This is a genomic window from Nocardia sp. NBC_01503 (genome assembly GCF_036327755.1).
Taxonomy (GTDB): Bacteria; Actinomycetota; Actinomycetes; order Mycobacteriales; family Mycobacteriaceae; genus Nocardia.
Genome location: NZ_CP109596.1, coordinates 1,945,839 through 2,171,730, shown reverse-complemented (window position 1 = coordinate 2,171,730; position 225,892 = coordinate 1,945,839). Strand labels below are relative to the sequence as shown.

228 protein-coding genes, 2 tRNA genes, 4 pseudogenes and 1 riboswitch (2 of these 235 only partly in view) are annotated in these 225,892 nt (G+C 66.4%); of the genes and pseudogenes, 125 read left to right on the top strand and 109 right to left on the bottom strand.

Translation table 11 applies throughout. The features are described 5' to 3' along the window. Positions 1–625: the final stretch of a succinic semialdehyde dehydrogenase gene (locus tag OHB26_RS09820; protein ID WP_330183879.1), read on the top strand. 968 nt of this gene lie to the left of the window's left edge; the window shows 625 of its 1,593 coding nt (coding positions 969–1,593); its start codon lies off the left edge, out of view; its stop codon occupies positions 623–625. A 108-nt stretch (positions 626–733) separates the two neighbouring features. Here the strand turns inward: OHB26_RS09820 and OHB26_RS09815 are convergent, their stop codons facing one another. After that, on the bottom strand, positions 734–2,008 hold the full coding sequence (locus OHB26_RS09815; protein ID WP_330183878.1) for a Fic family protein: 1,275 nt from the start codon (positions 2,006–2,008) through the stop codon (positions 734–736). A gap of 51 nt (positions 2,009–2,059) precedes the next feature. Further along, a complete protein-coding gene (locus OHB26_RS09810; RefSeq protein WP_330183877.1) occupies positions 2,060–2,548 on the bottom strand; it encodes a YbhB/YbcL family Raf kinase inhibitor-like protein in 489 nt (162 codons plus the stop codon). Positions 2,549–2,614: 66 nt separating this feature from the next. Between OHB26_RS09810 and OHB26_RS09805 the strand changes: the two genes are divergently transcribed. Beyond that, on the top strand, positions 2,615–3,079 hold the full coding sequence (locus OHB26_RS09805; RefSeq protein WP_330183876.1) for an MmyB family transcriptional regulator: 465 nt from the start codon (positions 2,615–2,617) through the stop codon (positions 3,077–3,079). Here OHB26_RS09805 and OHB26_RS09800 read toward each other — a convergent pair. The 3 genes from OHB26_RS09800 to OHB26_RS09790 form a co-directional block, all read right to left on the bottom strand. After that, a tRNA-Pro gene (locus OHB26_RS09800) sits at positions 3,061–3,134 on the bottom strand. The genes OHB26_RS09805 and OHB26_RS09800 overlap by 19 nt on opposite strands. Positions 3,135–3,221: 87 nt before the next feature. Then, a complete protein-coding gene (locus OHB26_RS09795; protein WP_330183875.1) occupies positions 3,222–4,310 on the bottom strand; it encodes a hypothetical protein in 1,089 nt (362 codons plus the stop codon). A 52-nt stretch (positions 4,311–4,362) separates the two neighbouring features. After that, positions 4,363–5,325 (bottom strand): metallophosphoesterase, encoded by a 963-nt coding sequence (locus OHB26_RS09790; protein ID WP_330183874.1) that lies wholly within the window; start codon positions 5,323–5,325, stop codon positions 4,363–4,365. A 69-nt stretch (positions 5,326–5,394) separates the two neighbouring features. Between OHB26_RS09790 and OHB26_RS09785 the strand changes: the two genes are divergently transcribed. Then, the gene (locus tag OHB26_RS09785; RefSeq protein WP_330183873.1) at positions 5,395–5,859 is read left to right on the top strand and encodes a GatB/YqeY domain-containing protein; all 465 of its coding nucleotides are present in this window, start codon (positions 5,395–5,397) and stop codon (positions 5,857–5,859) included. Between the two features lie 85 nt (positions 5,860–5,944). Here OHB26_RS09785 and OHB26_RS09780 read toward each other — a convergent pair whose 3' ends face one another. After that, positions 5,945–8,311 carry a penicillin-binding protein gene (locus tag OHB26_RS09780; protein ID WP_330183872.1) on the bottom strand — a complete coding sequence of 789 codons (2,367 nt, stop codon included), beginning with the start codon at positions 8,309–8,311 and terminating at the stop codon, positions 5,945–5,947. A 300-nt stretch (positions 8,312–8,611) separates the two neighbouring features. Between OHB26_RS09780 and OHB26_RS09775 the strand changes: the two genes are divergently transcribed. Then, complete coding sequence (locus OHB26_RS09775) at positions 8,612–8,935, top strand: WhiB family transcriptional regulator (RefSeq protein ID WP_067569470.1); 324 nt, start codon at positions 8,612–8,614, stop codon at positions 8,933–8,935. A 141-nt stretch (positions 8,936–9,076) separates the two neighbouring features. Here OHB26_RS09775 and OHB26_RS09770 read toward each other — a convergent pair whose 3' ends face one another. Together OHB26_RS09770 and OHB26_RS09765 are read right to left on the bottom strand one after the other, a co-directional pair. After that, positions 9,077–10,243 (bottom strand): ArsA family ATPase, encoded by a 1,167-nt coding sequence (locus tag OHB26_RS09770; protein WP_330183871.1) that lies wholly within the window; start codon positions 10,241–10,243, stop codon positions 9,077–9,079. A 2-nt stretch (positions 10,244–10,245) separates the two neighbouring features. Further along, complete coding sequence (locus OHB26_RS09765; RefSeq protein ID WP_330183870.1) at positions 10,246–11,265, bottom strand: ArsA-related P-loop ATPase; 1,020 nt, start codon at positions 11,263–11,265, stop codon at positions 10,246–10,248. Between the two features lie 168 nt (positions 11,266–11,433). On the opposite strand from OHB26_RS09765, the gene OHB26_RS09760 reads away from it, so the two are divergent. From OHB26_RS09760 to OHB26_RS09750, 3 genes are all read left to right on the top strand, one after another. Further along, the gene (locus tag OHB26_RS09760; protein ID WP_153802898.1) at positions 11,434–11,598 is read left to right on the top strand and encodes a DUF4177 domain-containing protein; all 165 of its coding nucleotides are present in this window, start codon (positions 11,434–11,436) and stop codon (positions 11,596–11,598) included. Continuing rightward, a complete protein-coding gene (locus OHB26_RS09755) occupies positions 11,598–12,065 on the top strand; it encodes a RidA family protein (RefSeq protein WP_330183869.1) in 468 nt (155 codons plus the stop codon). Before OHB26_RS09760 ends, OHB26_RS09755 begins: the two co-directional genes overlap by 1 nt. Positions 12,066–12,144: 79 nt before the next feature. Further along, on the top strand, positions 12,145–12,954 hold the full coding sequence (locus tag OHB26_RS09750) for an MBL fold metallo-hydrolase (protein WP_330183868.1): 810 nt from the start codon (positions 12,145–12,147) through the stop codon (positions 12,952–12,954). A 74-nt stretch (positions 12,955–13,028) separates the two neighbouring features. Here OHB26_RS09750 and OHB26_RS09745 read toward each other — a convergent pair whose 3' ends face one another. After that, the gene (locus tag OHB26_RS09745; RefSeq protein ID WP_019044571.1) at positions 13,029–13,703 is read right to left on the bottom strand and encodes a Crp/Fnr family transcriptional regulator; all 675 of its coding nucleotides are present in this window, start codon (positions 13,701–13,703) and stop codon (positions 13,029–13,031) included. A 272-nt stretch (positions 13,704–13,975) separates the two neighbouring features. Further along, entirely contained in the window at positions 13,976–14,218 is a 243-nt protein-coding gene (locus tag OHB26_RS09740) for a hypothetical protein (protein WP_033089361.1), read from the bottom strand. A 148-nt stretch (positions 14,219–14,366) separates the two neighbouring features. Between OHB26_RS09740 and nth the strand changes: the two genes are divergently transcribed. From nth to OHB26_RS09720, 4 genes are all read left to right on the top strand, one after another. Continuing rightward, positions 14,367–15,140, top strand: a complete 774-nt coding sequence (gene nth / locus OHB26_RS09735) for an endonuclease III (RefSeq protein ID WP_442942998.1) — start codon at positions 14,367–14,369, stop codon at positions 15,138–15,140. Between the two features lie 83 nt (positions 15,141–15,223). Beyond that, positions 15,224–15,820: a TlpA family protein disulfide reductase gene (locus OHB26_RS09730; protein ID WP_330183867.1), complete on the top strand. Its 597-nt coding sequence runs from the start codon at positions 15,224–15,226 to the stop codon at positions 15,818–15,820. 34 nt (positions 15,821–15,854) lie between these two features. Beyond that, positions 15,855–16,568 carry an NUDIX hydrolase gene (locus OHB26_RS09725; protein ID WP_330183866.1) on the top strand — a complete coding sequence of 238 codons (714 nt, stop codon included), beginning with the start codon at positions 15,855–15,857 and terminating at the stop codon, positions 16,566–16,568. Then, positions 16,565–17,758: a MarP family serine protease gene (locus OHB26_RS09720; RefSeq protein WP_330183865.1), complete on the top strand. Its 1,194-nt coding sequence runs from the start codon at positions 16,565–16,567 to the stop codon at positions 17,756–17,758. The genes OHB26_RS09725 and OHB26_RS09720 overlap by 4 nt, the downstream gene beginning before the upstream one ends. Here the strand turns inward: OHB26_RS09720 and OHB26_RS09715 are convergent. From OHB26_RS09715 to OHB26_RS09695, 5 genes are all read right to left on the bottom strand, one after another. Further along, positions 17,755–18,699 (bottom strand): alpha/beta fold hydrolase, encoded by a 945-nt coding sequence (locus OHB26_RS09715; protein WP_330185561.1) that lies wholly within the window; start codon positions 18,697–18,699, stop codon positions 17,755–17,757. The genes OHB26_RS09720 and OHB26_RS09715 overlap by 4 nt on opposite strands. A gap of 32 nt (positions 18,700–18,731) precedes the next feature. Further along, entirely contained in the window at positions 18,732–19,247 is a 516-nt protein-coding gene (locus OHB26_RS09710) for a phage holin family protein (protein WP_330183864.1), read from the bottom strand. A 43-nt stretch (positions 19,248–19,290) separates the two neighbouring features. Next, complete coding sequence (gene nhaA / locus OHB26_RS09705) at positions 19,291–20,517, bottom strand: Na+/H+ antiporter NhaA (protein WP_442942888.1); 1,227 nt, start codon at positions 20,515–20,517, stop codon at positions 19,291–19,293. Between the two features lie 255 nt (positions 20,518–20,772). Continuing rightward, positions 20,773–22,719, bottom strand: coding sequence for an acetate--CoA ligase (acs, locus tag OHB26_RS09700; RefSeq protein ID WP_330183863.1), 1,947 nt, complete (start codon positions 22,717–22,719; stop codon positions 20,773–20,775). A 286-nt stretch (positions 22,720–23,005) separates the two neighbouring features. Next, positions 23,006–23,242, bottom strand: a complete 237-nt coding sequence (locus tag OHB26_RS09695) for a hypothetical protein (protein WP_330183862.1) — start codon at positions 23,240–23,242, stop codon at positions 23,006–23,008. Between OHB26_RS09695 and OHB26_RS09690 the strand changes: the two genes are divergently transcribed. The 5 genes from OHB26_RS09690 to OHB26_RS09670 all read left to right on the top strand — a co-directional run bounded on the left by OHB26_RS09690 (position 23,136) and on the right by OHB26_RS09670 (position 29,255). After that, on the top strand, positions 23,136–24,689 hold the full coding sequence (locus OHB26_RS09690; protein ID WP_442942997.1) for a peptide ABC transporter substrate-binding protein: 1,554 nt from the start codon (positions 23,136–23,138) through the stop codon (positions 24,687–24,689). The two genes, OHB26_RS09695 and OHB26_RS09690, sit on opposite strands and share 107 nt — an antisense overlap. Before the next feature lie 61 nt (positions 24,690–24,750). Continuing rightward, on the top strand, positions 24,751–25,677 hold the full coding sequence (locus OHB26_RS09685; protein ID WP_330183860.1) for an ABC transporter permease: 927 nt from the start codon (positions 24,751–24,753) through the stop codon (positions 25,675–25,677). After that, the gene (locus OHB26_RS09680; RefSeq protein WP_330183859.1) at positions 25,670–26,629 is read left to right on the top strand and encodes an ABC transporter permease; all 960 of its coding nucleotides are present in this window, start codon (positions 25,670–25,672) and stop codon (positions 26,627–26,629) included. Before OHB26_RS09685 ends, OHB26_RS09680 begins: the two co-directional genes overlap by 8 nt. Before the next feature lie 5 nt (positions 26,630–26,634). Beyond that, the gene (locus tag OHB26_RS09675) at positions 26,635–28,323 is read left to right on the top strand and encodes an ABC transporter ATP-binding protein (protein WP_330183858.1); all 1,689 of its coding nucleotides are present in this window, start codon (positions 26,635–26,637) and stop codon (positions 28,321–28,323) included. A 185-nt stretch (positions 28,324–28,508) separates the two neighbouring features. Continuing rightward, the gene (locus OHB26_RS09670; protein ID WP_330183857.1) at positions 28,509–29,255 is read left to right on the top strand and encodes an oxidoreductase; all 747 of its coding nucleotides are present in this window, start codon (positions 28,509–28,511) and stop codon (positions 29,253–29,255) included. 349 nt (positions 29,256–29,604) lie between these two features. On the opposite strand, the gene OHB26_RS09665 is transcribed toward OHB26_RS09670, so the two are convergent. Further along, positions 29,605–30,414: an HAD family hydrolase gene (locus OHB26_RS09665; RefSeq protein WP_442942996.1), complete on the bottom strand. Its 810-nt coding sequence runs from the start codon at positions 30,412–30,414 to the stop codon at positions 29,605–29,607. Positions 30,415–30,784: 370 nt separating this feature from the next. Between OHB26_RS09665 and ssd the strand changes: the two genes are divergently transcribed. The 7 genes from ssd to OHB26_RS09630 all read left to right on the top strand — a co-directional run bounded on the left by ssd (position 30,785) and on the right by OHB26_RS09630 (position 36,082). Further along, positions 30,785–32,191 carry a septum site-determining protein Ssd gene (gene ssd, locus OHB26_RS09660; protein WP_330183855.1) on the top strand — a complete coding sequence of 469 codons (1,407 nt, stop codon included), beginning with the start codon at positions 30,785–30,787 and terminating at the stop codon, positions 32,189–32,191. Next, on the top strand, positions 32,188–33,372 hold the full coding sequence (locus OHB26_RS09655; protein WP_330183854.1) for a TadA family conjugal transfer-associated ATPase: 1,185 nt from the start codon (positions 32,188–32,190) through the stop codon (positions 33,370–33,372). Before ssd ends, OHB26_RS09655 begins: the two co-directional genes overlap by 4 nt. A gap of 298 nt (positions 33,373–33,670) precedes the next feature. Then, entirely contained in the window at positions 33,671–34,483 is an 813-nt protein-coding gene (locus OHB26_RS09650; RefSeq protein ID WP_330183853.1) for a type II secretion system F family protein, read from the top strand. 5 nt (positions 34,484–34,488) lie between these two features. Continuing rightward, positions 34,489–35,082, top strand: coding sequence for a type II secretion system F family protein (locus OHB26_RS09645; RefSeq protein WP_330185559.1), 594 nt, complete (start codon positions 34,489–34,491; stop codon positions 35,080–35,082). Between the two features lie 57 nt (positions 35,083–35,139). After that, a complete protein-coding gene (locus OHB26_RS09640) occupies positions 35,140–35,355 on the top strand; it encodes a DUF4244 domain-containing protein (RefSeq protein WP_442942887.1) in 216 nt (71 codons plus the stop codon). A 47-nt stretch (positions 35,356–35,402) separates the two neighbouring features. Beyond that, complete coding sequence (locus OHB26_RS09635; protein ID WP_330183852.1) at positions 35,403–35,717, top strand: TadE family type IV pilus minor pilin; 315 nt, start codon at positions 35,403–35,405, stop codon at positions 35,715–35,717. 32 nt (positions 35,718–35,749) lie between these two features. After that, positions 35,750–36,082 (top strand): Rv3654c family TadE-like protein, encoded by a 333-nt coding sequence (locus OHB26_RS09630; protein ID WP_330183851.1) that lies wholly within the window; start codon positions 35,750–35,752, stop codon positions 36,080–36,082. Between the two features lie 353 nt (positions 36,083–36,435). On the opposite strand, the gene OHB26_RS09625 is transcribed toward OHB26_RS09630, so the two are convergent. Continuing rightward, positions 36,436–38,832, bottom strand: coding sequence for a DEAD/DEAH box helicase (locus OHB26_RS09625; RefSeq protein ID WP_330183850.1), 2,397 nt, complete (start codon positions 38,830–38,832; stop codon positions 36,436–36,438). Positions 38,833–39,267: 435 nt separating this feature from the next. On the opposite strand from OHB26_RS09625, the gene OHB26_RS09620 reads away from it, so the two are divergent. The 3 genes from OHB26_RS09620 (at position 39,268) to OHB26_RS09610 (ending at position 43,247) form a co-directional block, all read left to right on the top strand. Further along, on the top strand, positions 39,268–39,474 hold the full coding sequence (locus OHB26_RS09620) for a cold-shock protein (RefSeq protein ID WP_067573509.1): 207 nt from the start codon (positions 39,268–39,270) through the stop codon (positions 39,472–39,474). A 315-nt stretch (positions 39,475–39,789) separates the two neighbouring features. Beyond that, positions 39,790–42,660, top strand: a complete 2,871-nt coding sequence (gene topA, locus OHB26_RS09615) for a type I DNA topoisomerase (RefSeq protein WP_330185557.1) — start codon at positions 39,790–39,792, stop codon at positions 42,658–42,660. 80 nt (positions 42,661–42,740) lie between these two features. Next, positions 42,741–43,247 (top strand): DinB family protein, encoded by a 507-nt coding sequence (locus OHB26_RS09610; RefSeq protein WP_330183849.1) that lies wholly within the window; start codon positions 42,741–42,743, stop codon positions 43,245–43,247. Between the two features lie 53 nt (positions 43,248–43,300). Here OHB26_RS09610 and OHB26_RS09605 read toward each other — a convergent pair whose 3' ends face one another. Beyond that, a complete protein-coding gene (locus OHB26_RS09605) occupies positions 43,301–44,011 on the bottom strand; it encodes a poly-gamma-glutamate hydrolase family protein (RefSeq protein WP_330183848.1) in 711 nt (236 codons plus the stop codon). 94 nt (positions 44,012–44,105) lie between these two features. On the opposite strand from OHB26_RS09605, the gene OHB26_RS09600 reads away from it, so the two are divergent. Further along, positions 44,106–45,323 carry a DNA polymerase III subunit delta' gene (locus OHB26_RS09600; protein ID WP_330183847.1) on the top strand — a complete coding sequence of 406 codons (1,218 nt, stop codon included), beginning with the start codon at positions 44,106–44,108 and terminating at the stop codon, positions 45,321–45,323. Positions 45,324–45,385: 62 nt separating this feature from the next. Continuing rightward, a tRNA-Thr gene (locus OHB26_RS09595) sits at positions 45,386–45,461 on the top strand. Between the two features lie 78 nt (positions 45,462–45,539). Here the strand turns inward: OHB26_RS09595 and OHB26_RS09590 are convergent. The 21 genes from OHB26_RS09590 to OHB26_RS09490 form a co-directional block, all read right to left on the bottom strand. Further along, positions 45,540–46,811 (bottom strand): site-specific integrase, encoded by a 1,272-nt coding sequence (locus OHB26_RS09590; RefSeq protein ID WP_330185556.1) that lies wholly within the window; start codon positions 46,809–46,811, stop codon positions 45,540–45,542. 50 nt (positions 46,812–46,861) lie between these two features. Further along, on the bottom strand, positions 46,862–47,092 hold the full coding sequence (locus OHB26_RS09585) for a hypothetical protein (RefSeq protein ID WP_330183846.1): 231 nt from the start codon (positions 47,090–47,092) through the stop codon (positions 46,862–46,864). Then, positions 47,089–48,210 carry a hypothetical protein gene (locus OHB26_RS09580; RefSeq protein ID WP_330183845.1) on the bottom strand — a complete coding sequence of 374 codons (1,122 nt, stop codon included), beginning with the start codon at positions 48,208–48,210 and terminating at the stop codon, positions 47,089–47,091. Before OHB26_RS09580 ends, OHB26_RS09585 begins: the two co-directional genes overlap by 4 nt. A gap of 3 nt (positions 48,211–48,213) precedes the next feature. After that, positions 48,214–48,453, bottom strand: a complete 240-nt coding sequence (locus OHB26_RS09575) for a hypothetical protein (RefSeq protein WP_330183844.1) — start codon at positions 48,451–48,453, stop codon at positions 48,214–48,216. Next, positions 48,453–48,659 carry a hypothetical protein gene (locus tag OHB26_RS09570; RefSeq protein WP_330183843.1) on the bottom strand — a complete coding sequence of 69 codons (207 nt, stop codon included), beginning with the start codon at positions 48,657–48,659 and terminating at the stop codon, positions 48,453–48,455. Before OHB26_RS09570 ends, OHB26_RS09575 begins: the two co-directional genes overlap by 1 nt. Positions 48,660–48,661: 2 nt before the next feature. Next, on the bottom strand, positions 48,662–49,096 hold the full coding sequence (locus OHB26_RS09565; RefSeq protein WP_330183842.1) for a hypothetical protein: 435 nt from the start codon (positions 49,094–49,096) through the stop codon (positions 48,662–48,664). Positions 49,097–49,137: 41 nt separating this feature from the next. Beyond that, positions 49,138–50,118 carry a toprim domain-containing protein gene (locus OHB26_RS09560; RefSeq protein ID WP_330183841.1) on the bottom strand — a complete coding sequence of 327 codons (981 nt, stop codon included), beginning with the start codon at positions 50,116–50,118 and terminating at the stop codon, positions 49,138–49,140. A 6-nt stretch (positions 50,119–50,124) separates the two neighbouring features. Then, the gene (locus tag OHB26_RS09555; protein ID WP_330183840.1) at positions 50,125–50,553 is read right to left on the bottom strand and encodes a hypothetical protein; all 429 of its coding nucleotides are present in this window, start codon (positions 50,551–50,553) and stop codon (positions 50,125–50,127) included. Between the two features lie 26 nt (positions 50,554–50,579). Beyond that, a complete protein-coding gene (locus OHB26_RS09550; protein WP_330183839.1) occupies positions 50,580–50,945 on the bottom strand; it encodes a hypothetical protein in 366 nt (121 codons plus the stop codon). 27 nt (positions 50,946–50,972) lie between these two features. Further along, complete coding sequence (locus OHB26_RS09545; RefSeq protein ID WP_330183838.1) at positions 50,973–51,371, bottom strand: hypothetical protein; 399 nt, start codon at positions 51,369–51,371, stop codon at positions 50,973–50,975. Then, positions 51,368–52,867 carry a hypothetical protein gene (locus OHB26_RS09540; protein ID WP_330183837.1) on the bottom strand — a complete coding sequence of 500 codons (1,500 nt, stop codon included), beginning with the start codon at positions 52,865–52,867 and terminating at the stop codon, positions 51,368–51,370. The genes OHB26_RS09545 and OHB26_RS09540 overlap by 4 nt, the downstream gene beginning before the upstream one ends. Positions 52,868–52,903: 36 nt before the next feature. After that, a complete protein-coding gene (locus tag OHB26_RS09535) occupies positions 52,904–53,275 on the bottom strand; it encodes a hypothetical protein (RefSeq protein WP_330183836.1) in 372 nt (123 codons plus the stop codon). A 6-nt stretch (positions 53,276–53,281) separates the two neighbouring features. Beyond that, positions 53,282–53,899 carry a hypothetical protein gene (locus OHB26_RS09530; RefSeq protein ID WP_330183835.1) on the bottom strand — a complete coding sequence of 206 codons (618 nt, stop codon included), beginning with the start codon at positions 53,897–53,899 and terminating at the stop codon, positions 53,282–53,284. Positions 53,900–53,933: 34 nt separating this feature from the next. Continuing rightward, positions 53,934–54,554: a hypothetical protein gene (locus OHB26_RS09525; protein WP_330183834.1), complete on the bottom strand. Its 621-nt coding sequence runs from the start codon at positions 54,552–54,554 to the stop codon at positions 53,934–53,936. 35 nt (positions 54,555–54,589) lie between these two features. Beyond that, complete coding sequence (locus OHB26_RS09520) at positions 54,590–56,614, bottom strand: hypothetical protein (protein WP_330183833.1); 2,025 nt, start codon at positions 56,612–56,614, stop codon at positions 54,590–54,592. Further along, positions 56,611–57,675, bottom strand: a complete 1,065-nt coding sequence (locus OHB26_RS09515; RefSeq protein WP_330183832.1) for a hypothetical protein — start codon at positions 57,673–57,675, stop codon at positions 56,611–56,613. The genes OHB26_RS09520 and OHB26_RS09515 overlap by 4 nt, the downstream gene beginning before the upstream one ends. Continuing rightward, positions 57,672–58,136, bottom strand: coding sequence for a hypothetical protein (locus OHB26_RS09510; RefSeq protein ID WP_330183831.1), 465 nt, complete (start codon positions 58,134–58,136; stop codon positions 57,672–57,674). The genes OHB26_RS09515 and OHB26_RS09510 overlap by 4 nt, the downstream gene beginning before the upstream one ends. Then, a complete protein-coding gene (locus OHB26_RS09505) occupies positions 58,133–58,459 on the bottom strand; it encodes a hypothetical protein (RefSeq protein WP_330183830.1) in 327 nt (108 codons plus the stop codon). Before OHB26_RS09505 ends, OHB26_RS09510 begins: the two co-directional genes overlap by 4 nt. Then, on the bottom strand, positions 58,456–58,719 hold the full coding sequence (locus OHB26_RS09500; RefSeq protein WP_330183829.1) for a hypothetical protein: 264 nt from the start codon (positions 58,717–58,719) through the stop codon (positions 58,456–58,458). The genes OHB26_RS09505 and OHB26_RS09500 overlap by 4 nt, the downstream gene beginning before the upstream one ends. Further along, positions 58,716–59,009 (bottom strand): hypothetical protein, encoded by a 294-nt coding sequence (locus OHB26_RS09495; RefSeq protein ID WP_330183828.1) that lies wholly within the window; start codon positions 59,007–59,009, stop codon positions 58,716–58,718. Before OHB26_RS09495 ends, OHB26_RS09500 begins: the two co-directional genes overlap by 4 nt. Positions 59,010–59,154: 145 nt before the next feature. Continuing rightward, entirely contained in the window at positions 59,155–59,394 is a 240-nt protein-coding gene (locus OHB26_RS09490) for a helix-turn-helix domain-containing protein (RefSeq protein WP_330183827.1), read from the bottom strand. A 179-nt stretch (positions 59,395–59,573) separates the two neighbouring features. Here OHB26_RS09490 and OHB26_RS09485 point away from each other — a divergent pair, with 179 nt between their 5' ends. Next, on the top strand, positions 59,574–60,845 hold the full coding sequence (locus tag OHB26_RS09485; RefSeq protein WP_330183826.1) for an XRE family transcriptional regulator: 1,272 nt from the start codon (positions 59,574–59,576) through the stop codon (positions 60,843–60,845). Here the strand turns inward: OHB26_RS09485 and OHB26_RS09480 are convergent. Continuing rightward, a complete protein-coding gene (locus OHB26_RS09480; RefSeq protein ID WP_330183825.1) occupies positions 60,826–61,497 on the bottom strand; it encodes an HAD family hydrolase in 672 nt (223 codons plus the stop codon). The genes OHB26_RS09485 and OHB26_RS09480 overlap by 20 nt on opposite strands. Before the next feature lie 78 nt (positions 61,498–61,575). Next, entirely contained in the window at positions 61,576–62,331 is a 756-nt protein-coding gene (locus OHB26_RS09475; protein WP_330183824.1) for an AAA family ATPase, read from the bottom strand. A gap of 633 nt (positions 62,332–62,964) precedes the next feature. Here OHB26_RS09475 and OHB26_RS09470 point away from each other — a divergent pair. Beyond that, the gene (locus OHB26_RS09470) at positions 62,965–63,906 is read left to right on the top strand and encodes a hypothetical protein (protein WP_330183823.1); all 942 of its coding nucleotides are present in this window, start codon (positions 62,965–62,967) and stop codon (positions 63,904–63,906) included. Positions 63,907–65,118: 1,212 nt separating this feature from the next. Here the strand turns inward: OHB26_RS09470 and OHB26_RS09465 are convergent. The 3 genes from OHB26_RS09465 to OHB26_RS09455 all read right to left on the bottom strand — a co-directional run bounded on the left by OHB26_RS09465 (position 65,119) and on the right by OHB26_RS09455 (position 69,325). Continuing rightward, a complete protein-coding gene (locus OHB26_RS09465) occupies positions 65,119–66,315 on the bottom strand; it encodes a DNA sulfur modification protein DndB (protein ID WP_330183822.1) in 1,197 nt (398 codons plus the stop codon). Positions 66,316–67,457: 1,142 nt separating this feature from the next. After that, positions 67,458–68,522 carry an NAD(P)H-dependent amine dehydrogenase family protein gene (locus OHB26_RS09460; RefSeq protein ID WP_330183821.1) on the bottom strand — a complete coding sequence of 355 codons (1,065 nt, stop codon included), beginning with the start codon at positions 68,520–68,522 and terminating at the stop codon, positions 67,458–67,460. A gap of 14 nt (positions 68,523–68,536) precedes the next feature. Continuing rightward, a complete protein-coding gene (locus OHB26_RS09455; protein WP_330185555.1) occupies positions 68,537–69,325 on the bottom strand; it encodes an SDR family oxidoreductase in 789 nt (262 codons plus the stop codon). A 109-nt stretch (positions 69,326–69,434) separates the two neighbouring features. Between OHB26_RS09455 and OHB26_RS09450 the strand changes: the two genes are divergently transcribed. After that, positions 69,435–70,049, top strand: coding sequence for a TetR/AcrR family transcriptional regulator (locus OHB26_RS09450; RefSeq protein ID WP_330183820.1), 615 nt, complete (start codon positions 69,435–69,437; stop codon positions 70,047–70,049). A gap of 3 nt (positions 70,050–70,052) precedes the next feature. Here the strand turns inward: OHB26_RS09450 and OHB26_RS09445 are convergent, their stop codons facing one another. After that, positions 70,053–70,373 carry a hypothetical protein gene (locus tag OHB26_RS09445; protein WP_330183819.1) on the bottom strand — a complete coding sequence of 107 codons (321 nt, stop codon included), beginning with the start codon at positions 70,371–70,373 and terminating at the stop codon, positions 70,053–70,055. 135 nt (positions 70,374–70,508) lie between these two features. On the opposite strand from OHB26_RS09445, the gene OHB26_RS09440 reads away from it, so the two are divergent. After that, complete coding sequence (locus tag OHB26_RS09440; RefSeq protein ID WP_330183818.1) at positions 70,509–70,961, top strand: DUF2752 domain-containing protein; 453 nt, start codon at positions 70,509–70,511, stop codon at positions 70,959–70,961. Between the two features lie 57 nt (positions 70,962–71,018). After that, complete coding sequence (locus OHB26_RS09435) at positions 71,019–71,207, top strand: hypothetical protein (RefSeq protein ID WP_330183817.1); 189 nt, start codon at positions 71,019–71,021, stop codon at positions 71,205–71,207. Positions 71,208–71,219: 12 nt separating this feature from the next. Here the strand turns inward: OHB26_RS09435 and OHB26_RS09430 are convergent, their stop codons facing one another. After that, positions 71,220–72,533, bottom strand: a complete 1,314-nt coding sequence (locus OHB26_RS09430; protein ID WP_330183816.1) for an aminotransferase class V-fold PLP-dependent enzyme — start codon at positions 72,531–72,533, stop codon at positions 71,220–71,222. 52 nt (positions 72,534–72,585) lie between these two features. Beyond that, a riboswitch (SAM riboswitch) is annotated at positions 72,586–72,699 on the bottom strand. 195 nt (positions 72,700–72,894) lie between these two features. On the opposite strand from OHB26_RS09430, the gene OHB26_RS09425 reads away from it, so the two are divergent. Beyond that, positions 72,895–73,554, top strand: a complete 660-nt coding sequence (locus OHB26_RS09425; RefSeq protein ID WP_330183815.1) for a biliverdin-producing heme oxygenase — start codon at positions 72,895–72,897, stop codon at positions 73,552–73,554. A gap of 105 nt (positions 73,555–73,659) precedes the next feature. Further along, the gene (locus OHB26_RS09420) at positions 73,660–74,286 is read left to right on the top strand and encodes a LysE family translocator (RefSeq protein ID WP_330183814.1); all 627 of its coding nucleotides are present in this window, start codon (positions 73,660–73,662) and stop codon (positions 74,284–74,286) included. A gap of 7 nt (positions 74,287–74,293) precedes the next feature. On the opposite strand, the gene OHB26_RS09415 is transcribed toward OHB26_RS09420, so the two are convergent. Then, positions 74,294–74,758: a flavin reductase family protein gene (locus OHB26_RS09415; RefSeq protein WP_442942995.1), complete on the bottom strand. Its 465-nt coding sequence runs from the start codon at positions 74,756–74,758 to the stop codon at positions 74,294–74,296. A gap of 145 nt (positions 74,759–74,903) precedes the next feature. Next, complete coding sequence (locus OHB26_RS09410) at positions 74,904–75,377, bottom strand: YbaK/EbsC family protein (RefSeq protein WP_330183812.1); 474 nt, start codon at positions 75,375–75,377, stop codon at positions 74,904–74,906. A 126-nt stretch (positions 75,378–75,503) separates the two neighbouring features. Here OHB26_RS09410 and OHB26_RS09405 point away from each other — a divergent pair, with 126 nt between their 5' ends. Together OHB26_RS09405 and OHB26_RS09400 are read left to right on the top strand one after the other, a co-directional pair. Next, the gene (locus tag OHB26_RS09405; protein WP_330183811.1) at positions 75,504–76,325 is read left to right on the top strand and encodes a crotonase/enoyl-CoA hydratase family protein; all 822 of its coding nucleotides are present in this window, start codon (positions 75,504–75,506) and stop codon (positions 76,323–76,325) included. Between the two features lie 97 nt (positions 76,326–76,422). Beyond that, a complete protein-coding gene (locus tag OHB26_RS09400) occupies positions 76,423–78,081 on the top strand; it encodes an MDR family MFS transporter (RefSeq protein WP_330183810.1) in 1,659 nt (552 codons plus the stop codon). 10 nt (positions 78,082–78,091) lie between these two features. Here OHB26_RS09400 and ppa read toward each other — a convergent pair whose 3' ends face one another. Further along, the gene (gene ppa / locus OHB26_RS09395) at positions 78,092–78,583 is read right to left on the bottom strand and encodes an inorganic diphosphatase (protein ID WP_330183809.1); all 492 of its coding nucleotides are present in this window, start codon (positions 78,581–78,583) and stop codon (positions 78,092–78,094) included. Between the two features lie 190 nt (positions 78,584–78,773). On the opposite strand from ppa, the gene dacB reads away from it, so the two are divergent. The 5 genes from dacB (at position 78,774) to OHB26_RS09370 (ending at position 84,369) form a co-directional block, all read left to right on the top strand. Further along, on the top strand, positions 78,774–80,207 hold the full coding sequence (gene dacB, locus OHB26_RS09390) for a D-alanyl-D-alanine carboxypeptidase/D-alanyl-D-alanine endopeptidase (protein ID WP_442942994.1): 1,434 nt from the start codon (positions 78,774–78,776) through the stop codon (positions 80,205–80,207). A 121-nt stretch (positions 80,208–80,328) separates the two neighbouring features. Beyond that, on the top strand, positions 80,329–81,396 hold the full coding sequence (locus tag OHB26_RS09385; RefSeq protein ID WP_330183807.1) for a zinc-dependent metalloprotease: 1,068 nt from the start codon (positions 80,329–80,331) through the stop codon (positions 81,394–81,396). A 45-nt stretch (positions 81,397–81,441) separates the two neighbouring features. Next, positions 81,442–82,527 (top strand): tRNA lysidine(34) synthetase TilS, encoded by a 1,086-nt coding sequence (tilS, locus tag OHB26_RS09380; protein ID WP_330183806.1) that lies wholly within the window; start codon positions 81,442–81,444, stop codon positions 82,525–82,527. A 16-nt stretch (positions 82,528–82,543) separates the two neighbouring features. Next, complete coding sequence (hpt, locus tag OHB26_RS09375) at positions 82,544–83,098, top strand: hypoxanthine phosphoribosyltransferase (RefSeq protein ID WP_067573480.1); 555 nt, start codon at positions 82,544–82,546, stop codon at positions 83,096–83,098. Between the two features lie 383 nt (positions 83,099–83,481). Next, entirely contained in the window at positions 83,482–84,369 is an 888-nt protein-coding gene (locus OHB26_RS09370) for a LysR family transcriptional regulator (protein ID WP_330183805.1), read from the top strand. A 100-nt stretch (positions 84,370–84,469) separates the two neighbouring features. On the opposite strand, the gene OHB26_RS09365 is transcribed toward OHB26_RS09370, so the two are convergent. Next, on the bottom strand, positions 84,470–85,969 hold the full coding sequence (locus OHB26_RS09365; protein ID WP_330183804.1) for an amidase: 1,500 nt from the start codon (positions 85,967–85,969) through the stop codon (positions 84,470–84,472). A gap of 831 nt (positions 85,970–86,800) precedes the next feature. Between OHB26_RS09365 and OHB26_RS09360 the strand changes: the two genes are divergently transcribed. The 3 genes from OHB26_RS09360 to OHB26_RS09350 all read left to right on the top strand — a co-directional run bounded on the left by OHB26_RS09360 (position 86,801) and on the right by OHB26_RS09350 (position 91,743). After that, complete coding sequence (locus tag OHB26_RS09360; protein ID WP_442942993.1) at positions 86,801–88,795, top strand: serine/threonine-protein kinase; 1,995 nt, start codon at positions 86,801–86,803, stop codon at positions 88,793–88,795. After that, entirely contained in the window at positions 88,792–90,999 is a 2,208-nt protein-coding gene (locus tag OHB26_RS09355; RefSeq protein ID WP_330183802.1) for a serine/threonine protein kinase, read from the top strand. The genes OHB26_RS09360 and OHB26_RS09355 overlap by 4 nt, the downstream gene beginning before the upstream one ends. 66 nt (positions 91,000–91,065) lie before the next feature. Continuing rightward, positions 91,066–91,743, top strand: coding sequence for a nucleoside/nucleotide kinase family protein (locus OHB26_RS09350; RefSeq protein WP_330183801.1), 678 nt, complete (start codon positions 91,066–91,068; stop codon positions 91,741–91,743). Here OHB26_RS09350 and OHB26_RS09345 read toward each other — a convergent pair. Further along, positions 91,740–92,609: a PfkB family carbohydrate kinase gene (locus tag OHB26_RS09345; RefSeq protein WP_330183800.1), complete on the bottom strand. Its 870-nt coding sequence runs from the start codon at positions 92,607–92,609 to the stop codon at positions 91,740–91,742. The genes OHB26_RS09350 and OHB26_RS09345 overlap by 4 nt on opposite strands. A gap of 51 nt (positions 92,610–92,660) precedes the next feature. On the opposite strand from OHB26_RS09345, the gene OHB26_RS09340 reads away from it, so the two are divergent. Continuing rightward, a complete protein-coding gene (locus tag OHB26_RS09340; RefSeq protein ID WP_330183799.1) occupies positions 92,661–93,935 on the top strand; it encodes a TerD family protein in 1,275 nt (424 codons plus the stop codon). A gap of 50 nt (positions 93,936–93,985) precedes the next feature. On the opposite strand, the gene OHB26_RS09335 is transcribed toward OHB26_RS09340, so the two are convergent. Both OHB26_RS09335 and OHB26_RS09330 read right to left on the bottom strand, forming a co-directional pair. After that, positions 93,986–94,822: an SDR family oxidoreductase gene (locus OHB26_RS09335; protein ID WP_330183798.1), complete on the bottom strand. Its 837-nt coding sequence runs from the start codon at positions 94,820–94,822 to the stop codon at positions 93,986–93,988. Then, on the bottom strand, positions 94,822–96,486 hold the full coding sequence (locus tag OHB26_RS09330) for an aldehyde dehydrogenase family protein (RefSeq protein ID WP_442942886.1): 1,665 nt from the start codon (positions 96,484–96,486) through the stop codon (positions 94,822–94,824). Before OHB26_RS09330 ends, OHB26_RS09335 begins: the two co-directional genes overlap by 1 nt. 168 nt (positions 96,487–96,654) lie before the next feature. Between OHB26_RS09330 and OHB26_RS09325 the strand changes: the two genes are divergently transcribed. After that, the gene (locus OHB26_RS09325) at positions 96,655–97,908 is read left to right on the top strand and encodes a PucR family transcriptional regulator (protein WP_330183797.1); all 1,254 of its coding nucleotides are present in this window, start codon (positions 96,655–96,657) and stop codon (positions 97,906–97,908) included. Here the strand turns inward: OHB26_RS09325 and OHB26_RS09320 are convergent. Beyond that, the gene (locus OHB26_RS09320) at positions 97,905–98,183 is read right to left on the bottom strand and encodes a DUF2277 domain-containing protein (protein ID WP_330183796.1); all 279 of its coding nucleotides are present in this window, start codon (positions 98,181–98,183) and stop codon (positions 97,905–97,907) included. The two genes, OHB26_RS09325 and OHB26_RS09320, sit on opposite strands and share 4 nt — an antisense overlap. Positions 98,184–98,535: 352 nt before the next feature. Between OHB26_RS09320 and OHB26_RS09315 the strand changes: the two genes are divergently transcribed. Next, positions 98,536–99,381 carry a DUF1266 domain-containing protein gene (locus OHB26_RS09315; protein ID WP_330183795.1) on the top strand — a complete coding sequence of 282 codons (846 nt, stop codon included), beginning with the start codon at positions 98,536–98,538 and terminating at the stop codon, positions 99,379–99,381. Between the two features lie 66 nt (positions 99,382–99,447). Here OHB26_RS09315 and OHB26_RS09310 read toward each other — a convergent pair whose 3' ends face one another. Further along, positions 99,448–100,377: a hypothetical protein gene (locus tag OHB26_RS09310; RefSeq protein ID WP_330183794.1), complete on the bottom strand. Its 930-nt coding sequence runs from the start codon at positions 100,375–100,377 to the stop codon at positions 99,448–99,450. A 305-nt stretch (positions 100,378–100,682) separates the two neighbouring features. Between OHB26_RS09310 and ftsH the strand changes: the two genes are divergently transcribed. The 20 genes and pseudogenes from ftsH to OHB26_RS09210 all read left to right on the top strand — a co-directional run bounded on the left by ftsH (position 100,683) and on the right by OHB26_RS09210 (position 120,906). Beyond that, positions 100,683–103,067 carry an ATP-dependent zinc metalloprotease FtsH gene (gene ftsH, locus OHB26_RS09305; RefSeq protein WP_330183793.1) on the top strand — a complete coding sequence of 795 codons (2,385 nt, stop codon included), beginning with the start codon at positions 100,683–100,685 and terminating at the stop codon, positions 103,065–103,067. A gap of 204 nt (positions 103,068–103,271) precedes the next feature. Beyond that, positions 103,272–103,892, top strand: coding sequence for a GTP cyclohydrolase I FolE (folE, locus tag OHB26_RS09300; protein ID WP_330183792.1), 621 nt, complete (start codon positions 103,272–103,274; stop codon positions 103,890–103,892). 197 nt (positions 103,893–104,089) lie between these two features. Further along, positions 104,090–104,977, top strand: a complete 888-nt coding sequence (gene folP / locus OHB26_RS09295; protein WP_442942992.1) for a dihydropteroate synthase — start codon at positions 104,090–104,092, stop codon at positions 104,975–104,977. After that, positions 104,947–105,351: a dihydroneopterin aldolase gene (folB, locus tag OHB26_RS09290; RefSeq protein ID WP_442942885.1), complete on the top strand. Its 405-nt coding sequence runs from the start codon at positions 104,947–104,949 to the stop codon at positions 105,349–105,351. Before folP ends, folB begins: the two co-directional genes overlap by 31 nt. 2 nt (positions 105,352–105,353) lie before the next feature. Then, positions 105,354–105,890 carry a 2-amino-4-hydroxy-6-hydroxymethyldihydropteridine diphosphokinase gene (folK, locus tag OHB26_RS09285; protein ID WP_330183790.1) on the top strand — a complete coding sequence of 179 codons (537 nt, stop codon included), beginning with the start codon at positions 105,354–105,356 and terminating at the stop codon, positions 105,888–105,890. Further along, positions 105,878–106,357 carry a DUF3180 domain-containing protein gene (locus OHB26_RS09280; protein ID WP_330183789.1) on the top strand — a complete coding sequence of 160 codons (480 nt, stop codon included), beginning with the start codon at positions 105,878–105,880 and terminating at the stop codon, positions 106,355–106,357. Before folK ends, OHB26_RS09280 begins: the two co-directional genes overlap by 13 nt. Before the next feature lie 69 nt (positions 106,358–106,426). Beyond that, positions 106,427–107,641: a DUF6779 domain-containing protein gene (locus tag OHB26_RS09275; protein ID WP_330183788.1), complete on the top strand. Its 1,215-nt coding sequence runs from the start codon at positions 106,427–106,429 to the stop codon at positions 107,639–107,641. Between the two features lie 114 nt (positions 107,642–107,755). Then, positions 107,756–108,679: pseudogene (locus OHB26_RS09270) on the top strand (Rossmann-like and DUF2520 domain-containing protein); the annotation flags it as partial. An 80-nt stretch (positions 108,680–108,759) separates the two neighbouring features. After that, complete coding sequence (gene panC, locus OHB26_RS09265; protein ID WP_330183787.1) at positions 108,760–109,686, top strand: pantoate--beta-alanine ligase; 927 nt, start codon at positions 108,760–108,762, stop codon at positions 109,684–109,686. Positions 109,687–109,698: 12 nt separating this feature from the next. Next, entirely contained in the window at positions 109,699–110,121 is a 423-nt protein-coding gene (gene panD / locus OHB26_RS09260; protein WP_330183786.1) for an aspartate 1-decarboxylase, read from the top strand. A 23-nt stretch (positions 110,122–110,144) separates the two neighbouring features. Continuing rightward, complete coding sequence (locus tag OHB26_RS09255; protein WP_330183785.1) at positions 110,145–110,945, top strand: type III pantothenate kinase; 801 nt, start codon at positions 110,145–110,147, stop codon at positions 110,943–110,945. Positions 110,946–111,136: 191 nt separating this feature from the next. After that, entirely contained in the window at positions 111,137–111,679 is a 543-nt protein-coding gene (locus OHB26_RS09250) for a cysteine dioxygenase (protein ID WP_330183784.1), read from the top strand. Beyond that, a complete protein-coding gene (locus OHB26_RS09245) occupies positions 111,676–112,107 on the top strand; it encodes a rhodanese-like domain-containing protein (RefSeq protein ID WP_330183783.1) in 432 nt (143 codons plus the stop codon). The genes OHB26_RS09250 and OHB26_RS09245 overlap by 4 nt, the downstream gene beginning before the upstream one ends. A gap of 270 nt (positions 112,108–112,377) precedes the next feature. After that, positions 112,378–113,844, top strand: a complete 1,467-nt coding sequence (gene lysS / locus OHB26_RS09240; RefSeq protein WP_330185552.1) for a lysine--tRNA ligase — start codon at positions 112,378–112,380, stop codon at positions 113,842–113,844. A 117-nt stretch (positions 113,845–113,961) separates the two neighbouring features. After that, on the top strand, positions 113,962–114,324 hold the full coding sequence (locus OHB26_RS09235; RefSeq protein ID WP_330183782.1) for a histone-like nucleoid-structuring protein Lsr2: 363 nt from the start codon (positions 113,962–113,964) through the stop codon (positions 114,322–114,324). A gap of 197 nt (positions 114,325–114,521) precedes the next feature. Then, the gene (locus tag OHB26_RS09230; RefSeq protein ID WP_442942884.1) at positions 114,522–115,145 is read left to right on the top strand and encodes an FHA domain-containing protein; all 624 of its coding nucleotides are present in this window, start codon (positions 114,522–114,524) and stop codon (positions 115,143–115,145) included. Between the two features lie 126 nt (positions 115,146–115,271). Beyond that, positions 115,272–115,925, top strand: a complete 654-nt coding sequence (locus OHB26_RS09225) for an anthrone oxygenase family protein (protein ID WP_330183781.1) — start codon at positions 115,272–115,274, stop codon at positions 115,923–115,925. Between the two features lie 161 nt (positions 115,926–116,086). Further along, a complete protein-coding gene (locus OHB26_RS09220) occupies positions 116,087–117,043 on the top strand; it encodes an esterase/lipase family protein (protein ID WP_330183780.1) in 957 nt (318 codons plus the stop codon). Between the two features lie 468 nt (positions 117,044–117,511). Next, a complete protein-coding gene (locus tag OHB26_RS09215; RefSeq protein ID WP_330183779.1) occupies positions 117,512–120,055 on the top strand; it encodes an ATP-dependent Clp protease ATP-binding subunit in 2,544 nt (847 codons plus the stop codon). Positions 120,056–120,180: 125 nt separating this feature from the next. Next, complete coding sequence (locus OHB26_RS09210; protein WP_330183778.1) at positions 120,181–120,906, top strand: phytanoyl-CoA dioxygenase family protein; 726 nt, start codon at positions 120,181–120,183, stop codon at positions 120,904–120,906. Positions 120,907–120,908: 2 nt separating this feature from the next. Here OHB26_RS09210 and OHB26_RS09205 read toward each other — a convergent pair whose 3' ends face one another. Beyond that, the gene (locus tag OHB26_RS09205; protein WP_330183777.1) at positions 120,909–121,703 is read right to left on the bottom strand and encodes an LLM class flavin-dependent oxidoreductase; all 795 of its coding nucleotides are present in this window, start codon (positions 121,701–121,703) and stop codon (positions 120,909–120,911) included. A 174-nt stretch (positions 121,704–121,877) separates the two neighbouring features. On the opposite strand from OHB26_RS09205, the gene OHB26_RS09200 reads away from it, so the two are divergent. Further along, positions 121,878–122,534 carry a vWA domain-containing protein gene (locus OHB26_RS09200; protein WP_330183776.1) on the top strand — a complete coding sequence of 219 codons (657 nt, stop codon included), beginning with the start codon at positions 121,878–121,880 and terminating at the stop codon, positions 122,532–122,534. Positions 122,535–122,543: 9 nt separating this feature from the next. Here the strand turns inward: OHB26_RS09200 and OHB26_RS09195 are convergent, their stop codons facing one another. Both OHB26_RS09195 and OHB26_RS09190 read right to left on the bottom strand, forming a co-directional pair. Further along, entirely contained in the window at positions 122,544–123,206 is a 663-nt protein-coding gene (locus tag OHB26_RS09195) for a response regulator transcription factor (protein WP_330183775.1), read from the bottom strand. Between the two features lie 29 nt (positions 123,207–123,235). Then, positions 123,236–124,453, bottom strand: a complete 1,218-nt coding sequence (locus OHB26_RS09190) for a histidine kinase (RefSeq protein ID WP_330183774.1) — start codon at positions 124,451–124,453, stop codon at positions 123,236–123,238. Between the two features lie 126 nt (positions 124,454–124,579). Here OHB26_RS09190 and OHB26_RS09185 point away from each other — a divergent pair, with 126 nt between their 5' ends. After that, positions 124,580–125,476, top strand: coding sequence for an ABC transporter ATP-binding protein (locus OHB26_RS09185; protein WP_330183773.1), 897 nt, complete (start codon positions 124,580–124,582; stop codon positions 125,474–125,476). Further along, positions 125,473–126,321 (top strand): ABC transporter permease, encoded by an 849-nt coding sequence (locus tag OHB26_RS09180; RefSeq protein WP_330183772.1) that lies wholly within the window; start codon positions 125,473–125,475, stop codon positions 126,319–126,321. Before OHB26_RS09185 ends, OHB26_RS09180 begins: the two co-directional genes overlap by 4 nt. Here OHB26_RS09180 and OHB26_RS09175 read toward each other — a convergent pair whose 3' ends face one another. Next, on the bottom strand, positions 126,322–126,936 hold the full coding sequence (locus OHB26_RS09175) for a TetR/AcrR family transcriptional regulator (RefSeq protein WP_330183771.1): 615 nt from the start codon (positions 126,934–126,936) through the stop codon (positions 126,322–126,324). 106 nt (positions 126,937–127,042) lie between these two features. Between OHB26_RS09175 and OHB26_RS09170 the strand changes: the two genes are divergently transcribed. The 4 genes from OHB26_RS09170 to OHB26_RS09155 are packed head-to-tail and all read left to right on the top strand — an operon-like array spanning position 127,043 to position 128,988. Continuing rightward, entirely contained in the window at positions 127,043–127,690 is a 648-nt protein-coding gene (locus OHB26_RS09170) for an FMN-dependent NADH-azoreductase (protein WP_330183770.1), read from the top strand. Between the two features lies 1 nt (position 127,691). Continuing rightward, complete coding sequence (locus OHB26_RS09165; RefSeq protein WP_330183769.1) at positions 127,692–128,012, top strand: DMT family transporter; 321 nt, start codon at positions 127,692–127,694, stop codon at positions 128,010–128,012. Positions 128,013–128,042: 30 nt separating this feature from the next. Next, positions 128,043–128,489: an SRPBCC family protein gene (locus OHB26_RS09160; RefSeq protein ID WP_330183768.1), complete on the top strand. Its 447-nt coding sequence runs from the start codon at positions 128,043–128,045 to the stop codon at positions 128,487–128,489. Between the two features lie 55 nt (positions 128,490–128,544). After that, the gene (locus OHB26_RS09155) at positions 128,545–128,988 is read left to right on the top strand and encodes an OsmC family peroxiredoxin (protein WP_330183767.1); all 444 of its coding nucleotides are present in this window, start codon (positions 128,545–128,547) and stop codon (positions 128,986–128,988) included. A 93-nt stretch (positions 128,989–129,081) separates the two neighbouring features. On the opposite strand, the gene OHB26_RS09150 is transcribed toward OHB26_RS09155, so the two are convergent. The 3 genes from OHB26_RS09150 to OHB26_RS09140 all read right to left on the bottom strand — a co-directional run bounded on the left by OHB26_RS09150 (position 129,082) and on the right by OHB26_RS09140 (position 130,599). Then, entirely contained in the window at positions 129,082–129,891 is an 810-nt protein-coding gene (locus OHB26_RS09150) for a CbtA family protein (RefSeq protein WP_330183766.1), read from the bottom strand. Then, complete coding sequence (locus OHB26_RS09145; protein ID WP_330183765.1) at positions 129,882–130,076, bottom strand: CbtB domain-containing protein; 195 nt, start codon at positions 130,074–130,076, stop codon at positions 129,882–129,884. The genes OHB26_RS09150 and OHB26_RS09145 overlap by 10 nt, the downstream gene beginning before the upstream one ends. A 208-nt stretch (positions 130,077–130,284) precedes the next feature. Then, entirely contained in the window at positions 130,285–130,599 is a 315-nt protein-coding gene (locus tag OHB26_RS09140; protein ID WP_330183764.1) for an antibiotic biosynthesis monooxygenase family protein, read from the bottom strand. Between the two features lie 42 nt (positions 130,600–130,641). Here OHB26_RS09140 and OHB26_RS09135 point away from each other — a divergent pair, with 42 nt between their 5' ends. The 3 genes from OHB26_RS09135 to OHB26_RS09125 all read left to right on the top strand — a co-directional run bounded on the left by OHB26_RS09135 (position 130,642) and on the right by OHB26_RS09125 (position 133,682). Beyond that, a complete protein-coding gene (locus tag OHB26_RS09135) occupies positions 130,642–131,385 on the top strand; it encodes an alpha/beta fold hydrolase (RefSeq protein ID WP_330183763.1) in 744 nt (247 codons plus the stop codon). A 78-nt stretch (positions 131,386–131,463) separates the two neighbouring features. Next, a complete protein-coding gene (locus tag OHB26_RS09130) occupies positions 131,464–132,633 on the top strand; it encodes an acyl-CoA dehydrogenase family protein (protein WP_330183762.1) in 1,170 nt (389 codons plus the stop codon). Between the two features lie 236 nt (positions 132,634–132,869). Further along, complete coding sequence (locus OHB26_RS09125) at positions 132,870–133,682, top strand: enoyl-CoA hydratase/isomerase family protein (RefSeq protein ID WP_330183761.1); 813 nt, start codon at positions 132,870–132,872, stop codon at positions 133,680–133,682. A 25-nt stretch (positions 133,683–133,707) separates the two neighbouring features. Here OHB26_RS09125 and OHB26_RS09120 read toward each other — a convergent pair whose 3' ends face one another. The 6 genes from OHB26_RS09120 to carD form a co-directional block, all read right to left on the bottom strand. Next, the gene (locus OHB26_RS09120; RefSeq protein WP_330183760.1) at positions 133,708–133,986 is read right to left on the bottom strand and encodes a DUF4190 domain-containing protein; all 279 of its coding nucleotides are present in this window, start codon (positions 133,984–133,986) and stop codon (positions 133,708–133,710) included. 176 nt (positions 133,987–134,162) lie between these two features. Beyond that, positions 134,163–135,146, bottom strand: a complete 984-nt coding sequence (rlmB, locus tag OHB26_RS09115) for a 23S rRNA (guanosine(2251)-2'-O)-methyltransferase RlmB (RefSeq protein ID WP_330183759.1) — start codon at positions 135,144–135,146, stop codon at positions 134,163–134,165. Positions 135,147–135,410: 264 nt separating this feature from the next. Then, positions 135,411–136,811 (bottom strand): cysteine--tRNA ligase, encoded by a 1,401-nt coding sequence (gene cysS / locus OHB26_RS09110; RefSeq protein WP_330183758.1) that lies wholly within the window; start codon positions 136,809–136,811, stop codon positions 135,411–135,413. Positions 136,812–136,981: 170 nt separating this feature from the next. Beyond that, entirely contained in the window at positions 136,982–137,449 is a 468-nt protein-coding gene (ispF, locus tag OHB26_RS09105) for a 2-C-methyl-D-erythritol 2,4-cyclodiphosphate synthase (RefSeq protein WP_330185550.1), read from the bottom strand. A 14-nt stretch (positions 137,450–137,463) separates the two neighbouring features. Next, positions 137,464–138,186, bottom strand: coding sequence for a 2-C-methyl-D-erythritol 4-phosphate cytidylyltransferase (ispD, locus tag OHB26_RS09100; protein ID WP_330183757.1), 723 nt, complete (start codon positions 138,184–138,186; stop codon positions 137,464–137,466). A 2-nt stretch (positions 138,187–138,188) separates the two neighbouring features. Continuing rightward, complete coding sequence (carD, locus tag OHB26_RS09095) at positions 138,189–138,677, bottom strand: RNA polymerase-binding transcription factor CarD (RefSeq protein WP_067569016.1); 489 nt, start codon at positions 138,675–138,677, stop codon at positions 138,189–138,191. Between the two features lie 304 nt (positions 138,678–138,981). Here carD and OHB26_RS09090 point away from each other — a divergent pair, with 304 nt between their 5' ends. Both OHB26_RS09090 and radA read left to right on the top strand, forming a co-directional pair. Next, complete coding sequence (locus OHB26_RS09090) at positions 138,982–139,632, top strand: hypothetical protein (RefSeq protein ID WP_330183756.1); 651 nt, start codon at positions 138,982–138,984, stop codon at positions 139,630–139,632. Between the two features lie 312 nt (positions 139,633–139,944). Beyond that, positions 139,945–141,354 (top strand): DNA repair protein RadA, encoded by a 1,410-nt coding sequence (gene radA, locus OHB26_RS09085; protein WP_330183755.1) that lies wholly within the window; start codon positions 139,945–139,947, stop codon positions 141,352–141,354. A 105-nt stretch (positions 141,355–141,459) separates the two neighbouring features. Here the strand turns inward: radA and OHB26_RS09080 are convergent, their stop codons facing one another. Beyond that, positions 141,460–142,131: a hypothetical protein gene (locus OHB26_RS09080; protein ID WP_330183754.1), complete on the bottom strand. Its 672-nt coding sequence runs from the start codon at positions 142,129–142,131 to the stop codon at positions 141,460–141,462. A 175-nt stretch (positions 142,132–142,306) separates the two neighbouring features. After that, a complete protein-coding gene (locus OHB26_RS09075; RefSeq protein ID WP_330183753.1) occupies positions 142,307–142,930 on the bottom strand; it encodes a carbonic anhydrase in 624 nt (207 codons plus the stop codon). Between the two features lie 127 nt (positions 142,931–143,057). On the opposite strand from OHB26_RS09075, the gene OHB26_RS09070 reads away from it, so the two are divergent. Next, the gene (locus tag OHB26_RS09070) at positions 143,058–143,939 is read left to right on the top strand and encodes an A/G-specific adenine glycosylase (RefSeq protein WP_330183752.1); all 882 of its coding nucleotides are present in this window, start codon (positions 143,058–143,060) and stop codon (positions 143,937–143,939) included. Between the two features lie 153 nt (positions 143,940–144,092). Here OHB26_RS09070 and OHB26_RS09065 read toward each other — a convergent pair whose 3' ends face one another. From OHB26_RS09065 to kstR, 5 genes are all read right to left on the bottom strand, one after another. Beyond that, entirely contained in the window at positions 144,093–144,971 is an 879-nt protein-coding gene (locus OHB26_RS09065) for a metal ABC transporter permease (RefSeq protein ID WP_330183751.1), read from the bottom strand. Further along, positions 144,968–145,921, bottom strand: a complete 954-nt coding sequence (locus OHB26_RS09060; protein WP_330183750.1) for a metal ABC transporter ATP-binding protein — start codon at positions 145,919–145,921, stop codon at positions 144,968–144,970. The genes OHB26_RS09065 and OHB26_RS09060 overlap by 4 nt, the downstream gene beginning before the upstream one ends. A gap of 92 nt (positions 145,922–146,013) precedes the next feature. Beyond that, a complete protein-coding gene (locus OHB26_RS09055) occupies positions 146,014–146,994 on the bottom strand; it encodes a metal ABC transporter solute-binding protein, Zn/Mn family (RefSeq protein WP_442942882.1) in 981 nt (326 codons plus the stop codon). 199 nt (positions 146,995–147,193) lie between these two features. Further along, positions 147,194–149,764 carry a trehalose-phosphatase gene (gene otsB / locus OHB26_RS09050; protein ID WP_330183748.1) on the bottom strand — a complete coding sequence of 857 codons (2,571 nt, stop codon included), beginning with the start codon at positions 149,762–149,764 and terminating at the stop codon, positions 147,194–147,196. A 301-nt stretch (positions 149,765–150,065) separates the two neighbouring features. Continuing rightward, positions 150,066–150,722 carry a cholesterol catabolism transcriptional regulator KstR gene (gene kstR / locus OHB26_RS09045; protein ID WP_330183747.1) on the bottom strand — a complete coding sequence of 219 codons (657 nt, stop codon included), beginning with the start codon at positions 150,720–150,722 and terminating at the stop codon, positions 150,066–150,068. Positions 150,723–150,869: 147 nt separating this feature from the next. Between kstR and OHB26_RS09040 the strand changes: the two genes are divergently transcribed. From OHB26_RS09040 to OHB26_RS09015, 6 genes are read left to right on the top strand one after another with little or no spacing between them, the layout of a single operon-like run. Further along, positions 150,870–153,035 carry an acyl-CoA dehydrogenase gene (locus OHB26_RS09040; protein WP_330183746.1) on the top strand — a complete coding sequence of 722 codons (2,166 nt, stop codon included), beginning with the start codon at positions 150,870–150,872 and terminating at the stop codon, positions 153,033–153,035. Between the two features lie 26 nt (positions 153,036–153,061). After that, complete coding sequence (locus OHB26_RS09035) at positions 153,062–154,129, top strand: acyl-CoA dehydrogenase family protein (RefSeq protein WP_330183745.1); 1,068 nt, start codon at positions 153,062–153,064, stop codon at positions 154,127–154,129. Next, positions 154,114–155,283, top strand: a complete 1,170-nt coding sequence (locus OHB26_RS09030) for an acyl-CoA dehydrogenase family protein (RefSeq protein ID WP_330183744.1) — start codon at positions 154,114–154,116, stop codon at positions 155,281–155,283. Before OHB26_RS09035 ends, OHB26_RS09030 begins: the two co-directional genes overlap by 16 nt. 12 nt (positions 155,284–155,295) lie before the next feature. After that, complete coding sequence (locus tag OHB26_RS09025; RefSeq protein WP_330183743.1) at positions 155,296–156,246, top strand: bifunctional MaoC family dehydratase N-terminal/OB-fold nucleic acid binding domain-containing protein; 951 nt, start codon at positions 155,296–155,298, stop codon at positions 156,244–156,246. Beyond that, positions 156,243–156,662, top strand: coding sequence for a MaoC family dehydratase (locus OHB26_RS09020; RefSeq protein ID WP_330183742.1), 420 nt, complete (start codon positions 156,243–156,245; stop codon positions 156,660–156,662). Before OHB26_RS09025 ends, OHB26_RS09020 begins: the two co-directional genes overlap by 4 nt. Next, positions 156,659–157,831, top strand: coding sequence for a lipid-transfer protein (locus OHB26_RS09015; RefSeq protein ID WP_330183741.1), 1,173 nt, complete (start codon positions 156,659–156,661; stop codon positions 157,829–157,831). The genes OHB26_RS09020 and OHB26_RS09015 overlap by 4 nt, the downstream gene beginning before the upstream one ends. 54 nt (positions 157,832–157,885) lie before the next feature. Here the strand turns inward: OHB26_RS09015 and OHB26_RS09010 are convergent, their stop codons facing one another. Next, positions 157,886–158,086 carry a hypothetical protein gene (locus OHB26_RS09010; protein WP_330183740.1) on the bottom strand — a complete coding sequence of 67 codons (201 nt, stop codon included), beginning with the start codon at positions 158,084–158,086 and terminating at the stop codon, positions 157,886–157,888. Positions 158,087–158,157: 71 nt separating this feature from the next. On the opposite strand from OHB26_RS09010, the gene OHB26_RS09005 reads away from it, so the two are divergent. Beyond that, positions 158,158–158,721, top strand: a complete 564-nt coding sequence (locus tag OHB26_RS09005; RefSeq protein ID WP_330183739.1) for a TetR/AcrR family transcriptional regulator — start codon at positions 158,158–158,160, stop codon at positions 158,719–158,721. Between the two features lie 83 nt (positions 158,722–158,804). Further along, complete coding sequence (locus tag OHB26_RS09000) at positions 158,805–159,833, top strand: medium chain dehydrogenase/reductase family protein (protein WP_330183738.1); 1,029 nt, start codon at positions 158,805–158,807, stop codon at positions 159,831–159,833. 11 nt (positions 159,834–159,844) lie between these two features. Here OHB26_RS09000 and OHB26_RS08995 read toward each other — a convergent pair whose 3' ends face one another. Together OHB26_RS08995 and OHB26_RS08990 are read right to left on the bottom strand one after the other, a co-directional pair. After that, entirely contained in the window at positions 159,845–160,279 is a 435-nt protein-coding gene (locus OHB26_RS08995) for a PIN domain-containing protein (RefSeq protein ID WP_330183737.1), read from the bottom strand. Next, complete coding sequence (locus OHB26_RS08990) at positions 160,276–160,485, bottom strand: type II toxin-antitoxin system VapB family antitoxin (RefSeq protein WP_330183736.1); 210 nt, start codon at positions 160,483–160,485, stop codon at positions 160,276–160,278. The genes OHB26_RS08995 and OHB26_RS08990 overlap by 4 nt, the downstream gene beginning before the upstream one ends. 185 nt (positions 160,486–160,670) lie before the next feature. On the opposite strand from OHB26_RS08990, the gene OHB26_RS08985 reads away from it, so the two are divergent. The 10 genes from OHB26_RS08985 (at position 160,671) to OHB26_RS08940 (ending at position 169,756) form a co-directional block, all read left to right on the top strand. Then, entirely contained in the window at positions 160,671–161,018 is a 348-nt protein-coding gene (locus OHB26_RS08985; RefSeq protein WP_330183735.1) for a DoxX family protein, read from the top strand. Between the two features lie 134 nt (positions 161,019–161,152). Further along, on the top strand, positions 161,153–161,365 hold the full coding sequence (locus OHB26_RS08980) for a hypothetical protein (protein ID WP_330183734.1): 213 nt from the start codon (positions 161,153–161,155) through the stop codon (positions 161,363–161,365). Between the two features lie 90 nt (positions 161,366–161,455). Further along, positions 161,456–162,400, top strand: coding sequence for a cell division protein ZapE (gene zapE / locus OHB26_RS08975; protein ID WP_330183733.1), 945 nt, complete (start codon positions 161,456–161,458; stop codon positions 162,398–162,400). A 176-nt stretch (positions 162,401–162,576) separates the two neighbouring features. Then, positions 162,577–163,791, top strand: a complete 1,215-nt coding sequence (locus tag OHB26_RS08970) for a glycosyltransferase family 4 protein (RefSeq protein ID WP_330183732.1) — start codon at positions 162,577–162,579, stop codon at positions 163,789–163,791. 2 nt (positions 163,792–163,793) lie between these two features. After that, a complete protein-coding gene (locus tag OHB26_RS08965) occupies positions 163,794–165,266 on the top strand; it encodes a UDP-glucose dehydrogenase family protein (protein WP_330185549.1) in 1,473 nt (490 codons plus the stop codon). 250 nt (positions 165,267–165,516) lie between these two features. After that, on the top strand, positions 165,517–166,467 hold the full coding sequence (locus OHB26_RS08960) for a DUF4129 domain-containing protein (RefSeq protein WP_330183731.1): 951 nt from the start codon (positions 165,517–165,519) through the stop codon (positions 166,465–166,467). Then, a complete protein-coding gene (locus tag OHB26_RS08955) occupies positions 166,464–166,967 on the top strand; it encodes a hypothetical protein (RefSeq protein ID WP_330183730.1) in 504 nt (167 codons plus the stop codon). Before OHB26_RS08960 ends, OHB26_RS08955 begins: the two co-directional genes overlap by 4 nt. A gap of 27 nt (positions 166,968–166,994) precedes the next feature. Next, entirely contained in the window at positions 166,995–167,957 is a 963-nt protein-coding gene (locus OHB26_RS08950) for an AAA family ATPase (RefSeq protein WP_330183729.1), read from the top strand. Positions 167,958–168,053: 96 nt separating this feature from the next. Further along, positions 168,054–169,328 carry a DUF58 domain-containing protein gene (locus OHB26_RS08945; RefSeq protein ID WP_330183728.1) on the top strand — a complete coding sequence of 425 codons (1,275 nt, stop codon included), beginning with the start codon at positions 168,054–168,056 and terminating at the stop codon, positions 169,326–169,328. After that, entirely contained in the window at positions 169,325–169,756 is a 432-nt protein-coding gene (locus tag OHB26_RS08940; protein WP_330183727.1) for a hypothetical protein, read from the top strand. The genes OHB26_RS08945 and OHB26_RS08940 overlap by 4 nt, the downstream gene beginning before the upstream one ends. Before the next feature lie 3 nt (positions 169,757–169,759). Here the strand turns inward: OHB26_RS08940 and OHB26_RS08935 are convergent, their stop codons facing one another. After that, positions 169,760–170,107 carry a hypothetical protein gene (locus OHB26_RS08935; protein ID WP_330183726.1) on the bottom strand — a complete coding sequence of 116 codons (348 nt, stop codon included), beginning with the start codon at positions 170,105–170,107 and terminating at the stop codon, positions 169,760–169,762. A 194-nt stretch (positions 170,108–170,301) separates the two neighbouring features. Between OHB26_RS08935 and OHB26_RS08930 the strand changes: the two genes are divergently transcribed. Next, a complete protein-coding gene (locus OHB26_RS08930; RefSeq protein WP_330183725.1) occupies positions 170,302–171,339 on the top strand; it encodes an AraC family transcriptional regulator in 1,038 nt (345 codons plus the stop codon). Positions 171,340–171,482: 143 nt separating this feature from the next. Here the strand turns inward: OHB26_RS08930 and OHB26_RS08925 are convergent. Next, positions 171,483–172,284: pseudogene (locus tag OHB26_RS08925) on the bottom strand (MaoC/PaaZ C-terminal domain-containing protein). A gap of 261 nt (positions 172,285–172,545) precedes the next feature. Then, positions 172,546–174,252: a 3-oxosteroid 1-dehydrogenase gene (kstD, locus tag OHB26_RS08920; protein WP_330183724.1), complete on the bottom strand. Its 1,707-nt coding sequence runs from the start codon at positions 174,250–174,252 to the stop codon at positions 172,546–172,548. Between the two features lie 151 nt (positions 174,253–174,403). Between kstD and OHB26_RS08915 the strand changes: the two genes are divergently transcribed. The 3 genes from OHB26_RS08915 to dmpG are packed head-to-tail and all read left to right on the top strand — an operon-like array spanning position 174,404 to position 177,182. Beyond that, positions 174,404–175,189, top strand: a complete 786-nt coding sequence (locus tag OHB26_RS08915; protein WP_330183723.1) for a 2-keto-4-pentenoate hydratase — start codon at positions 174,404–174,406, stop codon at positions 175,187–175,189. A gap of 22 nt (positions 175,190–175,211) precedes the next feature. Further along, positions 175,212–176,117, top strand: coding sequence for an acetaldehyde dehydrogenase (acetylating) (locus OHB26_RS08910; RefSeq protein WP_330183722.1), 906 nt, complete (start codon positions 175,212–175,214; stop codon positions 176,115–176,117). A 12-nt stretch (positions 176,118–176,129) separates the two neighbouring features. Beyond that, positions 176,130–177,182: a 4-hydroxy-2-oxovalerate aldolase gene (gene dmpG / locus OHB26_RS08905; protein ID WP_330183721.1), complete on the top strand. Its 1,053-nt coding sequence runs from the start codon at positions 176,130–176,132 to the stop codon at positions 177,180–177,182. Between the two features lie 82 nt (positions 177,183–177,264). Here the strand turns inward: dmpG and OHB26_RS08900 are convergent, their stop codons facing one another. Next, the gene (locus OHB26_RS08900; protein ID WP_330183720.1) at positions 177,265–177,474 is read right to left on the bottom strand and encodes a DUF433 domain-containing protein; all 210 of its coding nucleotides are present in this window, start codon (positions 177,472–177,474) and stop codon (positions 177,265–177,267) included. Between the two features lie 97 nt (positions 177,475–177,571). Here OHB26_RS08900 and OHB26_RS08895 point away from each other — a divergent pair, with 97 nt between their 5' ends. Then, the gene (locus tag OHB26_RS08895; protein ID WP_330183719.1) at positions 177,572–177,811 is read left to right on the top strand and encodes a glutaredoxin family protein; all 240 of its coding nucleotides are present in this window, start codon (positions 177,572–177,574) and stop codon (positions 177,809–177,811) included. A gap of 521 nt (positions 177,812–178,332) precedes the next feature. Here the strand turns inward: OHB26_RS08895 and OHB26_RS08890 are convergent. From OHB26_RS08890 to OHB26_RS08880, 3 genes are read right to left on the bottom strand one after another with little or no spacing between them, the layout of a single operon-like run. Further along, on the bottom strand, positions 178,333–178,800 hold the full coding sequence (locus OHB26_RS08890) for a hypothetical protein (protein WP_330183718.1): 468 nt from the start codon (positions 178,798–178,800) through the stop codon (positions 178,333–178,335). Between the two features lie 33 nt (positions 178,801–178,833). Next, positions 178,834–179,970 (bottom strand): acyl-CoA dehydrogenase family protein, encoded by a 1,137-nt coding sequence (locus OHB26_RS08885; RefSeq protein WP_330183717.1) that lies wholly within the window; start codon positions 179,968–179,970, stop codon positions 178,834–178,836. 38 nt (positions 179,971–180,008) lie between these two features. Beyond that, a complete protein-coding gene (locus OHB26_RS08880) occupies positions 180,009–181,190 on the bottom strand; it encodes an acyl-CoA dehydrogenase family protein (protein ID WP_330183716.1) in 1,182 nt (393 codons plus the stop codon). A 97-nt stretch (positions 181,191–181,287) separates the two neighbouring features. On the opposite strand from OHB26_RS08880, the gene OHB26_RS08875 reads away from it, so the two are divergent. The 3 genes and pseudogenes from OHB26_RS08875 to OHB26_RS39695 all read left to right on the top strand — a co-directional run. After that, complete coding sequence (locus OHB26_RS08875) at positions 181,288–181,956, top strand: hypothetical protein (RefSeq protein ID WP_330183715.1); 669 nt, start codon at positions 181,288–181,290, stop codon at positions 181,954–181,956. 82 nt (positions 181,957–182,038) lie between these two features. Next, positions 182,039–182,236, top strand: a pseudogene (locus OHB26_RS39700) (cupin domain-containing protein); the annotation flags it as partial. Between the two features lie 18 nt (positions 182,237–182,254). Beyond that, positions 182,255–182,356, top strand: a pseudogene (locus OHB26_RS39695) (AraC family transcriptional regulator); the annotation flags it as partial. A gap of 137 nt (positions 182,357–182,493) precedes the next feature. On the opposite strand, the gene hsaB reads toward OHB26_RS39695, so the two are convergent. The 4 genes from hsaB to hsaA are packed head-to-tail and all read right to left on the bottom strand — an operon-like array spanning position 182,494 to position 186,059. After that, entirely contained in the window at positions 182,494–183,072 is a 579-nt protein-coding gene (gene hsaB, locus OHB26_RS08865; protein WP_330183713.1) for a 3-hydroxy-9,10-secoandrosta-1,3,5(10)-triene-9,17-dione monooxygenase reductase subunit, read from the bottom strand. A 33-nt stretch (positions 183,073–183,105) separates the two neighbouring features. After that, the gene (gene hsaC / locus OHB26_RS08860) at positions 183,106–184,005 is read right to left on the bottom strand and encodes an iron-dependent extradiol dioxygenase HsaC (RefSeq protein WP_330183712.1); all 900 of its coding nucleotides are present in this window, start codon (positions 184,003–184,005) and stop codon (positions 183,106–183,108) included. A gap of 2 nt (positions 184,006–184,007) precedes the next feature. Then, positions 184,008–184,886 (bottom strand): 4,5:9,10-diseco-3-hydroxy-5,9,17-trioxoandrosta-1(10),2-diene-4-oate hydrolase, encoded by an 879-nt coding sequence (gene hsaD, locus OHB26_RS08855; RefSeq protein ID WP_330183711.1) that lies wholly within the window; start codon positions 184,884–184,886, stop codon positions 184,008–184,010. 3 nt (positions 184,887–184,889) lie between these two features. Then, positions 184,890–186,059, bottom strand: a complete 1,170-nt coding sequence (gene hsaA / locus OHB26_RS08850) for a 3-hydroxy-9,10-secoandrosta-1,3,5(10)-triene-9,17-dione monooxygenase oxygenase subunit (RefSeq protein ID WP_067569180.1) — start codon at positions 186,057–186,059, stop codon at positions 184,890–184,892. A gap of 214 nt (positions 186,060–186,273) precedes the next feature. Between hsaA and OHB26_RS08845 the strand changes: the two genes are divergently transcribed. Further along, the gene (locus OHB26_RS08845) at positions 186,274–187,485 is read left to right on the top strand and encodes a Rieske 2Fe-2S domain-containing protein (protein WP_330183710.1); all 1,212 of its coding nucleotides are present in this window, start codon (positions 186,274–186,276) and stop codon (positions 187,483–187,485) included. Beyond that, complete coding sequence (locus tag OHB26_RS08840) at positions 187,485–187,814, top strand: hypothetical protein (protein ID WP_330183709.1); 330 nt, start codon at positions 187,485–187,487, stop codon at positions 187,812–187,814. Before OHB26_RS08845 ends, OHB26_RS08840 begins: the two co-directional genes overlap by 1 nt. Positions 187,815–187,867: 53 nt before the next feature. On the opposite strand, the gene OHB26_RS08835 is transcribed toward OHB26_RS08840, so the two are convergent. Both OHB26_RS08835 and OHB26_RS08830 read right to left on the bottom strand, forming a co-directional pair. Continuing rightward, positions 187,868–188,278: a cupin domain-containing protein gene (locus OHB26_RS08835; RefSeq protein ID WP_330183708.1), complete on the bottom strand. Its 411-nt coding sequence runs from the start codon at positions 188,276–188,278 to the stop codon at positions 187,868–187,870. Positions 188,279–188,303: 25 nt separating this feature from the next. Continuing rightward, positions 188,304–189,056, bottom strand: a complete 753-nt coding sequence (locus OHB26_RS08830; RefSeq protein WP_330183707.1) for a DUF427 domain-containing protein — start codon at positions 189,054–189,056, stop codon at positions 188,304–188,306. A gap of 105 nt (positions 189,057–189,161) precedes the next feature. Here OHB26_RS08830 and OHB26_RS08825 point away from each other — a divergent pair, with 105 nt between their 5' ends. Further along, a complete protein-coding gene (locus OHB26_RS08825) occupies positions 189,162–190,559 on the top strand; it encodes an amino acid permease (RefSeq protein WP_330183706.1) in 1,398 nt (465 codons plus the stop codon). Between the two features lie 418 nt (positions 190,560–190,977). On the opposite strand, the gene OHB26_RS08820 is transcribed toward OHB26_RS08825, so the two are convergent. The 5 genes from OHB26_RS08820 to OHB26_RS08800 form a co-directional block, all read right to left on the bottom strand. Further along, positions 190,978–192,021, bottom strand: a complete 1,044-nt coding sequence (locus OHB26_RS08820) for an acyl-CoA dehydrogenase family protein (protein ID WP_330183705.1) — start codon at positions 192,019–192,021, stop codon at positions 190,978–190,980. A gap of 106 nt (positions 192,022–192,127) precedes the next feature. Next, entirely contained in the window at positions 192,128–193,192 is a 1,065-nt protein-coding gene (locus tag OHB26_RS08815; protein ID WP_330183704.1) for an acyl-CoA dehydrogenase family protein, read from the bottom strand. A gap of 17 nt (positions 193,193–193,209) precedes the next feature. Continuing rightward, a complete protein-coding gene (locus tag OHB26_RS08810; RefSeq protein ID WP_330183703.1) occupies positions 193,210–194,340 on the bottom strand; it encodes an acyl-CoA dehydrogenase family protein in 1,131 nt (376 codons plus the stop codon). Continuing rightward, positions 194,341–195,264: an enoyl-CoA hydratase gene (locus OHB26_RS08805; protein WP_330183702.1), complete on the bottom strand. Its 924-nt coding sequence runs from the start codon at positions 195,262–195,264 to the stop codon at positions 194,341–194,343. Next, positions 195,261–196,808 carry a FadD3 family acyl-CoA ligase gene (locus OHB26_RS08800; RefSeq protein ID WP_330183701.1) on the bottom strand — a complete coding sequence of 516 codons (1,548 nt, stop codon included), beginning with the start codon at positions 196,806–196,808 and terminating at the stop codon, positions 195,261–195,263. Before OHB26_RS08800 ends, OHB26_RS08805 begins: the two co-directional genes overlap by 4 nt. Before the next feature lie 70 nt (positions 196,809–196,878). Between OHB26_RS08800 and OHB26_RS08795 the strand changes: the two genes are divergently transcribed. The 8 genes from OHB26_RS08795 (at position 196,879) to OHB26_RS08760 (ending at position 206,113) form a co-directional block, all read left to right on the top strand. Next, the gene (locus tag OHB26_RS08795; protein WP_330185548.1) at positions 196,879–198,099 is read left to right on the top strand and encodes an acyl-CoA dehydrogenase family protein; all 1,221 of its coding nucleotides are present in this window, start codon (positions 196,879–196,881) and stop codon (positions 198,097–198,099) included. Continuing rightward, positions 198,096–198,920 (top strand): SDR family oxidoreductase, encoded by an 825-nt coding sequence (locus OHB26_RS08790; protein ID WP_330183700.1) that lies wholly within the window; start codon positions 198,096–198,098, stop codon positions 198,918–198,920. Before OHB26_RS08795 ends, OHB26_RS08790 begins: the two co-directional genes overlap by 4 nt. Before the next feature lie 294 nt (positions 198,921–199,214). Beyond that, entirely contained in the window at positions 199,215–199,919 is a 705-nt protein-coding gene (locus OHB26_RS08785; RefSeq protein ID WP_330183699.1) for a hypothetical protein, read from the top strand. A gap of 256 nt (positions 199,920–200,175) precedes the next feature. Further along, positions 200,176–200,808, top strand: coding sequence for a TetR/AcrR family transcriptional regulator (locus OHB26_RS08780; RefSeq protein ID WP_330183698.1), 633 nt, complete (start codon positions 200,176–200,178; stop codon positions 200,806–200,808). 73 nt (positions 200,809–200,881) lie between these two features. Beyond that, positions 200,882–202,033 (top strand): acetyl-CoA C-acetyltransferase, encoded by a 1,152-nt coding sequence (locus OHB26_RS08775; RefSeq protein WP_330185547.1) that lies wholly within the window; start codon positions 200,882–200,884, stop codon positions 202,031–202,033. 129 nt (positions 202,034–202,162) lie between these two features. Continuing rightward, positions 202,163–203,989: a multicopper oxidase family protein gene (locus OHB26_RS08770; RefSeq protein WP_330183697.1), complete on the top strand. Its 1,827-nt coding sequence runs from the start codon at positions 202,163–202,165 to the stop codon at positions 203,987–203,989. Positions 203,990–204,060: 71 nt separating this feature from the next. Further along, positions 204,061–204,501 (top strand): YbaB/EbfC family nucleoid-associated protein, encoded by a 441-nt coding sequence (locus OHB26_RS08765; RefSeq protein ID WP_330183696.1) that lies wholly within the window; start codon positions 204,061–204,063, stop codon positions 204,499–204,501. 229 nt (positions 204,502–204,730) lie between these two features. Next, positions 204,731–206,113, top strand: a complete 1,383-nt coding sequence (locus OHB26_RS08760) for a uracil-xanthine permease family protein (protein WP_330183695.1) — start codon at positions 204,731–204,733, stop codon at positions 206,111–206,113. Positions 206,114–206,117: 4 nt separating this feature from the next. Here the strand turns inward: OHB26_RS08760 and OHB26_RS08755 are convergent, their stop codons facing one another. From OHB26_RS08755 to OHB26_RS08735, 5 genes are all read right to left on the bottom strand, one after another. After that, positions 206,118–207,545, bottom strand: coding sequence for an FtsW/RodA/SpoVE family cell cycle protein (locus tag OHB26_RS08755; RefSeq protein WP_442942881.1), 1,428 nt, complete (start codon positions 207,543–207,545; stop codon positions 206,118–206,120). Between the two features lie 55 nt (positions 207,546–207,600). Beyond that, positions 207,601–208,587 carry a cytochrome c oxidase assembly protein gene (locus tag OHB26_RS08750; RefSeq protein WP_330185545.1) on the bottom strand — a complete coding sequence of 329 codons (987 nt, stop codon included), beginning with the start codon at positions 208,585–208,587 and terminating at the stop codon, positions 207,601–207,603. A 64-nt stretch (positions 208,588–208,651) separates the two neighbouring features. After that, positions 208,652–209,641 (bottom strand): cation diffusion facilitator family transporter, encoded by a 990-nt coding sequence (locus OHB26_RS08745; RefSeq protein ID WP_330183694.1) that lies wholly within the window; start codon positions 209,639–209,641, stop codon positions 208,652–208,654. A gap of 122 nt (positions 209,642–209,763) precedes the next feature. Next, positions 209,764–210,621 carry a metallophosphoesterase family protein gene (locus OHB26_RS08740; RefSeq protein WP_330183693.1) on the bottom strand — a complete coding sequence of 286 codons (858 nt, stop codon included), beginning with the start codon at positions 210,619–210,621 and terminating at the stop codon, positions 209,764–209,766. Between the two features lie 67 nt (positions 210,622–210,688). Continuing rightward, positions 210,689–211,153, bottom strand: a complete 465-nt coding sequence (locus OHB26_RS08735; protein WP_330183692.1) for a MarR family winged helix-turn-helix transcriptional regulator — start codon at positions 211,151–211,153, stop codon at positions 210,689–210,691. 57 nt (positions 211,154–211,210) lie between these two features. Between OHB26_RS08735 and OHB26_RS08730 the strand changes: the two genes are divergently transcribed. Continuing rightward, positions 211,211–211,804: a hypothetical protein gene (locus OHB26_RS08730; protein WP_330183691.1), complete on the top strand. Its 594-nt coding sequence runs from the start codon at positions 211,211–211,213 to the stop codon at positions 211,802–211,804. Between the two features lie 173 nt (positions 211,805–211,977). Here OHB26_RS08730 and OHB26_RS08725 read toward each other — a convergent pair whose 3' ends face one another. From OHB26_RS08725 to OHB26_RS08710, 4 genes are all read right to left on the bottom strand, one after another. Continuing rightward, complete coding sequence (locus OHB26_RS08725) at positions 211,978–213,063, bottom strand: NAD(P)H-dependent flavin oxidoreductase (protein ID WP_330183690.1); 1,086 nt, start codon at positions 213,061–213,063, stop codon at positions 211,978–211,980. A gap of 70 nt (positions 213,064–213,133) precedes the next feature. Next, the gene (locus OHB26_RS08720) at positions 213,134–213,892 is read right to left on the bottom strand and encodes a CoA-transferase subunit beta (protein WP_330183689.1); all 759 of its coding nucleotides are present in this window, start codon (positions 213,890–213,892) and stop codon (positions 213,134–213,136) included. Further along, the gene (locus tag OHB26_RS08715; protein WP_330183688.1) at positions 213,892–214,770 is read right to left on the bottom strand and encodes a CoA transferase subunit A; all 879 of its coding nucleotides are present in this window, start codon (positions 214,768–214,770) and stop codon (positions 213,892–213,894) included. Before OHB26_RS08715 ends, OHB26_RS08720 begins: the two co-directional genes overlap by 1 nt. 6 nt (positions 214,771–214,776) lie before the next feature. Next, positions 214,777–215,541 (bottom strand): enoyl-CoA hydratase family protein, encoded by a 765-nt coding sequence (locus OHB26_RS08710; protein ID WP_067569267.1) that lies wholly within the window; start codon positions 215,539–215,541, stop codon positions 214,777–214,779. Positions 215,542–215,597: 56 nt separating this feature from the next. On the opposite strand from OHB26_RS08710, the gene OHB26_RS08705 reads away from it, so the two are divergent. The 5 genes from OHB26_RS08705 (at position 215,598) to OHB26_RS08685 (ending at position 221,034) form a co-directional block, all read left to right on the top strand. Further along, entirely contained in the window at positions 215,598–216,386 is a 789-nt protein-coding gene (locus tag OHB26_RS08705) for an SDR family oxidoreductase (protein ID WP_330185544.1), read from the top strand. A 123-nt stretch (positions 216,387–216,509) separates the two neighbouring features. Continuing rightward, entirely contained in the window at positions 216,510–217,421 is a 912-nt protein-coding gene (locus OHB26_RS08700; RefSeq protein WP_330183687.1) for an SDR family oxidoreductase, read from the top strand. 578 nt (positions 217,422–217,999) lie between these two features. Beyond that, entirely contained in the window at positions 218,000–219,271 is a 1,272-nt protein-coding gene (locus tag OHB26_RS08695) for a hypothetical protein (RefSeq protein ID WP_330183686.1), read from the top strand. A gap of 4 nt (positions 219,272–219,275) precedes the next feature. After that, positions 219,276–219,788, top strand: a complete 513-nt coding sequence (locus tag OHB26_RS08690) for an ImmA/IrrE family metallo-endopeptidase (RefSeq protein ID WP_330183685.1) — start codon at positions 219,276–219,278, stop codon at positions 219,786–219,788. A 223-nt stretch (positions 219,789–220,011) separates the two neighbouring features. Continuing rightward, positions 220,012–221,034 carry a hypothetical protein gene (locus OHB26_RS08685; RefSeq protein ID WP_330183684.1) on the top strand — a complete coding sequence of 341 codons (1,023 nt, stop codon included), beginning with the start codon at positions 220,012–220,014 and terminating at the stop codon, positions 221,032–221,034. Positions 221,035–221,669: 635 nt separating this feature from the next. On the opposite strand, the gene OHB26_RS08680 is transcribed toward OHB26_RS08685, so the two are convergent. Further along, the gene (locus tag OHB26_RS08680) at positions 221,670–222,086 is read right to left on the bottom strand and encodes a helix-turn-helix domain-containing protein (RefSeq protein WP_011207048.1); all 417 of its coding nucleotides are present in this window, start codon (positions 222,084–222,086) and stop codon (positions 221,670–221,672) included. A 361-nt stretch (positions 222,087–222,447) separates the two neighbouring features. Continuing rightward, the gene (locus OHB26_RS08675; RefSeq protein WP_330183683.1) at positions 222,448–223,614 is read right to left on the bottom strand and encodes a steroid 3-ketoacyl-CoA thiolase; all 1,167 of its coding nucleotides are present in this window, start codon (positions 223,612–223,614) and stop codon (positions 222,448–222,450) included. A 197-nt stretch (positions 223,615–223,811) separates the two neighbouring features. Here OHB26_RS08675 and OHB26_RS08670 point away from each other — a divergent pair, with 197 nt between their 5' ends. Continuing rightward, positions 223,812–225,020, top strand: coding sequence for a cytochrome P450 (locus OHB26_RS08670; protein WP_330185543.1), 1,209 nt, complete (start codon positions 223,812–223,814; stop codon positions 225,018–225,020). A 153-nt stretch (positions 225,021–225,173) separates the two neighbouring features. Here OHB26_RS08670 and OHB26_RS08665 read toward each other — a convergent pair whose 3' ends face one another. Both OHB26_RS08665 and OHB26_RS08660 read right to left on the bottom strand, forming a co-directional pair. Beyond that, the gene (locus OHB26_RS08665) at positions 225,174–225,581 is read right to left on the bottom strand and encodes a nuclear transport factor 2 family protein (RefSeq protein WP_330183682.1); all 408 of its coding nucleotides are present in this window, start codon (positions 225,579–225,581) and stop codon (positions 225,174–225,176) included. Next, positions 225,578–225,892: the 3' end of a thiolase domain-containing protein gene (locus OHB26_RS08660; RefSeq protein WP_330183681.1), read on the bottom strand. It continues 852 nt past the right edge of the window; the window shows 315 of its 1,167 coding nt (coding positions 853–1,167); its start codon lies off the right edge, out of view — the gene reads right to left on this strand; its stop codon occupies positions 225,578–225,580. Before OHB26_RS08660 ends, OHB26_RS08665 begins: the two co-directional genes overlap by 4 nt.

The following is a 225,892-nucleotide window of genomic DNA, read 5'->3' as shown; positions in this document are numbered from 1 at the left end:
CGAGGAATTGGGCGCCAAGGCCGGAGCCACCTACGACTTCGACCCCGAAATCGGCTCGCTCGTCTCGGTCGACCATATGAAGCGCGTCGCCGCCCACGTCGACGAGGCCCGCGAGAAGGGCGCGAACGTGCTCACCGGCGGTAAGCCGCGCCCCGATATCGGCCCCGCCTTCTTCGAGCCCACCGTGCTGACCGGCGTCACCAAGGATATGGAGCACGCCACCAAGGAGACCTTCGGTCCGGTCGTGGCCATCTACAAGTTCACCACCGACGAAGAGGCCATCCGCCTGGCCAACGACACCGACTACGGTCTGAACGCCAGCGTCTGGGCGGGCGACCTGCACCGCGCCGGTCGCATTGCCGAGAAGATCGAGGCCGGCGCCATCAACATCAACGACGGCTTCGTCACCACCTACGCCGCCAAGGGCACCCCGTCCGGCGGCGTCAAGAGCTCCGGCGTCGGCACCCGGCACGGCGCGGCCGGCATCCTCAAGTACACCGACACCATCAACGTCGGCGTACAGAAGAAGCAGATCCTCGCCGCCCGTTCGGGCATGCCCTACGAAAAGCAGCTCAAGAGCACCCTCATGACCCTGCGCCTGATGAAGAAGCTGCACCTGGGCTGATGCCCTGAAAGCGGTTGTACGCCAATGATCCCCAGCCGTATCCGGCCGGGGGTCATTGTGCATTCAGGAGCGCTGGGCGCCCTATCTCGCCGAAAACTTCGCTGGATGTCACCTCCGGCGAGGTGCTGGGCGGGAGGGCGCGGAGCTACGGGTATCGCCTGCGGGACTTGCCAATTGGCGTTCCAGCGCGGTGAAGGCGGCTACTGCCTCGGGCGACTCGAAGGCTCGATTGCGGTGCCCGACGGTCACCTGGCGAAGCACATCGGCCTGGACGAGTCGATCGATCGCCGTATTGGCCGCCGGGTAGCTGCGGCCGATCAAAGTGGCGGCGGTTGTCACGGTGAGAATCGGAGCGCCGACAAGTTTGGCGAGTAGTAGATCTGTGGCTGATCCGGTTCGGACGGGAGCGAGTCGTTCCCTCCAGACCTGCTCCAGATCGGCGGCTTTCTGCTCGAACGCGGAAGCATCCGCGACGGCGCGGGTGCATGCCGCAGCGAAACGGGACACCCAGATGTTCACGCCATCAACGGCCGCGGGTGACGTCGCGGACCCGATGTGCCGGAAGCTGACCAGGCCATCGATGTAACTCTGAGTCCAGGTAGCGAGAATCAATGAGACCGGCGGGACAACATGCTGGGCCAGCCCGCGGCGGCGCAGGATGAGGTGAATCAGGGCGCGACCGGTGCGCCCGTTCCCGTCGACGAACGGATGGATCGTCTCGAACTGGGCGTGCGCAATGGCGGCCTGGGCGACAGCCGGCAGATCATCGCCGTTGCAAAATGCCAGCAGATCGACCATCAGTCCGGGGACCAACTCCGGGGGTGGCGGAACATACGCTGCCGAGCACGGATTGAACGAACTGCCGCCGATCCAGTTCTGTTGTTCACGAAACCGGCCACCGTGCTGTTCGAGCCGAGTACCTGTCAACAGACGCCGATGGACATCCAGCAGGACTTCTACCGTGATCGTCTCGCCGCGGCGGATTGAGTTGACGCCGAGCGCCATCGCGTCGATGTTCGCCAACACCTCGGTTGCTGTCACGTCGGTGGATTGCCCCTCCAGAGCCTGAGCGGCCTCAGCGCGCAGCAACCGTCGCGCCCCGACCTCGAGTCCTTCGATCCGGGAGGATGCGATGGCTTCGGCTCTCAGCAGTAGGCGTGACAATGCTTCGGTCTCCGCGAGGGCCTTGGCTTCGGTGTCGAGCCGGGTGATCGCGGCCTCGGCCTCGGCGATGTCCGCCGCGGTCTCGCCAGTCAACATCAACGGCCGATCCACAAGTGGATCGGGGAGGTATGCCTGGTAGGACCCGGCACGGCGGTCTCTTCGTGACAGCCCGCCTCGGTCGAGACTGCTCGCCCAATGCCGCTGCTCAACCTTTGCCATAGCACCTCCTTATTAAAGGTTACTGGATAATCTTTAATAAGGAGGGTTTGCTCAAGGCCGCCGGGCGGTTGCGGTTACCTGGCCGATGCCGATGACGTGGCCGCTCATGGAGAAGGGGGCTACTGCGGGTGGGGTGCTCGCGGGTAGGCCCAACTGTGGAGTATCCAAGGCCAGTACCGTGATTCGGTAGTTGTGGGGCTTGTCGCCAGTGGGTGGGCAGGGGCCCTGGTAGCCTCGTGCGCCCGCGTCGTTGGTGCCCGATATCGCGAGGGTGCCATCGGTGAATTCTGTTGCGGTGGAAGGGATATCCCAGTTCATCCAGTGCCAGAAGCCGCTGCCGGTGGGTGCGTCGGGGTCGAACATGGTGTCGGCGAAACTCTTCGCTGCCACCGGCGCGCCCGACCGGTGCACACGCGGAGCGTGATTGGCCGCGGTGCAGCCGAAGGAACCCGCGAAATTGTCGGCGGGAAAGGTGCTGTCGGTGAGGTCGGGAGTGGTGACGGTGAATCGGGCTGCTGATGCCGGGGCTGAGATAAGCATCCTGAGATATGGGAAAGCCTGGAAGGCTGTGCGCATCCTGGTATTCGGCGTACCACCCGGCCGGGGATGATGAGCACCGAGCAGGGGCGGGCCGTCACGCCGGGGGCCGCCATCCTCGACGGCATGCCGCTGCTCCCGGCCTACGTCATCGACTTCCGCTTCGACGTCCTGGCCCGCCACCCCGACGACCCGGCCCTGCGCCAGCTGATCACCGAACTACGTTCCGCCAGCCCCGATTTCGCCACCTGGTGGGACGACCACACCGTCCGCGAACGCCAACACGGCCGCAAACGCCTCAACCACGTCCGGCACGGCACCCTGACGCTGCATTACGACACCCTGGTTTCCCCGGACGGCTCCGATCAGCGCCTGGTCGTCCTCACCCCCGCCGACCCCACCGCCGAAGCCGCCCTGCGCACCCTGGTTGCCGACCACACCCACCGACTCCTGCATCCGGACAGCAGAAAGGCCCCGACCGAAGTCAGGGCCTCTCATGTGTCTCAACCAACACGTCGGGGTGACAGGATTTGAACCTGCGACCTCTTCGTCCCGAACGAAGCGCGCTACCAAGCTGCGCCACACCCCGTGATGTGAACGTGGAGTAGCTTAACCGATGGTTGGCGCTGATGCTAAATCGTGTGGTCAGACGGGGTAAACGGGCGGAATCGACGGGCTACAGCGGGCGGATGCTGGCGAGTATTTTCTTGGCCAGACCGGCGTCCACGGAACCGGCCACACCGGTGTCCGCGGCGATCGTGAATACGAACGCGCCATTGTCGCCGGGGAAGGCGAAGGTGTAGATCGTGTACGTGGAGGCGCAGCCGTCCGACGGTGGCGGGGCATTGCCCTTGGTCTCCAGGTAGACGCCCTGCAGTTGACCGTCGCTGTTGGCGAAGGTCTCGGTCGCGCCGGGGGTGGAGCCGGTGGAGGTGGACCAGCCGATCTTGGCCATCCGGGTCGCGATATCGGTGGCCGCCTTGGCCGGGTCCGTCTCGGTGGACTGACTCAGAAAGACGTTGGTGCGCACGTAATTCGGGCAGTAGTTGAGACCGTCCTGCGCCAGACCCGCGATCGGCACCGAATCACCGCCACCGTTGAAACTGGTCTGGCCGGTGCGATCCAGCTTCCACTCCTTCGGAATGTCGTATGCCGCACCGTTGTCCGGGATCGTCACCACCTGATAGCCGGGGATGACGGCGGCCGGGGTGGTCGCCTTCGCCGATGTGGTGGCCTTGGGGGAGGTGCTGGGCTGCGCGCCCGACGGAGTGGTGGTGAGGGCGCTGATCAGCGACGGGGTCGTATTCGATTGTGCCGAAGGCTCATTCGAGCCACGGTTCACCAGCACGACCGTGACCACCACGCCGATGATGGCCAGGATCAGCACACCTATGCCCGCGAACAACCAACCCTTGCGGTTGCCGCCACCCGAGGGCGGCGGTGCGCCGTAACCCGGCGGCGGTCCATAGCCGGGCGGCGGCGTTGTCTGATACGGCGCGGGGCCGGACTGGTACGGGGACTGCTGATACGGCTGATTCGGCGCGCTCTGATACGGCTGACCGCCCGGGAACGGTGTGGTCGGCGGCGGGCCCCACGCTTGGTGGATCGTCGGATCCGACTGACCCGCACCGTAATTCGGCGGTGCGGGCGGTTGCGGATGCGGCGCCGACTGCCAGGGCGAATCCTGGCTGGGCACGCCCTGCCACCAGTCCGGATCCGGACCCCGCGTTGTCGGATCCTCGTTCGGTTCATTACCACTGGCCACGGCACACCCCTGACTGACGACTACATACCGCGTTGTATATCGCGGCGGACGCCTAACGCGCGACAGCCTCCGAAGTGGTGCGCCCGCGACCCGACTCGGCGACCGGCTGCTTCGGCGGCGCGCCCACCAGGGTCACCAGCGTCGCCTCCGGACGGCAGCAGAACCGGTACGGCGCCCACGGCGAGGTACCCAGCCCGGCCGACACATGCAGCTTGGTGTGCGCGCCCCACTGCGAGGGACCCTTCACCCGGGCCCGGTCGATACCGCAATTGGTAACCAGCGCACCGAAACCCGGGATACACAGCTGCCCGCCATGGGTGTGCCCGGCCATGACCAGGTCGTAACCGTCACCCGCGAACCGATCCAGCACCCGCGGCTCCGGCGAATGCGTGAGCCCGATGCTCAAGTCCGCCAACGGATTCGGTGCACCCGCCACGGTTTCGTAGCGGTCCCGCTTCAGATGCGGATCATCCACGCCCGCGGTCGAGATCTTCACCCCGGCGACCTCGATATCGCGGCGCACATGCGTCAGATCCAGCCAGCCCCGCTCGGTGAACGCGGCGCGCAGATCCTGCCACGGCAGCGGATCGCCGAAGACCCGCTTGTGATCCTTCTTGAAGTACTTCAGCGGATTCTTCGGCACCGGCGCGAAGTAATCGTTCGATCCGAAGACGAAGATGCCCGGACGCCCCAACAGCCCGCCGAGAGCCTGCACCACCGCGGGCACCGACTTCATATGCGAGAGATTGTCACCGGTGTTCACCACCAGATCCGGCTCCAGCCGATCCAGCTCGCGCAGCCACGCTTGTTTCAACTGCTGACCGGGCATCATGTGCAGGTCGGAGATGTGTAAGACACGTAGCGAGGGTTTACCCGGGGCCAGCACCGGCAGCGTCGCCTCACGCAAGGTGAAGGCATTGCGCTCGATCAGCGTGGCGTATCCGACTCCGGCGACGGCGGCCCCCGCGGCTCCCAGAGCGGTACGGCGAAGGGTGGCGGTCGAGATTACGGGCATTTGCCCAGAATAGGCGACCCGTTGAAAATGCGTCGAGCCTCGCGGGTGATGAACGGTACCGTGGCGGCCATGTCGGAACTCAAATCGAAGCTGCGCGCGGATCTCACCACCGCCATGAAGGCCAAGGACACGCTGCGCCTCAATACGGTGCGCATGCTGCTCGCCGCCGTGCAGACCGCCGAGGTCGCCGGCAAGGAGGCGAAGGAACTCACCGACGCCGAGGTCATCGCCGTCCTGTCCAAGGAGGCGAAGAAGCGCAACGAGTCCGCCGTCGTATACGAGCAGGCCGGGCGCGGGGAGCTCGCCGCCACCGAGCGCGCCGAGGAACAGATCATCGAGGAGTACCTGCCGACGCCGCTGACCGACGCCGAGGTGGCCGATATCGCCGATACCGCCATCGCCGATGTGGCCGAGCAGATCGGGGAACGCCCGGGCATGCGCCAGATGGGTCAGGTCATGAAGGTCGCCACCGCGCTGGCCGCCGGGCGAGCCGACGGCACTCGCGTCTCGGCGGCGGTGAAGTCCCGCCTCTGAGCTTTCGAACCGAGAGCGCTCGAACCAACGGCAACGACCCCGCACCGGATCGGTGTGGGGCCGTTGCCAGTTCGGGACCGCCCGCCTAGCGGGGAATCGGGATGGGTATCGGGATCGGCGGCAGCTGCGGCAGACCCGGTATCTGAATACCCGGCACCGACGGCTGCGGGGCGTTCGGCGCGGGCAGCGGATGCTGGGTGCCGTCACTGACGTAGATCGTGATCACCGAGCCCGGAATCGCCGAACCATCCGGCGAGATGCTCATCACCGTGCCCTTGTTCGCGCCCGGGGCCGAGGTGACCGACACCTGGAAGCCCGCCGCGATCAGATTCGCGGTCGCCTCGGACTGGTTCTGGCCGATCACATCCGGAATCTGTGAGTTGTTCGAACCGCGCACGTATTTGTCGTCCAAGGGTGGCAGACCCAGCGGCGGGAACTTGCCGAGCACATTCTTCATCGCGCCCAGCCAACTGCGCGCCGGCTCATTACCGCCGTACAGATTGCCGCTGCCGCAGTTGCGCAGCGGGTACGAGCAGATCTCGCCCGGGGTCGGGCTGTCGCCGTAGATGTACTCCGCGCCGGCGAAGAAGTTGCTGAACGCCAGGAAGGCCGAGGAGCGGTGCGTCTCGGTGGTTCCGGTCTTGGCGGACAACGGGAAGTCCCAGCCCACCGATCGGGCCGCGCCCGCACCGGTACCGCTGACCACGTCGTGGCTCAGCGCGTTGGCGAGGGTGTTCGCCAGGCCCGGATCGACCACCTGCTCGCACGCCTGCTGGGTGAGCGGCACCGTCTTACCGCTGCGATCCACCACCTCCTTGATCGGAGTGGGCGGGCACCAGCGGCCGCTGGAGGCAAGCGTCGCGGCCACATTCGAGAGCTCCAGGGCGTTCACCGCGACCGGGCCGAGGGTGAACGAGCCCAGATTCTGATCCTTCACCATATCGGCCAGACTCTGGTTGCCATGGCCGGAGGTGCCCGGCTGCGCGTACGAGCGCATACCCAGGCGGATGGCCATATCCACGGTCGGGGTGACGCCGACGGCCTGAATCAGCTTGACGAAGGCCGTATTCGGCGAGGTGGCCAGCGCCTCGGTCACCGACAGAGGTGATTTGTAGTTGCCGGCGTTCTTGACGCAGTACGTTTCGGCCGGGCAGCCCGGCGTTCCACTGTTACCCATGCCCTTGGCCTGGAAGGTAGCGGGCACGTCCAGCTGGGCGCTGATACCGAGCCCCTTCTCCATCGCCGCGGCCGTTGTGAAGATCTTGAAGATCGAGCCCGCGCCGTCGCCGACCAGCGAATACGGTTGCGGCTGCACGGTTTCGTGCGCATTGCCGTCCAGTCCGTAGGTGCGGCTCGACGCCATCGCCAGCAGTGGATGCGAATCCTGTCCGGGAGCAATGACATTCATGACCGAGGCGATATCGTCCAGATTCGGATCGGCGTTCGCGTTCACCGCGGCCTTGGTCGAGTTCTGCACATCCGGATCCAGGGTGGTCCGAATCAGGTAGCCGCCCTTGTCGATCTGATCGCGGCTGATACCGGCATTGGCCAGGTACTGCAGCGCGTAATCGCAGAAGAAGCCGCGGTCATTGGCGGCGATGCAGCCGCGTGGCAGCCCCTTGGGCTCGGGCAGCACGCCCAGCGGATCGGTCTTGGCCTTGCGGAATTCGTCGGCCCGGCTGGGGATATTGGCGATCAACGTGTCCAGCACGGTGTTCCGGCGCTCCAGCACGCCCGTCGGGTTGGTGTACGGGTTCAGTTTGGAGCTGGACTGCACCATGCCGGCGAGCATGGCCGACTGCACGATGTTCAGATCCTTGGCGTCGATGCCGAAGTAGGTCTGCGCGGCGTCCTGGATGCCGTAGGACGAGTTTCCGAAGGGCACCAGGTTCAGATAGCGGGTGAGGATCTCGTCCTTGGTGAGCTGCTTGTCCAGCGTCATCGCCATGCGGATCTCACGGATCTTGCGGGCGGGTGTGGTCTCGGTGGCGGCGCGGCGTTCGGCATCGGTCTTGGCCACCACGAGCAGCAGGTAGTTCTTCACGTACTGCTGGTCGATGGTGGAGCCACCCTGCTGCACCTCACCGCCGCTGGTGTTGGTCAGGAAGGCGCGGAAGGTGCCCTGCCAGTCCACACCACCGTGTTCGGCGAAGCGTTTGTCCTCCACGGACACGAGTGAGAGCTTCATGTCGTTGGAGATCTTGTCGCTGGGGACTTCGAATCGCCGCTGTTCGTACAGCCACGCGAACGGCTGGCCGTTCGCATCGACCATGGTCGACACCGCCGGGACCGCACCCTCCACCAATTCGGCGGAGACGTTGTCTACGGCGTCGGCGGCTCGGTTCGAGATATAGCCGAAGCCGCCGGCGAGTGGGAACAGCAGCCCGGCGAGGAGGACGGCGGCCAGGACGCAGCTGCCGGCCAGTCTCGCGAGCGTTCGTGTGATCGGCACGACCCATAGCCTAATTGCCCTTTCCCGCTGTCGGCGTCCGCCCGGGCGAGGGTGTTCATTCGCCCGAATCATGCCGACTGACCGGTTTTAGGCAACGAATGCGTGGACGGGCGTACCAGAAAATCTCAGGACGGTCTTGCGCTGGCCGTGCACCACTATCTAGATTGAGAACCCAGTGTGATAGAGCTAACACTCAAAGTGGAATGTGGTGCAGTTCGCAGTGGGGTTGGGTATCTGCGCGCTGCACACGCGATTCTGGAGCGCCGTGACCCGGTGTTCGGACTGCAAAGGGGCACTTAAATGCACATGACTACCCCGATAGCTCGATTGGACGTGGAGCAGGCCGAAGCAAGGATCGCCTGGGTTTCCCAGGCTCGATGCAAGGAAGTGGATCCCGACCAGTTGTTCGTGCGAGGCGCGGCACAGCGCAAAGCGGCAACCATCTGCCGGCACTGCCCGGTACTGATGGAGTGCGGGGCGGACGCCCTGGACAACCGCGTCGAGTTCGGTGTGTGGGGCGGCATGACCGAGCGGCAGCGTCGTGCGCTGCTCAAGCAGCATCCCGAGGTGACATCCTGGGCCGATTTCTTCCGGGTCCAGCGTACGCAGAAAGTAGCCATGTAACCCGTATCCCCATAAGCAGAATGGACCGAGCCCGCTGATGCGGGCTCGGTCCATTTCTGGGGTAATAACGGGCAGAACAGGCAAATCCTCCGGTGTTATTCAGGGGGCTTGCGCACTCACGCCAGCGGTGGCGCAAATACGTCAGGCGGACCGAGTGGCTCCCGCCTCGGCCAGCTGATCGCCGACCGCGCGCAGCGCCTCGACATCGGCGACCTCGAACGGCAGTGCCGTCACCGCCGCGATCGGCACCCGCGGATGCGCGCCGGTGAACCGATGCAGCAGATGCTGTTCCCGCTTCGCGGTCACCGCGCGCTGCGCGTGAATCCGCAGTACGGCGGCGGCCAGCGCGGCCGGGGTCTCGGATTCGCCGTTCACGGCGGCCTGCGGGGCCAGCTTGTCCGCGGCCACCGACGCCTGCTCGGCCGAGAGCGAGCTCAGCACCGGATGCGTGCGATTGAGCACCAGACCCGCGAGCGGCATCTTGTCGGTGGAGAGCCGATCCACGAAGAACGACGCCTCGCGCAGCGCGTCCGGTTCGGCCGCCGCCACCACGATGAAGTGCGTACCGGGCCGGGACAGCATGGCGTAGGTGCGATCCGCGCGATCCTGGAAGCCACCGAACATGGACTCCAGGGACTGCAGGAATACCGAGGCGTCCTTGAGCAGCTGCCCGCCGACGATCGTGGAGACACCGCGCAACGCCAGACTCATCGCCCCGGCCACCAGTTTGCCCACGCCTCGGCCCGGGGCCATGATCACGCGAATCATCTTGCCGTTCAGAAAATTGCCGAGCCGCTTGGGCGCGTCGAGGAAGTCCAGGGCGTTCCGGGAGGGTGGAGTGTCGACCACGATGAGGTCCCACTCGCGCTTGCTCGCCAGCTGACCGAGCTTCTCCATCGCCATGTACTCGGAGGTGCCGCCGAAGGAGGAGGCCACCGTCTGATAGATCGGATTGGCGAAGATCTGCTCCGCCTTGTCCGGGCTGGTGTGCTCGAGCACCATGTCATCGAAGGTGCGGCGCATATTCAGCATCATGGCGAAGAGCTCGCCCTTGACGCCCTCGCCCAACTCCACCTTCTGCGGGGTGTTCCCGAGATCGCTGACCCCGAGCGACTGCGCCAACCGGCGCGCCGGATCGATGGTCAGCACCACGACCTTGCGGCCCGCCTCGGCGGCGCGCAGTGCGATGGCCGCGGCGGTGGTGGTCTTGCCGACGCCGCCGGAGCCGCAGCACACCACGATGCGGGCGGTCGGATCGGCGATGATCTTCGAAATGTCCAGGGGGACGGTATTGGCCGGAACGATCATGGTCAGCGGACTCCCTGCGCGCTCAGAACTTCGGCCAGCTCGTACAGGCCGCCCAGATCCATCCCGTCGGCCAGCGCCGGGAGGTACAGCCGCGAGATGTCGACCTGGGCCAGGTCGGCGGCGTTCTCGTCCTGCGCGTGCAGGCGGGCGGAGTGCTCCAGGGTCTCGGCGACCAGACCCTGGAAGTCCGCCTCGGACAGGGTGATTCCGGCCTCGGCGAGTCCGGTGCGCAGCGCTTCGGTGTCGAATTCACCGGCGGCGGCCTTCTCGCGCAGGGCACGCGGCAGATAGCCCTCATTGGCGCGGTTCACGATGACCGTGCCGATATTCAGATCATTGGCGGTGAGTTCGGCGACCGCGTCCGCGGTCTCCTGCACCGGTAGCGCCTCGAGCAGCGTGACCAGATGGATCATGGTCTGCGGCGAGTGCAGCAGCTTCGAGACTCCCTCGGCCTGCGAGGCGATCGGGCCGCCACCCGCGATCTCGGCCATGGCCTGGGTGACATCCAGGAAGCTGGCGATCCGGCCGGTCGGCGGTGCGTCGATGACTATTTCGTCATATGCCGGTTTACCGGCCTTGTCGACGCGCACCGCGCACTCTTTGATCTTGCCGGTGAGAATGACGTCCCGCAGACCCGGCGCGATGGTGGTGACGAACTCGATGGCGCCCACCCGGCGCATGGCGCGGCCCGCGAAGCCCAGGTTGTAGAACATGTCCAGGTACTCGAGGAAGGCGTGCTCCACATCGAGGGCCAGGGCCAGCACCTCACCCCCGCCGTCGGCGGTGGCGATACGAGTCTCGGTGGGCGGCAATGGCGGCAGATCGAAGAGCTGCGCGATGGACTGTCTGCCCTCGACCTCGACCAGTAGTACGCGGCGGCCCCCCGCCGCGAGTGCCAGTGCCAATGCGGCCGCGACCGTGGACTTTCCGGTGCCGCCCTTTCCGGATACGTAATGCAGGCGGGCTTTGTCCGCCCGCTCCGGCCAACCTGCTTCGACCCCCGGCTCAACCGAAACGGGCACTGCTATCGGTACTCCCACGCTCGCGAGCCTATAACTCGTTCCTGCTTCCTGCCCAGAAGAGACACCGACTGTCTGATACACCACTCTGGAATCTTGGGTTTCCGGATTCGAGTGCGCCAGAGCAGGGTCCGGAGTATGGGACCCGGTGGCCGGGGCTAATCTCACCCCATGAGTGAAGTGACCGCGTGGGAGTACGCAACCGTGCCGCTGTTGACGCACGCCACCAAGGCAATCCTCGACCAGTGGGGCTCCGATGGCTGGGAGCTCGTCTCGGTACTGCCCGGGCCCACCGGTGAGCAGCACGTGGCCTACCTGAAGCGACCCAAGAACTGATGGCCGCCGCCACCGCCTGGGCGGAGAACCTGGAGAAGCTGGGGCTCACCCTGCCCCCCGTGGCCGCACCCGTGGCCTCGTACATCCCGGCCATCCGGACCGGGAATCTGGTCTACACCTCCGGCCAGCTGCCGTTCGTGGATGGTCAGCTCTCCGCGACCGGCAAGGTCGGCGCGGAGGTCTCGACCGAGCAGGCCGCCACGGCCGCGCAGCTGTGCGCGCTCAATGCGCTTGCCGCCGTGCATGATCTGGTCGGACTCGACAATGTGGTGCGCATTGTGAAGGTCGTCGGATTCGTCGCCTCCGCACCGGGCTACAGCGATCAGCCGGTCGTCATCAACGGCGCGTCGAACTTCCTCGGCGAGGTCTTCGGCGATGCGGGCGTGCACGCACGCTCCGCCGTCGGCGTCTCCGAACTGCCGAAGAACACCCCCGTAGAGGTCGAACTCATCGCGGAAGTGCGCTGACGCCTTCCTTTTTCGGGAAGCGGCGGGTGTGGTGAGTTCAACCCTGGACCCGCCGCACTCGCTGAGTTAGGACAGAACTATGACCCTCACTCATCCCGCGTACGCGCAACTGCGGCAAGTGACCCCGTCCGCCGCCGTCGTACTGGCGGACAATCCCAGTGGAATGACCCTGCAGGGCACCAATACCTGGCTGCTGCGCGCGCCGGGGAGCGCGGAGTACGTGCTGGTGGATCCGGGGCCGGAGGATCACAAGCACACCGAGGCGGTGGTGCGCGAGACCGGCGGGAACATCGCCCTCACCCTTGTCACCCATCACCATCTCGACCACACCGGGGGCATCGGCCGGCTGGTCGAGGCCACCGGAACTCCGGTGCGCGCCAAGGACTCCCAATTCCTGCACGACTCCACCGAGGTGCTCGCCGACGGTGAGGTCATCGAGGCGGCCGGAGTGCGGATCACCGTGCTCGCGACGCCGGGGCACACCCGGGATTCGGTGAGCCTGCTGGTGGACGGCCCCGATGACGGTGATGCCACGCTGCTCACCGGTGACACCGTATTGGGCAGTGGCACAACGGTGCTCGAATCCCGGGATGGCGCGCTCGCCGATTATCTGGAGTCGTTGCGGCGATTGGCCGAGGCCGCGCCCGGGCGGGTGCTGTTGCCCGCGCACGGTCCGGATCATCCGGATGCGCTGCCGGTGATCGATTTCTACATTCGGCATCGCGAGGAGCGGTTGAACCAGGTTCGGGCGGCACTGGCGGAGCTGGGGCCCGATGCGGAGGCGTTGCGGATCGTCGAGAAGGTGTACGCCGATGTCGACAGGTCGCTGTGGCCGGCCGCGCAGAGTTCGGTGCGGGCGCAGTTGGCGTATATCCGGGCGCGGGGCTAGTAGCAAACACGTAGGGACCGGGTCGTCACCGAGGTGACGACCCGGTCCCTACGAGTCTCTGTTCCCTGCCGGTACTACCTGGCGCGGCGGGCCAGGCGCTCCGAGTCGGAGATGAGCACGCTCTTGCCCTCGAGTCGAAGCCAGCCGCGGTGCGCGAAGTCGGCCAGGGCCTTGTTCACGGTTTCGCGGGAAGCCCCGACCAGCTGGGCGATCTCCTCCTGGGTCAGGTCGTGGGTCACGCGCAGCGCGCCCGCTTCCTGGGTACCGAAGCGCTGTGCGAGCTGCAGCAGCGCCTTGGCGACGCGACCGGGCACATCGGTGAAGATGAGGTCGGCCAGATTGTTGTTGGTGCGGCGCAGACGACGGGCGAGGACCCGCAGCAACTGCTCGGCGATCTCCGGGCGCTGATCGATCCACGCCTTGAGGGCGTCCCGATCCATGGTGACCGCGCGAACCTCGGTGACGGTGGTTGCCGTCGAGGTACGCGGACCCGGATCGAAGATCGACAGCTCGCCGAACATGTCCGACGGGCCCATGATCGTCAGCAGATTCTCGCGACCATCGGGGGAACGTCGGCCGATCTTCACCTTGCCGGAGGTGATGATGTAGAGCCGGTCTCCCGGTTCGCCCTCGTTGAAGATGACATGACCGCGCGGAAAGTCCACGGGCTGAAGTTGTTTGGCGAGGGCAGCCACCGCGGTGGGCTCGACGCCTTGGAAGATGCCTGCTCTGGCGAGGGCCTCGTCCACGAATGTGCTCCTTATGGGAAATGGCTCTGTCCTGGACCGAAGCATTCGGCCGACAGTGCAGTCTACTTTGCAATACGCCCGGGTAGTGATAGACACCACGCGGCAGGGTCATTCTCCGACACGCAGAGTCGGTTTACACGACACGCACCGTCGATCCAGCGACACGCAAAGTTCAACTCTAGCGACACGCCGTCAAGCCCACGCAGGAAGATCGGAAAACGCCGCTGACCGGCCGGATATCGGCGAAACGGGCAGCGGCGGACAAAAGCGATTCAGCTGGCCTGGGCTACATCCATGCCCTTGGCTGCCGGTCGGGCGCGCCTCGGGCGCGCCGCCGCGGCGGGCAATCCCAGTTTGGTCAGGTCACTGACCTCGGCATTCGTGGCTCGATCCAGATACTGCTGAACCTCGGGGTCCGGTTCGAGCAGCTTGCGAAGCCGATTCTCGACACGTTCCATCACCAATGCGAACAGCATCAGCGCTATCGGAAACAGCACCACAGCGAGTCCTTGCATAGGGAGGAGTAAACACGGCGAAGGTCTCAGATGGAACACGGGAGGTAGTCAGCCAGGTTGATGGGGCTTGGCGGTTCCGTAAGGTGGACGCGTGCGTGTCTCCACATCCAGCGCGGCCGCGAATGGGGCCGAATCCGGCGCTCCCGCCGTGCCTACCAGCGGTAGGACCGCGCCCAAGGGCGGAAAAGCCAAGTCGCGCGCCAAGGAGACGCCCACCGGTCTGGTACGCCGCGCCCGCCGGATGAATCGCACGCTTGCGCTGGCCTTTCCGGACGCGCACTGCGAACTCGACTTCACCACGCCACTCGAATTGGCCGTGGCCACAATCCTTTCCGCGCAGTGCACCGATGTCCGGGTGAACCTCACCACACCGGCGCTGTTCGCCAAGTACCGCAGCGCTCGCGATTACGCCGAGGCGAATCGCACCGAGTTGGAGGAGTTCATCCGGCCCACCGGCTTCTATCGCAACAAGACGAATTCGCTGATGGGACTGGGGCAGGCGCTGGTCGAACGCTATGACGGCGAGCTCCCGAACACCTTGAAGCAATTGGTGGAGCTGCCGGGTATCGGCCGTAAGACCGCGAATGTCATCCTCGGCAATGCCTTCGGTGTGCCCGGTATCACCGTCGACACTCACTTCGGCCGCCTGGTCCGGCGCTGGAAGTGGACCGATGAGGAAGATCCGGTGAAGGTCGAGCATATTGTCGGCGACCTCATCGAGCGCAAAGAGTGGACCATGCTCTCGCATCGGGTGATCTTCCACGGCCGCCGCGTCTGCCATGCCCGCAAACCCGCCTGCGGTGCTTGCGTTCTGGCCAACGACTGCCCCTCCTACGGTCTCGGCCCCACCGATCCGGTCACCGCGGCGGCGCTGGTCAAGGGCCCGGAGACCGAGCATCTGCTCGAAATGGTGGGCCTGTGAGTCTTGCGGCTCCGCCCGAAAACCGCACCCGCCCACGGCCGTCAGACGCCGTGGGCGCGTGCGGTCCGCGACGGCGCGGCGGGATGCTCGCGGTGCTCGTGGCGCTCGCGCTGGCGATTGCGGGGTGTTCGAGTACCGGTGATACGCCGAGCAAGGGTGCACCCGCCGCTGCCGAGAAGTCGGTTTCGGCCGCGGAACGGGCACACGCGGCGCTGGCCGACTGCCCGGTGCCATCGGGAGCGGCGGTGGGGGACAGTCCATTGCGCGGGCTCGCCCTCGAATGTCTCGCCGACGGCAAGCCGATGGATTTGATCGCCGCGCTCGCGGGCAAGCCGGCGCTGCTGAATCTCTGGGCCTACTGGTGTGGCCCGTGCGCGGAGGAATTGCCGCTACTGCAACAGTTCTCGGATCGGGCGTCGGCGTCGATCACGGTGCTCACCGTGCACAGTGATCCGAGTACGGCCAAGGGTTTGTCCCGATTGACCGGGCTCGGTATTCATCTGCCGGGTGTGGCGGATCCGGATACCAAGGTGCGCAATGCCGTCGGCGCTCCGGCGGTGCTGCCCATCTCCGTGCTGTTGCGTGCGGACGGCACCGTGGCGAAACTCGTTGTGCGCCCGTTCAAGAGCGTCGACGATATTGCCGATACGGTCGCCGCCGAGTTGGGGGTGCGGGCGTGAGCGCCGGTGCTGTGGTCGATCTTGGAGTGTGGGCATGAGACTCGAGGTGCCTACGGGCTCCATTCCGGAGTGGCTGAGATCGGTGGCCGAGCATGATCCGGCCGATCCGACCGGTATGAATCCGGTGTTGCGGCGCATCGCCTCCGCGGCCGTGCGTACCCGTGACGCGGCGGTGCTGGTGCTGTTCAGCGGGTCCGGCGCCGCCGATCCGCGCGCGCTCGGCGGGCTGCCGGACGATGCCGATGTGCTGCTCACCCAGCGCGCCGCCACCATGCGCACGCACAGCGGGCAGGTGGCGTTCCCGGGCGGTGGGGTGGAGCCCGGCGATGACGGCCCCATCGGCACCGCACTGCGCGAGGCGCGGGAGGAGACCGGACTCGATCCGGCCGGCGTGGAGCCGATCGCGGTGCTGCCCAAGATCTTCGTACCGCCGTCGCGGTTCGATGTGACCCCGGTGGTCGCCTACTGGCGCACCCCCGGTGAGGTCGGTGTGGTGAGCGAGAACGAGGCGTCCCGGGTGGTCCGGGTGCCGGTCGCGGACCTCGTCGATCCGGCCAACAGATTCGTGGTGCGGCATCCGCTCGGCTATATGGGTCCGGCCTTCACGGTGGACGGCATGCTGGTGTGGGGCTTCACCGGGGGAGTGCTCGCCGGGCTGCTGGCGGTATCCGGGTGGGAACTGGAATGGGACCATCACGATGTGCGTGATCTGCAGGCCTCACTGGCCGCGGTTGGGATGACGTTATGAGCTCTTCGGCCTGGCTCGACCTCGGGATCCTGATTCTGGCGCTGCTCGCGGCCACCTCCGGGTGGCGGCAGGGCGCGGTCGCCTCCGCACTGGCCTTCCTAGGCGTGGTGCTGGGCGCGGTGGCGGGCATTCTCATCGCCCCGCACATCCTCATCCACCTGAGCGAGGGGCGCTCCCGGGTGCTGGTCGGCGTACTGCTGATCGTGGCCCTGGTGATCGTGGGTGAGGTCGCGGGGATGGTGCTGGGGCGGGCGGCGCGCAGCGGTATGCGCGATCCGTTCACCCGCAGTGTGGACAGTGTGGTCGGCGCGGGCCTGCAGATGGCCGCGGTGCTGGCCACCGCCTGGCTGCTGGCGCTGCCGCTGGCCAATTCGTCGCAGCCGGGAATCGCGGCCGCGGTCAAGAACTCTCAGGTTCTGGTGAATGTGGACCATGTCGCGCCGGATTGGCTGCGGCGGGTGCCGAACGAGTTCTCCAACCTGCTCAATACCTCCGGGCTGCCGGATGTGATCGGCCCGTTCGGCCGGGTGCCGATCGCCGCGGTGGAACCACCCGATGCCAGTGTGCTGCAGTTGCCGGTGGCGCAGTCACTGCAGACGAGCGTGCTGCGAATCCGCGGTATCGCGCCGAGTTGCCAACGGCAGTTGGAGGGTTCGGGCTTCGTGGTCGCACCCGAGCGCATCATGACCAACGCGCACGTGGTCGCGGGCACCAGCACGGTCAGTGTGGATACCGCGCGCGGATCGATGGAAGCCCAAGTGGTGCTGTTCGATTCGTCCAAGGACATCGCGATTCTGGCGGTGCCCGGATTGAACGCACCGGTGATTCCGCTGGCCCCGGCCGCCGCCAACTCCGGTGAATCGGCCATCGTGCTGGGTTACCCGGGTGGCGGGCGCTATACGGCCAGTGCGGCCCGGGTGCGCGAGACCCTGGATCTCAAGGGCCCCAATATCTATCGCGACAACAATGTGCAGCGTGAGGTCTACACGGTGCGCGGCCAGGTGCGCGCGGGTAACTCCGGCGGCCCGCTGGTCGACACCGACGGCAATATTCTCGGCGTGGTCTTCGGTGCCGCCGTCACCGACGACGACACCGGCTATGTGCTGACCCTGGACGAGGTGCGGCCGGAGGTGAACGAGGCGGCGGGCGTCTCGACCCCGGTCGGTACCGGGAGTTGCGTACTCAGCTAGGACAGCAGTTTGGCGAGCTCGGCGGTGACCGCCGCCGGGTTCTCCTGGTGCGCATAGTGTCCCGCGTCCGGGATCTCCACCACGCGGCGCTGTGGCGAGAACTCCTGCCCGCGTCGAATCGTATTCGCGAGAATGTAGTGGTCGCGGTCGCCGTACATGGACAGCACCGGGATGCGGATGGGTTCGCGCATGGTCTCCATGAAACGCGCGCCGTCCGGTCGCCATTGGCTGCGGAAGGCCCAGCGCTGGTACTCCAGACCACAGTGCGCCGCACCGGGAATGCGGATGGCGGTGCGCATGCGCTGCACGGTGTCCGCGAATTCCGCTGTCCCGGACCAGTGTTCACCGGCGCGACGGCGCAGCAGGCGTTCGATCTCCGCGCCGGCATCGGCGGTGAGCAGATTCTCCGGATAGCGGGGCAGCTGATAGCGCAGGAAATTCGGCAGCCACACCGAGCGCTGTTTGCGGTCGCGCAGGATGGAGCTCTTGAGCGCCGCCGGATGCGGTGAACTCACCAGTCCGATGGCGCGTACCACCCGCGGTTGCAGTACCGCGGTCGCCCAGCAGACCAGGCCGCCCTCGGCATGCCCGACCAGCGTGGCCTCGGTATGTCCGAGCGCGCGTACCAGTCCGGCGATATCACCGGCCAGGGTCCACCCGTCATAGCCGCGCGGTGGTTTGTCGCTGTCGCCGTAACCGCGTAGATCCATCGCGACGGCCCGATAGCCGAGCTCGGCCAGTGCCGTCAGCTGATGCCGCCACGACCACCAGAAGTCACCGAAGCCGTGCAGCAGCACCACAAGTGGTGTTTCGGGGTCGGCGAAGACCACACTGCCCGCGGGCATGGCCTCCACGACGTGGAAGCGAATGCCGTTGGCATGCACATCCCGATGGGTCCACGGTCCGTCGTAGCGGACTGCGGACGGATCAGGGGACGAAATCGACGACACGCCGAGGCAGCGTAATCGACGGTCTACAGCCGCGGCTTGCCGAGACCGACCGGAGTGTCGTCCGAATGCTCACCGGCGGCACCGAAACCGCTGGGCAGCAGCGTCTTCGCCTCCTTGAGCGATTCGATGGTCTTCTCCGGCGCGCGCAGTCTGCGCACCTTGAGATAGCCCAGCAGCGCCAGCGCCGCGGTGGCCACGATCATCAGCAGGAAGACGATGAGGAACGCCAGCCAGCGGTATACCCACACGTCCAGCAGTTCGGCGAGGAAGAAGAAAAAGAAGAAGGAGCTGAACAGCAGGACGGTCAGCGCTCCGATGAAGAAGACGCTGCCCTGCAGACCCTTCTTGACCTCGCCCGTCACCTCCGCCTTGGCGAGCGCCACCTCCGCGCGTACCAGCGTCGACATCTGCTCGGTCGCGTCCCGAACCAGAGTGCCGATCGTCGCCGACTCATGTGTATCGACATCGGACAACGGAATCGAGGTGATGGTGCGGGTGCGATTCCCGTCTCGCCCGTTACCGCCCTGTGTGAAGCTCAATTGCTCGACCCTTCTCCATGTCCCGGAACTGCCCGGTGCGCTCTCACTCTTGTCCCTGCAGTGCCCGCTCGTCTCGGCGTGCCTGGTGGGCACGGCCACGACGCAACAGTAGCGCCGAACCCGCCAGGGAAGCCGCCAATGACGTCAGCAACACCGCTGCTTTCGCCAGTTCGACTTCGGAGCCGTCGCCGACGCCGTCCAGTGCGAGTTCTGCCACCAAGAGGCTAACGGTGAAGCCGATCGCACCTAGTACCGACAGGGCGAACATGTCCCGATAACCGAGATCGTCGGGTCGGCGCGCGATGCCCAGACGTACCGCGAGCCAAGAGAACCCGAAGATGCCGACCGTTTTTCCGACCAGCAGGCCGACGATGATGGAGAGCGAGATCCGGTCGGTGAACAGCTTCGAGAAGACATCGCTGTCGAGCTTCACGCCGGAGGCGAAGAGCGCGAACAGCGGTACGCAGATGGCCGCGGAGATGGGCTGGAAGAAGTGCTCCAGCTTGGCGGCGGGTACGCAGTGCTCGTCCTCGTCCGCGTCGGGGCGCACCCGGGTGAGCAGTCCCAGCGCCACACCCGCCAGTGTCGGATGGATGCCCGCCTCGTGCAGCGAGTACCAGGCGAGCAGCGCCAGCGGTACATAGAGGAACGGTGTGCCGATCCGTTTCCATTGGCCGAGCGCCCAGATCGCGCAGCACAGGATGGCGATGGCCAGCCACAGCATCTTCAGGGTGGTGGTGAACAGCACCGCGATCAGGATGATGGCGATCAGATCGTCGACCACCGCCAGGCTCAGCAGGAATACCCGCGCCCCCGGCGGAATGCGGGAGCCGGTGAGCGCGAGCACGGCCAGCGCGAAGGCGATATCGGTGGCGACCGGGACGGCCCAGCCGCGATCCATGCCCTCCACGCCCCAGCCGATGCCGATGGCGATCAGCGCGGGCATGACGACACCGCCGATGGCGGCCAGGATGGGCAGGGTCGCGCGTTTCGGGTCGGCGAGTTCACCGACCACCAGTTCCCGTTTGAGCTCCAGGCCCGCGACGAAGAAGAAGATCGCGAGCAGACCGTCCTTGGTCCAATCGGCGAGGGTCAGATTCAAATGCAGGGCGGGAATGTCGAGATGGGTGTCGACCATGGTCGTATAGCTCGCGCCCCACGCGGAGTTGACCCACAGCACGGCGGTGGCCGCGGCGATGAGAAGCAGTGCGCCACCGAAGGTTTCGGTCCGTAGATAGCGGGTGAGTTCGGAGCGCATCTGGACAATCAAGGGTGCACCTTTCCGGCAGTACGGTCGACTGAGCCAGCGGCGTGCGACTCCACCAGGTGCGGTCGACGCATACCGCATGCCGACCAGACTTCCCGGCACACCTTACGCAATTCTAACGGTCGAAATCCGGCATCGGAACAGGGGCACGCCGCCCGACCTGCGGCGAAGGATGCTATGGATGGCGAACGGCCCCGGTGACCAGCCGGTCACCGGGGCCGTGGCGCTCATTCGCGAAACGACTTATCCGAGCGCGCTTTACGACTTTCCGGCGCGAATGGCCTCGAAGACGTTGGGATCCACCAGGGTTGAGGTGTCACCCAGCTCGCGGCCCTCGGCCACATCGCGCAGCAGGCGGCGCATGATCTTGCCCGAACGGGTCTTGGGCAGCTCGGGAACCACATGTATCTCGCGCGGGCGGGCGATCGGGGAGATCTCCCGGGAGACCTCGGCCTTGAGCTCGGCCACCAGATCCGCGCCGGTGTCCTTGGCCTCGGCGGTGAGGATCACGAAGGCGACAATGCCCTGGCCGGTGGTCTCATCCGAGGCGCCGACCACCGCGGCTTCGGCGACACCGGAGTGCCCGACCAGCGCGGACTCGACCTCGGCGGTGGAGATGCGGTGGCCCGAGACGTTCATGACGTCATCGACCCGGCCCAGCACCCACAGGTCGCCCTCGGTGTCGAGTTTGGCGCCGTCACCGGCGAAGTACCAGCCCTGCTCGGCGTACCGAGCCCAATAGGTTTCCCGATACCGGTCGTTGTCACCCCAGATACCACGCAGCATCGAAGGCCACGGCTGATCCAACACCAGATACCCGTTGGCCTCGGTCTCCCCGAGCACGACGGGCTTGCCTTCCTCGTCCACGACCGTGGCCGAGATCCCCGGCAGCGGGGTCATCGCCGCACCCGGCTTGGCCGCGGTCACACCCGGGAGCGGGGAGATCATGATCGAGCCGGTCTCGGTCTGCCACCAGGTATCCACGATCGGAGTCCTGTTCGCCCCGATCGTTTCCCGATACCAGCGCCACGCCTCGGGATTGATCGGCTCACCCACACTGCCCAGCAGGCGCAGGCTCGACAAATCATGAGCCTGGGGAATCTCCTTGCCCCACTTCATGAATGTACGCACCAGCGTCGGGGCGGTGTAGTAGATGCTCACCCCGTACTTCTCGATGATCTGCCAATGCCGGTGCTCGTCAGGGAAATTCGGGGTGCCCTCGTACACGACCTGGGTCGCGCGGTTCGACAGCGGCCCGTACACGATGTACGAATGCCCGGTCACCCAGCCGATATCGGCGGTGCACCAGTACACATCGGTCCCGGGCTTGTGGTCGAACACGTAATTGTGGGTGTACGAGGTCTGAGTCAGATAGCCACCCGAGGTATGCAGAATGCCCTTGGGCTTACCCGTGGTGCCGGAGGTATACAGGATGAACAGCGGATGCTCGGCATCGAACGCCTCGGCTTCATGCTCGGGCGAGGCGTTCGCCACCGTCTCATGCCACCACACGTCGCGGCCTTCGACCATGGGCGTGTCGATTCCGGTGCGGTTGACCACCAGCACCTGCTCGACCGTCGAATCCCCTTCGGCCAGCGCCTCATCCACCGCGCTCTTGAGCGGAGCGGGCTTACCGCGCCGCCACTGCCCGTCGGTGGTGATGACGAGCCGGGCCGCCGCATCGTCCACGCGCTGGCGCAGGGCGCTGGGGGAGAAGCCCGCGAAGACCACCGAATGCGTCAGTCCCAGCCGCGCGCAGGCCAGCATGGCGACGATGGCCTCGGGGACCATCGGCATATAGATGGCGACGCGGTCACCGGCGACCAGGCCGATGGAGGTCAGGTAGTTGGCGGCACGCGACACCTCGGCCAGCAGTTCGGCGTAGGTGATGGCGCGGGAATCGCCGGGCTCGCCCTCCCAGTGGATGGCGATCTGCTCGCCGTGCCCGTCCAGCACATGCCGGTCGACGCAGTTGTAGGCGACGTTCAGTTTGCCGCCGACGAACCATTTCGCGAAGGGCGCGTCGTCCCAGTCCAGCACCCGGGTCCAGGGCTCGGCCCAGTGCAGGCGCTGCGCTTGTTCGGCCCAGAAACCCTCGCGGTCGGCGGCGGCCTGCTCGTAGAGAGAGGCATCGGCGTTGGCGGAGGCGGCGAACTCAGCGCTCGGTGGATAGGCATCCAGGTGATCGGCGGTGCTTTCGGTCATCTCTCTCTTCTTCTCTCGCGCGTGCAGGCCGCGGGGTGACCGCGGCCACGTTCGACCCTAACCGAGTGTGACCAGGGGCGGGCGCGGCTGTCACCTTCGGTCTCACTCGGCGGGGGAACGATCCCAGTCGCCGCGTGACCGAATCATGAACGTCCCTTTCGTCGCATTGTGCAAAGTGTCAGGTGCGACCCCCGGATCGCGCCGGTCATGTTGCCGGATTGCTAACAAGGCGAACAATCCCGTTTCGAACCGCTGAAATCTGCGTGTCGGACGGTTACTGTCCGTTTCACCCAAGGCGGATCGTGGATAGCGCTGAAGGACCTTCGGCGCGTTTCACCGTCCCCTCGCCATTTCCGGAAACCGGGAGAAACGCGTTGAGAATCAAGACGATAACCACGCTGGCGGCGGCAGCATTGATGGCCACGAGCTTCGCGCTGACCGGCTGTTCATCCGGCGGTGGTGACAGCTCCGACATCGTCACGGTGAACGGCGGCGAACCGCAGAATCCATTGGTGCCCACCAATGTCAACGAGAATATGGGCGGACGCGTGGTGGACCGGCTGTGGGCCGGTCTCAAGTACTACGACGCCAGCGGCAAAGCCACGAACGAGGTGGCACAGTCGATCGACACCACCGACCGGCAGCACTACCGGGTGACGCTCAAGGACTGGAAGTTCACCGACGGCACCGCGGTGACCGCGAAATCCTTCGTCGACGCCTGGAACTACGGCGCACTCGGCACCAACGGTCAGCTGCAGAACGCCGCCTTCGCCGAAATCGCCGGCTACGACGATGTTTCGGCGGATCCGCCCAAGGCACAGACGCTTTCGGGGCTGAAGGTGATCGACGACCACACCTTCACCATCGACCTCAAAGAGCCCTCGATCGACTTCGAGCTGGAGCTCGGCTACGCGCCGTTCTATCCGATGCCGGAGTCATTCTTCAAGGACACCAAGGGATTCGGCGAACACCCGATCGGCAACGGCCCCTACAAGTTCTCCGACTGGCAGCACAATGTGCAGATCGACGTGGTGCCCAATCCGGATTATCACGGCGGCCGCCCGGCCAAGAACAAGGGCCTGCGCTTCGTGATGTACCAGTCCTACGAGACCGCCTACGCGGATCTGCAGGCCGGGAATCTCGACGCGCTCGACATCATTCCGGACAGCGCGCTGGCCACCTACAAACAGGATCTCGGCGACCGCGCCATCCAGCATCCGATCGCCTACAGCCAGCACATCGGCATTCAGCCGACGGTCGCGCACTTCGGCGGCCAGGAGGGCGTGCTGCGGCGCAAGGCCATCTCGATGGCGATCAACCGGGATCAGATCGCGGACAACATCTTCCACGGCACCCGCGTGGCCTGCCAGGACTTCACCGCGTTCACCCTGCCCGGCTTCCGCGGCGGTCTGCCCGGTTCGGAGGTGCTGAAGTTCAACCCGGACGAGGCGAAGAAGCTGTGGGCGCAGGCGAACGCCATATCGCCGTGGTCGGGCACCTTCCAGATCAGTTACAACGCCGATGGCGGACATCAGGCCTGGATCGAAGCGGTCGCCAACAGTGTCAAGAACACCCTCGGCATCGACTCGGTCGGCGTGCCCTACCCGACGTTCAAGAGCATTCGCGACGAGATCACCAACAAGACCATCGGCAAGGCCTTCCGCTACGGCTGGCAGGGCGACTACCCGTCCATGTTCGAATTCCTGACCCAGCTGTACCTCACCGGATCCGGCTCCAACAACACGCAGTACGCCAGCCCCGAATTCGATGCGCTGCTGACCAAGGCGCAGGCCGCCGCCACCCCGGAGGCCGCCTACGACATCCTGGCCCAGGCCCAGACGGTGCTGTTCAAGGACATGCCCGATATCCCGATCTTCGACTACAACGTCGCGGCCGGGCGCTCGGACAAGGTGAAGAAGGCCGAGGTCAGCTGGTCGGGCCTGTTCGACTTCGAGAACATCGAAAAGTAAACCGCCACACGGGGGTCGCGCGCACGAGCCGCGCGGCCCCCGCCGCTCATTGGAGTGCAACATGGCTTGGTATGTCGTGCGGCGGCTGCTTCAGATGATCCCGGTCTTCCTCGGGGCGACCTTCCTCATCTACGCGATGGTGTTCCTGATTCCGGGCGATCCGATTCAGGCACTCGCGGGCGAGAAGAAGATGACCCCGGCGGTGGAAGCGGCGCTGCGAGCGCGCTACCACCTGGATCAGCCGTTCTTCATTCAATACCTGGAATTCCTGAAAGGCATTGTCACCCTTGACTTCGGGACCTCGTTCTCCGGACGACCGGTCCGCGACGAACTGGCCCGCGCCTTCCCGATCACCTTCCGACTGGCCATCATGGCCGTCACCATCGAGTTCGTCTTCGGCGTTGCCTTCGGCCTCGTCGCCGGACTCCGCAAGGGCAAACTCTTCGACTCCACCATGCTGGTGCTCAGCCTGGTCATCATCGCCGTGCCGATCTTCGTGATCGGCTTCCTGGCGCAGTACATGCTCGGCGTGAAATGGGGTATCGCGCCGGTGACCGTCGGCGGTAAGGCCAGCTTCACCGATCTGCTGGTACCGGCGTTCGTACTGGGTTCGCTGTCCTTCGCCTACGTGCTGCGATTGACGCGAAACTCGGTGGCGGAGAACATGTCCGCCGACTACGTACGCACCGCGACGGCCAAGGGTCTGAGCCGTCGCCGGGTGATCGGGGTGCATATTCTGCGCAACTCGCTCATCCCGGTCATCACCTTCGTCGGCACCGACCTCGGCTTCCTGATGGGCGGCGCGGTCGTCACCGAGGGCATCTTCAATATTCCCGGCGTGGGCGGCACGCTGTACCAGGCCATCACCCGCGGCGAACCGCCCACCGTGGTGGCCTTCGTGACCGTGCTGATCGTCATCCTGTTGCTGACCAATCTGATCGTCGATCTGCTCTATGCCGCACTCGATCCGAGGATCCGCTATGTCTGACACAGAGCTCGGAATATCCGAAACCCGGCCCGGGCAAAAACATTTCGTCGCACCACCGGACGAGGTCGAGGTACTGGCCACCGACCGGCTGGACGAAACCGACGCACCGACCAGCGTATGGCGCGAAGCGTGGAAACAGTTGCGGCGCAACCCGATCTTCATCATCGCGGCGCTGTTGATCGTGTTCATCGTGCTGGTCGCGGTCTGGCCGCAACTGTTCACCAGCGTCGATCCGCGATACTGCAGTGGCGATTTCAGCATGCATCCGCCGAGCAGCGGGCACCCGTTCGGTTACGACAAGCAAGGCTGTGACATCTACGCCCGGACCATCTACGGTGCCCGCGCCTCGGTGGCGACCGGACTCGGCGCGACCCTGCTGTTCGTGTTCATCGGCGGCACCCTCGGCGCGATCGCCGGATACTATGGCGGCCTGCTGGATTCGGTGATCTCCCGCATCGCCGAGATCTTCTTCGCACTGCCGCTGACCCTGGCCGCGATCGTGCTCATGCAGCTGCTCGCCACCCGCACCATCTGGACCGTCATGCTGACGCTGGCCTCGTTCAGCTGGCCGCAGGCGGCGCGCATCGCCCGCGGCGCGGTGATCCAATCGCGCAACAGCGAATATGTCACCGCTGCAAAGGCATTGGGGGTGTCGAGGTTCCGCACGCTGGTGCGGCACGTACTGCCGAACTCGGTCAGCCCGCTGATCGTGGTCAGCAGTATCTCGCTCGGGGTCTTCATCGTCACCGAGGCCACGCTGTCCTACCTGGGTGTCGGACTGTCCCGGCAGATCGTGTCCTGGGGTTCGGATATCGCCGCGAACCAGAAGGAGATTCGCACCTCGGCCATCCTGTTCTATCCGGCGACGGCGCTGGCGCTCACCGTGCTCAGCTTCATCATGCTCGGTGACGCGGTGCGTGACGCCCTGGACCCCACATCCCGGAAGAGGTGACCGGCATGACCGAACCACTGCTCGAGGTCCGCGACCTGAATGTCTGCTTCACCTCGGAAGGTAAGCGAATCCCCGCCGTGCGCGGGGTGAATCTGTCGGTGTACCCGGGCCAGACCGTCGCCATCGTCGGCGAATCCGGATCCGGCAAATCGACCACCGCGCATGCCATTATCGACCTGCTGCCCGGCAGCGGGGAGATCACCGACGGCTCCATCATGTTCGGCGGGAAGGACCTGGCCAGAGCGTCCCAGCGCGATATCGTCGGGGTGCGCGGCAAGGGGATCGGCTTCGTGCCACAGGACCCCATGTCGAATCTGAATCCGGTGTGGAAGATCGGCTTCCAGATTCGGGAAACCCTGGAGGCCAACGGGATCGCCAAGGGCGCTGCCGCCAGACAGCGCGCCGTCGAACTGCTCACCGAGGCAGGAATGCCCGACGCCGAGCGCCGGGTCAACCAGTATCCGCACGAATTCTCCGGCGGCATGCGCCAGCGCGCGCTCATCGCCATCGGATTGTCCTGCCGCCCAAAACTTCTCATCGCCGATGAACCCACCTCGGCACTGGATGTCACCGTGCAGCGGCAGATCCTGGACCACCTCGACACCCTCACCACCGAACTCGGCACCGCCGTCCTGCTCATCACCCACGACCTCGGACTGGCCGCCGAGCGCGCCGAACACCTGGTGGTCATGTACCGCGGCAAGGTGGTGGAATCCGGTCCGGCGCAACAGATCCTGCGGGAACCGCAACATCTGTACACCAAGAAGCTGGTGAACTCCGCGCCATCGCTGGCCTCGCAGCGGCTGTCCTCGGTCCAGCAGCGGGCCGAAGTGCGGGCACAGGCCGTCCAGGTGGCGGAGCAGTTGGCCGAGACCGATACCGAATTCGTCAGTGCCCCGGACGAACTGCTCGTCGTGGAGAACCTCACCAAGGTCTACAAGATCCGTGGCAGCACACCCTGGAAATCCACCGAGCTGATCGCGGCCGACGATGTGTCGTTCCGCCTGCACCGTGGCACCACCACCGCCATCGTCGGCGAATCCGGCTCCGGCAAATCCACTGTCGCACAGATGGTCCTGGGCCTGCTCGAGCCCACCTCCGGCCATGTCACCTTCGACGGCCGCGCGGTGGCGAACCTGAATGCCAAGGCCGCCTTGGCCTTCCGCCGTCGCGTCCAACCGGTCTTCCAGGACCCGTACGGCTCCCTCGATCCGATGTACTCCATCTACCGCACCATCGAGGAGCCACTGCGCACGCACGGCATCGGCACCCCGAAGGAACGTGAGGCCACCGTCCGCGACCTCCTGGACAAGGTCTCGCTGCCCGCCTCGGTCATGCGCCGGTACCCCAATGAGCTCTCCGGCGGCCAGCGCCAGCGCGTGGCCATTGCCCGCGCCCTGGCGCTGTCCCCGGAACTGGTCGTCTGCGACGAGGCGGTCTCCGCCCTCGACGTCCTCGTTCAGGCCCAGATCTTGCAACTGCTCAACCAACTCCAGGCCGAACTCGGCCTGTCGTACCTGTTCATCACCCACGACCTGGCCGTGGTCCGCCAAATCGCCGACAACGTCGTGGTCATGCAATCCGGAAAGGTCGTGGAGGCCGCCCCCACCACCGACGTCTTCGACAACCCGCAATCCCCGTACACCCGGCGCCTCCTCGACGCCATCCCCGGCCGCGACCTGCTCGCGGGGTAGTCGACGCGCCGCAGCCCACCCGGTGGCTCGGCGCACGGCCGCGGCCGACAGTGTCGAAATCGGCTCGGCCCGCTCGCCTTCCGCGACGGGTCGGGCCTGCCACAGTGATGGATCCCGGCAGGGCGGTCGCCGCGCGGCCAAGGCGGCGGTCGGCGGCCGGGCGCTCGCCAGTAGCCTCGTACCTCGTGACCGATCCGCTACAGCCACTCGTCGAATTGCCCGGTGTGAGCGAAGCCGCCGACAAGGCGCGTGACGCGCTGGCCGAAGTGCATCGGCATAAAGCGAATCGGCGTGGCTGGCCCACCACCGCCGCCGAGGCGGCCGTGCGCGCCGCGCGATCCTCTGCCGCCATCGAGGGCGGAACCATCGATCTGCCCGCGGACGGCAATGTCGAGGACCCGATTCTCGCCGGTGCGCTGCGCGTCGGACAGGCTCTGGACGGCGATGCGCTGCGGACCCTGGTCGGGGTGTGGGAGCGCGCGCCATTGCAGGCGCTGGCCCGCCTGCACCTGCTGGCGGCGGCCGACATGGTCGAGGACAAGGAGCTGCTCGGCCGGCCGCGCAAGGTGCCGGGTGTGGCCGAGCGACTGGATCTGCTCGCGCAAACGGTACTGACCACCAAGGCCCCGGCCCCCGTGATCGCGGCCATCGTGCACGGCGAGCTGCTCGCGCTGCGGCCCTTCGGTACCGGCGACGGCATTGTCGCGCGGGCCGCGTCCCGGCTCGTTGCCGTGTCCAGTGGGCTGGACCCGCACAGCCTCGGCGTACCCGAAGTGTTCTGGTTGCGCCGCCGCCAGGCCTACCTGGACGCGGCCGCCGGATTCGGCATGGGCACCGCGGAAAGTGTGGGCGGCTGGGTGATCTTCACCTGCGGCGCGCTGGAAGACGGTGCGCGCGAAGCCCGTTCGATCGCGGACTCGGCCTCGGGCTAGGGGTCCGGACATCAAAGCGGGCGGCGTAGTCGCTGGTGCGACCTCACCGCCCGCGTAGCACGGATCGCCTGGTTACCAAGCGTGCTTCTCGGGTTGTGTTTCGGCCTCGGCGAGCTCTCCGGGTCCGGTGCGGATCATCCCCGCGACTTGCGAGGCATTACCGCCGAAACCTCGGATAACGCAGGCCCACAACTACTCGTGCCCTTGTCGCGGCGTGCTCCGCGTGGGTGCCTGGTGTCCGTGCTGGGAAGGGTGGGTCGGGAAACCGGATCTTCTCTTCCGATCCGATCTTGGCCTTCCGTCCTTCCGTGCGTCCATTGTTACTCTGTGACGGCCTTCACATCAAGGGTCATCTGCGGCGACGCAGTAGCCGGTAGCTCACCGCACCCGCCGCCACCGCGCTCAAGGCGACCACGGCACTGGCCGCCACGGTCGTGGTGGAGGGTTGCGGAATGCGCGCCCAGAGCGATACCGGATTCGAGAAGGTGAGCACCGGCCAGCCGCGCGTCACCGCCTCCTTGCGCAGTGCCCGATCCGGATTCACCGCGGTCGGATGGCCGACCGTGCTCAACATCGGCAGATCGGTCACCGAATCGGAGTAGGCGTAGCACCTGGACAGGTCGTATCCGTGTGTGGCGGAGAGCTTTTCGATGGCCTCCACCTTGCCGTCGCCATAGCAGTAGAACTCGACATCGCCGGTGTACTTGTTGTCCTGCACCACCATCCGGGTGGCGGCGAAGTGGTCCGCGCCCAGCGCCTGCGCGATCGGGGCCACCATCTCCTCACCCGAGGCGGACACGATTATCACGTCGTGGCCCCGAATACGATGGTCCGCAATGAGATCCGCGGCCTCGGCGTAGATGAGCGGGTCCACGATTTCATGCAGGGTCTCGGCGACCACCGACCGCACCTGGTCCACATCCCAGCCCGCGCACATCCGGGTCAGATGTTCGCGCATGCGCTCCATCTGATCGTGGTCCGCGCCCGAGAGCAGGAACAGAAAATGCGCGTAGCTGCTCTCCAGTACGGCACGACGGGAGAGCAGACCCTGGTCCAGGAACGGCTTGCTGAACACGAAGGCGCTCGACCTCGCGATCACCGTCTTGTCGAGATCGAAGAAGGCGGCGACTCGTCCGCGCTCGGCTGTCACGGTGCCCAGCTTATGTTTCCGTCGTGACGAGCGCGTGTCGCGGTGTGCTCGATGCCGGATTTTTCCGGGTTCGCCCGGGTTAGCCAGTGGGAAGCGGAGCCGTATCGGCGGGAAAAAGACTCGCCCGACGGACTTGCAAACCCGCCGGGGCTTGGGTGTAGTATCGCAGATACCTGGACTTGTTCCAGGCGCGTTCAGCCCGACCCCCCGGGGCTGAACCCGACGGCCCCAGCCTCCTCCCCCCCCGGCTGGGGCCGTCCTCTATTTCCGGACTGTTTGTCCCACTTCATCACCCGGGTTTTATCCACAGGCCGCGTGTTATCCACATTCGCCCCGCACCCCCTTTCGGCCGTCTCGTCGCTGGGCGACGCTGACCTGCATGAAGTCATCGGCCGATACCGCACCCCGGGTGCTCGCCCTGCTCTCCGACCCTCGTCTGCGCGATGAGGTTCGCCGGATCGCGGCCGCCGCCGACCGGCCCCTGGACGAGCGCACCCCACCCGTCGCCCGGCACCCCTGGGCCGACGCTCCCGTAATAGTCCTGGACACTCCGGCCGCCCGTTGCTGCGTATCCGCCGACTCGGCCCGGCGACCCGGAATCATCCTGGTAACCGAGGGCGAGCCGGGTTTGCCGGACTGGCAAACCGCCACCGAAATCGGGGCCGAACAGGTCCTGTCGCTACCGGCCGCGGCCGACACCCTGATAGCCGCCTTCGCCGCCTCCGACCAGGCCGGATCGGGTGACGGTGCGGTGCTCGCCATAGCCGGTGCGGGCGGCGGAGCGGGTGCGTCGACCCTGGCCGCCGCAGTCGCCCTGGTCGCCGGTGGCGGTATCCGCCGCGGGCTGTCAGGCACCCGGTCGCCCGGGCCTGAACGCGCCCGGCGTGAGTCCTTCAGTCCGCGTGCGGTGCGGAGCGGGAGCCATCCGGATCACTCAGGATCGACGAATAGTGCTGCGGCCGAGGGTTTTCCCCGAGCGCGGTCGCAGGCTCCGGGGAGCCGCCCCGGTGCGGGTTCCGCGGCCGGAAGGAGCGACGAAGGGGCGGCAGCCGCGCGCGGAGTGCCTGCGGCGTGCGAGGGGCCTGCTGGATCACGGGGGGTATCCGCGGGGGAGCGCAGCCGCAAACACGCCCTGCTGGTGGACGCGGCCCCGTTCGGTGGCGGGATCGATCTACTGCTCGGGCTCGAGCGGGTCGCGGGTCTCCGCTGGCCGGATCTGGTGATCGAGGACGGGCGGGTATCCGCCGCGGCACTGCATGACGCGCTGCCCGGTATCGCCGGCACGGCGGTGCTGTCGTGTGGAAGAGGTTTGGCCGCAACGGAACTCGCGCCCGCAGCGGTTCGAGCCGTGGTCGAAGCGGGCCGTTCGGCCGGGGATCTGGTGGTCTGTGACCTCTCGGCCGAGCGCGGCCCGCATACGGATGAGATTCTCGACGCCGCCGATCTGGTGGTCCTGGTGGTGCCCGCTCGGCTGCGGGCCATTGCCGCCGCCGAATCCGTGGCGGGCTACCTCTCGCGGCGAAATCCACACGTGCGCTTACTGGTTCGTGGACCTTCGCCGGGCGGACTGCGCGGCCGGGAGATCTCCGAGACCTTGGCGCTGCCGTTGCTCGCCGCGCTGCCGCAGCAGCCGGGTCTGGCCGAGCGTCTCGAACGTGGAGGTCTCACCATCGCGCGGCGCGGCCCGCTGCGCACGTCGGCCGATCTCGTGCTCACGGAGTTGAGCCACGGTACGCCCTTGCGGGCCAGGAGGATTGGCTCCGCGATGGCCGGAGTGCGGTCATGAGTGCGCTGATGACGGCCGAACTGCTCGATCGGGTGCGGGAGCGCCTGGCCGAGGGTGCCTGTGCGCCGGAGCCGGCGCAGGTCGCGGCGGCCATTCGCGCCGAGGCGGGCGGGATGCTCGGGGATACGGATCTGCTTCGGGCGCTGCGGATTCTGCAGACCGAGATGACCGGGGCGGGGGTGCTCGAGCCGCTGCTGCACGATCCGGAGGTGGCCGATGTGCTGGTCACCGCACCGGATGCGGTGTGGGTGGACCGTGGTCGCGGTCTGCGCCGGTCTTCGGTGTGCTTTCCGGATGAGGCCGCCGTCCGTCGTCTGGCGCAGCGCCTGGCCCTGTCCGCCGGACGCCGACTCGACGACGCGCAGCCGTGGGTGGATGGCCGCCTCTCCGGAACCGAAGCGGCACTGGGTAATTCATTCGGTGTCCGCCTGCACGCGGTGCTGTCACCCATCGCGCACGGGGGCACCTGCCTTTCCCTGCGCGTGCTGCGTCCGGCCTCGCAGGGCCTGGATGCCCTCGCCGCGGCGGGCGCGGTGGCCCCGGAGGCGAAGATGCTGCTGGAGCGCATAATTCGCGCCCGGCTGGCCTTCCTGGTAGTCGGGGGAACCGGGGCGGGGAAGACTACTTTGCTGTCCGGCTTGCTCGCCAAGGTCGACCCGGCCGAGCGCATCATCTGTGTGGAGGATGCCGCCGAGCTGGCTCCGCCGCACCCCCATGTGGTGCGCCTGGTCGCCCGCCCCGCCAATGTCGAAGGTGCGGGCGAGGTGACGGTCCGCGACCTGGTTCGCCAGGCCCTGCGCATGCGCCCCGATCGGATCGTGGTCGGCGAAGTTCGCGGCGCGGAGGTCGTGGACCTGCTCACCGCGCTGAACACCGGCCATGACGGCGGCGCCGGTACCGTTCACGCCAATTCACCCCGCGAGGTCCCCGCCCGGCTGGAAGCCCTCGCCGCGCTGGGCGGTATGTCCCGAGATGCCCTGCACAGCCAACTGGCCGCCGCCATTCAGGTGGTCCTGCACGTCCACCGCCGCCCCGACGGCACCCGCACCCTCCGCGAAATCGCCCTGGTCACCCCGGTCTCCGGCCGAGTCGAGATGGTCCCCGCCTGGTCCGCCGCTGCCCACCCCGCCCCGGCCGCCACATCCCTGAACCACCTACTCGACGACCGCACCGCCCTATAGGCGGGTGGACGGACGGCTGGGTCCGGTTCGATCACGTTGTCGGCAGATCAATTCAGTTCCTCAACCGAAGGGAGCGATCGATGAACGCGGTGCCGAATGGGCCGGAGCAACGGCAGTCCGCCGTGCGGGCGGGACGTCCGCACAGCTGTGCGGATGCGCAGTGTGATGCGCGAGATCAACGTTGCGGCAAGTTGTTTCGGTGGCGGCATAGTCAGCCGCCGGGCCTACGAACGGGCTGGCGGAGTGGTTGCGGGGATCGGCACGCGGACCCGCCGACGCCACCCGAGGACGGTGAGCGATGACTTCGCTTGTCGGCCATATGACTTCGATTATCGGTTGCGTCGCGCTGGCGCTGCTGGTGGTTCCGGAGTCGGCCACACGGCGGCGCTTCGCTCGACTGTTCCGGCGCACCAGTCGGTTTCGCAGGCCGAGTAGGGCGGCCATGGTGCGGATCGCCGTGGTTTCGGCGCTGCCCTCGATGCTGCTGTTCGGTGTGGGGCCACTGGTCGCCGCGAGCTTGGTCGCGGGAACGCTGGCTCTGCGCCGGCGGCGGGCTCGATTCGAGCGCGTTCGTACCGTGCAGAGCGCCCAGCTGCTGGAGGGCTTGGAGACCGTTATCGGCGAGCTCCGGATCGGCGCGCATCCGAGCGCCGCCGCCGAGATCGCCGCGGCGGAGACCACCGGGCCGACGGCTCATGCCTTCGCGGTGAGCGCGGCCCGCAGCCGACTCGGTGGCTCCGGTGCGGAGGCGTTCCGCCGCACCGCGACCGCCATTCCGGAGGAGCTGTCGCGATTGGCGGAGGCGTGGCAGGTCGCGGATCGGCACGGTCTCGCACTGGCGGAGCTGCTCACCGCGACGCGACTGGACCTGCTGGGCCGCAGACGTTTCCGCGATCGGACCCGTGCCGCTCTGGCGGGTGCCCGCGCTACCGCCGCGGTGCTGGCACTACTTCCGCTGCTCGGTATCGCGCTGGGGCAGCTGATGGGCGCGGCCCCGCTACACGTCCTGTTCCTGTCCGCGGCCGGAGCCTGGCTGCTACCACTGGGGGCCGCGCTGACCTGTGCCGGACTGCTCTGGACGGATGCCATCACCGCGAGGGTCCTGCGGTGAACGCGCTGTCGTGGGTCGGTGTCCTCACCGCGTCGGCGCTGCTCCTGGAGCCCGGGCGGATCGCCGCCCGGCGGCGTCTGGCCCGCATGCGAAACGCTGCCGTGCAGGAGGTTTCACGAGTGCGGCTGGCGCGGAGGTCGGTCGATCCGCTCGCGACGGCCGCGACACTGGACCTGTTCGCGGCCGGCCTGCGGTCCGGGCTACCCGCGGCCACCGCCGCCGGTGCGGTCGCGCCGGGTGCGGGGGAGCCGCTGGGCTCGGCCCTGCGCCGGGTGGCGGATCTGCTTGCCCTGGGCGCGGATCCGGTGACGGCGTGGGAGCAGGCGACGGCCGGATGCGCGGACGACGCCGTGGCGGCGCTGGCCCGGATGGCGCGGCGCTCGGCGCGCTCCGGTGCCGGATTGGCCACGGCGGTGCGGGAATTGGCCGAGCAGCGGCGCGGTGCGGTCGAGGATGCCGCGGCGGCGCGGGCCGAGCGCGCCGGCGTGCTGATCGGCGGACCACTCGGACTGTGTTTCCTGCCCGCGTTCGTCTGCTTGGGGATCGTGCCGGTGGTGATCGGACTCGCGGGCCGCGTCCTGGGCGGAGGGCTGCTGTGAACGGAGTCGACTGTGCCGATGCGGAACAGCCGCATCGGATGAAGGAGAGGAGAGATCGTGCGCACTTCGATCAGGACCCTGGAGTGGAACCTGCGAAACCGCCTGCTGCTGGTCGCGGCCGCCGAAGACGGTATGAGCACAGCCGAATACGCGATCGGCACCATCGCCGCGGCCGCCTTCGGGGCCGTCCTGTACGGGGTGGTGACCGGCGACAGCATTGTGAACGCCCTGACCAAGATCATCGACAAGGCCTTGAAGACCTCGGTGAAGTGAGGCCGGTACGAAAGTCCTTCGCTCACAGCCTCGGTGCTGACGAGGGTATGGCGACCGTCGAAGCCGCCATCGCGCTGGCCGCGCTGGTCGCGGTGCTGGTGCTCTGTGTGAGCGCGCTGCTTGCGGTCTCGGCGCAGGTGCGGTGTGTGGACGCCGCGCGGGAGGCGGCGCGCCTGGCCGCCCGGGGTGAGGGTGCGAAGGCGGTCGCCGCCGGAGAGCGGGTCGCCCCGCCGCACGCGTCGATCCGGGTGCGTTCGGAGGGGGAGCTGGTGGTGGCGGTGGTGCGGGTGCGCGCCCCGCTGCTGCCGCTCACCCTGCACGCGGAGGCCGTGGCCGTCCTGGAGCCGGGAGAGAGGTCGTGATGCGGTCGCTCGGGCGCGGTGAGGACGGGGGAGTGACGGTGGTCGCAGGTGTGGCGTTGCTCGCTCTATTGACCCTCACCGTGCTGATGGCTCAGGTCGGCGTGGCGGTCGCGGTCCGGCATCGGGCACAGTCGGCGGCCGACCTGGCGGCGCTGGCGGGGGCGGCCGGTGTGGCGGGCGGGCGGCAATCCGCCTGCGCCGAGGCGGACAGGATCGGTAACCGAATGGGGGTGCGGATGATCGACTGCGCGGTGCTCGACTGGGATGTGACGGTCACCGTCGAAGCGCGAATGTCGCTCGGCCCGCTGGGTAGTCGATCGGTGCGCGCGATGGCACGCGCGGGGCCTATCGGGGATAGCGACTAATGGTGCACATCTCGTACTGAGCGGTTGGTTAGAGAATGGATGGCGCGGACCACACCGCGTGTCGATCAATGTTGATATTGGATCAAAGTGCTAGGCGAATAGAACGGGCATCGATCGCTTTCCAATTCATTTCCGAGCGTCATTCCAAAGAATGCACAGGTAAATGCGTGATCGACATTATCGAACGGAGCAACCCCTCAGTTAACAGGATCACATCCCTTTTTATTCGACCATGGGTTCCGTGTCGCGGGACGCGTCCCGAACGGCTCCCGGAGCCGCCCGATACCTTCCAGCGGCCTGTATCGAACCACTTGGTCGGATGGCGGTCCGGCCTCGCTCCGGCGACGGCGCGGTCACGAAACGATGTGGTCCCCGTCACCATCGCCGAGTTCGCTCAGCACCGCCGCCAACAGCCGCGCCGCCCCCGCCTTGTCCAGCGGATTATTGCCATTTCCGCACTTCGGGGACTGTACGCAGGACGGACAGCCGCTCGCGCAGCCACAGGATTCGATGGCACCCAGGGTCGCGCCCAGCCACTGCCGCAGCCGGGCGAACCCGCGCTCGGCGAAGCCCGCACCGCCGGGATGCCCGTCGTAGACGAAGACGGTGGGCAGCCCGGTATCGGGATGTTCGGCGGTCGACACCCCGCCGATATCCCACCGATCGCAGGTCGCGACCAGCGGCAGCATGCCGATGGCGGCGTGTTCGGCCGCGTGTAGCGCCCCCGGCACCCGTTTCGCATCTATTCCGGCCCTGGCCAGCAGCTCCGGTGTGACGGTATAGAACACGGCCCGGGTCGGCAGCAGCTGTGCGGGCAGGTCCAGCGGCACCATGTCCAGCACCTCGCCGCTGGGGAGTCGGCGCAGGTAGCCGATGACCTGGCGGGTCACCAGCACGCGCCCGAGGCCAATGGTCACGCCTCCGTGCTCATGTTCGTGCGTCACCTCCTCGATCTCGATGGAGGTCACCGCCCGCGCACTGGTCGACCAGCCTGGAGTATCGGCGCGCACCAGCGCCACGCCCTCCTTCAAATCCAGCTCATCGACCACGTAACTGTCGCCTTGATGCAGGTGAACGGCGCCTTCGTGCAGGGTGGCGGGTGCCCGCCCGGCATCGGTGGTGCCCAGCATGCGCCCGCTCTCGGCATCCACCACCGCGATGGCCGCGCCGATGCCGCCGCGCACGTCGACGGCATCGTGCGGATGTGAATCGGCGGTGGTGAACCAGCGCGCGGACCCATCCCGTCCGGCACCCGGCCGCCGCCGTATCAAACCCTGTTTCGCCAGGTCGGACAGCAGTTCCCAAGCCTGGTACGCGAGCACTTCGGCATCGGTGAGCGGCTGTTCCATGGCCGCGCAGAGCAGATGCGGGCCCAAGATATAGGGATTGTGCGGATCGGTGATGGTGGCCTCGACCGGTCGCCCGAGCAGCGCCTCCGGATGATGGACGAGATAGGTGTCCAGGGGGTCGTCACGGGCGATGAGCAGCACCAATGACCCCTGGGTGCGCCGCCCGGCCCGCCCGGCCTGCTGCCAGAACGAGGCCACCGTGCCCGGATAACCCGCCACCACGACCGCATCCAGCCCGGCGATGTCCACGCCCAGCTCCAGGGCATTGGTGGTGGCCGCACCCAGCAGCGATCCCTCCGACAGCGCGGTCTCCAGAGCCCGTCGATCCTCGGCCAGATAGCCCGCTCTATATGCGGCGATCCGGCTCGGCAGCGTGGCATCCACATCGGCGAGCAGCCGCCGGGTATCCATGGCGACGGCCTCGGCCCCGACCCGCGACCGCACGAAGGTGAGCGTGCGCGCCCCCTCGGCCACCAGATCCGCCATCACCTTGGCGGCCTCGGCCCCGGCCGAACGGCGTACCGCCGCACCATTTTCCCCGGTCACGCCCGCCCCGAGTAGCGGCGGCTCCCACAGCGCCACGGTCCGCGACCCCTGCGGCGACCCGTCCTCGGTGACCGCGACACAGGGTGCGCCGATCAATCGAGAGGCCGCCTCGGCCGGTTCCGCGGTGGTGGCGGAGCAGAGTACGAAGACCGGATTCGCGCCGTACCGTTCTGCGAGTCGCCGGAGTCGCCGCAGCACCAGCGCCACATGCGAGCCGAAAACCCCACGATAGGTATGGCATTCGTCGACCACGACGTACCGCAACTGCCGCAGTAGTCGTGCCCAGCGCTGATGTGAGCGCAGCATGCCGACGTGCAGCATGTCCGGATTGGTGAAGACCCAGCGGGCGTTGGATCGCACCCACTGCCGGATCTCCATCGGCGTATCGCCGTCGTAGGGCGCCGGATGAATCCCTCGAAGTGGGTCCTGACCGGTGAGTTCATTGATCATGCGGAGCTGATCGGCCCCCAGCGCCTTGGTCGGCGAGAGATAGAGGGCGGTCGCGCGCGGATCCCGCTGCAGTGCTGTGAGCACCGGCAATTGATAGGCGAGTGACTTCCCGGAGGCCGTCCCGGTCGAAACCACCACGTGCTGCCCCTGTGCGGCCAGGTCGGCGGCGTGAATCTGATGGCTCCAGGGCTCCTCGACGCCCGTGGCACGCACCGCGGCTATCACGTCGGGGGAGGTCCATTCGGGCCATTTCGTGACCTGAGCCGCACGTGACGGTAGCTCCGCGATATGGGTGAGACGTGGGTCACCGGTCCCGGCCCCGGTAAGGACACGATTCAGCAACGATCGACCATAGCTCGGGTTGTCGCCGCCGCCCGCACGGTCCGCGGCGTCCGCCGGATTCATGCTCGCGGGGCCTTCTTCGGCGAGGGGGGTGCGAAAGGTGTGTATCTCTGCTCCTCTACCTGCCATTTCACTACAGAGTAGCGTCCCGTGTCACAGGGGGTTTGCCGGATGCTCGCTCTGTTATCCGGAAGCAAACCTACTTCGAGTACGGATTTGGGCATTATGCCCCTCACCTGCGCATTCGCAAGATCAACTTTTTTGCAAATTGTGGGTAACTCAGCTGTTGAATTGCCCGAAGACATGGTTCACTGGTTCCTGGTCGCAAGCTTCTGTGTTCGAGGGAACGGATCCAAAGTCCAAACCATCAAGCAGGATCGATGTTGCGAACGGTGTACTGAGGCTTTCCTGCAGGGGGAACAGAGTACAGCGGTCTCAACGGACCCGGTGGACGAACCTACTTGTCTACCGTTCCGGTATGGAAAGAGAAGGAACAGAATGGCACAGGGAACTGTGAAGTGGTTCAACGCGGAGAAGGGGTTCGGCTTCATCGCGCCCGAGGACGGCTCCGCTGACGTCTTCGTCCACTACTCCGAGATCCAGGGTTCGGGCTTCCGTACTCTCGAGGAGAACCAGAAGGTCGAGTTCGAGGTCGGCCAGGGCACCAAGGGCCCGCAGGCCACCGGTGTTCGCGCGCTCGGCTGAGCGGGCCAACCCCACAATCCCGTCCCCCACCGCCATCGGCGGTGGGGGACGACCCATATCTGGACCCACTACACTCGATCACAACCCGGGGCCATATCGTCGCTGCGACCGAGGCTGAGCCTCTGAACACGGTATAAACGTTGCTGGCAGCGATAATCAGTAGTCGCAGCCGCTTGCCCCAGCCGCGTAATGCGCGCACAGCTAGCGCCGCGCGGATCGACAGGAAAGGTGTGTTCGCCGGTGGCAACACGAGACCGCGGTGCATCGCCGAACTCCAAGGCAGCGCCCGACCAGGGCCGCCCCCTGCGTCGTCTCGTGATCGTCGAGTCGCCGACCAAGGCCCGCAAAATCGCTCCCTACCTGGGGCGCGGCTATGTCGTGGAGGCCTCGGTGGGTCATATTCGCGACCTGCCGAGAGGCGCGGCGGATGTTCCGGCCAAATACAAGGGCATGCAGTGGGCGCGCCTGGGTGTCGATGTCGACAATGACTTCGAGGCCATCTATGTGGTCAGCCCGGATAAGAAGGCCAAGGTCGCGGAGCTCAAGAGCCTGCTGGCCGACGCCGACGAGCTCTATCTCGCCACCGACCCCGACCGCGAGGGCGAGGCCATCGCGTGGCATCTGCTCGAGACTCTGAAGCCCAAGGTGCCGGTCCGGCGCATGGTTTTCCATGAGATCACCGAGCCCGCCATCCTCGCGGCGGCCGCCGACACGCGCGAGCTCGACAAGGATTTGGTCGACGCGCAGGAGACCCGGCGCATTCTCGACCGGTTGTACGGATACGAAGTCTCGCCGGTGCTGTGGAAGAAGGTCATGCCGCGGTTGTCGGCGGGCCGCGTGCAGTCGGTGGCGACGCGCGTCATCGTGCAGCGTGAGCGGGAGCGCATGGCGTTCCGCTCGGCCGAGTACTGGGATATCGCGGCCAAGCTGGACGCGGGCGATCAGGGTGAGGGTAATCCGCGGGTCTTCGGTTCGCGTCTGGTGACCGTCGACGGTGCGCGGGTGGCGACCGGTCGTGACTTCGGCTCCGACGGTCAGCTGAAGTCGTCCGGTGTGACGGTGATCGATGCCGGTTACGCGCAGCGGTTGGCGGAGTCACTGCACGGGGTTGATCTGACGGTCACCTCGGTGGAGTCGAAGCCGTATACGCGAAAGCCGTACGCGCCGTTCATGACCTCGACGCTGCAGCAGGAGGCGGCGCGCAAGCTGCGCTTCACCTCCGAGCGCACCATGCGGGTGGCGCAGCGGCTGTACGAAAACGGCTACATCACCTATATGCGTACCGACTCGACCACGTTGTCGGACACCGCGATTCAGGCCGCGCGGGCGCAGGCGACGCAGCTGTACGGCGCGGAGTATGTGAGCCCGACGCCGCGGCAGTACACCCGCAAGGTGAAGAACGCGCAGGAGGCACACGAGGCGATCCGCCCCTCCGGTGATGTGTTCATCACGCCCGGGCAGATCCATTCGCGGGTCGACAATGACGAATTCCGGCTCTACGAGCTGATCTGGCAGCGCACGGTGGCCTCGCAGATGCAGGACGCGCGCGGTACCACCATGACGGTGCGCATCACCGGTGTGGCGAATACCGGTGAGGAGTGCGTGTTCTCCTCGTCCGGTCGCACGATCACGTTCGCGGGCTTCCTCAAGGCGTATGTGGAGAGCGTCGACGAGGAGGCGGGCGGCCAGTCCGATGACGCCGAATCGCGACTGCCCGCGCTGACCGAGGGTCAGGGCGTGACGGCGGTGGAGCTGCTGCCCGATGGGCACACCACCAATCCGCCCGCGCGTTTCACCGAAGCCTCGCTGATCAAGACCCTGGAAGAGCTCGGCATCGGGCGGCCTTCCACCTACGCGTCGATCATCAAGACGATTCTCGATCGCGGCTATGTGTACAAGCGCGGTAGCGCGCTGGTGCCGTCGTGGGTGGCGTTCGCGGTGGTCGGGTTGTTGGAGTCGCACTTCGGGCGGCTGGTGGACTTCGACTTCACCGCGGCCATGGAGGACGATCTCGACGCCATCGCCGGTGGGCGCGAGCAGCGCGGAAACTGGTTGTCCTCCTTCTACTTCGGTGGCGATCACGGCGCCGAGGGTTCGGTGGCCCGTGAGGGCGGCCTGAAGAAGATGGTCGGCGAGCGACTCGACGGAATCGATGCGCGCGAGGTCAATTCGATCAAACTCTTCGCCGATGAAGAGGGTCGAGATGTGGTGGTGCGGGTCGGCAAGTTCGGGCCGTACCTGGAGCGCATGATCGTCAATCCCGATGACCCGGAAGGGGATTCGATCTCGCAGCGGGCGAACCTGCCCGATGATCTGCCGCCGGACGAGCTGACCCCGGAGGTCGCCGAGAAGCTGTTCTCGACACCGCAGGAGGGCCGCTCACTCGGTGTGGATCCCGAGAGTGGGCACGAAATCGTCGCCAAGGAAGGACGTTTCGGTCCGTACGTGACCGAGGTGCTGCCCGCGCCGCCGGAGGACGCCGAGCCCAAGAAGGGCGCGAAGAAGGCGGAAGCGCCCAAGCCGCGCACCGGTTCGCTGTTCAAATCCATGGATTTGGAGAGCATTACGCTCGATGACGCGCTCAAGCTGCTGTCGCTGCCGCGCGTGGTCGGTGTGGATCCCGAATCGAATGCGGAGATCACCGCGCAGAACGGGCGCTACGGGCCGTATCTGAAGAAGGGCACCGATTCCCGGTCGCTGACGGGTGAGGATCAGATCTTCACCGTCACGCTGGAGGAGGCGCTCAAGATCTACGCCGAGCCCAAGCGGCGCGGTGGACAGTCCGCGAGTGCGCCGCCGCTGCGTGAGCTGGGTGTGGATCCGGTGTCGGAGAAGCCGATGGTGATCAAGGACGGCCGGTTCGGACCGTATGTCACCGATGGTGAGACCAATGCCAGTCTGCGCAAGGGCGATGAGGTGGAGTCCATCACCGATGCGCGCGCCTCGGAGCTGCTGGCGGATCGGCGGGCGCGCGGGCCGGTGAAGAAGGCGGCCAAGAAGACCGCGGCGAAGAAGGCTCCGGCCAAGAAGGCGGCGGCGAAGAAGACCGCCGCGAAGAAGGCGGTCGCCTCCAAGACGACGGTGGTCAAGAAGGCGGCGGCGAAGAAGGCCGCGGCCAAGACCGCCGACGGGGTGACCACCAAGAAGGCTGCGGCTGCCAAGAAAGCTGCCGCGTCCAAGTCCTGATCAACGCCCCGATCAGCTGTTTCCTGTCGGTGCCCTGACGTAGCGTGTGATTCGAACACGCACCGGCGGAAGGGCATTCGATGACAGTCGACCACGAGCGCGAAGAGTTGATCACCGTACTGGCGAGTCAGCGCGAGCTGTTCCGAATCACCCTGCGGGGTATCGAGGATGATCAGGCGCGGCAGCGCAGTACGGTCAGTGAACTGACGCTCGGCGGTCTGCTGCACCACATCATCAATACCGAGCGGCATTGGACGACGATTCTGGTCGAGCGGGACCCGAACTCCGAATTCGATGTCTCCGGAATGGATTCCGAGTATCGGATGGATCCGGACGAGACCGTCGCGGGTCTGCTCGCCGAGTGGGAGGCGGTCGCCGAGCAGACCGCCAAGGTGATTCGGGAACTACCCAATCTGGAGGATTCGGTGCCGACGCCGACCGCGCCGTGGGCGCCCGAGCGGCAGTGGCTGACGGTGCGGTACATCGTGCTGCACATTCTGCGCGAGATCTCGCAGCACTCCGGGCACGCGGACATCATTCGCGAGGCGCTCGACGGTGCGAACACCACGTACCAGCGTGCGGTCTGAACCGGTTCACACCTGTGGCAACGTGTGAACCGAAGGCGCGCAACAGGATCGGGTCAGCCGTTGGACGGGACCGGGACCCTTTCGTACACGGAGAGGACCGCGTTCACATAGCGGTAGAACGCCGGAGTCCAGTGGGATCGGTTGCGCGTCCAGTCGAGGTCCAGGTTTCCGCCGTCGAAAAAAGCCCTGCGTTGGGCTGTAGTCAGCTCCAGTTGCACTCCTTCTCCGCGCTTGTTGAGATTGGCGATATTGCGCGGAGAGTCGCCGTCGATGCGTTCGGGAGCGTCCTCGACGACGAACCCGGCGTGTTTCAGGGCCGTTCCCACCTGCGCCGAGATGTCGTTGTCGCCACCGCCGAGATAGGTGATCGGAGTATTGCCCTCCTTCCCGTGCCAGGACACGGTGTAGTAGCTGTTGCCGACGATGCGCCGGGCGTTGGGCTCGTCGAAGTGGGTGGCGGTAATGTGCAGCGCGGTGTTGTTCTCGGATTTGATGGCTTGAAACGTATAGCCGGTGGTGTGTGACTTCTCCGCTGCGTAGAGCGCGAGCGGCGAGGTGCCGGCTTCGATCCTGCCGCCGTGAATTGCTATGTGCGCGATGGCCGGATCGGAGCTCGCGGGTTCGTACCTGGTGATGAGATAGTCGACTCCTTCGCGCTGAGCGGCTCGCAATTGGGCGTAGTTGTCATAGACATCGGCCGAGGCCGTGCCGGTGCCGGCGGCCAGGCAAAGGGCTACAGCGACCAAGGTCATGAGGCGTTTCACGATCGTGATGGTAAGTGCCTCCCTGCGATGGGAATATCGGATTCGCACCGGGTCGAATCCGATCTGTCGGTGGCGGCGATTAGGGTGTACTCCCGTGGCGGGTGTCTTCGATCGGCTGGTGGGACAGGATGCGGTCGAGTCCGAGCTGCGGGTCGCGGCCGAGGCGGCGCGGGGCGGGGCGGTCGTTTCGGCATCGGCCATGACGCATTCGTGGCTGTTCACCGGTCCGCCCGGTTCGGGTCGCTCGGTGGCGGCGCTGTGTTTCGCGGCGGCGCTGCAGTGCACCGATCCGGGTGCGGTGGGGTGCGGGAGGTGCCACGCCTGCACCACCACGATGGCGGGGACGCATGGCGATGTGCGGCGTGTGGTGCCGGAGGGTTTGAGTATCGGCACCAAGGAGATGCGCGAGATCGTGCAGGTGGCTTCGCGGCGGCCGAGTACCGGACGCTGGCAGGTCGTGGTGGTCGAGGATGCCGATCGCCTGACCGAGGCCGCCGGAAACGTCCTGCTCAAGGTGGTGGAGGAACCACCCGCCCGCACCGTCTTCCTGCTCTGCGCCCCTTCGGTGGATCCGGAGGATATCTCGATCACGCTGCGCTCGCGCTGTCGTCACGTGCATTTGGCGACGCCGTCGGTCGATTCGATCGCCAAGGTGCTGCGCGACCGTGACGGTCTCGCGCCCGAACAGGCCGATTGGGCCGCCTCGGTCAGCGGCGGTCATGTCGGTCGCGCCCGCCGACTGGCCACCGACGATGAGGCCCGCACTCGCCGTAAGCGGGCCCTGGCCCTGGTGGCGGCGACCGCCCGCCCCGGCGTCGCCTACACCGCCGCCGACGAATTGGTGAAGTCCGCCGACGATGAGGCCAAGCAGGTCAGCGCGACCCGCGATGAGAAGGAGCGCGACGCCCTGGCGACCGCGCTCGGCGCGGGCGGCACCGGTAAGGGCGCGGCCTCGGCCACCCGTGGTTCGGCGGGCGCGCTCAAGGATCTGGAGAAGCGCCAGAAATCCCGCGCCACCCGTACCGGCCGCGACGCTCTCGATCGCGCCCTCATCGATGTGGCCGGGCTCTACCGCGATGCTCTCGCCGTCCGCTTCGGCGCCGCGAATGCCACCGCGAAAACCGGTGTCACCCTTACCCATCCGGATATGGCCGACCAGATCCGCGAACTCGCGACCGATATCCGCCCCGAGGGCCTGCTGCTCTCCATCCAGGCGGTCCTGGACTGCCGCGCCGCCCTGGACACCAATGTGAAGCCCCGCTTCGCGGTGGCCGCCATGGTCGCGGGCCTGATAGCAGCCCGTTCCACGTGAGCCGCACCACCGATTTTCGCGATCCGCCCCTCAACAGATAGACTCGCCTCGCCGGAAGGCACGCCGCCTTAGCTCAGTCGGTAGAGCGCTTCACTCGTAATGAAAAGGTCGGGGGTTCGATTCCCCCAGGCGGCTCCAAACAACCAGGTGGAGAGCATCTCACGCTCTCCACCTTTGTCGTTTCGGGGTACGAATCCCACCTATGTCCCAACAAATTCAATCGTCGCTTACGGCTCGGTGCAGCGCATCGGCTGCTGTGGGGTGGACTCGGCCGCGGGCCATATAGCGCCGCTGGGTCATCGACGGGTCGGCGTGGCCGAGGACGTCGGCGGTGATTCGGGCCGACAGGCCGGCGTCGTCCAGGATGGTGGCGACGGCGCCGCGGAAGCTGTGGGCGGTGATGTCCTCGGGGATGCCGAGCGCATCGCGCACGCGCTGCCACTGGTGTTGGACATTGCCCGGGTCACGGAGCGTCCAGTTCTCGGATGGGAAGACCAGGTCGTACTCTGGCGTCTTGGTCGGCGGGTGGGTTCGCTTTCGCGACTCCAGCATGGCCTTCCGATTTTTCAGCATCACGATGGTGAAGTCCGGCAAAGCAATTCGGCCTTTGCGGTTCTTCGGGTCGTTCTCGATCTCTTGACGGACCAGTCCAATTCCGGTGATCCTCACCACTTTTCCGCTCGTCCGCAGGGTTTTGCCTTCGAGGTCGATATCGGACCACAAAAGAGCGAGGATCTGACTCCGGCGCAGGCCGGTGCCAGAGAGCAGGGTGACCCAGTCGGTGAGATCCGCGGCTTCGCAGAATTCGGCGACGGTCGGCGGGGTGTAGGACTTGATCGGCTTCGCGCGCTCGAGCTCCTGCTTCATGAGCTTGCGTGGGCACGGGAGGATCGATGTTCGGACCGCGGTGACAATAAACCGGAGCTCGGCGACGGTGATATCGCGGGCACCGCCGGTCCGGCCTTTGGGCTCGAGGTTCTCGGGCAGCTCGACTTCTCGGACGGGGTTCACGGTGAGCGGCGTCTTCCGGACCGCGTACTTGAACATGCCCGACAACACAGACCTGGCGGTGTCCATTGACCCCGGACCCTGGGTCTGTCCGACCTCAACCAGAAACTTCTCTGCCGCGGCGGTGCTGACCTCGTACAGACGGAGCGACCCGAACGCCTTGTTGAAGGCGGCGGCGACATCGTCATAGCGTTCGAGGGTGTTGGCAGCGCGTTCCAGCGCGACCAAGTGGTTGCGGTAGAGCTCCCACAGCTTGCGGACCGTGATCGAGTCGGTCAACTCGCCCTGGACTGCGATACGGATCTCGCGGGCAGCGGCCAGCACGGCATCGGAAGCACGAGAGCCGTTGCGGTCGGGTATTTTTCGACCGAGCGAATCCAACTTCAGCGGGGACACCCGGGTGATATCGCGCCGCTTTCCAGAACCATCGCGGACCAGCACGCGCGCTGCGAAGTGGCCGGGCGCGAGCTCAGTGAGCATTACAGCGCCCGGCACTCCGATCGGCCGCGGCGGCCGGCCCCGCGGCACGACTACCGGCCTTCTCGGAGATCGAGCTGGGCGTCGATTGCGGCATCCAGTTCGTCTAGATCCCACAGCAGGTTCTTGCCGACCCGGCGCGGCATCGGCAGCCACGGATGTTCCGCACGCTGGCGGTGCCAGCGGCGCAACACTTCTGGGTGCCGGCGGATATGCGCCGCCGCGTCCTTGGTGTTGACCCAGCGGCGGACCTGTACGGGGCCGCTGTCGACGGGGGTGCTCACGGTTTCTCCTCTTTCGAATCAGTCAGTAGCGCAGATGCTTTGGGTTTGCTGACGTTGTCGGGTTCATCTGTCGCGGTGATGAGGCGCAGCGGCGTCGCACCGTCGCCTTCGGTGTCGCTGCTGTCGCCCTGCGCGACGATGCGGGCGACGGTCGAGTGATGCAGACCGAACGCCGCGCCGACCTCACGAGTGGAGGGCACGCTCCGGTACATGGCACGAATGCGGTTGTCGCGGTCCAGATCTGGGTTGGCGTCGCATAAGGTCGCATCCATGTCGGGTGTCGGACTATCGGTGTCGCCTTCGGTGTCGCCTGTGTCCGGTGCGACGTCGCAGATGTGGGTAACGGTGTCGCCCCTGGCGATGCTCATCAATTGGGCGGGAAATGTCTTGTGCCCATTGCTCTTCCCGACTTCTTGCGATATGGCGTTCTCGGGCTGTGGAGTGGATTCGGACAGTAACGCGAATCCGCAGATAACCATGAAGCCGTCGATAGCGAGCGGCCCGACGTGTGCTCCGACCGCGTCATAGCCCCAGGACAGCAGGACGTGATAGACGTGCCCGTAGCTGATAACCGCGGACCCCAGGGCGACGGTACCGATGCCGATGTAGCGAGCCAGCTTCCACCAGATACCGGGTAGCCATCGCACTCGCAGCAGGACTTCGACCGAGAGCATGAGTACCAACGGCCACACAGCGGAGCCGAGTTGCGGTGCGACACTGGGGTGTTCACCCGTCGCATGGCTGTCGCGGGGCAGCCAGGTGTAGAGCCAATTCGCCAGTACCGACAGGACTGCGCCGAATCCGAAGCCGAGCCAGGCGACCGCCCGGCCGCTCGTCGGGTGCGGCCTGCCGTGCACGCGGTGTCGCATACCGCGACGGGCAGGCGACACCGGCGACGCCTCGGCGACGGTGATGTCGAATCGGTCGGCCGTTATGTCGCGGGGGAGATCCGCGAACGCGTGATGGTGCGCGCGGCTGTCGCCGTCCGCGCTGGGGTGGCCAGCCTCGGCGCCGGTCTGAAGGTCCGTCTCTGTCGGATTCTGTGTGTTGCCGGATGCGTTGCGGTGCGCAGCGTCGTTGCCACGCACCGCGTTCGCACCGGCGTCGTTGCCGGCCACCTGTCACTCCTGCCGGTTGGTGACCGTGCGGTCGTGCGTGGCGAGAGCGGCAGTGAGGTCTCGTGCTATGGCGCGGGCCTCGTGGACGCTGATCGACAACCGGACGAATCCGCCAGCACTCCAGGCGATTTCGATCACCGGCTGCAGCAGCTGTTCGCCGTTGCCGTTGGTCATTGCCGGGTGGTACTCGACTTCGACGGTGGAGGACTCGTAGGGCAGCAAGCCCGTGTGGATGTAAGGCATTAGTGAAGCTCCTCAATGGTGAAGCTGGCAGGCACGTTCAGGTAGTTGCGCAGTCGTGCGCAGGTCGCCCAGAGCCGGACGGTCGGGGTGGATACGCATAGGTCGTCGGCGATCCGCGACCAGCGGCGGCCCTGGGTGCGGACCGAGAGCACGTGGGTGCCCATCTGGCAGGGTTCGAGGCGCGCGATCAGCTTGGTGAGCGTCATGGCTACGCCGTTCCCTGAGGTCCGGCCCCATACCCGACGGGGGTGTAGACGGCGGTGTACAGCTTGGCCTTGGTGTTGTCGGGGTCGCTTCCGCTGTAGGTGACCGACAGCGTGTCACCGACAGCGAATTCGGCGCCTGCCTTGTCCAGGGCACGGCCGATGGCCTGCTCCATCCGCAGGGACGGGTAGAGGTTCCGCAGTCCGGCGGAGGTGTCGATGGTGATGATCAGCTGCAGGGTCGGGTTGCCGTGCTCGTCGAGTTCGACCTCGCCGGGGCCGCCGTCGAATTTGAGTTTGGGCTGTTCGCCGATGTAGGTAATGCGCCCGTAGACGGTGGTGTTCGGTGCGGCGTTGCGGCCGAACGCGCTCGGCGGGCGCGTGCTGGTCTCGGCGGTAGCGGCTCGCTTGAACCGCTGCCCGTAGTCGGTGTTGGTCATGGTGTGTTTCTCCTTCTTTGTGGTGGGTGGGTGAAAGATGTTCAGCGGCTGCGTGTTTCGGTGCGTCCACGCTGCTGCTGGTAGTGCCGGTCCAGGTACGGCACGCGTTGTAGGTCCTCGATCTCGTGCCCGGCGTCGAGGTGATCGGAGAGGTCTTTGCCTGCGGCGGCCTGGAGGACACGAACCTCGCCGACGCGGCCGTGCAGGGTTTCGGCGACTTTGGCGGCGTGCCGGTAGCCGGGGCGGTCGCGGTCGGCGATAACCACCACCCGTCCTGCTCCGGTGAGGTAGTGGGCGTGTTCGGGTGTCCAGCTCCCGGCGCCCATGGCGTTGCAGGTGGCTACGAGCCCGGCCTGGTACGCGCGCTGTACGTCCTTTTCGCCTTCGCAGATGTAGATCTCACGGCCGCGGTCGACGGCGTCGAGGACTTCGGGAAGCCGGAACGGAACGGGCGCGAATCCGGTGTGTTCCCACTCGGTTCCGGACCATCGCGCCTGCCAGAACGATTTCGCCTCGCCGTACTCGTGCGGGGTCCGCATACGAGTAACCGCGCCGGCGATGACGCCTTCGGGCCAGCGGTAGACGTAGGTACACACGTTCTCCGCTGGTCCGGTCGGCTCGCCGAGGTTCGGCTTCTCCGGGATCGGGAACTGGGCGTATTCGATCGCCTTGTCCACCAATGACATTCGCGCCGATTGGTTCTGTTGAACTCGCGGATCAGGTTGCCGCTGGGATCGGTTCGGATTGCGTTCGGGTAGCCGGTCCCACATGTCGCGGACCTGAAGATTCACCTTCGACAGGACTTCCTTGTCGTCGCAGTGGGCGAAGCAGCGGACGATCGTCTTGCCTTGCGCGGGGTCGTAGCGGACTCCGAGCGAGGGTGTGTGGTGTTGTCCGTCGGCTTCGTGGACCGGGCACAGGTACAGGGTCCAGCGGTTGCGGTCTTTGCCCGGTCCCATCGCCGCGGTGAGGGCGGCGTTGATGACTTGCCACGAACGGCCTTGCGGTGGTGGAGGTTCCATGAGGTCTCACCGCTCCCGCTGGATCGATCTGTGTGGGCGATCGGTGCCGAAGGTGGGGGTTGGGGTGTCGGGCGACCATCGGTAGGCGTCGGGGGCGTTGCGTTCGTAGTCGACCTCGAAGGTGTTGCTGGACAGCTCTTGTGCCTGCTCGATGTTTCGCCACTGCACCGGGGTGAGTTGGTCTTGGCCGACTTCGTCGCGGTAGTACTGCGCCCAGGACAGGTGTCGGCGAGCCTGCTCCGGGGCGAACTGCCAGGTCTCGAAAGCCAGGTTCAGGTGGCGCCAGTCTGTGGCGTGCGGTCCGGTGTACCAGCCCGTATCGATCTGGGTGCGGCGGCGGCTGATGTCGTCTATCTCTGGCTGGGTGGCACGCTGGTTCATGGCGTGCGCCAATTCGTCAGTGAGCCGTACGTGTTCGGCGAAGTCCGAACGCATGGCTTCCTCGTGCTCGTGGTGCACGGTTACCGCCCCCGCTCGATTCCGTGCTTGGGCGGGTTCATCTGGCGCACGGCGGAGCGTTCCTCGTTCGCCAGGTTCTGGGCCTGGATCAAGCTCTGCCGCTGCACTTCGGTCACGCCCAGGTCGTAGCCGTGGACGCGGCGGTTGTGCTCGATGTTCTCCAGGAACCGGCGCATGGTGTCGGGCCGCTCGCGGCAATCCTGGTAGGCGTCGGACAGGTACTGCCAGTGCTCGGCGTGCGGTCCGGCCAGCCAGCGGCGGTCGTATTCCTCGGTTTTGGTGTGGATCTGGTCGAGTTCGGTCTCGGTGACGTCGGGCTTCCATCCCTGCCAGCCCAGGGCGGCGCGGTCCTGGAATTCGGTGCGCATGATCTCTTCGTGTTCGTGCTCCATGGGTTATCGGCCTCTCTCGATCTCGTGCTGGGGTTCGGGGTGTTCGTTAGGGGCGCGGGTGTGGTCCAGGCGCGCGAGGTCGCGGGCCTGGAACAGGCTGCGGCGTTGTACGTCGGTGAGCCCGAAGTCGCGGTAGAGCTGGTGGTTGTGTTCGACGTCGGAGACGAACCGCGCCATCTGCTTGGGGCGCTGCTGCCAGTCGTCGTAGGCCGATTGCAGGAACGCCCACTCGTCGACGTGCGGTCCGGCGTACCAGCGCTGGTCGTAGTCGGCCTGCCGGGTGTAGATCCGGTTCAGCTCGGCTTCGGTGATGTCGCTGCGGAATGCGTTGCGGGACAGCCGGGTCTGTTCGAAGAACTCGCGGCGCATCATCTCTTCGTGTTCGCGGTACATGGCGCTCACCGGCTCCGCTCGATCGGCGGGCGAGGGGTCTGCGGAGTGCCGTTGCTGCGCGGGGCGCGGTCGGGCGGCTCCATCGGCTGAGTGGTGCCCGTGCCCGATTCCTGTTCGGCCGCAACACGTTCGCGGCTGCCGTATCGCTTGTGCGCGGGGGTGTTCCGGGCGAGCTGCTGCACCGCCTCGTCGCGTTCGGAGCGGTACTTGTCGCGTTCGACTCCGGTGGTGATCACCTTGTTGCGCAGGTCCTTGATCTCGGCCGCGAGTCGGGTGTTGGTGTTCTTCAACGTCGTGACCTCGCCGGTGGTCGCGGCGAGCTGCCGCTTATGCTCGTCACGGTCGGCAGTCACCGCGTCCATGCCGCCGTGCAGCACGTCCACCCGGAACGCGAGTCGATCGCGTTCCTCGGCAAGCGCTTTGATCTGCTGCTCTACCTGCGTGAGCCGGTCGGCCTGCGACGGCTGCGCCGAATGCTGCTGCTGGGCCGGAGGTTCGGGCGGCACATGCTCGGGTTCGGGCGCATGGTCCTGCGTGTGTGCGCGGGACTGTTCCGGATCCCAGCCTCTGACCTCATCAGCCGCCATTCCCACCGGGCCGACCGCAGCGCGGGCACTCTCGACGGGATTGCGGTTGTCCCATACCGTGACCGCGAATTCCTCACCGCGGCGGCCGCTGTGCTGGCGGTAGGACTCCAACTGCCGCCGCGTCCACGCGATGGCCTGCGCTTCGCTGGCGAACACGCCCCGGCGGGGGCGGTCCTGATGCGGGACCGAGGCGTACCCGGGCTCGTGTTCGCGCCCGATCAACGAAGACGGGCCCACACTGGCCACGAACGGTGTCGGATCACCCGAACCCACTGCGGGCGAGGGGTTTCCGGATTCGAGGGCAGCGATCCGGCGTCGCAGCACATCGTTCTCGGCGGCGAGTTGCTGCGGGTCGGTGCGGTGTGCGTTCTGGGCACGCCGCAGCACCGCTGCCCGGGCTGTGGCGTCACGGTCGGCGGTGACACGCTGCTGCGAACGCAGCCCGATGCCCTGCACCTCCAGGCTGGTGCGCGGGTTGAGCTTGTAGAACACCCTTCCTGCCCGGGGGTACTGGTTGTTCTCGATATCGTTGAGTGCCTGCACCACCTGTCCGCGGCGGTCGAGCGGCAGTGGGGTGTCGTGGACGGTGGACTCGATCGAGTTCCGCATCGCCGCCAACCGCTGGTAGGCGTCCCTGGTTGCGGTGGGTTCGTTCGGGCCGGCCAGATCCAGCAGGTCGGACATGGCCGCGTGTTCGCGGCTGTAGTCCATCACGCGTTTGGTGAACCAGGCTTCGTTGATGCGCTGGGCACCGACCTGGGCCTCGACGTACTGGGCCAGCTCCTTGCGTTCGGAGCGGCTCAGCCGCACCGCCTTGGCCTGCGGGGACCGATGGTTGCGGAACCAGGAGTGCGCGGCGTCGACAATCCGGCGAAGGCTGCGGCCTGTGTCTTTGGTGATGTCATCCATCTCGGACATGAGTGATGTATTCCTTTCGGTGATAAGGGGATTGGGCTATCGGGTGCGGCGCGGACGCCGCTGTTGCTGTTCGGTGAGCTGGTTTTCGCGGTGGTCCGCCGCGGCGTCGGTCAGGCTCAACCGGCTCGCGGCGCGGTGAGCGCGGTTCAGCGCTTCGTCGGTGAGAGACAGACGCGCGTCGGCGGTGTGTAGAGCGCCGAGTACTCGGTTGGTGAGTTCGAGCTGCTCGATCGGGTCGCCCAGGTTGTCCACGCGCAGAGCCTCGGGGGAGCGGTCGAGTACCTCGTAGCTGTCCCGCAGATCCTTGAGCGTGCGGCGCAGGTCCTGGACCTTGTCGACGGCGTCGGCGATATCGCTGTACAGGTCGGACGGGATCGGAAGGAGCGGCTCATTGCTGTTGTCGGGCATGGGGTTTCACTCCTCGTTTGTGGTGGTTTCGGTGGCGTATGGTCCGGAGAAGTCCGGATAGAGGGCACCGTCGGCAGAAGACGGCTGCCAGATGGCGGCCTGCGGGATCCGCACGAATTGCGCTGTGCTCACCAGTTTTTCGGCGGCTTCCAGTCGCAGCTGGTCGAGCTCGGACAGACCGCTGCGCACGTTCCATCCGCGTCGGCGGCCGAATTCGTTCACCAGTGCGTTCAGGTGGGTGGTCCAGATGGCGCCGGCCTCGGAGTCCCGGCCCATCGTGACGGCGCGTTCGATCTCCTCGATCAGCGCGGGCACGGTCAATTCAGTCAGGTCCTGGCAACGGTTGCGGATCAACAGCAGCGGCGGCTGGAATCCTGCGCGGGTGGCCGCGGCCACCGTGTCGCGGGTGTGGAGGCGGTCGGTCTCGGCAGCGGCGCGGTCAGCGCGGCGCCGGTCCAGTTCGGTGCGGTCGGCGGGGGAGAGTCGGCGGTAGGCGACGGCGTGGGTGAGTTTGCCGAGGGGGTCGTAGTTGTCGATCGCGATTATCGTGGCGACGGTGACGGCTCCGGCGGTCACTCCTGCGGTGAGTCCGATGACTGCGGTGCGAATGTGGTTGGGGTTCATGGGGTGTGCTGTCCTTCCTGGGTGTTCGGCTGGGCTATGCGGTGCGCGTGTTTTCGTGCCGGGTGCGGGCCAGATCGACGCGGGACACCCCGGTGCGCATGGCGTGGGCGAGTCCGCCGATCAGCGCGGCGACGGTGCGGCCGAATGCGGTGGCCACTGCGGCCAGGACCTGCGGGATGGGCGGGCGCAGTGCGGTGTTCCAGCACAGGTAGGCAATCCAGCCCAACCCATAGACGATGAGCGGGACCGCGACCACGTCCGGCTGACCCCACGCGGTGAGCGCCAGGGCAGCCGCGACCAGCAGCAGCCCACCGAATCCGGCGCGCAGCAACCGCGGCCGCGAACCCGCCCGGACCGTCGGGGCGTCGATATGCTCGGGCACCTCGTGGTCGCCGGTCTTCACCAGCCGCAGAGCGGGTTTCGGGGATCCCGGCGTAATGGGAGCCTCCGGTTCGGGGGCATTGCGGCGGCGATCGGCGGCGGCCACGGCCGCGGCGAGGAAGTCGCTGGCCTCGTCGCTGAGGATGTCGCCGACTCGGCCCTCGGGAATCCCGGCCAGAATCTCGCTGAGCTCGCCCCGATCGCGGGGTTTGCGGCCGCGCCGGTGCTCGTGGTCGTCCTCGTTGTGGTCGTCGTTGCCTCGGATGATGCGCATTTCGGTTGTTCTCCAATCGATTTCGGTGACGTGGGTTATGCGGCGGCGATCGTGGGAGCTCCGCCGGTGGCGGGGCGTGCCTGGGCGGCGGCGGTGCCGGGAAGTGGGGACAGATCAGCGGGGTTGATGGGGACGATGTGGCCGAAGCTGGCGCGGCCGGCCTTGGCGTAGACGAATTCGCCGGTGTCGAAGCGGCGCACCCGATCCGGGTCGACCAGCCAGCGCTCACCGACCGAGACCTGGCCCTCGTCGCCGTGGCGCTGGCCCTTGATCAGGTGCCGCGAGGGCAGCATGGTGCGCACCGAACCGAAGTGCTTGCACAGCTCGCCGACGTTCTCGCAGTAGCCGATCAACAACCCGCCCGCGCATGCCTTGAGCAGCCGGTCCAAGCTCCATTTGTCCCCGGCGAGCCCTTCGGGAGATTGGCTGGCGAAGACCAGCGCAACCCCTTGGGAGCGACCACGTTCGGCGATCTCTTCCAAACCGATCGATCCGCGGGAAGTGGTCAGGGCGCTGGCCTCGTCCAGATAGATCGTCACCGAACGGCGCAGGTGTTTGACCGTCCGTCCCGCGCGCTGCATCACCAGCCGCAAGGTGGCGGAGACTTGGGCGCGGGCGGCGTCCTTGTCCATGCCGGGCACGGTCATGAACAGCACCGTCAACTCGGTGATGTCCTTACCGGCGTCGAACACCACGCGCCCGTCGTGGTCGGTGAGCTGCTCGAACAGGTTGGTGCACTTGATCAGCGCGTCGTCGATCTGCGGAACCTTCTCCGCCTGCAATGCCTCGACCTGACGCACCACGTCGGGGGCGTCGTTCCAGATCGCCTTGAGCACCTCAGGGTCCAGACGGCGGCGAAACTCGGTGCTGCTGTCGGGCGGGCCGATCGGGGGGTCGATCACCAACGAGACGATGCGGCGGCGCATCTCGTCGAAATGCTGGCCTTCGCTGGTGGAGGCTTCGCCGGCGGACAGGAGATCGCCGATGATGGCGCGCTGGTCGCGGGCGGGCATGTTGCGCCAGAAATCCAGACGATCCCCGCCCGGGATCACCAGCCCGATCTCCTCGCGCGGAATGCCCAGAGCCAGTGCGATGGACAGGATTTCCAGACCGAAGTTCCTGTCGTCCTCCCCGCCCTTGCAGGTGATGATCGCCAGCTGCGGTTTGGGATGGCGGGCGCTCATGCCGGGTACGTCTTTCCAGCGCTGCCAGGCAAGCCACTCGTAGACGAACACCGCGATCGCGTGGGTTTTGATCAGCTCGGTCTTACCGCTGCCGGTGGTCGCGATAATCCCTTGGTGCCGTTTGACTTCCGCGTGCGGAACCGTCATCCAATGCTGATGCCGAGCGGTCAAGGCACGTGCCAGACCCAACGGGCGTGCGCTGTTGCGATCGGCCAGCGTGCCCAGCACGATGGTGCGGCCCGCGCTGTAAGGTGCACCGAGCTTGGCGGCGCGGGCAGCGGCACGAAATCGCCGCGCGGACAACGCTTCCTGCACCCGTTCGGTGCGGCCCAGGTTCTTGAGTCCGACCGTGTTGGTCTTGAGCACAAACGATGCCCAGCAGTAGGTCGCGGTCAGCGCCGCGATCGGTGCTCCGAGTGCGAGCATCATCCGCAGCCCGGACAAGTCCCCGCTCGTGACCTGTTCGGCGCCGGTCCAGAACAGGGTGAGCGGGGTCGAGAGCGATCCCCCGGCCAGCGCCGAGGTGATCGGCAGCAGCAGCGCGGCGATCGCGAAGTTCCGCAGCCGATGCGGTTCCAGCGGCCACCCGTAGGCCAGGGCCACGATCATGATGAGCATCGCGACCAGGACCATCCCGGCGACCAACGACGTCGCCGCGATATGTGTGGCGTGCGACAGATCCGGGGCGTGCCAGCTGGTCAGCTGCACCTGCGGAGCACCGGGCGGGGCCTGCGGACCGAGCTGGTCGAATCCGGTACCGGTCGGCGCGGGGGTGGTGGTCGGGAACGTTGTGGAGGGGAAGGGGTTGAAGACCGGCGGCGGTTGCGCGTGGTCGCAGTCCTGTGGGGTGATCAGCGGGACACAGTCGTTGCTCATGAGGCTTCCTTAGTGATGTGCAAGCGCCTACGCGCGGCCTGCGCGGCCCGCTGTTCGGTGCGTTTGGCCAGGTACCGGCTCCAGTCGTCGTCGAGATCGCGGGCCTCGAAATCGATGTCCATGGCCGCGATCTCGGCGGGCAGGCGATCGACCGCGGCGTACACGCCGTCGGCCACGCTCGCGGTGCGGCACAGATACAGCAGCCCCACCAGCTCGGAGACCTGCTGAAACGGCGGCATGGTGCGCGCGGCGCGCATGGCACCGCGCAAGGCGATGTCCATGTCGTCGGCGTTCTTGCGGGTGAGTTCGACTTCCACTGCCCACCAACGCAATTCGCCATTGACGCGGCGTAGTACCCACCCGTCGTGCACGTGTGGTTTGCCTTGGCGGGGTTCGCGTCCGGAGCTGAACTGCGCCGGGGCCCGGGTGGCGGTGGCGATCTCCTCGGCCCGGTGCCGGAGCTGGCGTTCGGACACCCACCGGTGCGGGTCGGAACCGACCAGCATGATGCGGGCTTGGGCGACCGCGCGGTCGTGGTTGGCGTACATCATCGACGGCGTCCAGTCCTTGGGCCGCCACCCCAGATGCCGTTGCGCGGGTTCCTTTTTCGCCACAGCCCACGCCTTGCCCTGCCCTACCCGGGTGAGCGGATACAGGTAGCCGTCGCGGATCAACGGCCGGATGATGTCGTAGGCGGTGCTGATTCCGACACCGAGGAATTCCGCGACCAGATCGACCTGCATACCGCGCATTTCGGCGGTCACGGCCAAGACCTGGTTCTGTCGTTCGGTGATCGCACCACTGCTCTTGGTGGGCAGTAGCCGTCCCATCGATCCGTAGGGGATGCCGATCGCCGCGGCGATTTCGGTCTTGGTCAGACCCTCCGCGCGCAGCGCTTCGGCCTCGCCCAGGCACCGCTCGACCTTGCTCAACGGGATTTCCAGCGTGCGAGCGATCTCCGCGTAGGTCAGGCCGGCATCGCGCAGTCCACCCGCGATCCCGGTCCGGTACCGCAATTCCTGTGTGGCATAGAGATTCCGCTTGTTGTGGTCGGTGATCATCGTGTGCGCTCCCTCCGGGCTACTGCGGCTTGCCGGGCGGCGATGCCGTCCAACAGCGCGTCCAATTCCTGAGCGGGCATCGGACCGACCCACCGCTCCGGGCGGGCCGGCCTGTTGGGCGCCTCGCGTCGGGCGGCGATATCGCGGCGGGCCTGCACGATCACCTCGCCCATGTCCTGGTCCGGTCGCGGAGTGACCCCGCACATCGGGCAGCGCCGGGAGGCGCCTCCCTCTCGTTTGAGCTGGCGCTCACGACCGCGGGTGCCATCCCAGGTGCGAGCCAGGGAGAAACCGATACCGGCCTCACGAATGACGGACATCAACCGCGCCCCGCGCCCATCGCGATGATCAGCGAGCCGCGACTCCAGATCCGAGGTCCAGCCCGTGTAGTGCCGGGCATGGCGGTACGGCTGATCGAAATGCAGCAGATAGACCGTGCCGGGGACGTTTTCGCGCTTCATCGCGACCGCTCGATCTGGCTGCGCTGCGGTGCCGAAGGTTTCGGTTCGCGCATCGCCCGAAGCCCTTTGACGAACTCAGGGCCATATTCGACCGCGCAGAATGCATCGAGTGCAGCATCACGGTCCGTCCATGCCGAGTCGTGCACTGCCTGCCAGTGCTCGATCCTCTGGTCCTCCGCGTCGCAGTCCTTGTAGCGCTTGCGCGCCTTCACATCCAATGCCGCGTCAAGCACGTCCGACAGGACGTCCGCGACCACTTCCGTGCGCTGCATCTCTGCCTTGAGGCGGGCAAGTTCAACTGCTGGCCGGTCGGAGGCATTCATCGCTGCTCCTCGACCAGCTCGAAAAAGTCAGAGGTCAGACGCACCGCATCGATCCCCAGAACCCGCATCGGCGTAGTTACCGCGCCATCGTCGGAGACCTTCCGGATGACCGTGCACGTCACCGCGCGCAGCGTCCGGCCCTTGTAATCGACTGTCGGCGTGCGGATCTCATCGACCCGCAAGGTCCGAAGGTCGCTACGTCCCGGCATCGCGTCCCGGTACAGCTGCCCGATCCGGAGGATCTGCTGGTTCCGCGTCATCGGGCCACCTCCGGCGCGGCCGGGGCCTGGCGGTCGACATGCACGCAGTCGATACGGGTCACCTCGTCGGCGCGGCAGACGTTCACCGACGGCGCCATCGTGGGGGTCTGCTGCTCCAACTGGATGCCAATCACGATCCCGCCGGCGAACAGCACCAGGCCTCCGAAGAGGAAGAATCGCCAACGCTGCGGAGCTACCTGAAAACCGTTCTGCAACAACCCGTTTGCGTCGTACTCGGGCCGGTTGTACGTGTTCAGGGCACCGACGTGATGGTGCGAGTACCCGCTCATCGCCGACCTCCCAACCAGCCGCGGCGCGGGCGGGCCAGCAGGTAAACGCCGACCAGGAACGCTGGGACCAGCACAACCTCGGGATGCGTGAACAGTGCACAAGCCATCGACAAGGCGATGAATGTGAAGAGTGCGGAGCGGGTTCTCATGCCGCACCACCCGAGTGGTCAGCCAAGATCGGCCGGGCGAGCGCGAGCAGTTCGTCACGGTTCACGCGCCACATGCGGCCGTTGATCCGAAATCCTTGCAGGTCACCGGCTTTGATCCAGTTCTTGATCGTCTTCGCATCCACCTCGACCAGCGCGGCCGCGGTCTTGAGGCTGATTAGATTTCGCGCCCTACGTGGGTCAGGCGCGGATCGGTCTGAGGTTTCCAACGGGCTCACTCCTTGAGGTGGAAGGGAATGGAAATGTCTGCCATTTCCGTGTGATGGGCGTCATAAGCGCCTGATCACATGTTCCGACCACTGAATGTCCGCTTCGAGGCCCAGAAAGAGGACATGGATAGGCCATCGAATGGCCCATTCGGGTGGACCGTGACCTACTGCGGGCCTAGACTTCGCATATGACTACGCCAGGAAACGCCGCCCTGCGGGCGGCACGGCAGGCACTCGGATACCGATCCCAGGCCGCGCTGGCCGAGGCAGTTAACAATGCGGGCCGCGAGATTGGGCTGCGCGTGTCCGTGAACGCGCGAACCGTGCGCCGCTGGGAATCCGCTGATCCGCCATGGCCGCACCCGGAGCATGCGACCGCGCTTGAAGCGCTGTTCAAACAGCCCGTGACCGAGCTCGGATTCACTCCGCCGTGGGAGGAGACCAGTAGCGCGCCGACGCGATCGACCGGCCACTTCGCGACGGAGAAGCGGCTCGGTCAGCGCCTCGTGGGAGCAGTGACCGCGCCTCTACCCGCCTCGGTAGCAACGGATTTCATGACAATCACGGTGTCGTACCGCCACCTGTACTGGCTGATTCCGGCCACCCGTCTACATCGTTCCGTAGCCGATCATGCGCAGCTTGGGATCGAGTTGCTTGCGCAGGTCCCGGAGCCCGCCAAGCCGATACTGGCACGGGCCGTCGCGGAGTCGAGCTTGCTCGCCGGCCGCTTGGAATTCTTCGACTTGCAGCAGCCTGAGCTATCTCAGCCGAGCATGATCGTCGCGCTGCAGGCAGCACACGAAGCTGACGATCCTCTGCTTGGCGCTGCGACCCTTGCGCATATGGCATTCGCACCGGCCTTCTCGGGCGATGTCTCGCGGGCGGAGGAAGCGCGGGATCACATGCGTGCCGCGCGGGCATTCGCGCGTAGAGGCGAGGCCAGTGCGGAAATGGTGGCATGGCTCGACGCGGTAGAGGCTGAGGTCGAAACACGCTTTGGCGACACCCGGCGCGCCCTGAGCCTTATCCAGCACGCTGAGGAGACCTACCGCGACTACGACAGCGAGGCCAATCCTTCCCCGGCATGGCTGGATTGGTTCTCACCGACCCGCTTGGCGGGATTCAAGGGCAACACCCTGATCGTCGCCGGCCGCGGTCGCGAGGCACGCGAAACCCTCGAACAGGTGCTGGTCGACTTGCCCGAGGATGCGGTCAAACAGCGTGCTGTCTACCTCGCGGATCTCGCTGCGGCCGCAGTGCTGGAACAGGACCCCGAACGAGCGTGCGCGAACCTGGAGGATGCCCTCGACCACCTCGGCCGCACGTGGTACGCCACCGCGATGGACCGGATCAAGGCGGTTCGTCAAACCTTGCGGAAGTGGGATTCACTACCAGCCGTCCGGAGCCTAGACGACCGTCTCTACGACTGGCACACCACCGTCAATTCGCTGGTTGGCTAACTGGGTTATTCTCTGCCGCAACAATTTCCGGCAACTCAGTGAGGTCGCGGATCTTCCAATCGGATAGGTCCGCGACCTCCTGCGTGTCACGGAGAATCCAGCCCCACGGGCCGCGCTGGATGTATGCCGTCCGCATGCCGGCCTTCTTCGCCGGCGCGACGTCGTTATCGATCCGGTCGCCCACATAGATGATCTGATCGGCCGAACCTGGCGCTACCTCAACGATTTTCGCGAAGAACTCCGCTGAGGGCTTCTCCACACCCCAATCGTCGGACGTGGCGATGAAATCGGTCGGCAGATCCAGGCTGCGGAGGATCTTGCCCGATCGAACCGTCTGGTTACCGACGATGCCGACCCAGACTCCCATTTCCCGCAGCTGTGACAGCGCCGGACGGACATCCGGGTAGAGATCGTCCTCGCCATAGGTCTCAGGCTGGCCGGCGTCGGCACGGGCCTGCCGCTCCTTGGCAAGGTCGAATCCGGGGCGGAATGCCTGGAAGGTCTCGCGATAGTCCTGCCCGTTCGCGATCACCGCACCGAACATCGCTGTGAAGGTGTGTCGCGGCACTCCGAGCCAATCCGCCCAGGTCCCGTACTCGCGTGTCTCGTCGACAAGCGTCTCACCAACATCGAATACGACAGCGGAAATCATGTGCCCAACCGTACCGAGCGAAAATTTCACTCGCTGCGCCGCGTACGCGTAGAAGCCTCCGGCCGCGTCGTTCTCTCGCTAGTTGACGACAACGGCGTCTACGACCTCCTGCGCGGCGAGGTCAACGCCAGAGTCCAGAACGGCACTGCGGTACACGGCCCAGTCGGCGAGTTTGGGCCTGTCTCGTTCGGCGCCGCGGCGCACTATCCGTGTATGAATCACTTCCGGGGAGGCGGACATCCACACCGTCCGGACGCTCACCGGGTGGTCGACCTTTGCACAAAGATATCCAGCAAGGGAGCAGCTCTCGCTGCGAGCCCTCATCACGTATTCGATGAACGGCGCATCGACGACCACGATCTGGTGCCGGCCGATCGCCAATGCATTCCGCACGAGCGCGTCGTAGATATGCGGACCGACGACCCGCCGATAGATGGCGCTGTCGCGGTCGAATGGGTTTCCTGTCAACTCAGTCATCACCGCTTCTTCGAGCGCCGGTGCGAACGAATCCTTGTCCAGGACAAGCGCATCGCGATCGGCGGCAAGCATGCGCACTCCACTGGACTTCCCAACTGCAGGGAATCCGCATACGACGATGACGCCGGTGGTGAGGTCCTCAACGGCGTGGCGGAGTTCCTCGCGGGTACGGATCGACAGAATGCACGGGTCGTCGGTCATGTCGCCACGTACCTTTCGACAGTCGGATTGATCGTGGTTCCTGCGGGGCGCCAGAGAGCATGCGATGGCGGTCAATGCTATCGAAATACGCTGTTTGGCAAGGGAATTGAGCGGAATTTGCCGGATATACCCCACGTTTGTGGTCAGATCCAACATTCGTCGGTTGATCCTTAGCTACGCCATCGCACGGAGCGCGCCCTGGTGCGCGAACACGCCGCCGGAGTCGGCGCACACCCCACGCAACCACGCTCTCGACGCAAGTTTCGCTGGAACCCCCCTCTTTGTGGTCCTCCTTTTGTGGTCTTCTCTTCTCTCCCAACTCTTCCCAACCTTCTAGTTACTTTTACCTCCCCACCCTTGTCTTTTGGCTCTCGTCTGCTCGTCCCCAACTCTGTTCAGCGAAGCGGGACAGAGTTGGGGACGAGCAGACGAGAGCCCTGCGCCGAAGGCGCAGGTCAGGGCATTGCCTGATGCGATTCTGATGCGATTACGAATCGCATCAGGACCGCGACACGATCGCAACAGGTCCGCGACGAGACCGGTGGTTTTCCTGGGCAGAGGTTGCCGTTTCGATGGTGGCATGTTTCGCCGCCGATGCGGTCTCCGTTAAAGCACAATTGATTCGTGCCAGCTGGTCCGCGAACAGGGTTGTCGGATAACAGATTTGGTCTAGGAGGTCATGCGATGCCGGGCTGGAGTGCGCGGTTCAATCGGTTCGTTGCATCTGTACAAGCTCGAACGAGACCGGAAGCCGCATCAGATGCGGCTGCATACACGGTGCTCATCCCTGTGAAGCCCGATCCTCATGCGTACATCCGCAACGGTTACAACCCAGCAGTTGACACGGTTCCGGTAGACCTGCGACTCCTGGCAGCAGAGGACCGTGATCTCGTAGCCGACTACTACGAGCCGGCCATCAGATCTGTGGGATTTCGAGTACCTGTCGCTGCGGGAACAGTGGAAGCGCTGCTGACTTCGCTTCGGGATAGGCGCCGGGAGTTGGAAGCACGACAGCGTGAGATCGATCGGCAACGTGCTGAGCTGATCACGCAGGCACGGGATGTGTTCGACAAGCGGAGCACTCGCACGGAGAAAAAATGGCTCCATCTCGATGGGAAAGCCGCCGCGGGCTTCTCTTACGAGGTCGTCGTCCCGGACTGGCCTGAGGACATCGACGACGAATCTCGCGGACGCGGAATTGTCCTCGGTCATGGCCCCAACCTCTCGATTGCCGACGTCGTTCATAAAATCGGCGCTGCTGCATGGGTTGCCGAGCTCGCCGCCCTCAATGAGGAGCGTCGGCTCGCTACTCGGGTTAACTACGATCGCCAAATTGCTCAGGAGAAGGCGCAGTTGGAAGCAGGGACCAAGATCCTGTGTGCCTGGGCGCTAACGCGCGAGGATGCGCGCGCAATCGTGGAAAACCGAGCCGGCAAGTGGGTTCGGAAACTTGAGGATCTCTGGATCGAGGCTCACGCACCCGCCGGATATGAAGCGCTGAACAGGGCGATGCATTTTGTCCCCAATAACGAACCCACTCAGGTAGATCTGGAGGCGCTGAAGGCTGCGGAGGCCGTCTGCGATGGAATCGTCATCGCCGATGTCCAGCTTGGGCTAGTCGGCGGTGTACGGGCACGCCCAGAAAATCTCCGGAAGGCCGTTGCGGTCATGGTTACCGCTCCGACTGGTTATTGCTGCACGTTCTGGCGGCGCATCGGATCTGAGCAGTGAGGGACTGTAGTCAACAGCGGTGTCCGGTGTGTCGGGGACGAAGTTCTGAACATCTCGTAGTTTCCACTGGTCACAGGGGTGAACAGGGGTGCTCGAAAGCGTACCGAAGGTAACGATTCGGTCCGGAATTCTGTGTTTCTGTATTTCGGATGGCAAGATGGTGCCCCTGGAGGGCAGATTTGGACGTCAGACCTTCCAGGGGTACGTCAGCGATCAGTTACGAGGCGACCCGTCCCGCTGCCTTGACGAGCCAGCGGTAGGCAACTTCGCCTTTCCGCCCAACGCAGGGCGGGAAAGTGTCATGCTCGTCGTGGTGAGACGGGACGCCGTGCTGGTCGACATAAGTACCGGTGGTCGGGACCCGTTGGCCGGTCTTCCACGAACGGCCGGGACCGAGGGGGTAGTGTTTCTTACGCATGGGTAATTACTCCTTGATAGATTTGGACAGCCGTCGACAAGAGGCTGCTCAGCGCGATGATGTTGACGACGCGCTGCGTTGTGCTGCATGTGGCAGCGAGTGGTTTACCCTCGATGGGAGGGCCGCGGGCCTGGGTCGAGACGCTGGTGTCGTCGCCTTGCGTCGAGACGGAACCGTCAAGGCGTACAGCGGAGTACCGCAGTGCATGGAGTGCGGAAGGTCCGCCAGCGTCTAGGCGGAGGGCGCGCGCTACCGACGATGTCGGAATGCGCGGAATGAGTGGTTCTCCTTTCGAAAAGGGCCGGTCATATGTTCGAGCGTCGCGTCAGAAACACTACACCCGGCGACCGCCAGAACTGTGAAGCACAACATCTTGTGTCGTGTCGTGGGGAAATTCGACCCGCTGTAGCCACAGGTGAGCTGTGCCGTATCCAGAGTTAAATGTGATGCACATCACTTAACTGAAGGTGTGTCGGCATAGAAAAAGGCCGACCACTCGACGTGGCCGGCCTCTGGGTGAGAACGAGTTGCGACGCTCGACTCAGCCCTTTTCGCTCATTGGCAGTGGCCAGTCTTGTCTAGGACATCTTGGAAGTCAATCGACACGACTTCACGACAAATCGTGTCGCCGCATCTTTCTAGTGGCCGCCAGATCTCCGCGCTCTGCGAAACGACCTGGCAGTGAACCTAGTTCGCATCATGATGCGAACTAGGTAAGTTCAGAACTTCACAAGCCAGACGTGTACGAGTCCACGCTCGCCCGGTCCGTGGTGGGGTGGATCTACTTGGAACGGTCAGGGCTGCCTGACGAGTCCTCGAATCTTTAGGCCAACCTCGGAGTCTCGGTTATTGATAGCTTCGTAGACCTTGTGGCCGGAGTCGCGGGCGCCACCGGCCCAGCTCACCCCCTTGGCAGTCTCCTTAGCGGCGATTCCTCCCCAGAACGCCAGATCGCGCTCCCAGCGGATGTAGGACAACACTGAGTCCAGGCTCTCGCCCTCTGGCAACCGCTCGCTTGCGCACCATGACGTGGACCGATGGATCGTTGCACCCAGCCCGGCGAGGACGGCCGGTGAAGTGATCGCCGACTTGGCCTGAAACTCCCCTGCGTACTCCTGGAAGATTGCGCTCAGTTTTTCGACGGTCTCGCGCTTCACTACCTTCATGTCAGTGCCCTCGGGAAGGTCGTCGATCTCGACATCGCCTGAGGCTGCGTGGATTCCGGCTTTTCCGAGGATCGTCGTCACGACCAGCGTCCGCAGGCCGGACAGGGTCATCCATTCGGTGGATTTCGCGCTCACCTGACGCTTGCCTGTCAGGATGAAGTTGGCCAGAGGAGTTTCCTCCTCGTCCACTGTCACAGTGGTTCCGTCAACGAGCGCCTGCGTCACGTTGGTTGCAAAGTCGCGCATATCCATCGACAAGGCAAGTGATTTGTCGACCGGAACGCCCTTCAGGTTGCGGTCGTGGAAGATCTGTCTCGCAGATAGCGTGGAGATTCCGTGGTAGACCTCGAAGGCAACCGTCACCTCGGCGAAGTTGAACTCCTTCATGTCGAATGCCGAGGGGCTCTTCTTAATCCGGTGCATCGCCGTAATCTGTGTCTCTCCGTCAATCGCGATCAAGCCATCCCGGATCGGTAGATACGCCGAGCCGTCAGGTTCGATAACCAGGGGCCGCGGGCACCAGAGTGTGACGGGCGGGACTGACCATGCGTCGCCGAACTCGCCAGTCAGCCCATCCCGGATGTAGTCGGCGTAGCTGCCAATGTTCTTGGACTTTGAGCTGGCAGTAGTGCCGATCACACGCTGGACTTCAGCGCGCATCCGGGCGTAACCGGGCTGCTCGTGGCCGGCCTTCGCATCGCGTGCGGCTTCCTGTTCGACTGTCACCGGGTCGTTGACCATGTACAGCAGATTCTCAATGTCCACCACGCCGATCGCGACGTTTTCGCGGACGGGCATGAGCTTGATCGGCAATCCGGTCGACACAGGCTTGAGGTTTTCGTGGGACACGTGCAGCCTTCCGGGCTTGGTTGCCGGCGCTGGATTGCGCGCCGCCTCAAGAGAGTAGCAGGCTCCACGCAACCGCGGTTAGCTTTTTTTCCAAAGATCCATGCCGCAGTTGCGATCCTAGGGAACTGCGGAGCGATTCGAATGCGTACCAACTGGTCTCATGTGCTCGATCCGTCGATTCCGCCGACCGCGGCAGTTGTGGCCCTCAACGCGGATTGCCTGGTAGGGGTGTGTGGCGGAGGCGCGGGTACCGTCTTGGAATGCGCAGAGATTCAAGCGTGTTGGCGACTACGGTCCCGCCCCTGGGGTCCACGTAAGTCCCAACTATTTCGCTGGTCGTCCGGTTGTATCGACTCGCGTTCGAGTGCGCCGAGTTGTCGAGGAATCGCCGATTGCGCAAGGTACGCAGAAGAATTCGGATGTTGCTGACAGAACTAGTCGTCTGAAGTAGCCACAGTCAGCCGTAATGAAAAGGTCGGGGGTTCGATTCCCCCAGGCGGCTCCAGTAAATGCCCCCGGCGCGTACGCGTCGGGGGCATTTTTCGTTGTACGGGCCAGGTCAGGTCGGACAGGGCGTCGAACTCTCGATGAACTGTCCGGTGACCGTGAGGTGCGGTCAGGGGAGTGGGCAGATCCGTTGCGGGGCGGGTTGGTCCTGGCAGCGGCTGTCGTAGTTGGGGTTTCGATTGGGTGCGGGCGCGGGGGCGTTGCGGTCTTCGACGCGCCGGTTGTCCCCGGTGGAGGTGCGCCCGGTGTAGCCGCCAGACCCGGTGTAGCCGCTGGATGTGGCGGGGGTGGCCTGGGCGGGGGCGGCGATCGTCAGGGGGCGATGGTGAGGACGCCGGTGAGGGCGAAGCCTGCCAGCATGGTGCGGGCAGCGTTGATCGGCAGATGGTTGGACATGAGTGGTCTCCTGTGTCTCGCCTCCGGAGGACCGGGGCGACCGGGATCTGTTGTGGATCGCCGCGTGGGGTGCGCGGCGTGGAGCCCGTGCGCTGAGCGCGTCAGGTGAGGCGTCGGTGGGCGGTGCCGGAAATCGTCAAACCCGTACTGTTGAAACGATTTCCGGCCGCCGTTCGTTCATCTCGGAGACGTCACGGATTCATGTCCGGGCGGAATCAGGAGACCAGGCCGCGGCCTGTGGTCAGGGGTAGGTCCACGGCGGTCAGCAGGCCCGGGCGGGCTTGGACCACCGCGGGGATGGCGCTGACCAGGCGGGCGGCGGTGCCTACCACTCCGGCTTCGGCGTGGTCGCCGTTGCTGTAGAGCTGTAGGTCCAGGAGGTAGTCGGGTTCGCCCTTGATCTCCACTCGGTAGCAACCCTTTCCGGCTGGTTGGGGCCAGTCGGGGGCGAGGTCGGGGTGTAGGCGGGTGACGTGTTCGAGGGTGAGGATCTCTCGGCCGGCGCGGACGCCGTGGACTTGGAAGCGCAGGGCGGCGGCGGTGCCGGGCGCGATGGTGCGCTTGCCGACGGTGAGCTCTTCGGGGGCGGGGAGGCGTTCGAAATGCTGTGTGACCGAATCCAATTCGATATCCAGGGCGGAGGCGAGCTGGCGGATCACGCTGCCCCAGGCGAGGGTGAGGATGCCGGGTTGCAGCAGCATGGGCAGGTCGTCGACGGCGCTGCCGAAGCCCATGATGTCGAACAGGACCTTGGGGTTGTCGTAGGTGGAGTAGTCCATGATCTCCGAGCAGATGACGGCGTCGATGCGCTCGGAGCCGCTGGAGAGCAGCAGCGGGAGCCAGTCGTTGGCCCAGCCCGGATCGATACCGTTCACCCAGAGCGAGGCGCCGCCCTCGTTGGCAGCCTCGATGATCGGGTCGATGGCCTCGTCGGGCAGGGTGCCGTAGGGGAACTGCAGGAAGACGGGGCTGCTGGAGACCACGTTGATACCCGCGCGCAGGAACATCTTCAGGTCTTCGACGGCCTCCATGAGGCGGTCGTCGGCCATGGCGGTGTGGACGATGCAGTCCGGTTTCAGGGCGATCAGGGCCTGGGCGTCCGTGGTCGCGGTGACGCCGATTTCGTGGTCCAGGCCCGCGAGCTCGCCCGCGTCCTTACCGGCCTTGGCGTCACTGGAGACCCAGACGCCGACCAGTTCGAGTTCGGGGCGGGCGATGATGGAGCGGAGGGTGCGGCGACCGACATTGCCGGTACTCCATTGCACGACACTGTATTTCATTGCTGGCTCCGGTTTCACAGATCGGGCAGGCCGAGTTCGAGGTTGGGCGCCTCGATGCCGCCGTCGACCTCGAGGATCTTGCCGGTGATGTAACCGCCCGCCCGCGAGCTGAGGAAGACGATGGCGGCGGCGATCTCCCACGGTTCGCCGAGACGCCGCAGCGGGGTCGCGCCCTCCATCTTGGCCTTGATTTCCGGTTGCTGGGCAACGACTTCCAGCGCGGAGGTGAGCACCGAGCCGACGGCGATGGCGTTCACGCGCACGCGTGGGGACAGGTCGCTGGCGGCCATGCGGGTCCAGTGCGCGAGGGCGGCCTTGGCGGTGCCGTAGGCGAGGAAGCCGCGGCCGGGCGCGCGGCCCATCATGGAGGAGATGCTGACCACCGAGCCGCCGTCGTTCTTCAGCATGTACGGGAGTGCGGCCTGGGTTAGCGCGTGCGCGGTGGACACATTGAAGTGGAAGGCGTCCTCGAGGAATTCGGGGGAGGTGGTGGTGAAGGTGTTCGGCATGGTGCCACCGACATTGTTGACCACGATGTCCAGGCGGCCGAGTTCGGCGGCGGCGGTATCGGCGAACGCGGTGACGGTGGCCAGATCGTTCAGATCACAGGGGACGATGACGGCGCGCCGGCCCAGCGCGCGGATCTTGCCCGCGACCTCCGCGAGTTGTTCGGGGGTGCGGGCGGCGAGGGCGACGTCGGCGCCGGCCTCGGCCAGCGCCAGGGCGGTGGCCGCGCCGATTCCGCGGCCCGCGCCGGTGACGACGGCGACGCGGCCGTCCAGTCGGAAGGTGTCCAGGATCATCGAGTGCAGTCCTATCGAAGTGATGACAGTCACTCAGAGCTTTAAGAAATTGTGCTTAAGTGTCAAGGACTAGTTCTTTACCGGCTGGTGGGCGGCTACTCTGCTCACTGTGACCAGCAGGGAACGGATCATCCTCGCCGCCGAGCGGCTCATTGCCGAGCGCGGGCAGGCGGTGCCGCTGCGCGATATCGCCGCCGCCGCCGGACAGCGCAATAATTCGGCGATCCAGTACCACTTCGGCTCCCGGGACGGGCTCATCGAAGCCGTGGTGGAGCTGCGGCTGGCCACGCTCGAGGTGCGCCGACTGGAACTGCTCGCCGAACAAGTGGGTGCGAATGCCGGAGTGCACGGACTGCTGGAGGCGCTGGTGGTGCCGATGTTCGAACTCGGTGAGCACGGGATCAGTCACTACGCGCGCTTCTTCGAGCAGATCCACACCCATCCCGCGATTACCGACGCGTCGAATCTGGACAGCGATCGGCGTACTTCGGTGCGCGTGATCATGCAGCGCCTCGATGACGAGATGACCGCTCTCCCACCGCGATTGCGGGTGCATCGGCTGCGCGCGCTGCCCACCATGCTGTTCGCGCTGCTCGCCGACCATGAGCGGGCGGTGGAATCGGGCCGGGTGGCCGCGGGTGAGATCGGCGCCTGGGCGGAGGTCATCGATATGCTCGCGGGCGCGCTCACCGCACCGGTGAGCGCACGGGCGCCGATTCGCTGAGGGCTACTGCGAGTAGGCGGTCGGGGGAGCTGGCGTCACATAGTGCACCGGCTGGGTGGGCGGCTCCTGGGGGTTCACGTGGATCACCGGGGCGGGGACGGTCAAATCGTCGGCCTGTGCCGCCGCCGGCCGTTTCCGCTGGTTCGGCAGGAAGTGGACGCCCGCGCCGATCAGTGCCAGCACGGCCAGGACGATCAGCGACCAGCCGAAGGAGTAGCCCAGAATTCGGCTGCCCGCCTTGGCGATGATGATGACCGCGAGGAGACCCGCGTATGCCGCGGCGCGGGTGATCCTGTCGCCGTCGGCTGGGCGACGCTTACTCATGTGACCTACCTCCCCGAATCGAAAACTGTTGCCGGGGAAGCATACCCACGAGTATGCCGAGCTAATCCTGATAGCGGGGGGTGCGAAGTCGCGCGCGGTATGGCGGGGCGGCGGGGGCGCGGTTACGGTTGTCTGGTGGATACCGCGCACGCACTCGACGCCGAATCAGCTGCTCACCCCAGGTGGCTGAGTGCTGGATTGCCGCTGCTCGCGGGTGGTGCGGTGGCGGGTGGCCTGGCACTGCTGCACTTTCGGGATCCGCATGTGCAGGGCTCGTACGGCATCTGCCCGTTCAAGGAGTTGACGGGGTGGTGGTGTCCGGGCTGCGGTGGGCTGCGCGGGTTGCACAATCTCACCGAAGGGCATGTGCTCGACGCCATCCACAGCAATATTCTGCTGTTCCCACTGTTGCTGGGTTTTCTGGCGTGGTGGGGAACCTGGGTGGTGCGGGGGTTCCAGGGCAGGACGCCGCCGCCCCGACTACCGCAGGTGCTGCCCAAGTCCGCCATGTGGGTGACCGTGGCATTCCTTTTCCTATATACCGTGTTGCGTAATACGCCGTGGGGAACCTGGCTCGCACCGGTGTGATCGGGACGGCGGCGTGCCTGGCCGGTACACCGCCGTCGATCAGGGCATGCTCGGGATATGAGTGAATCGTTGAAGGAACGCGTGCGCGCGAAACTGATCAGGCAGCTCGAAGAGGACGGGCCGCCGGATCCGGATCAGGAAGATACGCGCCAGGTTTCGGTGCGGGACGATCTCGACATACTCGAGGCCGTCGCCGACGACGATCCCTTCATCGAGGAGCTCGCCCGGCGCTATCTGGTGTTCTGAGCTGACGACCGCTCAGAATCCACAGGGTGCCGCGCCCCCGTCGGATCCGCCGAAAGGGCGGGTCTCCGGCGTGGGGTTCCAATGCCCTTCGGTCTTGGCATAATCCCAGGCCGGGCCGTTCTCGACCAGGGCGGAGATGGCGTCGATGAGGCGGTCCACATCGGCCGCGGTGGTGCCGAGGCCGATACTGGCACGCAGTGCGGCATCGACGCCGAGGCGGGAAAGCAGCGGGTGCGCGCAGAAGCGACCGTCGCGCACGCCGATACCGTGCTCGGCCGAGAGGTAGGCGGCCACCTGACCGGGTTCGAAACCGGCCACGGTGAAGGCGACAATGCCGACGGCATCGGTGCTGTCCCGCCAGATGCGCAGGAAGTTCACGCCCGGAACGGTTTTCAGGCCGTAGCGCAGCCGGTGGGTCAGGTACTGCTCATGCTCGAGCACGGTGGTCTCGTCGAGTTCGGCGAGGGCATCGCAGGCGGCCGCGAGCGCGGCGACCCCGAGCACATTGGGGGAACCGGCCTCGTGGCGCTGCGGGGCGGGCGCCCACTCGACGCTGTCGGCGGTCACCGAGCGGACCGCGCCGCCACCGGCCAGGTACGGCTCGGCGGCATCGAGCCAGTCGCGGCGGCCCACCAGTACACCCGCACCGAACGGCGCGTACGCCTTGTGGCCGGAGAAGGCCAGGTAGTCGATGCCGCTGGTGCGCAGGTCGATACGGCGGTGCGGGGCCAGCTGGGCGGCGTCCACCAGCACCCGGGTGCCGCACTGGTGCGCGATCCAGGCCAGCCGCTCCAGCGGCAGCAGTTCACCGGTCACATTGGAGGCGCCCGTAATGGCGAGCAGCGCAGCGGGTTTGCTGCACAGCTCGGCGACCACGCGCTGAATGGTCTCCTCGATGGTGTCGGCGATCGGCACCACTCGGCGGCCGTTGCGCGCCCACGGCAGGAAGTTGGCGTGATGCTCCACATCCAGCACGACGGTGTCGCCGGATACGCAGGCGGCGAGCAGGTTGAGCGAATCGGTGGTGTTGCGGGTGAAGACCACGACCTGGTCATCGGCGGCATTGAGGAAACCGGCGACCGAACCGCGGGCCGATTCGTAGCAGTCGGTGGAAACCCGCGAGGCGTAGCCCGCGCCGCGGTGCACGCTGGCGTAGAACGGCAGCAGCTCCTGCACGCGGGCGGTGACCTGTGCCAAAGCCGGTGCGCTGGCGGCATAGTCGAAGTTGGCGTAGCGGACGGTGCCACCCTGCACCAGGGGTACCTGGAGATCACAACCGGAGACGGTGGCCAGGGCGGTGCAGGTCTGATCGGCGAATGCGGTCATCACGAAAATCCCATCGGGCAAGGGACACGCGATCGGAAAAAGAGTGATCGAGAGTCCGCGCTTGCCGCGCCCGGTCGGGCGGCGGCCCGGTCGTCACCTGGAGCACCCCACCGCGGAGGAGGGTTGCCGACCAGCTAGCCAGGGCTTTGCGCTGGTACTCATGACCTGGTTGAAGAGGCTTGCAGAAGATCGAGGGACTTGTCAACCCCTTCCGGAAAATCATCCGAAAGTTGGATCGGTAGCACCGAAAAGGTCGAATCGCGAGATCGTTGCTGAAGCGTATGGTCGAAGAAGAAGTTAGGGTATCCAAAGGTGGGCACCCCGGAGCCGTAGTAATTCGACCCGACCGAGGAGCTCGACCATGTTGGACACCAGCACGCCGTTCTCGACGCTCATTCGCAGCGCTACCGAGCAGCAGCACGCCGAGGCCGAGCATTCCACGTTCATGAAGGATCTGCTCACCGGGCAGCTCGGTGTCGAGGCGTTCTACCGCTATACCTCGCAGCTCTGGTTCGTCTACTCCGCGCTCGAAAAGCATTCCGCCGCACTGGCTTCCGATCCCGTCGCGGGACCGTTCATCAAGCCCGAGCTGAACCGCCTGGCCGCGCTCGAGGCCGACCTCGCCTACCTCGGTGGCCCGCGCTGGCGCGATGAGCTGACCGCGCTGAACACCACGGCCGCCTACGCCGCCCGCATCGAGGAGTGCGCGACCCAGTGGCCCGCCGGATACGTGGTGCACCACTACACCCGCTACCTGGGCGATCTCTCCGGCGGCCAGGTCATTCGCGGTACCGCCGAGAAGCTGTGGGATCTGCCCAAGAAGGGTGACGGCGTGCGGTTCTACGTCTTCGACCAGATCACCAATCCGGCCGCGTTCAAGCGCGATTACCGCGACGCGCTGGACGCGCTGCCCATCGAGGGCGCGGATGTGGAGCGGGTGCTGGACGAGGCCCGTCTGGCCTTCACCATGAACACGAATGTGTTCCGCGATCTGGGTGTGGAATTCAGCGCGCGGAACTGAATGTCCTAGCTCGGGGGAGCCGTCGGACCTGTTGAATTTCAGCAGCTCCGGCGGCTTTTGGTTTATCCGCTTGCGTCCGAGCGGCCGGTGCGCTGCGATTGACCGGTGAGTCTTCCCCTGCTGCTGAGCTTCATCGGATTGTGCGTGCTGCTGGCGCTCACCCCCGGCCCGGATACCTTTCTGGTACTGCGCTTTTCGATGGCCGGGCCGCGTCCGGGGATTGCCGCCGCAGCGGGATCGGCCTGTGGTGGCATCGTCTGGGCGGTGGTGGTCGCGGCCGGGGTGGCGACGCTGCTGGAACAATCCGCCACCGCGTACCGCAGCCTGAAGGTGATCGGTGGAATCTACCTGCTGTACTTGGGGATTCGAGCGCTCATGGCGCATCGCAGGGGTTCGGCCGAACCGGAGTTGGAGCAGCCGGGCGCCCGGGTCTCCTCGGTTCGCTCGGCATTCGCTGCCGGATTGCTGTCCTGTGTTTTCAATCCGAAGGTGGGCCTGTTCTACCTCGCGGTGCTGCCGCAGTTCCTCGCACACGTGAATTTCGTCAACGCGCTCACCCTGGGCGCGATCGAATCCACCATTGCCGCACTCGAAATGGTGCTGCTGGCGGTGGCGGCCGCCCGGGCGGTGACGCTGCTGCGCAAACCGAGGGTGCGCGATCGGCTGGAGCAGGTGAGCGCCGGAATCCTCGCGGCCCTCGGTATCGGGACGGTGGCCTCGGCGGCGGCGTGAGCCGGGCTCAGTCGGCGATCTCGGCGCGGTGGTAGACGCCGTTGTAGTAGACCAGCGGGCCGACGGCGGGCGCGTCCTCGGTGTTGTCGTGCACCCGGGTGACCAGGCCGACCACCAGGGTGTGATCGCCGATCGGAATCAGTTGATGCACGGTGGCGCGCACCCAGATCGGCGTGCCGTGCAGGACGGGTTCGCCGGATTCCAGGGTGGTCCATAGCGATCGGTCGGTGAAGCGCTCCTGGGCGCTGCGACTGAACCGCTGCGCCAGATGCTTCTGATGCTCGCCGAGGAAGTGCACGACCACCGATTTCGCCTGTGTCAGGGCGGCGATACTCGAGGACGTCTCGGCGATATTGAACGAGATGAGCGGTGGCTGCGCGGAGAGTGAGGCGAAGGAGGTGGCGGTGAAACCGATCGGTCCTGCTTCGGAGTTCAGCGTGACAATGGTGACGCCCGCCGGATAGTGCCGCATGGCGGCGCGATACTGCTGGGCGGTGATGCCGCTCAGGTCGTCGGGCACCTGTAGCTCGGCGCCAGGCGTCGGAGAATCGGTCACGTTCCGAACCTACGTCCAATCCCCGCCGGATATTCCATCGGCGGCACCATCCTGCCGATTCCTAATCGACATCAATGGCCAGACCTGCGGTTATCCGAATCAGCTCACCGAAGGTGGTGCGGAATACGGTATTCGGATGCCCGCCCGCCGCCCATAGCTCGGTATGGGACGCCAGCGCGTTGTCGATGAAGGTCGGCAGATTGATCGGATGCCCGACCGGTGCCACACCGCCCACCGGCTGACCCGTCACCTGGCGCACCATGGCGGCCGGTGCCCTGGTCAGCGCGCCCTCCAGACGTTCCCCGGTGCGCTCCAGATGCACCGTGTGCGCACCGGAGACCAGCAGCAGTACCGGATCGTCATCGAGCAGGAAGACCAGCGATTTGGTGATCGCGCCGATATCCACGCCGAGTGCCTGGGCGGCGTCGGCCGCGGTGTGGGTGGGTTGCGGCTGGGTGAGGATCACTCCGTGATGGCCGCGGGCAATGAGCGTGTCGGAGACTTTGGAGGCGACCGGTGGCAGGGACCTGCGCATGCAAACCAGAGTAGAGCGATTGCGGTGAATGTGCGGAGTAGCGCGGAAACCGATGCGGGACAGCGGATTGCGCACCGGATTCACACCGGCCGTCCGCGCCCTCCGCACCCCCGATACGCTGGACCGATGACCGATTGGAAGGCTTTCGAGGTCGAAAGCAAGGACCACATCGCGACGGTGACGCTGACCGGTCCCGGCAAAGGCAATGCCATGGGCCCGGACTTCTGGCGCGAACTGCCGCTCATCTTCCGCGAGCTGGACGAGGATCCGCAGGTGCGGGCCATCGTCCTGACCGGCTCGGGTAAGCACTTCTCCTACGGGCTGGACCTGCCCGCCATGAGCCCGCTCTTCGGCCCGCTGCTGGCCGATCGCGCGCTCGCCGGACCGCGCACCGACTTCCTGCGCCATGTGCGCGAGATGCAGGCCTCGGTCACCGCGGTCGCCGACTGCCGCAAGCCGGTGGTCGCGGCGATCTCCGGCTGGTGCATCGGCGGCGGGCTGGATCTGATCGCGGCCGCCGATATCCGGTTGGCCAGTGCCGAGGCGAAATTCAGTCTGCGCGAGGCGAAGGTCGCCATCGTCGCGGATATCGGTTCGCTGCACCGGCTTCCGGGGATCATCGGTGAGGGGCATCTGCGCGAACTCGCCTACACCGGCAAGGACATCAACGCGGCCCGCGCGGAGAAGATCGGGCTGATCAACGACGTCTACGCCGACCAGGAGGCGGTGCTGGACGCGGCGTACGCGCTGGCGCGCGAGATTGCCGAGAATCCGCCGCTGGTGGTGCAGGGCATCAAGGATGTGCTGGATCAGCCGAAGGCGGGCAAGGTCGCGGACGGCCTGCGCTATGTGTCGGCCTGGAATTCGGCGTTCCTGCCCTCGCAGGATCTGACCGAGGCGATTCAGGCCGTGTTCGAGAAGCGCGCCCCGAAGTTCGAAGGTAAGTAACAACTTTCGAAGGTCTTCCGGTGCTCCGGTGCCGGAAACCCCTGGCCTCCCGGTTCCCGCCCGCTTATCGTGAGCGGGGGGACCGGGGAGGTTGGTCATGGCTACATCCGAGGTGAGTTCCTCGACCGAAGAGGGCGGCTTCACCCATCGGCAGATTCTGGTGATTCTCAGCGGGCTGCTGCTCGGCATCCTGCTGGCCGCGCTCGATCAGACCATTGTGTCCACCGCGATTCGCACCATCGCCGATGACCTGCACGGGTATTCGCTACAGGTGTGGGCGACCACGGCGTATCTGATTACCGCCACGCTCGCCACACCGCTGTACGGCAAACTCTCGGATATGTATGGGCGCAAGCCCTTCTATCTGGCCGCCATCACCATCTTCCTGACCGGTTCACTGCTCTGCGCGTTCGCGCACTCCATGTATGAGCTGGCCGCTTTCCGTGCGGTGCAGGGGTTGGGTGCCGGTGGGCTGATGTCGTTGGCGCTCACCATCGTCGGCGATATCGTGAGCCCTCGGGAGCGGGCGAAGTATCAGGGCTATTTCCTGGCGGTGTTCGGTACCTCGAGTGTGCTCGGGCCGGTGCTGGGTGGATTGTTCGCCGGGCAGGAGAGCCTTCTCGGTATCTCGGGCTGGCGCTGGGTGTTCCTGGTCAACGTGCCGATCGGCATGTTCACCCTGCTCGTGGTGACCCGGGCGCTGCATCTGCCCGCGCGCGAGCGTTCCCGTGATCGGGTCGACTACTGGGGTGCGCTGGTGCTGGCCATCGGCATCACACCCCTGTTGATCGTGGCCGAGCAGGGCCGCGAATGGGGTTGGGGGAGTATCAGATCGGTGCTCTGCTATGTCATCGGAACGCTCGGCGTGATCGGTTTCGTCGCGGTCGAGGCGGCACTGGGTGATGCCGCGCTGATTCCGCTGCGCATCTTCGAGAACCGGACCTTCGCACTGGGTGTGGTGATCTCGTTCGTGGTCGGCGCGGGCATGTTCGGCGGCATCCTGCTGCTACCGCAGTATTTGCAGGCGGTGCGCGGGGCCAGCCCGATGATCGGCGGCCTGCAGATGCTGCCCATGGTGCTGGGCATGATGGTCGGCTCGATCATCTCCGGGCAGTTGATCTCCCGGACCGGCCGCTACAAGGCGTACACGCTGATCGGCGCGGGCATGATCACCCTCGGGCTGTTCCTGCTGCACTATCTCGAGGCCGACACCCCGTACTGGGTGGTGGTGCTGTTCATGCTGTGCGTCGGGTTCGGACTGGGCAATCTCATGCAGCCGCTCATCATCGCGCTGCAGAATGCGTTGCCGCCCAAGGATATGGGCGTCTCGACGGCGGCGGCCACATTCTTCCGGCAGATCGGCGGCACGCTGGGTGCGGCGGTGTTCCTGTCGGTGCTGTTCACGCGGCTGAGCCCGAATATTCGCACCGAACTCATTGCGGCGAGCCATGATCCGGAGTTCCAGCAGGTGCTGCTCAAGGGTGCGCACGACGGTAATCCGGCGGATATGGCGCTCGCACAGGGGCTTTTGAAGCAGGACACCGCGGCCGCGCAGAGCGTGCTGAGTGACAGTTCGCTGATCCAGCGGCTGAATCCGGTGCTGGCCAAGCCTTTTCAGGTGGGGTTCGCGGAGTCGCTCTCCACGGTATTCCTCACCACATCGGGCGTGGCCCTGCTCGCCCTGATCCTGGTGGTGTTCTGGCGAGAAGTGCCGCTGCGGACCACCGCCGGTGCTGTGACACCGGCGGTGGAGTGAACAGCCGAGCTCAGTGCTCGCCCTGCTCCTTCAGCCGGGCGTACGCCTCGACGACCAGGGTCTCGGCCTTGGCGCGGTTCTCCCAGCCCTCGACCTTGACCCACTTGCCGGGCTCCAGGTCCTTGTAGCGCTCGAAGAAGTGCGCGATCTCCTTGCGCTGGAACTCCGGGATGTCCTCGACGTCCTGGATGTGATCCCAGCGCTTGTCCTTGTTGGGGACCGCGACCAGCTTCTCGTCGGTGCCGGCCTCATCGCTCATGATGAGCACGCCGACCGGACGGGCCTCGACCAGCACACCGGGGAACACGGGCTCGGGCAGCAGCACCATGCAATCCAGCGGATCACCGTCGCCGCCGAGGGTGTTCTCGATGTAGCCGTAGTCGGCCGGGTACATCATCGGCGTGTACAGGTAGCGGTCCAGCCGCACCCGGCCGGTCTCGTGGTCTACCTCGTACTTGTTGCGCTGACCCCGGGGGATCTCGATGGTGACGTCGAACTCCACGTCATCTCCTTCTTCGGTGCGGGTATGGCTGCCGACTCGCCAGCTCGTTCGGGGGAACGACTGCGCAACGAGGATAGTGTGGTGCCGGGCAAGTTCGTGGACCGAGCCTTGCAGGGCCATGAACCGCGACGCCGGAGGCGGCGCAAGTTGATACAGGAGACGGCGGCAGGTGGCTCGGAACAAGCAGAACATCGGTGGGCTGGAGGCCAAACGGCGTCGCAAGACCTGGATCGTGGTGGCATCGGTCTTGGTCGTGGTGCTCGGCATCGCCGCAGGTGTGATCGTGACACTGAAACCGTGGACGGACGAGTTCAAGCACGGGGGCTTGACGATCGCCGATCCGCCTTCGCCCACGCAGCCGCTGCCGCAGGTCGCGCCCGCGCCGCCGACCGCGCCCGCTCCGAGCGCCAAGGGGCTGGCCGCCGCGCTGGCGCCGGTGGTCGGCAATCCGGATCTGGGAATCTTCGCCGCCTCGGTCTCCGACGCGGACAGCGGCAAGGTGCTGTGGACCGCCGATCCGGATAAGCCGATGATTCCGGCCTCCACCGCCAAGGTGCTCACCACGGCCGCCGCACTGCTGGCGCTGCCGCCGGATCATCGGGTGACCACGCAGGTGGTCACGGGTGCGGCCGCCAATGAGCTGGTGTTGGTCGGCGGTGGCGATCCCACGCTCACCGCGCAGCCGGACGGTAAAGGCTATTACCCGGAGGGGCCCAAGCTCTCGGATCTGGTGGCGCAGATCAAGTCTTCCGGTCAGAAGCCGGACACGATCGTGGTGGACACCTCCGCGTACACCGGATCGACCATGGCGCAGGGGTGGGATCCGGCCGATATCGCCGGCGGATCCATCGCACCCATCGACCCGGTGATGATCGACGGCGGCCGGTTGAATCCGCTGGTGGAGTACTCGCCGCGGTCGGCCACCCCGGCACTCGACGCCGGTCGCAGGCTCGCACTGGAGCTGGGGCTCGATCCGGGCAAGGTCCGGCTCGGCAACGCACCCGCGGGTGCGGCCAAGGTGGCGGCGGTGCAGTCCGCACCGCTGCGGGATCGCCTGCGCGACATGATGGTTCACTCCGATGATGTGCTGGCCGAGACCATCGGCCGCGAAATCGCCGTCGCGGCGGGCTCGGAGGCCTCGTTCGCGGGGACCGTCACCGCCATGGCGACCACGCTGCGGGCCGCCGGATTCGACACCAACGGTCTCACCCTGCTCGATGCCAGCGGGCTCTCGGTGGACGATCTGATTCCGACGCGTCTGCTGGACCGCATCGTCACCGTCGCGGCGCTGCCCAACAGCGGTGACGGACAGGGCAATTCGAGTATCGCCGCGACCGCGAACACCGTGCAGGATCCACTCGCCACCCTGCTCGACTATCTGCCCGTGGCCGGTGCCACCGGCTCGCTGTCGGACCGCTACACCAGCCGCGACCGGGCGGGCGCGGGCTGGGTGCGCGCCAAGACCGGAACTCTGGACGTGGCGAGCGCGTTGGTCGGATATGTGCTGGATCGCGATGGGCGCGTACTGACCTTCGCGCTGATGTCCAACCAGCGGCTGCCCGAACAGAGCCGCCCGGCGTTGGACGCCATCGCAGCCGCACTGCGCAACTGTGGCTGCTCCTGACGGGTGGATAACTATGACCGGACCCGAACACCCTGCCGACCGGCCGGGCGCAGAGACAGGTCGTGCTGATGAGAATGGTTCCGGCGGAGCCGAATACGCGGGTGGCAACGGGCAGGCTGTCGTGACCACCGACACCCGGGAACCGGTGCGGTTGAAGAACTCGCTCACCGGTTCGGTCGATTGGGGTATCGCCGCGCGCACCGGCGCCGCGCTGGTGCCGTCCGGGCCGCGCACCACGCGCTACTCGGCCGAACAGGCGGTTCTGGAGTTGGCCGAGGCGTCCCGGCGGGCCGAGGGCCCGGTGCGGGAGGTGAGCCATCTCCTGGACGGGTTCGCCGTGCCGGAGGCGCGGGTGGTGGATCGCAAGGGCTGGATCGCGGCCGCCGCGGAGTCCATGGCACAGCTCACCGGGACCGGTGTCGAGGCCGGGGACAAGGGCAAATTCGTCGGCAAACCGGCGGGTGTGCAGGCCGGGGCCATGTTGGCCTTCCTGTCCACCGCGATCCTGGGCCAGTACGACCCGTTCAGCGGTCCGGACGGCACCCTGCTGCTGGTGGCGCCGAACATCATGGCGGTGGAGCGCGCGCTGGGCGTGCCGCCCAGCGACTTTCGGCTCTGGGTATGCCTGCACGAGGTGACCCATCGGGTGCAGTTCTCCTCCGCGCCGTGGCTCGCGGACTATATGCAGCGCAATGTGGAGATCCTCGGTGAGGCCGGGGACGAACCCATGGCCGATATGCTCGCCCGCCTCGTCGAGGCCGTACGGGACCGCCGTCGCGGTATCGAGGATCCGGCGGGCGGCATGGTCGGTCTGTTGCGCGCCACCCAGGCCGAACCGCAGCGCGCGGCCCTGGACCGGATGCTCATGCTCGGCACGCTCCTGGAGGGCCACGCCGATCACGTCATGGATGCCGTAGGCCCGGCCGTGGTGCCGTCGGTGACCCGGATTCGCGCGGCCTTCGATCAGCGTCGCAAGCGGCCCGGTAATCCGCTGCAGCGACTACTCCGGGCGCTGCTGGGCATGGATGCCAAAGTGGCGCAATACGTTCGAGGCAAGGCCTTCGTCGACGAGGTGGTGGATACCGTCGGCATGGACCGGTTCAACGCCATCTGGACCGATGCGGACACCCTGCCGCGCACCGATGAGATCGGTACACCGCGGCGCTGGGTCGATCGCGTACTGGGCTGAACGGGTATGCGGCGACTCCGTTGAGCGCCGTGCGACGATCGGAGCGTGAACTCTCGCCCCCGGCTACCCGAGACGCGTGCGGCGCTGGAGCTGCGTCATGCCGTGCGGCGTTGGCTGGGCCGGTATGCGCCGGATGGTGTGGTGGCGGTCGGATTGTCCGGTGGCGCGGACTCTTTGGCGTTGACGGCGACGACGGTGGTCGAGGCCGCGCTGGTGGACGCGTACATCGTCGACCACGGATTGCAGGATGGCTCGGCCGAGGTCGCCGCCCAGGCGGCGGAGACCGCTCTCCGTCTGGGCTGTCGTTCCGCACGAGTGCTCACCGTGGAAGTGGGAACCGAGGGTGGCCTCGAGGCGGCGGCTCGGCGCGCCCGATATGCCGCGCTGAACGCGGCTCGGCTGGAACTGGACGGTCCGCCCCCGAATATCGTTCGGGCATTGCCGGATTCCGGTGCCCCGGGCTCCGGGCTGCGCAGCGCCCGGTCGGGTATGCCGGTTCTGCTGGGGCACACCCTCGATGACCAGGCCGAAACCGTGCTACTCGGACTTGCGCGCGGGTCTGGTGGGCGCTCGATTCGAGGTATGGCCGAGTACGCCGAGCCGTGGGGCCGACCGCTGCTGGGCGTACGGCGCGGTGTGACTCGACAACTGTGCGCGGATCTCGGGCTGACGCCCTGGGAGGACCCGCACAATTCGTCCCCCGACTTCACCCGCGCGCGATTGCGCGCCGAGGTGCTGCCACTGCTCGAGGAGGTGCTCGGCGGGGGAGTGGCTCCGGCACTGGCCCGCACCGCCGCTCAGCTGCGCGAGGACGGCGCGGCCCTCGATTCACTAGCCGAGAATTTGCTGAACTCCGCGATTGATGGCGAAGACCTGATGCTCGAGACGCTCGCCACTGCCGCGCCCGCGCTGCGGCGGCGCGTCATTCGGGCGTGGCTGCTGGCGGGCGGCGCAAAATCATTGACGGACAGCAATTTACGCGCGGTCGAGGCGCTGGTCACCGACTGGCACGGGCAGGGCGGTGTCGCGGTCGGTGGTTCGATCGGCGGGACCAGGTTGGTTGCCGCGCGTGAACATGGCAGGCTCATACTGACCCACAGCGAACCCGATCGGGGTCGACATCATCATTGAAGGGAAACCAGGCCACGTGTACGGGGATGACATCGCGTCGGTGCTGATCAGCGAAGACGAGATCGCGAGCAAGATCGATGAGCTCGCCGAACTGGTCGCCAAGCGTTATCCCGCCGGTGCCCCCGAGGGTGATCTGCTGCTGGTGGGCGTACTCAAGGGCGCGATCTTCTTCATGACGGATCTGGCCAAGCGGCTGACCGTGCCCACCCAGATGGAGTTCATGGCGGTCTCCTCCTACGGGTCCTCCACCTCGTCCTCGGGCGTGGTGCGGATCATGAAGGATCTGGACAAGGACATTGCCGGGCGCAATGTGCTGATCGTCGAGGACATCATCGATTCCGGGCTCACGCTGTCATGGCTGCTGCGCAATCTGTCCAGCCGTAATCCGGCCTCGCTGGAGGTGGTGACGCTGCTGCGCAAGCCCGATGCGCTGCGCACCCAGGTCGATGTGATGGCGGTCGGTTTCGATATCCCGAACGAGTTCGTGGTCGGTTACGGCCTGGACTACGCGGAGCGGTACCGGGATCTGCCCTATATCGGCACCTTGGACCCGAAGGTTTACGGGGGCTAGAGCCGCCCGCTCGGCGCTCTAGACGAGACCGTCCGCCGGATTCGGTGGGCGGTCTTTCGCTGTGATGTGACCAAACTCACGTTAGAAGTGTGGGGTTCGTGAACCCGGCTGCCGGGCGCCTTTGCTGAGCGTCGGCCGTCGAGTCGCGCCGGTCGGCGGGGGTGTGTAGCGTGGTGCGTGTTACTGCTGGTCACATGACCGCATGATTTTCGGGGGTGTCCGTCCGGGTGAATGGCCAGGAATTCGCGGTGCCGGTTACCGGAAAGTTTCAGGCGGGTCCTATGCTGTCTTTAACAAACCTGACGGCTGTTTTCTGACTCGATTCCAAACTTTCGGGTCGGATACGGCTGGATATTCAAGACCGATTCTGATAGCAAGGGGCTATGGACCCGCATTTGCGCGACCTGCGGTATTTCGTCGCCGTCGCTGAGGAACTGCATTTCACCAACGCCGCCCAGCGGCTGCACATCGCACAGCCCACGCTGTCTCGGCAGATTCGGCAGCTGGAGCGTCAGCTCGACGTGGTCCTGTTCGACCGCAATCAGCGCAGTGTGGCTCTGACTGTCGCGGGCAAGGAACTGCTGGAGGGTGCGCGCCGCATCCTCGAGCTCTGGGAGGTCACCAATGTCGCGCTGCAGGAGGCGGGTGAGGTGCTGCGCGTCGGCATCCAATCCTCCATCGGCCGCGGCCTGATCACCGATCTGGAGAGCGCCAGCGGCCACCGGCTCGCCCTGCACTCCGCATCCTGGACCGACCCGTCCAGTGGCCTGGCCGGGCGACAGGCGGACCTGGCGCTCATGTGGCTGCCCGTACCCGATACCGGTCGCTACCGGTGGCAGGTGCTGCGCACGGAGCCACGCTGGGTGCTGCTGCCGGAGAACCACCCGCTCGCCGGGCAGGAGACCATCGAATTCGCGACCCTGGCCGATGAGCCCTTCATCGCCATGCCAGCCGAAGCCGGTGCGGCCCGCGATTTCTGGCTCGGCGCGGACGCCCGCGGCGGCCGCCAGGCCAAGATCGGCGCGGAGGCGGCCACCGCCGAGGAGCGCCTGGAGGCGGTCTCGCTCGGACTCGGCGTCTGCCTGCTCGCCGAGAACAATGTGCCCATGTACCGCTGGCCCGGCCTGACCGCGCGACCCGTCGCCGGACTGGCTCCGTGCGAGCTGGCCGTCGCCTGGCGTGCCGATGACGATCGGCCGACCATCCTCGAGTTCGCGGCCCGCGTCCTCGAAGGCGGATTCGCCGACCGGGAGCCGGTCGCCGCGCAATAGCTCGAATCCGATGGCGGTAGTGGGTCGGAGGCACTACCGCCGCCTGGCGCGATCAACGAAAAAGGCAGTCCCGTCGATGACGGGACTGCCTTTTTCGTGTTCAGTCCTTGCCCGGCGCGGTGCGCTCCCAGGGGCAGGCGTCCTCCAGTTGGGCGGCCAGCTTCAGCAGGGTCGATTCACTGCCGGGCGGGCCGATGAGTTGTGCCGCGACCGGGGTCCCGGTCTTGGGGTGGACGCCCATCGGCACCGAGATGGCAGGCCAGCCGACCAGATTCCACAGCGGTGTGAACGGTGAGAACCGTGCGCTCGCAACCACATTCGCCAGCCACGGCCGGGAATGCCAGCGGCGGGCGCGGGGCGGCGGGGTCGCCAGGGTCGGGGTGATGGCCACGTCGTAGCGCTCGAAGTAGTCCAGCAGCCGCGCCTCGATGCGATCCACCTGCGCCGCGCGCAGCAGACCCGATTTCAGCACGGTCCTGCCGAGCGCGATATGGGTGCGGGTGCGGCGCTGCAGCCGCTCCGGATGCGCGACCGTCCCGGCCTCACGGGCGGCATTGGCGACCCAGCGCAGTCCCAGTGCGAAAGTAGCTCCCTGATAAGGCAATTCGGCGACACCGATGGTGTGCCCGGCGGTCGAGGCGGCGGCCGCGGCCTTGTCTGCGGCGGCGATCCACGCCTTGTCCACCCGGGTCAGCGGGTTCGGCGCGGCGGTGGCCAGGCCGATGCGCAGCGCCTTGGGCGACTCCAATTCGGCGAGTGCGGGGCGGTCGGCGAGCACCGACAGCATGAGCGCGGCATCGGCGACAGTCGTTGCCAGCACACCGTTTTCGGTCATCCCGCCCCAGGAATCCACCCCCACCTCGGCGGGTACCAGGCCGCGCCCGGGCTTCATGCCGACCACGCCGGAGCAGGCGGCGGGAATGCGTACCGATCCGAGTCCGTCATTGCCGTGCGCGATGGTCACCATGCCGGAACCGACCGCCGCGCCCGATCCGCCGGACGAACCACCGGCGCTGTAGCGGGAATTCCAGGGACTGCGGGTGATGCGGTCCGGGGTATCGGTGACGCCCCAGAGCCCGAACTCCGGAACCGTGGTCAGGCCGACGATAACCGCGCCGGCCGAGCGTAGTCGCCGCACCACCGGGTGATCCGCGGCCGCGGGCCGCTCGGACCCGGCCAGCGATCCGGCGCGGGTGACCGCACCGGTGACATCGACATTGTTCTTCACCGCGACCGGCACCCCGGCCAGCGGCAGCACATCCAGATTCGGGCGCTCGGCCAGCGCGCGGGCCTCGGCGCGGGCGGCGTCGACGCGAACCTCGCTGAACGCGTTCACTTTTCGGTCCTGCGCGCGAATGCGAGCGAGGGCCTGGTCCACCATCTGCTCGGCCGTCACGGACCCGTTCTGGACGGCGGAGGCGATTCCCGTGGCCGTGGTCAGATCCAGCGGCGGGAGGATTTCGGAATTATCGGTATCGGTATCGTCGGTGCGCGGTTCGGAAGTCGGATTCTCGTCGGCTGCTTCGGCTGATTTGTCAGTGTTCACCACTACCTCGTTCACCGCGGTCTCGACCGCTAGCGCGGTGCCCTCTTCGTACATACTGGTGTTCCCCCGTCGCCTCGAGTTCGAAATCGGGTGATCCGGTCCTGTGCCGCAAGTTATCATTCCGGCTATTGCTCAGGGATGATGGTGGTCGGGTGTGGCGGATTTTTTCGAAAGCGTGCTGACATGGCGTCAAGCTCCGAGCACCGTTCCGGCCGACACTCGGCCGGAACGGAATTCAGCGTGGTCGCGGCCTTCACCGCCGCCTGGACCAGCGGTTCCGCACCACCGCTGATAGCGGATTTCCTGCCCGACGCCAGCACCCTGCGCCGGGACGCGCTGCTGGAGCTGATTCGGGTCGATATACGGCATCGCTGGCTGCGCCGACCCGGGGTCACCGCGCCGGCGGCGCACCAGCGTAAGCGGCTCACCGAGTACTGCGCCGAATTCGCCGAACTCTCCCCGGGTGATCTGCCCGCCGGGCTGGTGTACGAGGAATTCGTGATTCGGCGGCACAGCGGTGAACGCGTGGATCCGCGCGATTGCCTGCGCGATTATCCGGAGCAGGCGAGCCAGCTGCGGGAGCTGCTCAATGCCGATGACGAGGATCAGAGCACCCGGCGCGCGGGGCTGGACGAATCCACCCGGGCCGGGCTGGACGAATCCACGCGTGCGCGGGACGCGACCGATCCGGACTCCACCCGGGTGCCGTCCGAGGAGTTCACCCGGGCCGCCGACATCCTGGACGAGTTCACCCGGGCCGCGGCCTCGTTCGGTGACTCCACCTACATTCGCGGTGGAGACGAATCCACCTCTGCCGGAGATGGTTTCGGTGAGGAGACGCATCCCGGCGTTCCGCTCGACACCGACTCCACCCGGGCCGGTGGAGTGTTCGACGGCGACTCCACCCGCATCCCCGATCCGGGTGAACTCACCCAGCGGGACCCGTCGGCGCTGCTCGCGGGTGCGGCCGACGGCACTCGCGCCACCGGCGGCGGGCTCAGTACGCCCGAGACCGGCGAACTCCTGGATCGGCTCGAAATCGGCCAGCGCATAGATGATTTCGATCTGCTCACCGGCCTCGGCAGTGGTGCGTTCGCGCGCGTGTTCCTGGCTCGGCAGCGCTCGCTGCAACGCTTGGTCGCGGTGAAGGTCTCCGCCGATCACGGCACCGAACCGCAGACCCTGGCGCAGCTGGATCACGACTACATCGTGCGCGTCTTCGATCAGCGTCTGATCTCGGGCATCCGCACCGAGTCCGGGCGGCGGCTGCGCCTGCTCTACATGCAGTTCCTGCCCGGCGGCACGCTGCTCGGGGTGCTGCGCTGGGTGCGGGCCACCCCGGCGGCCGAACGCAGCGGGCAACTGCTGCTCGACGCGGTGGACACCGCCATGGAGGAGAAGGGTGAGATCAGGCCCACCGACTCCAGCGTGCGCGCCGAACTCGCGGGGCTCAGCTGGCCGGAAACCGTTGCGTGGCTTGGTCGCCGGCTCGCCGAGGCACTGGATTACGCGGACGGGCACGGGGTGCTGCACCGGGATGTGAAGCCCGCCAATGTGCTGCTCACCGCCGAGGCCGTACCGAAGCTGGCCGATTTCAATATCAGCTTCAGCCGCAATCTGGACGATGCCAGCCCGGTCGCCTACTTCGGCGGCTCACTGTCGTACATGTCGCCCGAACAGCTCGAAGCCTGCCATCCGGGCCGGGCGCGTTCGGCCGCCGAGTTGGACACCCGCGCCGACATCTTCTCCCTCGGCGTGGTGCTGTGGGAATTGCTCACCGGGGCAAAACCATTCGACGACTCCACCGCCGGACCCGGCGGTCACGGGGATCGCACCACCCTGGAGGCCATGCTGGAACGGCGGCGCGACGGGGTGGAGCGGGTGGCCCTCGAGCGCGTGCCCGACGACTGTCCGGCCGCGCTGCGCCGCGTCCTGCTCACCTGCCTCGAACCCGATCGCGATGATCGCTGGAGCAGCGGTACGAAGCTCGCCGCGCAGTTGGAGATGTGCCTGGATCACCGCGCCCGCGATCTGGTCGATCCACCGGCGCACAGTTGGCGAATGCGGCTGCGGCCGTGGTTGATACCGATCGTGGTGCTGGCTATCGCCATACCGAATGTGCTGTCCTCGCTGTACAACATCGTGCACAACAACACGCTGATCATCAGCCGCATGTCCGAAGCCTCCATGCACAGCTTCACCCTCACCACCGCGGCGGTGAATGTGCTGTTCTTCCCGCTCGGGGCCGTGCTCATCATCTATCGGTGCAGACGGGTGATCGTAGTGCCGCGCGGTCTGCGCAAGGGCCGCACCTACGACGCGGACACGCTGAGACACGCTCGCGCCGATGTATTGCTGGCGGGAGAGCGTATTTCGGTGATCGTGTTCACGCTGTGGGCGATCAGCGCGGTGACCTTCCCGGTCGCGCTGCGCCTGGCCACCGGGGAGATACCCACCCGCGGCATGGTGCATTTCGTGGTGTCGCTGGTGGTCTGCGGGGCCATCGCGGTCGCGTACCCGTTCTTCCTGGTCACCTTCTACCTGGTGCGGTGCATCTATCCGATGTTCCTGCGGCACGGGGATATCAGCGCCGAGGACGCCATCTGGCTGCACCGGCTCGGACATCGCTGCACCGCCTATCTGGCGGTGGCGGCCTCGATTCCGCTGCTGGCCGTCGCGGGCGTGACCTTCCTGCCGCCCGAGGACATTCCGCGCGTGATCGTGGCGGTGCGGGTGCTCAGTGTCGGCGGGATCGCGGCCTTCGTGGCCGTGTACATCATGTTCCGGGCACTGGAGGCGGATCTGGCCGCCCTGGAGCGGGTGGTCGCACCCGGTCGGCACGCGCGTGACACCGGGGAGCCGGTGGGTACCGGAACGTGAGCGAGCATCCGGCCCCGGGGGTTTCGCGCTTCGCAGCCGACTGGGAAGCCACGCTGCGTGGCGACCGTGGGGAACCCCCGCACCTGCACCACTACGTCCCCGACGGGGAAGAACTGCGCCTGGACGTACTGACCGCGCTGGTGCGCGTGGACACCCGGCAGCGACGGCGGCGCGCGGGTATGGAGAAGCGAATCGCGGAGTACCGCAGCGAATTTCCGGCCGTGGCCGAGAGTCCGGAGTTCGTCGATCTGGTCTGTGAGGAGTATCTGGTTCGCAGCCGCTATCACGCCCTGGACGTGGACACCTTCAGTGCCGAGTATCCGGAGGTGGCGGCCGAGATTCGACGGCGCTTCGCGGAGGGGCCCGCGCCCGCCGCACCGCCCACCCTGCCCGAGGAGATCGAAACCGGCCGTCGACTGGACGATTTCGACCTCCTGACCGATCTGGGCGGGGCGAACCACAGCCGGATGTTCCTGGCCCGCCAGCGCTCCATGCAGCGCCTGGTCGCCGTGCGGGTCGAGGCGGGTGTGGACAGTGACAGCCCCACCGTGGCCCAGCTCGACCACCACTACATCGTGCGGGTCTTCGATCAGCGCCTCATCGCCGCCGGTGGTGACGGCGAATCCCTGCGCCTGCTGTATATGCAGTACCTGCCCGGCGGCAATGCCGAGGGCGTACTGCGGCTGCTGCGCGAAAGGCGAAGCGCCGCAGTCGGTCCGGGCGGTGGGCTGCTGCTGCGGGCGATCGACGCCGCCATGGAGGCCAGGGGGGAGATCCGCCCCGCGGATTCCAGTGTGCGACAGGAGATCGCGGCGCTGAGTTGGCCCGAGACGGTGGCCTGGGTGGGGCGCCGACTGGCGGTGGCCCTGGACTACGCGGACCGACACGGGGTGCTGCACCACGATATTCGGCCGGCGAATGTGCTGTTCACCGCCGAGGGCGTGCCCAAACTCGCGGATTTCGCCTTGGGCGCGCTGTACTGGAACGCCGGGATTCCCGGAGCGGGCGGCGCCGCCTCGGACGCAGCCGAGGAGCTGCGCTGGCGATCCCCGGAAGCGCTCGCGGCACGCCTCGATCCGACCGCGCCCATGCCCGATACCCGCAGCGATATCTTCTCGCTCGGCGTGCTGCTGTGGGAGATGCTGACCGGCACAGCGCCATTCGACGATTCCGCGGCCACGGATGTACCGGGCCACGAGGTGGTGGCCGCCATGCTGGCGCGGCGTCGCATGGGTGTGCCGCCCGCCGCGCTGAACGCACTGCCCGCCGATACGCCCGCCACGCTGCGCCGGGTGCTGCTGGAATGCCTGGACCCCGATCCGGAGCGGCGCTGGCAGAACGGCACCGAACTGGCGGGGCAGCTCGATCTCTGCCTGAACGCGCGCGCCCGCGATCTTGTCGACCCACCGCCGAAGAGCTGGCGCACCCGGGCGCGGCGCTGGCCGGTGCCGATCGCGGCACTCTGTGTGGGCGTACCGAATGCCATGGCCAGCGTCTACAACATCCGGCTCAACCAGAGCCTGATCGTGGATCGGCTCACCGCCGCCGATCAGCAGCGGTTCGGCACGGTGGCGCTGGTGAACAATGCCATCGCCTTCCCGCTGGCGGCGCTGTTGCTGCTGTGGCTGGCCCGGCGGCCGCTGACCGTTTCGTACCGGCTCGCGCACGGGCATCGGTACACCCCGGCCGAACTGGCCCGCGCCCGCGCGGACACCCTGCTGGTGGGGGAGCGGGCGGTGTGGATTCCCTTCCTGATGTGGATGATCGCGGGTGTGGCCTGGCCATTGGCGCTGGCCGGGTCCGGTGCGCGGCTGCCACCGCAGGTGTTCGCGCACTTCTTCGCGGCCCAGGTGGTCTGTGCCGCAATCGCTCTGGCGTATCCGTTCTTCCTGGTGACGGTGTTCTCGGTGCGGGTGCTGTATCCGCAGCTGCTGGTGCGCGGCGCGGTGGGACCCACCGATCGGCGCGGCCTGTGGACGCTGGCGCGGCGCAGCAATGTGTATCTCGCGGTGGCGGCATCGGTGCCGCTGCTGGGGGTGGCGACCGCCACCTTCGTCTCCCGTGCGGATCTCGAATTGGTGATCGTGCCGGTGCGCTGGTTGAGCGTGGGCGGGGTGCTGGCGTTCGTTATCAGCTACTGGCTCTTCCGCCTGTTGGAGGCGGATCTGCGCGCGCTGCTGCGGGCGATTCCGTCGGGCAGGTAGCCGGCGGGCGAACTTCATCGGGCGAGGCGGCAACGATTTTCGGGTCGATTCCGTAGGGTTGGCCGCGTGAACCGCGGCAGTGTCGAGATCTCCCTGGCGGAGTTGGCGGCGCGGATTCGGCGGAGTGCGGACGGGCAGGCCGGTCGGTTCGTACTGGGTATCGCCGGACCGCCCGGGGCGGGCAAATCCACGCTCGCCCGCGGAGTGCGCGATGAACTCAATCTCGCCGCGGGCGGGCCGATCGCCGAGGTCGCGCCCATGGACGGATTCCACCTCACCAACGCCCAGCTACGGGCGATGGGCGATCTCGGGCGCAAGGGCGAACCCGATACCTTCGATGCGGGCGCATACGTGGACCTGCTCCGGCGATTGCGCGAAGCGCCACTCGGACAGCCGATTTCATGGCCGACCTACGATCGCGAGATCCACGAACCCGTACCCGGCGGCGTGGTCTTCGGTGGCCAGCGCATAGTCGTCACCGAGGGCAACTACCTACTGCTCGAGGATTACGGGGCCTGGTCCGCGGTGCGACCACTGCTCGATGAGACCTGGTATCTCGATGTACCCCGCCCGGTCATCGAACAGCGGCTGCTACGCCGCCATATCCGCGGCGGACGCTCCCCGGAGGACGCCAAAACCAAAGTGGCGCAGAGCGATCTGCTCAACGCCCGGCTGGTGGAGGGCACCCGCCCGCGCGCGGATCTGGTGCTGCGCAAATTCGGTCGCGCCTACCGGATCGTCTAGCGCATCCAGGCCCGGGTCCCGACCGAAACACAGGATCGGGACGCCACCTCGGCGGCATGGGCCAGCGCCACCGGGAAGGCTTCGCCGAGCGTGTGGAAGTGGCAGAACGCGCCGTGCAGGATATCGCCCGCGCCCAGCGTATCGACGGCTCGCGTTGCGGTGACCGGGATTTCGCCGCGTTCCCCCGGCATGGACCAGACGATGGGATGCGGCCCGTCGGTGATGGCCACCCGCTCGGGACCGATCGCGTGCAGGTAGTCGAAGACGGCGGCGGGGGAATCCGGTGCCACGCCGGGTGGTGTGAAGGCCGCCGAACAGATGGCGATATCGGTCAGCGGCAGCAGTTCGCCGTGCACGGGACGCCAGCGGCCGGCGTCGAGCACCACCGGAATACCCCGCGCCCGCGCCGCCGCCGCGATATGCCGGGCCGGTTCGGCGTAATGCCCGTCCACCAGGACGACGGCCACGCGATCCAGATGTTCGGCGGCGGTGCTGTCGAACGGTGCGTGCACGCGAGAACCGTCCAGCGACACGATCGTTCGCGTGGCCGCACCGGTGGCCACGATGATCGAGGAGACCGGCGGCTGCTGGTCGCCGTCCGGGGTGAGGTCGGTGATGCCGACCCCGTGCTGTTGCAGATCCTCGCGGATCAGCTCCGCCAGTGGATGTTTGCCCAGCGCCGTGACCAGCGTCGGCACCCGGCCGGACAGGTGCGCGTAGGTGACCGCGGCATTGGCGGCCGGACCGCCCGCGCCCAGGAACAATTCGTCGGCCTGGGTTTTGCTGTCCTCGGCGGGGTAACGGTCCACGGCATAGGCCAGATCGAGTGTGGACAGTCCGATGAACACCGCTCCGTTGTCGTCCATCAGCCGACGATACGGCGCTACCGTGGTGGAAACGGGGAGGTAAGGCAGGCAATGGAATTGGTCAAGGGCGCGAACGCGCCGATCGGTACGGACGAGGTGATCGTCGAGGTCATCGCGGCTACACAGGTGGATGTGGCGGCACTACTGCTCACCGCCGCCGGAAAAGTGCGCTCCGACAGTGATTTCATCTTCTACAACCAGCCGGTCGGTCCCGGCGTCACCGCACAGCCGCCCAACCGGATTCGCATCGCCACCCGGCAGGTGCCCGCCGAGATCGACAAGATCGTGGTGACGGCGAGCCTGGACGGCTCCGGACCGCCGAACTGGGGGCGCGCCGGACGGCTCACCATTACGGTGGCCGACCCGAATCGGCGCACCACCCTCGCGACCTTCACCCCCACCGATCTGAATACCGAGACGGCCGTGGTCGGCGTGGAGATCTATCGGCGACAGGGTATGTGGAAAGTCCGCGCGGTCGGCCAGGGGTACGCCAACGGGCTCGCGGGGATCGCGACGGATTTCGGCATCACCGTGGATGACGCGCCCGCACCGCAACCGGCGTATACGCCACCTCCGGTGAACTATCCGCCGCCGGTGCCCCCGGCGACGAATTACCCGCCGCCCGTGCCGCCGCCCGCGTACTACCCACCGCCGCAGCAGAACTCATATCAGCAGCCCTATGCGCCGCCCCCGCAGCAGTCGTACGCGCCGCCCCCGCAGCCGCGCTTCGGTGAGGCCACCGTCAGTCTGGACAAGGGCCGAGTTTCCCTGTCCAAGAACGAAACCGTCTCGCTCACCAAGACCGGCGCGCCCCAGCTCACCCGGGTGAAAATGGCGCTGGGCTGGGATCCGGCCAAGCGCGGCAAGGATATCGACCTGGATGCCTCGGTGGTCGCATACAACCGGCAGGCCAAGGACTTGGGGAAGGTCTGGTTCGTCAAACTCTCCGCGTTCAAGGGCGCGATAAAGCACTCCGGGGACAATCTCACCGGTGCGGGCGAGGGCGATGACGAGGTGATCACCGTGGATCTATCCGGCCTCCCCGCCGACGTCTACGCCCTGCTCTTCACGGTGAATTCCTACTCCGGCCAGAAATTCGACGAGATCGCGCGCGCCTTCTGCCGGTTGGTGGACGACTACTCCGGCGCGGAGCTCGTGCGCTTCGAACTGTCCCGCGGTGAACGCCGCACCGGTCTGTTCATGTGCATGCTGACTCGCGCACCGCACGGCTGGAATATGACCGCGCTCGGCGAATATGGCGACGGCGCAACGGTTTCCAAGATGATCGATCCGGGAAAGCGTTTCGTACTGGCGGCCGTGCATTGAGAAAGAAGAATGGGTTGTAGCCGAATTATTCTCGGCTACAAGCCATTTCGCTAATCGTCCGCGCGTACCCGGGACTCGTACGCCTTGCGCGCGGCCGAATCCACATCATCCAGGAACGCGCTCTGCGCGCCGAGCGCCCGCCCGAGAGCATCGCCGAGGGCCTCCGGCAGCAAACCCACCACCTGCGCGATGATGCCCGCCACCGCGGTGACCCGCACCTTCGACTTGGGCGCCACGATCAGCTTGGTGATGGCGTCCGCGATCTCCTCCGGCTCGGCCGGGCGCAGCAGCTTGGGCGTGGTGACCCCGGACCCCAGTTCGGTTTTGGTGAGCGTCGGCAGCACCGACGAGAACCGCACCCCGGTGCCCCGGTACTCCTCACGCAGCGTATCGGTGAACCCGAGCACCGCGTGCTTGCTGGCGTTATAGGTGGCCAGACCCGGAATGTGGGACTCCCCGGCCAGCGACGCGATATTGATGACGTGGCCCTTACCGCGCGGCAGCATACGCGCCACCGCCAGCTTGGAGCCCAGGATCACCCCGTACACATTGATATCCAGGATTCGCCGGGTGATCGCGTCCGGTTCGTCCACCAGTCGCCCGGTGGGCATGATCCCGGCATTGTTGATGAGCACATCGATCGGCCCGAGCCGCCGCTCCACATCATCGAGGAAGGCCGTGAACGACTCCTGATCGGTGACATCGAGCTTGCCGTACAGCTCGAAACCCCGTGCGGCACCGGACTCTTTACAACTCGCCTCGTCGATATCGCCGATGGCGATCTGCGCGCCGAGCGCCTGCAGCGCGGTCGCGGTGGCCAGTCCGATACCGCGCGCACCGCCGGTGATCACCACGACTTTGCCCGCGATGGAACCGAAGTCGGTCATTACTTGGTCCCCTTGACGGTGTCGAAGACGGCCTGCACGCTCAACCGGCGCAGTCCGCGCGCACCCGCGGCCCGCATGGCCGCCAGCGAGAACGCCAGCTTGGTCGGCGAATACGGGAACCACAGCAGTTCTTTGGTCTGCGTCGGCAGCAGCGGTTTGGTGATGGCCTGCTGACGGCAGTACTTGCGCACGCCATTCGCGCCGCCCCAGCGCGCACCGACACCGGAGAGTCCCCAGCCACCCATGGGCAGCGCGAAGCTGAACATATTGGAGAACACGTCGTTGATATTCACCGCGCCCGCATTCAGCTGGCGCGCAATGCGTTCCGCGCGATCCTTGTCACCGCTCCACACCGAGGCGGAGAGTCCGAAGATCGAATCATTGGCCAGCCGAATGGCTTCGGCCTCATCGGCGACCTTCATGACCGGGATGGTGGGACCGAAGGTCTCCTCGGTCATACAGCTCATGGTGTGGTCGACATCGGCGAGCACGGTCGGCTCGAAGAGGGTGCCGACACCGGTGCGCTTACCGCCGGTGAGCAGGCGCGCACCCGCCTTGACGGCATCCTCGACATGGCGCTGCACAATGCCCGCCTGTGCCTCGTTGGCCAGTGCGCCCATGTCGTACTTGGGTTCCCGGCCGTCGACGCCCTGACGGACCTCCTTGACCGCGGCGGTCAGCTTCGTCAGGAACTCGTCGTATACGGGGGCTTCCACGTAGACGCGCTCCACCGAGATGCACACCTGTCCGGCATTGAACAGGCCACCGAAGGCGATACCGTGCGCGGCGCGATCCAGATCCGCGTCGGCGAGCACGATGGCCGGATCCTTACCGCCCAGCTCCAGGCTGTACGGAATCATCCGCTCGGTGCAGGCGGCGGCGATCTTACGACCGGTCGGCGTGGAGCCGGTGAACTGCACGTAATCGACATTGCCGACCACGGCCGCACCCGTCGCACCCGCGCCGGTCACGATATCGAGCACCGGCGGCGCGCCGATCTCCCGCCAGCCGCGCACCAGTGCGACCGCCGAAAGCGGGGTCACCTCGGAGGGTTTCAGGATTACCGCGGCACCCGCGGCCAGCGCCGGAATGACGTCGATGACCGGCATGGCCAGCGGGAAATTCCATGGCGTGATGACGCCGACCACCGGATACGGCCGGAACACCCGGGTCAGCGACTTCACCCGCGCCAGCGGGCTGTGCGGTGACGGATGCTCGTCCGCCAGGAACTTCCCGGCGCGGCGCGCGTAGTAGCCGGTCAGATCGATGGAGAAGGCCGGATCGATGAGCGCGTCGATACGCGACTTACCGGTCTCGGACTGCAGGATGTCGGCGAGCTCATCGGTGTGGTCGACCAGCCAGTCCTGGAGTTTGAGCAGCCACTCCTTGCGACCGTCCGGGCCGATGGCCTCCCATTCGGGCTGATGCAGGCGCAATTCGGCCACCTTGCCCGCCACCGTCTCGGCCGAATCGATCGGCACCGTGCCCGCGAGTTCACCGGTGGCGGGATTGCGCACCTCGAGCTCGGTCGGATCCGGCTGTGCGGCAATCGGTTCCGGCTCGACCGCCGGTTTCGGTGCCGCCTTCTTGGCCGTGCCATTGGCGGCGGCCTTACGAGGTGCGGTTTTGCGGGCGGGGCCCGCGGCGGGTTCGGTATTGGTCACGATGTGCTCTCCCACGTGCGCTGCATTGCGAACCGGTTCGGCTCAGAGCTGTGTGCCACAGCTCACTGAACTATGATCGTGACACAATTTCGCCGGGACATTCTTGGCACCTGGGCTCAAGGATTCCGAATGGTTTTGTACTTTGGAACCAAATATGGAGGTTCGCCCATGCCCATTGTCGAGACCGATCCGGTCATCCGGCAGTGGATCGCCGATTTCGTCGCCGAGAACCTGCGCCCGGAGAACCTGGAGCAGATCCTCACCCGGCTCGACAACGCCGTCATCGCCCGAATCCCCGAACTCCGCGACCGGGATATGCGCCGCGATCTCGGCGCCAGCACCCGCGCGCACGCCTTCGAGGTGCTCAGCGGCCTCACCCAGGACCGTTTCGACTATCCGGTCCCCGAACAGGCGCATGCCTTCGCCCGCACCATCGCCCGCCGCGGGCACGATATCCGCCTGCTGCTGCGCGTCTACCACGTGGGGCAGGAGGCGCTGCTCGACTACATGACCGAGATCGTCGGTCAGGGACAACTGCCCCGCGAAATCGAAAGATCGGTGCTGCTACGGCTTTTCGACCGCTCCACACGCTGGATCAGCACCTCGGTCGAAACCCTCACCGACACCTATATGCGGGAGCGCGAGAGCGGACTGCGCGCCGCCCTCAACCAGCGCGCCGAGATCGTGCGCGCCCTGCTCGACGGCGGCGACCTCGATATCGAACAGGCGTCCGCCCGGCTCGGCTACCGGCTCGCACAACGCCATCTGGCGTTCGTGCTGTGGACCGACGAGGACAGCGCGCCCGCGCACGCCGAGGGCGCGGACGACAGCACCGGACTGCTCGAACGCGTCGCCATCCGCTGCGCCAACGCCCTCGGCAATGGCAGCGTGCTGACCGTCCCCTCCGGGGCGGCGGCGCTCTGGGCGTGGATCGGCCTGGACGAGGATCTCCCGGACCCCGCACGGGCAGCCTGGCCGGTCGAGGAGGCCGTTCGGGTGGCGGCCGGAATACCCGCCGCACAGGTCGCCGGATTCCGCGGCGGACATCGCGAGGCCATCGCCGCCCGGCAGGTCGCCGAACGCGCCCGGCCCGCTCTGGGCGCCGTCGTGCACTATCGCGATGTCGAGGTGGCCTATCTGGCCGGAGCCGACGAGACCGCCATGCGGGCGCTCATCGACCGGGAATTGGGCGCGCTCGCCGCACCCGATGCGCAATCCGCGCGTCTGCGGGAAACCCTGCACGCCTACCTGCGCGCCAACCGCAGTCCGGACGCGGCGGCGAAAACCCTTGGCGTGCACAAGAACACCGTGCGATACCGTATTCAGCGCATAGCGGAACTACTCGGGCACTCCATCGACCAGCGCGCCCCGCGCCTGGAAATAGCGCTGGACTGCGTGGCGGTATACGGCGTGCGCGCCTAGCTGGCGTCTTCGTCCCGAGCCGCGGCCTCACGGGCGGCGATGCGCCGCAACGGCGGTTCACTCTGCGGCGGCACCCGGCGATCCGGCAGCTCCGCGAGCAACTGAGTGGTGGCGGCCGCGATGGCCTCCACCGCCTTGTCCACGGCCGGTTTCGTGGCCGTGGTCAAACCCGAGACGCCGCTGACCTTGCGGACGAATTGCTGCGCTGCCGCGTAGATTTCCTGGTCCGTCGCGGCCGGCTCCAGCCCGCGCAGGATGGTGATATTTCTACACATGCCCGAGAGAGTAGTGCCGGAATTACTCCCGTGACAGGTCGAGAACAATACAGACCGAAACGAAGGCGATTATCAATCCTCATCCCGCTCCCACCCGCCCGCCCCGACGCCAATCCCCATCACAAGTCCCGCCCCAAGGTTCGCGGCCGTCCCGGTTCTGGACTGAGTGGAGCGGGGGAGCGCAGCGGAGGAGCGGAGGGAGGGAAGAACCGGGACTTCAGGGCCGCGAACCCGCCCGCAGCGAAGCGGAGGGCAGAAAACACAGTCGCGAACCCGCCCGCAGCGAAGCGAAGGGCAGAAGACACAGAGCGAAGCGGGAGCAAATAAAACTGCGATGAGACAGAATCGAGGTATGCCAGCCCGCGACGTGCCCACGCTGACGACCTTCCCCTACCCGGAGCTCGACCAGCGCGAGGACGACCACTGGTCCGGCGCGCAGGTCACCGACGACGAACTCCGCGCCCTGTCGCTGGGGGGTTTCTACTCCGCCCGATGGGATGCCTTCCACGATGCCCTGCTGCTCGGACCCGAGCGCGAGCATCCACTCGGCGACCGCCGCGAACTCGCCATCGACACCTTGACCGGAGCCTGGGGAATCACCGACGGCACCGAGGCCATGGCATCCATGGAGCAACTGCTCGAGGGGATGCACTCACCGCTCTACGCGCTCGTACATCCACTTGTCATGGCGGGTATCAACTCGCCCGAACGCGACCGCTTCGGCGAACGCGCCGATCGGCACCGCGCCTTCCTGCGTCAGGTCGGCTCGTTCCGCGGTATGGAGAATCCCGAAGCCCTCGTTCGCGATTACGACATCTGGTCCCAGGCGATCAAACTCGGCCTCACCGAACACCTGGTGCGCCCATTGCCCACCGATATCCAGGCGTGGGATCTGGCGCGCGTGGTCGCGGTCAGCCGGATGGCCTATACCGCCGGATATCTGGAGGCCGAGGTCGCATGGGACTACCTCATGCGCGCCCTGCCGCTGGCGCAGCGCAAATACCGCAATTGGCGGCAATTCGGTGATGCTTACCTGGCGGGCTGGACCTACTGGCAGGCGTGTGAGGACCTCGCCGAACTCAAGTCCGGCGGTGTGGACCGGCGCATGGAGCTGCTGCGCCTCTGGATGCGCCCGACCAGCCCCTGGCGGCGCATCGAACTCCAGCCGGAAGAACAGCCCGAACCGCCGGAGGAGTAGAAAACGACTCTGACCCGCCACGCGGCGGGTCAGAACCCCTGCCCCACTGGGGTTTCGGGGCCTCGATCAATCGGGCAGTGAGCGCAGAATGCCGCGGCCGTAGCGTTGGAATTGGGCGTCGTCCACCATTGCGAGGGAATGCCGTTCCACCAGCAATTCCCACTCCGAGTAGAGCTTGTGCACGCCCGGATCGGCGGGACCGGCTGCCCCGTCGGCGGATTCGCGTTGAATCGCGAAATTCAATGCGCCGGTGACCCTTTCGGTATCGGCGCGATCGGTCCCGGTGAAATGCCAGGACAGATTCCCGTCGTTCACCTCGACCCCGTATTCGCCCGGTGCGCTCCCGGAGTCCGAGGAGTCGTCGGTGGTGCGCGCCCACAACAGCGCGGCGATGGGTAGCTCATGCGCGAAACGCTTACTCGTGCCGAGTGAGACGAAGATCAGCCGTTTGGTGCTGATCGCGAGCAGTCCGGCCCCTTTCGCGGCGGGCGGCTGCGCGTTGACGAGCGCGGATTCGAGCACGTACTCGTCGGCGGTGACGTAGCGGTGCAGCGCCGAGATGGCCGGTTTGGCATCACGTTTGGGGACCATACGGCGCACCGCGCGATCCACATCGGCGCGCGTCGGCCCGGATCGACCCCAGGACGGGGTGGGCGGGGTCAGGTCGGGCGCGGCCACATCCAGGCGCTGGGTGCCCAGGATCTGATTGTTGATCCGCTCGACGATGACGGTCGCGGCCGGCACATCGTGTTCGGCGATGAGCACCGGCAGGGGGGTGCGGTCGGCGGGTACGCCGGTGAGCACGGGGGTGGGATAGCGCAGGTAGATCTCGATCACAACGGCGTCATCCGCGCGCCGGTTCAGCCGCACCTTGAGCAGTTCGGCAACCGGTACGTCGAGCACGCGCTCGCCGTCCGTTCCCGGCCGCAGCACCGTCAGTCGCCCGTTGCCGTGCCGCACAATCGCTGTGGGTGTCCGTAGCTCGACTATGTCCATACCCCCTGCGCTCTGTTGTGTCGTCGCTCAGGACGGGACGACCATGCCATCATTGTGACCACTCGGTCCGACACCAACGGGTAGATCGTCCCGACGTGTTGCCGCAGATGATCGGGGAACCACCCGCGTTCTTCAGTCGTTCAGCTGTAGAACCGCATTAGCTGCCGAACTGCGCGATGTAACGACTCGACCCTACGGGGTAACGTGGCATGTCCGCATCCGTTCGCCGGAACGGGCGCGCCACAAAGCATCGCAGGCAAACCGGATACACCCCCCGGAAAGGACTGGCCGCCGGCCGACGCTCTATGAACCGCAAGACTGTGTTCCGCAACCTGGCCATAGTCGCGGGCTTTCTGCTCGTGATCTATCTGGTCAGCATCTTCAGTGATGACACGCGCGGCTGGCAGAAGGTCGACACGTCGGTGGCGCTCTCCCAGCTGCAAAACAAAGACAATGTCGACAACGTTCAGATCGACGACAAAGAACAGCAGCTGCGCATCACGCTGAAGAACGGCAATGATGCGACCGACGGCTCGAAGAAGATCATCGCCAAATATCCCGGTGGCGGTGAGATCTCCCAGCAGGTGTTCCAGGCCGCGCAGAATTCCGGCGCGAAGGTCAACACCTCGGTGAAACAGGATTCCTGGCTGAGTCAGATCCTGCTCTTCATGCTGCCCATGGTGATTCTGCTGGGCCTGTTCATCTTCGTGATGTCACGCATGCAGGGCGGCGGCCGCGGCGGCATGATGGGCTTCGGCAAGTCCAAGGCCAAACAGCTGTCGAAGGATATGCCCAAGACCACCTTCGCCGATGTGGCGGGCGCGGACGAGGCCGTCGAAGAGCTATACGAGATCAAGGACTTCCTGCAGAACCCGGCCCGCTATCAGGCCCTGGGCGCGAAGATCCCCAAGGGCGTACTGCTGTACGGCCCGCCCGGTACCGGTAAGACGCTGCTGGCCCGCGCGGTCGCGGGTGAGGCGGGCGTCCCGTTCTTCACCATCTCGGGTTCGGACTTCGTCGAGATGTTCGTCGGTGTCGGCGCCTCGCGCGTGCGTGACCTGTTCGATCAGGCCAAGCAGAACAGCCCCTGCATCATCTTCGTCGACGAGATCGACGCGGTCGGCCGCCAGCGCGGCGCCGGCCTCGGCGGTGGCCACGACGAGCGTGAGCAGACGCTGAACCAGTTGCTGGTGGAGATGGACGGCTTCGGTGAGCGCACCGGCGTCATCATCATCGCGGCCACCAACCGCCCCGACATCCTGGATCCGGCGCTGCTGCGCCCGGGCCGTTTCGACCGGCAGATCCCGGTGAGCAATCCGGACCTGGCGGGTCGCCGCGAGATCCTGCGCGTGCATTCGCAGGGCAAGCCGATCGCCACCGATGCCGACCTCGAGGGACTGGCCAAGCGCACCGTCGGCATGTCCGGCGCGGACCTGGCCAATGTGATCAACGAGGCCGCCCTGCTCACCGCGCGTGAACACGGCAATGTGATCACCGGTGCGTCCCTGGAGGAGTCGGTCGATCGCGTGATCGGCGGCCCGCGCCGCAAATCCCGCATCATCAGCGAGCACGAGAAGAAGATCACCGCCTACCACGAGGCCGGGCACACCCTGGCCGCGTGGGCGATGCCCGATATCGAGCCCGTCTACAAGGTCACCATCCTGGCCCGCGGCCGCACCGGCGGTCACGCCATGACGGTGCCCGAGGACGACAAGGGTCTGATGACCCGCTCGGAGATGATCGCCCGCCTGGTGATGGCCATGGGTGGTCGCGCGGCCGAGGAGCTGGTCTTCCACGAGCCGACCACCGGCGCCTCCTCCGATATCGACCAGGCCACCAAGATCGCCCGCGCCATGGTCACCGAATACGGCATGAGCGCTCGCCTGGGCGCGGTCCGCTACGGCCAGGAGCAGGGCGACCCGTTCCTGGGCCGCTCGATGGGCACCGCCTCGGATTATTCGCACGAGGTCGCCCGCGAGATCGACGAGGAGGTGCGCAATCTCATCGAGGCCGCGCACACCGAGGCGTGGGCCGTGCTCAACGATTACCGCGATGAGCTGGACGCCCTGGCGACAGCGCTGCTCGAGCGCGAGACCCTGCATCGCAAGGATCTCGAGGTCGTGCTCGCCACCATCGAAAAGCGGCCGCGCATTACGGCTTTCAATGATTTCGGTGGTCGCACCCCGTCCGATCGCCCGCCGGTGAAGACCCCGCGCGAGCTGGCCACCGAGCGTGGCGAGCCGTGGCCGGAGGAGCCGGTGCGCCCGATCGTTCCGGTCGGCCAGCCCGCCAATGGCGGTGGCTATCCGGCGGATCCGGCCTACCCGGGTGGGCAGCCGCAGTACGGCGGTTATCCGGCCGCGCCCGCACCGGCCGGTTATCCGCTGCCGAATACCGGTAGCTACCCCCGGCACGGCGGTACGCACGGTTCGCGTCCGGATTACGGCGCTCCGGCGGGTTGGTCCGCGCCGGGCTGGCCGCCGCAGGAGGACGAGCAGCAGCCGCCGCAGCAGCAGCGACAGGCTTACGGGGGCTGGGCGCCCGCGGGTGGCCAGCGCTACCAGCCGGGTCAGAGCCAGCCGGGATATCCGCAGCCGGATTATCAGGCTCCGCAGTCCCCGGGCAACCAGCCCGCCGGGAATGAGGACGATGACAACAATGGTTGGGACGGACCGAACGGTCGTCGCTGACCGGGACCCGGATACGCTCATGAGGTTCGTGGTCCAGCTCCGGCGGGGCCGCGAACGAGCGCCGTTGTAGACGGCGCGCCAGCACACAGTTCGCGACTCCACTCGGGTCGGTCTCGACCCGAGGGCGGGGACGGGCCGGTCCAGCCGGCGGCCGCGGACCTGCCGTCCCTCGCGGGTGCGGCATATCAACACAGGAGGTGTCGATTGTCGGCCAACAACCGTGTCGTCTCCGGCCCGATCGCGCTCGGCACCGGACGGCCGTTCGATCAGGAGCGGGCCGAGGCCGCCGTTCGCGAATTGCTGCTCGCGGTCGGTGAGGATCCGGATCGTCCCGGTCTCGCCGATACCCCGGCGCGGGTCGCCAGGGCCTACCGGGAAATGTTCGCCGGGTTGTACAGCGAGCCGGAGCAGGTGCTCAACACCACCTTCGACGAGGGGCATCAGGAGCTGGTGCTGGTTCGCGACATTCCCATGTACTCCACCTGTGAGCATCATCTGGTGGCATTCCACGGTGTCGCGCATGTCGGCTACATTCCGGGTCCGCACGGCCGGGTGACCGGCCTGTCGAAGCTGGCCCGCCTGGTGGATCTGTACGCCAAGCGCCCGCAGGTGCAGGAGCGCCTCACCAGTCAGATCGCCGACGCGCTCATGCGCAAGTTGGATCCGCGTGGCGCGATCGTGGTGGTGGAGGCCGAGCACCTGTGCATGGCGATGCGCGGTATTCGCAAGCCCGGCGCCAGCACCACCACCTCGGCGGTGCGCGGGCTACTGCAGACCAACGCGGCCTCGCGCTCCGAGGCCCTGGACCTCATCCTCCGGAAGTGAGCTGTGCTTAATTTGCCCTCCGCTTCGCTGCGGGCGAGTTCGCGGGCAGGCGCGGGGAGGCGGATGCCGTGGGAGTCTCGGTTCTTCCCTCCCTCCGCTCCTCCGCTGCGCTCCTCCGCTCCACTCAGTCCAGAACCGAGACGGGCCGCGAACTTGCTGCGCGGGAGTCGGGAGTCGTTGTGACAACACGCCTTTTGATGCCGCGTGGGGGGCGCTCCTGCGTGGTTATGGGCGTGGTGAACGTCACCGCGGACTCCTTCTCCGATGGCGGCAGGTACCTGGATGTGGCCGCCGCCGTCGCGCACGGCTGGCATCTCTATGAGCAGGGCGCGGATATCGTCGACGTGGGCGGTGAATCCACCCGCCCCGGTGCACATCGCGTCGATGCCGAGACCGAGGCCGCACGGGTGGTTCCGGTGATTCGGGAACTGCTCGCCATGGGCGTGCCGACCAGTGTCGACACCATGCGCGCGGTGGTGGCCGAGGCCGCCATCGAGGCCGGGGTGTCGGTGGTCAATGACGTCTCCGGTGGTCGCGCCGATGCCGATATGGCGAAAGTCGTTGCCGCGGCCGGTGTTCCGTGGATTCTCATGCATTGGCGCGCCGGTGCGAACTATGCGCACACCGGTGCCGCCGATCATTATTCGGATGTGGTCGCCGAGGTGCGCTCCGAGCTGCGCGATCAGGTCGATATGGCCGTGGCCGCCGGTGTCGATCCGGGCAAACTGGTGCTCGATCCCGGGCTGGGCTTCGCCAAGAACGCCGACCACAATTGGGAATTGCTCGCCGCGCTACCGGAGTTCGTGGCGACCGGGCTGCCGATTCTGATCGGGGCCTCCCGCAAGCGTTTCCTCGGTTCGCTGCTGGCCGATGCCGATACCCCGCGCCCGCCCGCCGGTCGCGAGACCGCGACCGCCACCATCTCCGCCCTGACCGCCGAGCACGGCGGCTGGGGTGTGCGCGTACACGATGTGCGCGCATCGCTGGATGCCATCGCGGTCACCGAGGCGTGGCGCGATGCCCGGCGAGCCCACGGCGGCGGGGCCGTCGACAGATGGACTTGGACACAGGGAGAACAGCTTTGAGCACCGACCGCATCGAACTGCGCGGCCTGCGCGTCTTCGGCCATCATGGCGTCTTCGACTACGAGAAGCGGGACGGTCAGGATTTCGTGGTGGATCTGACGGTGTGGACGGACTTCTCGGCCGCCGCGAAGTCCGACGATATCGCCGACACCATCCACTACGGTGAGCTCGCCGATCTGGCGGTGCGCATCGTCTCGGGGGAATCGCGCGATCTGGTCGAGACGGTGGTGTCGGAGTTGGCCGACGCGGTGATGGCCGATACTCGAATTCGTGAGGTCGAGGTGGTGCTGCACAAGCCTTCCGCGCCGATTCCGCATACCTTCGAGGACGTCCGGGTGGTCACGTCCCGCCGACGCGAGGCACAGGAGGCGTAGCGGTGAGCCGGGTAGTGCTGTCGATCGGATCGAACCTGGGAGATCGGCTGGCGCACCTGCGCGGTGTGATCGAGGCACTGCGCCCGCGCCTGCTCGCGGTCTCCTCGGTGTACTCCACACCGCCGTGGGGTGGTGTGCCGCAACAGGATTACCTCAACGCGGTGCTGGTGGCGCAGGATCCGGAGCTGGAGCCGTCGGATTGGCTGCGGTTGGGTCAGGAGCTGGAGCAAGCCGCCGATCGGGTGCGTGCGGTGCGCTGGGGCGCACGGACTCTCGATGTGGATATCGTCTGGGCCGGACAGCGTCGCCGCGACGGTGAGGTGCCGTGCCGCAGCGCCGATCCGGTGCTGACGCTGCCGCATCCGCAGGCGCACAACCGGGCCTTCGTACTGGTGCCGTGGCTGGAGGTGGAGCCCGAGGCCGTGCTGGAGGTGACCGCCGGTGCGCCGCGATCACTCCGGGAGTTGCTGGCGGCATTGGACGCCACCGAGATCGAGGGCGTGCGCCGCACCGATTTCGCGCTGGGATGGCCGGTGTGAAGCCGACTCGCATTCTCGATCTCTGCGCGAATGTGGCCCTGGCGGCCCTGGTCGCCTGGCTCGCCACCAATGTCGCCTATTCGAGCTTTCCGCCCATCACCGTCTTCTCCGGGGCCTCGCTGCTGCCGGTGGCGGTGCTGGAGGTGGTGCTGGCGTTCGTGATTCGGGCGCGGGTGGAGGACCGGGGGATCGGGGACGGTCCGCGGCAGTTGCATCCGATCACGGCCGCGCGGGCGGTGGCGCTGGCCAAGGCGTCGGCGCAGGTGGGCTCGCTGGTGGGGGGTATCTGGCTGGGCTTCCTGATCTGGCTGCTGCCGCAGCGCGGGGATATGCGGGCGGCGGCCTCGGATACGCCGGGTGCGGTGGTCGGGTTGGTGGCCGGGCTGCTGCTGGTGGCCGCGGCGCTGTGGCTGGAATTTTGCTGTCGGGCGCCGATCGATCCGCCCGATGAAGCGGCTACCTCTTAGCAAATATAAAGTCGATCGGCATTGGCGAGGTTGAAGCCGGAGTGTCCGGTTCAAGCTATGTTGGTGGCTATGGTTTCACCCTCCCGGAGCAGTGCTTCCCGTCGACGACGAGAAGACGCGGGAAAATTCTTCACCGGTCTGCTGCTTCTCCTCGGCCTGGTTGCCAGTGTTTTCCTGGTCTTCAGCGATAACGTCCACATGATTCGGGTGGGCCTGGTCGCGGCCCTCTGGGCGGCCGCCATCGGCGCCCTGGCCGCGACGCGTTATCGCAGGGAGTCGGCCACGGACAAGGCGAAAGTGGGTGACCTGCAAAAGGTCTACCAACTGCAGCTCGAGCGTGAGGTTGCTGCCCGCCGCGAATATGAGCTCGGCGTCGAGACGCGAGTGCGTAAAGAGGTCGGCGCGGACGCCGAGGAAATGGCCGCATTGCGTGCCGAACTCACGGTGCTGCGGGAGAGCCTGCAGCGCCTCTTCGACGGCGATCTGCCCGGTGAGCGGCCCGCACTGCGCGCCGATGCGGTCCGAGTGCAGGAATTGCCGGCCAGCAACGGCAATTCCGCGAATGGGTCGGCGAACGGTAACTGGGAGGACACCGACTCCTGGGATCCGTGGTCCACGCCCGTCGAACCGATCGAGCAGGATCTCGGCAGTCGCATCACGCCGGTCTTCGATGCCGACCATCCCGAGCCCCCGGCCTTCGCCAGTCCCTTCGATGATCCGGTGACCGCGGAGACCTCCATCGTCACCGAGAGCATCGACCGGTTGCGGGTACCGCATCATCCGGCCGATCGTTCGCGCGAGTACGAACCGCCGCACGATTTCGAGCACCTGCGCCCGTTCGAGGCCGACTTCGCGACCGAAAACGGTGCACCGCAGGATGATTCCCGCGACGATGTGGATGCCGCGCGGGCCGCCGCCGATGCCCTGCGTTCCGGTTCGGGCACCGCGGCGCAGCCGATACCGCGCCTGGGTGATGCGGCGCGGACCAAGCGCACCGAACCGCTCACCGGTCTGGAGCGCGAAGAGCTGCAGCAGGTTCCGTGGTTCGAGACCGATCTGCGCCCGGCGGGCAATGCGCCCAAGGCCGCGACGGCCGAGGACGCCGCCTCGGGTGAGGCGGCCGCGAATCCGCGGCTCGCTCCGCCGATCGCGCCCGCCCAGCCCATGGGTACGGCCAGCTCACGGCGTCGCCGCCGCTCCGACGAGGATGCCGGTGACGACTCCACTCGTCGCCTGTCGGTCGCGGAGATCATGGCGAATCTGCGTTCCGAGGGTGGGCGGTAGGACCCTGTAAGACTTCCCACACTCGGTGGCCCCGGCGTATCGGGGCCGATATTCTCGGGCCGTAACGTCCGGTACCCGCAGCGCGGGACTGGAACGAACTTCGAGAGGACAAGGGTGACCTCGGACAAGGATGTCTGCGGAACCGATCTTGCGCCTGCACGACTGACGGTGGGAATCGTCTCGGCGGGACGCGTCGGCTCCGCCCTGGGTGCGGCACTCGAGCGTGCCGGACATGTGGTCTTCGGTGTCTCCGCCATCTCGGACGCCTCCATTCGGCGTGCCGAGACCCGGCTGCCGGATACCCGGATTCTGCCCGCCGAAGAGGTGGCGAGCCGCAGTGAACTGCTGGTGCTGGCGGTGCCGGACAGTGAATTGTCCGGTCTGGTGGCGGGTTTGGCGGCGGCGAACGCGGTCCGCCCCGGCACCATCGTGGCGCACACCTCCGGTGCGAACGGGATCGCGATCCTGGCCCCGCTGACCGCGCTCGGCGCACTGCCACTGGCCATCCATCCGGCCATGACCTTCACCGGTCATGACGAGGACATCGCCCGGCTGGCCAACGCCTGCTTCGGGGTGACCGCCGCGGACGATATCGGGTACGCCATCGCGCAGTCGCTCGTCATCGAAATGGGTGGTGAGCCGGTGCGGGTCTCGGAGGAGAACCGCACGCTCTATCACGCGGCGCTCGCACACGGCAGCAACCATCTGGTGACCCTGATTGTCGATGCCGTGCAGGCGCTGCGCGCGGCGCTCGCGGGCCCGGGCCTGCTCGGTCAGCAGATGGTCGACGAGCAGCCCAACGGGCTTGCCGAGCGCATGCTGGCGCCCCTGGCCTCGGCCGCCCTGGACAATGCGCTGCGCCGCGGCCCGGCCGCCCTCACCGGTCCGGTGGCGCGCGGTGACGTGCCCGCGGTGGCCGCGCATCTGGCCGCGCTGGAAGCGCTCGATCCGCGCCTGGAGGCCGGATACCGCGCGCTCTCACTGCGTTCGGCCGAGCGGGCGCAGAGCAATCCGGATTTGATCGATCTGTTGGAGGGACCTCGCCTCGACGGTCAGGCCCGGCGGCGGCAGCGGAGTGTAACCACAGAGGGCCCCGACGAGGCGAAAGAAGGTTACTGATGGACCCGAAACTGCGTGGGACGTACAAGCGCGGGGAGCTGACCGTGCTGCACGATCCGGCGGTGGTCACCTCGGTTGCCAAGGCATTGCGGTCGGTGGGCCGCACGGTCGCGCTGGTCCCCACCATGGGTGCACTGCACGAGGGGCATCTGGAGTTGGTGCGGCGGGCCAAGCGCACCAATCAGGTCGTCATCGTCTCCATCTTCGTGAATCCCCTGCAATTCGGTGCGGGCGAGGATCTGGACAAGTACCCGCGGACCCTGGACGCGGATGTGGCGCTGCTGCGCGCCGAGGGTGTGGAGTTGGTCTTCGCGCCCAGTGCCGCCGAGATGTACCCGGACGGCCCGCGCACCACCGTGCAGCCCGGTCCGATCGGTGACGAGCTCGAGGGTGCGGTCCGCCCCGGACATTTCGCGGGCATGCTGACCGTGGTGGCCAAGCTGTTCCAGATCTGCCGGCCCACCGAGGCGTTCTTCGGTGAGAAGGATTATCAGCAGTTGGCGTTGATCCGGCAGATGGTGCGGGATCTGAATTTCGACCTGAAGATCGTCGCCATTCCGACCGTGCGTGAGCCGGACGGTCTGGCGCTGTCCTCGCGCAATCGCTTCCTGGATCCGGCGGCCCGCGAACTCGCCACCACCCTCTCGGCCGCTCTGGCGGCCGGTCGTCATGCCGCCGGGCTCGGCCCGGAAGCCGTTCTGACAGCGGCGAATTCGGTGCTGGCCAGTGCGCCGGATATCGAACTCCAGTATCTGGAGCTGCGTGGCTCCGATCTCGGCGCGGTACAGCCCAGCGGTAATGCCCGCCTGCTGATCGCGGCCAAGGTCGGCGGCACCCGGCTCATCGACAATCTGCCCGTCACCCTCGGTACCCCGATCGACGGTAATCCGACCACCCCCGACCGGCCCGCCCAGGCCATCCGTTAGGAGGCAACGCCGATGTTGCGCACCATGATGAAGTCCAAGATCCACCGCGCCACGGTGACCCATGCCGACCTGCACTATGTCGGTTCGGTGACCGTCGACCAGGATCTGCTGGACGCCGCCGATCTGCTCGAGGGTGAGCAGGTCTGCATTGTCGACATCACCAATGGCGCTCGCCTGGAGACCTACATCATCGCGGGTGAACGCGGCTCCGGTGTGATCGGAATCAACGGCGCCGCAGCGCATTTGGTGAATCCGGGCGATCTGGTCATCCTCATCGCCTACGCCATGATGGATGGGGCGGAGTTGAAGGAGTACGCGCCGCGCGTGGTCTTCGTGGACGAGCGCAATCGGCAGGTGGAGCTGGGTTCGGATCCGGCGCACGCGCCGGAGGGTTCGGATCTCGTCTCGCCGCGCTCGCTGACCTTCGCCAACTGAGAACGACAGGGGCGGGCACAGCCATGCTGCTGACCATCGACGTCCGCAATACCAGCATCGAACTGGGTCTGTTCTCCGGCAGCGGAGATCACGCGAAGCTGGTGCGGCAGTGGCGAACTCATACCAATCCGCTGATCACCGCGGATGAATTCGCGCTGCAGGTGCGGGGTTTGATCGGTGCGGACGCCGAACAGGTGATCGGGGTCTCCGCACTGTCGACGGTGCCGCCGGTGCTGCGCGAACTCCGGGAAATGCTCGGCCGCTACTGGGGTCATGTTCCGAATGTTTTGGTGGAACCCGGTGTGCGAACCGGTATTCCGCTACTGGTGGACAATCCCAAGGAGGTGGGCGCGGACCGAATTGTGAACTGCCTGGCCGCTTTTCACCGCTATCAATCTCCAGCGATCGTGGTCGATTTCGGTACCGCGATCTGTGTGGATCTGGTCTCGGCCAAGGGGGAATTCCTCGGCGGCATCATCGCGCCCGGTGTGGAGATTTCCACCGAGGCGCTGGTGGAGCGCAGTGCGCTGCGCCGGGCCGAGTTGACTCGCCCGCGTTCGGTGGTCGGTAAGAACAGTATGGAATGTATGCAGTCCGGTGCGGTCTTCGGTTTCGCCGGCCTGGTGGATGGCCTGATCGATCGAATTCGAGATGAATTCGACGCCTTCTCCGGCGACGATGTGGCGATCGTGGCGACGGGTGCGACCGCGCCGCTGATCGTGCCCGAATCGGAGACCATCGAGCATCACGAACCACATCTGACCCTGGATGGTCTGCGCCTGGTCTACGAGCGCAATCAGCAGCAGCGCCGGGCCCGCCAGTAATGCGTACCTGTCGGTTTGTGACGCAGTCGTTCTTCGCCGCCTCTGTTGCATCGCGGGGAACGACTGCTAAGCTCGCCGACGTGTATTCCCGTGTGAGCACCCAGGAGTGTTGTCGAGGCTGATCAGCCTCGGCGTCGTCGAGGCATCGTTTTTAGCCCTCGACCGTTTAACACACCTTGGAGTTTCGCCTCATGCGATCTTCTGTTCTTTCCGCTTCCCCCACTCGGCTGCGTCCCGCCGATCTACTGCGTCTGACCGACGAGGGCGCCGAGGATGTGCTGGCGGGCACCTACGATCACCTGCTCCCGGCCGACGGTCTGTGGCCCGCCGAAAGGCGCTGGGCGGTAAGACTTCTCGCCGACGACGAGGTGGAGCTGTGGCTGATCTCCTGGGTCGCCGATATCGCCACCGAATTGCATGATCACGCCGGTTCGCTCGGCGCGCTGACCGTGCTCTCCGGTGCGCTCTCCGAATTCCGCTGGACCGGAACCGAACTGCGCCGCCGTACGCTCGCGGCCGGTGATCAGGCTTCGTTTCCGCTGGGCTGGGTGCATGACGTGGTGCGTGCCCCGGCCGCCGAGGCCGATACTTCCGGCCCGCTCGATCCGACTTTGAGTGTGCACGCCTACTCCCCGCCGCTGACCGCCATGTCCTATTACGAGGTCACCGATCACGGCAGGCTCCGGCGCACTCGTTCCGTCCTCACCGACCAGCCCGAAGGCGAACTCGAATGACCCACTTGACGATCGACGGCATGCTCGCCCAGGCGCGTGAGCGGCTGCGACGGCTGTACCCGGTGGAAATTCCGCAGGCCATTGCCCGCGGCGCACTACTGGTGGATATTCGCCCGCAGGCGCAGCGCCTGCGCGAGGGCACCCTACCGGGCGCACTGGTGATCGAGCGCAATGTGCTCGAATGGCGTTTGGACCCCACCAGCAGTGCCCGGCTGGCCCTCGCCGACGACCACGACCGCGAATGGATCATCGTCTGCTCGGAGGGTTACACCTCCTCTTTGGCGGCCTCTTCGCTACAGCAGCTGGGACTGCGCCGGGCGACCGATCTGGTCGGCGGATATCAGGCCCTGAAAGCGGCCGGACTGCTCAATGTGGCGGCCAGCGCTCCGCACTTCGAGCGCGAGGTGGCGACACTCGCCTGGCTCTGAAACGATCCTTCCGGATCCCGAGGTGACAACTGATTTCGTCAGGTCGGGGTAACTCGTCGGGTACGGGGGAATAGGTGGAGTTCGTAACCGCCGGCACGCGTTGCCAACGGGTTACGGCTCTTGGCTGGGCGCTGAATATTCGGGGAGACGGGGGAGATAGGCTAGAGCCCCGTGAGCACCCCCACCCCCTCTTCTTCCGCTGGCACCACGTCATCCGCAGGTCAAAAGCGCACTGCGGCACCGGCCGTGGAACTCGATGTCCCGGAGCAGATGCGGATTCGCCGCGAGAAGCGGGAGCGGTTGCTGGCGGAGGGTCGTGAGGCTTATCCGGTGGTTGTCGGCCGCACGCACAGCCTCGCCGAAATTCGCGCCGCGTATCCGGAACTGGAGTCCGATACCCAGACCGGTCTGATCGCCGGTGTCGCCGGTCGCGTCATTTTCATGCGTAATACCGGCAAACTGTGTTTCGCCACCCTGCAAGAGGGTGACGGCACCAAGTTGCAGGCGATGATCAGCCTCAATGGTGTCGGCGCGGAGTCCCTCGCGGCCTGGAAGTCCGATGTGGACCTCGGTGATTTCGTCTTCGTGCACGGTGAGGTGATCTCCTCGCGCACGGGCGAATTGAGTGTGATGGCCGATGCGTGGGAGATGGCGGCCAAGTCGCTGCGCCCGCTGCCGGTGGCGCACAAGGAGATGAACGAGGAGTCCCGCGTCCGGCAGCGGTACGTGGACCTGATCATTCGCCCGGAGGCCCGGGAGATGGCCCGCACCCGTATCGCCGCGGTGCGCGCGCTGCGAGATGCGTTGGAGCGCAGGGGTTTCCTGGAGGTGGAGACTCCGATGCTGCAGACGATCCACGGTGGTGCGGCGGCCCGCCCGTTCGAGACGCACTCCAATGCCTTGGATATGGAGTTGTTCCTGCGTATCGCTCCGGAGTTGTTCCTGAAGCGGTGTGTGGTCGGTGGTATCGAGAAGGTTTTCGAGATCAACCGGAACTTCCGAAACGAGGGTGCGGACTCCACGCATTCGCCGGAGTTCGCAATGCTGGAAACCTACGAGGCGTACGGAACGTACGATGATTCCGCGAAGATGATGCGCGAATTGATCCAGGAAGTGGCGCAGTCCGTCTACGGCACGCAGGTGGTCACTCTCGCTGATGGAACTGAATACGATCTGTCGGGTGAGTGGACGACGGTCGAGATGTACCCGTCGCTGTCGGAGTCGATCGGTGTGGAGGTCACGCCGGAAACGTCTGTTCCGGAATTGCTGGCACTCGCTGATCGAGTAGGTCTGGAAATTCCGCAGGACAAGGGCTACGGTCACGGCAAACTGGTCGAGGAACTGTGGGAGCACGTGTACGGCGACAAGCTGTACGCGCCGACTTTCGTTCGCGACTTCCCGGTGGAGACCTCGCCGCTGACCCGTCAGCATCGGAGCAAGCCCGGGGTTACCGAGAAGTGGGACCTGTACGTGCGCGGCTTCGAACTCGCCACCGGATATTCCGAACTCGTTGATCCGGTCATCCAGCGTGAACGATTCGAGGATCAGGCGCGTTTGGCCGCCGCGGGCGACGATGAGGCCATGCGGCTGGACGAGGACTTCCTTGCCGCGATGGAGCACGGTATGCCTCCGACGACCGGAACGGGTATGGGAATCGATCGGTTGCTGATGGCCCTGACTGGCTTGGGAATCCGAGAAACGATACTCTTTCCAATTGTGCGTCCAGCATCTCGTTGAGTTCGCTGGATTGCATTGTCGGTGCCCGTTCTGGGACTATCGAATTCAGCGGTATTCTAGTTTTGGGTAATCGGCCTAACTATGCGGGTCGCACGATTTCGAGAGGACGTTCATCTCATGGCAAAGAAGGTCACCGTTAGCCTGATCGACGATGTCGACGGTGAGTCCATCGCGGACGAGACCATCGAGTTCGCAATCGATGGCGTCTCGTACGAGATCGACTTGTCGACGGCTAATGCGTCCAAGCTGCGGGACGGTCTGGAGGTTTGGGTTGCCAACGCGCGTCGCGTGAGCGGCCGTCGCCGGACGAAGGCCGCGGCCACCGCGACCGCCGGTCCGAAGAGCCGGGTTTCGATCGATCGCGAACAAAGCGCGGCGATTCGTGAATGGGCGCGTCGTAATGGACACAAGGTTTCTGCTCGTGGTCGTATCTCCGCGGACATCACGGAGGCCTACAACAAGGCCGCTGCGAAGAACTAGTCGTCTTTGCGACTGCCGTCCGGGTGTTTCGTGCGAGCCCGGGCGGCAGTGGTTTATTCATGCGCTTTGCGTATAACTCTTATGGGTGCGCACTGCCCATATCCATGGCACGATCTTGCTCGTGCCGAGGCGGCACGGCACCATTGAACTGTGCGAACGATGTCACTGGCTGGGTGTAGAGACGAGGTATCGGCGCAGTGACCGCATTCCACGGTTCATTCCTGCGGGTCAAGGATCAAGAGGGCCGTCAGCACGAGCTGATGCTGACCCCGGATCAGCCACGCATCACCATCGGCCGCTCACCCCAGGCCGACCTCTCGCTCTTCTGGGACGTCGAGGTGTCCCGCCTGCACGCGACCGCCGAATATCTGGGCGCGCACTGGACCATCGTGGATGACGGGCTCTCCCGCAATGGCACCTTCATCAACGGGGATCGCCTGGTGGGGCGGCATCGGCTGCAGCCCGGCGATGTTATTCGGATGGGTACCTCGCGGGTCACCTTCCATGATTTCTCCGGTGCCGCAGGCGATGTCACGCAGACCTCCACCGGTGGGCTGCCCACGCTGCGCTCGCTCACCGAAACCCAGCGGGCCGTGCTCATCGCGCTGTGCCGACCGCTGCGCGGCAATGACGGTTTCGCCTCGCCGTCGTCGAATCAGCAGATCGCGGCGGAGCTGTTCCTGAGCGTGGATGCCATCAAGACGCATCTGCGGGCGCTGTTCGCCAAGTTCGGCGTGGAGGATCTGCCGCAGAATCAGAAGCGGGTCAAGCTGGCGAATCTGGCCATGCAGAGCGGTGTGGTGTCCGAGCGGGATCTCTGAGCGTCTCGAGACGGTCGCGGATGTCCGGGAGCTTCTCGACGATGTCGCGGCGAGTCTTCAGCCGGTTGACTGGAAGTCGTTGGAAAGCCCGGGAATTCCGGGAAATGACCCAGTCAGGAGACTCCGATGTTCGCTCTTCGTATTGCCGCGCTGGCGGCGGCGACCCTCTCGACCGGCCTGATCGCCGGTCTCTTCTACGGCTACGTGAACTCGGTGATGCCCGCCCTGGGGCAGACCGATGATCGCACCCTGATCGACGTCATGCAGCGCATCAACGTCATCATCGTCAACCCCCTGTTCATGCTGCTGTTCATGGGCACCGTCGGTTTCACGGTGCTGGCGGCGGCGCTGCACCTGGGCAAGGATGCCCGCACCACGCTGCTGTGGATCGGAATCGCCGTGGTGCTCAATGTGATTGCCTTCGCGGTGACCTCGGGGCTGAATGTGCCGCTGAACAACCAGTTGGCCGCGGCGGGTGATCCGTCCCAGATCGGTGATCTGGCGGCGGTGCGGGCACAGTTCGAAACCTCCTGGGTGCGTTGGAATATCGTGCGCGCCGTGCTGCACGCGCTGGCCTTCGTGGCGCTGATCGGCGCGCTGTTCACGGCGGGTGTGCAGCACGGTAGGGCGAACGCGGTTGCGGCTCCGGCGAATCCCGCGGTGGCGACGGGCCCGGCGTACCAGCAGCCCCGGGGCGGCTTCGTTGCTCCGGTGGCGATCCAGCAGCCGCAGCGTTTCGCTCCGGCGCCGCAGCCGGGTGTCGCGCCTCGCCAGTGGTGAGCGCCGGCTGCGGAATCCGCAGGAAAACCGGGATCCGCAGGGGTCCCGGTTTTTCTGCGTGAGAGGGTGGAACAAGTTTCATAAATTACTCGCCAGTTTCCCATCTCCAGTGCTTGTTTTTCGACTACGTTGTCGAAACACGTTCTAGTTTGGGAGGGAACATGCGTGCTGCGCCGCTGCGTCGTTCGCCGGGATCTTTACTTGTCATGGCGATACTGGCCATCCTGTCCCTGGGGGTGAGCGGCACCGCCCGCGCCGACTTCCCGGTGGACTACAACTTCTTCGCGGGTATCCCGTACGAACTGACCAATCCGGGCGGTTCCCTGCCCGGGGCCAACAACTGGGCCTGCAAAGTCACTGCGGCGCATCCGGATCCGGTGGTGCTCATCCACGGCACCGCGGGCGGTGCGCAGACCAACTGGGGCGCCTACGCTCCGCTGCTGGCCAATGAGGGCTATTGCGTCTACGCGCTCACCTACGGCAGTCTCGATGTGCCGTGGCCGCTGTCGGCCATGGGCGGAATGAAGCCGATTCCCGAGAGCGCCGCCCAGCTGGGCGCGTTCGTGGACCGGGTGCTGGCCGCGACGGGCGCCGCCAAGGTCGACTTCATCGCGCATTCGCAGGGCAATACCGTCGGGAACTACTTCATCAAGCGGCTCGGGGGCTCGGGCAAGGTGGACAAGTTCGTCGCCATCGCCCCGCCCTGGCTGGGCATCTTCGGTGATCAGATGGATGTCATGCGCGCCTTCGGCAAGCAGCTCGGCGCGGATGCCAACAGTGTCGACAACATGATCAGCATGGGTGTCTGCCAGGCCTGCCCGGAGATGCTGGGCGGTTCGCAGTTCATTCGCGATCTGAACGCCGACGGGGTGTACGACCCCACCGTCACCTATACCAATCTGGCCTCGAATTTCGACGAGGGCGTCGTCCCGTCGGTCGCGCTGGTGCCCGCGCCGAACGCGATCAACATCCGCGTGCAGGACTCGTGCGCGATGGATTTCTCCGACCATATGGCCATCGCGGGCAGTCCACGCGTTGCCACCTGGGCGCTGAACGCGCTGGACCCGGCACATCCGCGCCCGGTCTCGTGCGAGTTCATCCCACCCTTCACCGGGTAAGGGCCGACCTGCGAGTTCGCGGCCCGTCCCGCTTCTGGACCGAGTGGAGCGGAGGAGCGAAGCGGGGGAGGGGAGGGAGGGAAGAAGCGGGACTCCCAGGGCCGCGAACCCGCCCGTAGCGAAGCGGAGGGCGGAAAACACAGCATCGAACCCGCCCGTAGCGAAGCGGAGGGCGGAAAACACAGCATCGAACCCGCCCGCAGCGAAGCGGAGGGCAGAAAATACAGCTGTTCGCTGTGGGCGTAGCCGGGACGGAAACGATCCCGGCTACAGCCCCGTTATGAGGGAATGAGTCGTACTGTCGCCGGTTCGCAATAGGGTGGACGGACGACGTGCGTGACCCCCGCCAACTAGAGTGGAGGCGGGGGATGCAACCCCAGGGCTTCATGGCAGGCTGGCGACCAGAAGGGCAGCACAGGGTCTGAAGCGCCGGATGCCGTAGTAAGCGGAGCAGGAAGTGAGGGAGCGATGTTCGAGAGGTTCACCGACCGCGCGCGGCGGGTCGTTGTCCTGGCCCAAGAAGAGGCCCGGATGCTCAACCACAACTACATCGGCACCGAGCACATCCTGCTGGGCCTGATCCACGAGGGTGAGGGCGTCGCAGCGAAGTCGCTGGAGTCGCTGGGCATTTCGCTGGAGGGTGTGCGGTCGCAGGTCGAGGAGATCATCGGGCAGGGCCAGCAGGCGCCGTCCGGTCACATCCCCTTCACCCCGCGTGCCAAGAAGGTTCTCGAGCTGTCACTGCGCGAGGCGCTGCAGCTCGGCCACAACTACATCGGCACCGAGCACATTCTGCTCGGCCTGATCCGCGAGGGTGAGGGCGTCGCGGCGCAGGTGCTGGTCAAGCTGGGCGCGGATCTGAATCGCGTGCGCCAGCAGGTTATTCAGCTGCTCTCGGGTTACCAGGGCAAGGAGCCGGTCGAGGGTTCGGGCACGCGTAGTGAGTCGGGCACGCCGTCCACCTCGCTGGTGCTGGACCAGTTCGGCCGCAACCTGACCCAGGCCGCGCTCGAAGGCAAGCTCGACCCGGTCATCGGCCGCTCGAAGGAGATCGAGCGCGTCATGCAGGTGCTGTCGCGCCGCACCAAGAACAACCCGGTGCTGATCGGCGAGCCCGGTGTCGGTAAGACCGCCGTGGTCGAGGGCCTGGCACAGGCCATCGTCAATGGCGAGGTGCCGGAGACGCTGAAGGATAAGCAGCTGTACACCCTCGACCTGGGTTCCCTGGTCGCGGGCAGCCGCTACCGCGGTGATTTCGAGGAGCGCCTGAAGAAGGTGCTCAAGGAGATCAACACCCGCGGCGACATCATTCTGTTCATCGACGAGCTGCACACCCTGGTGGGTGCGGGCGCGGCCGAGGGCGCCATCGACGCGGCCTCGATCCTCAAGCCCAAGCTGGCTCGCGGTGAGTTGCAGACCATCGGTGCGACCACCCTCGACGAGTACCGCAAGTACATCGAGAAGGATGCCGCGCTGGAGCGTCGTTTCCAGCCGGTGCAGGTCGGCGAGCCGACGGTCGAGCACACCATCAACATCCTCAAGGGTCTGCGCGACCGCTACGAGGCGCACCACCGGGTCTCCATCACCGATGGCGCACTGGTCGCGGCTGCCACCCTGGCGGATCGCTACATCAACGATCGGTTCCTGCCGGACAAGGCGATCGACCTCATCGACGAGGCGGGCGCGCGCATGCGCATCCGCCGGATGACCGCACCGCCGGACCTGCGCGAATTCGACGACAAGATCGCCGACGCCCGCCGCGAGAAGGAAAGCGCCATCGACGCGCAGGACTTCGAGAAGGCAGCCCGCCTGCGTGACAAGGAGAAGCAGCTCGTCGCCAAGCGGGCCGAGCGCGAAAAGCAGTGGCGCTCGGGCGATCTGGACGTCGTGGCCGAGGTCGACGATGAGCAGATCGCGGAGGTGCTGGCCAACTGGACCGGTATCCCGGTCTTCAAGCTCACCGAGGAGGAGACCACCCGTCTGCTCCGCATGGAGGATGAGCTGCACAAGCGGATCATCGGGCAAGAGGACGCCGTCCGTGCAGTGTCGAAGGCGATTCGCCGCACTCGCGCCGGTCTGAAGGACCCGAAGCGTCCGTCGGGCTCGTTCATCTTCGCCGGTCCGTCCGGTGTCGGTAAGACCGAGCTCTCCAAGGCGCTGGCGAACTTCCTGTTCGGCGATGACGACGCGCTCATCCAGATCGATATGGGCGAGTTCCACGACCGCTTCACCGCTTCGCGTCTGTTCGGTGCCCCTCCGGGCTACGTCGGCTACGAAGAGGGTGGCCAGCTGACCGAGAAGGTGCGGCGCAAGCCGTTCTCGGTGGTGCTGTTCGACGAGATCGAGAAGGCCCACCAGGAGATCTACAACACCCTGTTGCAGGTCCTCGAGGATGGTCGCCTGACCGACGGTCAGGGTCGCACGGTGGACTTCAAGAACACCGTCCTGATCTTCACCTCGAACCTCGGTACCTCCGATATCTCGAAGGCGGTCGGCCTCGGCTTCGCTCAGAGCAATGTCGAGGGCTCGAACTACGAGCGGATGAAGCTCAAGGTCAACGACGAGCTGAAGAAGCACTTCCGCCCCGAGTTCCTGAACCGCATCGACGATGTCATCGTCTTCCACCAGCTGACCCAGGATCAGATCATCCAGATGGTGGACCTGATGATCGGCCGCGTCGCCAAGCAGCTCAAGAACAAGGATATGGAGATCGAGCTGACCGAGCAGGCCAAGAGCCTGCTCGCCAAGCGCGGCTTCGATCCGGTGCTCGGTGCCCGTCCGCTGCGTCGCACCATCCAGCGTGAGATCGAGGACCAGCTGTCGGAGAAGATCCTCTTCGGCGAGCTGGGCGCCGGTCAGATCGTGTCGGTGGATGTCGAGGGTTGGGACGGCGAAGGCCAGGGCGATAAGGCGAAGTTCACCTTCACCTCGCGGGCCAAGCTCACCAAGAAGGACGCCACTCCCGAGGAGCCGGTCGTCGTGGCGGGCGAGGCTGCCGCCGTCGGCGAGTAGTTCCCGCCGGAAAATCGCTTGATCCGAAAGCCCCCTCTCACCAATGGTGGGAGGGGGCTTTCGCGTATCGAAGGGACGGCATGCTCACCGACAGTCAGGTAGACGCGTTCATCAGGGACGGATTTGTGAAGGTCGAGCAGGCCTTCCCGCGCGAAGTGGCCGATGCGGGACGCGCCTTCCTGTGGCGCGAAACCGGTTGTGATCCCGACGATCCCACCACCTGGACACAACCGGTCATCCGGCTGGTGGGGTACGGCGATGAGCCGTTCCGGCAGGCCGCCACCGCGCCCGCGTTACAAGAGGCCTGTGATCAGCTGGTCGGCAAGGGTGCCTGGGTGCCGCGAAAGGGTCTGGGTGGCTTTCCGATTCGCTTCCCCAGCGCGGAGTCACCCGGTGACGACGGCTGGCATATCGATGCCAGCTTCCCCGGCGAGGACCCCGCCGACTACGCCAAATGGCGAATCAACCTCTACTCCAAGGGCAGAGCGCTGCTGATGCTGTTCCTGTTCTCCGACGTCACGGCGGAGGATGCGCCGACCCGTATTCGGGTCGGCTCGCATCTGCGGCTGCCGAAGGTGCTGGCCCCCTACGGGGAACCCGGCGCGGCCATGTTCGATCTGTTGGATACCTACGCCGCCGCCTCCGGCCTGCCGCAGGCGCTGGCCACCGGTGGCGCGGGCGATGTCTACCTGTGCCACCCGTTCCTGGTGCACGCCGCCCAGCCGCATCACGGCCGTACTCCGCGTTTCATGGCGCAACCACCGCTGGAGCTCCGCGAACCGTGCGTCCTGGACCGCCCCGATGGCGCGTATTCGCCTGTGGAACAGGCGATCCGGCTCGGGCTCGCCTGAAATCAGCTGAGTCGGGCGAGGATCGGGGCGAAGGCCTCGGCGAGCTCGCCCGGGACGATCAGTTCGTCGATGCCGTGCTTCTCATCCAGGTGGGTGAGCGATTCGGCGGCTGCGGCCGGATCCGCGGGCAGCAGCGCGGCGGCTCCGGCGGCGCGCAGGGCGGCGGGGTCGATGCCGAGATGGGCGGCCATGTACTGCGGGATCCGATCGCCCACGCCGACCAGTTGGAGGGTGAAGGCAACGGGTCGGTCGGTGTGATCGCGGACAATGGCCACCAGTGCCGCCAGATCCGATTCGGTGGCGGCGGGGTCGACGGCCAGGTGGACCCGGTCCGCGTGGTCGGCCGCGGTCACCAGGGCTTTGGGACCGGCGGCGGCGATAATGATCGGCGGGGTGGGGCGCACCGTCGCACGTACGGTTTCGATCGTTTCGATGAGCCCGCGCCTGCGCTCGGCGGCGGAACCCCAGGCGACACCGAGCTTTTCGGCCTCTCGCGCCGCGTCGGGGCGACCGGTGCCGAGGCCGAGTTCGAAGCGTCCGTCGGAGAGCAGTTGCAGTGCGGAGGTTTCGCGTGCGATCACCGCGGGCGTCCGCAGTGGGGCCGCGATGACATTGGGGCGCAGGTGCAGCGTGGTCGTCACCGCGGCCGCCGCGGCCAGCGCCGGGAACGGGGACGGGGTGTACAGCGTGTCCGGGAGCAGCAGGGTGCCATACCCCTGTTGCTCGGCGCTCTGTGCGGTGCGCACCCATTCGGATCCGGAGCGGGGTACATGGGCGATGCCGAAGTTCATGCTCATGCACCCAGGGTGCCCTCGAATCGGCTGTCTTCGCGTCGGTTCCGAGGCGGTATCGGGCATACGTAAACAGGCGTACCGAGCCGCATCGGGCCTGGTCGAAAAGGGCGGGCGGCGCTCAGGTGGCGGGCGTACGGTGGGTGGGGTTCGCAAGAATCGACTCGGGGGAGTCATGCCATGACCAATCCTGACCTCACGCTCATAGCGGTGCTGCTGGACCGCTCGGGCTCCATGCAGTCCATCAAGTCCGATACCGAGGGCGGTTTCGACGCCTATATCGAGCAGCAGCGCCCGGTGCCCAAGCGGATCGAGGTCACCCTCGCGCAGTTCGATACCGAATACGAAGTGGTGTACGCGAATCGGCCGCTCGCGCAGGTGCCGCCGTTGCGTCTGCAGCCGCGCGGTATGACCGCCCTCTATGACGCCGTCGGCAAGCTGATCACCGATGTCGGCGCGGAGCTGGCCGCACGCGCCGAGGAGAACCGACCGGGCACGGTCATCGTGGTGGTCATGACCGACGGCCACGAGAATTCCAGCAAAGAGTGGTCGCACACCGCGGTCAAGTCGCTCATCACCCAGCAGCAGGACACCTGGAACTGGAACTTCCTGTTCCTCGGCGCGAATATGGACGCCGTCGCCATCGGCACCGATATGGGCTTCTCGCCGCGCCAATCCATTACCTATGCGGCCGCGCCGCAGGGCGTTTCGGGCGTCTTCAAGGCCGCCTCGGCCTACTCCGCCCGGTTGCAGGCGGACGACGATGCCGACATTCCCAGCTTCATGCGTCGTGGCTTCACCGACGCGGAGCGCGAGCAATCCAACCCCGGTGAGTGATTTGGTCGCCTACTGCCAGCCGGGCCGGACCATGCCCGACTCGTAGGCCATGACCACGAGTTGGGTGCGGTCACGGGCATTGAGCTTCAACAGGATTCGGCTGACATGGGTGCGGGCGGTCGCCGGACTCATGTAGAGGCGCTCGGCGATCTCGGCATTGGTGAGGCCCTCGGCGACCAGGGCCATGACCTCGCGTTCACGGTCGGTGAGTTCGGAGAACTCCCGCACCGGTGCGGGTTTGGCGTGCGTGGCGAATTCGGCGACCAGGCGTTTGGTGACGCTGGGGGAGAGCAGGGCGTCACCGCCCGCCACCACCCGCACGGCCTTGATCAGGTCGGCGGGTTCGGTGTGTTTGACCAGGAAGCCGGTGGCGCCCGCGCGCATGGCCTCGAAGACGTACTCGTCGAGTTCGAAGGTGGTGAGAACCACCACCTTCACCTCGGAAAGCGCTGCGCTGGACGCGATTTCGCGGGTGGCGGCCAGGCCGTCCAGGATCGGCATGCGGATATCCATGAGCACCACATCGGGGACGAGTTCGCGGGCCAGACGTACCGCCTGCTCACCATTGTCGGCCTCGCCGACCACCTCGATATCGTCCTGCGCGTCCAGTAGTGCCACGAATCCGGCGCGGACCAGCGCCTGATCATCGGCGATCACGACCCTGATGCTCACGAAACCTCCTCTTGCACAGGTATTCCGATCTAACTCGCGGGTTCGGGATGACCCAGGTGGACGGGTAGGCGGGCCTCCACGCGGAAGCCGCCGTCGGGTTTGGGTTCGGCGAGCAGTCGCCCGCCGAGGGCCTTGGCGCGTTCGGTCATACCGGTGATGCCGTGCCCACCGCCGGTGGTGCCGACGGGTGTGCGGGTGGGGCGGGTGTTGTCCACCGCCAGGTGCAGCCGGTCGGCCGAATAGCGCACGGTGACAAGAACACTCGCGCCGGGTGCGTGCCGGATGACGTTGGTGAGCGATTCCTGCACGATGCGCGCGGCGGCCACGTCGACCACCGATGGCAGCCGCTTGGGCACCCCGGTGACAATGGCGCGCACCTCGAGCCCGGTGGCGCGCGCCGGTTGCAGCAGACTCTCCAGGTCACTGATCACGATGGTGGGGGAGATGGGCGCGGGTACGGTGCCGGTGCCGCCGCGAATGGAGCGCAGCAGCGCGTTCACCTCGCCGAGCGCGTCCTTGCTGGCGGTTTTGATGGCGGCCAGCGCGGTCGCGGCCTGCTCGGGCCGGCGGTCGATGAGCTCGAGGGCCACCGAGGACTGCACATTGATGAGCGAGAGGCTGTGTGCGAGCACATCGTGCAGTTCCCGGGCGATGGTGAGCCGCTCCTCACTGACCCGCTGTTCCCGCTCCGCGTTCTCCCGCGCGCGTTCGGCGGCCTCGCGTTCATGCTGGGCCTGTTCATTGCGGCGCGCCTCCTCGGCCCGTTCGTGCCGCGCCGCCACCGCGGACATGCGCTGGCGCAGCCCCTCGGCGATGGCGACGAGCACAACCAGCCAGGCCAGCAGGCCGAACTCCTGCCAGGAATTGGTGTCGTAACCGCGCCAGGACGGTACCGGCCACACCATGAGCAGATAGCCGAGTGGGACGAAAGGATAAGTGTGCCAGCGTGATCCGCGCACCCCGGCGGTGAGAAAGGCGACCACCAGGGCCAGGAAGACCGGCCCGTACCCGTAGCCGATGAGCAGGTAGGCGCTGGTGATCGCCAGTACCGCGTAGAACACCGGATCCGGATACCGCCGCCGCACCACCAGTAGTAGCGGCCCGGCCGCGAGTAGCGCGTATCCGAGCAGGTCGAGCCCGCGTATCCCGGTCTGGTGCTCGTTGGCCAGGGTGCCCGCGCCGAGCTGGATCGCGGCGACCACCAGTGCGAGCAGCACATCCCACCGTCGTGCCGCACTCGTCTCCATAGCTGCACGGTAGCGCTGTAGGCACCGGTTCGGCACTGTCAATGGGCCGAATACGTCCAGATACGTACGCCGGATCGCGCTGTGCGGCGGATGTTCCGGTGCAGCTCACGGCGGATTCTTGAGGCTATGAACGAAGCGATTGTCAGCACCGACCGGTTGACCAAACGCTATGGCTCCCACACCGCAGTGGATGCCGTGAGCATGAGTGTCCGCCGCGGTGAGATCTATGGTTTCCTGGGTCCGAACGGGGCGGGCAAGACCACCACGCTGCGCATGCTGGTGGGGCTCATCCGGCCCACCGATGGCGCCGCGACGGTGCTCGGCGAGCGCCCGGGAGATTCCGAAACCCTGCGCCGCATAGGCGTTCTCATCGAGGGGCCGGGTTTCTACCCGTACCTGTCCGGTCGGGACAACCTGCGGGTGCTGGCGCGCTATCGCGGGGTGGAGCGTGCCGAGGTGGAGCAGGTGCTCGACCGGGTCGCGCTCGCCGCCCGCGGTAGTGACAAATTCCGCACCTATTCACTCGGTATGAAGCAGCGCCTGGGTGTCGCGGCGGCCCTGCTCGGCCGCCCCGACCTGCTGATTCTCGATGAACCCACCAATGGGCTGGATCCGGCCGGTATGGCTGAGATGCGCGAGCTCATCACCGGTCTAGCCGCCGACGGGCACACCGTCGTGCTCTCCAGTCACCTGCTCAGCGAAGTGCAGGAGATCTGTGATCGCGTCGGCGTCATCTCCGGCGGGCAATTGCTCACCGAGGCCACGGTGCGTGAATTGCGCGGGGCGGCATCGCTTTTCCTGCGCGCCGAACCTCTGGAGCTGGCCTTCCCGGCGGTGCGCCGGGTGGTCGGGGAACGCTCGGCACTACTCACCGCGAACGGCATCAGAGTCGATGCCGGTGTGGCAAAGGCGCCCGCGGTGGCCCGTGCGGTGATCGAGGCGGGTGCGGACCTGCTCGAACTGCGCAGTGACGAAAAGTCCTTGGAAGAAGTGTTTTTCGAGATGACGGAGACCGTGAAATGAGAGACCTGGTGGCATGTACTCGGGCCGAATTGCTGCGCCTGCGCAAGTGGCCGGCCTTCTGGATCGTGCTCGGGACGTGGATCCTGTTGAACCTCACGTTCGCGTACCTGTTCAACTATCTGGCCTATACGACCGGCGATTCCAGCCGGATGTCCAATGGTCAGCCCCGCGAGGTGCTGCTGCGGCAGATGCTCCCGGCGGCCGTACCGGAGGTCTTCACCCAGGGCATGGCCATGTTCGGCGGCGCGCTCATGCTGGTGCTGGGCGCACTCGCGGTGGGCAGCGGCTATGGCTGGGGAACCTGGAAAACCGTTCTCACCCAAGGGCCTTCGCGGGCGGCGGCGCTCGGTGGCGTGGTGCTGAGTCTGGCGGTGACGGTGGTCGCGCTGGTACTGGTGGCCTTCGTGGCCGATACCGGCGTGGCCGCGCTCATCGGCGCGACGCGGGATCAATCGCTGGCGCTGCCGTCGGCGGGCCGGGTACTGCTCGGAATCGTCTCGGGCTCGGCAATTCTCGGGATGTGGACGCTGGCGGGCGCGCTGATCGGCGCGATCGCCCGTGGTCCGGCCCTGGCCGTGGGCCTGGGACTGGTCTGGGTGCTGGTGGTGGAGAACCTGCTGCGCGGTGTGGCCGGAATCTTCACTCCCATCCGGGCTCTCACCGATCATCTGCCGGGTACGGCCGCCGGTTCGCTGGCGGGTTCGCTGCGCACCACCACCGGTCCCGCGACCCCGGGCGTGCTGGATATTCTCACCAGAGGTGAGTCGCTGATCGTCCTGGCGATCTACCTCGCGCTCTTCGCGGCGGGCACGATCTGGCTGGTCCGCCGCCGGGACATGATCTGATCAATCGGAAGAACCTGTGGCACAGCTGATCACGCCGTCCGCCAGTTTCTGGAGGGCGGCGTTGATCTGTGCCGGGGTAAGTCCGTGTTCCCGCTGGTATTGGTAGACCTCCGCCGCGAGCGGTGCGAGCAGCACATCCACCAGCGATTCCGGTTCCGTCACAGCGGATTCGGTGAGCAGTGTTCGCACATGCGCCCGCCAGAACTGATAGGCCCCCGTCCGGAAGCGCGCGCCCCCGGTCTCCGCACCGAGGACCAGATTGGCGTGTGTCTCCAGAAGGTCGACCATGGCCGCGTAGAACGCCCCGAGTCGTTCCGCGGGGGGCGCTCCCGGCCCGAGCGGTGGCTCGCCGCGCAGTAGTCGCTCCTGTAGTTCGCGCTCATGCTGATCGAGCAGGGCGACGGCGATGGATCCGACGTCCGGGTACCGCCGGTACAGCGTTCCCCGTCCCACCCCGGCCGCCTTGGCGATGTCGTCCATGGTGACCGTGCGCGGGTTCCGTTCGGTGAAGAGCTCCGCCGCCGCACTGAGGATTTTGGCGCGATTGCGGGCCGCGTCCGCACGTTCGGGCGGTGGGGACTCCTCGTTGAGCAGCGGTAATCCGATCGGGGTCATGGCGCCACTGTAACCCGGGAAAGTTTAAGTGGACAAGATGTCCACTTCGGCGTTACTGTTCGAATCAAGCAAACGGACACAGTGTCCACTTGAGGAGATGATTGAGATGACCAGCCTGCTGCACCTGGATTCCAGCGCCCGTCGCAACTCCATCAGCCGCGAACTCAGCGCCGCCTTCGCCGACGCCTGGCGGGCCGAACACCCGTACGGTGGCTATCGGTACCGTGATCTCGCCGCCGACCCGATCCCCTTCATCGGCGAAGGCTGGACCGAACTCTGCGACCGGGTCCTGGCCGGCGGCGGTACCGATCTGGATCGCCTGGCGGAGTTGGCCGATACTCCCGCCGCGGCCGCCGCATGGGCGATCGTCGAACCGCTACTGGCCGAGGTGCGGGCCGCGGATGTGGTGCTCATCGGCACCCCGATGTACAACTACTCCATCCCGGCCAGCCTGAAGGCGTGGCTGGATCAGCTCACCTTCCCGCGAATGTCCCTGGCTCCCAGCCGTTTCGTGGTCACCACCGCACGCGGCGGCGCGTACTCCCCGGGCGCGCCCAAGGCCGCCTACGACTATCAGGAGCGGTTTCTGCGCGACTTCTTCGCTGGCCATTTCGCCGTCGAGGACACCGTTTTCATCAATGCGGAGCTCGCCAATTCCCGGCAGGACCCGGCCCTGGCACACCTGCGGGAAAAGCATGACGCGTCCTACGCCGCCGCGCTGGCGGAGGCCCGCAGACTCGGCAAGGAGTACTGAGATGAACTGGCTCGTGCTCGGCCTCGCCGGTCTGGTCGAGATCGCGTGGTCCCAATCCATCAAGCCGACACAGAATTTCACCAAACCACTGGCCACCCTGATCTGCTTCGTGCTGATGGCGATCGCGGTGTATCTGCTCTCCTACGCCATGCGGACGCTGCCGGTCGGGACCGCGTACGCGATCTTCACCGGAATCGGCGCGGTCGGCGCCATCGGGCTGGGTGTGATCGTGCAGCGCGATCCGCTCTCGGCGGGCCGGGTGCTGGCGCTGTCGCTCATCATCGGCGGCATAGTGCTGGCAAGGGTGACCAATCCTGAATGATCGATGCGACGGGCGGTATCGTGCTCCGCCATGGACGTTGCGCCGATCCGGCCTCCCGACCTCTCCGCGCGGCCCTTCTTCCTGGCCGTGGAACGCATTATGTCCGCTTCGCCCGATGAGCTGTATCGCATGGCGACACGGCAATTGGGGCTCTGGTTCGCCGATCCCGGTTCGGTGCTCATACGCCCGGCGGTGAACGAACCGTTCTTCTTCACCGCGGGCGGCGGGCACCCGCATTACGGGCGCTTCCTGCGCCTGATCCCGGACCGGCTGGTCGAATTGACCTGGGTGACCGGCTCGGGCGGTACCGAGGGCACGGAAACCGTTCTCACCCTGGAACTCTCGGCGCACGGCGCGGGCAGCGCACTACTGCTCACCCATGCCGGATTCCCCAACGCCGCCGCCCGCGACCGACACGAGGGGTCCTGGCCGCAGGTGCTCGAGCAGTGGGATCAGCGAACCCTCGCGGTGAGCTGAAACCGACGGGGTAGGTTCGGACGCGAAGCCCCTCTCTCTTCTCGAAAGGACAGCGATGCCTACACGTTCCGCTCGCACCGCCTGGACCGGTGGTCTGCAAGACGGCTCCGGTCAGGTCGAACTGGTCAGCTCCGGTGTCGGCAAGTACGACGTCAGCTTCCCCAAGCGCGCGGCCGACAATGCCGATGGCACCACCAGCCCGGAAGAGCTGATCGCCGCCGCACACTCCTCCTGCTACTCCATGGCGCTGTCCGGCCAGATCGCCGCCGCCGGTGGCACTCCGGAGAGCCTGGACGTGACCGCCGATGTCACCCTGAGCCCGGACCCGGCCGGTGGGTTCCGCATCTCCAAGATCAAGCTGACCGTGCTCGGCCGCGCCTCGGGCATCGACGCCGACGGCTTCGCGACCGCTGCCGCTGCCGCCAAGGCGGGCTGCCCGATCTCCAAGGCCCTCGCGGGCGTCGACGATATCGAGCTGGACGCGACCTTCGAGTCCTGATCTCGGACATACGGTTTCGCGTACGACATGAGAAAGGCAGTGCCGGTATCGCACCGGCACTGCCTTTCTCGTTGCACTTGTCCCCGGGGGATATTACCGCAGAACGGCTTCCAGGGATTTGGTCTTGCTCGCCGCGAATTCGGTGAGCGCCGCGTACCCGAGTCCGAGCACCAGCCACAGCGTGCCGGTTTCGGCCAGGGACGCCACCCGGAATTGCCAGAGCAGGGTCGCGGGGAAGTCGTCCGTCACCTCGTTGATCCCCGGCAGCACGATGTATCCGATACCGGCGACGGCCACGAACGCCACCACCGATCCGATCAGTCGGACGGTGCCGAGCTGAGTCCGCAGCAGCTTGTACACGTACACGCACGCGCCGACCGCCGCGAAGCCGAGCAGTACCACGGCCACCCACAACCAGGTGCGCTGATCGATGGTGTCCGGATCGCCGACCGCCGGGGGATTGGCCGGGTATTTGAAGAACGGCACGATGACAATGGCCAGCCAGCCGCCGGCCGCCAACCCGAGCGCCAACCGTGGTCCCGACAGCGTGGTGTACCGCCGCGCCACATTCGCCACGACCGCGAGCAGTGCGCCGATGGCCATGCCGAACAGGCTCAGCGCCAGGAATTGTCCGGCCTTCTGCCCGTTCCGGCTGACCAGTGGCTCGTCCTCGTCGCCGTGCGAATGCCCGGCCGGGGCCGGATCGGCCATGGCGCCGTCATGATGGTTCTCGGCGGCCTGGGACTGGGATTCCTCGATCGCTATGGCCGCGTTGATCTTCGGTTCACCGACGAAGAAGCCGACCGTCGCGGCCAGCAGGCCGGCGATCAAACCGGCGAGCAGGCCGCGCAGCAGCAGCGTCTTGAGTGAACCTGTCAGCGGCTGTGATTCGGTCAGTGGCACGGCACGCCCAGCAGGTGCCGTCCGTCATGCATGAGCTCGTGCATGTACATGCCGCTGCGCGAGATCGCGCCCTGATCGAAGCCGACCAGGTACAGCGTGAGCAGTGCCAGAAGAACGACGCCCGCCGAGACGAGCAGCGCGATGAGCGCGTCGTTCGACCGGGTGGGGTTGTGGACGATTGCCATTCGAGTCCTCCTAGGGGATGCCGCGTCCCCGCGAGCCGTTGGTACGACAGCGCCGGTGTCTGGCTCTCCCGCTGGCGGGATACAGTGGCGCGACCGCCCCGGATTCACACCGGATTACGCGTCGCTGTCGCTTACTTCGCCTCGAACTGTGACATCCCCGTCGGCTCCGCGTCAACACATGGGCTGATCAGGCATTCTCAGGCGAACCTCAGGCGTTCTTGGCCGGTACGTCCAGGACGACCTCGAACTCCAGCAGTGACGCACCGGTGGAGACCGGCTTGCGGTTCTCCCCGCCCGCGTGCGCCTCGCGCGCCGGACCGTCCCGCCACGCCTCGAAAGAGTCGTTCGAATCCCAGTGCGTGACAACGAAATACCGATTGTCACCGGAGACCGGGCGGAGCAGCTGGAAGCCCAGGAAACCGGGGGAGCCCTCGACGGCGTGCGCGCGATGCGCGAAGCGCTTCTCCAGCTCGGGGCCGGCGCCCTCGGGAACCTCGATTGCGTTGATCTTGACGACTGCCATGCGCCCGAATGTACTACGCGAATCGGACGTATCGTCGAGACGATGTTGTATGACGAAGGCGGTACCGGCGTACCGATCCTGCTGCTGCACGGGCTGATGGGCAGTGCTCGCACCTGGCGGAGTCAGTTGGACTGGTTGCGCGCGTTCGGGCATGTCCACTCGTTCGACGCGGCCGGACACGGGCGGCCCGCGCCGGATGAATTGACCACCGAGGCATTCGTGGCCGATCTGGCCGCGGCGACCGAGTCGATCACCGAACCCATGGTGGTGATCGGACATTCGATGGGTGGACTGCACGGCTGGATGTTCACCGCCGCGCATCCGGATCGGGTGCGCGCGCTGGTGGTCGAGGATATGGCCCCGGATTTCCAGGGCCGCACCGCCGAGCACTGGGCCGCGGTCATCGGGGCGTGGCCGCAGCCCTTCCCGAATGATGCCGCGGTACTGGAGTTCTTCGGTCCGGTGGCCGGACGGTACTTCCTCGACTCCTTCACCCGCGGCCCCGACGGCTACCGCCTGCACGGTGCGGTGGCCACCTTCCGGGATATCTCGCAGGAGTGGGGGACTCGTGACTTCTGGAGTCAATGGAGGTCGATCACCGTGCCGACCCTGGTCATCGAGGGCGAGTACACCATCACCCCGCCGGGGCAGATGCGTGAGATGGCGGCGGTGCATCCCGATGCCCGGCACGTGTTGATCGCCGCCGCCGGACATCTCGTGCACGATGATCAACCCGCCGCCTACCGGGCCGAAGTGGAGTCCTTCCTGCGGCGCGTCCTCGTTTGAGGGCGGGTGCCTTCAGTCTCCGGTCGGGTTCGTCGTATGCTCGGCTCGCACGCATCCCGGAATGAATGGTGACCACCGATGATCGATTTCACGATTCCCGCCGAACTCGCCGCCGAACGCGATCGGGTGCGGCAGTTCGTCATCGACAAGATCGTTCCCTATGAGCGGGATCCGCGGCTGACCGCGCACGGCCCCAATGACGAATTGCGCCAGGAGCTCGTCGAATTGGCGCGCGCGGAGAAGCTGCTCACCGTGCAGGCCCCGGTCGCCCTGGGCGGGCGCGGGCTCAGCCATATCGAGCAGGCCGTCATCTACGAGGCGGCCGGCTGGTCCACCCTCGGCCCGGTCGCCATGAACTGCGCCGCCCCCGACGAGGGCAATATGTTCCTGCTCTCCAAGGTCGCGAATCAGGAGCAGACCGAACGCTTCCTGCAACCGGTCATCGACGGTCGGCAGCGCTCGGTCTTCGCCATGACCGAGCCGAACGGCGCGGGTTCGGACCCGAACCAGTTGAGCACCGAGGCCACCTTCGACGGTGAGAACTTCACCATCAACGGCCGCAAATGGCTGATCACCGGTGCGGACGGCGCGAAGACCTGGATCATCATGGCGCGCCTGGCCGACAACCCGCACCTGCCCGCGGGCCCGACCCTGTTCCTGTGCGACGGCGATACGCCCGGCATCGTCATCGAACGCATCATGAACACCATGGACCGCAATTACGTCGGCGGCCACGCGGTGGTGAACTTCGAGAACCTGGTGCTGCCCGCGGATTCCGTACTCGGCGAGACCGGTCAGGCGCTGCGCTATGCCCAATTGCGCTTGGCCCCAGCCCGTCTCACGCACTGCATGCGCTGGCTGGGCGCGGCCGAACGCGCACAGTCCATCGCCATCGACTACGCCAAGACCCGCACCGCCTTCGGCAAGACCATCGGCGAGCATCAGGGCGTCTCGTTCATGTTGGCGGACAACGAGATCGCGCTGCACCAGTGCCGCCTCACCATCTGGCACGCCTGCTGGCTGATGGATCAGGGCGAGAAGGCCAGGCATGAGAGCTCCATCGCCAAGTCCTACGTCTCCGAGGAGCTCTTCAAGGTCACCGACCGCTGCGTCCAGGTCCTGGGCGGCATCGGCATCAGCGATGAGACCGTGGTGGAGATGATCTTCCGCGATATGCGCGCCTTCCGGTTGTACGACGGCCCCACCGAGGTGCACAAGTACGCCATCGGCCGCAAGATCCTGCGTTGATCTGCCTCCGCTCCGCTCCGGCGGGTCGCGGCCCTCGTGACCCCCGCTCTTCCCTCCCTCCGCTCCTCCGCTGCGCTCCCCCGCTCCACTCAGTCCAGACCGGGGGCGGGCCGCGACTGAGCGGGGTCGTATGGGGGTGGGGTTGCGAAGGGCAGGACGGGGGCTGGTGGTACGAGGGGTGATGAGGGGCTTGATCGGCGGCGGGGGTGGGTGGGGTTGCACTAGGATTTCGGGGCATGAGCTCGGAACTGCATGTAGACGTGTCCGATGGGGTCGCCGTACTCACGCTCAATCGGCCCGCTCAGCAGAACGCGCTCACCCCGGCGATGGCGTCGGCGCTGGGGGTGGCGCTGCGGCGCTGCGATACCGAGGACGCCATCGGCGCGGTCGTCATCACGGGTACCCCGCCCGCCTTCTGCGCGGGCGCGGATCTGTCGTTGAAGGTCGGTGAGGTGAACGGGCTCATCGATCCGCCGCCGTTCCGGATCCGCAAGCCGGTCATCGCCGCGGTGAACGGGCATGCGGTCGGGATCGGGCTGGAGATCGCGCTGCAGTGCGATCTGCGGTACGTGGCGCGCGATGCGGTGTACGGGCTCAACCAGGTCCGCCGCGGTGCGCTCGCCGACGGGTACGCGCATTGGACGCTGCCCCGGCTGATCGGCAGCGCCAATGCCGCCGATCTGCTGCTCACCGGCCGCACCTTCGACGGTGACGAAGCTCGTGCGCTCGGCGTGGCCAACTCCTGTCTGCCCGCCGGCGAGGTGTTGCCGACCGCGCTGGCGGTGGCGCACGATATCGCGCACGGTTCGGCCCCGCTGCCCGTCGCGCTGTCCAAACGGCTGCTGTGGGAGGCCCCCACCATGACCCCGGAGACGGTCGGTCGCCTGGAGACCGAACTCAACGACTACGTGGCCAAGAGCACCGACGGCGGCGAGGGCGTGGCCGCGCTCAAGGACCGCCGCTCACCCAAGTGGACCGGCAGCGTCAGCACCGAATGGCCGGCCTGGGATGCGGTCACCGGCGGCGAACCCCGCCCCGGCCTGGACTGAGCTTGGCCTCGACTGAGCTTGCGGCTCAAGCCTTTCCGCTGATGGCCATGAGAAGGAACAGGATTCCGAAGATCACCATGAAGATGGTCCCGATAATCCCCAGTACGTAGCCGACCATCACCTGCACGCGCCCGCCGTAGGCGCCGCCGGACGCCTCGATGTCATTGAGCGCCCGTCGTCCGAGCGCCCAGGCCACCGGCCCCAGTGCGCCACAGCAGAACACGCTGAGCGCTCCCAATAGCAACACCGCCGTCGCATTCTCGTGCTCGGTAGGTGCGCCGATGGGCTGCTGAGGGATCACCACAGCGTGATTTTACGTTCAGCACCCGCTCCGGGGCATGCGGACGCGCGGTCTTGCCCCGCGTCACTTCGCCCGGTCATGGGTCCAATACCGCAAACGCCCCGCTCCGGGCGGGGAGCGGGGCGTTTCGTGAATGCTATTTTCCCGCAGCGGGTTTCGTACCCACTCGCGGTTTCCGCCTAGATTCGGCGCTGGCGGGCCACATCGGCGAGCACCACGCCCGCCGCGACGGAGGCGTTGAGCGACTCCACCGGACCCGCCATCGGAATGCTGATGATGGCGTCGCAGGTCTCGCGCACCAGCCGCGACAGTCCCTTGCCCTCGGAGCCGACGACGATGACCGTCGGTGTGCTGCCGTCGAATTCGTCCAGATGGGTATCGCCACCCGCGTCCAGGCCGACGATCTGATAGCCCTGGTTGGCCCAATCCTTCAGCGTACGAGTCAGATTGGTGGCACGGGCGACGGGCAGCCGGGCCGCCGCACCCGCACTGGTGCGCCACGCGACCGCCGTGACACTGGCACTGCGGCGCTGCGGAATCACCACGCCGTGCCCGCCGAACGCCGCCACCGAGCGGATGACCGCACCGAGATTGCGCGGATCGGAGATATTGTCCAGCGCCACCAGCAGGGCGGGTTCGCCCGAGGCGCGCACCCGCTCCACCAGATCGTCCGGATGCGCGTACCGGTACGGCGGCACCTGCAGGGCCAAGCCCTGGTGCATCGCGTTATGGCTCATCTTGTCGAGGTCGGTGCGCGGCAGCTCCAGAATCGAGATGCCGGTATCGGCGGCGATCTTGACGGCCTCGGTGAGCCGGTCGTCGTTCTCGGTGCCGACGGCGACGTACAGCGCGGTCGCGGGCACCCCGGCGCGCAGGCACTCCACCACCGGATTGCGGCCGAGCACCAACTCCGGGCCCTCGTTGTCCTTGCGCCCCGGGATCGGGCGGCTCGCATTGCGGCCGCGCGCCGTGGTCGCCGCCGAGGCCGCCTTGGCCGCGGCCTTGGCGCGCTTGGCGGCGGGATGCTTGGTGCGCTCCACAGCGGGCGGGGTCGCGCCCTTGCCCTCGAGTCCCCGGCGGCGCTTACCGCCGGAGCCGACGACCTGCCCCTTCTTGGTGCCGGTCTTCCGAATCGCACCGCGTCGCTGTGAATTGCCTGCCATTACTTCGCCTTCCGTATTACGCGGATATCCCGCAGTCGGCCGGTCACGGGAGAACCCGCGCCACGTCGATCATGCGGGATACCTGCATCCGGTCGGCGCAGCGAACGGCTGCGCCCCTATCTGTGCCGCCCGGCGGCGTCCATGCCGTCACCGGGGGCCGTGCTTGTGCTGCCCGTGCGGGCAGGTGTTCGACCCGGCGGGTACGCCGCGTCGAATTCGCCTCGAGTGGTTCGAGACCGGTTCGGCCGGATATCCCGGCCGAGTTCAGCTTTGGTCCTTGGTCAATGCCCATTCCGGTCCGCGCGGGGTGTCGGTGACCTCAACGCCCGCCGCCTTGAGCCGATCTCGCACCGCATCGGCCGCTCCCCAGTCCTTATCGGCCCGGGCCCGTTGCCGCCGCTCCAGCTCCGCGCCGATCAGCACATCCAGGGCCGCGATGGCCGCGGACGAGTCGGCCGGTGCGGCCCAGTGCGGATCGAGCGGATCGACGCCGAGGATTCCGAGCATGCCGCGTACCTGCCCGGCGAGCGTGCGAGCGGTATCGAGGTCGTCGGCGTCCAGGGCCTTGTTGCCCTCGTTCACCGCGCCGTGAATCTCGGCCAGCGCCTTGGGAACTCCGAGATCGTCGTCGAGGGCCTCGGCGAAGCCGGGTGTCCACCCGCCGACCGGAACCTCGCCCGCGCGCTCGCCGACCCGCAGTACGAACGATTCGATGCGCTGATAGGAGGCCGCGGCCTCGGAGAGCGCCTTATCGGAGTACTCCAGCATGGACCGGTAGCCCGCACTGCCCAGATAGAACCGCAACTCCACCGCGCGCACGCCGACCCGCTCCAGCACCGCCGGAATGGAGAGCGTATTGCCGAGCGATTTCGACATCTTCTCGCCGCTGAGCGTCACCCAGCCGTTGTGCAGCCAGTAGCGGGCGAATCCATCCCCGGCCGCCTGCGACTGCGCGATTTCGTTCTCATGGTGCGGGAAAATCAAATCCATTCCGCCGCAATGAATATCGAATTCCGCACCGAGATAGAACTCGGCCATGGCGGAGCATTCCAAATGCCAGCCCGGGCGTCCCGGACCCCACGGCGACGGCCAGCTCGGCTCACCCGGTTTGGCGGCCTTCCACAGCGTGAAGTCGCGCGCGTCCTTCTTGCCCTTACCGGCGCTCTCGCCCTGATGCACATCGTCGAGCTTGTGCCCGGAGAGTTTGCCGTAGTCCGGGAAGCTCAGGACGTCGAAGTAGACATTGCCCTCGGACGGGTAGGCGTGCCCGCGCTCGATGAGCCGCTCCATCATCCGCACCATCTGGGTGATGTGTCCGGTGGCGCGCGGCTCGGCCGAGGGCGGCAGTACGCCGAGGGTCTCGTAGGCGCGGTCGAAGGCGCGCTCGTGCGTGGCCGCCCACTCCCACCAGGGCCGCCCGTGCTCGGCGGCCTTGTTCAGGATCTTGTCGTCGATATCGGTGACATTGCGGATGAAGGCCACATCGAAACCATTGGCGGACAACCACCGTCGCAGCACGTCGAAGGCGACGCCACTGCGCACATGTCCGATGTGGGGTTCGCCCTGCACGGTAGCGCCACACAGGTACACCGAAGCGTGGCCGGGGACCAGCGGCGTGAATTCACGCAGGGTCCGCGTCTCGGTGTCGAAAAGGCGCAGAGTCACGACAGAGCATCCTAGCTGGTGAGATATGGCTGTATTTTCTTGCACCGCCTGCGGCGGCGCGAGGTTCGCGGCCTGGGAGTCTCGCTTCTTCCCTCCCTCCGCTCCTCCGCTTCGCTCCCCCGCTCCACTCAGTCCAGAAGCGAGACGGCCGCGAACCTTTGGGGAATTCGTCAGAGGCGACAACACAGGAGTGCGGTGGCGACCGATGCCACACCTTCGCCGCGACCGGTGAGCCCCAGGCCGTCGGTCGTGGTGCCGGAGACCGAAACCGGTGCGCCCAGAATTTCGCCCAGTACCTTTTGTGCCTCGGCGCGGCGCGGACCGATCTTGGGACGATTACCAATTACTTGTACAGCCGCATTGACAATTGTGAATCCGGACTCATCCAGCAGCCGCCGGACTTCCTTCAACATGGCCGCGCCGGAGACGCCTTCCCATTCGGGACGGCCGGTGCCGAATATCGCGCCGACATCGCCGAGACCTGCGGCGGAGAGCAGCGCGTCGCACAGCGCGTGCGCGGCGACATCGCCATCGGAGTGGCCTTCGCAGCCGCTGTCACCGTCGAAGAGCAGTCCGGCCATCCAGCAGTCGCGGCCGGGCTGGATCGGGTGCACATCGCTGCCGATGCCCACCCGCATGGCGGTGGGGTCGATCATCGCGTTGTCACCGCCTCCCGGTCTCCGTTCGAACTGCCCTGCGCCACCAGTGTATTGGCGAGCACCAGATCGAGTGGCGTGGTGATCTTGAAAGCCAATGCGTCACCGGGCACCGTGCGCACGGTCGCGCCGAGCAACTCGACCAGACCCGCGTCATCGGTCGCCTGGGTGCCGGTGGCATAGGCCGCGCGCAGCAGCCGCGCCTCGAAGCCCTGCGGAGTTTGAATGGCGCGCAATTCGGCCCGGTCCGGGGTCCCGGTCACCGCGCCCGTGACATCCACGGATTTGATGGTGTCGGTGACGGGCAGTGCCGGAATCACGGCCTGCGCGCCCGCGCGCAACTCGGCCACCACGCGGGCGATCAGCGCGGGCGGAGTCAGGGCGCGGGCGGCATCGTGCACCAGTACGAAGGTGGCATCGGGTGCGGCATCGAGCCCGGCCCGAACGGAGTCGGTGCGCTCGGCGCCCCCGGGCACGACGTGCACCGGGGTATCGGAGACGGGCAGCAGCGCGCGGGTCTCGTCGACGAGTTCGGCGGGCACCATAACCACAACTTCATCGACGGACCCGGAGGCGATCAGACCTGCCACAGCGAGTGCGAGCATGGGACTGCCGCCGACCGGAACGAACGCCTTGGGCCTGTTCTCACCCAGGCGCACGCCCATGCCAGCGGCAGGAACCAGCGCTACAACACGGCTTTCACCGTGTGATGCGTTCACGATCAGGAAGCCGCGGCGAGAACCTCGTCGAGCAGGGTCTCGGCACGAACATCATCGGTGCCCTCCGCGAGTGCGAGTTCACCGACGAGAATCTGCCGGGCCTTGGCCAGCATGCGCTTCTCACCGGCGGACAGGCCGCGGTCCTGCTCCCGACGCCACAGGTCGCGAACGACCTCGGCCACCTTGTTCACATCGCCGGAGGCGAGCTTCTCGAGGTTGGCCTTGTAACGGCGAGACCAGTTGGTGGGCTCTTCGGTGTGCGGTGCGCGGAGCACCTGGAAGACCTTGTCCAGGCCCTCCTGGCCGACGACGTCGCGGACGCCGACATACTCTGCGTTCTCTGCGGGAACCCGAACGGTCAGGTCGCCTTGAGCGACCTTCAGGACCAGATACTCCTTTTGTACACCCTTGATGGTGCGGGTTTCGATTGCTTCGATCAGCGCCGCTCCGTGGTGGGGGTAAACGACGGTGTCTCCGACCTTAAAAATCATGTGTCCCGTGCCCCTTTCGATGTTCACAGTTTAACATGCGACTCGGTAACGGCGCGATCAACGGCGCAGGTCAGGGCCACAACGAGCCAGCGGTGGGGGTTGACAACCGCCGAAGTGTGTGCATCTTGTTGTGGCATAACGGGATACCGCGCAGTTGCGTTCGGAGACTTATGCGCGAGCCTTCTCCGCATACGCGACTTTCCGTATAGCCGCCCCCTCGAGAGGCGTGGGAAGCAACGCATTACTCTTCTTGACTACTACTCTGCATAGTGGAGTGAGACCGGTCGACATGGAGGAACAACCCGTGACTGCCCTGAAAGCCACCACCGCGTCCAAGACGCGCAGGCGTGCCATGACGGTTGCTGCACTCGCTGCGGGCGCGGTGCTCGCGTTGACGGGTTGCGGCGCCGGTCAGATCTCGCAGACCGCACACCAGGTGGCGGCCGTGAATGGCAACTCCGCCAACGTCGGCAAGGTCGCCCTGCGCGACGTCCGGTTCCTGCTGCCGCAGACCGAGCAGTACGACAACGCCAAGGGCGGTAAGGCCGTTCTCGCGTTCAGCGCCGCCAACCTCGGCGAGGCCACCCCGGACGAGCTGGTGAGCATCACCACCGACCTGGGTCAGGTGAAGATCAACGGCAAGGCCGAGATCAAGGCGCAGGCGACCCTGGTCTCGGACCTGTCCACCGCCGCCAAGGACGAGCACGGTGCCACCACCACCGCGCCCGCCGAGCACGGCACCGAGGCCGCGAGCGACAAGACCTCGGACCCGAACCAGAAGCCGCTGCTGGTCGAGGTCACCGGGCTGACCAAGGACGTCACCCCCGGCCTGACCTACCCGGTCACCTTCATCTTCAAGGAGGCGGGCACCGTCGTGGTGAACGTTCCGGTCGACGCCGGTTCGAACAACCCCCGCCCCGAGCCCGCCAAGTCCGAGACCAAGTCCGGCCACTGAGTTGTCGGCCTCCGCTCCGCTACGGCGGGTCGCGGCCCTGTAACCCCGGTTCTTCCCTCCCTCCGCTCCTCCGCTTCGCTTCCCGCTCCGGTCAGTCCAGAACCGGGGGCGGGCCGCGACATTGGGCGGAAGTTGTCGGGCGTGAACGCAATTCGCTTGCACCGCACCCGCTTCGGATATTCGAGGCGGGTGCGGTTGTTTTTCGGGGGGAAATATCCCGAGTGCGGGTTTGCCGGGCGTGTCGGAATGCGCGCCGATGGCCCGCCGCACACGCTGCGGGTTTCTGTCGGGGGCGGTTATTAGGCTGCGCGCGTGGCCAAGGTGAAATCGCTGTATCGGTGCGCTGATTGCGCGAATGAGGTCGCCAAATGGGTGGGGCGGTGTCCGGCGTGCGAGGCGTGGGGCACGGTCGAGGAGGTGGCGGCCGCCGCGGCCACGGGGGCGGGGGCCGCGGGTCGGCGAGCCATGCTGCCGAGTACGGCGGCCACACCTATTTCGAATATCGACTCCAAGACCACCTTCGCGCGCACCACGGGTGTGTCGGAGTTGGACCGGGTGCTGGGCGGAGGCATCGTGCCCGGATCGGTGGTGCTGCTCTCCGGGGAGCCGGGGGTCGGGAAGTCGACGCTGCTGCTCGAGGTGTCGCATCGGTGGGCGCGGGCGCGCGATGAGATCGCGCTGTACGTGACCGCGGAGGAGTCGGCGGGGCAGGTGCGCTTGCGGGCCGATCGCACGGGCGCGGTGCACGAGAAGGTGTATCTGGCGGCCGAATCCGATCTGGCCACGATTCTCGGGCATGTCGAACAGGTGCGGCCGACGCTGCTGGTGGTCGATTCGGTGCAGACCATGCTGGCCGCGGATGTGGACGGGGTGATCGGCGGTGTCACCCAGGTGCGCTCGGTGACGGCGGCGCTCACCTCACTGGCCAAGGCGACCGGTATCGCGGTGCTGCTGGTCGGACATGTCACCAAGGACGGTTCGGTGGCGGGTCCGCGCACCCTCGAACATCTGGTGGATGTGGTGCTGCAGTTCGAGGGGGACAAGCATTCGACACTGCGCATGGTGCGCGGGGTCAAGAACCGGTTCGGCAGCACCGACGAGGTGGGCTGCTTCGAGATGCGCGAGGCCGGAATCGCCTGTGTGGACGATCCTTCCGGGCTGTTCCTGCATCACCGGGGCGCGGCCGTGCCGGGCACCGCGGTCACGGTCGCCATGGACGGTAAGCGGCCGATGCTGGGTGAGGTGCAGGGGCTCACCGTCGATACCCAGGTGCCCGCACCGCGGCGCGCGGTGAGCGGGCTGGACTACAACCGCGTTTCCATGGTCCTGGCTGTCCTGCAGAGCCGCTGTGGGGTCTATGTGGGTAAGCAGGACGTCTACGCCGCGACCGTAGGCGGTATGCGGCTCACCGAGCCCGCAGCGGATCTGGCTGTCGCCCTTGCCATCGCGAGCGCGAGTCAGGACCACGCGCTACGGCCGGGCATGGTGGTGCTCGGTGAGGTGGGGCTCGCGGGTGAGGTTCGCCAGGTGACCGGGTTGACCCGCCGCCTGGCCGAGGCCGAGCGGTTGGGTTTCACCGAGGCGCTGGTTCCGGTCGGTGTGGATCGGGCGGGGCGCAGCATGAAGGTGCACGAGGTCGCGGATCTCAGTGCGGCCCTTGCCGCCAGCGGACTCCGGCATCCGCGGCGCGCGCGGGCGAAGGCGGGGGCCGACGAGGACTGACGAGAGTCCTCCCGCGCCAACGGCGAAGGCCGGACCCGCCGGGTCCGGCCTTCGTGCTGAAAAACGTTGGGCGAGTGCGCTGTCAGGTGATCTTCGGGCGCCCGGTCAGGCGATATTGAAGGGTTCCGGTGCGCTGCGCACCGAACCCAGTTGGGCCACAACGGTGTAGGGGCCCGCCGGCACGGGGACGCGCTCGCCGGCGCAGCCGGGCTGGGAGGTGGCCCCGGACCAGGTGACGGTGAAGGCCGCCTGCTGACCGGGCATGAGGGTGCGCATATCGGACGTACCGTCCGGGTAGCAGTCGGTGCTGGCCCAGAGCCGGCGCTGACCGTCCAACGATTGCACCGAGACCAGTTGCAGCCCCGAACCCATATCACGTTCGCACGCCGAGCTGGAGATATTGGTGATGACAATGCCGAAGATCGGCTGTTCACCGGTCTTGTAGGTGGGCTGTCCGACATTCACCTTCACGGCCAGTGATTGATCCGAGCACTGGGCAGCGCCCGCGACCGGCGCCGCGTTGCCGCCGACCGGGGCCGACGGTTTGGCCGAACCCGAATCGGGGGCGCCCGAGGAGCTCCCGGCGGGTTTGTTGGTCGCGCCCGGGGCGGAGGTGGGTGCCTTGGCATCGGCCTTCTTCTCCTCGCCACCGCCGCTGCGCAGTAGCGCGAAGGCCACCCAGAGCACCAGTAGCAGGGCGACCGCGATCGCGCCGATCGCGACCAGGCGACGGCGCCAGTAGATTTCCGGCGGCAGTGGTCCATTCGGTTCCAGCACGGTGACAACGGTAAGGGCACCGTCGGGTGTGTCCGCCGCAGGGTCTCGGCGTGTCGGTGGTGAAAGAGCCTATGTGCCAGGTACATTTCGCCGCCCGGGCGACCGACCAGCTTGCTCGGGAACAGATGTGCCCGCTGTATCCACAGCGGGCACAAGGGATCTCGACGTGGTGCGGCTAGACGACTTCGCCGATATTGCCGATCACGCGGTGCAGCTTGATCTGGCCCTCGGCGAGGTTGTAGGTGACACAGGCGATGGCGCATTCACCGGTCGCCACGCGCTGGGAGATGATCATCGAGCGCTGCATGAGCAGGCGGGCGGTCTCCTCGACGTGCCGGGCTTCCAGCTCGTCGACCTCGTTCAGCCCCTCGCGGCGGCCGATGAGAATGGAGGGCGTGACGCGCTCGACCACACTGCGAATGAATCCGCCCGGCACATTGCCGTGGTCCAGGGCGTCGATAGTGGCGCGCACCGCACCGCAGCTGTCGTGGCCGAGTACGACGATGAGCGGGACGTGCAGCACCTCCACGCCGTATTCGATGGAGCCCAGCACCGAGGAGTCCACGACGTGACCGGCGGTTCGAACGACGAACATATCGCCGAGGCCCTGGTCGAAAATGATCTCGGCGGCCACGCGGGAGTCGCCGCAGCCGAACAGGATCGCGCCGGGTTGCTGACCGCTGACTAGCTTGGCTCGATCGATGGCTCCCTGGCTAGGATGCTGCAACGTGCCGTTGACGAAGCGTTCATTGCCTTCGCGGAGGGCCTTCCAGGCACTGATCGGGTTGGTTTGCGGCATGTGTCTCATTCTCCATACGACAGCGGTTACTGGCGAGTCCGGGACGTTACGGTCCGGCAACCGGCCGCTGGCGGGGCGGCCGCGGAAATGGTGAGCTGGTGAGGGATCGAATGACTGTGGGCGTGCAATGACAGTGGACAGCGACATTCTGATCGACTGGTACCGGGAGACCGCCCGGGATCTGCCGTGGCGCCGCTCCGGTGTGACCGCCTGGCAGATTCTGATGAGCGAGATCATGCTGCAGCAGACGCCGGTGGTGCGGGTCGAGCCGATCTGGCGGGAGTGGGTGGCGCGCTGGCCGGTGCCCTCGGCCATGGCCGCCGCACCGCAGGGCGAGGTGCTGCGCGCCTGGGGCAAACTCGGCTATCCGCGCCGGGCGCTGCGCCTGCACGAGTGCGCCCGAGTACTCGCCGAACAGCACGGTGACGAGGTGCCCACCGAGGTGGAGGTACTGCTGGGCCTGCCTGGAATCGGCGATTACACCGCACGTGCGGTGGCCTGTTTCGCCTACGGTCAGCGAGTTCCCGTGGTGGACACCAATGTCCGGCGGGTGGTGGCGCGTGCCGTGCACGGCCGCGCCGAGGCGGGCAATCCGGCCGCGCGTGATCTCGGCGAAACCGAGGCGCTGCTCCCGGCGCGGGTGGATCGCGCGGCGGTCTTCTCCGCCGCTCTCATGGAGCTCGGCGCGACGGTGTGTACGGCCCGCACCCCCGATTGCGCCAACTGCCCGCTGCCCACCTGCGCGTGGGTCACGGCGGGCCGCCCCGTATCGGAGGTGGTGCGCCGCACCCAGAAATACGAGGGCACCGACCGACAGGCCCGCGGCCGCCTGCTCGATGTGCTGCGCGACGCGAGCGGTCCGGTGGAACGAATCCGCTTGGATATGGCCTGGACTCGCGATATCGGCCAGCGCGATCGTGCGCTGGATTCACTCCTGATCGACGGTTTGATCGAGCAGACCGCCGACGGTCTGTTCGCCCTCGCGGGCGAAGGCGACGCGTCGGAGTAGGCGCGCAACCGTTCCCGGGACAGTGTGCCCGGGAACAGTTGCGGCACAGCGCGATCCGCCGCCCCTCATGCGGAAGATCGCGCGCTCCTCATGCCGCCGCGCGGCAGAAATCCCCGTCGCCCCGGCATGCTTTCGGCCGGGATCCACCGTTTCTCAGGCGACCACGAGTTCGCGGCGACGAGTTCTGGTGCGGGAGCCGATGACCCGGCACACCAGGTAGATGGTGAACGAGATCGCGGTGACGAAGGTCGAGACCGGCACGCCGGGGGCCAGGGACAGCAGAATGCCGCCCACCGCGGCGGTTTCGGCGAAGACGATCGCGAGAACGGTGGCGCGCACCGGGCTGGCGGTGATCTGCGCGGCGGCCGCCGCCGGGGTGATGAGCAGCGCGAGCACCAGCAGCGCGCCGACGATCTGCACGCCGAACGCCGCAGTGATACCCAGCAGTACGGCGAATACGATCGACAGTGCGCGCACCGGAACCCCGCGTGCCACCGCGACTTCCGGATCGGAGCTGGCGAACAGCAGCGGCCGGTAGACCGCGGCCAGCACGATCAGTACGCCGACGGTGCAGGTGGCCAGCAGGGTGAGCCCGTTGTAGCCGACACTCACCACCTGTCCGGTGAGCAGTGAGAATTTCGAGCCCGCGCGCTCGGGACCCAGCCACAGGAACAAAACCGACAGGCCGAGGCCGAACGAGAGCACCACCGCGATCACCGAATCCCGTTCGCGGGCACGTGAACCCAGCACGCCGAAGAGCACCGCCGCGACGACCGATCCGGCAATGGCGCCGAACCCGACGCCTACCCCGGCGAGTAGCGCCGCGGCCGCACCGGTCAGGGAAAGCTCGCTGGTGCCGTGCACGGCGAAGGACATCTGCCGGCTGATGATCAGCGGCCCGATCGCGCCCGCGAGCAGTCCGAGCAGCGCCGCCGCCAGCACCGCCTGCTGTACGAAGTCGTAGCCGAGCAGGTGCGCGGTGGTGGAGAAGTCGAACATCTCGGAGAAGACGCCGGAGAGTTTGTCGATCATGCGGGCACCCCGTCCGTCTTGCCGTGACCGTCGCTGCTGCCGTGGCAGTGGCCACCCGCTTCGCCGAGAGCGTCCATGACATCGCCGGTGCCGACGACCACCAGACGGCCGCGCACGCGCAGCACATCGACCTCGGTGCGGTACAGCTCGGAGAGGACTTCGGAGGTCATGACCTCGTCGGGGGTGCCGATCCGAAATTTGCCGTCGACCAGGTAGAGGACCCGATCCACCAGCGGGAGAATGGGATTGATCTCGTGGGTCACGAAGAGCACCGCGGTGTCGTGGGTGCGGCGGCGCTTGTCGATGAGTTCGGAGACCAGGCGCTGATTGGCCAGGTCCAGGGAGAGCAGCGGTTCGTCGCAGAGCAGGACGCGCGGATCGCCCGCCAGGGCCTGGGCCACGCGTAGTCGCTGCTGTTCGCCGCCGGAGAGGGCGTCGATGGGGGCGTAGGCGTACTTCTGCGCGCCCACATCCGCGATCGCCTGGGCCACTTTGCGTTTGCGTTCCTTGCGGCCGCGGAAGCCGAGGCCCCAGCGGTGTCCGTCCACGCCCAGCCCGACCAGGTCGACGCCGCGCAATTGCGCGCCCGCGTCCATGGTCTTCTGCTGCGGAACGTATCCGATATCCGAATTGCCCAGGCGCGCAGGCGCACCCGCGATCTCGGCGGTGCCCTCGGATAAGCCGACCTGGCCCAGCAGCATCTTCAGCAGCGAGGTTTTGCCCGATCCGTTGGGGCCGAGCACCGCGATGAACTCGCCGGGCGCGACCTCCAGATCCAGTCCGCGCCACAGGGTTCGGTCACCGTAGGCCAGTCGCGCATTCGTCAGTCGCACGGCGGGAGTGCTGGCGCGCGGGGCCGGTGTGGATGCGCCGGAAGGCGCGCCGCCGGTCACCGGGCAGCCGGATTCCGGTGCGGTGGGGCAGGTTTCGAGTGCGGATTCGGTATTCATGGTGCTGCTCCCGGCTGCGGAGGTGGGAGAACCCCCGAGCGCGGGCTGCGCTACGGGGGTGGTCGGTGCTGTGGTGGCGGGCATGGCGGGGCCTAGGCGAGCGCGGTGGCCAGGGATTGGGCGTTGCGGGTCATCCACTGCACGTAATCCAGGCCCCGGGGCAGGGTTTCGGTGATCTCGACGACGGCGATACCGGCGGATTGGGCGATGGCCTTCATATCCTTGGTGGTCTTGTCCTCGGTCTGGATGTTGTAGACCAGGGCTCGAACCTGCTTGCCGGAGAGCAGATCTCGGACCGCCGCCACATCGGCGGGGGATGGGTCGGTGCCCTGTTCGATCGCCTCCTGGAAGGAGTGCGGGGTGCGGTCGTCGGCCTTGGCATCCAGCAGCATGTAGTAGGCCAGCGGTTCGGTCTGCACGACCGGCTGGTTAGGGTGCTCCGCGGCGATCTTGGCGGTGATGGCCTCGATACCGCTCAGCTGGGCGGTGAAGGCGGCCGCGCGATCGGCGTAGCCCTGCTTGTGGTCCGGATCGATGGCGCCGAGGGATTCGGCGATGTGCTCGGCGACATGGCCGACGATATGCGCGTCGTACCAGACGTGTTCGTTACCGCCGGAGTGGTCGTGTCCGTGGCCGGTCGCGGTGGTGGCCGGGGTGTCGGCGTGCGCGTCCTCGCCGGCGATATCGACCGCGTTCACGGTGTGCTTGTTCTTGCCGGAGATGGCCTTGTCGATGAATTCGTCGTAGCCGCCGCCGTTGTAGACGATGAGGTCGGCATCGCTGATCTGCGCGGCCTGGACGGCGGTGACCTCGTACGAGTGCGGATCGGTCGCCGGATCGCTGATCAGGGATTCGACCTTGGCGTCGGGGCCCGCGACCGATTTGGCGATATCGCCCCAGACATTGGTGGAGGCCAGGATGGTCAGTTCGGAATTGGACTTCGAGGATCCGCAGGCGCTCAGGGTGGCCACGGTGGCTAGTCCCGCGGCGAGCACGGCGAATCCCTTGGCAAAGCTTCTGGTCACGCGGGGTACTCCTGAAACACTCTTAACAGAAACGAAAACGATTGCCATTAAAAGGTAGCGCAAGGGATCGCCGCGGCCCAACCCAGACCGGTCGGTGTGGTGGGGGACACGTGGGACCTGCGCCCCCGCGCGCCCCCGATCGGAGGTTGGGAGAGGGGCCCAGCCCCCGCGTGGGTTCCGTCCTCCCCAAAGCACTCGGCCCCCGCGAACTCAGTTCGCGGGGGCCGAATATTGCTTTACTCGAGCTCTACGTCAGTGCCGCTACCGGCTGGCTCAGCAGCTGGGCGCAGCGGAGCAGGCCGAGGTGGCTGTAGGCCTGCGGGTGGTTGCCGAGTGAACGTTCGGCCACCGGGTCGTACTCCTCGGACAGCAGACCGGTCGGGCCCGCCACATCGACGAGCTGAGCGAAGAGCGCCTCGGCGTCCTCGCGCTTGCCGATGAGCAGATACGCCTCGACCAGCCAGGCCGCGCAGAGGTGGAACCCACCCTCGCCGCCGGGCAGGCCGTCGTCGTGGTGGTAGCGGTACACCGTTGAGCCACTGCGCAATTCGGCCTCGGTCGCCACGACAGTGGCGGCGAAGCGCGGATCCGACGGGTCGATGAGACCGCTCAGCCCGATGTGCAGGGTGGCGGCGTCGAGGTCGGTGCCCTCGTAGGCGGCGGTGTAGGACTGGACCTCTTCGCTCCAGCCCTCGACCTTGACCTCGGTGGCGATGGTGTCGCGCAGCTTCTCCCACTCGGGGTCGACGGTCCGGTCGAACTGGCGGGCGAGGGTGATCGCCCGATCCGCGGTGAGCCAGCCCATGACCTTGGAGTACACATGGTGCCGCGGGTTGCCGCGGATCTCCCAGATGCCGTGGTCGGGTTCACGCCAGCGCCGCTGTACGGCCGAGACCATGGCGTGTACGAGCTCCCAATCCGCGTCCGGCAGTGCCTTCTTCGGATCGTTGATGCCCTTGCGCTCACGGGCGTGCGCGAGCTGTGAGATGAGATCGACGATGGGGCCGAAGACGTCGAGCTGCACCTGCATATTCGCCGCGTTGCCGACACGCACCGGCCGCGATCCGGCATAGCCGGGCAGCTGGTCGATGACGGCCTCGGGCGGGAGGGTTTCGCCGTAGAGGGTGTACAGCGGGTGCAGTCGCTCGGGTCCGGGCAGGGTCTCCAGCACCCGGTGCACCCAGGAGAGCAGCTCCTCGGCCTCGCCGACCGAACCGAGCGATACCAGCGCCGACGCGGTGAGTGAGGCGTCGCGCAGCCAGCAGTACCGGTAATCCCAGTTGCGCACGCCGCCGATGTCCTCGGGCAGCGAGGTGGTGGCCGCCGCCAGAATCGATCCGGAGGGGGCGTGCACGAGTCCGCGCAGGGTGAGCGCGGAGCGCTTCATGAGATCCGGCTTGAGCGGGGGCAGCTCCAGGGTCGCGGCCCAATCCGCCCAGTACCGTTCGGCTTCGCGCCGCCGGTCCGCCTCGGGGGTCATGCAGGGTGCGAGATCGGAGGTGCCGCAGCGCATTTCGAGGACGATCGGGCCCTGTCGGGGATCGACCACGGCGCGGGCGGTGTGATGGTTGCCCTCGTCGATGATGACCCACTCCACGCCCGGGGAGCGCAGCACGAGTGGATCGTTGGTGCCCTGTACGCGCAGTCCGGCGCTGTCGCGCACGATGCGCACCGGCACCTGTCCGAACTCCGGACGCGGTGCGAAGGTGATGACCGCCTTGGCGTCGCCGGTGATGACGCGGGTGAGATCGGTCCGCTCCGGCACCACATCGTGCGGCAGGTAGTCCACCACCGACAAACTGGCCCAACGGGTTTCGACGGTCATGGTGCCGTCGACATAGCGCTGCGACAGCGGCAGTCCGGCGCGTTCGGGCTGAATGGTGAAGTGGCCCGCGCCCGGTCCGCCGAGCAGGTGTGCGAAGACCGCCGCCGAATCGGGTTCGGGATGGCACAACCAGGTGATGGTGCCGTCCGGGGTGACGAGGGCTTTGGAGCGCGGGCTGGCCAGCATGGTCAGCCGTTCGATTCGAGGGGCGGAGGCTCCTGCCAGCCAGGTGCGCCGCTCCTCGAGCAGGAAGGCGAGGGCCTTGGAGACGTCCTCGGTGCTGGATACCCGGTATTTGGCGAGGCTTTCGCCGTCGCCGACCTTGATGCCGACGTCCGGTCCGGACAGGCGTTTGAAGGCCTTCTCATCGGTGACGTCATCACCGATGAAGACCGCGGCGGAAGCGCCCTGCTGATGGCGGACGATATCCAGGGCAGCGCCCTTATCGGTCTCGACGACCGCGAGTTCGATGACTTCCTTGCCCTCGGTGGTCTGCACGCCGACCCAGCTGGCCGGGCCCTGGCGGACCTGAACCACTGCGCGACGGCCGATTTCGGGGCTGGCATTGCGGACGTGCAGTGCCACGCTGGCCGGTTTGACCTCGACGGTCGCGCCGGGGTTGTCCTGCGCGATCTGGCTCAGGGTCGACTGCACTTCCCGCAGTAGCTGTTTGGCGTCGTTGTCGATGGCGTGCACGAAGCCGACATCGAATTCCGAACCGTGACTTCCGATCAACTGCACCTCGACGGGCAGCCGGGACAGGGCCGCGAGATCACGCAGGGCTCGCCCCGAGATCACTGCGGCGGTGGTGGCGGTGAGTCCGGAGAGCGCGCGTAAGGCGCTCACGGACTCCCGATGGGGATAGGCCTTCGCGGGGTCGGAAACGATGGGCGCGATAGTCCCGTCATAGTCCGAAGCGACCAGCAGCCGTGGCACTCGGGCGACAGCCGCCAACGCACGGCGAAGTTCCAGTGGCAAATCCTGTGCGCTCACGCATCCAACCTAGTGATCGGAGGAGATTTTTCAGGGCGTGCGTGACTCTACTGGGTGATGATTGCCCGCTCGTTCTGACGGTGATACATAGCGTTTACAAGACACTTGCGCGTCGTTCACCATATGTCTGATTTCCGCTCGCGCAGAGCGACTTCGGGCGGTGTGACCTGTGCTGTTGTGGTTGAAAGAAAAAGGGCCGGATCGTCTCGAGGAGACGACCGGCCCTTGTGCATCAGTGCGAAAGCCCGGATTGCGTTCGCCGCGCACGGGTCCCGTACGCGACGCTAAACGTTGAGAAACCTCACTTGTCGCCGATGAGCAGATCGACGGTCAGCTCCAGGCGTTCGGTGACATCGGTGGCCGAGGCCCGACGGGTCAGCCACGCAACCAGATTCGACAGCCACACATCGCTGATGACGCGGGCGATGGCGAGCTGGCGCTCATCGGGCGTCTCGTCCGAGAGTGCGCGGGCGAAGAAGCGGTCCATCACCTTGCCGACCCGATCGACCTCGGCGGCGGCGGAGGCGTCGGCGAACATGAACGCTCGCGTCATGGCCTCGGTGAGCAGCGGATCGCGCTGCATGGCGCGGGTGATCTGGGTGAGCATCAGGTGCATGCGCTCGCGGGGTTCACCACCGGGGAGCGGTTTGCGACGGCCTTCGAGCTGTTCGAATTCGCGGGCCAGGGCCGAGACCAGCAGGTGCACCTTGGACGGGAAGTACCGGTACAGGGTGCCGACGGCGACATCGGCGCGCTCGGCGACCGCGCGCATCTGCACCGCGTCGTAGCCGCCCTTGGAGGCCAGCGCCAGGGTCGCGTCGAGGATGCGTTTGCGCCGGTCGCGCTGTGCTGCCGAGCTCAGGTCCTCCTCGCTGAGGGTCGTCACGGGTGCGGTGCGCCCGGCGCCGGTGGGCGGGGCGACCCCATCGGCGGACTGCGATCGGGAGGGACTGGCCATCGGTTGAAAGTCCTTTCCTGCACGAATCGTTCGATTCATCCCGGCTACGAGTTCGTACCGCGTTTGGGCGGCGCTTGACTTACGCCCGGCTCGAACATTAGAACATGTTCTAGGAGTGGAAGTCACCCCGGAAAGGCGGTATGGAGTGTGACCATAGCCACCACTGACGAGCATAAAGCCGTCCAGGAGTCCATGCGTGGATGGGCGGCAGCGGTGCGCCCAATTGCAACAATGCGTTCCGGTGGGTCGGATTTCTGGCGCGAATACTGGTCGCGCCTGGCCGATCTCGGAATATTCCGGGTCGCGGTACCGGAAGAGGCCGGTGGAGCGGGTTGTTCCGTCGGAGATCTCGCTGTCCTGGTGGAGCAGGCGGCGCATGATCTCGTGGGCGGTCCGGTGCTCTCGACGGCACTTGCCGGCCTCGTTGCCGGGGAGATGCTCGACGAGAATACGCCGTGCGGTATCGCGCTCGAGGGCGAAATCGCAATCTCATCCGACGAATCCGGTACCCGCCTGTCCGGTGAGTGGGACGCGGTACTCGGGGCTGCCCCCGGCACCGCGCTGCTGCTGCCGGTGCGCGACGGTGAGCGCCACCTGTTGGCTCTCGTCGACGCCGATGCCGAGGGCTTGCGGGTGGAGCCGCTGCCCGCCATGGATCACACCGTTCCGCTCGCCCGGGTCGTATGCGCGGATGTTGCTGTCGCGGCCGACCGCCTGTTCGAGCCGAAGCTTTCGGTCCTCGATATCGCCGCCACGCTGATTGCCGCCGAGGCCGCCGGTATTGCCGGCTGGTGTTTGGAGACCGCGACCGAATACGCCAAGGTGCGTGAACAATTCGGGCGCAAGATCGGCGAATTCCAAGCGGTGAAACATATTTGCGCGTGGATGCTGTGCCGGGCCGAACAGATTCGCGCGGTGGCCGCCGACGCCGCCGCCGCCGTCGATGCCGAGTCCGGTGAACTTCCGCTCGCCGCGGCGGTCGCGCTGTCCATTGCCCTGGACGCCGCGGTGGAGAACGCCAAGGATTGCATTCAGGTCCTGGGTGGAATCGGTTTCACCTGGGAGCACGACGCGCATCTGTATTTGCGCCGGGCGAGCTCCATGCGGCAGTTGCTGGGTGGTTCCGCGCGCTGGCGTGCCCGGGTCACCGAATTGACCCTGCAGGGTGCGCGCCGCACGGTGGGCTTGGATCTGGGGGCCGCTTCCGGCGGCGCCGAGGGCGAACCCAATTGGGACGCCGTCGGTTTGGACGCCGCCGAGGCGGCGGTGCTGGCCGCCGAGTTGACCAAGATCGCCGCCCTGTCCGATGCCGAACAGCGTGACGCGCTGGCCGCCTCCGGGTTGCTGGCCTCGCACTGGCCCAAGCCGTACGGCCGGGGCGCGGGTCCGATCCAGCGCACCTGGATCGATGACCAGATCCGTAAGGCCGGAATCACGCTGCCCGAGCTCGCGATCGCCAACTGGGCGATTCCGACTCTGCTGCAGTGGGGTACGCCCGAGCAGATCGAGCGCTACGCGCTGCCGACGCTGACCGGTGAGGTCATCTGGTGCCAGCTCTTCTCCGAGCCGGAGGCCGGATCCGATCTGGCCGCGCTGCGCACGGTGGCCGAGCGGGTCGAGGGTGGTTGGCGGCTGCGCGGTCAGAAGGTCTGGACCTCGTTGGCGGACAAGGCCACCTGGGGTATCTGCCTGGCGCGCACCGATCCGGCCGCGCCCAAGCACAAGGGCATCAGCTACTTCCTGGTCGATATGAAGAGCGCGGGCATCGATATTCGGCCGCTGGTCGAGATCACCGGTGAGGCGCGGTTCAACGAGGTCTTCCTCGATGACGTCTTCGTCCCGGACGACTGCTTGGTCGGGCAGCTGGAGAACGGTTGGAAGATCGCTCGTTCCACCCTGTCGGCTGAACGGGTCGCCATGGGCGGCAAGGGAATCGGGGATGAGCTGGAGGCGCTGATCGCCGCCGCCCCGAAGTCCGGGCCGGGTGCGGAATTGGTGGCGGACACACTCGGAGGACTCGTCTCCGAATCGATCGCTGGAACCTTGCTGGATGCTCGTGCCGCACAGAAACTGCTGTCCGGTGGAGATCCGGGTCCGCAGAGCAGCGTACGCAAACTGGTCGGTGTCAGACACCGGCAAGCGGTCGCCGAATTTGCCGTCGAAGTGGCGGGCGCGGCGGGCGCGATGGAAACCGATGTGGTGAAAGAATTCCTGCTCACACGCTGTTTGTCCATTGCGGGCGGTACTGAGCAGATTCTGTTGACCGTCGCCGGTGAACGAATTCTCGGACTGCCGCGCGAATCGCACGGTTAGCCCACACCTCAACCGGGAGTAATGAATTGGACTTCACGCGGGACGAGAGCCAGGATGCTGTCGCCGAGGTTGTTGTAAGTTTGCTGGAGCGTGAAAGCGCACGCGATATCGCGCTCTGGCCGATCTTCTCCGGCAGTGGACTGTTGGCCGTGCCCCTACCCGAACGCTTCGGCGGTGACGAGATGGGTCTGCTGGAGGTCTCCGCCATGCTGACCGAGCTCGCCACCGACGCGGTGCAGATTCCGGCATTGAGCACGCTCGCCTTCGGCGTGCTGCCGCTACTCGCGATCGGCGTGCCGGATGCGGTGGCGGAGAAGGTGTTTCCCGCCGTCGCAGACGGTGCGGTGCTCACCGCCGCCCTGCACGAGGCGGGCGCTCCGTTCGTCGTGAAGCCGACGACCACCGCCGTCGCCGATGGCGACACCGTGCGCATCACCGGCAACAAGGTGGCGGTGCCCTACGCCGATACCGCGCGCTGGATTCTGGTGCCGACCGATGCCGGTATCGCGGTGGTCGACGGTGACGCCCCGGGCATCACCAAAACCGCCAGCCCGACATCCGATGGCGTGCCGGAGTTTTCGCTCCGCTTCGACGGGGTGCAGATCCCGGCGGAGCAGCTGCTGCCGGGCGGTATCGGCGAACTGCACCGGTTCGCGCTGGCCGGGATCGGCGCGGTCGCGGACGGGCTGCTCAAGGGCGTGATCGCCCTGACCGCCGAGCATGTGCGCACGCGTCAGCAGTTCGGTCGTCCGCTGGCCGAATTCCAGGCTGTGGCACAGCAGATCGCGGATGTGTACGTCACCTCGCGCACCCTGCACGCGGCCGCCGCCTCAGCCAATTGGGCGCTTGCGCAGGATTCTGACAACGCCGAACACCATGAGCGCACCGAAGATGATTTGGATGTGCTGGCGTACACGGTGGCCTCGGAGCTGCCGGCCGCCATGCAGAAGTGTCATCACCTGCACGGTGGTCTGGGCGTCGATATGACCCATCCACTGCACCGCTACTACTCACAGGCCAAGGACATCGCGCGCTGGCTGGGCGGCGAATCGTTCCGGCTGGACCGTTTGGGAGCCAGATGTTCATCGAACTGACCGCCGAGCAGCGTCGCCTCCGTGACGAATTGCGTTCGTACTTCTCCGGTCTCGTCACTCCCGAAGAGGAGAACGAGATGCTGGGGAACCGGCACGGCGACGCCTATCGCGCGGTAGTCAAGCGCATGGGCGCGGACGGCAAGCTGGGTGTCGGCTGGCCGAAGGAGTACGGCGGGCAGGGTTTCGGCCCGCTGGAGCAGCAGATCTTCTACAACGAGGCGGTCCGGGCCGATGTGCCCGTTCCGCTGGTCACGCTGCTGACCGTCGGACCCGCACTGCAGTCCTACGGCACACCGGAGCAGAAGCAGAAGTTCCTGCCCGGAATCCTCACCGGTGACATTCATTTCGCCATCGGCTACTCCGAACCGGATGCCGGTACCGACCTGGCGGCGCTGCGCACCAGCGCCGTGCAGGACGCCAATGGCGACTGGATCGTCAACGGGCAGAAGATCTTCACCACCGGGGCGCACGAGGCCGACTACATCTGGCTGGCCGTGCGCACCGGCACGGTGGAGTCGCGGCACCGCGGCATCACGATCCTGATCATGGACACCAAGGATCCGGGCTACTCCTGGACGCCGATCATCACCGCCGACGGTGCGCATCACACCAATGCCACCTACTTCGACAATGTGCGCGTCCCCGCGAGCATGGTCGTCGGCGAGGTGGACAAGGGCTGGAAGCTCATCACCACCCAGCTCAATCACGAGCGGGTCAGCCTGGGGCCGTCCGGCAAGATCGAACAGCTCTACACCCGGGTGCGTGAATGGGCGCAGAAGCAGGGCGTACTGGGTGAGACCGAGGTGCGGCGCTCACTGGGGCGCCTGCACGCCATGGTGCGCCTCAACGAGCTGCTGAACTGGCAGGTGGCCTCCAATATGGAGCGCCCCGACGCCGATCCGGCCGATGTGATCGCCGATGCCTCCGCGACCAAGGTGTACTCCACCGAGGCGCTGCAGGAGGCCGGACGCCTGGCCGAGGAGATCGTCGGTCGCTACGGCGATCCCGCCGATCCGGGCACGGCCGAGCTGCTGGTGTGGCTAGACCGGCGCACCAAGCAGAACCTGGTGGTGACCTTCGGCGGCGGCGTCAATGAAGTCATGCGCGAGCTCATCGCCCAAATGGGCCTGCGCCTGCCGCGCGTACCGAGATAGAGGAATTCGACAGTGACGCAAAGCTTCACGGCCGACGAGATCCTGGCGGCCGCAGAGAAGATCAAAGAGGCGGGGGAGTCGTCCCCCCGTCTGGGCCGCGATCCGGTCAACCAGCCCATGATCAACAACTGGGTGGAGGGGATCGGGGACGCCAACCCGATCTATGTCGACGAGGCCGCCGCGATCGCCGCCGGACATCCCGGCATCGTCGCGCCGCCCGCCATGGCGCAGGTGTGGACCATGTTGGGGCTCACCGGGTCTCGCCCCGAGGACGACCCGATGACGGTCACCAATGAGCTCCTCGATGCCGCCGGGTACACCTCGGTGGTCGCCACCAACTGCGATCAGACCTACCACCGGTACCTGGAGGTCGGTGAGCAGGTCGCGGTGCGGTCCTCGCTGGATTCCATTGTGGGGCCGAAGCGTACGGGTCTGGGTGAGGGCTGGTTCCTCACCTACCGCACGAATTGGTATGTCGGCGATGAGCTCGTCACCGAAATGCTGTTCCGGCTGCTGAAGTTCATGCCGGGCACGGGCGCGGCTCCCCAGGCCGATCCGGCGGCGGACCTGGCCAAGCGGGTCAAGCCGGTGGTCTCGCATGACACCGAATTCTTCTGGGCCGGAACCAAACTCGGCGAGCTGCGGATTCAGCGGCGGCCGGATGGTTCGTTGCAGCATCCGCCGGTGCCCGCCATCTGGCAGGACAAGGCCAAGGAGACCGAGTACGTCGTGGCCTCCGGTCGCGGCACCGTCTTCAGTTTCGTTGTGCACCATGCCCCGAAGGTGCCCGGCCGGGCCCTGCCGTTCGTGGTGGCGCTGGTCGAGCTCGAGGAGGGTGTGCGGATGCTCGGCGAGCTGCGCGGCATCGATCCCGCCGAGGTGGCGATCGGACAGGCCGTGCAGGTCGGCTTCGAAGCCCTCGACGACGACAACACCGTGCCCTATTGGAAGGCTGTTCGATGACCTCCACCGTGCAACTCGATGCCGTGCGGGTCGGAACCGTCCTGCCGGAGTTGGCGATTCACGCCGACACCACCTTCGTGGTCTCCTCGGCCCTGGCCACCCGCGACTTCCAGGATGTGCACCACGATCCGGAGAAGGCGGTGCAGCGCGGGTCCAAGACGATCTTCGTGAACATCCTGACCGATACCGGTCTGGTGCAGCGCTTCGTCACCGACTGGGCCGGTCCGGCCGCGCGGGTGAAGTCGATCTCGCTGCGCCTGGGTGTGCCGTTGTACGCGGGTGACACCCTCACCCTGTCCGGCGCGGTATCGGCCGTCGAGGGCACCGAAATCACCATCGACGTGGTCGGCAAGGACAGCCTGGGCGACCACATCACGGCGAAAGCCGTTATCTCGCTGCAGGAGGCACGCGCGTGACGGGTCTGAGCGGGCGCGCGGCCATCGTAGGCATCGGCGCCACCGACTTCTCCAAGGATTCCGGCCGCAGTGAACTGCGCCTGGCCGCCGAGGCGGTCACCGCCGCACTGGCCGATGCCGGACTCACCCCCGCCGATGTGGACGGCCTGACGACCTTCACCATGGATACCAATACCCAGGCCGCCGTGGCCCGGGCCGCCGGTATCCCGAGCCTGAAGTTCTTCAGCAATATCCCGTTCGGCGGCGGTGCGGCCGCGGCCACCGTGCAGCAGGCCGCCATGGCGGTGGCCACCGGTGTCGCGGATGTCGTTGTGGCATACCGGGCTTTCAACGAGCGTTCCGGGCATCGCTTCGGGCAGTTCTCCACCCAGCTGGCGGGTAATGCCACGTCTTCCGGTGTGGACAACGCGTTCTCGTACACCCACGGCCTCGGCACCCCTGCGGCCCAGGTGGCCATGGTCGCGCGTCGCTACATGCACGTATACGGCGCTACCAGTGCGGATTTCGGCACCATCGCGGTGACGGACCGCAAGCACGCCGCGGTCAACCCGAACGCGCACTTCTACGGCAAGCCCATCACCCTGGAGGAACACCAGGCGTCCCGCTGGATCGCGGAACCCCTGCACCTGCTGGACTGCTGCCAGGAGACCGACGGCGGTGTCGCCATCGTCGTCACGAGTGCCGAACGGGCAAAGGATCTTCCGCACAAGCCCGCCGTAATCGTCGGTGCCGCACAGGGTTCCGGTGCGGACCAGTACGTCATGACCAGCTACTACCGCGATGCCATGACCGGCCTCCCGGAAATGGGCCTGGTCGGCGACCAGCTGTGGGCCCAAAGTGGTTTGCGCCCAGAGGATATGCAAGCAGCCATCCTCTACGACCACTTCACCCCCTTCGTGCTCATGCAGCTCGAGGAGCTCGGCTTCTGCGGCCGCGGCGAAGCCAAGGACTTCATCAAGGACGGTGCTTTGGAGGTAGGCGGCCGACTGCCGCTGAACACCCACGGCGGCCAGTTGGGTGAGGCATACATCCACGGCATGAACGGCATCGCCGAAGGCGTCCGCCAAATCCGCGGCACCTCCGTGAACCAGGTCGCGGACCTGAGCAATATCGTCGTCACGGCCGGTACGGGCGTCCCGACCTCGGGTCTGGTCCTCAGCTCCAACTGATCGAACACATCGAAGGCCCGGGTGAGATCCCTTCTCGCCCGGGCCTTTCGCGTTCTACTTGCGGCGGAAGATGCGGTAGAGGTTGAAGTCGTAGCCCCAGCCGAAGGACTTGGGTGTCAGAAACTTCGGCTCGTCCGGATTCCACCAGCGGGATTTGACCCGATCCCAGGTAGGGCGGCGCCAGTCGTAGGGGACGCCGAGGAACTTGCCCTGGGGGTCGGGCGGGGTGCTTTCGGTAGGCGCGGGTTCCGTCATAGGGCCAGGTTACGGCGATTTTCTTGGTTGGGGGTTGCGTGGAACAAAAGAGTGAGTGTACGGTCACTCACATGGCAAAGCGCGGAGTTCTCCTCTCCACCTCGGATGTTCGCCGGGAAGCTGTTCTCGATGCGGCAATTGTGGAGTTCGCCCGGACCGGGTATCACGGGACGCCGATTACGACCGTTGCCGCGGCGGCGGGGATATCGACGGCCTACGTGTTCAAGCTGTTTCCGAGCAAGGTGGAGTTGTTCGTCGCGGCGCTGGATCGGTGCTTCGAACTGGTGGAGCGTTCGCTCGCCACGGGGGCTGTCCGGGCGGGGGAGGGTGATCCGGAGAAGATCCTGTACGAAATGGGCGGGGCCTACGCCGAGCTCATCTCGAACAAGAGTCTGCTCATGCTTCAGGTGCACGCGCAGTCGGCGACGGATATCGACGATATCGCCGAGGCGTTGCGGCGCGGGCTGGGCCGGGTCACGGACTATGCCAAGTCGCGATCGGGAGCTTCCGATCTCGAGGTGCAGAAGTTCATGGCCTACGGGCAGCTGTGTCATCTGATCACCACGCTGGGCCTGGATGGGCACGAGGGTGGCTGGGCCGCGATTCTCAATCTCGGCATCCGGCACCCGGGCTGAGTTTTTCAAGCCTCCTGACCTGGGGGCTTTTTATTTACCCAATAGGTGACTGAACAGTCACTCACTGTTGAAGGAGTAGGACGATGTCGATCACCGCCACCGAAATCATGTTGCCGGGAACCGTCGAGCCCGAGGGCCTGGTCATCGCGCACCGTGAGCTGCCGGACCTACTGCCGGGGCAGGCGCTGATTCGGGTAGAGGCCACCGGAGTCTCGTTCGCGGAGCAGCAGATGCGCCGCGGGAAGTACTACGACCAGCCCGCATTCCCGTTCGTGCCGGGATACGACCTGGTGGGGACGGTCGCCGAGGTCGGTTCGGCGGAAGACTCCGCACTGGTGGGCCGCCGGGTCGCGGCGCTGACCAAGACCGGCGGCTGGGCCAGCCACGTGGTGCTGGACACCGTCGACCTGATCGAGGTGCCCGCGGAGTTGGCGGCCGATGCGGCCGAGACCTTCGTGGTCAATGGCATCACCGCCTGGCAGATGCTGCACCGCGGTGCGAAAGTGCGTGCCGGACAGACGATTCTGGTGCACGGTGCGAACGGCGGTGTCGGTTCCACGCTGGTGCAGCTGGCCCTGGCCGCGGGCGTGCGGGTGATCGGCACCGCCTCCGCCCGCAATGCCGACCGGGTGGCCGCGCTCGGCGCGACACCGGTCGACTACCGCGGTGATGTGGTCGCCCAGGTACGGGCGCTGGCCCCCCGCGGCGTGGACGCGGTCTTCGACCATGTCGGCGGCCCCGGAATTGTGGATTCGTTCTCGCTGCTCGCGCCCGGCGGCACCCTGATGGCCTACGGCACCGCCTCCACCAAGGATGACGCGGGCAATTCCCGCCTTCCGGTGCTGCGCCTGTTCGCCCGGCTCATGCTGTGGAACGCACTGCCCAACAAGCGCAATGCGCACTTCTACAACATCTGGGCCGGGCAGCGCCGCGCGGGCGAATTCCGCCGCCGGTTGGCCCGGGACCTGGCCGCTGTCTTCGAGCTCGCCGCCCGGGGCGAACTGCACGCCCAGATCGCCGCCCGCTTCCCCCTGGCCCAGGCTGCCCAGGCCCTGACCCTGGCCGAATCACGAACCGTCACCGGCAAAGTCGTGCTCGTGCAAGAACAGTAGTCGTTGATCTCTCAATCGACGCTGCCGGCCGGAACTACCCAAACATGGGGCTGTCGAGTGACGGTAGCGATGTGTTCGAAGTCGGTGTCGTAATGGACAAGTACCGCGCCATGGTATTCGGCGACCGCCGCTGTCAATAGGTCGACGATGCCTGCCGCGCGGTGCAGTCCCTGACGGGCCATTAGTTGTTGCACCTCGCGAGCGCGGTCGGCAATGGCCTCGTTGACGGGCAGGTTCACGTAGAGGGCGCGACGGCGCTGGGCGATGTTCTGTACGTCCGCGAGATTTCGGCCGGAGTACCCGGCTTCGAGGTCCACGGTTATGCAGGTCGCAGCGGCTCGATCGGCTATGAGCCCGGTCAACACCGTCCGAACCGACTCGTGTCGAAGCCGAGCGGCCGCCGACGTATCGATCAGATGCAGCCGCAGTGGGGTGGCATCGATCAACGGCGTGCCCTGTCCATGACCTCCGGATCATCGATATCGGGTCCCACGCCGAAGCCGTACGGATCGTTGAGTGTCTGCTCGATCCGTCGCCGACGCTGTGCCACGAACTCCAACGCCGCATTGACCGTGTCCTTCTTCGTCGTCGTCCCCAGCTCCTTGGCCGCCAGAGCGAGTGCTTCATCATTCAGATCGATCATCGTTTTCATATTTCTCACGATATGTCTCCAGCAATTATCTCAGCAATACTCTGCAGGTTGATTCGGTGCGGCGGCCGATGCCGATCGGTCTCTCCCCGTGATGTCACACTGCCGGGGGCTATGTCGTCCTTCTTGCAGACGCGGTTCGAATGAGCGGAGCGCGAACGGAAACTGTTGGAAGGTAAGGGATTTCAATGAATATCGCGTATCACATCGTCGGGGTCGCGGCTGCGCTGTGGATCGGGTTCTCGTCGTATTCGCTGTTCACCAAGGCGGAGTTCGTGGTGGATCCGCTGATTCAGTACGGGGTGCCGCGGTCGTGGTGGAATCCGCTGGCGCTGGCCAAGGGGGCCGGGGCGCTCGGGTTGATTGTCGGATTCTTCATTCCGGTGATCGGGATCGCGGCCGCGATCGGGGTGATCCTCTACTTCGCCGGTGCGGTGATCACCACCATTCGGGCGCGGTCGTACAAGACGTCGGTGTTCCCGGTGCTCTACATGGTTCCGGCCATCGCGACTCTCGCCTTGCAGCTCGCCGTGTGAGCGTAGGTTTGGGGGATCGACGAGGGAAGGGGTCGGCCGTGTTGCGGGATCTAATGAAAGAGCCTCCGGCGGTGGAATATTCGCGGGTTTTCGGGGAGCCGCTGCAGACGGCGGACGGGGCCACCATCATCACCGTGACGGGGATTGAGGGATTCCTGCGGCCTCGGCCCCGGCCGGTGGGGGTGTTCGTGGTGCACGGGGGTGAGGTGAAGTGGGAGGCCGCGGAGGATGGCGGACGGATCGCCTTGATCGGGGTGCTCACCGGGCTCTTCGCCGCCACCCTCGCTACCGCCGCAGTGTTCAAGCGGCCGCCGTGGCCGGATCTGCATATCTCGGAACAACTCTGAATCACCTGTGTGAGTGATCACCTCTGCTTCCGCGTGAATCAAAGTTCCTCTATAGATATAGAGGAACTCGATTCGGTGTAGGAGGTTGTCGTGCAGACCAGCGATATCGTTCTGGATCACGATCAGCAGGTGGCCGCGGATCGGCTCGCCGCCATCGCGGCACGGGTCGGCAAGCGGTGGCATCGGCCGCGCGGGCTGTACCTGTACGGCGGGCCGGGGCGCGGCAAGACCATGCTGATGAATCGGTTCTTCGAATCGGTGCCCTCGGAGCACAAGCGCCGCTACCACTTCCACAGCTTCTTCGCCCAGCTGAACGCGGGCATTCACGAATACGGCAATATCGATGCCTCGGCGGCGGCGCTGCTCGGTGACGCGCAGCTGATCTGCTTCGACGAATTCCATGTGCACGACGCGGGGGATGCCCGGCTGGTGGCGCGGCTGTTGGATCTGCTCTTCGCCCGGCACATCACGCTGGTGGTGACCTCCAACTACCCACCGCAGGAGCTGATGCCGAATCCGCTGTGGCATCCCATGTTCGTGCCCACCATCGACCGGATCGTCGAACACCTCGATGTGGTGTCGGTGAACGGTCCGCAGGACTACCGGCAGCTCGGTGATCGGCACACCGGATTCGCGGCGGGGTACTACACCGTCGGTGCGTGCGCGACCGTCGGATCGGTCCGGGTGCCGGTCGCGCATCGGCTGCTGAACGCTCGTGCCGCCGAAAACGGGGAACTGACGGTCGATTTCGCGGAGCTCTGCGGAATCCCGGTATCGGCGGCCGACTTCCTGGAGCTGGCGCGGCGATTCCACCGTTGGACCCTGTGCGAGGTCCCGCCTATGGATTCGGTCCCGCCGGACTGGGTGATGCGCCTGGTGAATCTGGTGGACGTGCTCTACGACGCGGACCTGGAACTCTCGCTGTACGCCCGGGTTCCGCTGGCGGAACTGGGTGCTCAGATCGAAAGAGTCCCCGATCTCTACCGCACCCTGAGCCGTCTGAGTGAGTTGGCCACACCGGTCCCGACCCCCTGACGACCGGCGCGTTTCCGGTGCGCGGGACCGGGGCGCGACGGGGTGGCGACGCTCGGGTGAACACGTCGACTTGATCGACGGAAACGGTTCACGTGCCGTCTACGCGGAGGGGGGCTTGCGTTGCGGGCGGCTTCCTACCGTGCAATCAGGAGGCAGCACCGAACCGGAGGGGACCGATGCGAATCCGCGAGCAGGCCAGGGGTTCAGCGCCCCGGCACCCGAGCATCCCCGGCGGTCGACTCCGCGTGTTGGTGGTCGCCGAATCCTTCCTTCCCCAGGTCAACGGCGTCACCAACTCGGTGCGGCGGGTGCTGGACCATCTGGCCGCCAAAGGGCATGAAGCCGTTCTGATGGCTCCGACCGGTCCGGCCGAGTACGCCGGATTCCGGGTGCATGTGGTGCGCGGGGCGCGCCTGCCGTTCTATCGCGACTTCCGGATCGGGCTGGAGACGCGCCGCCGCCTGCGAAAGGTGCTGCGCGACTTCGAACCCGATGTCGTGCATATCGCCTCCCCGGCGACACTGGGCTATCAGGCGGCGCGAGTCGCCGGTGAGCTCGGGGTGCCGACCGTGGCCATCTACCAAACCGATCTGGTCGGATTCGCCGAACGCTATGACCTCCCCGGCGGCGTGCGCACCATGGCGGCGCTCACCCGGCGCATTCACCTCCAGGTCGATCGCACCCTGGCTCCCTCCACCGCGAGCCTGCGGCAGCTGGAGCTGATGGGTGTGCCGGGTTTGGCGCGCTGGCCGCGCGGTGTGGATCTGGGGCAGTTCGGCCCGTTCCGCCGCTCGGAGGAGCTGCGAAACCGCTTGGCTCCCAAGGGTGAAACGCTGGTCGGCTATATCGGCCGCCTGGCGCCGGAGAAGGAGCTCGAACTCCTCGCGCACCTGCTGCCGCTGCCCGGTGTGAAGCTGGTGATCGTCGGCGGCGGCCCGGAGGAGAAGCGGCTGCGCAAAGTACTGCCCGGCGCGGAGTTCCTCGGTGTCCTGCACGGCGCGGAATTGGGCGCGGCCTACGCCTCTCTCGATGTCTTCGTGCACACCGGCCGGCACGAAACCTATTGCCAGGCAGCGCAGGAGGCCATGGCCTCCGGTGTGCCGGTGGTCGCGCCGCGCTCCGGCGGACCCATCGATGTGGTCACTCCCGGAGCCGGATTCCTTTATCCCCCCGGCGATGCCGAGGCCATGGTGGCCCTGGTCCGTCGCCTCGTCGACGATGACGAACTGCGCGCGCAGACCGCGCAGACCGCTCAGCGCAGTGTGCGCGACCGCTCCTGGGCGGCCGTGAACGATCTGCTGATTCGCCACTACCGCGAAGTGATCGCGGAACGCCGCCGACTGCCAGGCGATGGCGACCTCCGCGCCCCGCTCTCCAAGGAGGCCTCCTGATGCTGCGCATCTCCGTCATCGGCACCGGCTACCTCGGCGCCACGCACGCCGCGGGTATGGCCGAACTCGGCTTCGACGTGCTCGGTGTGGACAACAATCCGGCCAAGGCGGCCGCGCTCTCGGCGGGCCGGGTGCCCTTCCATGAGCCCGGACTGCCGGAACTGCTCGCGGGGCATGTACGGTCGGGCCGCCTGCGGTTCGGCACCTCACTGGTGGCCGCCGCGCGCTTCGCCGACGTCCACTTCCTTTGTGTGGGAACGCCACCCGGGCCCAATGGCGCGGCCGATCTGTCGCAGCTGTACGCCGCGCTCGAGGGTCTGGTGCCACATCTGACCCGCAATTGCCTGATTGTCGGCAAGTCGACGGTGCCGGTCGGTACCGCCGAGGCGTTGACCGCCCGCATCGCCGAGCTCGCTCCGGCGGGTATCTCGGTGGATCTGGCCTGGAATCCGGAGTTCCTGCGCGAGGGGCACGCGGTGCACGACACGCTGAGTCCCAATCGCCTGGTCTTCGGCGTCACCACCCCGGACGCCGAGTGGGCGCTGCGGCAGGTCTACGCGACGCCGATCACGGCGGGTTCCCCGGTGGTGATCACCAATCTGCCGACCGCGGAGTTGATCAAGGTCTCCGCGAATGCCTTTCTGGCGACCAAGATCTCGTTCATCAATGCCATGGCCGAGCTGTGCGAGCTGACCGGCGCGGATGTGACGCTGCTGGCGGACGCGCTCGGTCACGACGATCGGATCGGCCGCAAATTCCTCGGTGCCGGACTGGGTTACGGCGGCGGCTGCCTGCCCAAGGATGTGCGCGCGCTCATCGCCCGCGCGGGTGAACTCGGAGCCGCCGAGACCGTGGACTTCCTGCGCGATATCGACACCATCAATCTGCGCCGTCGCGAGCGGGTGGTGCGCGAGACCCTGGATCTGTTGCACGCCACCGGGTCCCACCGGGTCGGCATTCTCGGGATCGCGTTCAAACCGCTCTCGGACGATGTGCGGGATTCGCCCGCGCTGGATGTGGCGATCCGATTGCAGGCCGCGGGTGTGCAGGTCACCGCCTTCGATCCGGCCGCGACGGCTCCGGCGCGCGCGGTCGCCCCGCAGTTGGTCTACGCCGCCACCGCCACCGCGGCGCTGCACGAGGCGGATGTGGTGCTGCACCTGACCGAGTGGAGTGAGTTCAGGGACCTTGATCCCGCGTTCCTGCGCACTGTGGCGCGCGGGCGGACCCTCATCGATGCCCGCAATGCGCTGGATCCGGAGCCGTGGCTGGCGGCGGGCTGGGATTTCCGTGCGCTCGGGCGGTTGGTCGAATCCCGGAATCCGGTGGAGCGTCCCGTATCCCGGACATCCGGGCAGTCGGAGCCCTTGCGTCCGGGGCTACTTCGCAATGCCCGGAGATCGACGGAAGCGCCTGCCGCACTAACTGATTCGGCGCTGACCCGATTGCGTGCGCGAGTGCGCCGCTCGGCATAGCTCCAGGTGCCACCGCGGTACGCCGGGCCCGGTTCGGGTCCGGCGTTCCCGGCTATTCAGTGCGGTTCGTTATGAGCGATTGGCACGAATTGTCTGTCTTACTACCGGGAGACGTGCGGTGCGGTTGCCACACCTCGAGCGCCGATATATGCGAGAACCGCATGTAATCGGTGTTTGCGAATTCCCCCCAACCGGACCTACCGGCATGTAACTATGTGCCTGATTTACAGGACTCTGGTTAGGGGTACGTGTGACTGGGGTGGGGACACTGGCATCGCGGGTGATCGGATTGATCGCCCTGCTGATGCTGGCCGTCGTCGCCCTGCGCGGATATATCCCCGGCACCGGAGGCCCATCCACCCCGGGCACACCGTCGGCGGTGACACTGGCGCTAATGCCGGTATTGCTGCTGGTCTCGGTGGTGATCCTGGCGGCGGGGGTGATCAACAGCCAGCACCGGCTACCACTCTCGATGCCGGAGCCGGACCGGGAATCGGACCGCCGCGGCACCGGCCTGCCGCGCCTGGGCCTGCTGGTCCTGATCGGACTGGCGGCCGTCACGCTGGTACTCACCGCGGTGCTGAGCGTCTACCTGGTCGGTCCGGGCCGAAATGACCAGGCGGACCAGACGGATACCACTCGCGCGCCCGGCACCTCGGTGACCGAACCGGTGCAGACCGTCGCACCACCGCCGGAGTCCCTGCCCGATCCGCCACTCAGCGGCACGGTGCTGGTGCTGGTGGCGGTCGGCGCGGTCGCGCTGGTTCTGGTCGCCATGACCGGTCTGGTGGTGGTCGCGGTCAGCTCCAGCCGCCGTCCGGAGCCGAAAATCGCTGGTGCGGCGCCCGATACCCCGACCGAGGCGGTCTCGCTGGCCAAGGTCGCGGAGATGGGCCTGGCCGCCATGATCGCGCCCGGTCAGGATCCGCGCACCGCCATCATCGCCTGCTATGTCGCCATGGAACGCGGTCTGGGGCAGGCGCGTGAGGTCGCGCCATTGGCCTCGGACACCCCCTCGGAGGTACTGGCGCGCGCCTTCGATCGCGGCTTCCTGCACGACGCCTCGGCGCGAGAGTTGGTGGCGCTCTTCGAGGAGGCCCGTTTCAGCCCGCACTCCATGCTGGAGTGGCAGCGTATGCGGGCCGAACAACTGCTGCGAATAGTGTTGGCGGACTTGCAGGGAGAGGCGGCTACGCCATGAACCGGGTAGCGATAGTGGTGGTCGGGTTGATCCTGGCCGGACTCTTCGAACTGATCGCCTTGAACAATGAGCGCACCACCCTGCTGCCCATTGCGGGCATCCCGGTCGCCGGGGTGCTGGGGTTGCTGGTCTGGTCACTGCTGGACCGCGCCCGCCGGTACGAGCCCACCGGCCCGGCCGACAATGAAATCGACAACGGCCCGGCCGAGATGCTGACCCGCTGGCAGGCCCGCGCACAACTGCTCGCCGATCGCTCCGAGGGCACCCGCGCGGAGTGGGACCGGCATCTGCGCCCGCTGCTGGCCAAGGAGTTCGAGAGCAGCAGCGGCCATCGGATGGCCAAGAATCGGCGTGCCACCGAGGCCGCCGGGCAACTACTGTTCGGACCCGAACTGTGGCGGTGGGTGGATCCCGCGAATTCGGCGCTGCGCGATCAGGTCAATCCGGCGCCGGGCCGACCGGCGCTGGACGAGATCCTGCGCCGCCTCCAGAACATGTGAACAGGCTTCTGATATGCGAGTACTGATATGACCTCACCGATGGATATGACCGTCAAGCGCACCGATGCCGTGCTGCGGGAGATGGGCCGGGTGGTGGTGGGCAAGCGGGATGAACTGCAGCTCATCATGATCGCGGTGCTGGCGGGTGGGCATATCCTCATCGAGGATCTGCCGGGGCTGGGCAAAACCCTGATCGCGCGCTCGTTCGCGACGGCGCTGGGCTTGAACTTCACCCGGGTGCAGTTCACCCCGGATCTGCTGCCCGCCGATCTGATCGGCTCCACGATCTACGATATGCATTCTGGCCGTTTCAGTTTCCGGCGCGGACCGGTCTTCACCAATATGCTGCTGGCCGACGAGATCAACCGCACCCCGCCCAAGACCCAGGCGGCGCTGCTGGAGGCCATGGCCGAGGGGCAGGTCTCGATCGACGGTGAAACCTTCCCGCTGCCACAGCCTTTCATCGTCATGGCGACCGATAATCCGATCGAGTACGAGGGCACCTACCCGCTGCCCGAGGCCCAATTGGACCGCTTCGCCATGCAATTGCGGCTCGGGTATCTCTCCGAGAACGATGAGATGCAGATGATCCGCCGCCGCCTCGAACGCGGTTCGCAGCCCGCGCAGATCGGTCAGGTCGTCGACGCCGAGGGCCTGATGGAGATGCGCCAATCCGTGGAATTCGTGACGGTGCACCCGGATGTCGTCGGCTACGTCGTCTCCCTGGCCTCCGCCACCCGCGGCCACCCCCAGGTGGAGGTCGGCGCGAGCCCCCGCGCGGAACTCGATCTGGTCCAAATGGCCCGCGCCCGTGCCCTTCTCAACGGCCGCGACTACGTGGTCCCCGAGGATGTGAAAGCCCTTGCCATTCCGGCCATGGCACACCGCATCACCCTGCGCCCGGAGATGTGGGTCCGCCGCATCCGTGGCGAGGACGTCATAGCCGAACTGCTGCGCCGCTTGCCCGTTCCTCGTGCCACCCCGGCATGAGCGAGAACGTGCCCCGTCATCGCGACCGGTGCGAGTCCATGACCCCGTCATCCCGGCATGCTTTTGGCCGGGATCCACACCGGCGGGGAGGTATTCGTGAAGCATCGTGATCTGAGTACCGCCACCGATACCGAATTGCGTTGGCGTCCGGCGCCGTTGGTATTCATGCTGGCGGCGGTATCGGTGCCCGCGCTGGTGGTGGCGGTGGCGTTCGGGCAGTGGCAGCTGGTGGTCTTCGCCGCACCGATGCTCGGGGTACTGGCCACCGCACCACTGCAGCAGTCGCGCACCAGGATTCAGGTGGACGGTGTCGGGGTGCTGCGATGCTTCGAGACCGAGGAGGTCGTGCTGACCGCGGGCGCGTTCGTGGAGAGCGGACATGCGCTGCTGCGCCTGCATTCTCAGCCGGTCCCCGGTATGGAGACGCACGTGGAGGAGACCTTCGATTCGGGGGCCGCTCCGGCCGGAATGCGCATCGCACTCTCCGCGCCGCGGTGGGGCCGGTATCCGGTGCCGGTGCGGGTGACCGCACTGAGTCCGGCCGGGCTGGCGGTGGCCTCGGTCCAGTTGCCCGCCGGTCAGGTGTACGTGTACCCGATTACCGATCCACAGCGAATGCGATTGCCGCGCACCGAACTTCCGGAGCGCATCGGTTCGCATCTGACCCGCAGGCACGGTCCGGGCGTGGAGTTCGCGGATGTGCGCGCGTACGCGCCGGGCGATCAGCTGCGCACGGTGAACTGGGCGGTCAGCGCCCGGCGCGGACGGCTGTTCGTGACCGAGCGCTTCACCAACCGCGCCGCGGATGTGGTTGTGCTGGTGGATACCTCGATGCAGGCCCCGGGCCCGGCCTCGGATTCACTGGAGCTGTCGGTGCGCGGCGCGGCGCAGGTGGCGCAGTCGGCGCTGCAGGCCGGTGACCGCACCGCCGTTGTCTGCCTCGGACATTCGCCGCGCTGGCTGCGCCCCGATATCGGCCGCCGCCAGTTCTATCGCATTGTCGACACCGTGCTCGATGTGGGCGATGAGCATATCGCCACCTCCGGCTCGCTGGCCCCGCACGCGGGCGTGCCGATCGGTGCGGTGGTGGTGGCCTTCTCCACCATGCTGGACACCCAATTCGCCCTGGCCCTGATCGATCTGCGCAAGCGCGGACACGTCGTGGTGGTGGTGGATGTACTGCGCGGCCCGCCGTTCCGGGACGGTCTGGACTCCACCCTGGCGCGCATGTGGCAGTTGGAGCGCACCTCCATGTACCGCGATATGAGCACCGTCGGGGTGGATATCGTGCCGTGGCCGGAGGACACCCGGCTGGATCAGATCATGCGGCTGCTGCCGCAGCAGCGGCGCACCGTGCGGGTGCGCCGATGACCAGATTCCTCGCGGTGCTCGCCGGGCTACTGCTCACGCTGGGGGTCGCCCTGGTGTTGCCCTGGGCGGCCGTTCCCACTTTCGCGCTCGCGGTGGCGGGTTGGCGGTGGCGGGTGAGCGCGGTCGGCGCGGTACTGGTCGCACTGGCCGTGCTCGCGTTCACCGATACCGGCGCCCTGGTAGCCGGGGCCATCGGTTTGGTAGCCACCACCTACCTGCTCAACACCGCGACGGTCTCGGCGCCGGTGGGGGTGGTGCCCACCACCGTCCCCTCGGTGGCGGGCGCGCTGGTCTTCACGGTGGCCGCCGGTGCCGCGACACTCCTGCCCGCGGGGTTGTCCTGGATTCCGATCATCGCGCCGATCACAGTGATCCTGTTGTACGCCATGATCGTTCGAGGACTGGTGGGCGAGCGGTCCGGCGACTGACCGCTACTGCAGGGCCGGTGGCATCCGCGTCGGCTTGATGCGCCCGGCGTCGACGAGGGCGCGGAAAGCCGCTCCCTTGCGGTCACATTCACCGACCACGCAGCGGCGATGCTGCTGCATGGTGCGGTGTGCCTCCTGCACATCGAGTTGATGGTCCGGGGCGCCGTGCGACCAGGCCGAGGTGGACAGAATCGGATCGGCGGATGCGGTGTGCTCGTTGCTGATTCGCTCGCGGATCCGATCCACCGAGAGTCTGTCGGGATCGCGATGCGGTTGATGCAGGCTCGCGACCGTGACGGCCATGATCGTGAGCATTACCAGGGTGGCTGTGAACACCTGCCAGCCGGCCATTGGTTCACCTTCTCCATGTCTATCGGTTGTAGCGGGGTTTATCAGATGTAGTTCGCTAGATATTCACCATAAGGCCGAAGGCGTTACTTGTTCCAGTACTTCATAGGTCAGAAACAGCCGAATTTCGGCCTATAACAGCAACTTACCGGCTGGTTCCGGTCCGAAGTACGCCGAGAGTTTGCGAAGATTTTCCTGTGACCGACGGCCAGGCGCAGTTGCGTTCCATAACCAGTGCGGCACTGCTGGTCGAATTCGCATCGGGCCGGGGGATATCCACGCCGACCCTGCTGCGCGGCACCGGGATTCGGGAGGGGGATCTGCTCGACTCCACCGCCGAGATCACCCTCGGGCAGGAGTTGGCCCTCATGCGCAATGTGGTGGCCGGGGTCGGCGACGAACCGGGCATGGGGCTGATGGCCGGATTGCTGTGCCATCCGCCCAGTTTGGGGGTGCTCGGCTTCGCGCTGATGAGCTGTCCGACCGTGCGCGATGCGGTGAGTCTGGCCTTGCGCTACGCGGATCTGTCCTTCACCGTCGCCCGCCACCACCTGGTCATCGATGGTTCGGATGTCTCAATTGTCCGGGACGACAGTGGTGTTCCGCGTGAAGTGCGGCGCTTCGCGGTGGAGCGCGATGTGGCCGCCATCTGGACGATCCAGCAGGATGTACTGCCCATGCGGCCGCCCATCACCCGGGTCGCGGTGGCCTTTCCACCGCATCCGGTCTACGAGATGTTCGGGGCCATGCTGGGCGTGGACGAGGTGGTCTTCAATGCCGCTCGCTCGGTGGTGACCGGCCCCGCCGATATCCAGAGTCTGCAGCTGCCGCAATCGAATTCGGCCACCGCGCGCTTCTACGAGCAGCAGTGCGCCGATCTCATGCAGCGGCGTCGCAGCCGGGCCGGTATCAGTGGCCGGGTGCGGCAGCTGCTCATCAGCCGTGGCGGTATCGCGGACCAATCACGCATCGCGGCCGAACTGGACCTCAGTGTCCGCACCCTGCGCCGTCGCCTCGCGGACGAGGGCACCACCTTCCGTGAACTCACCACCGAGACCATCGGCCTGCTGGCCGAGGAGCTGCTCATTACCGGAATGACGGTGGAGCAGGCCGCGGTTCGGCTCGGCTACGCCAGCGTCTCGGCCTTCACCTCGGCATTTCGCGCCTGGAAGGGGCAGTCGCCCGGACAGTTCGCGCGGGAGAACCGCGGCCGGGTATCGGTTCGGGTGAGCTGAACGCAATGGTGTGAACGACGTCCAACGGACCGCGAACGCAATCGGGCGATTGAAAAATTCCGATAGCCCGGAAATGTTACGGTGACCGAAAACAGCACGGGCCGCGACCGGAAATCGGTCGCGGCCCAGTTGTTTCGGGTGCTTTACGCGGTGTGGGTCAGCACCACATCGGCCAGGACCGGCGCGTCATCGCGTTCGACAACCGTTGCGGCGATGAGGAGTTCACCGTCGGTCTGCCAGATGCGGGGCGGCATCCGAGCCGAGTACGGCATCGGTGGCGGTCTTCAACACCAGGCCGTAGGTGCACAGGCCGTGCAGAATCGGGTTGGGGAATCCGGCATTCCGGGCGAACTCCGGGTCCGAGTGCAGCGGATTGCGGTCACCGCACATGCGGTACAGCAGCGCCTGCTGCGGCAGGGTCGGGGTCAGCACATCGAAATCCGGTGCGCGATCGGGCAGTTCGGCCTTGGCCGACGGGCCGCGATCGCCGCCGAAACCACCCTCGCCCTTGGCGAAGATGGAAGAGCGCGCGGTCCACAGCAATTCGCCATCGGAGCTGGTGGCGGTGTGCTCCTGCCAGATCACCGCGGCCGAGCCCTTATCCCAGATCTCGCTGATCCGGCGCTCGAAAACCGCCTTGCCCGAGGCCGGAATCGGCCGGTGCACCACGATCTCCTGGCTGCCGTGCACCACCTTCGCGAGGTCGATGTCGACACCCGGGAACTGCACCTTGGGCGGCTCGGTCTCGTGGAAGAACGGTGCGACCGTAGCGAAAGAGGGCAGAACTTGCGGATTGCGGTCATCCACATAACGCAGTTCGGCGGCCTCGGTCCAGCGCGCGCCCGCACCCAGCGCCAGGTTGTACAGCTGCACATCCGACGGCGTCCAACTGAAGTCGACGGTCGGAAGCTGCGCGCCGAGCGCGATATTCGGATCGATGGGCATGAATTGTCTCCTCGTGAGATCGGTGGGCGGTCACCCAGGGACCCACTCGGGTCCGATCCTGCGACGCATTCCGGCGGTAAGCAAGCAGCGCGCCCGCTCGCCGGGACACGCACCGGCCGGGGCGGGGTCTGAAGTTTCAGGGCCGGGCCGCCGACACCGGGCAGGGGGTTCCGGTGGCGGCGGTCCGGCGGGGTGGGTTGGGCGCGAAACCGACGTGACCCGGTCGCGCGCCCAACCCGTCCTGAACCGGGTTGGGACGGTTCAGGAGTTCTGGTCGGCCTTGGCCGCGGCGCCGTTCTTCGCCTTGGCGGCGATATCGAGCGCGGCCAGGTAGCCGAAGGTGATCGCGGGTCCGATGGTCGCGCCGGGACCGGCGTAGGTGTGACCCATGACGGGGGAGGAGGTATTGCCCGCGGCGTAGAGGCCGTCGATGACGGTCCCGTCCTCGCGCAGTACGCGGCCGTCGTTATCGGTGACCAGACCACCCTTGGTGCCCAGGTCACCCGGATACATTCGCACACCGTAGAACGGGCCGACCTCGAGCTTGTTCAGGCACGGGTTGGGCTTGATGGTCGGATCGCCGTAGTAGCGGTCGTACGCGCTCTTACCGCGGCTGAAGTCCTCGTCCACACCGCTCTCGACGAAGCCGTTGAAGCGTTCGACGGTGGCGCCCAAGCTATCGGCGGGCACGCCCATCTTCTCGGCGAGCTCCGCCAAGGTCGGCGCCACGACAATATTGTCGTTTTCCATCCAGCGGGACGGAAAACGCTGACCGGGCTGCAGACCAGCGAAGATGTAGCGACTCCGGTAGCGCTGGTCGAACACCAGCCATGAGGGCACGTTCTCACCGGGGCCGTCACCCTGCCCGTATTCGCCGCCGTACATGGTGTGCACAGCCTCGACGTAAGGAGCGGACTCATTACCGAATCGCTTGCCTTCGGCGTTGACGATGATGCACCCGGGCAGATTGCGCTCGGCGAGCGCGAACCACGGCTTGCCCTGACCCTTCATGGTTGTCGGACCCCACCAGGCGTCCTCCATGAAGTCAACGGCCGCACCGGCTTCCAGGCCCGCGCGAATGGCGTCGCCGGTATTGGCGGTCGCGCCGGTGGTCCATTCGGTGGTGATGGGTTCGCGCTGGTACTTGTGCCGCATATCGGCGTTGTGCTCGAAGCCGCCCGCGCCCAGGATGACGCCGTACTTGGCGTTGAAGCGCACGGTCTCGCCGTTCTGCTCGGCCTCGACGCCGGTGACGACACCGTTCTCGATGACCAGTCCGGTGAGCGGAGTGTTCAGCAGCACAGGCACATTCGCGTCGAGCAGGCCCTTGCGCATACCCGCGATGATCGCCTGGCCCATTCCGACCAGCGCCTTGCCGGTGACTTTGCCCCAGGCCCAACGGGTTCCGACGCGCAGTACGGTGGCGAAGCCGATGGGGTGGCGGCGCAGCAGGTTCAGCTTCTTGTAATCGGCCTGCAGGATAACGACATTCAGCGGAGCCTTGGAGTAGGGCGGTTCCAGGTTGAAGCGCTCGTTGCCGAGGATCTTGAGGTTCAGCGGTTTGGGTTCGCAGGAGCGGCCGTCCGCGCGGCCGCCCGGTGCCTCCGGGTAGTAGTCGGAGTAGCCCGGTACCCACTTCATCTTCAGGGCGGAGTGGTCCAGTACGAAGTCGAAAGCCTCTGCGCCGCGGTCGATATAGGTATCGATCTTGTCGGCGGGCACCACATCGCCGATGATGCTGCGCAGGTAGGTGCGGGCATCCTCACGGTCGTCGGGGCGTCCCGACGCCTTGAGCGCCTTGTTGCCTGGGATCCAGACACCACCGCCCGAGCGGGCGGTCGAACCGCCGTAATGCGCGGCCTTCTCGATGAGCACCACGCGCAGACCGCGGTGTGCGGCGGTGAGGGCGGCGGTCATACCGGCGGCACCGCTGCCGACCACCACCACGTCGTAATCCCGATCAGTCATGTAGAACACGTTATAGAATCAATCCGGGTTTGGTCTATGTTGGTCTGGCAGATGGGACTGCTGAGGCGATTTACTTCACAAAAACTCGTTTCAGTTTCTAGTCTCTTAACTGCGTGGCCACCGGCCGGGCCCCTCGATGGAAGGAAACAGCGTGCTGACCGACGCGCTACGGAGTGAACTGGCAGAAGAGCTCGCCCTGGCTGAGCGGGATCGCATTCCGCTCGACCCGCTGGTCGCGCGCTATCCCGACATCGACGTGGTCGACGCCTACGAGATCCAGCTGCTGAATATTCGGCGGCGGACCGCGGCCGGCGCCCGCATCATCGGGCATAAGGTAGGCCTGTCCTCGGCCGCCATGCAGCAGATGATGGGTGTCGACGAGCCCGATTACGGGCATCTGCTCGCCGAGATGGAGGTCTTCGAAGACGTCCCGGTGGACACCTCCAAATTCCTGTACCCGCGCGTGGAGGTCGAGGTCGGTTTCGTGCTCGGCGCGGACCTGCCCGGCGAGGATTGCACCGAAGAGGATGTGTTGAACGCCACAGTCGCGTACGCGCCCTCGATCGAACTCATCGACACCCGCATCAAGGACTGGAAGATCGGGCTGTGCGACACCATCGCCGATAACGCCTCTTCCGCCGGCTGGGTGCTCGGCAAGGAGCGCGTCGCTCCGAATGAGCTGGATATCAAGAAGATCGACGCGGTACTCACCCGCAATGGCGAGGTTGTGGCGCAGGGCCGCTCCGACGCCGTGCTGGGCGATCCGACCATCGGCGTCGCGTGGCTGGCCCGCAAGGTCGCCTCGTTCGGTGTCCGGCTGAAGAAGGGCGACATCGTGCTGCCCGGATCCTGCACCCGCGCCATCGACGCTCGCCCGGGCGACGACTTCACCGCCGAGTTCGCAGGGCTCGGTTCCGTTCGTCTGCGTTTCAGCTGACACAACCGAGTAGGAGAAAGTTGTGACTGGCAAAGTCACCGCAGCCATCGTCGGCTCCGGCAATATCAGCACCGATCTGCTGTACAAGCTGCTGCGTTCGGACAAGATCGAACCGCGCTGGATGATCGGTATCGACCCGGATTCCGAGGGGCTCAAGCGGGCTCGCGGACTGGGTCTCGAGACCTCCGCGGAAGGCGCGGATTGGCTTCTCGCCCTTGATGAGAAGCCCGATCTGCTGTTCGAGGCCACCTCCGCGTATGTGCACCGCGCGTACGCGCCCAAGTACGAGGCCGCGGGTATCCGCGCCGTCGACCTCACCCCCGCCGCCGTCGGCCCGGCCGTGATTCCGCCGGTGAACCTGGATTCGCTGCGGGACGCGCCGAACGTCAACATGATCACCTGTGGTGGTCAGGCGACGATTCCGATGGTCGCGGCCGTTTCCCGGGTCGTTCCCGTCGCGTACGCCGAGATCGTGGCGTCGGTTTCCTCGGTGTCGGCCGGTCCCGGAACCCGTGCGAACATCGACGAATTCACCAAGACCACCTCCAAGGGCGTCGAGACCATCGGTGGTGCCGCTCGCGGCAAGGCGATCATCATTCTGAACCCGGCCGAGCCGCCGATGATCATGCGCGACACCATCTTCTGCGCCATTCCCGAGGATGCCGACCGCGATGCCATCACCGCCTCCATCCACGAGATGGAGAAGGCGATCCAGCAGTACGTGCCCGGCTACCGACTGCTGAACGAGCCGCAGTTCGACGACCCGTCACTGGTTTCCGGTGGGATGGCGAAGGTTTCGATCTTCGTCGAGGTCGAGGGCGCGGGCGACTTCCTGCCGCCGTACGCGGGCAACCTGGACATCATGACCGCGGCCGCCACTCAGGTCGGCAATGTGATGGCCGATCAGATCATCTCGGCTCGGGTGTAAGGAGATTCGACCATGAACAATGTGCTGAAGCCTTTCTCGGGCGAAATCGATGTGCGGGTGACCGATACGTCGCTGCGTGACGGTTCGCATCACAAGCGTCACCAGTTCACGGTGACCGAGGTGCGCGATATCGTTGCCGCCCTGGACAACTCGGGTGTGCCGGTTATCGAGGTCACGCACGGTGACGGCCTCGCCGGTTCCTCGTTCAACTACGGGTTCTCCAAAACCCCTGAGCAGGAACTGATCAAGGCCGCCGCGGAGACCGCCAAGCAGGCCAAGATCGCCTTCCTCATGCTGCCCGGTGTCGGCATCAAGGAAGACATCAATATCTCGCAGGACAACGGTGCGTCCATCTGCCGCATCGCGACCCACTGCACCGAGGCCGATGTCTCCATCCAGCACTTCGGCTACGCCCGGGATCTGGGCCTGGAGACCGTCGGCTTCCTGATGATGGCGCACTCCACCACCCCGGAGAACCTGGCCAAGCAGGCGCGCATCATGGCCGATGCCGGCTGCCAGTGCGTGTACGTCGTCGACTCCGCCGGTGCCCTTGTGCTGGAACAGGTTTCGGATCGCGTCTCCGCGCTCGTCGCCGAACTCGGCAATGACGCGCAGGTCGGTTTCCACGGCCACGAGAACCTGGGCCTGGCCGTCGCGAACTCCGTGTACGCGGTCCGCGCCGGTGCCACCCAGATCGACGGCTCCGCTCGCCGCTTCGGCGCGGGCGCGGGCAACCTGCCGGTCGAGGCGTTCATCGGTGTCTGCGACAAGCTCGGCGTCAAGACCGGCGTCGACTTCTTCGCCATCACCGACGCCGCCGAAGATGTTGTCCGCCCGGCCATGCCGAGCGAATGCCTCCTCGACCGCCAGGCCCTGATGATGGGTTACGCGGGCGTCTACTCCTCGTTCCTGCGGCACGCCGAGCGCCAGGCCGAACGCTACGGCGTCTCCGCCGCGGAGATGCTCGTCCGCGCCGGCAAGCGCAAGCTCGTCGGTGGCCAGGAAGACCAGCTCATCGATATCGCCCTGGAACTCCAGCGCGAGAAGGCGGCGGTCACCGCCTGATCCGCTGGTGCATAACGAGCTGGGCCGCAACCATTTCCGGTTGTGGCCCAGCTCGTCTCTATGCTCCGATCGGACCGCGCAGTCAAGGCGCGGCGACCGCCAGGGCGGCATACCCGATCGCGGCGAACACATCGTCGGCCTCCAGGTCGGGATAGTCGCCGAGAATCTCCTGCACCGATACTCCCGCCGCGAGCAGTTCGAGCAAGAGTGCGACGGGGTAGCGCATTCCTCGGATAACCGGCTTGCCATGGCAGATGGCCGGATCGAAGGTAATCCGCTCCAGATTGGACATGCCCCGAATTCTAGGGTCGCTCCCTAACCCTTCTCTGTGGATCCGGTGACCCCGTCCTGTGGTTATCCACCCCCACCCCCTCCTCTAGGGTCGACCCATGACCGACATCGTGCTGTACGGAGCGGACTGGTGCGGCGACTGCCGCCGCGCGAAGACCTGGCTGCGCGAAAACAACATCCCATTCACCGAGGTAGACGTAGAACACGACGAGGCCGCCCGCGACAAGGCCATCGAACTGGCCGACGGCCGCAAGAACATCCCCGTGGTCGTCTTCCCCAACGGCACAATCCTCATCGAACCCACCAACGCCGACCTCGCCGCCGCCATAAAGCCCTGACACCGTCCCCGCTCGTCGAGGAAGACAGCGGCATGGTCGACCGTTCCGAATGGGCTGAGATCCGCGATCGTAGGATGCGTGAGCCCGGAGCCGAAGAAGCCTACGCGGCAGCGCGGTTGGCATACGGGCTGGTGAGTCATCAATCAGGCGCCGCCCCGACCAGGTTCAATGACGGCGTCTGTCCGTCTGACGCGGATGACCGGTTCCCGCCTGAGTAATCCAGATGGTGTGCTGGTCGTCATCGATCGCGTACCAGATCCGGCCGCCTCCGGTCACTTCGGATTGCCATTGTTCCAGCGCGACACTTATCCACCTGTACTCGGCTCAGGTCGTATCTGAGCGGGTGCTGTCGGGCAGGCTCTTCCCGGCAGCGCGGGTCGGAAGTTATCGCTATCCAGGCTCGATCGAGGTTCTCGAATGCTTGAGAGAGCAGTGCCTCCCAGCCCTTTGCGGCCTGTCGGTCGACAAATCGGACAGCCCAACCGGTTGCCCGACGAGCCTCGTCTCCACGTCCGAGTTTGTCAGCCATCATTGCTACCCGGGCGTTCGACGTCGACCGCATCGGTCGTGTCGAACGGCCCGCGTAGCCGCTGGGCGAGCTCGGGGTCGGAGTAGATTTCGGCAGTCGCCTGCCACTCCCGCAGTGCGCGTGAAAACGGCAGCAGCAGACCGGTTTCCGCACCGGCGAGCAGGTGGCCGAGCAGTTCTCGGACGCACTGGGGCCGCGCTGCCGCCGGAAGCCAGGTCAACCAGGGCAGTTCCTCGGCGAAGACCTCTTCCGCCAGTTCCCGGTTCGCCTTCGCGATGATCGCGAGCGAACGGGCCGCCAGCCCAAGCCCCTTCACCATGGCTTCAAAGCGCTCGCAGCGCATGAGGACGAGGTTCTCCGCATCCCGCCGCTCGAGAATCACATCCGCATCATCGAGTGCGGGAAACACACTGGTCTGCTTATTGATCAGAGTGGAGAAGGGGAACGTCTGCGTGGCCATCTCCCCATGGTACGCGCCTAGTTCGAAACTAGTTCAGTAATGCTCCCATGCCGGTGCATCGGCCAGGAGATTCCCCAGCGCGCGCAGGTGGGGAGTGGCTCCGCCGGTGGTGAATTCATTGCGTTTGGCGGCGGTGAAGTGGCGGTGGAGGGGGAAGTCGAGGTAGATGCCGGTGCTGGCGTGGATGTGGACCGCGGTGTGGGCTACTCGGTGGCCTGCTTCGGCGGACCAGAAGGCGGCTACCTCGAGTTCGGGGGCGCAGGGGTGGCCTTCGGATTCGAGCCAGGCGGCTTGCCATAGGGCGAGGCGGATGGCGTCTACGTCGATGTGGGCGTCGGCGAGGCGTTGGCGGACCGCTTGGAAGGAGCCGATCGGTTTGCCGAATTGGTGGCGGTCGCGGGCGTAGGCGGCGGTCATCTCCACCGCGCGTTCGAGGACGCCGAGCTGGTGGGCGCAGGATGCGATGACTGAGCGCCGATGCGCCCAGCGAACGGGGCTCTGAACCGTGGCTGCGCTTTCGCTCGGGTGAGCGTCGACATCGCCGGGTGTCGCACCGATGATCGCGTCGTCGGGGATCGAGACGTTGTCGAAGACGAGAAGTGCTGTGTCGCTCGCGTCTACGACGCGCTGCTCCCGGATCTCCAGGCCGTCGGCGGTGCGGTCGACCATGGCCAGCAGTGATCCGGAGTCGGTGGATGCCTCCACCAGGAAGGCGTCGGCGAAGGATCCGGCGGGTACCACGCCTCGGGATCCGCTTATGCACCAGCCATTTTCGATTCGGATGGCACGTATCCCGGTCTCCGATCCGAGCGCGGGTGCGAGGGTCGTTTCGCCTCGGAGCGCCGGTGCCACCCAGCGCTGGAGCTGGGCTTCGGTGCCGAAGTGGGCGAGGGTGGCGGCGCAGACGGCGATGGTGGGGAGATACGGCAGGGGAGCTACGGCGCGGCCGATTTCTATCAGGATGCTGCACTGTTCCAGCACGTCGAATCCGCTGCCGCCCACGGTGTTCGGGAGCGCGGCGTCCAAGAGTCCGGCTGCGGCCGCCGCGCGCCAGAGTGCTCGGTCGAAGCCGGTGGAGTCGGGGCACGGGTTGCGGGCGGACCAGCCGATCAGCAGGTCGCGGGTGAGGCCCGAGAGATCGTGCTGAGCCTCGGAATGGGCGAAATCCATGAGTTCCTCGCAGGGTTGGCGGGTGGAGTCCGGTGTGGTCAGCGGGTGACCGGCAGTCCCAGTGCGGTTTTGGCGATGATGTCGCGTTGCACCTCATTGATGCCGCCGCCGAAGGTGAGGATCAGCGAGGAGCGGTGGAAGCGTTCTATGCGGCCGCGCAGTAGTGCGCCGGGGGAGTCGGCTCTGATGACGGAATCGGTGCCGAGTACCTCCATGAGCAGGCGATACGCCTCGGTGGCGAACTCCGTGCCGAAAACCTTTGTGGCCGAAGCCTCTTCGGGGCGAAGCTCGCCCGACTGTGCGGCCCAGGCCGTGCGCCAGTTGCGAAGTTTCAGGTATTCGGCGTGGGCGTGGACGCGGGCGAGGTGGATACGCACCCACTCGGTGTCGATCACCCGGGAACCATCGGCGCGATGAGTTCGCTGCGCCCAGCCGCGGACCTGGCGGAGTGATTCCTGCAGTGGTGCAGCGGAACTGAGCGAGACACGCTCGTGGTTGAGCTGGTTGGTGATCAGTGACCAACCCTGGTTCTCCCCGCCCACCAGGTTCGCGGCGGGCACCCGCACCCCCGAGTAGTAGGTGGCGCTGGTGCCGACCCCGGCCATGGTGTGCACCTTGGTCCAGGAGAAGCCGTCGGCATCGGTGGGCGTGATGAGGACCGAAATGCCCTGGTGTTTACCGGCATCGGGGTCGGTGCGCACCGCCAACCAGACATAGTCCGCGTATTCGATGAGGCTGGTCCACATCTTCTCGCCGGTGACGACGAAGTCGTCACCGTCCCGCACCGCCCTGGTGCGCAGTGCGGCGAGGTCGGTTCCGGCCTCCGGTTCGGAGTATCCGATGGAGAAGTGCAACTCGCCCTTGGCGATTCGCGGCAGGAACTCGGCCTTCTGCGCCTCGGTGCCGTAGCGCATGATGGTCGGCCCGACGGTATTGATGGTCAGGTAGGGGATGGGCACGCCCGCTATCGCGGCCTCATCGGTGAAGATCATCTGCTCCACCATGGGCCGGTTCTGTCCGCCGTACTCGTGCGGCCAGCCGAGCGTCAGCCACCCGTCTCGGCCCAGCGTCCGGACCATTTCCTTGTAGGCGGTGCCGTCGCCGAATTCGCCGCCCGGTCCGGTGAGCCCGGCGCGGAGTTCCGGTGTCATGAGGTCGGCGAAGTACTCGCGCAGCCGCTTACGCAACCGCTCCTGGTCAGCGGTGAAATCTATCTGCATGGCCTGAACGTAGGCAGCTGCCCGATGGCTTTCGCCGACTGTGACATTAAGCTGCCAACCCTGGCGAAACGGCTGGTTGTCGGCACATGATGGGGAAATGCGGCAGCACACGGTAATCGCGCCCGGCATAGTTCGGCTTCGGCCGACCGGGGATCTCGGTAGTGATGTGCAGCAATTGTTGCGGCGGGTGCGCACCGAGGCGGTGGTGGCGGTCTCCAGTCCCATGCGGTTGGAGAACCACTACGCGCTGGGGCATTTGGCGGTGCGAGAGTTGATGGGGACGGGGAAGCGGATTCGGCTGCTGTACTCGCCCGACTTCCTGGATTCCCGGGATCGCCGTCCGCTGCTGGAGGATTCGACGCTCGGGCCGAAGATTCGGGTGTCCAGTCACGACTTTCAGAACACCTTCATCATCGACCGGCATGCGGCGGTGCTGTGGAGCGGTGCGGGGGCGAAGCATCCATACATGGTGATGGTCAGGGATCCCGCGCTGATCGGCGCGATTCACCAATTCGCCACTATGACTTGGGAATCCGCGGCCCGGTTGGCTTCGCGACCGGGGTTCGGGCGGGCGGAGTTCGACGAGCGGGATCTGGCTGTGTTGGATGCGCTGAACAGTGGGCTCAAGGATGAGGTGGCGGCGCGGCGGCTCGAGGTTTCGCTGCGGACGTATCGGCGGTATGTGGCCGAGTTGATGGTGCGGCTCGAGGTGAGTACGCGGTTTCAGGTCGGTGTGCGGGCGGCGCAGCTCGGGTTGATCGGGTAGATCCGCCGTACGTCTCATGGGTGATACTTGTGGATAAAAACTGGAGACTCAGAGCTATTCAGAGTCTTGTCGCTCCCTCATAATGTTGTCGTTGTTCGGTTCGCCGGAGTGGCATGACCGTCGATCGATGACAATGTGGAGTGGCACCCCGGGGCCTTCGGGTGTCCTGCACGGGAATTGCTGGATCTACCCCTCCGAAGACAGCATGGCTCCCATCGCGCTCGGCCCCGGTGATGCGGTGTTCGTCCGCGATGGCTCGGGTCATATCCTGGCCGACCATATGGACGTGGTCGCCGCGCGGGCGGGGTACAGCTCGGAGTTCGCGTTCGGCAAGGCGTTCAAGCGCGAATACGGCTTGGCGCCTGGGCAGTACCGGCGTCAGGCGCGCACTGCTGCCTGACAAGGGTGGATCCCGGCCAAAAACATGCCGGGATGACGAAGGGGATGGATTCATCCACAGTCATCCACATGTGAAGTGCCCCTGTGGATTAATCCACAGGGGCACTTCTTCAGCGAGTGTTCAGAGCGAAATCCGCCTCACAACCACGTATCGAGCGTGGTGGTGGTGAGGAAGTGCTCAAGGTCCGCGCGCCAAGGCGCCGGCACGGTCTTGTCCGGCTCGATGGCCGTGTACTGCCCGCGGTAGAACAGCAGGGGCCTGCCGGAATCGGTGGATTCCGACAGGGCCTGCACACGGCCGATCACAATGTAGTGATCGCCGCCGTCGACGACCTGATCCACAGTGCACTGGATCGTGGCCAGGGCGTCGTCCAGCACCGGAAGCTCCAAAGCGGAAGTGCTCCAGGGGACTCCGGCGAACTTGTCCGGTTCACGCGAGCCGAAGCGCGCGCACACCGGTTGCTGTTCCTCGGCGAGGATGTTCACGCAGAACTTGCCATTGGCCTCGATCGCCGCCCAGGACTTGGAAGCCTTGGTCGGGCAGAACAACACCAGTGGCGGTTCCAGTGAGAGGGCGGCGAACGACTGGCAGGCGAAGCCGATCGGCGCACCGTCCTCGCCGAAAGTGGTGATGACGGTGATGCCGGTGCAGAACTGCCCCAGCACATTCCGGAATTGACGTGCGTCGATTTCGGGCTGATCGTCCGTCGTTGTCATTGCTTGTCGCCCTTTTCGTTCCGAGAACCCGGTCTACTTGAATCCGACGGTGAAGTCGTGACCCCACAGGCTCACCGCGGTGGATTCCCGCGCGATCCAGGACTCGTCCTCGACTTCCAAACCCTCACAACCGAATTCGATATCGAATCCGCCAGGCGTCTTCATGTAGAAGGACAGCATCTTATCGTTGATATGCCGTCCGAGGGTGGCCGACATCTTCACCTTCTTGCGCATGGCGCGATCCAGGCAGAGGCCGACATCGTCGGAGTTCTCCACCTCGACCATCAGATGCACGATGCCGGTCGGGTTCGGCATGGGCAGGAACGCCAGCGCGTGATGGCGCGGGTTGCAGCCGTAGAACCGCAGCCACGCCGGATCGCCGTCGGCGGGCCGGCCGACCATCTGCGGCGGCAGCTTCATCGAGTCACGCAGCCGGAAGCCCAGGATGTCCTGGTAGAACGCCTGGGCCGCGGCATCGTCGTCGCAGGTCAGCACGACATGGCCCAGACCCTGCTCGGCGGTGACGAACTTGTGCCCGTACGGGCTGACGAAACGCCGCGCCAGGTACTGCGAGCCGTGGAAGGCTTCCAGCACATTGCCGGACGGGTCCTGGAACGAGATCAGCGCCTCGACCCGACGATCGGCGATCTCGGCCTTGGTGCCCTCGCGGTAGGCGATCCCGGCCTTGGACAGGGTCTCCCGAAGTCCTTGCAGCGCAGGGGCGTCGGTCACCTCCCAGCCGGAAACCTGCAGCCGGTCCACGTCGCTCGGCACGATCACCAGGCGCGCCGGGAAATCATCCATGCGCAGGTAGAGGGCGTCCGGATCGGGCCCGGTGCCCTCCATCATGCCGAGCACCTTGAGCCCGTACTCGCGCCAGGCCGCCATATCGGTGGCCCCGATGCGCATGTATCCGAGTGCTCGAATGCTCATGCTCACTTCTCCTTGACGCCGAGCAGGAAGTCGGTTGCCAGGCGGTTGAATTCGTCGAACTTCTCCAGCTGCGCCCAGTGGCCGCAACCGCCGAAGACATGCAGTTGTACGCGCGGCACCATCTTCAGCGCTACGAGCGCGCCGTCGATCGGGTTCACCCGGTCCTCGCGGCCCCAGATCATCAGCACCGGCTGACGCAGCTTGTACGCGTCGCGCCAGATCATGCCCTTCTCGAAGTCCGCGCTCGCGAAGGAGCGACCCATCGCACGCGTGGCTTCCAAGGATTCGGGCTTGCTCGCGGATTCGAAGCGCTCCGCGACCAGCTCCGGCGTGATCAGCTTCTGGTCGAAGACCATGATCCGCAGGAAGGCTTCCAGATTCGCCTGTGTCGGTTCGTAATTGAACTTCGACAGCAGTTTGACGCCCTCGGTGGGGTCCGGTGCGAACAGGTTGGTGGACAGCCCGCCGGGGCCCATCAGCACCAGCTTGCCCGCGCGGTCCGGGTAGTCCAGCGCGAACCGGGTGGCCGCGCCACCGCCGAGCGAATTGCCCAGCAGGTGAACGCGATCGGTGATGCCGAGGGTATCGAGCAGATCCTTGAGCGCCGAGGCCGAGTGCACGAAGTACTGCGGGTGCTCGGTGGGCTTGTCGGACAGGCCGAAGCCGGGCTGATCCACCGCCAGCACGTGGAACTCACGCGCCAGCACCGGAATGTTCTTCGAGAAGTTCGACCACGAGGAAGCGCCGGGACCGCCGCCGTGCAACAGCACGATGGTGGGGCCGTTGCCGACGCCCGCCTCGTGATAGTGCAGCTTCAGATCCGGGCGGACCTGTGCGTACTTCGAGGTCGACTCGAAGGTGATGTCCTCAACAGTGGTCATGGACTACACCATCGTGTCGGTGATCGGCAGCCCGAACGCGTGCGTGCCGTACATGACGTAGGCGCGCTCGGCGTCATTGGCCGCGTGCACCCGACCGGCGTGCGCGTCACGCCAGAAGCGCTGCAGCGGAGTGCCGTTGGCGAGCGCGGTGGCGCCCGAAGCCTCGAACAGCTTGTCGATGGAGGCGACGGCGCGACCGGTGGCGCGCACCTGGTCACGACGGGCGCGGGCGCGCACGTCGAACGGCACGTCCTCGCCGCGCAGCAGATAGGCGTACTCGTCGGCGACATTGCCGGACAGCTGACGCCACGCGGCGTCGATATCACTGGCGGCCTCGGCGATGCGCACCTTGCCGAACGGATCGTCCTTGGCGTTCTCGCCGGCGTAGGCGGCACGCACGCGCTTGCCCTGATGCTCCACATGCGCTTCGTAAGCGCCGTAGGCCATTCCGACGATCGGAGTGGAGATGGTGGTGGGATGGATGGTGCCCCACGGCATCTTGTACACCGGGTCGGTATTCTGCTCCAGGCCAGGCGATTTCAGCTCGCCCATGGCGCGGAAACTGAGGAAGCGGTGCTTGGGGACGAAGACATTCTCCACCACGATGGTGTTGGAGCCGGTGCCGCGCAGACCGACGACGTTCCAGACGTCCTTGATCTCGTATTCGCTGCGGGGGATCAGGAAGCTGCCGAAGTCGACCGGCTTGCCGTTCTTGATCACCGGGCCGCCCACGACCACCCAGTCCGCGTGGCCGGAGCCGGAAGACCAGGCCCAGGAACCGTTCACGGTGTATCCGGTGCCGTCCTCGGTGACCAGACCCGCACCCATCGGGGCGTAGGACGAGGAGATGCGGACGTCGGTGTTCTCGCCCCACACCTCTTCCTGCGCACGCTGATCGAAGAGCGCCAGGTGCCAGTTGTGCACGCCGATGATGCCCGCGACCCAACCGGTGGACCCGCAGGCGCTGGCGATCTTGCGCACGGTGTCGTAGAAGACGACCGGGTCAGCGGCGTATCCGCCCCACTGCTTGGGCTGCAGCAGCTTGAAGAATCCGGCGGTCTGCAGATCCTTGATGGACTCTTCGGGGATCTGACGGAGATCCTCGGCCTGCTGGGCCCGCTCGCGGAGAGTGGGCAGCAGGGCCTCGACCCGCTCAACTACTTCTTGCGTCATCGCGCCAGTTGCTCCTGCCTGGTGAATCGGGCGGTTCTCGTTTGTCTCTGAGACTAGAACACGTTCTTATTTCTGTCGAGAACAGGTAGCTGCCATGAGTCGTTGGACACCCTCTTTCGCCTCACGAGGCATTTTGTCCATTGTTTGGGCGGAAAACTGGCGTGAAGCGCCGCCTTTTTGTAACGTGTTCTAGTACTTCCAGAGGAGGATCACGATGTCAACAACCCCACCGGGGCCCCGTGGGAAGGTTCGCGAGATCGACGTGGGTGCGATGCCCACCCGGTACGCCCGGGGCTGGCATTGCCTCGGACTCGCCAGCACCTTCCGTGACGGCAAGCCGCACTCGGTCCAGGCCTTCGGCACCAAGCTGGTCGTCTTCATGGACAGCAAGGGCGATCTGAAGATCCTCGACGGCTACTGCCGTCACCTGGGCGGCGACCTGTCCATGGGTGAGGTCAAGGGCGACTCCATCGCCTGCCCGTTCCACGATTGGCGCTGGGGCGGCGACGGTAAATGCACGGGCATCCCCTACGCCCGGCGCGTACCCCCGTTGGCTCGCACCCGCTCATGGACCGCGCTCGAGCGCAATGGTCAGCTCTTCGTCTGGCACGACCACGAGGGCAACCCGCCCCCCGACGAGGTCACCATCCCGTACATCGACGGACCGTTCCAGGACAAGGACGGCAATCCGCTCGAGCAGCTCTCCGGCGACTGGACCCCGTGGACCTGGCACTCGCTGCTCATCGAGGGCGCCAACTGCCGCGAGATCATCGACAACGTCGTGGATATGGCGCACTTCTTCTATATCCACTACGCCTTCCCCACGTACTTCAAGAACGTGCTCGAGGGTCATGTCGCGACGCAGTACCTGGAGACCAAGGGGCGTCCCGATATCGGTGCCGCGGCCGAGGCCGGGATCGATTCGCTGCTCAAGTCCGAGGCGTCGTACTTCGGCCCGTCGTACATGATCAATCCGCTGCTGAACAGCTACAGCGGCTTCGAGGTCAAGACGGTCCTGATCAACTGCCACTACCCGGTCACGCAGAACTCCTTCGTGCTGCAGTGGGGTGTCACCCTGGAGAAGCCCAAGGGCCTCCCGGACGAGCAGGCCGCCAGCTTCGCCGCCAAGATGACCGACGGCGTCAGCGAGGGCTTCCTGCAGGACGTCGAGATCTGGAAGCACAAGTCCAAGATCGACAACCCGCTGCTCACCGAGGAAGACGGGCCGGTCTACCAGCTGCGTCGCTGGTACGACCAGTTCTACGTGGATGTCGCCGATATCGACCCCAAGTCGACGCAGCGCTTCGAATTCGAGGTCGATACCACCAAGGCCAATGAGGCCTGGGGCATCGAGGTCGAGGAGAATATGCGTAGGAAGCGCGAGGCCGCCGAGGCCGCTGCCACTTCGGAGGAGGCGAGCGTCTGATGACCACCTGGGCGAAAGCACCCGACTTTGCGGACCTTCCGGACCGCCGGGCGCAGGTGCGCGCCCAGACGGTCCTCGACAAAGAGCACTACATGGAGTCCGGGCTGACACCGATCGCGTGCCAGTCCTGCGGAACCGAGGTGCTGGTGCGCAAGCACAGCAGCAATCAGAAAACCGTGCAGTGGACGGTCAATCCGGCCGATCACTGCCCGGTGTTCCGCAAGATGGCCGAGGCCGGGCCGATTTTCGGCAAACCGGACTCCTGCCCGAACCTGGAGAAGACCATCGAGCACGCCGTGGCCGAAGGTCTGCTCGAGGTCGACAAGTAAACGCTCTTCTCTTGCCAGCGCCCCCGCCGTCTCCCGACGGCGGGGGCGCTGTTTCAATCCAGCCGGAAGTCGGCGAAGTCGAAACCCGGTGCGACGACACAACTCACGAGCACATAGTCCGCACCCGCCGGGCGGGCGGCCTGACTCACGCCGCCGGGAACCACCGCCTGCGGCCGCTGCCCCCGTTCGACATCGGGTCCGAGCACGATCTCCTCACCCCCGATGTTCAAAAGCAGCGGACCACCCCGATGCCAGAACCAGATCTCATCCGAGCGCACGGTATGCGGCGCGGACTGCTCGCCCGGCAGCAACAGGAAATAAATGGCCGTCGCGCTCGCCCGCGGCCCGTCATAGCCCTTCGGCTCGAATTCGACTCCGCTGCGCCAGGTTTCGCGATACCACCCGCCCTCGGGATGCGGCGACATGTCCAGTTCTTCCGCCAGCCTCGGCCTCTCGGTGCTCATGCGACCAGAGTATTTCGCCCGCGCGTCAGCTGAAGGGTGAGTCGGGGCGGGCCTCGAGTACGCCGTCCACGTAGATGTCGACCTTCTCGTTGTAGAAGCTGGCGAAGCCCGCGATCTTCTGGCTCTCAGGGAAGGGGGCGCGGTAGATCCACACCACGTCCGGGTACACGACCCTGTCGATTCGTACGGTCCAGTATTCGGCGAAGCCCTTGTAGGGGCACAGGCTCTTGGTCTCGGAGGGCTGCAGCAGGTCCATTCGGATATCGGTGAGTGGCAGGTAATACCTTGCGGGCAAACCGGTTTCGAAGAGCATGCGCGGGTTGTGGGATTCGGCGACGGTCTGCCCGGCGATCTCTACGCGGATATGCCGGGAGCTGGAGAGGATGTCGACCCGGTGGAAGGGATCGCGCGGGTGGCCGTAGATGGGTTCGTCCTCCTCGAACCACGCGTCCATGGCCTCGAAATCGAGGCGAACCAGATCTTGCAACTCGGGGATGGGGGAGTCGAGGTAGCGCACCGCCGCGCCCGAAGCGACGGTGCCGTCGGCGATGACATCGAAGCCGACGGGGGTACCCAGCGTGTTCGCGGTGCGGGTATCGCCGGTCGGCTCCAGCTTGACGCGCAGCTCATCGGCGGGGAAGTAGTAGGTGGGGAAGTAGGGGTGCTCCCACACCAGGCGGGCATCGGTGGTGTCGACGGCCAGCAGGCCGCCCAGATAGACACGCACTCGCTTGGCGGTCGGTAGGACGCGCACCTGATCCGTCGTCGTATCGGACATACCTCCCGACGGTACTCCCGAGTGGAAGGAGCAGGTGAGGGTCGATTTGTCCGGTCCGGCTATGGTGTTCGGGCAACATTGGAGCAACAAGTTTAAGGCGGCCAGATGTCGGAAACGATCGGTACCGAGCAGCAGGGGCTGCGGACCGGACTGCGCCGTCGGCATATGACCATGCTGGCCATCGGCGGCGCGATCGGCGCGGGCCTGTTCGTCGGTAGTGGTTCGGTGATCGGCACCGCGGGCCCGGCCGCCATCCTCTCCTATGCCGCCGCCGGGCTACTGGTGCTCTGTGTGATGCGCGCGCTCGGCGAGATGGTGGTGGCCCGCCCGGTCGCCGGATCACTCGCTGAGTACGCGCGCATGGCCATGGGTCCGTTCGCCGGATTCACCATCGGCTGGCTGTACTGGTACCTCTACGTCATCCTGGTCGGAGCCGAGGCGGTCGCGGGCGCGGCCATTCTGTCCAGCTGGATCGATCTGCCGCAGTGGGTGCTCTCGGCCGCGCTGCTGACCCTCATGACCGCCGTCAATCTGGTGTCGGTGAAGTCCTTCGGTGAATTCGAATTCTGGTTCGCCTCCATCAAAGTCGTGGCGATCGTGCTCTTCCTGGTGATCGGCGCGGCCTGGGTCTTCGGGCTCTGGCCGGACGCCGAGAGCGGGTTCGGCAACCTGACCGCATTCGGCGGATTCGCGCCCAACGGGATCACCGGAATCTTCTCCGCCATCGTGGTGGTCATGTTCGCCTTCGGCGGCACCGAGATCGTGACCGTCGCCGCCGCCGAATCCAGGGAGCCCGGACAGGCCGTGGCCCGCGCCACCAATAACGTCCTGTGGCGCGTCGGCCTCTTCTACGTGGCCTCGATCTTCCTGGTGGTGACCATCCTGCCGTGGAATGACGCGCATGTGCTGAAGAGCCCGTTCGTCAGCGCCCTGGACCGTATGGGCGTCCCGGCCGCGGGCACCATCATGCAGGTCGTCATCCTGACAGCTGTTCTGTCCGTACTGAATTCGGCGATCTACGTATCCTCCCGCATGCTCTACGTCCTCACCCGCGACGGCGACGCCCCTTCCGCCCTGGTGAAGGTCAACAAGCGCGGCGTCCCCGCCCGCGCCGTCCTGCTCGGCACGGTCGCGGCCTGGGGCGCGGTGATCGCCTCCTATATCTCCCCGGACCAGGTCTTCACCTTCCTGGTGAACTCCATCGGCGTCGTCCTGGCCTTCGTCTACGTGGCGATCATGTTCTCCCAGTTGCGACTTCGCGCCCGCCTGCGCCGCGAGGACCCCTCCGCCCTGACCTACCGCATGTGGGGCTACCCCTACATCTCCTGGGCGGTGATCATCGCGATCTTCGCGGTATTCGTCGCCATGGCCACCAAGGCCGATCAGCGCAATCAGCTGCTGGCCTCCACGGTGAGTCTGCTGGTGGTGGCCGCCCTCTACCCGCTGCGCAAGCGCTTCGGTACGAAGCCCCCGGTCCACGAGGTGGGAATCCTCCACCACTGACCGAATCCCCCTGCGGCACACCGACTCCACCGATGAATCGGGCGGTCTCCGGCGACCTCGCGACATCATCGAACAAATTTTCGACGCCGGGCCTGCCTTAGGTTCGCGACCGCATCGCCAATTGCGGGGACGTTGAATTGCTTGGTTCTTGGCTGGAGCGGGCTGGAGCGGGCTGGACCAAGGACCAAAGGTCTCACAGTAAGGCTGGCCCACGGCTTCGGACCGATCGAGAATGGCCCGAGTGCCCATTGCGCGGTGTGGTGGCAACGTCGGTCACGGACGTCTTCGACAACGAAGGCTGATCGGCGCTGGCCGTGCCACCAAGGTGGTCTGCGGCATTCCCTCGGGCGGAATGAATCACAAGGCTGGGACCAGTGCATACGTATTGGTCCCAGCCTTGTGTTGAGGGGATGTCTGATCAGGCGGGACGAGCCAGCGGGCGAGCCGGAGCCCCGAAGAGCTGGGCATCGCCGTGGGCGCGCTTGAAGAACAGGTGTGCGTCGTGTTCCCACGTGATGGCGATGCCGCCGTGCATCTGTACCGTCTCCGAGACCACCGAGTTGAGCGTGGTGGTGGCGTGGATGCGGGCCGAGGCCACATCGATGGCCTCCACCGTGCCGTCGGCCAGGCCCGCGATGGCGAGGTAGGCGACCGAGCGGGTCGACTCGACCAGTACGTACATATCGGCCATGCGGTGCTTCAACGCCTGGAAGCTGCCGATCGGGCGGCCGAACTGCACGCGGGACTTGCTGTACTCGACCGTCATATCGAGGCACTGTTCCGCGGCGCCGAGCTGCTCGGCGGTGACCGCGGCCCAGGCGATTTCGCGCAGACGGGGCAGATCGACCGCGCCGAGGGCGCGCGCCGGAGCCGAAGCGAACTCGATCGTGGTCAGGCGGCGAGTCGGATCCATGGTCGGGACGACCGTACGGGTGATACCCGTGGCAGCGCCGTCGACCTCGTAGAGACCCTCGGCGGTGAGCACCAGCAAGGTGTCCGCGTGCGCCCCGTCGACAACGTAATGCGCTGTGCCGGAGACGGTTTCCCCCTCGGCGCGGACGCCGAAGCTGTTCCAGCCCTGCGCACCGGCCCAGCACACCGCGAGGGTGCGCACACCCTCGGCGACCTCGGGCAGCAGCCGCTCGTTGGCCTCGGCATCGCCCGCGAGCAGCAGTGCCTGCACACCCAGCACGGCCGAGCCGAGCATGGGCGGCGCGGCCAGGGTGCGGCCGAGTTCCTCGACCACGAGCAGGGATTCGACCAAGCCGACCCCGACGCCGCCGAACTCCTCCGGAATGGCGAGCGCCGCGACACCGACCTGCTCGCACAGCAGTTTCCACAGCTGCTCGTCGTAGCCACGCTCGGCTTCGAGCCCGCGCCGCATGGCCGCGCTGTCACCGTGCTTGGTCAGCACCGCGCGCACGGTGTTGACGAGTTCCTGCTGATCAGCCGTGATGCTCATGCGTCGGCTCCCATCGTGTCGAGCTGGTGGAGAGAGAGGTTCGCAGCGCCGCGGGCCGCCGCCGGAGGTGTCGCACCGGCGGTATGCCGCTTCGGCCCAATGGATTTCACGCCGCGGCCGCTGTCCCGCCGCGCAGGGCGGTGGCGATGCGGGCGCGGTGGAAATCCGGAGTGCCCCAGGCCGAACGCAGGGCGGTGACCTTGGTCAGCCAGAGCGACAGGTCGCATTCGGCGGTGTAGCCGATCGCGCCGTGCACCTGCAGGGCGATACGGGCCGCCTGGTACGCGGCCTCACCGCACGCCAGTTTGGCCGCGGAGATATCGCGGGCGCGGGTGGCGGTATCCGCATTGTCCTGCAAGGTGAGTGCCGCGCGGTAGAGCAGCGGCTGCGCCATATCCAGGCCGATGAGGACATTGGCCAGGTGGTGCTTGATGGCCTGGTACTGGCCGATCGGCTTGCCGAACTGCTGACGCTGCTTCACGTACTCGACGCTGGTGTCCAGCAGGGCGCGACCCGCGCCGAGCAGCTGGGCGGCCGCGGCCAGAGCGGCCGTATCGAAGGCGAGATCGATTGCGGCGCTGACACCTTCGCCCTCCGCGAGTACGGCACCGGCGGTCAGCGGGAACAGCCGGCGCGCGGCGTCGATGGACTTGGCCTGCTCACCCGCGGTGGCGATCGAGACGCGGTCACCCTCGGCGAGCAGGATCAGGTCGGCGATATCGGCGTCCAAGGCGACCGGCGCGCCGGCCGCGGAGAGCGCACTGGCTCCGGCGGTGGCACCCGTGCCGGTGGCCGCGACGGCGAGCGTGCCCAACTTCGTGCCCTCGGCCAGCTGCGGCAGCCATTCGGCGGCCGCCGCGGTATCCGGAAGTGCCTGCAGCAGTGCGGGAATCGCGGCGGCGGTCTCCACCAGCGGTCCGGGCACGGCGGCCCGGCCGATCTCGGTGAAGGCCACGATCAGCTCGACCGGGCCCGCGCCGAAGCCGCCGTTCTCCTCGGTAATGGTCAGGCCGAGCGCACCGGCCTCGGCCAGCTGGCCGAGCAGTGCCTTACCGGCGGTGGAATCGCCCGCGCCCCAAGCCCGTACGACGCCGGGGGTCTTGGCGGCCTCGCCCATCTTGCGCAGGCTGGCGGCGAAATCGATCTGTTCTGCGGTCAATGCGAATCGCATGTTCGTCCTCCGGGTGACTAGCGCGGCAGCCCGAGCAGGCGTTCGGCGATGATATTGCGCTGGATCTCATTGGTGCCCGCGTAGATCGGGCCCGCCAGCGAGAAGAGGTAACCGTCGGTCCAGGCCGATTCCTGTTCGGCGGCGGCGCCGTGCAGATCCAGGGCGGTCTCGTGCATGGCGATATCCAGATCGGACCAGAACACCTTGTTCACAGAGGATTCCGCGCCCAGTTGACCGCCGTCTGCGAGCCGGGTGACGGTGGCCCAGGTGTTCAGGCGGTACGCCTCGGCGCCGACCCAGGCGTCGACCACGCGGTCGCGCACGGCGGTATCGGTCTCGGCGGCCGCACCCTGCCAGACTTCGATGAGCTTGGCGGCGGTGGCATTGAATCGACCTGGCGAGCGCAGGGACAGACCGCGCTCATTGCTCGAGGTCGCCATGGCGACCTTCCAGCCGTTATTGGCCTCACCGATGACATCGGCATCCGGGACGAAGACATTGTCGAGGAAGATCTCCGCGAACCCGGGCTCGCCGTCCAGCTGCGGAATCGGCCGCACCGTAATGCCTTCCGCGGTGAGCGGGAACATCAGGTAGGTGAGGCCCTTGTGCCGCTGGGCCTCCGGATCGCTGCGGAACAGGCCGAAGCCCCAATCCGCGTAGGAGGCACGCGAACTCCAGGTCTTCTGACCGTTGAGCAGCCAGCCGCCCTCGGTGCGCTTGGCGGTGGAGCGGATTCCGGCGAGATCGCTACCGGCCTCCGGCTCCGACCACGCCTGCGCCCAAATATCATCGGCGCGAGCCATTCTCGGCATGATCCGGGCCAGCTGCTCCGGCGAACCGTGCTCGAAGAGCGTCGGGGCGAGCAGGAAGATGCCGTTCTGCGAGACGCGGCCGGGTGCGCCGGCGGCGTAGTACTCCTCCTCGAAGATGACCCATTCGATCATCGAGGCATCGCGGCCGCCGTACTCGGCGGGCCAGGCGACGCAGGACAGGCGGGCATCGGCCAGCTTGGCCTCCCATGCCCGGTGCGCCTCGAAGCCCTCCTTGGTATCCATGGACGGCAGCGGCTCGGCCGGGACGTTGGCGGCCAGGAATTCGCGGACCTCGCGGCGGAATTCCTCTGTCTTGGCGTCGAATTCGAGATCCACTTACTTCGCCCCGTTCTTCTCTGCGGCATCTGTCGTAGTAGCGGTGTCGGATTCGCGGCTCGCCGCGGCGGCCTTCATGGACTTGGCGTTCATCCCGCCGAGCGAGTCCGCGCCGACCTCGGCGTTGTGCGCGTGCGCGAAGTGATGCAGCCCGAACACCGAATCCATCCCCGCGCGCATACCCATGAGGTCCTCGCACTGGTTGACGGCCTTCTTGGTCAGCGCCAAGCCGAATTGCGGCATGGTGGCGATCTTCTCGGCCAGCGTGAAGGTCTCGGTCTCCAGGTTCTCGCGCTCGACGACGCGATTCACCATGCCCCACTCGTAAGCCTGTGCGGCGGTGAAACGGTCACCGGTGAAGAGAATCTCCTTGGCGCGGCGCGGCCCGAGCACCCACGGATGAGCGAAGTACTCGACACCCGGAATGCCCATGCGCACAACGGGATCGGAGAAGAACGCGTCTTCTGAGGCGACGATCATGTCGCAGGACCAGGCCAGCATCAACGCACCGGCGATGCAGGCGCCCTGCACCATGGCGATGGTCGGCTTGGGGATCTCCCGCCAGCGGCGGCACATATTCAGGTAGACCTCGGTCTCGCGGGCGAACCGCTGATCCCCGCCCACCCGATCGGTGTGGTCCCACCACAGCGCGGCCTGGTTCTCGTACTTGATGTGATGGTCGCGTCCGGGTGTGCCGATATCGTGTCCGGCGCTGAAATGCTTTCCGGCCCCGGCCAGGACGATCACCTTGACCTCGGCATCCTCGACCGCGCGCACGAAGGCGGCGTCGAGGGCGTAGGTCATGACCGAGTTCTGCGCATTGCGGTAATCCGGCCGGTTCAGCGTGACGACCGCGATCGGTCCCCGCTTCTCGTAGAGGACGACATCGCCCTCATCGGGGATCGGCCCCAGCTCCTGGCTCACGCCTTCTCCTCACGTAGTTGCCGCTTGAGAACCTTGCCCGCGGCGCTGTAGGGCAACTGATCGCGGAACTCGACGAACCGCGGAACCTTGAAATTGGCGAGCAGCGTCTTGGCATGCGCCAGTACGTCTTCGGCGGTGATGGTCGCGCCGGGCCGGCGCACCACGTACACCTTGCCGACCTCGCCCATACGCTCGTCCGGTACGCCGATGACCGCGGTCTCGGCGACGCCGTCCAGTCGCGCCATGGCCTGCTCGACCTCGGCGGGATACACATTGAACCCGCCGGAGATGTACATATCCTTGAGCCGGTCGGTGATCTTCACGTATCCGCGCTCATCGATCACCGCGACATCGCCGGTGTGCAGCCAGCCGTCCTTGTCGATGGTGTCGGTGGTGGCCTGCGCGTCATCGAGGTAGCCGACCATGATCTGCGAACTGCGCAGCAGCAGTTCACCATTGTCGGCCAGCTTGACCTCGAAGCCGTCGATGGCGCGGCCGCAGGTATTGGCGATGGTCTCGGCCGAATCCTCGGGGCGGCACATGAGGCCGAAGCCGCCGGATTCGGTCTGTCCGTAGGCGGTGAGCACCACATCGAAACGCAGTTCGCTGCGCATTCTCTCGATGAGTACGACGGGGACGGTGGCCGCACCGGTGACCGCGACGCGCAGCGTCGAAAGGTCGGCCTCGGCGCGCGCCGGATGCTCGAGAATGGTCTGGAAGATGGTCGGCGGACCGGTCAATACGGTGACGCGCTCATCGTGGATCAACCGCATGGTCTCGGGTACGTCGAAGGTCGCCTGCGGAATGATGTTCGCGCCGGTGGCCAGGCAGGCGAGAATGCCCGCCTTGTAACCGAAGCTGTGGAAGAACGGCGGGACGACCAGGTAGCGGTCGTCGCTGTTCAGCGTGGCGCAGTCGGCCCAGGCGCGGGCGCTGGTGAGCGCTTTACTGTGCGAGATCAGCACGCCCTTGCTGCGCCCGGTGGTGCCGGAGGTGAACAGGATGTCCGAAAGATCATCGGCCCGAACGGATTCCGCGCGCTCGATGGCATCTTCGAGGCTGACGGCCTCGGCGAGCTTCGGCAGTTCGGACCACGCGATGGCATTGTCGACGGCCTCTTCCCGTTCAGCGGGAATGACAATGACGGTCTCGATCGCCAATTCCGGTGCGTCCGCGCGCAGTTCGGCGAGCCGGTCGCGGCCGAGGAAGTCGCCGACGATGAACAGCGCCTTGGCCTCGACCCGGCCCAGCACATCGGCGGCCTCATCGGCCACGTACCGGGTGTTCAGCGGCACGATGACCGCACCCACATAGTGGGTGGCCAGTACCGCGGTCACCCAGTGATGGGTGTTCGGAGCCCAGATGCCGATCTTGTCGCCGCGTCGCACACCGCGCGCGATGAGCACACGGGCGGTCTCACGGACCGAGTCGAGCAGTTGTGCCCAGCTCAATCGCACGGCACCGTCGGTTACGGCGGGTGCGGAACCGAAGACGCTCGCGGCGTGGTGCAGTGCGAGCGGAGTGGTCTGCGGTGGGGATGTCACAGGGTCTCCGAGCGTCCGGGAATGGGTCTAACAAAGCAAGTGCTTGGTAGGTTACTCTACGGAGGTGAGCATGATCCAGACCCCCGAACCGGCCAGTGGGAACACCTCGCTCGAGGACGACGCATTCCGCACCGAGGTGCGGGAATGGCTGGCCGAGAACCTGAACGGACAGTTCCGTGAACTGCGCGGTCTGGGTGGTCCCGGGCGCGAACACGAGGCCTTCGAGGAGCGTCTCGAATGGGACCGCGCCCTGGCCGCCGCCGGACTTACCTGCCTGGGCTGGCCCAAGGAGTGGGGTGGCCGCGATGCCACCCTCGCGCAGCAGGTCATCTTCCATGAGGAGTACGCCAAGGCCGATGCGCCCAGCCGCGTCTCGCACCTCGGCGAGGAGCTGCTCGGCCCGACCGTACTGGCCTTCGGCACCGAGGAGCAGAAGCGCCGCTTCCTGCCCGGTATCCGCAATGTCACCGAACTCTGGTGCCAGGGCTACTCCGAACCCGGCGCGGGCTCGGACCTGGCCGCGGTCAGCACCTCGGCTTTCCTGGACGGTGACGAATGGTCCATCACCGGACAGAAGGTGTGGACCTCGCTCGCGCATCTGGCCGACTGGTGCTTCGTGGTCGCGCGCACCGAGAAGGGCTCCAGCCGTCACCACGGTTTGTCCTACCTCCTGGTGCCGATGAATCAGCCCGGCGTCGAGGTGCGGCCGATCATCCAGCTCACCGGGACCGCGGAATTCAACGAGGTCTACTTCGACAATGCCCGCACCGCCGCCGATCTGGTGGTCGGCGCGCCCGGCGACGGCTGGAAGGTCGCCATGGGCACGCTCACCTTCGAGCGCGGCATCTCCACGGTGGGCCAGCAGATCCGCTACGCGCGTGAACTCGCCGACCTCGAGGATGTCGCCCGCAAGCACGGGACCCTCGAAAACGCCGTCATCGCAGACCGTTTCGACAAGGCGTGGGTCGGACTGCGCGTACTGCGCGCACACGTCCTGCGCACCCTGGAGTCCGGACACGATGACGCCACCGTCGACGCCCGCACCGCGGCCGGATCGGCCTCGGTCACCAAACTGCTCTGGGCCAATTGGCATCGCGATCTCGGCGAACTGGCCATGGACGTCCTCGGTGCGCCCGGCCTCATCGCCGATGCCCCCGGCGATGACCTCAATGCCTGGCAGCGGCTCTTCCTCTTCACTCGCGCGGACACCATTTACGGCGGTTCGAACGAGGTGCAGCGCAATATCATCTCCGAGCGGGTGCTCGGACTTCCCCGAGAGGCTCGTCCATGAGTGAGCGAAGCGAACGGCCGGTGGGCGCCGTTGACTTGTCCACCGCCCCCGAAATCACCCCCGGCCACAACCTGCTCGCGGGCAAGGTCGCCGTGGTGACCGCGGCCGCCGGCACCGGTATCGGCTCCGCCACCGCGCGCCGTCTGCTCTCCGAGGGCGCGGATGTGGTGGTCTCCGACTGGCATGAGCGCCGGTTGAAGGAGACCGCCGAGGCACTGCAGGCCGAATTCCCGGACCGCCGAATCGCTTCCGTGCCTTGCGATGTCAGCTCCACCCAGCAGGTGAACCAGCTCATCACCGAATCCGTCGCCGCGCTCGGGCGCATCGACATCATGGTCAACAATGCCGGTTTGGGCGGTGAGACCCCCGTCGTCGATATGACCGACGAGCAGTGGGACAAGGTCATCGACATCACCCTGAACGGCACCTTCCGCGCCACCCGCGCCGTGCTCGAGTACTTCCGCGAGGCGGGCCACGGCGGCGTCATCGTCAACAACGCCAGTGTGCTCGGCTGGCGCGCCCAGCACGGGCAGGCGCACTACGCCGCCGCCAAGGCCGGTGTCATGGCGCTGACCCGCTGCTCGGCCGTCGAGGCCGCCGAATACGGCGTGCGCATCAACGCCGTCGCCCCGTCCATCGCCCGGCACGCGTTCCTGGACAAGGTCACCTCGGGTGATCTGCTGGATCGTCTGGCCGCGGGCGAGGCGTTCGGTCGCGCCGCCGAACCGTGGGAGGTGGCCGCCACCATCGCCATGCTGGCGAGCGATTACACCACCTACCTGACGGGTGAAGTGGTCTCCATTTCGAGCCAGCGCGCCTGATTCGACGCAATTTCGCCGATTTCGGTTCAACACAACCGAATTCGGATATACGGGTGATGTGAAAAGCCGTGTCACCTGGTCGCAGTATTTCGCACTGCCGCGCTCGCACTCGGGCGCGGCAGTGCGTTTTTCATGCCCTGAACGCTGCCTGATTTATCGGCAGCGCAAAATGGCTGGCGCGCCGGTGTGGTCATTGTGCAATCCTGGTTTAGGCCGGTTCCGCATAGTCGAAGGGCGCGACCCATGGGTCCGGATCGCCGACAACAAGCAGCCACGGAAGAACCCCGTTCCGAGTTGGAACTCGAGTTGGTCCGCGAGGTCGTGCTCGCGCGCCGAAGACTCGACAATGTCGTTATGGCCGCGCTCACGCTGGGCGCGGAATTACTGGAGCACGATTCCGAACGCGCCACCGCCATGCGCGCGGCGCAGATACTCGAACAGCACGCGGTCGACGAGGGCGAGGTTCTGCGCGATCCGCGCGCCGCACTACGCCGCGATCTGATCCGCGATCGCGATCGGGCCCGCCGGATCGGCCTGGTTCGCGAATCCTGGCATCCACCCTCGGTGGCCGAACAGCGCCGCCGAAGACAGGCCGAGTTGCTCCGCGAGGTGCGCGCCGATCTCCTGGAAGTGGTGCGCACCTGCGGTCGCGTGCACTACGACCGCACCACCTTCGCCGACGGCATAGCGAAGGGATTGTGCGCCGCCACCGACAAATTGGTCGAGGGCGCGGATATGGAGACCTATCGCGCCTGGCAGCGCGGCATGGTCCTGAAGATCATCGAGGAACCCGCGCACGACGGTGAACCCGCCCGTGTCATGGCGACCGTGGACGCCGGACCGGGCCGAGAACCCCTCACCGTCGAATGGGACAGTCCGGAACGAAGATTGGCCCTGGTGGCCCGAATGGCGAGAGCCGGAATCTCCCCGATAGTCATCTGCGACCGATTATTGGCGGACCTGTCCGTTTCCTCGCCGCTCAGATACTCCGTGCGATAGCGACAGGAGGTTCGGGGTGAGGTGCCGGGAGTACTCCGTGCGATAGCGACAGGAGGTTCGGGGCGAAGCACCGGAAGTTCGGGGCGAAGCGCCGGGAGGTTCGGGGTGATAGTGCCAGGCGGTTCGGGGCGAAACGCCGAGCGTCGTTCGGGGCGAAGCCCGAGAGTTGTCGGGGGTTCGGGGGCGGAGCCCCGGCGCAGAGAGGTGGAGCCGCGAGTGACGAGAGTTGTTATTTCCACCCCACTCGACCAAGCAAATGCTTGGTTGTATATTGGGGTGCGTGACCCCACCCTCGGAGCCCTCGAAGTCAGCACGCCGTAGCGAGCTGCTCGGACTGGCCGCCAACCTCTTCGCCGAACGAGGACTGCGCGCCACCACGGTTCGCGATATCGCCGACGCCGCGGGCATTCTATCCGGGAGTCTCTACCACCACTTCGATTCCAAAGAGGCGATGGTGGACGAAATACTTCGGGGCTTCCTCGACGACCTCTTCAGCCGCTATCGCGAGATCGTCGGCTCCGGCCTGAGCGCCCGCGACACCCTCGAGGCGCTGGTTATCGCCTCCTACGAATCCTTCGATCAGTGGCACGCGGCCGTCGCCATCTACCAGGCCGAGGCCAAACGCCTCAGCGGCACACCACGATTCGGCTATATCGACGAGTACAACCGCGAATTCCGCGAACTCTGGCACCAGGTGCTCACCAATGGTGTGCAGGACGGCAGCTTCCGCCCCGAAATGGATATCGAACTGGCGTACCGGTTCCTGCGCGACACCGTCTGGGTGTCGGTGCGGTGGTATCAGCCGGGCGGCCGGATCACCGTCGACAGCCTCGCCAAGCAGTACCTGACCATCGTGCTCGACGGGCTCACCAGCCCCGACGCCAGATAGTCCACACAGCACAGCCCGCAGTCAGCAGTAGGAGCAGATCATGTCAGCACCGTCCCGCCGCCAGTACTCCCCGATGCGGGAGGCGTATGTGATCGACGCCGTGCGCACCCCGGTCGGTAAGCGCGGCGGTGCGCTCGCCGCCGTGCACCCGGCCGATCTGGGTGCGGCCGCGCTGCAGGGGCTGATGGGCCGCAACAAGATCGACCCGGTGGTCGTCGACGATGTGGTGTTCGGTTGCTGCGACACCATCGGCCCGCAGTCCGGAAATATCGCCCGCACCGCATGGCTGGCGGCCGGCTACCCGGAGTCGGTGCCCGGTGTGACCGTGGACCGGCAGTGCGGTTCCTCGCAGCAGGCCATCACCTTCGGCGCGCAGGCCATCATGTCCGGCACCTCCGAGGTCATCGTGGCCGGTGGACTGCAGAACATGAGCGCCATCCCGATCTCGGCCGCCATGCTCGCGGGTCAGCAGTACGGGTTCGACGCCCCGTTCGTCGGTGCGCAGGGCTGGGATCACCGCTACGGCACCGGTGAAGTGTCGCAGTTCAATTCGGCCAATATGATCGCCGAGAAGTGGGACGTTTCCCGCCGCGATATGGAGGAGTGGGCGCTGCGCAGCCACGATCGCGCGCGCAAGGCGATCGCCGAGGGCAAGTTCGATCGGGAGATCGTTCCGGTCGGCGACTTCTGGATCGATCAGGGTCCGCGTGAGACCAGCCTGGAGAAGATGGCCGGACTGCAGCCGCTCGCCGAGGGCAGCCGCATCACCGCCGCGCTAGCCAGCCAGATCTCCGATGGCTCCTCGGCCACGCTGCTGGCCTCGGATTGGGCGGTGCAGGAGTACGGGCTCACCCCGCGCGCCCGCATCCATCACGTGAGCGCTCGCGGCGCGGACCCGATCTACATGCTCACCGCGCCGATTCCGGCGACCAAGTGGGCGCTCGAGAAGACCGGGCTGACCATCGACGATATGGATGTCATCGAGATCAACGAGGCGTTCGCCTCGGTCGTGCTGGCCTGGTTGAAGGAGACCGGCGCGAACCCGGACAAGGTCAATGTCAACGGTGGCGCCATCGCGCTGGGCCACCCGCTCGGCGCGACCGGAGCCAAGCTGTTCGCCTCGCTGCTCAATGAGCTGGAGCGGGTGAACGGCCGCTACGGCATGCTCACCATCTGTGAGGGTGGCGGCACCGCCAACGTCACCATTATCGAGCGCCTGGGCTGAGTTCGACCGCTTGTTCGCGAGGCCGCGCACCGTTTTTCGGTGTGCGGCCTTCGGCGTCTCCGGAGAAGTGAGATAGTCGAAGAAAGGGACAAAACCGGCGATTTGGCCGGATGGGCGAATCGACGAGATATGGGCGAGCATCTGCCGAGACGGGGGTTCCTACTGGGAGCTCTCGGGGTGGGGCTCGGCATAGCGGGGGTCGCGCACGCCGATCCCGCGCCGCTGCCGCCACCGCCCATTCCGATTCCGCCGCTGCCGCCACCGCCGATCACGCCGCTGAACTATCACTCACCTGCCCTGCGGCCGTACGTGGATGAGCTGCCGATACCCGAAACGCGTGTAGCTACAGGAGAATTGGCTGCCGTCTCCGGGATCCACCGGTACCACCGGGATCTACCGGAGACGCGCAGTTGGGGATTCGGGCAGGACGTACTCGGGCCTAATCTGGAGGCACATCGGGATCGCGTGGCGCGCATCGCCTTTCGCAACCAACTGGGTACGCATGTGCTCGCACCCCATGTGGATCTGACCATGCACGGGGTGACCGAACTGGATCGGACCGATCCGCGATTCACCGTGCATCTGCACGGCGGGGCCAACGCACCCGATGACGACGGTCATCCGCTCATCGGGTGGCGCAACGGTGGTGGACCGAGCTTCGCCTATACGAATCGGCAAGAGGCCGCGACACTCTGGTATCACGACCATGCGATGGGCATCACACGGTTGAACATTCAGGCTGGGCTGGCCGGAATGTATTACCTGCGCGATGAATTCGACACCGGCCGTGACGGCAACCCGATCGGATTGCCGAGCGGGGAGTTCGAGATACCGCTCATCGTGCAGGACCGGACATTCAATGCCGACGGCAGTCTGCAACCCATGGTCGGTACCTATATTCCGCAGGGTTACAACCAATCCGGACAGGTCGGAGATGTGGCGTGCGTGAATGCCATGGCATGGCCGCGGCTCCAGGTGCGGCGGACGCTGTACCGGTTCCGGGTGCTCAACGGATCCAATTCGCGCCCTTACATTTTCGAGTTCTCCAATGGAATGCCCTGCTGGGCAATCGGAACCGACCTCGGACTGCTCGACGCGCCCGCAATCACCCCCTCGATTCGAGTCAGCCCGGGCGAACGCGTCGACCTGCTGGTCGACTTCAGCTCATTCGCCGACGGCACCACCATCGACCTCATCAATACCGCCCGAAATGACCTGGGCAATACGGTTTTCATGGTTCCGGAACTGCGCCCCATCATGCGCTTCACGGTCGCCGGTGACGGCCCGCCCGCCGAAATCCCGCCCCGCCTGCGCGGTGGCCCGGGCCTACCCGATCCGCTGCCCCCGCTCGGGCCGCCCGAATCTGTGCGGACCATGACCCTCATCGGCCTGAACGACGACTCGCGCTCGGCCGCGGTCTTCCCAACCATGATGTCGCTCAACAATTTGGCATTCCTGAGCAGCGATGTGGATATGGCGCGGGCGGGCGCCGTCGAACAGTGGGACATCGTGAATACGACCCCTTTCGACCACCCCATCCACCTGCACCTGGCCCGCCTGCGTGTCATCGGCCGTCAACCCATCCTCACCGCCGCCTACTGGTGGGCGAACCTGCCCCCGAAATTCGGCATCCGCTGGGCGCCCACCGCCGATCCGTATGCCATCGGCCCCCAACAGGGCCCGCCCCCTTGGGAAGTCGGCTGGAAGGACACCGTCGAATGCCCCACCGACACCGTCACCCGGGTCCTGGTCCACTGGCCCTCGGTCGATGACCTCGGCTTCGATCCGGACACTCCCCTGACCATCCCGCCCGGTGCCGAGGCGATTCCGCCCACGGGAACCCATGACATGGACCAACTTTCGAGTGCTCCCGAGATCCACGGCTATGTCTGGCACTGCCACAACCTCGACCATGCCGATCACGACATGATGCAGCAGATCCGCGTCATGCCCTGAGCGTCCGCGTGTCGGGGTGCGAAGTCGACCGGTGCGGTGCGCACCGCGCCTTCGCGTCCTACGGTTGGTATATGTCCAGGTCGGGGGAGTGGCGGTTCGAGGAGGTCGCGCGTAAGGCGCGGCGTGTGCAGGACGCGGTCGCGCGGGTGCGCGGGACCGCCTCGGGGGAAGGCGTGCGTGTGGAGGTAGCGGCGGACGGTCGGATCACCCGGCTCCATCTCGCGGATAGTGCACTGGCCCAGGCGATTTCGAGTGCCCACGCCGAGGCTCTCGAGCGTGCGACAGCTTCGGCGGTTGCCCTGCGCCGCGAGTCGCTGGAGGACGACACGGTCGTGCGGGGGTTACGCCGTCTGCTGGAGACCGAGCCGTCGGACTCCGCTGCCGCGTGGGAAGTGTCAGCCAGGTTCCCAGCGAGCACGCCGACCGCCGCGTCGTACGGAACCAGTGTCGCCGCGGAGGAGAATCCCTATGCGCTTCCGGTGGCCGTGCGACGGCGGTATGGACTGGCGTAGCACTCCCGATCGCCGTAGCGGGCTGGCGGAGCGGTGCGAGTCCGGCCGGTTGCGGCGTGATACGAGTCCGGCCGGTTGCGGCGTGGTGTGAGTCGGGCGGGTGTGTGCTGGGACGGGTCAGGCGGTGTGGGTTGGGTCGGGCCGGGCGTGTGGAGTGCGGAGCTGGGGATTTGCTCGGATTACTATTTGCCCGAATTGGTTTCCGGCCTCGGTAGAAAGCGGGCTGTTCATGGATTTGGGTGTCCGCTGGCGGGTACACGGGGATGGGCGCACGCCCGCGCCCGGGGCGGTGGTGCGGCCGGATGAGCGGCTGTCCTGGCCGCGCACGCTCGGATTGGGTGCGCAGCATGTGGTGGCCATGTTCGGGGCCAGTTTCGTCGCACCGGTGCTGATGGGGCTGGATCCGAATCTGGCCATCATGATGTCCGGTATCGCCACCGCCATCTTCCTGTTGGCCACGAAGGGGCGGGTGCCCAGTTATCTCGGGTGTTCGCTCTCGTTCGTCGGCGTGGCGGCGGTCATTCGGGCGCAGGGCGGCAGTAGCGCGACGGTCACCGGGGCCTGCCTCGCGGTCGGTGCGGTGCTGTTCCTCATCGGCTTGGCGGTGCGGCGGTTCGGGGCGCGGATCATTCACGCGGCCATGCCGCCGGTGGTGACCGGTGCGGTGGTCATGCTCATCGGATTCAATCTCGCGCCGGTGACCGCGTCCACGTATTGGCCGCAGGATCAGTGGACCGCGCTGCTGGTCATGCTGTTCACCGGGCTCGCGGTGGTGGCGCTGCGCGGATTCTGGTCGCGCATAGCCATTTTCCTCGGTCTGATCTTCGGCTACGCCCTGTCCTGGCTGCTGGATCGGGTCTTCGGCAAGATCCATTCGGCGGACGGCAGCGGTGCGGTCACCGACCACTGGCGACTGGATCTCTCCGGTGTCGCACACGCCGATTGGATCGGCCTACCGCAGCTGCACGCGCCCTCCTTCGAATGGTCGGCCGTACTGGTCGCCCTGCCCGTGGTGATCGCCCTGGTCGCGGAGAACGCCGGACACGTGAAGGCCGTCGGTGAGATGACCGGCGACAACCTCGACAGCGAACTGGGCACCGCCATCGCCGCCGACGGTGCGGCCTCCATGCTCTCGACCGCGGTCGGCGGTCCGCCCAACACCACCTATTCGGAGAATATCGGCGTCATGGCCGCCACCCGCGTCTACTCGACCGCGGCCTATTGGGCCGCAGCCGGTTTCGCGCTGCTCTTCGGCCTCTGCCCGAAATTCGGTGCGGTGGTCGCGGCCATTCCGGGCGGTGTGCTCGGCGGTATCACGGTCATCCTGTACGGCATGATCGGCCTGCTGGGTGCGCAGATCTGGACCAATGCCCGAGTGGACCTTCGCAATCCGCTCAATCTGGTGCCCGCCGCCGCCGGTCTCATTATCGGCATCGGCAATGTGAGCATGAAATTCACCGACACCTTCACACTCAGCGGTATCGCCCTGGGCACCCTGGTGGTGATCACCGGCTATCACGTCCTGCGCCTGCTCGCGCCCGCGCATTACAAGATCGAGGAGCCGCTGCTGGACGAGGGCACCTCGTCCTACGACGACCCCACCGGCAAGTAGTTCACTACCCCTTGCCGAGCCACCGGCGCGAAACATGTTGTGTCCGCGCCTCGGCCAGCGGTGCCGCCGGTCGTGCGGGCGGTGGTGGAGCCGTCCGCGCATCGTGCGAGATCCGAATCAACAGCGCCACGATCACATAGTTGGCCAGCAGCGACGATCCGCCGTAGGACATGAACGGCGTGGTGAGACCGGTCAGCGGAATCAGTTTGGTCACCCCGCCCACCACGACGAACAGCTGCCAGCCGATCGAGAACGCCAGACCGCCGCCGAGCAGCTTTCCGAAGGCGTCGCGGGTGGCGAGCGCGGCCACGAATCCGCGCACGGTGAGGATCAGGAAAAGCGCGAGCACCGCGGTCAATCCGGCCAGCCCCAACTCCTCGCCGATGGTCGAGATGATGAAGTCGGTCTTGGCGAACGGCACTTCCTGGGGCCGTCCCGCCCCGATTCCGGTCCCCAGCAGCCCGCCGGTGGCCATGCCGAACAGCGCCTGCGAAATCTGGTATCCGGTCGTGTAATACGTGGCGAACGGGTCCTGCCACACCTCCACCCGGACCCGCACGTGCGGGAACACCGAATACGCGAGGGTGGCCCCGATCGCGAACATGGCGAAGCCGATGATCAGCCAGGACACCCGATCGGTGGCGATATAGAGCATGGCCAGCACGGTCCCGAACACCAGTAGCGAGAAGCCCAGATTCTTCTCGTACATGAGCACCAGCAGCGACATGGCGGTCACCAGCAGCAGCGGTGCCAGATCGCGCAGGCGCGGAAAGGTCATGCCCAGCAGGCGATGTCCGGCCGTGGTGAAGAGTTCCCGATTCGCCACCAGGAACGAGGCCACGAAGATCAGCAGCAGCACCTTGGCGAACTCACCGGGCTGAATCGAGAAGCCGTGCAGCAGAATCCAGCTCTTACCGCCGTTGACCTCGCTGTACTGTGCGGGCAACAATGCCGGGAGCAGGAGTGCGCCCAGGCCCGCGAGCCCGCAGGTGTACCCGTATTCGGCGGGCGCGGTGTGATCGCGCACCAGCGCCAGCAACAGGGCGAACAGTCCGATTCCGATTCCGGTCCAGATCAATTGGTGCGCGGCATCGCTGGCCTGCGCGCCAATTCCGGCCAGCGGATTCTCATGATCGAGCCGGTCGATGAGCACCAGCCCCAGCCCGTTCAACAGCACCACGCACGGCAGCAGCACCGGATCCGCGCTCGGGGCCCAGCGCCGCACCGCCAGATGCGCCACCAGCGTGAGCACCGCGAAGATGCCGAGGGTGCTCAGTGTGGTCGCGCCGGTTCCGGCGGAGGCCGACAGGATCAGGGCGGCGAATGCGGTGATGGCGACCGCGCCGGCGCAGAGCACCAACTCCGCGCCCCGGAAGGTACGACCGGGCGACCCGACCGTATGCGAACTGTGCCGAAACCTGTTCACGCCCAACAGTAACGCGGGCGCACCGGTGCGCGCAGCGAGTAGGAATTCCGAGCGGAGAAGATCAGCGGCGGCGGAACCGCTGACTCAACTGCGGATCGTTCTCCCACCACAGCCCGGTGGATTGCGGGGCTTGCTGGGCTGACTCCGCAGCCGATTCCGTCGAATCTTTCCGGTTCGCCGCGGGTTCGGCGCGCGCCGCGGCGGCATCGAGCTCGGCATCGACCTCCGCGGCTTTGCGCTTCTCGTCATCGGACCAGGCGCGCATGAGCATGAGCGCGAACGGAATTCCGAGGACATCGCCCAGCAGCCAGAGGATGCCCGCCCCCGCCGTCTGATCCATGCGCTGACTCGGACCCCAGGTCCGGCCCACCTCCGCGTAGTAGCCCGCCGCGAGAATCGGCCCCAGCCACACCACAATGCCGAGAATGCCGTCCGCCAGCGATTCGATCACGGTGATGAGCAGCGAAACCGCCTGGGAGTACCGGTGCGGCAGCGGATCGGCCTGCAGGCGCGAATAGAAGTACAGAAAACCGATGCACACCAGAGCGATTCGGGTCACGGCATCGATGACGCCGTTCCGCAGCACCGACTCGTACCAGGGGGAGAAGTACAGCAGCCAGGGCGTCAGCAGGATGGCGGCCGACGGGACCAGCGGGAAGGTAAGCCCGGTCACGATGCGGCTGTGCAGAATTCGATCCATCCGCGCCCGCCCGGTATCCCCGAGCGCCTCGCGCAGCACGGTCAACGGCGTCCCCGCCGCCAATCCGAACGACACCAGATAGAGCAGCAGCAGGGTCTGTAGCGCCCGAACCCAGAACAGGGTGTCGGAGTACACCCCGAGCGCGCCGACCCCGGTATAGAGCCACAGCGCCAGACCGACCACTCCGAAACAGATGGCCCGGCCACTGCCCGGAAGGTTCGCGCCTCTCCGTTTCGCCGTCGCCCACGCCAGTGCGTAACCGGCTCCGATGAGAACGGTGATGACCACTGTCGAGGTATCCCAGCGCCACGAAGTCACCAGAGAACTTATCGTCAGCGGCGTTTCGATCCAGTTCACGCAGGCCAGTATCCGCCTGCCCGAACCTCACTCCCTGGCAGTGCCTGAATGGCGCTCAGCGCAGGGCCGAATGGGCAGGGCCGTGCGCTTGTTCGCAGTGCGATTCCTTGTCGCGGCCGAGCGCCAGGATTCCAGGTTGCGCGTGGTCGACCTGGAGGGTGGCATGGTCGATGTGGTGGTCGTGGGCCAGGAAGTGGGCCAGATCCTCGCGGACTGCGTGGCAGTCGTGGCCGGGTTCGACCAGGACGTGCGCCGAGAGGGCGGGGGAGCCGGAGGTGATCTCCCAGATGTGCAGGTCGTGGACTTCGACCACATGGTCGCGGCCCGCCATGGCCGCGCCGATCGCGGTGGGGTCCAGGTTCTCCGGCGCGGCTTCGAGGAAGATGCGGCTCGATGCCCGGACCAGGCTGACACCGGCCTGCACCATGAGCGCGACCACGATCAGGGTGGCGATGACATCGGCCTGGACGAATCCGGTGGTCATGATGACGGCGCCCGCGATGGCGGTGGCGATGAAGCCGTACAGGTCATTGAGAATGTGCTGGAACGCGCCCTCCACATTCAGGCTGGAGCGATTGGCGCGGCTGATCATCAGTGTCGCAATGAGATTCACGACCACGCCGATCAGCGCGGTGGTCAGCACCAGTCCACCGGTGACCTCCGGCGGATCGAAGAGCCGGCGGATCGCCTCGAAGGTCAGCCAGGCCGCGAGCACCAGCAGGGTCGCGCCATTGGCCATGGCGGAGAGGATCTCCACGCGCTTCCAGCCGAAGGTCATGCGCCCGGCGGCGGGTCGCGCGGCCAGTCGAATGGCCCACAGCGCGAGCACGATCGATGCCGCGTCGGTGAGCATATGCGCGGCGTCGGATAGCAGTGCCAGCGATCCGGAGACGATGCCGACCACGACCTCGCCCGCCATGTAGAGGACGATCAGCGCGAGCGCGCCCGCCAACCAGCGCTTATCGCTGTCCGCGGTGGCTCCGTGCGTATGCCCGTGACCATGTGAATGTCCGTCCTCATGGCCGTGCCCGTGTCCTGCGCCCACGTCGATCTCCCTTCATCCATGCCGCAGGCGATCATATGCATGCATCGCTATGTATGCAAGGTTGAGGATGTGTCAACCGCATCCCGGATGCCCTCCGCGAGGAGTGCCCGTTCGAAGCGCCCTCAACCGGCGGCGGGCTCGACCAGGGATGAGTCGGCGTGGGGGAGTCGCAGCACGGTCCAGGAATGGTCGGGAGCGTACGCCGGGTGGCGGGATGCCTCCGGATCGGCGGCCAGGCCCTCGACCCGGGTCCAATGCCCCGGACCCGCGGCGATGGTTTCGGAGTAGCGGAAGTGCAGATGCCCGTGGAAGTGCACGGCGGGCCGCAACTGCTCAACCACCCGCTGAATCCGGTCCTGGTTCGGGAAGCACTCCGGCTTGTTCTTGCGATTGAACTTGGGCTGAGTCGCGCGCGGCTTATCGTGCGTGAGCAGTACATCCACCGGCGAATCATGCTGTGCGAGAAGCTTTTCCAGCTCGTCGTCGGTCATCTCCTCTTTCGGGAACCAGAGCGTCCCGGCGGTGAGCGGCCGCCGACTCGACCCGTAGGCCCGTCGCTTGGCCGCCTGCTCCTCCCGGCGCGACTCCCGGGCCAGCCGCCACCCCTTATCCGTGGATCGCGCACCGCCGAAGGCCGCGAAAGTGGTCCCCTCCCACTCCCATCGATGCCCACGCGGCGCATACCGCAGCTGCTTCCGGCAGATGAGAAACCCCTCTTCGTCCAGCTGCTCTCCGTACTTCTCGACCAGCAGCGAGGACTTGTCGTGATTCCCGTCCAGGAAATACAGGGTCACCCCGGCCCGCTTGGCCGCTTTGTTCACCACATCGAAGTACCGCCGCCCCGACGGCATATGCTCCCAGGCCCCGAAATCCCCCACCGCGAATACTTTCGCGCACCCCGCGCGCGCCGCGACCTGCACCACCGCCAGCGCATGACTGGTGTTCCCATGTAAATCACCGACAATCAGGACGGTCCCCATCGCCATATGGTGGCACCGGCGCGCCCGTCCGGCCCAGCGAATTCCCGGTGTGGCTTCCCTCGGAAGGTCAGTGTGGGGTTCTGCCCGCGCCGTTGATGATCTTCGTCAGGACCTGTCGCATCCGGGCCACCTCCGCCGCGCCGATGGCCGAGTCCAACTGGGCGTCGAAGCGGTTCACGACCTCCATTCCGGCCGTCACCACGGATTCACCCTTCGGGGTGAGCCGAACCAGCCGTGCGCGCTTGTCGACGGGATCCGGCATCACCTCGATGTAGGCCTGTGTTTCCAGGTGTCGAATGGGTTCACTCATTGCCTGCTTGGTCACGCCGATACGGGCGGCGAGGTCGGCCAGGCGGGTGCCCCCGGGATCGATCGCCTGGAATATCGGGGCGTGCGCGGCGCGAAGATCACTGAACCCGGCGGCGGCCAGGCCCGCATCCAGTTCCGCCGCAAGTGTTCTCGCTGCGGCGTTGAGCAGATTCCCGAGCGGTAGTGGACGGTCCTGTCGCAAGTTGGTCAAGCTCTTGACCATTTCCGGTGCTCCTTCGTAGGATTGGTCAACCACTTTACTAGTTTGAGCGAGGCAGCTGTGACAGCACGAATCGGCCTGTGGCTTTCGTTGTCCGCGTTGGGAATCGAGCTGAGTTGGCTGGTTTTCGCACACGGCGCGGTCGCGGCGATCACCGCCGCCATATTGGTCGGCATCACGCTGCTGACGGTGACCGCCGGTCGGTACGCGATCGTCAATACAGCCGTCCGAGTACTGGTGGGCGCCATGTTCGCCGGATCCGTCGCCGACCGTTTCGGGTGGCTCGGGGCTCCGGGCGCGCCGGGGGTGTCGTGGGGTCGCTATTCGGCATTCGTCGACTACACCCGCACACTCATCCCGGATCCGCTCGACTGGGCGGCGCCGGTACTGGGCGGCGTGGCAACCGTCGCCGAAGGCGTTCTCGGTATCTGCCTGCTACTCGGTCTCGCGGCAAGGCCCGCCGCGGGACTCGCGACGGGGCTATTGCTCACCTTCGCCGCGGCGATGTGGACATCGGTGGGTTTCGGCGAAATGTGTTCGTACGGAGTTCTGGTGGTCGCGGGCGGCGCTGCGATGCTGAGCACCTGCGATACCGAACTCCGACTCGATCGAGTGTTCCGATCGGTCGAGGCGCAACCGAGAAGCGCTCGGTAGCAGCAACAAGGCCGTCCCCGGGCGAGAGGTTCCGGGGACGGCCTGTGCGCGCGGTGCAGGACACCGCGCTACGGACCCGAGGTCGATCGGGTCCGTGAGGTGCGCGGCCGGTTGTGTCGGCCGCGCAGATCGAGGGCCCCGCGGTGGAAACCGCAGGGCTGGTGGGGGATCGGTTACGCGGTGGCTTCGGCGTCGGTGACGCGGTAGCTGCCGAGTGCGTCGATGCGGGTGATCGCGTCGGCGATGATGCGGTCGATCAGGTCCTGGACGGTGGGGAGGTCCTCGATGATGCCCGCGACCTGACCGGAGGCGAGCACGCCCGCGTGGGTGTTGCCGTCCACCAGGCCAGCTTTGAGGAGCATGGCGGTATTGGCACCCATGACGACCTGGGACCAGGTGAGGTCCTTGTGCTTGCGGGTGTTCAGGCCCTCCTTCGCCATGGTCGTCCACTTCATCCCGGTCATGGACTTGAACTTGGCGGCATTGGTGAGGGCCACGATCAGGCTCCGGGTGTTGCCCGAATGTTCCAGCTTGTCAACGAGTTCGGTGTTGAGCACGCGGTGCGGCATACCGTCGACCTTGGTGGAGACGACGGTGTCCTGGAGTCCACGCTTGAGGTACTCCTGCTTCACCGACTCCGGCACGCTGCTGTCCTGGGTGAGCAGGAAACGAGTGCCCATGGCGACACCGGCCGCACCGTAGGACAGTGCGGCCGCCAGGCCGCGGCCGTCGAAGAAGCCGCCACCGGCGACCACCGGGATATCGACGGCGTCCAGGACGGACGGGAGCAGCAGGGTGGTGGCGACGGAACCGGTGTGGCCACCACCCTCGCCGCCCTGCACGATTACCGCGTCCGCGCCCCAGGACGCCACCTTCACCGCGTGCTTGGCCGCGCCGATGGACGGCATGACGACCACGCCGTTGTCCTTGAGGCGGGCGATGAGCTCCTTCTTTGGAGCCAGTGCGAAGGAGGCGACCTTCACACCCTCGCGGATCATCAGCTCGCAACGATCGGCGGCATCGGACAGGTCGGCGCGGATGTTCACGCCGAAGGGCTTGTCCGTCTTGGCCTTCGTCTTGGCGATGGCCACCTCGAGTTCGTCGAGGTTCATGGTGGCCGAGGCCAGAATGCCGAGGCCGCCCGCATTGGCGGTGGCCGCGACCAGACCGGGCCCGGCGACCCAGCCCATTCCGGTCTGCACGATCGGATGCTCGATGCCGACCAGCTCGGTCAGCGGTGTCTTCAGCCGAGCGGTCATGCTGATTCCTTTCCAGCGAGAACGGGGCCCTGCGTGGTTACACTTCGCTGCCGCCTCCGGGACTGACCGTTCATGCCGTCACTTCCTTCTCACGGAAGCCCTTGGGGTCCAGCACGGTTCGAATGATCCGCAGCTCTTCCTCGGTGGGCAGCCGGGTCTCGCCCGCCTCGGCCAGGCCCGCGATCTCGAACGAGGTGTTCTCGGCGACCTCGTCGGCGGTCACGCCCGGGTGCAGCGACAGCGCGCGCAGGGTGTGGTCCGGACCGTTGAAGTCGAAGACGCCCAGGTTCGACACCACGCGGTGCAGGTGGTGGAAGCGGTAGGCCGGGTTCTCGGGATCGATCTTGTCGTAACCGATTCCGGAGACGATATCGACGGTCTCCACGAAGACGCGCTTATTGTGCTTGGGCACGAAGTAGCTGGTGGCGTGGTTGATGGTGTTACCGGGCGCGCCGCGCACACCGAACATCTGGCGGGTGGGCTGCTGCAGCGGGCCGAAGGCCGAGAGGTTCTGATTGCCGAAGCGGTCGATCTGGTTGGCGCCCATGACCACATGGCGACGGCCGGAGGCGACCACGTCGAAAACCTTCGAGAACGGAATCCAGCCCTCGATCGGGGCCTTGCCGCCGATCGGCGGAACCTCGGCGAAGAACAGCGCCTCACCGTCGGACAGCAGCAGATCCGGCTCGAAGGTGAGCCGCGCCAGCCGCGCGCCGATGGTGGTTACCGTGGACATCGGGCTGGCCATGATTTCGCCCGCGCCACGGAAGATTTCGGCCGCGGCGACAACGCAGATCTCGGCCCGAGTGATGGTTGCGGTGTCAGTCATTACTTCTGCTCCTCGGCGAAAGCACGGACGGCGGCCTGGTATTCGTCCTCGGACACATCCAGGTAGGTCGCCTTGAACTCCGCCCACGATTCGGGCGTCTTGGCGGCCTCGACATAGTGGCGCTGGAACTTCTCATCGCGGCCGTAGCTGCCGGAGAAGGTGAAGTGCGCGCCACCGGGGGCCTCGACCACACCGTCGACCATCATGCGGTTGAGGATGATCGACTGCTGCGGAACGGCTTTCACCAGTTCGTCGGTCTCTACCAGGCGGTCCACCGACAGGTAGCGGCGCTCGGCGGCCAGGGAGTACAGGTCGTCGAAGTACGGGTCGACGCCGGTGTACGCGGCATTGCCGTGCTTATCGCCGAGATCCAGGTGGACGAACGAAGCGTCCAGGTTCAAAGCGGGCATGGCGATGAGGGTTTCGCGGCGGCCGTCGGCATCGCTGTACGGCGATTGCACCGTCTTCAGCTCGCCCTCCCAGAAATCGACTACGGCGGAACCCAATCCGGCGCGAATCGGCAGGAACGGCAGGCGCGCGGCGGCGGCCTGGAGGCCGCACTTCACCATGCCCTCGTCCATCTCGCGCACGGTGATCTCGCCACCGGTGCGCGCCTTGGCGAACCACGGATCGTAGAACGGCGCGGAGTCCAGGGATACGAAGCCGTAGTACGCCTTTCGCACCTTGCCCGCCGAGCAGAGCAGGCCGAGATCCGGTCCGCCGTAGGTGACGACCGTCAAATCCTTGATGTCCGAACGCAGAATCGCGCGGACGAAGGCCAGCGGCTTGCGCCGGGAACCCCAGCCACCGATGCCGATGGTCATACCGCTGCGGAGCTCGCCGACGACCTCGTCGAGCGTCATCCTCTTGTCGCGCATGGCTTTTTACTTCCCCTTCTTCTGCGCGGCCAGGTCATCGTCGAACCGGGCGCGGATCTCATCGGCGACACCGGCGAGGTTGAGCTCCATGGTGAAGCCCTGCTCGAACCGGTAGGACTTGTGCACGTCCTGCACGTCGATGCCGTTGAGCGCCTTCTTGGCGGCGCGAATGACGCGGCCGTCCTTATTGGCGATGTTCTTGGCGACTTCCATTGCGGCGGCGTCGAGTTCGGCGCGCGGCACGACCTTGAAGACCGACCCGTAGTGGTGCAGCTGCTGCGCGGTGAGGGTGCCCGCGGTGTAGAACATGGTCCGCATCAGGTGCTGGGGGACCAGACGGGAGAGATGGGTGGCCGCACCGAGCGCGCCGCGGTCGACCTCGGGGAGGCCGAAGGTCGCGTCGTCGGAGGCGATGATGACATCGGAGTTGCCGACCAGGCCGATGCCGCCGCCGAGGCAGAAGCCGTTGACCGCGGTGACGACCGGTACCTCACAGTCGTAGATGGCGGCGAAGGCGGCGAAGCAACCGTGATTCGCGCGGATGAGCGCGGTATGCCCGGTGTCCGCGTTCATCTCCTTGATATCGACGCCCGCGTTGAAGCCGCGGCCTTCGGCGCGCAGCACCACGACCTTGGTCTCGGGGTTGCGGCCCGCTTCGCGGACGGCATCGGCAAGAGCGAACCAGCCGTCAGAGGGCAGGGCGTTGACCGGCGGGTAGTCGACAGTGACGACTTCCACGCCTTCGGTTTCGGTGTGACGGATGATCCCCATCGCAAGTCCCATCGTTGGCAAAACAAGCAAGTGCTTGGTAGGTTAGCACGGTGGCAATCGAAGTGAACCTCTCCGGCTCGGTCGTCTTGGTCACCGGCGGCGTGCGCGGAGTCGGGGCCGGTATCAGCCGGGTATTCCTGGACGCCGGCGCGACCGTCGTGGCATGTGCGCGCCGCCCCGCCGACACCCCGGTCGAGAGCAATGGGCGCGGTATCGACTTTCTTCCGTGCGATGTGCGGGACCCGGATTCGGTGCGCGAGATGATCGACGCCATCGTCGCCAAGTACGGGCGGCTCGACACCGTCGTCAATAACGCGGGCGGTGCGCCGTTCGCGCTCGCGGCCGATGCCAGCCCGAACTTCCACTCCAAGATCATTCAGCTGAATCTGCTTGCACCGCTGCTGGTCTCGCAGGTCGCCAATGACGTCATGCAGAAGCAGGACGACGGCGGCTCGATCGTCATGATCTCCAGCGTCTCCGGGCATCGCCCCTCGCCGGGCACCGCCGCCTACGGCGCGGCCAAGGCCGGTGTGGACAGCCTGGTCGCCTCGCTCGCGGTGGAGTGGGCCCCGAAGGTCCGGATGAACTCGGTCATCTGCGGCCTCGTCAATACCGAATCCTCGCATCTGCACTACGGCGACGAGGACGGTATCGCCGCGGTCAGCGGCACGGTTCCCATGCAGCGCATGGCAACCCCCGAGGACATCGGCCGCACCGCCGCCTTCCTGGCCTCCCCGCTGGCCGCGTACGTCACCGGCAGCGCGCTGCTGGTACACGGCGGCGGCGAGAAGCCCGCCTTCCTGCAAGCCTCCACCGCTGATGTCCCCGCGGTGACAGGCCACTAGCGAGCTGGCTGCGGGGTGGCACCACGCCGATCCACCGCAGCGGCAGCCCCTCCCGTCCCTCCGGGGGTGTTGGGGGTGCAACCCCAACAACATCCTTTCCACTCATCAGCGAGGTAATTCGATATGACCGAGAAAATCTGCGACGGCCGCGTGGTCATCGTGACCGGTGCGGGCCAGGGCATCGGCCGCGCGCACGCGCTGGCGTTCGCCGCCGCCGGAGCGAAGGTCGTGGTGAACGACCTGGGCGCCGAGCTCGACGGCACCCCCAAGCCGGACTCCGGTGCCGCGAAGGTGGTCGAGGAGATCCGCGCCGCCGGTGGCGAAGCCATCGTGAACGGCGACGACGTCTCGGACTGGGAGGGTGCGCGTCGCCTCGTCGCCACCGCCATCGAGACCTTCGGCGGCCTCGACGTACTGGTCAACAATGCCGGTATCGTCCGCGACCGCATGCTGGTCAACCTCGGCGAGGACGAATGGGACGCGGTCATCAAGGTGCACCTCAAGGGTCACTTCGCCCCGATGCGCCATGCGGCCGAGTACTGGCGCAATGAGTCCAAGGCCGGTCGTCAGCCCGAGGCGCGCGTGATCAACACCAGCTCCGGCGCGGGTCTGCTCGGCTCGGTCGGTCAGGGCAACTACTCGGCCGCCAAGGCCGGTATCGCGGGCCTGACCATTACCGCCGCCGCGGAGTTCGCGCGCTACGGCATCACCGTGAACGCCATTGCCCCGGCCGCGCGCACCCGTATGACCGAGACCGTCTTCGCCGAGACCATGGCGGCCCCCGAGGACGGCGGCTTCGACGCCATGGCCCCGGAAAACGTTTCCCCGCTGGTGGTTTGGCTGGGCAGCACCGATTCCGCCGGCGTCACCGGTCGCATGTTCGAGGTCGAGGCCGGCAAGGTGACGGTCGCCGACGGCTGGCGGCACGGTGTCTCCATCGACCGCGGCGCCCGTTGGGAGCCGGTCGAGCTCGGTCCCGCGGTGCGTGAACTGCTGTCGAAGGCCACCACGCCGGAGCCCGTCTACGGAGCCTGACCGCCTCCCCGCGACTTTCAGCCCGGCTCAGGCGGGGCACCGGTCGCGTTGGCCACCGGCGGTGTGGCATCGGGCGAGTTCGCCCGTCCCCGATGAGTTACCCCTGGCGGCGCGAGATCAGTTGTCGCCTTTGAAACGAACAGGCACCGCACATAGACCGCCCCGGCACACCTGCCGGGGCGGTCTATGTGTTTTGGGACACATTGAGCGTCGGTGATGTTATGGCTGGTCGGAGGTATCGGAGGGGTAGCTGTCTGGTTGGTCTGGAATGTCCTTGTCTGCCATGGGGAAGTAGGGGTCCGGTGGGTGCAGGCAGGGTCGGCCCAGGGGGCCGGTAACCCTCTGATCGGCCAATTGTGCTGGGGCGCTTGTTGATATTCGGGACGCCGGGGCGAAGTCAGGCGTACGGTTTGGAAGGCCCCCTAACGGGCTCGGGAGTTGTGCGGGGTGAGGTGGTGGCCGTTACGATGACCGCGTTCCGCAAAGGTCCGGCAATCGGGGCGGCCGGGCGTACGTGTACCGCTCCGCAGTACTGGAGCAAGCCGACTGCGCAGTATTGATGAGGGGATGGCTCTCGCATGATCATTGGTCGTGCATTGCGCTCGGTGGCAGTTCTCGCAGCTGTCGCCGGGTCAGCGCTGCTCGGGCCGGTGCCCGCAGGAGCGCAACCGGGAATCGACCTGGATCCCGCACCGGGTGCGGGTGCGAACCCCACCGTCGGTGTCCCCAATCCCCAGTCCGTGGCCGTACCGGTGAATCCCGTTGCCGGACCACAGGATCTGCTCGCCATGATTCTCGGACTCGGCACCGGATCCGCCGCGGTGGGCTCCGCGGCGGTCGGCTCCGCCGGAGCGGGCACCGGCTCCGCGGTGGGTGGCACCGGTTCGGCTGCCGTCGGCTCCGCGGGCGCGGGTACCGGTTCAGCACTGCTGGGACTGGGCGCGACGGGCTCCGCCGCGGTCGGCTCCGCGGGCGCGGGTACCGGTTCAGCGGCCCTCGGCCTCGGCGCGACAGGTTCGGCCGCGCTCGGAACAGGTTCCGCCGCAGTGGGTTCCGCCGGTGCGGGTACCGGCTCGGCACTCGGTCTCGGCTCCGCCGCGGTGGGCTCCGCGGGTGTGGGCGCCGGTGCGGGTCTGCTGGCCACCCTGCTCGGCACCGGTTCGGCCGCGGTCGGTTCGGCGGCGGTGGGCTCCGCGGCCGTCGGCTCCGCCGGTCTCGGTGCGCTCTGCACCGGTTCCGCGGCTGTCGGTTCCGCCGGAATCGGCTCCGCGGCAGTGGGTTCCGCACTCGGCGGTGGTTCGGGTGTCGGCTCCGCGGCGGTGGGTTCGGCCGCGATCGGTTCGGGTGGTGTCGGCTCCGCCGCGACGGGTTCGACCGATGTCGGTTCTGCCGCAGTGGGTTCCGCGGCCTTGGGCTCGGCGGCGGTCGGCTCCGCCGGCATCTGCGCCTCACCTCTGCTGCTGCTGTTGATTCCGCCGCCGAGTCCGCCCGCCCCGGCGACTCCGCCGGTGCCACTGGAGATTCCGTCTCCGCCGAATCCGGCGGTCCCCGCGATTCCCGCGATCCCGGCGGTGGTCCTGCCCGCGCCCCCCGCCCCGGCGGCCGCGCCCGCACCTGTACCACCACCTCCACCGGCTCCGGCACCCGTACTGGCGCAACCGAATCCGGATGTGAAGCCGACCTCGGCGAACGCGCCATTGCCGCCGGTGAAGCTGCTGTCGGTGATCGGCGGCTTGATCGCGCTCGCCCTGGTGGGCACCGGTTCGGGTGCGGTGAGTTTCCAAAGCGCTTCGGCGGCACAGGCGCGGGTCGACGCCGCGCGGGCCGCGTTCTTCGGACCGAGGGTGTGAGGGCATGACCGAGAGCCGGGCGCATAGCATCGGGTCCTACCGCCGGGTGGCGGCGGCGGTGGACGCGGTGTGCGCGGTGGCCGCCGATTTCGACGCCACCAATCTCGACGAGGTGGTGCTCGCCATCTCCGCCGAGCGCCGCCGGATGATCGAGATCGCCAGTGCCCAACTGGGTCCCGGGGTCTGCGGTCAGCGCCGCAGTTATCCGGACAAGGATGTGATCGTGCTGGCCGAGGCACTGCCCAGCCGCGAACACACCCTGGCACATGAGTTGGGGCATATCGTCTTCGACCATCCGGGTGAGGCGGCGACCGAGGTGGTGCTGGAGGCCAGTGACGATCTCATCGCCTACATGCTCAGTCAGCGCTCCCATCAGAAGATCGTGGAGCTCGGCGAGGACGAGCAGTGCGAATGGGAGGCCGAGACCTTCGCCAGCATGCTCATGACCCGCCTGCGCGTATTCAACAGCCGAGGCGCAGGCGTCTCGGTCCTTCGATTCGATGAGGCACTCGGATGACCGAGTCAGGCCCGCAGGCGGCAGCTTGTGTAACCACGGAGGGCTCTCGGTCATCCGATGTCGGGCGCAGCTCGACCGAGTCAGGCCCGCAGGCGGCAGCTTGTGTAACCACGGAGGGCTCTCGGTCATCCGATGTCGGGCGCAGCTCGACCGAGTCAGGGCACGGAGGAGGCGGCCTGCGTAACCACGTAGGGCCCCTCGGACATTCGCGAAAGGGCGCAGCATGACCTTCTGGTTGACGGCTTTGCTCGTCTGGATGGCCGCTGGTGCTCGCGTGGGGCGGGTGCTGGTGAAGCCCGCGACCACCGCTCGAGTGGCGATCGTGGTCGCGGTGGCGTCGGTCGCGCTCGCCGCGACCGTCTGTATCCCGGAAATCGGTGTGGCGGTTGATCATCTGCTGCCCAATGGCGTGCACGGCAGCTGGTTCTCCGATCGGCTCACCACCTCGTCCTGGATTCTGTTCGGCACCGCGACCTCGGTGGTGGCGGCCGCCGCATGGCCGGTGGTGTCGCGTCGGAATCTGCGTCAGATCGCCTGGGTCATCTACGCGGGCGGCGCGGTGGCCATGGCACTCACCCTGCTGTGGTCCATCACCTTCGGCTGGGTGATCGTGGCCCTGGAATGCCTGTTCATCGTGATCACCGGTGTGCGCAACCTGGATTGGACCGCACTGGGCCGCGGTATCGCGCTCTACTGCGTCGGCACCCTGGTGGTCGGCGTGCTGGCCGCACTCTCGGTCCGCCGCGAACTCATGCACGAGCCGATGGCGAAACCCGAGGCGGGAGACTGGTTCTGGCCGGTGTGGCAGCTCGCCAGCCTGCTCATCGCGGTGGGCGCGGTGTGGATCGTGATCGAGCTCTGGGCGCGAGCGCGCCTGCTGCTGAAGCAGATTCGCACCCTGCACCGGGTACTGATCGCGCGCTTCCCCGAGGTGGTCGCGAAGGATCAGACCGGTTCGGCCACCCAGTTGAAGGCATCGGACCAGGTGGCACAGGTCATGGACGCCCTGTACCTGCAATCCGGTGGCGGTTTGGAGCTGGCCGCGGCGGGCACCCCGCCCGAGGCCGTCGCCGAACGCGCGGCGCGGGTGGCGGAGTGGGCGCGAAATCCCTTCGGCGATGTGCTGATCGACGGTCGCTGGATCGCGCCGCCGGAGGGTGTGGGCCCGCGCGGCTGGGTGCAGGCCATAGCCCGCGCCTACGATGCCGGTGCCGAGGCGCCCAGTCGCACCGCTGCCGAGCGCTGAACGGGTAAGCGCTGAACGGCCACAGCCGGGCCGCTGTGGGACAACCGATGTTCATCCCGCGTTAGTCGAGGCTTCCCTAAGAGGAACATTCTGCTCCGAATAAAAGGGCTCCAGCCTTAGGCGAGGGCCATCTGTCGCAGGTTCTGTCTTAGTTGCGCCAACGTCTTATTCGAGTCGGCGGCTTACTTTTGATGCGACCGAATTGTCGCGTTCCTTGGCAGAAAGCACAAAGGGTTTGTGCAACAGCACATATAAGTTTGTGCACACAGCACAATGGTGCACTTGTCGCAGATAGTGCATTGGGGGCGAAACGCTCACATCACACAAAACGACATAGTGCACAGTTCTTCGGCTCTATCTCGGCCCCCGTGATGTGGGCAGGGAAATGCCAGGAATGTGCATAATGCACCGGCGCGGCGATCTACGCCACATGACCTCAGCACGCTGAGGCCGGTGCAACACTCTTCAGTCGGCCGAATGGCTCCACGATGAGAGGCGCTGCCCTGCAAGCAGCGCCGTCATCTAAACCTGATCGGGCACCCTGCAGTACCTGATCGGGCATGGAGCAGCCCATGTACCGGATAGGCCCGGTGCGACCTCCGAGACGGCCGCGCCGAGATGCCCCGGTACGGGGCCTATTCCGTGCCGTCCGGAGGAATTTCGGGCAGCCCTTCGCTGGCCCGCAACTTCTCCGCCATAGAGGTGAGGAGGTTCTGTGATTCTTCGGAGAGGTCGAACGCCCTACTCGACAGACGACGAAGTCCATAGCCCTGCAGCTGGGACAGCAGTTCGAGATCGTGATCGATCTTGGCCGCGTAGATGTCGTTGAAGAAGTAGTCCGGTTTCACCTTGAAGAACTTCGCCAGCGCGGCCACCGTCTCGTCAGAGGGGTTGGTCCGCTGTCCCGACCGCAACTGCGAGAGATACGGTTTCGAGATCGGATGGCCGGAGGCCGTGAGCGCCGCCGCCACCTCTGCGTTGGTGTGCGGCTTACGCCCCGGGGGATGCACGGTTTCGAACAGCTTGTTCAGCCGCGCCGCGAAATCAGCCATTGTGAGCCGCCCAATTCCCTTCGCTGTACTAACAGTCGTTATCTCGGATACGTATCATTGATATTAGCGGCTCAGTAACTGAAAACCTACGCCTGATCCGCGATTTCCTTGAAGCTTCTAGGCGGTGATCCGGTGAAGCTGCCGTGGCTTGGGTGTTTGCGGGCCAGCGCCACCGTTCTTGCGGAGGGCTTAAGAGTCCCGGTTCTGGCCCGTCGCGAAGGTCTTCCACGACGGGCCGTCGGTAACCTTAAGATAGCTGACGTCTCATCTTCTTGTCTGTACCCGAGTTTGTGTGGCGTACGCCACGTTTCACGACAAGTGGGATGAACGTTCAACCTCGGCCGAATTTGATTGATCTGGCCTAGATTCGCTCGATGATGGTGCCGGTCGCGAGCGCGCCACCGCAGCACATGAGGATCATCGCGGTCTGCTTGCCGGACCGCTCCAGCTCGTGCAAAGCCGTTGTGATGAGCCGAGTTCCGGTGCTGCCCACCGGATGCCCGATCGCGATCGCGCCACCGTTGACGTTCACCCGATCCAGATCCGGCTTGTGCACCGACGCCCAGGACAGCACCACGGAGGCGAAAGCTTCATTGATCTCGAACAGATCGATATCGCCGATGCTCATACCGCTGCGCTCCAGCAGGCGCTCACACGCCTGAACCGGTCCGTCCAAGTGGAATTCGGGCTCGCCGCCCACCAGGCACTGCGAGATGATCCGCGCGCGCGGCCGCAAACCCGCACGCTCGGCGGCCTTTTCGTCCATGAGCAGCACGGCCGAGGCGCCGTCGGAGATCTGCGAGGAGGAGCCCGCGGTGTGAATTCCGCCCTCCAGCACCGGCTTCAGCTTCGCCAGGCCCTCGCGGGTGGTCTCGCGCAGACCCTGATCGCGGCTGATGTCGGCGGTCTCGCCGGTGAGGTTGCCCTCCTTGTCGACCTGCGGCGCACCGACGATGGTCAGCACCTCCCGATCGAAACGCCCCTGCGCCCACGCCTGCGCGGCCAGTCGCTGCGAGCGCTCGCCCCACTCATCGGTGTCGTCGCGAGTGATACCGCGCCGCTTGGCAATTCGCTCGGCGGCGGTGAACTGGTCCGGCATGTCGATATTCCAGGAGGCCGGGCGGCGCGGGCCCGCGTGCGTTCCGACGTTGGCGCCCAACGGAACATGGCTCATGGACTCCAGGCCGCAGGACACGCCGACCTCGATCGCGCCGGTGGCGATGAGCCCCGCGACCAGACCGGTCGCCTGCTGCGCCGAACCGCACTGGTTGTCGATGGTGACCGCGCCGGTCTGCCACGGCAGTCCGGCGTGCAGCCACGCCGTGCGGGTGACATTGTTGGACTGTTCGCCGACCTGCATGACGCAGCCGCCGATAACCTGCTCCACGAGCGCGGGATCCAGCTCGGCCCGCTCCAGCAGGCCCTTCTGCGCCGCTCCCAGGAGTTCGGCGGCGTGCAGGCCGGCCAGCCAGCCGTTGCGCTTGCCGATGGGAGTGCGCGCGGCCTCGACGATGACGGGTGTACCCACGATGGTCTTCCTTCCGGATCAGAACTGGAACAAGTTCTCTACAGGTAATGTAAGTCTTTTTTGGTTCCTTCCCTAGTCTTACCGCCTGTGCTTGAATAACGGTAGAACGTGTTTCAGTTAGTCAAAGGAGACAGCTGGTGGTCGACACCCAATCCCGCCCGAACGTGCCGGAAGGATTCGACGTCACCGACCCCGACATGTGGCATCAGCGCGTGCCGGTCGAAGAACTCGCCGAACTCCGTGCGGTGGCACCGATCTGGTGGAATCCCAAGTCTCCCGAGAAGGGCGGCTTCGCGGACGACGGCTTCTGGGTCATCAACAAGCATGCCGACGTCAAGACCGTCTCGCGCCGCGATGACGTCTTCTCCACCTACGAGAACACCGCGATCCCGCGCTTCCAGGACGACATCACCCGCGAGCAGATCGAACTGCAGCGTTTCGTGCTGCTGAACAAGGACGCCCCGGAGCACACCAAACTTCGCAAGATCATCGCCAAGGGCTTCACCCCGCGCGTCATCAACGGCCTGCGCGCCGAGCTGACCGCGCGTGCCGAGGCCATCGTGAAGGCCGCGGTCGAGTCCGGCACCGGTGACTTCGTCGAGCAGGTCGCGGCTGAGCTGCCGCTGCAGGCGATCGCCGAATTGATCGGCGTGCCGCAGGAAGACCGCATGAAGCTTTTCAAGTGGTCCAACGATATGACCAGCTATGACGATCCGGACAGTGATGCCGATCCGGTGGTCGCCTCCACCGAGATCCTGGGCTACTCGTACCAAATGGCGGAGGCTCGCCGGGCCTGCCCGGCCGACGATATCGTCACCGAGCTCATCAACGCCGATATGGACGGCGAGGCGCTGCTGCCGGAGGAGTTCGGCTTCTTCGTCATGATGCTGGCCGTGGCCGGTAACGAGACCACCCGCAACGCCACCACGCACGGCATGATCGCCTTCCTCGAAAACCCCGACCAGTGGGAGCTTTTCAAGGCGCAGCGCCCCCGCACCGCCGCGGACGAGATCATCCGCTGGGCCACCCCGGTCAGCAGCTTCCAGCGCACCGCGCTCGAGGATGTCGAGGTCAGCGGAGTGCAGATCAAGAAGGGGCAGCGGGTGGTGCTCTCCTACCGCTCCGCCAACTTCGACGAGGAGGTGTTCGAGGATCCCTACACCTTCAACATCCTTCGTGATCCGAACCCGCACTTGTCCTTCGGCGGCACCGGTGCGCACTACTGCATCGGCGCGAACCTGGCACGGCTCGAGGTCGAGATCATCTTCAACGCCATCGCCGACTTCATGCCGGATATCACCAAGCTCGGCGATCCCAAGCGGTTGCGTTCGGGTTGGCTGAACGGCGTCAAGGAATTCCAGGTGGACTACAAGCCCAAGGGCGGCGGTTGCCCGGTCGCGCACTGACGCGCGAAAAAGACTGACCTGCCCTGCCTCTCACAACTCAGGGCAATAAGAAAGGAGCGGGAGACTGGAATCCGGTCTCCCGCTCCTTTTCTCGCGAAGCGTCTCCGCAAAGATATTGTGCGCCGCCCGCGTACGCGGGCGGCGCACAAGAATCTACGCGGGGTGCATGGTCTTCATGGCGCGCTCGGTCTCCCAGAAAGCGCGCAGGGCCGCGATCTTGCCATCCGGGTTCACCCGGTAGGTGAAAACGCCTTCGGCATCGATGATCTGGCCGCCCATGGTGGTGCGAATGCGGCCGGTGTAGACGACCTCGCTACCGCAGGCGAAGGAATCGTCGAAGAGGAATTCGATCTTGTCGGTCTGCGCGATCGCCTTGTCCCAGAACGCCGCGATGGCTTCGGGGCCACGGTGACCGACGCCCTCGGGATCGAAGAACGAGGGTCCGACCGGATCCTCGACAATGCCGTCGGCGGCGAACAGCGCCACCCAGGCTTCCTTATCCTTGGCGCGCACCGCGGACTGGGACGCGGTACCGGCTACCCGTGCGGGATGCTCACTCACGGCTGCTCACTCCCGACCACCCACATCGAGAAGTACTGTGAGCCACCGCCGTACGCGTGCCCGAACGCCTTGCGTGCGTTCTCCACCTGGTAGTCGCCCGCGCGGCCCATGACCTGCTTGGCGGCCTCGGCGAAGCGGATCATGCCCGACGCTCCGATGGGGTTGGAGGAGAGCACGCCGCCCGACGGATTCACCGGAAGCTTTCCGCCGATGGCGGTTTCGCCCGCATCGGTGAGCTTCCAGCCCTCGCCCTCGGGCATGAAGCCCAGGTTCTCCAGCCACATGGGCTCGAACCAGGAGAAGGGAACGTA

Excerpts from the sequence above, each read along its gene's own strand:
- OHB26_RS09815 (WP_330183878.1), bottom strand. The coding sequence starts at position 2,008 with ATGGCAAAGGTTGAGCAGCGGCATTGGGCGAGCAGTCTCGACCGAGGC.
- OHB26_RS09810 (WP_330183877.1), bottom strand. The coding sequence starts at position 2,548 with ATGCTTATCTCAGCCCCGGCATCAGCAGCCCGATTCACCGTCACCACT.
- OHB26_RS09805 (WP_330183876.1), top strand. The coding sequence starts at position 2,615 with ATGATGAGCACCGAGCAGGGGCGGGCCGTCACGCCGGGGGCCGCCATC.
- OHB26_RS09790 (WP_330183874.1), bottom strand. The coding sequence starts at position 5,325 with ATGCCCGTAATCTCGACCGCCACCCTTCGCCGTACCGCTCTGGGAGCC.
- OHB26_RS09785 (WP_330183873.1), top strand. The coding sequence starts at position 5,395 with ATGTCGGAACTCAAATCGAAGCTGCGCGCGGATCTCACCACCGCCATG.
- OHB26_RS09775 (WP_067569470.1), top strand. The coding sequence starts at position 8,612 with ATGCACATGACTACCCCGATAGCTCGATTGGACGTGGAGCAGGCCGAA.
- OHB26_RS09770 (WP_330183871.1), bottom strand. The coding sequence starts at position 10,243 with ATGATCGTTCCGGCCAATACCGTCCCCCTGGACATTTCGAAGATCATC.
- OHB26_RS09760 (WP_153802898.1), top strand. The coding sequence starts at position 11,434 with ATGAGTGAAGTGACCGCGTGGGAGTACGCAACCGTGCCGCTGTTGACG.
- OHB26_RS09755 (WP_330183869.1), top strand. The coding sequence starts at position 11,598 with ATGGCCGCCGCCACCGCCTGGGCGGAGAACCTGGAGAAGCTGGGGCTC.
- OHB26_RS09750 (WP_330183868.1), top strand. The coding sequence starts at position 12,145 with ATGACCCTCACTCATCCCGCGTACGCGCAACTGCGGCAAGTGACCCCG.
- OHB26_RS09740 (WP_033089361.1), bottom strand. The coding sequence starts at position 14,218 with ATGCAAGGACTCGCTGTGGTGCTGTTTCCGATAGCGCTGATGCTGTTC.
- OHB26_RS09730 (WP_330183867.1), top strand. The coding sequence starts at position 15,224 with ATGCTCGCGGTGCTCGTGGCGCTCGCGCTGGCGATTGCGGGGTGTTCG.
- OHB26_RS09725 (WP_330183866.1), top strand. The coding sequence starts at position 15,855 with ATGAGACTCGAGGTGCCTACGGGCTCCATTCCGGAGTGGCTGAGATCG.
- OHB26_RS09720 (WP_330183865.1), top strand. The coding sequence starts at position 16,565 with ATGAGCTCTTCGGCCTGGCTCGACCTCGGGATCCTGATTCTGGCGCTG.
- acs (WP_330183863.1), bottom strand. The coding sequence starts at position 22,719 with ATGACCGAAAGCACCGCCGATCACCTGGATGCCTATCCACCGAGCGCT.
- OHB26_RS09690 (WP_442942997.1), top strand. The coding sequence starts at position 23,136 with ATGGCCACGAGCTTCGCGCTGACCGGCTGTTCATCCGGCGGTGGTGAC.
- OHB26_RS09685 (WP_330183860.1), top strand. The coding sequence starts at position 24,751 with ATGGCTTGGTATGTCGTGCGGCGGCTGCTTCAGATGATCCCGGTCTTC.
- OHB26_RS09680 (WP_330183859.1), top strand. The coding sequence starts at position 25,670 with ATGTCTGACACAGAGCTCGGAATATCCGAAACCCGGCCCGGGCAAAAA.
- OHB26_RS09675 (WP_330183858.1), top strand. The coding sequence starts at position 26,635 with ATGACCGAACCACTGCTCGAGGTCCGCGACCTGAATGTCTGCTTCACC.
- ssd (WP_330183855.1), top strand. The coding sequence starts at position 30,785 with ATGAAGTCATCGGCCGATACCGCACCCCGGGTGCTCGCCCTGCTCTCC.
- OHB26_RS09655 (WP_330183854.1), top strand. The coding sequence starts at position 32,188 with ATGAGTGCGCTGATGACGGCCGAACTGCTCGATCGGGTGCGGGAGCGC.
- OHB26_RS09650 (WP_330183853.1), top strand. The coding sequence starts at position 33,671 with ATGACTTCGCTTGTCGGCCATATGACTTCGATTATCGGTTGCGTCGCG.
- OHB26_RS09635 (WP_330183852.1), top strand. The coding sequence starts at position 35,403 with ATGGCGACCGTCGAAGCCGCCATCGCGCTGGCCGCGCTGGTCGCGGTG.
- OHB26_RS09625 (WP_330183850.1), bottom strand. The coding sequence starts at position 38,832 with ATGAATCCGGCGGACGCCGCGGACCGTGCGGGCGGCGGCGACAACCCG.
- OHB26_RS09620 (WP_067573509.1), top strand. The coding sequence starts at position 39,268 with ATGGCACAGGGAACTGTGAAGTGGTTCAACGCGGAGAAGGGGTTCGGC.
- OHB26_RS09610 (WP_330183849.1), top strand. The coding sequence starts at position 42,741 with ATGACAGTCGACCACGAGCGCGAAGAGTTGATCACCGTACTGGCGAGT.
- OHB26_RS09590 (WP_330185556.1), bottom strand. The coding sequence starts at position 46,811 with ATGCTCACTGAGCTCGCGCCCGGCCACTTCGCAGCGCGCGTGCTGGTC.
- OHB26_RS09575 (WP_330183844.1), bottom strand. The coding sequence starts at position 48,453 with ATGCCTTACATCCACACGGGCTTGCTGCCCTACGAGTCCTCCACCGTC.
- OHB26_RS09570 (WP_330183843.1), bottom strand. The coding sequence starts at position 48,659 with ATGACGCTCACCAAGCTGATCGCGCGCCTCGAACCCTGCCAGATGGGC.
- OHB26_RS09565 (WP_330183842.1), bottom strand. The coding sequence starts at position 49,096 with ATGACCAACACCGACTACGGGCAGCGGTTCAAGCGAGCCGCTACCGCC.
- OHB26_RS09560 (WP_330183841.1), bottom strand. The coding sequence starts at position 50,118 with ATGGAACCTCCACCACCGCAAGGCCGTTCGTGGCAAGTCATCAACGCC.
- OHB26_RS09555 (WP_330183840.1), bottom strand. The coding sequence starts at position 50,553 with ATGCGTTCGGACTTCGCCGAACACGTACGGCTCACTGACGAATTGGCG.
- OHB26_RS09550 (WP_330183839.1), bottom strand. The coding sequence starts at position 50,945 with ATGCGCACCGAATTCCAGGACCGCGCCGCCCTGGGCTGGCAGGGATGG.
- OHB26_RS09540 (WP_330183837.1), bottom strand. The coding sequence starts at position 52,867 with ATGTCCGAGATGGATGACATCACCAAAGACACAGGCCGCAGCCTTCGC.
- OHB26_RS09535 (WP_330183836.1), bottom strand. The coding sequence starts at position 53,275 with ATGCCCGACAACAGCAATGAGCCGCTCCTTCCGATCCCGTCCGACCTG.
- OHB26_RS09530 (WP_330183835.1), bottom strand. The coding sequence starts at position 53,899 with ATGAACCCCAACCACATTCGCACCGCAGTCATCGGACTCACCGCAGGA.
- OHB26_RS09525 (WP_330183834.1), bottom strand. The coding sequence starts at position 54,554 with ATGCGCATCATCCGAGGCAACGACGACCACAACGAGGACGACCACGAG.
- OHB26_RS09520 (WP_330183833.1), bottom strand. The coding sequence starts at position 56,614 with ATGAGCAACGACTGTGTCCCGCTGATCACCCCACAGGACTGCGACCAC.
- OHB26_RS09515 (WP_330183832.1), bottom strand. The coding sequence starts at position 57,675 with ATGATCACCGACCACAACAAGCGGAATCTCTATGCCACACAGGAATTG.
- OHB26_RS09510 (WP_330183831.1), bottom strand. The coding sequence starts at position 58,136 with ATGAAGCGCGAAAACGTCCCCGGCACGGTCTATCTGCTGCATTTCGAT.
- OHB26_RS09505 (WP_330183830.1), bottom strand. The coding sequence starts at position 58,459 with ATGAATGCCTCCGACCGGCCAGCAGTTGAACTTGCCCGCCTCAAGGCA.
- OHB26_RS09500 (WP_330183829.1), bottom strand. The coding sequence starts at position 58,719 with ATGACGCGGAACCAGCAGATCCTCCGGATCGGGCAGCTGTACCGGGAC.
- OHB26_RS09495 (WP_330183828.1), bottom strand. The coding sequence starts at position 59,009 with ATGAGCGGGTACTCGCACCATCACGTCGGTGCCCTGAACACGTACAAC.
- OHB26_RS09485 (WP_330183826.1), top strand. The coding sequence starts at position 59,574 with ATGACTACGCCAGGAAACGCCGCCCTGCGGGCGGCACGGCAGGCACTC.
- OHB26_RS09480 (WP_330183825.1), bottom strand. The coding sequence starts at position 61,497 with ATGATTTCCGCTGTCGTATTCGATGTTGGTGAGACGCTTGTCGACGAG.
- OHB26_RS09475 (WP_330183824.1), bottom strand. The coding sequence starts at position 62,331 with ATGTTGGATCTGACCACAAACGTGGGGTATATCCGGCAAATTCCGCTC.
- OHB26_RS09460 (WP_330183821.1), bottom strand. The coding sequence starts at position 68,522 with ATGAAATACAGTGTCGTGCAATGGAGTACCGGCAATGTCGGTCGCCGC.
- OHB26_RS09455 (WP_330185555.1), bottom strand. The coding sequence starts at position 69,325 with ATGATCCTGGACACCTTCCGACTGGACGGCCGCGTCGCCGTCGTCACC.
- OHB26_RS09445 (WP_330183819.1), bottom strand. The coding sequence starts at position 70,373 with ATGAGTAAGCGTCGCCCAGCCGACGGCGACAGGATCACCCGCGCCGCG.
- OHB26_RS09435 (WP_330183817.1), top strand. The coding sequence starts at position 71,019 with ATGAGTGAATCGTTGAAGGAACGCGTGCGCGCGAAACTGATCAGGCAG.
- OHB26_RS09430 (WP_330183816.1), bottom strand. The coding sequence starts at position 72,533 with ATGACCGCATTCGCCGATCAGACCTGCACCGCCCTGGCCACCGTCTCC.
- OHB26_RS09425 (WP_330183815.1), top strand. The coding sequence starts at position 72,895 with ATGTTGGACACCAGCACGCCGTTCTCGACGCTCATTCGCAGCGCTACC.
- OHB26_RS09415 (WP_442942995.1), bottom strand. The coding sequence starts at position 74,758 with ATGCGGCACTATCCGGCGGGCGTCACCATTGTCACGCTGAACTCCGAA.
- OHB26_RS09410 (WP_330183812.1), bottom strand. The coding sequence starts at position 75,377 with ATGCGCAGGTCCCTGCCACCGGTCGCCTCCAAAGTCTCCGACACGCTC.
- OHB26_RS09405 (WP_330183811.1), top strand. The coding sequence starts at position 75,504 with ATGACCGATTGGAAGGCTTTCGAGGTCGAAAGCAAGGACCACATCGCG.
- OHB26_RS09400 (WP_330183810.1), top strand. The coding sequence starts at position 76,423 with ATGGCTACATCCGAGGTGAGTTCCTCGACCGAAGAGGGCGGCTTCACC.
- OHB26_RS09370 (WP_330183805.1), top strand. The coding sequence starts at position 83,482 with ATGGACCCGCATTTGCGCGACCTGCGGTATTTCGTCGCCGTCGCTGAG.
- OHB26_RS09365 (WP_330183804.1), bottom strand. The coding sequence starts at position 85,969 with ATGTACGAAGAGGGCACCGCGCTAGCGGTCGAGACCGCGGTGAACGAG.
- OHB26_RS09345 (WP_330183800.1), bottom strand. The coding sequence starts at position 92,609 with ATGGACGACAACGGAGCGGTGTTCATCGGACTGTCCACACTCGATCTG.
- OHB26_RS09340 (WP_330183799.1), top strand. The coding sequence starts at position 92,661 with ATGGAATTGGTCAAGGGCGCGAACGCGCCGATCGGTACGGACGAGGTG.
- OHB26_RS09335 (WP_330183798.1), bottom strand. The coding sequence starts at position 94,822 with ATGACCGACTTCGGTTCCATCGCGGGCAAAGTCGTGGTGATCACCGGC.
- OHB26_RS09325 (WP_330183797.1), top strand. The coding sequence starts at position 96,655 with ATGCCCATTGTCGAGACCGATCCGGTCATCCGGCAGTGGATCGCCGAT.
- OHB26_RS09320 (WP_330183796.1), bottom strand. The coding sequence starts at position 98,183 with ATGTGTAGAAATATCACCATCCTGCGCGGGCTGGAGCCGGCCGCGACG.
- OHB26_RS09315 (WP_330183795.1), top strand. The coding sequence starts at position 98,536 with ATGCCAGCCCGCGACGTGCCCACGCTGACGACCTTCCCCTACCCGGAG.
- OHB26_RS09310 (WP_330183794.1), bottom strand. The coding sequence starts at position 100,377 with ATGGACATAGTCGAGCTACGGACACCCACAGCGATTGTGCGGCACGGC.
- ftsH (WP_330183793.1), top strand. The coding sequence starts at position 100,683 with ATGAACCGCAAGACTGTGTTCCGCAACCTGGCCATAGTCGCGGGCTTT.
- folP (WP_442942992.1), top strand. The coding sequence starts at position 104,090 with ATGCCGCGTGGGGGGCGCTCCTGCGTGGTTATGGGCGTGGTGAACGTC.
- folB (WP_442942885.1), top strand. The coding sequence starts at position 104,947 with ATGGACTTGGACACAGGGAGAACAGCTTTGAGCACCGACCGCATCGAA.
- OHB26_RS09280 (WP_330183789.1), top strand. The coding sequence starts at position 105,878 with ATGGCCGGTGTGAAGCCGACTCGCATTCTCGATCTCTGCGCGAATGTG.
- OHB26_RS09275 (WP_330183788.1), top strand. The coding sequence starts at position 106,427 with ATGGTTTCACCCTCCCGGAGCAGTGCTTCCCGTCGACGACGAGAAGAC.
- panC (WP_330183787.1), top strand. The coding sequence starts at position 108,760 with ATGGACCCGAAACTGCGTGGGACGTACAAGCGCGGGGAGCTGACCGTG.
- panD (WP_330183786.1), top strand. The coding sequence starts at position 109,699 with ATGTTGCGCACCATGATGAAGTCCAAGATCCACCGCGCCACGGTGACC.
- OHB26_RS09255 (WP_330183785.1), top strand. The coding sequence starts at position 110,145 with ATGCTGCTGACCATCGACGTCCGCAATACCAGCATCGAACTGGGTCTG.
- OHB26_RS09250 (WP_330183784.1), top strand. The coding sequence starts at position 111,137 with ATGCGATCTTCTGTTCTTTCCGCTTCCCCCACTCGGCTGCGTCCCGCC.
- OHB26_RS09245 (WP_330183783.1), top strand. The coding sequence starts at position 111,676 with ATGACCCACTTGACGATCGACGGCATGCTCGCCCAGGCGCGTGAGCGG.
- lysS (WP_330185552.1), top strand. The coding sequence starts at position 112,378 with ATGCGGATTCGCCGCGAGAAGCGGGAGCGGTTGCTGGCGGAGGGTCGT.
- OHB26_RS09235 (WP_330183782.1), top strand. The coding sequence starts at position 113,962 with ATGGCAAAGAAGGTCACCGTTAGCCTGATCGACGATGTCGACGGTGAG.
- OHB26_RS09225 (WP_330183781.1), top strand. The coding sequence starts at position 115,272 with ATGTTCGCTCTTCGTATTGCCGCGCTGGCGGCGGCGACCCTCTCGACC.
- OHB26_RS09220 (WP_330183780.1), top strand. The coding sequence starts at position 116,087 with ATGCGTGCTGCGCCGCTGCGTCGTTCGCCGGGATCTTTACTTGTCATG.
- OHB26_RS09215 (WP_330183779.1), top strand. The coding sequence starts at position 117,512 with ATGTTCGAGAGGTTCACCGACCGCGCGCGGCGGGTCGTTGTCCTGGCC.
- OHB26_RS09205 (WP_330183777.1), bottom strand. The coding sequence starts at position 121,703 with ATGAGCATGAACTTCGGCATCGCCCATGTACCCCGCTCCGGATCCGAA.
- OHB26_RS09200 (WP_330183776.1), top strand. The coding sequence starts at position 121,878 with ATGACCAATCCTGACCTCACGCTCATAGCGGTGCTGCTGGACCGCTCG.
- OHB26_RS09190 (WP_330183774.1), bottom strand. The coding sequence starts at position 124,453 with ATGGAGACGAGTGCGGCACGACGGTGGGATGTGCTGCTCGCACTGGTG.
- OHB26_RS09185 (WP_330183773.1), top strand. The coding sequence starts at position 124,580 with ATGAACGAAGCGATTGTCAGCACCGACCGGTTGACCAAACGCTATGGC.
- OHB26_RS09180 (WP_330183772.1), top strand. The coding sequence starts at position 125,473 with ATGAGAGACCTGGTGGCATGTACTCGGGCCGAATTGCTGCGCCTGCGC.
- OHB26_RS09175 (WP_330183771.1), bottom strand. The coding sequence starts at position 126,936 with ATGACCCCGATCGGATTACCGCTGCTCAACGAGGAGTCCCCACCGCCC.
- OHB26_RS09170 (WP_330183770.1), top strand. The coding sequence starts at position 127,043 with ATGACCAGCCTGCTGCACCTGGATTCCAGCGCCCGTCGCAACTCCATC.
- OHB26_RS09165 (WP_330183769.1), top strand. The coding sequence starts at position 127,692 with ATGAACTGGCTCGTGCTCGGCCTCGCCGGTCTGGTCGAGATCGCGTGG.
- OHB26_RS09160 (WP_330183768.1), top strand. The coding sequence starts at position 128,043 with ATGGACGTTGCGCCGATCCGGCCTCCCGACCTCTCCGCGCGGCCCTTC.
- OHB26_RS09155 (WP_330183767.1), top strand. The coding sequence starts at position 128,545 with ATGCCTACACGTTCCGCTCGCACCGCCTGGACCGGTGGTCTGCAAGAC.
- OHB26_RS09145 (WP_330183765.1), bottom strand. The coding sequence starts at position 130,076 with ATGGCAATCGTCCACAACCCCACCCGGTCGAACGACGCGCTCATCGCG.
- OHB26_RS09140 (WP_330183764.1), bottom strand. The coding sequence starts at position 130,599 with ATGGCAGTCGTCAAGATCAACGCAATCGAGGTTCCCGAGGGCGCCGGC.
- OHB26_RS09135 (WP_330183763.1), top strand. The coding sequence starts at position 130,642 with ATGTTGTATGACGAAGGCGGTACCGGCGTACCGATCCTGCTGCTGCAC.
- OHB26_RS09130 (WP_330183762.1), top strand. The coding sequence starts at position 131,464 with ATGATCGATTTCACGATTCCCGCCGAACTCGCCGCCGAACGCGATCGG.
- OHB26_RS09125 (WP_330183761.1), top strand. The coding sequence starts at position 132,870 with ATGAGCTCGGAACTGCATGTAGACGTGTCCGATGGGGTCGCCGTACTC.
- rlmB (WP_330183759.1), bottom strand. The coding sequence starts at position 135,146 with ATGGCAGGCAATTCACAGCGACGCGGTGCGATTCGGAAGACCGGCACC.
- ispF (WP_330185550.1), bottom strand. The coding sequence starts at position 137,449 with ATGCGGGTGGGCATCGGCAGCGATGTGCACCCGATCCAGCCCGGCCGC.
- carD (WP_067569016.1), bottom strand. The coding sequence starts at position 138,677 with ATGATTTTTAAGGTCGGAGACACCGTCGTTTACCCCCACCACGGAGCG.
- OHB26_RS09075 (WP_330183753.1), bottom strand. The coding sequence starts at position 142,930 with ATGCCGCAAACCAACCCGATCAGTGCCTGGAAGGCCCTCCGCGAAGGC.
- OHB26_RS09070 (WP_330183752.1), top strand. The coding sequence starts at position 143,058 with ATGACAGTGGACAGCGACATTCTGATCGACTGGTACCGGGAGACCGCC.
- OHB26_RS09065 (WP_330183751.1), bottom strand. The coding sequence starts at position 144,971 with ATGATCGACAAACTCTCCGGCGTCTTCTCCGAGATGTTCGACTTCTCC.
- OHB26_RS09060 (WP_330183750.1), bottom strand. The coding sequence starts at position 145,921 with ATGAATACCGAATCCGCACTCGAAACCTGCCCCACCGCACCGGAATCC.
- OHB26_RS09055 (WP_442942882.1), bottom strand. The coding sequence starts at position 146,994 with ATGGCAATCGTTTTCGTTTCTGTTAAGAGTGTTTCAGGAGTACCCCGC.
- kstR (WP_330183747.1), bottom strand. The coding sequence starts at position 150,722 with ATGGCCAGTCCCTCCCGATCGCAGTCCGCCGATGGGGTCGCCCCGCCC.
- OHB26_RS09030 (WP_330183744.1), top strand. The coding sequence starts at position 154,114 with ATGTTCATCGAACTGACCGCCGAGCAGCGTCGCCTCCGTGACGAATTG.
- OHB26_RS09020 (WP_330183742.1), top strand. The coding sequence starts at position 156,243 with ATGACCTCCACCGTGCAACTCGATGCCGTGCGGGTCGGAACCGTCCTG.
- OHB26_RS09010 (WP_330183740.1), bottom strand. The coding sequence starts at position 158,086 with ATGACGGAACCCGCGCCTACCGAAAGCACCCCGCCCGACCCCCAGGGC.
- OHB26_RS09005 (WP_330183739.1), top strand. The coding sequence starts at position 158,158 with ATGGCAAAGCGCGGAGTTCTCCTCTCCACCTCGGATGTTCGCCGGGAA.
- OHB26_RS09000 (WP_330183738.1), top strand. The coding sequence starts at position 158,805 with ATGTCGATCACCGCCACCGAAATCATGTTGCCGGGAACCGTCGAGCCC.
- OHB26_RS08990 (WP_330183736.1), bottom strand. The coding sequence starts at position 160,485 with ATGAAAACGATGATCGATCTGAATGATGAAGCACTCGCTCTGGCGGCC.
- OHB26_RS08985 (WP_330183735.1), top strand. The coding sequence starts at position 160,671 with ATGAATATCGCGTATCACATCGTCGGGGTCGCGGCTGCGCTGTGGATC.
- OHB26_RS08970 (WP_330183732.1), top strand. The coding sequence starts at position 162,577 with ATGCGAATCCGCGAGCAGGCCAGGGGTTCAGCGCCCCGGCACCCGAGC.
- OHB26_RS08955 (WP_330183730.1), top strand. The coding sequence starts at position 166,464 with ATGAACCGGGTAGCGATAGTGGTGGTCGGGTTGATCCTGGCCGGACTC.
- OHB26_RS08950 (WP_330183729.1), top strand. The coding sequence starts at position 166,995 with ATGACCTCACCGATGGATATGACCGTCAAGCGCACCGATGCCGTGCTG.
- OHB26_RS08940 (WP_330183727.1), top strand. The coding sequence starts at position 169,325 with ATGACCAGATTCCTCGCGGTGCTCGCCGGGCTACTGCTCACGCTGGGG.
- OHB26_RS08935 (WP_330183726.1), bottom strand. The coding sequence starts at position 170,107 with ATGGCCGGCTGGCAGGTGTTCACAGCCACCCTGGTAATGCTCACGATC.
- kstD (WP_330183724.1), bottom strand. The coding sequence starts at position 174,252 with ATGACTGATCGGGATTACGACGTGGTGGTGGTCGGCAGCGGTGCCGCC.
- dmpG (WP_330183721.1), top strand. The coding sequence starts at position 176,130 with ATGAACAATGTGCTGAAGCCTTTCTCGGGCGAAATCGATGTGCGGGTG.
- OHB26_RS08900 (WP_330183720.1), bottom strand. The coding sequence starts at position 177,474 with ATGTCCAATCTGGAGCGGATTACCTTCGATCCGGCCATCTGCCATGGC.
- OHB26_RS08895 (WP_330183719.1), top strand. The coding sequence starts at position 177,572 with ATGACCGACATCGTGCTGTACGGAGCGGACTGGTGCGGCGACTGCCGC.
- OHB26_RS08890 (WP_330183718.1), bottom strand. The coding sequence starts at position 178,800 with ATGGCCACGCAGACGTTCCCCTTCTCCACTCTGATCAATAAGCAGACC.
- OHB26_RS08885 (WP_330183717.1), bottom strand. The coding sequence starts at position 179,970 with ATGGATTTCGCCCATTCCGAGGCTCAGCACGATCTCTCGGGCCTCACC.
- OHB26_RS08880 (WP_330183716.1), bottom strand. The coding sequence starts at position 181,190 with ATGCAGATAGATTTCACCGCTGACCAGGAGCGGTTGCGTAAGCGGCTG.
- OHB26_RS08875 (WP_330183715.1), top strand. The coding sequence starts at position 181,288 with ATGCGGCAGCACACGGTAATCGCGCCCGGCATAGTTCGGCTTCGGCCG.
- hsaB (WP_330183713.1), bottom strand. The coding sequence starts at position 183,072 with ATGACAACGACGGACGATCAGCCCGAAATCGACGCACGTCAATTCCGG.
- hsaC (WP_330183712.1), bottom strand. The coding sequence starts at position 184,005 with ATGAGCATTCGAGCACTCGGATACATGCGCATCGGGGCCACCGATATG.
- hsaD (WP_330183711.1), bottom strand. The coding sequence starts at position 184,886 with ATGACCACTGTTGAGGACATCACCTTCGAGTCGACCTCGAAGTACGCA.
- hsaA (WP_067569180.1), bottom strand. The coding sequence starts at position 186,059 with ATGACGCAAGAAGTAGTTGAGCGGGTCGAGGCCCTGCTGCCCACTCTC.
- OHB26_RS08845 (WP_330183710.1), top strand. The coding sequence starts at position 186,274 with ATGTCAACAACCCCACCGGGGCCCCGTGGGAAGGTTCGCGAGATCGAC.
- OHB26_RS08840 (WP_330183709.1), top strand. The coding sequence starts at position 187,485 with ATGACCACCTGGGCGAAAGCACCCGACTTTGCGGACCTTCCGGACCGC.
- OHB26_RS08835 (WP_330183708.1), bottom strand. The coding sequence starts at position 188,278 with ATGAGCACCGAGAGGCCGAGGCTGGCGGAAGAACTGGACATGTCGCCG.
- OHB26_RS08830 (WP_330183707.1), bottom strand. The coding sequence starts at position 189,056 with ATGTCCGATACGACGACGGATCAGGTGCGCGTCCTACCGACCGCCAAG.
- OHB26_RS08825 (WP_330183706.1), top strand. The coding sequence starts at position 189,162 with ATGTCGGAAACGATCGGTACCGAGCAGCAGGGGCTGCGGACCGGACTG.
- OHB26_RS08820 (WP_330183705.1), bottom strand. The coding sequence starts at position 192,021 with ATGAGCATCACGGCTGATCAGCAGGAACTCGTCAACACCGTGCGCGCG.
- OHB26_RS08815 (WP_330183704.1), bottom strand. The coding sequence starts at position 193,192 with ATGCGATTCGCATTGACCGCAGAACAGATCGATTTCGCCGCCAGCCTG.
- OHB26_RS08795 (WP_330185548.1), top strand. The coding sequence starts at position 196,879 with ATGATCCAGACCCCCGAACCGGCCAGTGGGAACACCTCGCTCGAGGAC.
- OHB26_RS08790 (WP_330183700.1), top strand. The coding sequence starts at position 198,096 with ATGAGTGAGCGAAGCGAACGGCCGGTGGGCGCCGTTGACTTGTCCACC.
- OHB26_RS08780 (WP_330183698.1), top strand. The coding sequence starts at position 200,176 with ATGCTTGGTTGTATATTGGGGTGCGTGACCCCACCCTCGGAGCCCTCG.
- OHB26_RS08775 (WP_330185547.1), top strand. The coding sequence starts at position 200,882 with ATGCGGGAGGCGTATGTGATCGACGCCGTGCGCACCCCGGTCGGTAAG.
- OHB26_RS08770 (WP_330183697.1), top strand. The coding sequence starts at position 202,163 with ATGGGCGAGCATCTGCCGAGACGGGGGTTCCTACTGGGAGCTCTCGGG.
- OHB26_RS08765 (WP_330183696.1), top strand. The coding sequence starts at position 204,061 with ATGTCCAGGTCGGGGGAGTGGCGGTTCGAGGAGGTCGCGCGTAAGGCG.
- OHB26_RS08760 (WP_330183695.1), top strand. The coding sequence starts at position 204,731 with ATGGATTTGGGTGTCCGCTGGCGGGTACACGGGGATGGGCGCACGCCC.
- OHB26_RS08740 (WP_330183693.1), bottom strand. The coding sequence starts at position 210,621 with ATGGGGACCGTCCTGATTGTCGGTGATTTACATGGGAACACCAGTCAT.
- OHB26_RS08735 (WP_330183692.1), bottom strand. The coding sequence starts at position 211,153 with ATGGTCAAGAGCTTGACCAACTTGCGACAGGACCGTCCACTACCGCTC.
- OHB26_RS08725 (WP_330183690.1), bottom strand. The coding sequence starts at position 213,063 with ATGACCGCTCGGCTGAAGACACCGCTGACCGAGCTGGTCGGCATCGAG.
- OHB26_RS08720 (WP_330183689.1), bottom strand. The coding sequence starts at position 213,892 with ATGACTGACACCGCAACCATCACTCGGGCCGAGATCTGCGTTGTCGCC.
- OHB26_RS08715 (WP_330183688.1), bottom strand. The coding sequence starts at position 214,770 with ATGCGCGACAAGAGGATGACGCTCGACGAGGTCGTCGGCGAGCTCCGC.
- OHB26_RS08710 (WP_067569267.1), bottom strand. The coding sequence starts at position 215,541 with ATGGGGATCATCCGTCACACCGAAACCGAAGGCGTGGAAGTCGTCACT.
- OHB26_RS08700 (WP_330183687.1), top strand. The coding sequence starts at position 216,510 with ATGACCGAGAAAATCTGCGACGGCCGCGTGGTCATCGTGACCGGTGCG.
- OHB26_RS08695 (WP_330183686.1), top strand. The coding sequence starts at position 218,000 with ATGATCATTGGTCGTGCATTGCGCTCGGTGGCAGTTCTCGCAGCTGTC.
- OHB26_RS08690 (WP_330183685.1), top strand. The coding sequence starts at position 219,276 with ATGACCGAGAGCCGGGCGCATAGCATCGGGTCCTACCGCCGGGTGGCG.
- OHB26_RS08685 (WP_330183684.1), top strand. The coding sequence starts at position 220,012 with ATGACCTTCTGGTTGACGGCTTTGCTCGTCTGGATGGCCGCTGGTGCT.
- OHB26_RS08680 (WP_011207048.1), bottom strand. The coding sequence starts at position 222,086 with ATGGCTGATTTCGCGGCGCGGCTGAACAAGCTGTTCGAAACCGTGCAT.
- OHB26_RS08670 (WP_330185543.1), top strand. The coding sequence starts at position 223,812 with ATGTGGCATCAGCGCGTGCCGGTCGAAGAACTCGCCGAACTCCGTGCG.